Source organism: Wolbachia endosymbiont (group A) of Anomoia purmunda (genome assembly GCF_947251545.1).
Taxonomy (GTDB): domain Bacteria; phylum Pseudomonadota; class Alphaproteobacteria; order Rickettsiales; family Anaplasmataceae; genus Wolbachia.
Window position 1 is genome coordinate 115,343 of the sequence record NZ_OX366362.1, and the last position, 230,686, is coordinate 346,028.

Sequence of the window (230,686 nt, forward strand, 5' to 3'; positions counted from 1 at the left end):
TCACCTGCACTTTTTCCGCAGTTCCCAAAGCAATAAGCAGGGCAGGAAAAGAAATAAAAACCACTACCAGTATATAAAATAGCTTTTTCATATCTTGTCTTAAAAAAGATTCCTAATATCATTTGACATCCCAATTGCCATAAGCAAGAACAATACTGTAGCACCAAAAATAGCTGCATATTTTTGACATTTTAAACTTAAATCTCTACGTATAACTGCTTCTATAATATAACAAAATAAATGCCCACCATCCAGTAGTGGAATTGGTAGCAAGTTAATTGCAGCTAAATTAGCTGAAATAATTGCCATGAAATACACAACCATAATGAACCCCTTTTTAGCTGATTGCCCTGAATATTTTGCAATTTTTATTGGTCCACCTATTTCACTTGCACTTCTCTTACCAACGATAATTTGAAAGATAGCTTTGACTGTTAAGCACATAGTGTGGTAAGTTTCACTTACTGATAAGCTCACAGCCCCAAGAAAAGACGACTGCTTTAATGTATTAACTGAAATAATCCCTATAGTTTCTCTTTCTATTACGTTACCAAAAACATCTTTATCCTCAATTGTTAATGGAGTTAAGCTAGTCCTATGCTTCTCATTATTCCTGCTATACTCAATCTCCATTCTCGTCTTGGGGTTCGACATTATCACGCGTGAAATATCTTCAAAGTATTTTATTTTATGCTCATTGATTTGTGTAATAGTGTCACCTGGCAACAAACCAGCTTGCTTGGCTGCACTGCCTTCGATTACATTTCCAATCACCGGTGGAGTGCGATAATAGCCTGCCATGCTAAAAAATATTGTAAATGCTATAACAGCGAGTACCATGTTTGCAAATGGTCCTGCAAAAACTACTGCTGCTTTTTTATGTCGCGGTTTTGTATGAAATGAATATAATCTTTCTTCTTCAGTTAATTCTTTTTGATCGCCCGGAACGCTTGCTGCATTAGTATCCCCTAGCATTTTAACGTAGCCACCCAGTGGAACAGCGCTTAATTTCCATCTAGTTCCAGACTTATCGTTAAAACCAAAAATTTCAGGACCAAAACCTATAGAAAAAGATTCAACTTTAACTTTGCATGCTTTGGCAACAACATAATGCCCATATTCATGCACGAATACTATGACAGAAATGATTAAAGAAAATGATAAAAAATAATATATTCCATCGCTAAATTGATGGATAAGATTAGAAATTAATTCCACCTGTATATTTAGATCTTAACAAAATGTTAAGTATATTAAAACGCGCCTCGCTTGACAAGCATTTAGTTTAACTTTTAAATTAAAAAAAGTTTAATTGTAATGACAGATACCTCACTACTCAGAAGAAAATTAATATATAGAAGCTGGCATAGGGGTTGCAAAGAAACCGATATACTTTTAGGGCATTTCGCATTGAAATATCTTGATAAATTTTCCTTAAGCGAACTAATCGAATACGAAAAAATAGTTGATCTTGATGATTACGAATTATATTGTTACATAACTCGTAAGATAACCCTCCCTCCTGGCTTGAATAGTCAGATAGTCAATTTAATTGCTTGCTTTATTGAAGCTAATCCTTTATGCACTCAAGATTAGTGATAATCTTATTTACCTTATCTAGTACCTCAGTATATTCTATTCTTTTCTCGTTTCTATACTTTTCGCGCTCTTGATTTACTTCATCTAATCGCTTTGTTAATTCTAAAATTTTATCCTCAAGAATTAGTGCTGCAAGTAAGAAATTTAATGCATCCGAACCCTTACCTCCAGTTTTTTGAGATACAGAACTAACTAACTTGTCAAAACTATTAGCAAGGCGTAATAAATGGTTCCCCTTCCCACTTTCGCAAGATATTTTATATGTGTTATTACGTATAACTATTTCTACTACTTGCATATGGTGCTAAAAATTTCTATCGTACAGTATAAACTCAAACCCCTACTTTCATCTTATTTATGGTATAAATTTTTATTCATTTATCAAATCAGATAATTTTTTACTGCTACGAAAATATGTTTTAAAGTATTGATTCTTTGTAAACTTCTGTAACATTAAATGGCTTGTTTCTTTCAAGTTATAACTTCTAACTGAAAAAGAACCAAACCCCCTAATTTCAACTCTATTATGATGTTTCAATGTGCTTGAAAGTATCCCAAAAAATCTATCAACTATAGCTGCTATAACAATCTTATCCAAAAAAGGATGTCTTTTTGCTACCCTCACTATTATATCAGACTTTGTTGCCATTTATATGAAGCCAAAATAAGTAAACCTTATCACTTAGCAGATAATGCTATGTTATATTCTTCAACACCCAATACTTCAACTTCTATTTTTTCTGATATAGAGAACTTTTTATTTTCCGGTAAATGCTCTTGATCTATTAGAAGGGTTACATCGTTCTCAACTTCAACGACTAGTCCATTATCTTCTCTCTTACCTACAATAACCTGTATTTTATCACCTACCTTAACTTTCTTTATCAGTTCTTCAAGAGGATCATACTCTATTTGTTTTATTCCAAGATAAATTCTTGCCAGATTCACGTTAGCCCTTATTACTTTTGCTTCTATTTTATCACCTACATTATACTTCTTTATCTCATCTGAACCATTTTTAGACCAACTAAAATCTTTCACATATATTGTCCCTTCTACGTTTTCATCTATTTCAGAGTCATTGAAAGCAACAGATACATATGAGCCGGTATTATTCTTCACTTCACCAGAAACAATAGAACCAGGAGGATATTTATTGATAAATACTTGCCAAGGGTTGTCTACACACCTTTTCATGCTTAAACTCATCCTACTCTTAGCAATGTCAATACTGAGAATTTTTACATATACTTCTTGTCCCCTTGTTACGAGGCTACTAACTGGTAAATTACTCTTAACCCAAGTTATTTCCGACGAGTGCACTAAACCTTCAATTCCAGGTCTAAGCTCAACAAACAATCCATAATCTTCTATGCTTGTTACATAACCCTTATGCACACTATCAACTGGATATTTTGACTCTGCATCTTGCCAAGGGCTATCTTCTAGCTGCTTCACACCCAAGGAAATTTTAGCATTTTCCTTATCTATTTTTATAATTTTAACTTTTATAGTCTGACCACAAGTAAAAACTGCAGATGGATGACTTACTCTACTCCAAGACATATCTGTAATATGTAGCAATCCATCTATAACTCCCACTGTATCTGATTCGTGAATACCGACAAATACACCGTAATGAGTGATGCTTTTTATTTTTCCTTCTATTACATCACCTTCATTTAAAGATCCTAAAAATTTAATTTTTTCACCAGCGTGCAATTTTTCTAACACCAGCTTTCTTGATACTACAATATTACCTTGCTTCTTATCCATTTTAAGCACGATGAACTTTTGTTCAGTTTCAATAAGGTGCTTCGCATCTTTTACTTGCTTCAAATCCACATGACTCAGCGGTAAAAAAGCGCTTATTCCGTCACCAAGATCAACAATAAAGCCACATTTAATTGAGCGTTTAATAACTCCGCTTACTTCAGCCCTTGTAACTGTATCTTCTTCCAACTTATTCCATTTTTCGTCCCTAATTGCTTTTTCACGACTAAGAACAACATTACCATGATAATCTTCAATTCTTTCCACATAAACTCTAATTTTCGAGCCAATAATGACCTCATCATTACAACCGAGTTCCTTGATCAGAATTCTCCCGTCAGATTTTAAACCAATATCAACCACAACGTCGTTAGGGTTTATTCTTGTAATTACACCTTCTACTACATCTCCTTCTTTAATTTTGTTAACAAAAGAATCTTCAAACAAGGCATTATCTTGATCCTCAAATTGGCCTTGACATATCTCTTCTATAAACTTGTTTGATGATAGCTTTCTGATAGTAACCGGTAGATTTACAACTGGATCATTATTATTCATGCAATGTGACCTTTAATTTAAACTTTATTAGAACTCATATATTATATAATATTAACAATTATTGACAAGTAATTTTTCGTTAACTCATTTCGAGAATTGTTTAAGCTATATAAAATATAGTGAGAAAATTATATATGTATCAAGAATATGCTATTTAAGAATAGCAAGTGGATTAGATCGTTCTCCAGAAGGTCCAGGTTAAAACCTGATGTTGATGAAATATTGGAAAAATATTCTATTCAAAACAGCAAGGAATCTATAGAGAAGATTATAAATTCACAAAAAAGAATATGGGTAGAAATAGGCTTTGGCAACGGTGAAAATATGCTTTACCAGGTGCTCAATGAACCTGATCTATTATTTATAGGATGTGAGCCCTACTTAAAGGGGGTTTCTCGCTTGCTAACAAACATAGAAATACAGAACATAAAAAATATTTTAATATGGACAGAAGATGCAAGAGAATTGATTGCAAATTTTCCTGACAACAGTGTTGAAAGATTCTTTATTCTCTTTCCAGATCCATGGCCAAAAAGAAGTCACAATAAAAGACGATTAATTAATACGGAATTTTTAAATTTATTAGCAAAAAAAATACTTATAACAGGGGAAATATTCATTGCAACTGATCATCAGGACTATGCAGAGTGGATAGCATCGCATATAAAGCAGTGTAACTCTTTAATCTATAGGGAAGACGATTTCACAAGTTATACTCTTACAAAATACCACAGAAGAGCGCTCAAAGATCAGCGTAAAGTGAGGTTCTTTAAAGTAAGTAAACTTCTTGCATAACCCAAACTAAGTAGAAAAAGGTATCATCCAAGTAGCTGACACTGGTTCCTTTATGACGGCAGTGCCCAGACTACTTGGATCCAGAAGACTTAATTTCAACCAAGTGGCTGCATAATACCGTCATACCGCGATTCATTCGCGGTATCTCTAGATCCCGCTAACAAGCAGCGGGATGACGATTGTCAGGCTAGCCTGTCATCCAAGTAGCTGACACTGGTTTCCATCCAAGAGGGCAGTAGCCCCTTCCATACGCGTCAAGTTAAGGAAAAGGGTAAGAAAATTCAATGAACTTAAGGTGGATACTCTAGTTTTTCTATATCTATCTTTCACAGAAAATTGTGACCAGTCTGTGGTAAGTTTTTTCAGGAAAATTCTCAAATTATTAATTTTACTGCTTAACGCTAAAAACAACTCCCTAATCCTTCTTTTTAATTCAATGAATGCCTTTGTTAAACTCAGCTCTGTATTCTCTTTCAGTTTTATACAACCAACTATTCCATGAAATATAAGAATTGCGCACAATTTAGCGTATAGTTCACATAATACTCTGTATGGTTTTCCTTTAAGTTCGTCAAGCCTGATGTGACTCTTATACAATTTAAATAATAATTCAATCTGCCATCTTACCCTGTAAACTGTTAATACTTGTTCAGCGCTGATTTTACTCTCTGGAACGTTAGTTATGAATATCGACCAATCCAGCAATTTTTGATTCTTTTGAGAAGATGTATATCCATGTGATTTTGCTAACTTATTAGCCCTTCTTCTTCTAATTATAGACTGTTCTTCAGTTAATTTTTGACATATAATTCTCACTTTAATTTTTACTTCTTTTCCTAATAGCACTTCCATCTCTAGAAGGGATTGACCTTCTAAACATTCCAACAACTCTATTTTTTGATTTGTTTCTATATCATATATATTGGTATCAGACTTATAACGACTAACAAAATATGCACCTGCTTCATCAATCTGTTTAAAAGAACTAGGCACAAAGTAGCACAAATCAAATATTAGCAAATCATTGGCTGATAAACCGTTCAGATAATCCCTATAACCTTGATCCGACCTTATTCCTTCTATTAAATTTAACTTATCTAGCGCTTGGTTCAGGTAATCAAAGACTAACTGCAGCTTTATTCCTGATTTGGTATTACTCTCACAATCTCTATAGCTACTCCCATATCCTTTGTACATATCTTCCATGCTACTGGGCAGGCTAATATAGCTACTATCCAATAGCTTAATGCTTCTAAATTGCTTCAAAATTCTGCAATCAACCTGTAAGCTGTTTTTAAATAAAACTAAAGATTCATTATACATTCTTTTCATAAATTCCACTGCTTCTTCAGTAAATCTAAAATCCAAACCCTGTTTTGTAATTTCTATCGAGTCTTCATTTAGCAATTGGCACATTGTTTCTATGCTGCAATCACCAACTCCTATGTTACCAAAAACCATAGCTTTTATGAATGATGAGCCATTAAGTTTTCTCTTTCTTTTTATAAAACCTACTGCAATTGATATTTCGTCTGCTTTTTCATTAAAGAATTCATTGAGGTCTTTTGATAAGCAAGCTATTCTGTCCATTGTAAGTTCTCTCATTCACATATCCAAGAGAACTTATACCTTATTCTTTTCCTTCACTCTATCAATTTTACTTACACTTTTCCTTAACTTGACGCGTATGGTTTATTTAACACTCCCACTGCTGAGGTTTTTATGGGTTTTCTCAATTTTGTTGGAGCTCTTGTATGGCTTCTCTAAAATTTTGTCCACAGAGCCTAAAGTTAGGTACTTCCTTCAAAAATATTTTTTCCACAGAACTGTTGTGTTTTCCATCTGACAGTTTTACCTCACACGCTTTCAAGACTATAAAACTCATTTAGCTGATCAGAGCTTAAGCGATATCTTTATAATTAAAAGCTTTACATCCAATAGGATCATTTTCTTTTTTAGCACTATAGTAGTTTCTAACACCATGGCTTAACTGCTTCGAATAATCAAAATTAAATGCTCCATCATCAAATGATTCTTCCTTTAGATTCCTAAACCAATGTTTTATTTCTTGTTCCTTTGCATGCTCTGGTGGTACTGATGAAGATTTCTCAGGATGTTGTGCTGTGCTATGGCATGACAAACACGAAGATTTTTTATTATCTATTGGACCATTAAGTCTACCTAAATACCCTAAAGAATTTTTCACAACATCCGGATTTATCCAACATTCTAATAACCTTTTTCCGATTATATAATCTGCCGTAAAATAATTAGTGTCGTTACCCCAAGCAATACCCATTAACTTCATATTCAACCATGGATTTTTATTATTTATGGTACAATCATAAATAAACGTACCTGCAACCCATCCTGTTTCTTCTGATCTCTTATCTTTGACTAAAAAGTCAATTTGAAATAATCTCAGTTGCTTAAATACCTTTGGAGTTCCTTTTTCAGATTGATTAATATAGCTAGTCCAAGAGATACTGTTTTTAAGAGTTGGAATATCGTTCTGTGTTGCTTCTGTAAATACTAATTTTGCACTTACTGTACCATCTAAGAATTTAGCTTTAGTAATATCAGGATTGTTTATATCTTGCCATACCCGTCCATATGTATAAGCTCCTCGCTCATTAACAATAGAAATTGCCCAATTCTGTAGATAGATTTGATTGCTGTGTAATTCACCAGACTTAAAGGATCTTTCTCTTGTTAAACCATTAACAAATTCTCTACCAGTTATCCCATAATGCATCCATGGTGCATGATACCAATTAGCAACCTTATTACAATGTAAATCAAAATCACAGTTAATATTTCCGTCATATATGTATTTTAAAATTGTGTAAGCGTATTTTTGTGGTTCCTCTTTAAATGATATATATTCCCACGGGTTTTTTGCATTACTAATTTCAGTTGGGTAATCAGTCTTAATCCTAAAAACCTTACCATTATAACCTGAAGGTACTTTATCACATGAAGATATAACTGCTCCGTCAGCATATGTGAAACTACTATTTAGTATCAAAAGCGATAAGATTAATAAACTCCTAGCTTGTACTTTAAACCCTATATAATGTCTCTGATTTTTGCTGAGATTAAATCTTTTCATAGATATTGCCCTTCCTCAAATTTCTTACGAACCGTCCTTTAAATTAACTATTCCTATAATAAAAGTAAACCAAAAATTTTGTTTATGTAAATTCAGCTTTGTTGCACAACCATTTATAGAGTAGATAGGTAAAAGAAATCCATGTAGCAAATTCAAAAGAAAGCGTACCAATGCCAGTGAAGTTTATTGAAGTAAAATGGGTATAGAAAGAAAAAAATATAAATTCTCTAAAAAATACAAAAATTAGGAAAATTATACTTGCATTATCTTTTATTCGTGTTATGTTTATCGTACATAATATCTTTACAGACTGGGGGCAAGTATGTTAACTAGAGATATTCCAGAGCCTGAGCAGGTTTCTAGTGCGAAAACAAATCCAGAAATAAATGAAACATTGGAAGGGTTACCAAAAAAGCTAGAGAAAGAGGAAAGGGATGATGAGTACGAGCTTATAAAAAAACATCTTTTTTCACTTGATTCTCGTCTTTTAATCGATAGTAAGCTATCATTTCAGGGTATAGTCTGTACATGGATTGCTTGCACACCTGATTTAACAGACAGTCAAAAGAAGTTAAATAGAGAATTACTAAACATTCTTAAAGGTTTAGATCCATGTTATTATAATCCAAAAGAAGATAGGCATTGTGAGTACTATGTTAAGAAATTTACAGAATTCTTACGAAACAACAGGGACAATCAAGATCTCAAAGCTGTTCTTAACCTTAAGAGAGGAGAGTCTGGATTAACAGTATTACACGTAGTATCATCTGTAGGTAATACAACTAAAGAATATAATGAAACTGTAGATTTACTCTTAGAAGCAGGGGCTAATCCTGATATACAGAATAATAAAGGAAAGACACCACTGCATTATACTGATGTGCTTGCTAGTGTAGCTTCTCTCTTAAAAGGGAAAGCTAATCCTAATATACAGGATAACGAAGGAGAAACACCCTTGCATTATGCGGCTAGTATTGGTCATACCAACTATGTGAATTTGCTCCTAGAGAAAAAAGCTAATCCTAACATACAGAATAGAAAAGGTGGAACGCCACTGCAAGTTGCAATTGATAATCATCACTACTATATTGAGGAGTGCTTTTTCACTGACAACCAAAAGAATTTAAGTAAAGAATTATATTCTATCCTTGATAAATGTTTTGATGCATATGAGAATTGTATATGGAGTAAAGATAAAGATCGTTCAGGTTATGTCGCTAACTTCATTAACTTCACTAAAAGTCTAAAAGAGTTTCTGGATAAACACAGAAATAGTGAAGATCTGAAAATAATTTTCAGTATTCGAGACGCAGGAGGTGGATCAAGAGTGCTTAATCATGCTAGGTATATTGATAAAAAAGTAGTAGATTTACTTTTATCAGCAGGGGCAGTCGATCCGTGCAAAGAAGGAGGTTCGCTTTTAGATTGCGGTGGATCTTTTTATAATGTGGGAGAAAAGTATCGTGTAAAATCTATTTTATGGAGTACACCAAATCAGGTAAAGTTGAATGAATTTTTAGGTAAGGTATCTAAAGCCCAAGGTATGTATAAACTAGGAGAAGTTGTAAATGAAGCTATAAAATCTGGAGTACGGTTTGATTTTTCTCAACGACTTTCTCAAGATGAAAAAGCATATAATTTTATAGATTGTGTAATGAAAAGAATTGGTGAATTAGAGAAGAATCCTAAAGTCGCTAGTGACATAATATGTAAATTGGTATCAAGAGGAGCAGTCTTTGGTAATAAAGTTGATATTGATGTAATTGATACACTGGATGAATTTAAAGATCACAAAGCTAATATGATAAAAGCTTATGCAGACTATATTAGCAATGCTCACAAGTTTATTGAAGTTGCGAAAAGTGCAACCAGTAGTGAGCTGAATGATGTAAGAATAGGTAACTCTACTTTTTACTTAGAATACTCAGAGGACAGCAAAATAGATGTTGCAAAGATTACAGATGGAGCAAGGAATTTAGGGCTAACTCAAGGAGAGATAGAATACGGAAGAGATATAATAAAGATCGGTAAAAGTGAAGTAGAAATTATAACGCAAAATGGTATAAGGAATTACACAGACCTTGCGGATAATAGTGATATAGTATTAACTTTCTATATTAGTGAGGGAGAATTAGAGGTTAGATTATATCCTGATATGCGAAATAAAGACCTAATAAGGGTAGAGATGAACAATCAAGGTCTGCTGGAGCGATTAAAAAATTGTGACGAAAAAATAGGCAAGAATTGCTTACTTGGCGGGTTACCAGTTAATCAAGCCATAGAACAAGGGTTTTTTGTCAGGTCTGGGAAATTGATGCGTTCTGAAACAATGAGTCAATCTAATGGAAAAACAGAAGAGAGTTGGTGTGAAAAAATAAGCAAAGCCTCAAACTCAGAACAAACAACAAGCCGTGCATGAGATAAAATGGATGGTGCTATCAGGTTAATGGCTTAAGAGATATTCTAAAGAAATTATCTTGATATTTATGCTCTTTCAAGCATACCACTAGCTTTAAGATCCTGTAGCCTGATGTACTACATTGATAGGAACACCTACCTCAAGTAGATTCTTTGCCACTTCTATTTCCCCTATTTTTTTACCCTTTTCTTTATTAATCTGTATTCTTTTAGATACTGACATAATTAATGAATAAAATTTATCACGTATTTCTTGATCATCAATTTTATTATACTCTCTCACTAAATCTAGTACTCCATTTTCTCCTTCTCTATCCTCATTACTTCTTTCAATTTCAACATTGCCTTTTTCTATTAGTTCACTAATTTTCGGCAGTAGAGTTTTAGCGTGCGTTGACAATTCGTCTGCTATGTTACGTAGTTTTCCTATTGTCATGATATGGGTTCCTTGCTCATAGCGTCGTATCTGACCACCTGTTAAACCGACTTCATTTCCTAAATCCTCCTGAGAACGTCCTCTTGCTAGCCTCCAGTCTTTCATATTTTCCCCTGTTTTATAGGCTATAAAATTAACTACCTCTGTTTTATCATGTTTCTTAAGTTCATCTTTAGACAAGCCTGTTGTTTGGAGGATGATATCAACAGAAATACCAGCTTTAAGTAAATTCTTTGCCACTTTAATTTTCTCTGCTTCTCTACCCTCTTCTTCTCCCATCTGGATAGATTTATTTAATGCAGAGGCTATCTTACATAATTCCTGGTTCCTAAATTTTTTACATTCTCTAACTAGATTTAATGTTTTTTCTACTTTACCTTCAATTTTCTCTGATATCGTTGATTCAGGCAGTAGTTTTGCCATATCAATCATTAGTTCCACTACTATCATACAGAATATAATGATTGAAATCGGATTTTCCCCTCGCTCATATCTGTACATTTGCTTCTCTAATACTCCGACTTTACTTCCTAGACCTGCCTGATTTGCTTTTCCCTCTCATGTTTTAATTTTTTCCCTACTTCGTAGTCTGTTAACTTTGTGTCAGTAGTCATGTCTCTTTAAAACATTTTGAGACAAAGGTATACTCTTTAACCTAAGATTCTATTAAAGGAGACTTTCCTTTGCACTACCGTAAGAGAGTAAGACTTCAGTAAAAATCATATTTGATGATGTCCAAGCTGTCCTTCTCAACGTTTTCAACATTTTCGGGAATAGTTAATTTTCTTGTTCCTGCCATGTATTCAACTACCTCTAAATAATTATCTTTCCATCGACCATTAAGCGCATAATGTAATGGTGTATTCCCATATTTCTTAGTGGCCTTAATTTCAGCTCCTCTCTCTATGAAGTATTTTACTAAATCAATTTTGGCGTGGTAAGCAGCCCAATGTAGAGGTGTTCTGCCCTCATTGTCAGTTACATTTATATCCACGTTTTGCTTCTCCACAAGATACTCTACTACTTCATTATTACGCCAATAAGCTGCCCAATGTAGTGGTGTACTACCTAGATTATCAGTAACATTAAAATTTATTCCTTCTTCTTCTACTAGATATTCAAGGACACATGACATACCAGACTCATCGCCTATAGCTGCATAATGTGCTAGCGTACAACCATTGCTACTAATGGCATTCTTGTCGGCACCATCTTCTATAAGATTTTCTACCACATATGAGTACCCACAAAAAGCAGCTATATGCAAGGGTGTTATCCCATGTCTATTAGTTGCTTTCACGTTTGCTCCTTTTTCTACTAGATATCTAGCTGTTTTCTCACAACCACCATGAGCAGCGTGATGCAGAACAGTATTACCCTTTATGTTTGCTGCATTTATGTTGAAGTTTTTTTCTTCCACTAGATATTGAACTATTTCTAACTTACCGTCTATAGCAGCTATATGCAGAAATGTTTCACCATTTTCTTTAGTAGCATTAATATTTGCTCCTTTTGCTATAAAATGTCTTACTATATCTAAGTTACTTGCTTCATGTAGAATGTTATCACTAGCATTAGCCCCTTTCTCTACAAGATATACAGCTATATCTGTGCTACCTTTATAAGCAGCAATATACAAAGGAGTATATCCATACCTATTAACAGCATTAATACCAGCACCTTTTTCTACAAGATGTTTAACTGTTTCAAGATTACCTTCTTCCACAGCTAAATGCAAAGGCGTATTCCCTTCATCATTCTTAACATCTTTCTTATCTACTAAATACTTTTCTATGATGTTACACATACCAACCCCACTAAATTAATAAAACTATTCCATTCTACAGACACAAACATTATTTTTTTATTAACTGCAAAACCCGTATAAATTCCTATATGCACTGCTCATTCTCTCTCATGAGGGCATTCATAATTATGCTAATATCTTATATATATTAATTAATAACCTCACTTTCTTCCCCCTTCAATGGCCTCTTCTATAACAGCAGCTATTTCGTTCATCTTCTTCAACTGACTCACTTCTGGGTTTTTACGCATTTCCTTCAGCACCTTTTGATAAAGATCTTGCTTTTTCTCATTATCAAGTAGTTTGCAGTATAGTTTTAGCTGCTCAGGGGTCTTTGATAGTAGTCGTACTAACGCTGATTCTCGGTTATTGTTGTTATTACTCATATAAAAATCCTCACTAATTAACGCTTCAATTTTTTTTAATGTTTACTACTGTTTTCTTAGTAGTATTGGCATAAAGCCATCTATTTTGGCGGAAGTCAAGAAATTTTTTAAATATTTATTTGTTATTAATAATAGCAAGGATATTAATATATTGACTTCGATGTCTATTTAGGACTTTGAATAGTATTCTTTAAAAATACTTTTGCTATATCACTTTCTTTATTGTCTTCCCGTAGATATTGTAATAATTGAAATTCAATCTGGTAGGTTAAAAAATTAAAGTAAAATATGAGTTTTATTTTGACTTTTTGTGTTAATTTCGCAGAATATTAAGATTATCATTCAAATTAAATACATGACAAAAAGAGGACTGGGAAGCGGTAATTGGGCTTGAGGTACATGCTCAAGTTTTTCCTCTAGTTGGTACAGCAACACTAGATATATTAGTGCTATTAGCAACGCAAATCTATCTTCTAGTGTTCATTGGTTTTTAATGATTTTTGTGCTATAAACTAAAAGGCATGATAAATGTGCAGTATGTCTAGAGAGGTATTATGGTAGTAAAAAGACACGAAAATAATATACAAAGCTCAATAAAGGATTGTATACCAATTGGGTCAACTAATGATTCCAATATTGTATCAACATCAGTGCAGCATGCTCAAATAACAGTAGACAATTCTTTTGCTATCAATCAAGGTGAAGTGGGCATTACTAACGGTAACTCTACAAAACATATATTGGGAACATTTGGTGCAGGTCCATGTGTAATTGTTACTTTCTACAATCCAGACACTAGTGAAGCTGCTTTAACCCATATTGATGCATTAACTAACGTGCCGCAAACAATATCTATGATTGATTATCATCTGACTAAGAATGTTGATGAGGCAAATTTTATAATTAACCTCTCAACTGGATGGCTAGACAACAATAGTACATTAGAACTCATAAGGGATGTTTTGTCTTCTAGAGAAAATATGGAAATTAGTAAAATCCTGGAAAGCTCATCTTTAGCAATAGATGCAAAAACTGGGGAGATTATTCAAGGCATTACTCATCATGTTTTAGACCTAAATGGCGATTATAGGAAAAGAATGGAAACAAGGGAAACAATCGCTATGTTTACGTTTGGTAAGGTAATTAGCTCTAGAATATCTTTTGATGGTAGAAATGAGAGTTTAACTTTCTAAACCCATAAATCCTTACTAATTAATGATACAATTTTTTTAATAACTTTCTTCATAAACTTGGACTAAAGAAAGGTTTAACGTCAGTTTGTTCTACATCTTCTACTTTTTCAAGTTTCGTATCTGGCTTTAGAGCATTATACAACGCAAAACCCATACAAACCAACCCAACTATTCCCCCAATCACCGCTATGGCATACATTTTCAATATATAAGCTACAACACTACTGACTAGTAATGCCGCACCAACACTACCAGCCAAGATTGCTCGTCTTTGTTGCATTGATGGTTTTTCTTTTTTGTCTGCAGTATTTTCTTTGCTAGACCCATTATCAAAACATGCAGCAGAAGAAAGGCTGTTGGAAGCATTTTGCTCTTGTATGTCAGTTTCTGTTACAGCAGTTTCATTTTTTTCTCATATCAGTTGGTCTTCAGTATTAGAGAGCTTTTCTATTGAAGCAGCAATAGACTTCTTTCAAAATTCATGTAGGGAGCTCAAAATTGTGAATTGCAGCAATCAAATTAAACCTTAAACCAAAACGTTTTCGTCGGTTTCTATACCTGTCCGAGATGATTTTAAACCTTTTCAATTACGTTTTCAACAATTGCCCTTTGGCTCATAAGTGCCCTGTTCTCTTTTTTTTGTTCTTTGCTTAACGGATTCTTTTTCGTTTTCCTGTGCGGTAATACAACATTTTTGTGTATCTTCTGCATTCCCCTGTAGCCGGCATCAGCTAAGATTTTAGTTTGCGGCAATACTGCTACCTTTGATTCTCTAAACATCCGTGTTTTCTACCATTCGAGAAAGATGTGCATATGACTTTTCTACTCTTCTTCTCTGTTACTATTTGTGTTTTTATAGTATGCCTTTTTTTCTTTCCAGAGTAGAAGGGCTTTTGCTTTTTTTTGGTCTCTCTACTGGCGTTTCAGTTCCGTCTATTACTAAAACTTCATATTCTACATCACTCTTTAATAGCTCTTTTTTTCCTGGTAATGCAAAATCTGGATGTTTTATTAATATGTCTTCTACCCATCTTATTATTTTAAAACTGTTACTTTCACTCATGCCATAGCTTTGCCCAATATGAAAATATGTACGATATTCTCTTATATATTCCAGTGCCATAAGTAGCCTGTCTTCTATGCAAAGTTTACTTTTTCTTCCACTTCTAGCTTTTTTTCTTTTATCCTCCACTTCTAGAATTTCTACCATTCGCTCAAATGTTGCTTTTTTTACCCCTGTTAAACGTCGAAACTTTTCTCCTTCTAACTTTTCTATTTCCTTATATTTCATGCTTTCAAATACTTCATCTTACACTCCCTCTAACAATTTTGAAAGAAGTCTACTCTTGTTTTATTATACCGCTTGAAAGTGGTAGAGGATTTTGTTGGTATTGAGCAGCAAAAGCGTAACTCCCGAGTTCAACTTTTATCATCTCAACTTCTTCTCTTCCTCCCTCGAGGGGATATAATAACTCATTCTCTTCTCTTGAGTATAATACTCTTGCAGGTAGTGTCATTCCAGCACTTGATGCTGGAATCCAGTCTTTTGCGGTTGAATTTTCTGGATCCCAGTGTCTGGGCACTGGGATGACAGGAGGGGGGATTGGAATGACACCAGTATGGTTATTAATTGAATAAATAACCTCCTTATTTTCAGAAATCATTGGCAAACAAATGTGATGCCATATGTTTTTTGGCTTGGATAAGAGGTGCCCAGTTAAGTCTTCCATACGTGTCAAGTTAAGAAGCAAGGGTAAGAAAATTCAATGAACTTAAGGTGGATACTCTAGTTTTTCTATATCTGTCTTTCACAGAAAATTGTGACCAGTCTGTGGTAGGTTTTTTCAGGAAAATTCTCAAATTATTAATTTTACTGCTTAACGCTAAAAACAACTCCCTAATCCTTCTTTTTAATTCAATGAATGCCTTTGTTAAACTCAGCTCTGTATTCTCTTTCAGTTTTATACAACCAACTATTCCATGAAATATAAGAATTGCGCACAATTTAGCGTATAGTTCACATAATACTCTGTATGGTTTTCCTTTAAGTTCGTCAAGCCTGATGTGACTCTTATACAATTTAAATAATAATTCAATCTGCCATCTTACCCTGTAAACTGTTAATACTTGTTCAGCGCTGATTTTACTCTCTGGAACGTTAGTTATGAATATCGACCAATCCAGCAATTTTTGATTCTTTTGAGAAGATGTATATCCATGTGATTTTGCTAACTTATTAGCCCTTCTTCTTCTAATTATAGACTGTTCTTCAGTTAATTTTTGACATATAATTCTCACTTTAATTTTTACTTCTTTTCCTAATAGCACTTCCATCTCTAGAAGGGATTGACCTTCTAAACATTCCAACAACTCTATTTTTTGATTTGTTTCTATATCATATATATTGGTATCAGACTTATAACGACTAACAAAATATGCACCTGCTTCATCAATCTGTTTAAAAGAACTAGGCACAAAGTAGCACAAATCAAATATTAGCAAATCATTGGCTGATAAACCGTTCAGATAATCCCTATAACCTTGATCCGACCTTATTCCTTCTATTAAATTTAACTTATCTAGCGCTTGGTTCAGGTAATCAAAGACTAACTGCAGCTTTATTCCTGATTTGGTATTACTCTCACAATCTCTATAGCTACTCCCATATCCTTTGTACATATCTTCCATGCTACTGGGCAGGCTAATATAATCCAAACCCTGTTTTGTAATTTCTATCGAGTCTTCATTTAGCAATTGGCACATTGTTTCTATGCTGCAATCACCAACTCCTATGTTACCAAAAACCATAGCTTTTATGAATGATGAGCCATTAAGTTTTCTCTTTCTTTTTATAAAACCTACTGCAATTGATATTTCGTCTGCTTTTTCATTAAAGAATTCATTGAGGTCTTTTGATAAGCAAGCTATTCTGTCCATTGTAAGTTCTCTCATTCACATATCCAAGAGAACTTATACCTTATTCTTTTCCTTCACTCTATCAATTTTACTTACACTTTTCCTTAACTTGACGCGTATGCTTGAATGACGGTGTCGGTAAACTTAGAACTATTTGCCTTTTTTCTACTTAAATTTGGGTTATGCAAGAAGTCTAATAAAGCGAAATATGGAAGATAAGTGCATTCTGAAAGGCTACACAGCATGTTCGTCCTGCTAATTAATAATATCTTTATTATTGTATGAGATAGGTAATTTAGCATTTATGAATTTGTAATGTGTTACGCATAGCTCAAAGAAATAAGGTTTACTGGTTACACGCTGCAGCCAATGCCACAACACTAGGATCTATGTTTGTCTGCATGTTAATTTGCGTTGTGATTTTATGGAGGTCTTCTGTTACCTATGCCAGTGAAAATTTGGAGATACAAAAGGCCTTTGATAGTGTTGTCAAGCATATAAAAGCTGATAAAAAATATAAAGATCTTGATGTTATTGAGAGAAAAAGTGACAAATTTAATATCAAAATTTCGCAGAATTCTGGCAAGAGTTTTGACATATACTCTACTTTAAAAAAAGCAAAAGATTCCTTTAAGTTAGGAGATAATGAAACAGCTATTTCTCTCCTTAATCAGATTACCGCAAAGTTTCCTTATCATAAAAATGCTTTGATTGGACTAGGGAATATTTATTACGCTAATAAAGAATACAAAAAAGCTGTAGAGATTTACACAAGACTGTTAAAAGAATACCCTAGTAACCCTTACATATTAAAAAATTTTCTGACAATAATCTCACAATATGATCCTGATCTGGCGTTGAGTGAAATGTTAAAATTGTATGATATACATAAAAATTATGCTCCTTTATTAGCAAATTTAGGTCTGATTTATATGAAAAAGGAGGATTATGTAAAAGGTAAAGAGTATATGACAACTGCTATTTCTCTTGATGAAAACAATATTTTTTATACCTATAATCTAGCTGTTATTCTAGATAAACTTTCAGATTTTCAAAATGCTACAATATTCTACTTAAAGTTGTTGAACATGGCTACAACTTTGAAAGATGTGAGTGAAAAAATACCTTTATACAAAGTGAGAGCAAGACTAAAATTTATAAAACTTCACAGCACGCACTCAAAGATTTCATAAAAGCTTATAGCTTACCTAAATCTAATTTATCGTATCTGTTTAGGAGGGTGGCTAATGTGCAAATATTGAAGCAAAGTGCGTGACGCACAGCTGTACGAACATTTTGATTTTGGCCCATCAGATCCCAGTGCTTGACACTGGGATCCAGGAATTTTATTAAGTTGGCAAGCATAAAAATAGCTGTTTTATGTTAAAATACAACGTTTTAATGATTATGAAAAAGCTGGATTCCAGTGTCAGCTAATTGAATGACACCATTCTTTTTGCTGGATCCCAGTGTCGGCTACTTGGATGACACCATTTATTGTAAGCTCACATTTACTCTATGATTATCTTTTTAGATCACCTTGTCTACCTATTTTGCCACTCTGCTGAAAGGATACAATTTATTGCTATTTTTGTTTACAATAATAATATTGAGCTATAGAATTAGATCTAAAGGGGCAATTAGCTCAGCTGGTAGAGCATCTCGTTTACACCGAGGAGGTCGGCAGTTCAAGTCTGTCATTGCCCATTTGCTTAACTGAATGTTAGTATTATTAATTACTTCAATTAAAGTATAGAAAATGCAGGATAATATAGTACCAATCTCAATAGTAAAAGAGCTGGAAGATTCTTATCTTTCCTACGCAATGAGCGTTATCATAAGCCGGGCTATACCTGACGTGCGGGATGGATTTAAACCTGTTCATAGGCGCATATTATATGCAATGTCAAGAGCTGGATTCGATGCCGGCAAGCCATATAAAAAAGCGGCTCGTATAGTTGGGGACGTAATGGGGAAATATCACCCACATGGTGATGCAGCTATTTACGATTCCTTGGTCAGGATGGCTCAAGATTTTTCTCTTCTTTTACCACTTATTGATGGGCAAGGTAACTTTGGTTCGATAGATGGAGATCCACCAGCTTCAATGCGATACACAGAAGCAAGACTTCAAAAAGTGTCGCACTTTTTACTGAATGATATTGATGAAGATACAGTTGATTTTAGGCCAAACTACGATGGAAATGAAACAGAGCCTGTTGTGCTGCCTGCAGAGTTTCCGAATCTATTGGTAAACGGTGCAAGTGGTGTTGCAGTTGGTATGGCAACCAATATTCCTTCTCATAATCTTGGAGAAATAATAGATGCTTGTATATTATATGTAGATAATCCTGAAGTTACTTTGGATGAGTTACTTGAAGTGATGCCAGGGCCGGATTTCCCAACTGGGGGAATGATTCTTGGAAGGTCTGGAATAAGATCAGCATTTGCAACTGGTCGTGGATCAATTGTTGTGCAAGGCAAGACTCATATAGAAGATCTGCCACAAGATAGGCAAGCAATAGTGATTGATGAAATACCTTACCAGGTAAATAAAGTAAAATTAATTGAGAAGATAGGTGAGCTTGTAAAAGAAAAAAGAATTGATGGTATAACAGAAATTAGGGATGAGTCCGATAAGTCTGGTATTAGAGTAGTAATTGACCTCAGAAGAAATGCTGAAGCAAGTTTTATACTTAATCAAATATTGGGACTAACTCCACTAAGAAGTAGTTTTAGTGTTAACACTTTAGTGCTCAATAACAACAGGCCTGCTTTGATGTCATTAAAAGAAATCATAGCTGCTTTTGTTGATTTTAGAAAAGAAGTACTAATTCGAAGAACAGAATTTCGTCTAAGAAAAACGAGAGAAAAAGCTCATATATATATAGGGCTCTACATTGCGGTCCTCAGCATAGATGAAGTGATAAAAATCATCCGCGGTGCAAAAGATCCTGCGGAAGCAAGTAGAGAACTTTTAAATAAAGAATGGAAAACTTCGAATGAAATCAACACTATTATTGAGTTGATTTCAGATAGCGCAAGCTTTTTGAAAGATGGAGTGTATAGATTAACTGAGCTACAAATTAAGGCTATCCTTGATATGAAACTTCAGCGTTTAACAGGCCTTGAAAAAGACAAATTAGAAGCTGAGCTAAGTTCAATGATCAACCTGATAAAAGAATATATCGCTTTTCTTGGCTCAGAAGAGAAGTTGATGAAGGAAATAAAAAACAATTTACAAGAAATAAAAAACAGATTTGCCGTACCACGAAAGACTGCAATAGAGGAATCAGATACGGACATTGAAGCTGAAGATCTAATTCCACAAGAGGATATGGTGATAACCGTAACTATGAATGGTTATATCAAGCGTGTGAAACTTTCTCACTACAGAACTCAGCGTCGTGGTGGAAAAGGAAAGCTAGGACAAGGATTAAAAGAAGAGGATGTAACCACAAAATTATTTGTTGGGAATACCCACACTAGCCTCTTATTCTTTTCTAATATTGGCCGAGTTTATAGATTAAAGGTTTATAAGTTGCCTCTTGCAGAACCAACTGCACGTGGAAGAGCGCTTGTTAACATATTTCCGCTTAGCGATGGTGAAACTATAACTAATATAATGCCGTTGCCAAGTGAAAATGACGAAAATCAAAACATAGTTTTTGCTACTGCTTATGGAAACATAAGGCGTAACTCCTTAGCGGACTTTCACTATATTCCAAGCAATGGAAAAATAGCAATAAAGCTCGATGAAGGAGACAAATTAGTATCGGTTAAAGTATGCAATGAAATTGATCATGTTTTACTTTCAACAACGCTTGGAAAAAGTATCAGATTTGTTGTAAGTGATGTGCGTCAATTTAAGAGTCGCAATTCAGATGGCGTAAGAGGTATCAAACTTGTAAAGAATGACAGCGTGATATCCATGACCGTATTAAATGGGATAGGTGTAGCAACAGAAACAAAAGAACTTTACTTAAAAGTTCCACTTGCAAAAAGACTGGGGACTGCAATTAATAACTCCATTGATTCTAAATTGGAAAAGACTTTGAATGATTTAGGAATAGATAACGAATTATTCTTAAAACTTGCAGTGAATGAGGAGTTTATATTAACTATTACTGAAAATGGCTTTGGTAAAAGAACTTCTGCGTATGAGTATAGAGTAACTAACAGGGGTGGTGTTGGTATCACCAATATTCTTACTACTAGCAGAAACGGTAATGTTGTTGCTAGTTTTCCAGTTGAGCAGGGTGATAATATAATGCTTATTACAGATAAAGGAAAGTTAATTCGCATTTCGGTCAATGAGATTAGAATTGCAGGACGCAGCACTCAAGGAGTCACTCTGTTTAAAACAGAAAGTAGAGAAAAAGTGGTGTCAGTAGCGAAAATTGAAGATCCTGATTCCACTGAAGATAGTATTTTTGAAGTTGAAAACTCTATCGCTTCTTAACCGTAGTATAGGTTAAACAAAAAGCGCAAGTTTTTGTTGATTAATACGCAGTATTTAAATTAAAATATATACTTATGGCTAAGTAAAGATCAATGGACAAAAAATTAACTAAAAATAAAAAACCACTGGTAGACAAAGAGGATAAAAAAACACCTCCTGTTAAAGATCTTACTAAAAATAAGGGTAGGAGAGATTTTATAACATTAACTACATGCGCTATGGCAGGTATAGGAGCTGCAAGTGGACTTTGGCCACTGGTTAAGTCTATGAATCCTTCTGCTGAAGTTCTAGCAACTTCCACAGTGGAGGTGAATTTGTCTGGAATCCAGGAAGGACACGGAGTAAAAGTAAAATGGCAAGGTAAACCAGTATTCATTCGTAGACGCACAAAGCAAGAAATTGAGGTTGCAAGAGCTGTGGATGTAAAGAACTTCAGGGACCCTGAGTCAGATGAGCAGAGAGTACGTGAAGGAAAAGATGAATGGTTAATCATGATCGGAATATGTACACATCTTGGGTGTGTACCGGTTGACCACGCTACAAGAGATGGTAATGGTTGGTTCTGTCCTTGCCACGGTTCATATTATGACACATCAGGCCGAGTAATTGGAGGCCCTGCACCAAAAAATATGGCTGTACCTGATTATTTTTTTCCCAGTGAGAATGTTGTGGTAATTGGCAAGAAGGCTTAACGGAACTCGTTAAAAAAAACTCACAGGATCAACATCTATTATCACTGCAATACTCGAATTCAAGTTACAATTTTTAATCCAATATTTCAGCTTTTTTTGTATGGATAGACTGTGCTTATTGTGTATTTTTAGCAACACCCTATACCGATACTTATTATTTAAAAAATTTATCGCTGCTGGTGATGGGCCAAGAATTTCAAATTCCTTTTTATCTACACCTACATTTTTTTCCTGGATACAAGTAGTTGAGCTACTTGAATGACAGAGAAGAGATTTTACTATTTCATTCGCTGCTTTTTGTGTCGCAATCTGATTCTTACCACAAATTATAAGCGCTATTAATCTGCTAAATGGTGGCATTTTGGCTTCGCGTCTTGACTCAAGTTCGATTTCATAAAATGAGTCCCTTTTTTGATGCAGCAATGCTTTTATTATTGAACTTTCAGGGTTATTGGTTTGCACTATTACCATTCCTTTTTCATTAAACCTTCCTGATCTGCCTGCAACTTGGTGCAATAATTGATACGTCTTTTCCGCTGCTCTTAAATCAGAATTTTCGAGGCTCAAATCTGCATTCATTACTCCAACCAAAGTTAATTTGGGGAAATTGTGCCCTTTAGCAATTATTTGTGTGCCGATTATAATGTTCACCTCTTCTTTCAATATCAAGTCAATTACGTTACTAACCGACTTCTGATCGCTGCTTATCATCGCAGTTTTTGCGTTTGGTATTAATTTCACCATTTCTTCAAGTAACCTTTCAATTCCTATGCCGTAGAGGGACAATGGCTGTTCACTTTGGCAATTAGAGCATTTCTCTGGAATTTTTAATTGATAAGAGCAATGATGGCACAAAAGAGCATTTTTTTTCTTGTGATATGTAAGCCAAACAGCACAATTTAAGCAGGAAATTTTATATCCACACTTTTTACAAATTGCCAGTTGTGCATACCCTCTGCGGTTTAGAAAAAGCATAACTTGCTGTTTTTTCTCTATGGTTTGTTTGATGCTTTCAAAAAGCTCAGAGGAGATCCATTGCTTGTTGTTCCTCATATCCACTACTTTAATGAGTGGCAATTCTGCACCACCGAATCGCTTAGTTAGCTTTACATGATTGTAATTCCCGCTTTTAACATGATGAATCGTTTCAAGCAGTGGAGTAGCTGATGATAAAATAATCGGAATATTTTCAAATTTGGCTAAGATTATCGCCATATCTCGAGCATTATATATAATTCCCTGTTCTTGTTTAAAAGATGAGTCGTGCTCTTCATCAACGATAATCAATTTTAGGTTTTTATAAGGCAAAAAAAGTGCTGATCGTGCACCAATAATTATCTGCGCATTTCCACTTGCTATATTGAGCCAATTATTCCGGCGAGTTTTTGGAGTGAGTCCTGAGTGCCATTCAACTAAGTTTTTTGATATCTGACCGCGAACACGATTTACCAATTGTGAAGTTAAAACAATCTCAGGCAAGAGGATTAAAATTTGTGCATTACCCTCTCCTGGTGTCATTCCAGTGCTTGACACTGGAATCCAGGTTTTGATCGAAAATGTTGTATAGTGCGCTTGTTTACAATCAATTTTGCTAGATCCCAGACTGGGATGACATCCTCTTGGTAGAACCAAATCACAATGTTCGTACAGTTGTGTCTCTGGGCACTGGGATGGTAAAGTCTGAGCAGCATTTGGAACGGCAGTGTAATTCTTAATCAATTGTGCAATCACAGAGAGATAAACTTCCGTTTTTCCAGATCCTGTCTCACCGTCAAGCAAAGTCACTGAATACTTGTTCAAATTGCTTATTATTTTATCACTAGCTATCTGCTGTTCAGGGCTTAATTGGCAACTTATTTCACTTGTTTCCTGCTTTTGTTCAACACAAATCAATTTATCTATGTGATTTACTTTTAACACTCCTCCCATTATCACTTTGGCAAGCATACCAATAGGTATTAAATTGTATTGTGCAACCCACTCTGCAAATGCAATCAATTTTGGTCTAATATTTGGTAAATCGATTTTTTGCTCAATAAATTTTAATTCTCGGTTACTTTTATCACTATATTTCCAAACTATTCCGATTAAGCGTTTTTTGCCAAATGGCACCACTACGTAATCTCCAAGTAAAATCTCAGTATTTTCCTCAATTGCATATGAAAATAACTGATTAATCGGAAGTGGTAGTAATACGTCAACTGTTCTTGCCATAGTGATTAAGTTTAGCATTGTTTTAAAGAGTTTGTAACTTTTGGCAATATAGATGAATCGGTACAGAGAAAATCTTAACGTTTAACACATTTTTCATAGTACAGACCGTATGATTGATAAATAAAATGATTTATAGAATTTGTGGAGGCTACCAATGGTCAACGACAAGATTACTTTGAACTTTGAAATAGAAAAAGGCGAACCTATAGATCGATACTACTTTTCTGCACGTATAAAGCTTACAGATGAAAGCAAAAATCTTTTGCGCGAGAAGCTTGGCAGTACAATTCAATTCGATAATCTAGATGATCACTTCAATCTTAACCATGAGAATTTTTATATCTACTACAACAAATATAGTGAGCACAATGGTAGAAGTGAGCTATACGTTAGGGATGATAACGGTAGATATTTAACCTCTAATCTTCCACTCAATCATAACGGGTTCTCAATGGAACTATCATCTGACGGAGCGTCAATTGCAGATTATGGTTTTTATCCTCTGTATGCAATCTATAACCCAAATCACTATGATAAAGCAAAGGAAAAAGTATTTGATGATCAAGGTGAATTGTCACCAATTGCATCAAATGTGTTAGATAATTTTTTAAGCAACACAAATAGCTTAACCACACAAGATATATTACAAAATGTATTCTCACAACTGCAGAAGAAAGCTGATGAAGAAGCAGAAAGATTGGCAAGAGAAAGAGAAGCAGAAAGACAAAGGGAGGAAGAGTTAAATGAAAAGAACGAGGAGTTAAAAGAACTTGTAGAAAAGGATGAGATTAAAATATTCAAAGTGGTAAAAGGTAATGATTTAGGTAATGGGCGTTCAGCAGTAGTTTTACAACTTGATGGGGAAGAAGGTGACAAGATACCTCTCGACTCCAGTAAATACTACATAGCAGAGTATAGACACCCATACGCGTCAAGTTAAGAAGCAAGGGTAAGAAAATTCAATGAACTTAAGGTGGATACTCTAGTTTTTCTATATCTATCTTTCACAGAAAATTGTGACCAGTCTGTGGTAAGTTTTTTCAGGAAAATTCTCAAATTATTAATTTTACTGCTTAACGCTAAAAACAACTCCCTAATCCTTCTTTTTAATTCAATGAATGCCTTTGTTAAACTCAGCTCTGTATTCTCTTTCAGTTTTATACAACCAACTATTCCATGAAATATAAGAATTGCGCACAATTTAGCGTATAGTTCACATAATACTCTGTATGGTTTTCCTTTAAGTTCGTCAAGCCTGATGTGACTCTTATACAATTTAAATAATAATTCAATCTGCCATCTTACCCTGTAAACTGTTAATACTTGTTCAGCGCTGATTTTACTCTCTGGAACGTTAGTTATGAATATCGACCAATCCAGCAATTTTTGATTCTTTTGAGAAGATGTATATCCATGTGATTTTGCTAACTTATTAGCCCTTCTTCTTCTAATTATAGACTGTTCTTCAGTTAATTTTTGACATATAATTCTCACTTTAATTTTTACTTCTTTTCCTAATAGCACTTCCATCTCTAGAAGGGATTGACCTTCTAAACATTCCAACAACTCTATTTTTTGATTTGTTTCTATATCATATATATTGGTATCAGACTTATAACGACTAACAAAATATGCACCTGCTTCATCAATCTGTTTAAAAGAACTAGGCACAAAGTAGCACAAATCAAATATTAGCAAATCATTGGCTGATAAACCGTTCAGATAATCCCTATAACCTTGATCCGACCTTATTCCTTCTATTAAATTTAACTTATCTAGCGCTTGGTTCAGGTAATCAAAGACTAACTGCAGCTTTATTCCTGATTTGGTATTACTCTCACAATCTCTATAGCTACTCCCATATCCTTTGTACATATCTTCCATGCTACTGGGCAGGCTAATATAATCCAAACCCTGTTTTGTAATTTCTATCGAGTCTTCATTTAGCAATTGGCACATTGTTTCTATGCTGCAATCACCAACTCCTATGTTACCAAAAACCATAGCTTTTATGAATGATGAGCCATTAAGTTTTCTCTTTCTTTTTATAAAACCTACTGCAATTGATATTTCGTCTGCTTTTTCATTAAAGAATTCATTGAGGTCTTTTGATAAGCAAGCTATTCTGTCCATTGTAAGTTCTCTCATTCACATATCCAAGAAGAACTTATACCTTATTCTTTTCCTTCACTCTATCAATTTTACTTACACTTTTCCTTAACTTGACGCGTATGGTATAGACACTACCCAGAATGGGAAGGCGATGAATATTTAAATTTTGTTAGCCCTGATAGTGATATGCTGGTTAATTATGAAAACTTATTTTTTGTGCTCAATCAAAGCTCCTACTCCGGCTTTGAAAGTGGGTTTTATTCAGCAGACAGGACTGATCCCTATAATTACGCTAAATATTCAAAGGAACCATATTTGAGTGGTGATCAGCTATCTGAAAAATTATCTAATGAATTGGAGGAAGATAGTAATCAGATAGATGCAGAAGTTACACTTAATAATGAGCAAGTAGACGAAGAAGTTGTGGTAGAGAGTGAAGCCAAGTCTGGGGAGAAAGGAACGGTTGGTGAGGATAACGCAAAAAATACTATACAGGAAGAAGAATCTAACTATATAGATCAAATGCAAGCGGATGATAGCAGCAGTTATAAACCAGCTTTGCAAAGCAATCGTGATGATTATGCTGATACGAAAAAAGCTCTGCAGGAAAAATTGCATGGAGATGAAATACACAAGCAAAGTAATGAGAAAGCTCAAAAAGATATAGAAGTAAAAAAAGTAACTGTGGAAACTGACAGTAGCAGTAATAAGACTGAAAAACAAACAAAACCAACAGAAGATGAACAAGAAACTGTTATGGCAAGTGTGATAGAAAACATGGATAAAAATTCTGATATTGAAGCAGAAACTTCTAACAGTGTTGCAAATTCACAACATCCCTTAAAAATAAAGACAGGAAGTCCTCTTGAAGTGGGAAAGTATAAGGTGGAGCTGCAAGTGACATATGATGATGTAAAGAATTTTTATGATACCGTACGTGGTAAATATCATGCTGGCGATGGATATAACCGTGAGCAAGTAATGGTTTTATATAATGGAATTGTTAGGCCAGCTCACAATCATCATTACGAGCAATTTACTCTTGATGAAGCACATGTTGCTAATGATCACCTGTTTATCAAGGATCAGGATTTTGGAACTCTAAATGATTTCAATGAGATGTTCTATAAAAGTGATGAGTTAATGTGATGTAAAAAGCAAGATTCAATCTGGTGAACGAGAGTTAACTGACAGAGGAGATTGACGCATATGCCTTTGTCTTTAAGATTGTTTATCAAGTATAGACATCAGCTCGTCCCATTCTCTTTTACCAATATTACTTTCTTCTCTAGTAACGTTTTCCCCTTTAATTAATTTGCGAATTATTTCTAGACCAGTTTTTGAAATATAGGCTGATTCTAGGCAATATTCAACAAAGGCATTGTAGGCCAATGGGACCCACTTCTTTATTATATCCAGCATAACTTCTGCATAAACTCTGATTTCATATTGGGCATGCTTATCAGCTCTAAGCTTCAAAAAATGAAGGAGATTATGCAGATCTATTTTCCAATAAAATTGCGTGTAGTAATTAAGCATTAGGTTAGTTCGGGCAATTTCTCTTGCAAGCCCCTGCTCAATAAATTTTTCATAATGAGAATATACTAAATTAGAGTCATTTGTTAGAGAATCTATTATTTCCTTTGAGGTGTCTGGATCAAAAGCTTCCCCACTACCTTGTTTATTATTGTCAGATTGTTTTGCAACTTGTTCTGGTTTAGGTGTATAAAATTCATTATCAAGTATTGAATACCTTGCTGAATATTCATTCACATTTGCAGTTCTATGCCTTATCCATTGCCTTGCAACAAAAATTGGAAGTTTCACGTGAAACTTAATTTCACACATTTCAAATGGAGTTGTATGATGATGTCTCATTAAATACTTTATAAGTGCTTCATCCTGACTTATCTGTTTTGTTCCCTTGCCATAAGAAACACGAGCAGCTTGAACTATAGCGCTATCAGAGCCCATATAATCCATTACTCGAATAAATCCATGGTCTAATACCTTATGTTCTTCATATAAGATTTCATCTATTTCTTTTACTGTAGTTCGTTTGGTTGCTTCATTCATAGTATGTCCTCAAGATGAAATGGAGATATCAGCTCCACATGAATTAAGTTTTTCATGCATTGCCTCATATCCTCTCCATAAATGATGCGAATTGTTTATTGTAGTTTCTCCACTGGCTACCAAAGAAATAAGTATCAAAGCTGCTGTTGACCTTAAATCAGTGGCACATAGATTAGCTCCAGATAAGCTTTCTATTCCACTTATAGTAGCTTTGCTTTTCTCGATGCTGATATTAGCGCCTAACTTTCTCAATTCATCTGCATGTGCAAATCTGTTTTCAAAAATATTCTCTTCAATTACTGATATCCCATCAGCAATGCACATTGCGGACATTAGTTGTGGTTGCATATCACTGGGGAAATTTGGATAAGGGTTTGTTGCAATGTTAGCAGACCTAATAGAGCAATTTTTTCTGGAAATCATAACCCCCTCATTATATAGTTCAACATTAGCCCCTATAGCCTTCAATTCATTCACAATACATCTTATATCAGATAGACTTATTCCTTCTAACTCCAACTTACCACCGGTTATTATAGCAGCTAGTGCATAGGTGCCTGCTTCTATGCGATCTGGTATTATTTTATGAACACATCCATTTAATGCTTCAACTCCTGTTATTGTGATCCTTGTATCACTAATCTCAATATTAGCACCCATTTTCTTTAGGAACTCTATTAAATCAAGAACTTCCGGCTCTGTTGCAGCATTGTTTATTATTGTCACTCCTTCTGCAAGTGTTGCTGCCATTATTATATTTTCTGTTGCACCAACGCTTATTTTCTCAAGTGTAACTTCTTTTCCTTGTAGCTTTCCTTTCACTGTTGCAATTATATTACAGCCTTCAACTTCAATTTTAGCTCCCATTTCTTCTAATGCTTTGATATGCATATCAACGGAACGCTTTCCGATATTGCATCCACCAGGAAAGACTGTTGTGATTTTACCAAATCTACTGAGAATTGGACCTAGCATTAAAAGAGATGCTCGCAGCTTACTTGCAGTTTCATGTGACATTACGTGATTGTTGATATTACCGCAGTCAACTTTCAAAGTATGATTTGCTTTATAATCTTTATTGCGTGTAAAGTTCACTTTCGCTCCAAGACTCTCAAGCAGCTTAGACATTAGATGCACATCAATTAAATCAGGTACATTATGCAAAATTACCGGGAAGCTACTCAATAGACTTGCTGCCATTATTGGTAAAACAGCATTCTTTGAACCATTAATCTTGATTTTTCCAACCAGGGGTTTGTAGTTATTTCTTATTAATATCTTGTGCATTTAATTAAGCTAGATCTTACCAAATAAGTATAGTAAATCGACAGTAAAAGGCAAATTACAGATAATATAGCTATCACAGATCATAGTGTTCGTACATTTTAGCTATTCAGCAGCAGAATTGATTACACTTGTCCAAAGATGAGCGATGCATTAGTGCCACCAAAACCAAACGAATTAGAAAGTGCATATCGAATTTTATGCTCCTGAGCTTTAAACGGTACAAAATTTAAATCACATCCTTCTGAAGGTTTATGTAAATTTAAGGTTGGCGGAATAATTCCATTATTTAACGCAAGAATACTGAATATTGCTTCAACGCTCCCTGCAGCACCAAGTAAATGTCCTATAGAAGATTTAGTTGAAGAAACAGGTATTTTATAAACGTAGTCACCAAATAACTGTTTCATTGCTATTACTTCAATTTTATCTCCAAGTGGCGTTGAAGTTCCATGTGCATTGATATATCCTACTTGATTTGGATTAATTTGCGCACTTTTTAAGGCAAGCTGCATTGCCTTAAATGCGCCTCTTCCTTCTGGATGTGGTGCTGTAATGTGGTGAGCATCTCCTGTGAGTCCGTACCCAACCAGTTCAGCATGTATTTTTGCCCCCCTTTTTTTTGCATGTTCGTATTCCTCCAGCACCAATATACCTGCTCCTTCACCCATAACAAAACCATCGCGTTCTGCATCCCATGGTCTTGAAGCTTCTTTGGGTTTATCATTGAATTTAGTTGATAACGCCTTCATAGATGCAAAACCTGCAATTCCAACTCTACACAGTGCACTTTCTGCTCCACCTGCAATCATAACATCCGCTTCACCAAGTTTTATAGTTCTTGCTGAGTTTATGATTGCATGCGCACCTGTTGCACATGCGGTTACTGCTGAATCGTTTGGACCTGTAAATTCGTATTTAATAGAAATATGGCCAGATATCAAATTTATTAGACTTGCAGGGACAAAAAATGGACTGACACGTCTGGGCCCTTTTTCCTGCATGGTAATAACATTTTCCTGAATTGATGGAAGACCACCTATACCAGAGCCAATAGTTACACCAACACGTTGTCTATCTACTTTTGAATCTTCTAAAGATGAATCTTCCACAGCTTGAATCGCTGCTGCAATGCCGTAATGAATAAAACGATCCGTTCTTTTTAGATCTTTTTCAAAAATATAATCTAATGGATTAAAATAGTGCTCAATATTGTCGGATTGCAGGGGAACCTGCCCTGCAACCTTGCAAGCAAGATCAGAAGAGTCAAATCTATCTGTATTGATTGCTTTTATGCCAGACTCGCCTTTTATCAGCCTTGACCAAGTGTTGTCAACATCTGCCGCTAGTGGAGTGATTAAACCAACACCAGTGACTACTACTCTTCTGCTCATTTAACACTAACTATTAGCCTGTTTTATTATTAATGTACTCAACTATTTGCTCCATAGTTTCCATTTTTTGTGCATCTTCATCTGGAATTTCTATTCCAAACTCTTCTTCTGCCGCCATGATGATTTCAACTGCATCTAAACTGTCTGTACCATGCTCCGAAAGCTTTGAAGAGCTGTTGAATTGCTCTACATCCTTACTAATGTGCTCTAGTATAATCTTTTTCACTTTTTCTTCTATGTCTTCTCTAGTGCTCTTTGCTAGTTCGCTATTCACATTTCTTACCAAAAAAATAACCTATTCTTTGATGTTATAAAAAATTTTTATGTTTGCAATATCTTTTATAACTGGTAGACTACAGTAAAGTTTTCTACTGCCCTAGCTGGCTAGCGTTACGTGCTAAACAATTAACAATTCAAAAATGCTAGACGAAACAACAAAAAATTTGCTTATTGTAGAAGTAAATAAACTTTTACCCGAAAATAGCGAGAATAAGCTTATATCAGCTATGCGTTATATACTCCTTGCTCCTGCAAAACATATACGCTCCTTTTTAGTCGTAGCTTCATCGCGAGTGTTTAACGTAGAAGCTAAAAAAGTAATATCACTTGCTGCAGCAATTGAATTTGTTCATGCTTACTCTCTAATTCACGATGATTTACCGTGCATGGACAACAGTGATACTCGCAGAAGCCAGCTAAGCTGCCATAAAAAATTTAATGAAGCAACAGCAGTGCTTGCCGGAGATGCACTACTTACTCTGGCTTTTGAGGTATTATCTTCGTTAAATGAGAAACGCTGTGAGATCATAAAAGTGCTCTCTCAAGCAATAGGAATTAGGGGAATGGTGGGAGGACAGATTTTAGATATTGGTGCAGATTTTGATAAAATAAAAGAAATTCATTTGATGAAAACCGCAAAACTATTTGCAGCTTCATGCGAAATAGGCGCTATAATAGGGGGTGCTACAGGCAAAGAGCGGAGAGCATTATATAACTACGGGATAAACCTAGGGCTTATCTTTCAAGCTAAGGATGATATTGAAGACTACGAACAAGATAAAACAAATAATTTAATGTCTGTGCTTGGTAAAAGTGAAGTAGAGAACTATATAGACGGCCTCTTTAAACAAGGCTTGGATAATTTGAGTGCGCTTTCAGGGTATACTAATTATTTATATGATTTATTGAATCAAGTAAAGAAAGATGGTTAGAAAAATTATATTACAAATGCTTATTTCCGTAGTGACGATTCTCACTTTAACTTCTGCTTTTGTGTTTACTATTGTCTATATAAACAAAGGTAAACCGGAAAAAAAGGACAAGCTTTATGAGATAAATGCCACGCATGGTGGTTTGATACAGACGATAGCATATTACCTAGTGAAGCCAATACTTGAATCAGCACTTGACCGCTATATTGAAAAGCATGGGCTGACAGAATATTTAGAAGAAATGACGCAGCAAAAAGAAGAAAATTCAATAAATTTTTATGAAATTACTGAAGGCAGTGGCAACAAGGCTTTTTGTGGCCTGGAAGTCCTATTGCAAATATATAAAATTTCTAATAATAACTTAGCAACACTCCCTAGCAGAGTTTCTGATGTTACTTTGAAAATAGGTCAAGATGACCTAAAAGAAGTGAGTTTAGGGGTAATAGGTATGAAAGAAGGCGGAGAGCGTGTAGTTACTATTGCCAATGATAACAAAATGAATTTTAATTCTTATTACGTCAAACTGATTGAAGTAAAGGATAAATATCCCAACTCAGTAAATAATCTGATGGTTTTTAATGACTTAATTAACAAGACTGGAAAACAAGTAAGGTGCGGTGATGAGATATCGGTTAAATATAGCGTAAAGGAGCATAATGGGGAATATATAGTCAAAGATCAAACAGTGCAATTTAGGGTTGGCGATAAAAGAATACCACTTGCTATAGAGCTTGGAGTTGTGGGAATGAGAGCTGGTAATAAAAGAACCATTCTTTCTCCGCCTGACCTTTTGACTATTACTGACGATATGTTAATAAAAGACATAGATTATGATGAAGAAAATATCTCAATAATTGACTTAAGCTTAGATGCTAAGCAAGAGATCGCAGCACACCATTCTACTGTTGAAAAACAGTCTAAAGAATATAGCTGAAATTTTGTATCTGCTCAGATGCATGGCTAATGTACAAATATTGAAACAAAAATTCCAGTGCCCCTGTGATGTCATTCCAGTGCTTGACACTGGAATCCAGCTTTTGATCGAAAATGTTGTATAGTACACAATCAAATTTTCTGGATCCCAGTGTCTGGGCACTGGGATGACACCCTTTTGGATGGAAACCAGTGTCACGCACTGAAATGACACCCATTTATTCCTATAGTTGTCTTTTCTCGTCTACCTTATTTTGCCACTCTGCTGAACAGATACGAAATTTTAGGTCTACTGGCTGATCTTCTGAACTACTTAAAGTAGGCTTTTCGTTTTTCCTAAAGTATAAACTTAGATAAATCCAACTGCTTCGAAATTGACTCAAGTTTATCTTTTACATACTTGCTGTCTATAATGAATTTTTCGCTATTTTTCTCAGAAGCAATGAAACTTATTTCATCTAAAAGCTTCTCCATGACAGTGTGAAGCCTTCTTGCGCCTATATTTTCCACTTGCCTATTAACTGTAAACGCTATTTCAGCTATGGTTTTTATACCATCATCAGTGAACTCAAGTGTCACATTTTCTGTTTTCATTAAAGCTATGTACTGCTTTAACAAACTAGATTCTGGTTCCTTTAATATTCTTATTAAATCCTCTTGAGTAAGTGCCTTAAGTTCTACCCTGATCGGTAATCTGCCCTGCAATTCCGGTAAGAGGTCAGATGGTTTAGACTGATGAAAAGCACCAGATGCAATAAATAATATATAGTCTGTTTTTACATGGCCATACTTAGTTGTAACAGTTGTTCCTTCAAGTAATGGTAACAGATCGCGTTGCACTCCTTCTCTGTTTACTTCACCTTTTACTTCTGTACGCGCTGCAATTTTGTCTATTTCATCCAAAAATACTATACCGTCATTACTAACAAGATCAATGGCTTCTTTGATTATCTTATCTTCATCCATTAGCCTTTCACTTTCTTCATTAATTAATATTTCACGCGCTTCTTTTACCTTCACCGTAATAGTTTTTGTTTTTTTACTCCCGTTAAACATCTTGCCCATTATTTCTGTTACATTCATCACACCAACTTGCCCACCTGGCATGCCTGGTATATCGAAAGTAGGTAACATACTCTTGCTCTCTCTGACGTCAATAGAAACTTCTCCGTCCTCAAACTCTTTATTCCTCAACCTTTCTCTAAAATTTTTTTTACTCTCTTCGGTTGCATTTTCGCCTACCATAGAGTTTACTATTGTTTTCTCAGCTAAAATTAAAGCCTTTTTAGCTAAGGCTTTATGGGCTTTCTCTTTAACTAAAACTATTGCTGCATCAACTAAATCGCGTATTATCGAATCAACGTCACGTCCAACGTATCCTATTTCAGTAAACTTCGTTGCCTCAATTTTTATGAACGGTGCACCGGCAAGTTTTGCTAAGCGACGAGCTATTTCAGTTTTACCAACCCCTGTATGACCGATCATCAATATATTCTTAGGTATGATTTCATCACGCAATGGAAATGGAACCTGATTGCGACGCCAACGATTTCTGAGCGCAATAGCAACAGCACGCTTTGCATCATCCTGTCCGATTATGAATCTGTCCAATTCTTTAACTATCTTCTGTGGTGGCAGGTCATCTAACAAAACTTGAGTAGTGTCATTAACTTGAACATCGCTGTCATTTGAATCAAAACCACTCTTAGTATCTTTATAGAGGTTATCTTTTTCATCGTAGGTGTCACTACTACAAGACCGCCCTTCTGAAAGGGTTATGGGCTGATTGGAAAAATTAGTGCACAAAGTTTTTTGCTTGGAAGACATATCACTCCTCTATTTTTTCAATAATTACATTATGATTTGTATAAACACATATATCAGCAGCTATCTTCATAGCCTTTTTCGCAATTTCCTCTATTGATATTCCTTTAATGTCAATTAAAGCTCTTGCTGCAGATAGAGCAAAATTTCCCCCAGAGCCAATAGCTGCGATTCCATCTTCAGGTTCAAGAACATCACCTGTTCCCGTAATTACTAATGAAATAGATTTATCTGCAACAATCATCATAGCTTCTAATTTCCTCAGATATTTATCCATTCTCCAGTCTTTTGCAAGTTCAACACATGCTCTCATTAATTGCCCTGGGTGCTTGTCAAGTTTAGATTCTAATCTTTCAAAAAGAGTAAATGCGTCGGCTGTTGCCCCGGCAAATCCAGCAATTACAGAATCACCAGAAAGACGCCTAACTTTTTTTGCTCCAGATTTTATAACAGTGTGGCCCAGTGAAACTTGTCCGTCACCTATTACTACTACACTTTTATCTTTTCTAATTGATAATATAGTAGTGCCATACATTTTATTGTTATCGTGTTGAATCATTTTTCTATCACTTTAAATAAGAATCTCATTATACTTTAATCTTTAGTCAAATTTACTAAATATGTTTAACCATAGCTTATAATATAATACTTTCCTTATAACATTTAAAGTGCAGATGCAAAACATAATTCACCCAAATTTGGAAAAAAGTATAAATAATTGGTTTGAAGCAAAACTTAACGGCCTTACATTACCATTTTATAGCTCTATAGATCTTAGAAACTCTGGTTACAAAATTGCCCCAGTGGACGCTAATTTATTTCCTGCGGGATTCAACAATCTAAGTGAGACATCAAGAGCAACAGCAGCAAAACTAATAAAAAGTTATTTTGAAACAAAACAATATAAAAAGGTTCTTATAATACCGGAAAATTATACACGCAATAAAATGTATATAGAAAACGTATTTGCTATAGAGAAAATACTGCAACTCGCAGGTTTTGAAACTAGAATTGGCCTTTTACATAATGAAGTATACAATTTAATAGAACAGTATGAAACTGTTGTGAAAGAAAACTCTCTGCTAAAGACAACTTCAGGATTTGTGCCTGATGTTATTATACTGAACCGTGATATGACGAGCCACATTCCAGACACGCTAAAAGACGTAAAGCAAGATATAGTACCAAGCCCACTATACGGTTGGCATAGCAGGCAAAAATTTAAGTATTTTGAAATCTATCAAGAATTAGCGTCCGAGTTTTGTAGCGAATTTAAAATGGACCCATGGCTAATTTCTGTGCTTACGGAAAGCTGTGATGGAGTTGATTTTGATGATGATTCGTCACTAGGAGCAGTAGCAACTAAAGTTGACCAAATATTATCTCTAGTGCAAAAAAAATATGAGGAATATGAAATAAAAACACAACCTTACGTTTTTATCAAAGCAAGCAATGGTACATATGGGATGGGCATTATAACAGTAACAAGTGGAGAGGAAATATTAAACCTCAATAAAAAAAAGCGTCATAAAATGAAAAAGATAAAAGAAGGAATAGCAATCAATAGCGTTATTATACAAGAAGGCGTACCAACCATTGACATGTTTAAAAGCAGTTCTGCAGAACCACTAATATACTATATAGGAGATACTCCAACATGTTACTTATACCGATGTAATAGCAGAAAAGATGTATATTCTAGCTTGAATGCCACTGACTGTGAGTTTCATGATGTTAGCCAGGTTGTGGAAGGTAAAATTCTATCACTTTGGAGTATTATTAGCAAATTAGCAGTACTAGCGTTGGCAGTAGAAATAAAATCTTTTCACCTCTAACCCTTATATTTCCATAGCGTTGCCATCGGGCAGATCATTACCAGACTGAATATGGTTATGGCTAGCATTATCAAATTTAGTAGAAGGATCAGTACCATTAACCGGTTGATTGACGAACTTATCGATATTTGATATTAAATATGCTAGACTTAATATTATACTAACTGTTACGCTTAAGTTGAAATTATAGATTACACCATTACCTAAGTTTATTGGTATGGTTGGAGTCTCTATCCTTCTTAATATGAAGTTTAATAAACTTAATGACAAAGTTAATGTGCTGATAATGAGGTCCTTCTTACACTTAGCAGATTTTTCAGGATCCTTATTATCTAGGTATTTTCTCCATGAATAATAGTAACTTATAGGTTCTGAAATAAACAGAAATAGGATCGTTGATGTTAAACCAATATGACTTATTATATCTTTATTGTTTCCAGCTAAGAAATGAATGATTTTTGTCTGCATCAATATTCCTATGATACAGTGTGTCAAGAAGGCCAAGCTACCTACAACCTGTACTGATTTTTTAGGTTCATTTTTATCATCTTGAGGTCTATACCCAGCCAAGCTGAGTCCGGAATGAAGAATATATAATGTTGATGTTGGTAATTTTATTAACTTGGCAATATCTGATACAGCAGAAATACTGGATCTATTATTGTCAATGAACTCGCAGCAAAATTGCAGTGAAATCTTACACAATATGCCTGTTAAACCTACTGCAATACAATACATCTTTCTGAGATCATGGTTATGGGCAGCGTGCACCCTTTGTGTAAATGTGTTTGATTTACCTTTTGGCATAAATAGCTAATAAAATAATAATTTCTTGTTATTCTATCACATAAAATCCTAAAAGAAAAGCCGTATGAATCAGGACTTTAAGGGAGATTTATGCATAAATCAGCCAAGCATTTAATAAACAAAGAATCGGCACTGAGAGTTGGCACGCGAAAGTAATATCCATCCTTGATAATTGCTTTATATTCTATATCAAGTTCAACTAGAGTTTCTGAATGCTCAGAAACAAAAGATATAGGTGATAGAACTACAGGTACACCATCAATTTTTGCGCGTAATAGCTCACTTTCAGTGCTTGGCTCTAGCCATTTTACAGGACCAATCTTACTCTGATAACATATTGACCAATCAAGATCTTTAATATTCAAATTTTTTACTATTAATTTTACTGTTTCTTCTATCTGTGAAGCATAAGGGTCGCCTTTTTTAATAATACTAAGAGGTAAGCTATGGGCTGAGAATAGGACTCTTGGCTTATCGATTCTGCTGGCTAATTTGTAATACTTAGCTATTAAATTAGCGTGAGCCTCAATAAAGTCTTCGTTATTATAATAATGGTGAATTATTTTTGTATCGCACTTTAGACCATGGTTTTTAGCATTTTTTTGCCAATTTTCGATGGATGATAAAGTTGTGGTAGTTGAATATTGAGGGTATAGTGGCAGCAAAATTACTTCATCAGGATCAAATTGTTTTACACTTTTAATAACTTCGTCAGCAAACGGACGCCAATAGCGCATGCAGATGAATACCTTGTGTACATGGTTTCTATCTTCATTTAATTTTAGTTCTAAAGCATTAGCTTGCATTTTTGTATTCTCCAGAATTGGCGATTTACCTCCAATTTCCTCGTATATTTTTCGTGCAGTATTTTCTCGTTTCGCAGATATAAACTTTGCTAAAAGAAACCGAAAAGGATTTGGTAGATTTATTATTCTCCTGTCATAAAAAAGATTGAATAAAAAAGGACGGACTGCATTCAGTGAATCTGGTCCGCCAAGGTTAAATAAAATGACAGCCTTTTTCACCTATGCACTACTTACAACAAGTTGCTTTTGGGGTGCCTATAAACTCAGCTATATGCTCATCAAATTTAGTTATAGGCACTAAATTTCTTACACTTGCATACAATAAATGGCCAGATCTTTGCACGTTACTCTTGGTAGATGCGAATTTTTTGCTGTCAAAAACCTTATCAACACAAAAACTTGGCACTGCTTCAAGAAGTTCAACAGCAGCTAAAGATAGCATGATACAACTTTGAAGAATCTTCAGAGGAAGAACTAAAAATGCAACGAAAAAAGAGGTGCTACTTGTTTCATCCAGTGGTCGTCCTGAGTTAGGCGAATTATACTCGATGTGTTTTCTATTTTGATCAAAAATAGGAAATTTTATAGTATCTTTCTTAAATTGCTCATCTATTTCTTGTGTACTATGTTTGGTCCATTTTTCTAGTGACCACTCACGCACGTGAAAAGTTCTTACAAAAAAGCATGTTGCAACCATCAATGCAGCACATATAAGCGCACACTGTATAAGACTTATACTACCTACTATAGCTGGCAGCGCAAAACAAACAAATGGCACTATGACAGCCATTTCAAGAAACGGAATAGTGTTTCTTTTCATTGCAAAAGCAGCGCCTTCTTTTAATTTTGTATTATGATGTGAACTATATTCCAAATAACTTAAAAATGCCAAACTAAAAGTCAAAAACCCTTTTGTCCCGCAAAAAATTGATGATTTTAGGTTGTTTGCTAGTTTTTTACGACAGTAGCCCATACAATACCTCCATGATGGTTTGTTCTTAACTATAAGTAAAAAATCACTTTTATGAAATTAAAATTTATAATAAGATAAATCTATAAATATACTATCTTACTTAATATGAGGGAATAATATGACAATTGAGAAGACACTTTCGATATTAAAACCTGATGCAGTAAAAAATAATATTACAGGCAAGATAAATTCATACATTGAAAGCTCTGGGCTGAAAATCACAGCACAAAAAATGATGTTACTGACAAAAAAACAAGCAGGGCTATTTTATGAAATTCATAAAGATAGGCCTTTTTTTGGGGAATTGGTAGAGTTTATGACTTCTGGTTCTGTGATAGTTCAAGTTTTAGTTGGTGAAAATGCAGTAAGTAAATACAGACAAATCATGGGAGCTACCGATCCAAAGCAGGCAGATAAAGGCACAATCAGGGGTGATTTTGCTGATGATATTAGTGAAAATAGAGTTCACGGCTCGGATAGTCTAGAAAATGCTCGTAAGGAGATAGCTTTCTTTTTTGCTGAATGTGAGTTGGTGTAGTTCATTCAACTCAGATTTTCCTATATATAACTAAATTTTCTGGATCCTATGTCAAGCATACATCTGTACGAACGTTGTAATTAGCAGGTGGCAAATCCAAGTAGCTGACAACATAGAAACGAAAAAACTTACTTGACACCCTTCGCCAGTCCCCTTATCATGAAACTGAAGCTATTTCATTTAACTTCGCAATCTGTGCAGATTAAAACGACAAGAAAATTTGTATTTGGCGTACTATGCTTAATTTTTTGCACTATGTGCACCCTATGTCTTTATAAAATTTCTAGGTTTTTACCTATACAAGCTGAAACGCGCTTATAAAGCGTTCAAGACATCACCCAACGTCAAATTTTAAAATAGAGAGTGAATAACTAGCTACCACGGGTTTTCTTTGCCTTTTTTTTCTGCCTAGTAAATTTCTTAAACATTCAAGCTAAGGTTAGTTGCACTTAAAAGCAGCTAAATTGCAGTGTTTAAGACTTAAAAAACGCCAAATACTGAAAATAGACAATGACCAGGGCTTCTTTTGCCTTTTTTCGTTTGGTAAATTTCTTAACGTTTGTAGCTAAAAGAGCCCAAGAGAGGTGTCATGCCAGTGCTCCTTTTTTTGTCATCCGAGTAGCCTCTATGATGTCATTCCAGCGCGTGACGCTGGAATCTAGTTCTTATTGTACATTTACTTGGTGTAGAGTTAAGTTTCCTGGATCCCAGTGTCTGGGGACTGGGATGACGAGAAAGGAGCACTGGAATGACATCATAGGGGCTACTTTCATGACATCATTAGACTTCTTTCAAAATTCATGTAGGGAGCTCAAAATTGTGAATTGCAGCAATCAAATTAAATCTTAAACCAAAACGTTTTCGTCGGTTTCTATACCTGTCCGAGATGATTTTAAACCTTTTCAATTACGTTTTCAACAATTGCCCTTTGGCTCATAAGTGCCCTGTTCTCTTTTTTTTGTTCTTTGCTTAACGGATTCTTTTTCGTTTTCCTGTGCGGTAATACAACATTTTTGTGTATCTTCTGCATTCCCCTGTAGCCGGCATCAGCTAAGATTTTAGTTTGCGGCAATACTGCTACCTTTGATTCTCTAAACATCCGTGTTTTCTACCATTCGAGAAAGATGTGCATATGACTTTTCTACTCTTCTTCTCTGTTACTATTTGTGTTTTTATAGTATGCCTTTTTTTCTTTCCAGAGTAGAAGGGCTTTTGCTTTTTTTTGGTCTCTCTACTGGCGTTTCAGTTCCGTCTATTACTAAAACTTCATATTCTACATCACTCTTTAATAGCTCTTTTTTTCCTGGTAATGCAAAATCTGGATGTTTTATTAATATGTCTTCTACCCATCTTATTATTTTAAAACTGTTACTTTCACTCATGCCATAGCTTTGCCCAATATGAAAATATGTACGATATTCTCTTATATATTCCAGTGCCATAAGTAGCCTGTCTTCTATGCAAAGTTTACTTTTTCTTCCACTTCTAGCTTTTTTTCTTTTATCCTCCACTTCTAGAATTTCTACCATTCGCTCAAATGTTGCTTTTTTTACCCCTGTTAAACGTCGAAACTTTTCTCCTTCTAACTTTTCTATTTCCTTATATTTCATGCTTTCAAATACTTCATCTTACACTCCCTCTAACAATTTTGAAAGAAGTCTAATATTTTGAAGTACATATAAATAACTAGTTAACTACGGGGCTTCTTTTGCCTTTTTTTTTATTTGGTAAATTTCTTAATATTTATATGGAAGGTGTCATTCCAGCGCGTGACGCTGGAATTTAGAAAAAAGAAAATGGATCCCAGTGTCACGCACTGGGATGACAAAAAAGGAGCACTAGGATGACAGGAGAAGGAGGCTACCTTCATGACATTATCATAAAGTAAAATGAGATCCCAGTGTCTGGGCACTCGGATGACACCCTCTTGGTATTCGTGTAGTTGTCTAGTTATAAATCACTCACAATTGATATACTCGAATTATTTTCAGTAAATAAATCAAGCATAATGTTAGGTATTCTACCATCAACTATGTGAACAACTCCAGCACATTCCTCTACCATTTTAGTATATGCCATAAGCCTTTGAATAAATTTTTCTCCTTGAATTTTGCCACAATCAATCGATGCATTTAAATTTTTAACAGATATCTTCCTGCCACCAATTTTATCTATTTCTTCACCTGTATCGCTAAAGGTTATCATTTTAGATGCAGAAACTGCAATTGCAATTGCGCTTGCAGTGCTATCGGCATCGATATGATATGTTTCCCCATCTTTTCCATGACCAATTGGTGCAATAACTGGTATAAAATCTGATTCTTCAATAAAAAATAATATATCAGGATTGATTTCAGTGGGCCTACCGATGAACCCCATGTCTAGTATTTTTTCGATGTTATTTGATCTGTCTTCCTTAAGCGTAGTGCTTATCTTTTCAGCTTTTATTAAGTTGCCGTCTTTTCCACATAATCCAATAGCTGAACCACCAGCAGAATTTATATGCTGAACAATTTTTTTATTAACTGAACCACACAGTGCCATTTCAATGATTTTCATAGTATCTTTGTCTGTAAGTCTGATACCATTCACAAACTTACTGTCCATACCCAACATTTTTAACACTGAGTTAATTTCATATTCTCCGTCATGAACTATCACCGGATTTATACCAAGCTGCTTTAATAAGACAACATTATGCACAAAAGTATTAAATAGTGTTTCATCTGAGATCGTTATTCCGCTGCATTTAATGACAAAAGTTTCGCCCACAAAGCTAGGTATGTTAGATAACACTTCAAGTAATATTTCTACTTTTTGTTCAAATGATACTTCACCCTTTAAAAATTCACTACTCTTCATTTTTTTATCTTGTAAACTTGAAAAACTCATCTCTTACCTTGGTTATTTTATGCTTAACACGGGTGCTTATTTGATGAATTGACACATTTTCATTATTAATCCATTTTTGAATATCTTCTATAACAGCACCTAAGCTTTTTTGACTTACTTTATCTATTTTTGTTAGCACAACGTTAAAGTTAATATTATTATATATTAACCAATAAATGAAGTCTTTGTCTATTTCTTTTAATCCTACCTTGCTATCTATCAACACAAACACTCTTCTTAGATTTTCTCTTTGAATTAGATAATACTCAATTAAGTTTAAATATTGTATAATTTCCTCCTTGCCTGCATGAGAGTAGCCATACCCTGGTAGGTCAACAAGTCTAAACTTATCATCGTACATAGAGTAAAAATTTATTTGTCTAGTGCATCCAGGTTTAGAAGAAACTCTGGCAGCTTTTTTGCTGTTTATCAGTAAGTTGATCAGACTGGATTTTCCTACATTTGATCTACCAGCAAACGCAATCTCTAGAGCCGACTCATTTGGTAATGATTTTATGTCCGAAGCTCCAAATATGAAATTGCAGTTTGATGTTATCTGTCTTGCCATTATATTCAAGTAGAAGGTATATTATAGTGTTATTGCTTGATATAAGAAATTTTTTATTTCAGTATATATTACTTAAACAGTTAAAATACTAGATCTGTGCTATATGAATATAGAGAATAATTTACAAGACTTAAAGAAAAAATTTAATGATATAGAGAGGAACTTGGAAAATCCTACCAATTTAAGTCAAAAAGAATTCATTACCCTTTCAAAGGAATACTCTGAGCTCAGACCAATCATCAAGATAATTGATGAATATAACACGCTGAAAGAGGAAATTTCAGACTTAGAAGAAATAATGAAAGATGAAAACAGCGAAGGTGATATAAAAGAGTTAGCAAAAGAAGAATTTTTCGAAAAGCACAAGGTGTTATTACCAAAAGTAAAAGCAAAACTAAAGTTAGCATTATTGCCCAAAGATGAAGATGACTCAAGAAATGCAATATTAGAAATTAGAGCAGGCACAGGCGGAGAAGAAGCAGCATTATTTGCAGCAATGTTATTTCGTATGTATCAAAAATATGCAGAAAGAAGAAATTGGAAGTTCGAGCCAATAAGCATTTCTAATACAGGTATAGGTGGCTATAAGGAAGCTTCTGCACTCATTAATGGAACAGAAGTTTTTGCAAGGTTGAAATTTGAATCAGGAGTGCACAGAGTACAGAGAGTGCCAGAAACTGAATCTTCAGGAAGGTTGCATACCTCCGCAGCTACTGTTGCGATATTACCTGAAGTAGAAGAGGTTGACTTTAAAATAGAAGAAAAAGACTTACGCATAGATGTTTATAGATCCAGTGGTCCTGGAGGGCAATCAGTGAATACAACTGACAGCGCAGTAAGGGTCACCCACTTGCCAACAGGGATAGTTGTAATACAGCAAGATGAAAAATCGCAGCACAAAAATAAAGCTAAAGCGCTCAAAGTATTGAGGGCAAGGCTATATGAAATTGAAAGACAAAAAAAAGAAATGGAAAGGTCAACAATGAGGAAAAGCCAAATTGGCTCTGGTGATCGTTCCGAGCGCATAAGAACATATAACTTTCCACAATCAAGAATAACAGATCATAGAATTAATCTAACTTCACATCGGTTAGAGCAGATTATAAAAGAAGGTGAACTAGATGAATTTATTGAGGCATTAATCTCACGTAATGAAGCAGAAAGATTGGCAGGAGAGAGTTAAAATTGACTAAAAATCTAATTAGATCACCTTGTCTATCTTATTCTACCACTCCGCTGAACGGATACTAACATGGAAACAAAGGGCCTTTTCATAATCTCCTATCTATCGTTTCTTAAACCACTCTGCTGAACGGATACCAAATTTGTTATCACCAGAATGGGCTAAGTGCACCTAAATTTAAATTAAGAAATCTTAGTCAAATCCACTATCTCCGAATAAATGCATCCTCTTACTTTTTCAACTATCGGTTCTATGATATAGTGATTTACTTTCTCAGCTATAGGCATTATTACATAATTCGTTGCAGAGAAGCTTATAACTGGTACTATACCCCGATTATTCCTAGCATTAAAGCTCCTGACACCATTGCACCAGGCAAAGTAGCATTTGCAGCTATACTAGCAACAACTCTGATTGCAGCACTAGTGGCCCAGAAGCTCAAAAAAAACAAAACTACTCCACAATAGCCATTACCAAATTTAGATAACATTTCTTCGTGCACTTTTTTTGGTCTACCGGCGAGTACAAGATTACTTGCAACAAACACTATTGGCCCTACTAAAGACCCACAGAAAAGAACTTCTACTACTCGAAGTGATAAAGTTACAGAACCTAATCTAGAACCTACAGAAGCCCCCGATGTACTACCTACTATTGCTAAGAGCACATGAAACAATATAAATTCCTTATTTTCTTTAAGTTTTTCATATTTCTTAAGCTCTTCATATTTTTTAAGCTCTTCACGTTTTTTAAGGTTTTCACGTTCTGTATACATATTACCCCCATATTCAGTTATAAGTTAAGTATTAACATTTTGCCTAACTTGCAAGACTTTTTATATCAATCTGATTCCAAAACAGCAAAATTGTTGTATAATATTATTTTGAGGTTTTATTTTCAATGCACAAGTTTGCAATACTCTTTTCTATACTGCTTGCAATAGTTGCTTACTATTTAAACAGTGAGATTATATTTGAAATAGCAAAGCTATTTAGTGATATCTTTATCAGCTTGCTCAAATTAATAAGTTTACCTCTGGTTTTTTTATCCATAGTTTCCACAATTTCCGGGCTCAAAGACTCAATTGAAATCAAAGTCTTAGTTAAGAAAACACTATTTTATACTCTGCTTACAACTATTATAGCTGCGTTTGTTGCATTATCGTTTTATTTGTTAATAGATCCAGCAAGAAAAAATTTCATAAATAATACAATAGGGAGTATTAACAGCAATAACCACAGTTATTTTTCATATTTAAAATCACTCATTCCTTCGAATTTTGTGCAAGTTTTTCTTGAAAGTAATATGATTGGTAGCATATTAATCGCTTTCTTGATGGGTGGAGCTATTATTTCACTCCCAAAAGAAAAACAGGATATATTATACCAAGTATTCTCTGCGCTTTTCGATACGTTACTTAAAATTGCTCAAGGATTATTAAAATTTATTCCGCTTGCTGTTTGGTCTTTTATTACATGTTTTTTGCATGAATTAAAAGGCGGTAGTGAGTTCTACAATCTTTTATGGTATTTTGTTTGCATAATGTCTGCAAATTTTGTGCAGGCATTTCTGATTTTACCGCTACTTATGTGGTATAAAGGCATATCACCAATTCAAACGCTGAAAGGGGTTATGCAGGCACTCACACTTGCGTTTTTTTCTAAATCATCCAGTGCAACGCTGCCCACAACCATAGACTGTGTGCAGAACAAGCTAAAGGTGCCAAAGAAATTATCGTCTTTTATTTTACCAATATGCACAACAATTAATATGAATGCATGTGCTGCATTTATACTAATCACTGTAATGTTTGTTGCAGAAATGAACGGATACGTATTTTCCTTAAGCGAAATGTTGATATGGATTTTTTTAGCTACAGGGGCTGCAATTGGTAACGCTGGAGTGCCGATGGGGTGCTATTTTATGGCAACCAGTTATCTCATGTCGATGAATGTTCCTCTGCATATTATGGGACTGATTTTGCCTATTTATACAATCATCGATATGTTTGAAACTGCAATAAATGTGTGGTCTGATATTTGTATCACTCAGATAATTAATAAAGAATGTAATAGTGAAACTTAAAAAATGATATTAGACGAAAATAACCTAATAATAAAAGAATTTAAAGAAGCAGAAGCAATTTTGTATGGGCATTTTGTTTTATCATCCAGGCTGCATAGTGACACATACATACAGTGTGCGAAGATTTTTGAAAATCCAAGCAGAGCCATGAAAGTTTGCGCATTATTAGCAGATAAAATAAAAAAAGAATTAAATAGCTCCATAGATTTAATATTATCTCCTGCAATTGGTGGAATAATTGTGGGTTATGAGATTGGCAGGCAGCTTGGAATAAAGACAATGTTTTGCGAGCGCGTTAATGGCAAGTTTGAATTACGCCGTGGATTTGAAATTAAAAAAGGTGAGAAAATATTACTTATCGAGGATGTGATAACCACAGGCAAATCTTCACTTGAAGCAGTGGAATGTGCAGAAGGGGAAGGAGGTAAAGTTGTTGCTGAAGCTTCTTTGATAAAGAGAAATAGTGAAACAAAACTGCCTTTTCCTGTCATATCTTTGATTGAACTGAACATCAAAAACTACAGCGAGGAAGAACTTCCAAGTGAATTAAAACAACTACCCATAACAAAACCTGGAAGTAGGGAATATTTAACAAAGTAATCCTATAATATCTTGGAAACACAGCACAGCTTTAGTTATTTACTCTAAGTGTATTTTATGTATACTTATTGCTAAATTAATTTTGAAATGATAGAAAATGAACGAATTTAAATCGATCCGAAATATAGCAATAATCGCACACGTTGACCACGGTAAAACTACTTTACTTGATAACATGTTAAAACAAAGTGGCACGTTCCGCGAGAATCAAGAAGTTCAAGAACGAGTGATGGATAGTGGTGATCAAGAGCGTGAACGCGGAATTACAATACTTGCAAAATGTACATCAATAATGTGGGGCGATGAAAAGATCAATATTATTGATACGCCAGGGCACGCGGACTTTGGTGGGGAAGTGGAAAGGGTGTTGTGCATGGCAGATGGTGTGTTGCTGTTGGTTGACGCTGCAGAAGGTCCCATGCCACAAACAAAATTTGTGCTCTCAAAAGCACTAAAAGCAAATTTGAAGCCAATTGTGATAATCAATAAGGTCGACCGACCAGACAGCAGAATTGATGAAGTATTAAATGAAATATATGAGTTATTTTTTAACCTTGATGCAACCAACGAGCAGCTAGATTTTCCAGTGTTGTATGCTTCAGGTAGAAATGGCTGGTGTGCTAAGGAGCTTTCTGATGAAAGAAAAGATTTAAGCCCATTATTTTCAACGGTTATAGATTATATAAAACCTTCTGTTTATGATCAAAATGCACCTTTTGCTATGTTGGTCACTCTACTTGAGTCTGATAAGTTTCTTGGCAGAATATTGACAGGAAAGGTTTATCAGGGCGTTGCAAAAGTCAATTCAGATCTTAAGGTGCTTGACCTCGATGGTAAAGTAATTGAACGAGGAAGATTAACTAAATTGCTCTCATTTTCTGGCTTGAAACGTATTCCAGTAGAACAAGCTGTGGCGGGAGACATAATTGCAATTGCAGGACTTGAGGAAGCTTCGGTTTCAGATACTATAGCGGCGCCAGAAGTTACAACTGCAGTAAGCTCAACTCCAGTTGATCCGCCGACAATGGCGATTACTCTGAGCGTTAATGATTCACCTTTTGCTGGGCAAGAAGGTACAAAGCTTACTTCAACTGCTATAAAGGATCGTTTATATGCGGAAGCAGAAACAAATGTTGCAATTACTGTGACTTTGGCACCAAGCGGTGAAGCATTTGAAGTAGGTGGACGTGGTGAGTTGCAGCTTGGAGTGTTAATTGAAAATATGAGGAGAGAAGGTTTTGAGCTTTCGGTATCACGCCCTCGCGTGTTATTTAAAGAAGAAGGCGGTAAAAAACTTGAACCTATAGAGGAAGTAGTAATTGATGTAGATGATGAATATAGTGGAATCATCATGGAAAAACTCAGCTTCCGAAAAGGTGAAGTGACTGACATGAGACCTTCTGGTAATGGCAGGACAAGATTAACGTTTTTAGTGCCATCAAGAGGATTAATTGGTTATCAAGGAGAGTTTTTAACTGATTCTCGGGGCACAGGCATAATTAACCGTTTATTTCACAGTTATGCTCCACATAGAGGTCCAATTTCTGGAAGGCGCAATGGAGTTTTAATTTCTACAGATAAGGGTGAGGCTGTGGCGTATGCAATTTTCAATTTGCAAGACAGGGGAATTATGTTTATCAAGCCACAGGATAAGGTATATTGTGGCATGGTTGTCGGCCAGCATAGCCGTGACAATGATTTGGAGATAAACGTGCTAAAAGGTAAGCAATTAACAAACGTAAGAGCTTCAGGTAGTGATGAAGCCATAAAACTCACTCCTCCAAAGATAATGACACTGGAGGATATGATAGCGTATATAGATGATGATGAATTGGTGGAAGTAACTCCAAAATCTATACGTTTACGCAAGAAATTCCTTGATCCAAATGAACGTAAGCGTGCAGGAAGGGCAAAGAATAAGGAGTAATCAGAGGTTGAACATTTGCGAAAAATAGTGTATAATTATTCGTCTCCTAATTGTATTTAATTATGGCCTTTTCAAAATTTCTTGATCCAAAAAACAATTTCGCGTTCAAGAGAATATTTGGTACTGAGAAAAATAAAGACATTCTTGTTCATTTTCTCAATGATATTCTAGGTCTCACTGGTGAAGCTGAAATAAAGGATGTAGACTTTCTAAGTCCCATTCAAAAGCCTGAAATTGCCGCTAAAAAGGAGAGTATTGTCGATGTACTCTGTAGAGATTCTACAGGTGTTCAAACGATTGTTGAGATGCAGGTTGCTAGAACCACTGGCTTCGAAAAACGCGCGCAGTACTATGCCGCTAAAGCTTATTCAAGCCAAGCTAATGTAGGTGGCCAATATCAAGATCTTAAAGAAGTTATTTTTATTGCTATTACTGATTTTGTTCTATTTCCCGATCAACCAGAGTACAAATCCGATCACGTTACTCTTGATAAGAAAACCTTTGAACATGACCTAAAGGATTTTAGTTTTACTTTCATAGAGCTACCGAAATTTCCAAAAACAAAAGAGGATCAATTAGAAAATATAGTTGAAAAGTGGTGCTATTTCTTTAAGTATGCAAGTGAAACTAGTGAAGAGGATCTAAAAAAAGTGGTAGGAAGTGATGTAATTATTGGCAAGGCTTATAATGAGTTGAATCGATATAATTGGAGTGAAGAAGAGCGTTTTACTTATGATCAAGATAAGAAACGTGAGGATGATAATTTATCCTGCATCATGCAAAGTAGAATTGAAGGAAAGATTGAAGGAAAAATTGAAGTTGCAAAAAACTTACTTAAAGCTGGCATCTCTATTGATATTATCTCTCAGACAACCAGCCTTCCTCAAGCTAAAATTGAACAACTTCAGGAAGAAATTGCCTAAAAGGATTGTTGGTTTTTGAATTTATTTCGTGTAACATTGTCGCAATGATACCCTTCCTGGCGCATCAAACAACAGAGGTCTAATGATCAACAAAGAAATTGTAAGAGAGAGCTTAAAAAAAGTCATAGAGCAAAAAAGCGGTAAAGATGTGATCGCTCTTGGCATAATATCCTCAATTATTATTAAAGGTCGAGATGTTGGTTTTGCGCTTGAAGTTGCCGGTAACACACAAGCAAACGAAGAATTAAGAAGAAATTGTGAGCAAGCTGTTAAAGCTATACCGGGGGTGACAAAAGTGACCGTGGTTGCTACTGGTCAAAAACAAACTGGGCAACAAAAAGCTAAATTACATATCGAAGGAGTGAAAAATATAATCGTTGTGGCCTCTGGTAAAGGCGGTGTGGGCAAGTCCACAGTTGCGCTAAATCTTGCTCTCTCATTAGCAAAGTTGAAACATAAAGTTGCGCTGGTTGATGCAGATATATATGGTCCTTCAATTCCTAAAATGCTTGGCGCTGAAAAATTAAAGCCAGAAATACAGGATAGTAAAGCAATGCCTATAGAAAAGTATGGACTGCATACTATTTCAATTGGCTATTTTATCGATAAAGATCGTGCAGCAATATGGCGCGGACCTATGATTACAAAAGCACTTTATAATCTGCTAATGGGAACAAAATGGTCCGATATAGAGTATTTGATAGTTGATACACCACCTGGAACTGGCGATGTACATTTAAGTCTTATGGAAAATTTTAACTTAACTGGGGCGATAATAGTTTCAACTCCACAAGAGCTTGCTTTGATTGATGCACGCAAAATTTATGATATGTTTAAAAAGCTCAGCGTACCGGTTATTGGCATTGTAGAAAATATGAGCTATTTTACTCAAAGCGGCTCAAAAATATACATATTTGGAAAAGACGGCGCAAAAAAAATGTCTGAGGAGCTGGGCATCAAACTCCTAGGCAGAATTCCTCTGAATCCACAAATATGTCATGCTTCTGATTGTGGAAATCCTTTAATGCTAAGTGAAGATTTGGCAGAGATTTATGAAGGTATTGCTAAAGATGTTATAGCTAAAGTGGCTTAGGTTTACCTACAATTTGAAAAACCATCATTCCGCTACTCGTTAGCGGAATCTATACCGCGAATGAATCCACAACTGTATGAACATTGTGATTTGGGCCTACCAGAATTCGCGTCAGAAGGGTGTCATCCCAGTGCTTGACACTGGGATCCAGCATTTCCATAATCATCAAAACGTTGTATTTTAGCATAAAACTGCTACTTTTATGCTTACCAACTTAATAAAATTCCTGGATCCCAGTGTCAAGCACTGGGATGACAACCTACTTAACCGTCATACCGCGATTCATTCCACAACTGTACGAACGTTGCAATGTGACACGATGTTGCATAATAAATGATGTCATTCCAGTGCTTGACACTGGAATCCAGTTCTTATTATACAGCTATCTGGTGTACTTATTTAAAATTAAGTTTTCTGGATCTCAGTGCCAAAGCACTGGGATGACACCCTTCCTGGCGGAGATTATTCTCAAATCACAATGTTCGTACAGTTGTGGAATGAATTGCGGTATGACTTAGGAAAACCTTAGCTATAGCTTTAGAACTCCCAAAAGGTCAGGAGCATTGAATGACTTGACAGAAAGTTCAAACCCATATAAAATATTCTTATATGTTAGATATAGTATCAATTGCCTCAGATCATGCTGGTTATGAATTAAAATCAGAAATAAAACCTTACCTGGAAGCCATGGGTTATAGAGTGGTAGATCAAGGCTGCACTGCTAAGCAAAAGTGTGTAGATTACCCAGACTATGCTGTTAAAGTTGTAGAAGATATAACAAGCAAAAAAGCAAATTATGGGATATTAATTTGTGGTACAGGTTTGGGCATGAGTACTGTGGCAAATCGTTTTGAAGGAATCTACGCTGCTTTATGTAACAGTGTTGAGATCGCAAAATTAGCTCGCGAGCATGGCAACGCAAATGTACTGTGTCTTGGTGCAGGGTTTACTGCGAGTGGATTAGCAAAAGACATAGTCAAACAATTCCTCGAAACAGAATTTTCAAAAGAAAGCAGACATAAAAAACGCCTTAATAAACTCAGCAATATAACCTCTAAGAAAAAAAAAACAAAAACTTATAACAAAGATGAAATATCAAAATTCGCTAAAATGGCAGGTCAGTGGTGGGATGAGAACGGCAAATTCAAACCATTGCACATGATGAATCCTGTTAGAGTATCTTACATTATTGAGAAAATAAAAGAGTTAAAAAAATGCAATTTAAAAGAATTATCATTGCTTGATGTTGGATGCGGTGGCGGCATTTTGTCAGAGTCAATGGCACGCGTTGGCATTAACGTTGTGGGAATAGATGTATGTGAAGAAAACATAAAAGTAGCGCGTTCACATGCGAAAAAAGTAGGGTTAAATATAGAATATATACACACCAGTATTGAAGAGCTAAGCAATGACAAGAAGTACGACGTGGTTCTGCTGATGGAAGTAGTTGAACATGTGGATAATTTAGAGCTTTTCATGAAGAAAGCAATAGAACTGCTAAAACCGGAGGGGTTAATCTTTATATCCACAATAAATAGAACTATTAAATCCTTTTGTCTTGCAATAATTGGTGCAGAGTACATATTAAATTGGCTGCCAAAAGGTACACATAACTGGAATAAATTTCTCAAGCCGTCAGAAATTGCAAATTACTTAAGAGAAAATAATGTAACGCTGCAAAACATGGCTGGCATGGAGTACAACGTAATAAAGCGTGAGTGGAATCTAACTAAAGGAGTAGACGTTAATTATATACTTTGTGGAAACATTGTAGTTTGAGACGGTTCTAATGTCATCCGAGTAGCTTGACTACTTGGATCCAAGACGGTGTCATTCCAGTGCTTGACACTGGAATCCAGTTTTTTCATAATCATCAAAACGTAGTATTTTAACATAAAACGGCTACTTTTATGCTTACCAACTTAGCTGGATCCCAGTGTCAGCTACTCGGATGACAACCTCATGCTACTGGGATTAGCTATTCTGGTGACAGTAAGATTTATAGAATTACAGAGAGTTTTACACAGGTCTGTACAGAAAGATTGATTTCTCTTGCCAACATAAGTAGCATTAGAACTCTAGGTACTTAAGTATGGATAAATCTGAGAACTTTTACATCACCACGCCAGTATATTACGTAAACGATAAGCCGCATATCGGTCATGCATACACTTCTCTCTTGTGTGACGTGGTGGCAAGGTTCATGAAACTAGCTGGGAAAAATGTCAAATTTACCACCGGTACAGATGAACATGGACAAAAAATAGAAAAAGCAGCTAAAGCAAAGGAAATGCAGCCAAAAGAATTTACGGATAAAGTGAGCGTTTCATTTAAAGAATTAGATAAGTTCATGAATTTTGAGTATGACGATTTTATTCGCACTACGGAGGAACGTCACAAAAAAGCAGTGGTAGCTTTATGGAATAGGCTTGAAGACAGAGGACAAATATATTTGGATTCCTATTCGGGTTGGTATTCAGTTCGTGATGAAGCATTTTATCAGGAGTCAGAGCTGATAGATGGCAAAGCACCAACAGGCGCAGAAGTTCAGTGGATAAAAGAAGAGAGCTACTTTTTTCGCTTGTCAAACTGGCAAGACAAATTACTGGAACTCTATAAAAATCAACCAAATTTTATCTTTCCTGAGAGCAGAAAAAATGAAGTGGTATCGTTTGTAAGATCAGGGCTCATTGACCTCTCAATCTCTCGCACTAGTTTTAACTGGGGAATAAAAGTACCAGGTAATGACAAACACGTAATCTATGTCTGGATAGATGCATTAACCAATTATCTTACATCAATAGGTTTCCCTAGCACAGAAGATGAAGGATATAAGAAGTTTTGGGCAAGTGACAGCTCTTTCAACGTTCATGTAATCGGCAAAGACATATTGCGCTTTCATGCTGTATATTGGCCAGCGATTCTCCTTGCAGCAGACCTGCCACTGCCAAAACAAATTGCAGTTCATGGTTGGTGGTTGAACGAGGGAGAAAAAATATCCAAGTCTCTTGGTAATGTCATAGATCCAATTGGCCTCGCTCAAGAGTTTGGTGTTGATCAGCTACGCTATTTTCTCCTCAGGGAAGCAAGCTTCGGCCAAGATGGCAACTTTAGTAAGAAAAACATGATCAGCCGGATAAATTCAGAACTGGCAAACAACATAGGCAATTTAGTACAAAGAACAATTTCATTTTTACACAAGCAATGCTCTGGAATTGTACCAACAGTTGATCGAAATCTACTCAAAGATGATGAGAGTTTGCCAAATTGTAAGTCCATAATTGATCAAATCATGAATCATCTTGCAAGGTATGAATTTAACCAGATTATACTTCTAATTATCAACATCTCTTCTGAAGCCAATGCTTATATAGACAAAAGTGCACCCTGGACATTAAGCAAAACTGATAGAGAACGCATGAATTTAGTAATTTACAAGTTACTGGAATATATCAGGATAATTGGCACTTTATTGCAACCGATTGTTCCAAAGTCAGCAGAGATGATACTAAATCAACTGCAAATTCCGAAAGAACAACGAGATTTAAAATCTTTGTACGACACGTGCGTAAGTTCAGGCATTACGCTGCCTAAACCTACGCCGGTTTTTTTGAGGGTTGATACTTAAAAAACCCCTGGTAAACTATTAGGATAGGCTGAAGGATGGACCTCTCTCGTTAGTTTTTTCAAGTCAACAGAATCAAAAAAAGTACCTTGTTGTCTTGATGTGTTTATACCATTATCCACACTAGCGGAAGACAGATTAGCAAAAGTACTTTTATTATCACCATCCACAGAGCAAAGCTCACGTTCAGCATACTTATCTGTAGAAACAGTAACATTATCCGGAATAGTTGTTTGATTTGACCCAATAGTCTCGCTGATTCTCGCAGGTTCAGTGACATTTGGTTTAGCAAATTGGTAACTACTGTCTTTTACACTGCTATCTACAGTATCAACGCTACTATACCTTGCAACAGCTGTCTGATTTGACCCAATAGTCTCGCTGATTCTCGCAGGTTCAGTGACATTTGGTGTAGCAAATTGGTAACCACTGTCTTTTACACTGCTATCTACAGTATTAACGTGGTATTCATGAGAACCAAAAGGTATAAAACTACGTATGTATGACCATAGACCACTAGTTTCATTAGGATATACATCTTGACTAGGGCATGTACCAATATTGTACTTTTCTAAAGAAGTATAAGAATTAGCAGGACATGTGTCACTTGTATCAGTATTATCATACTTTGCTAAGGCAGTTTCAGGACTCTTTTCTATCTTACCATCATTAAGCCTTACATCCTTGCCTTTAGCTATAATGTCACTGAACAGTTCTTTGTACATCTCTGATGATATATTACCATTATTGCTGGGACATACATCATCATCTTTATAAGTAACACTTAACTGCGTATTGTGTGGTAATGAAGTATAATCACTTGCATAATAGTCTTGATTAGGGCATGTACCATCATTTGCATTAGCACTGACAGGAGTAATAGTATCACTAGGACATGTGCCACTTGTATCAACGTTACTATACCTTGCAACAGCTGTCTGAGAAGACCCAACAGTTTTACTACTCTCAGTATGAGTTACATTAGTATTAACGCGGTGTTCACGAGAACCAAAAGATATAAAACTACGTATGTATGACCATAGACTACTAGTTTTATTAGAACATACATCTTGACTAGGGCATGTACCAATATTGTACTTTTCTAAAGAAGTATAAGAATTAGCAGGACATGTGTCACTTGTATCAACGCTACTATGCCTTACAACAGATGTCTGATTTGACCCAATGGTCTCGCTGATTCTCGCAGGTTCAGTGACATTTGATGTAGCAAATTGGTAACCACTATTATTGCCTTCATAGAATAGATTGGAAAGAGTATCACCATCCATAATTTCTTCCGTAGTTTCTGATTTATGCAAATCCTTAGACCATTGAGGCTCATCTTCTTCAGATATACCGAAATTATTTTCGGCAAACTTTTTAGCATCAGCTAGTTTTTTGCTAGCCTCATAAATCTGACTTTGCTTAATCTGTTGATCAGTAGGTCTGTAATAAACAGATGATGAGTTCGAGATTGATGCGTCACTTTCAGTACCATTAGTAGAATTACCTGCTACATTAAATGAGTTGCCAGCAATACTCGATCCTCTATTGACATTGGTATATGTTATTCCTACTAATAACCCTACTCCTCCTGCTATCCAGCCTGCTGTTTTTAAGCTTGGAACCCAATTACGTGCTGACTCAGCTGATGGTATAATACCATAGACATCTTTCAAGCGACGCTCAGCAATATAAAAATACGCCCACTACTGTACGCTTCTTTTACAGTTGTACCTACTTCTTCACATGCTGTATATGCTTCAACGTGTTTTAACCTATTTCTAGCACTATCAACTGCTTTTGATAAATCGTAAATATCTGTAACATTTTTTAATTTATTTCCAGCACTACTAATTGTCCCTTTTACTGACTCAGTTGATGGCATAGTATCATAAACATTTTTAAATTTATTTCTAACACTATTAAATTTCCCTTTTACATACTCAACTGATGTGCCATAAGCATTTTCCATACCATTTCCAACACTGCTAGGAGCCCCTTTTGCTTGTGAAATAATGGCTTGCTCTTGAGTTTGTACTTCGACATCTCTCTTAGTAAGCTGCTGGTTTATGCTATCAAATTCTACCACATTACCTGGCTGAGAAGCATTAATCCTTGTGGTTGCAGCCAACTCATTTTTTATTCTAGAAATCTCCAGATTTTTCTCAGAAATAATTTTGTCTGCTTTATCTTTATCTTTTATCTCTTTTTCTTTCTCAGAATTTTTCCGCTTTTGAGCTTGTACTTCAACTTTTTCTTCATCAAGCTGATCCCTCAGGTTAGAAATATCAGTACTTTTCTCAGCTAGTTGAGCTTCTTTCTCAAAAATAGTTTTGTCTTTACCTTCTATCTCTTTTGCTTGATCAGCCAGTTGAGCATCTTTTTTAGAAATGGTTTTATTTTTGCTAATTACCACAGCTGAAAGTGCAATAGTTACAACAGAAAACACAGCATAACCAATAATAAATGGCAAGCCAACACTTAATGCTGCAACTGGAGCTAAGAAACCAATATAAGGAGCTGCAGCAAACACTCCAGATGCTAATAAAGTGAAAGTAGCCAGAGTTCCAGCTATATAATAGGGTACATTGTTTTTATTCATCATGATTATTCCTCACGTATTATAAAATATAATATCATTATAAAAGGATTTTTAAGAAATTGTCAAGCTATCTTTACATAAAAAAATAATCAATGAACTTGGGAACAAGAAGATTGCTGCCAAGCTATGAACTATGCCTTTCCGTGTAATCTTTAAATGCACCTCTGTTAGAGTCAAAATATAGCTTCACACTGCCAATTGGCCCATTTCTCTGCTTTGCAATAACGAGCTCTGCAATGTTTCTAATTTTTTCCATTTTCTCTTGCCATTCTCGATGTTTATTGCTTCCTTCATTTGGTTGTTTTCTTAGTTCATAATACTCTTCTCTATAGAGAAACATTACTATATCTGCGTCTTGCTCTATGCTCCCTGAATCGCGTAAATCAGAAAGTTGTGGTTTTTTATCATCCCTCTGCTCAACAGAACGAGAGAGCTGAGATAGTGCAACAATGGGAATATTTAGCTCCTTTGCAATTGCTTTCAAACCCTGCGTTACTTCCGAGATTTCTTGCACTCTATTTTCATTACTCCTTTTTGTTGTTCCTCTGATTAGCTGCAAATAATCAATGAATACCACTTCTACATTATATAATTGATACAGCAAGCGTATTCTGGTGCGAAGGGCACTAATTGATAGCGCAGGGGTGTCATCTATGATGAAAGGCAGTTCAGATAATTCTGTACTAGTATTGATAAATTCATGCAATTCAAAATCACTAATTCTCCCGGTTAATGCCTTATAATAACTAATCCCTGAATCTATAGTGATCAGCCTTGCAGTTAATTGCTCTGCTGACATTTCAAGCGAGAAAAACGCTACATAGTGTTGCTTATCTGCTCTTTTTTGCAACATCTTACAAGCATTAAGTGCGATGTTTAGCGCCAATGCTGTTTTACCCATAGAAGGCCTTGCAGCTAAAATTAATAAATCAGATTTTTGTAGACCACCAAGAAGCTGATTTAGATCTTGAAGTCCGGTTGTAACGCCCAGCGCTTCTGGATTATTTTTCAGTGTGCTGATCTTCTCAACTACATCTTTAATTGAACTTGCAAGTTTTATATATGTTTTCTCACCTTGTTTTTTTACTGCCAAATTGAACAATTTTGTCATTGCTTGTTCAATTTGCGCCTGTGCAGGATTTTCAATATCGTAGTTGTAGCTATCACCAACTATTTCTTGCCCGAGCTTAATTAAACATCTCCTTAAGTAAGTATCACGGATTATTCTAGTCAAACTATAGATATCAAGCGCAATACTTGCCTTCGCTGCAAGCTTTGCTAAGTACTCTACCCCACCACATTCGGTAAATGCTTTGTCGTGCTCAAAAAACATCTTGAGGCTCAGTTCATTGGCAATTATGCCATGTTTCCTGGTTTTGGATATTTGCGTAAAAATACTTTGATGTAATGGATCATAGAAATTCTCCGCTGTGATTGTGTCTTCAACTGCATCACAGATTCTATTATCACGGATCATTGCACCAATAAGCATCTGTTCAGCTTCTAAATTATGCGGTAATTTACATATTTCCTTGTCTACACTTCTTGAACTGAGAAGATCAGCTAATTCATTCATTTTAAGTTTTGAGAGTAACTGTTGATTATTGTAGAATATTTAGTCCTCATTTGAAAGATGTAAAGGCAAAAAAATTTGACTAATTCCGTGTTGCCTATAGCATTAAAACTTAATGCCCCTGTGGTGGAATGGTAGACACGGCAGACTCAAAATCTGTTGCTTGCAAAAGCATGCTGGTTCAAGTCCGGCCAGGGGCACGTTAAATATTGGAAAGTGTATATATGTTGCATAAATTTTTTGATCGTTTATTTTCTATTTTTTCTTTTATAAATATTATTCAAAAGGTAAAGAAAGATGAAAATGGGATATGTTATGTAACGGGCCTCAGGCGCTATATATCAGTATTGCTTGATTTAATTATTATCGCTTTGTTCTTGCAGTTTTGCAGCCAAGCCTTAAATCAGCTCTTTACAAACTCAGAGGATAGCAAAATATTAAGTCAAATTGATGCAAAATCCCCAATGCAAGCGCCACTGTCTATAGAAGAAAAGACAACGCAGAGTAGACTTGGTAAACTGTGGATCCTAAATCAAATAGTCCAATTCATTATGCTCTTTTGCTATGTAGCATACATGTGGGTAAGGTTTGCTGCCACACCTGGAAAACTATTACTTGGGCTTAGAGTTGTGGATGCACAAACTTTCGAAAAGATGACCCTAAAACAAGCAACAAAGAGATTTTTTTCCTTTATATTGTCAGTTGCACCATTATTCTTGGGCTTTTTATGGTCAAATTTCAACAAACGCTGTCAAACTTGGCACGATAAGATCGCAGGCACAGTGGTTGTCACGAGTAAAAGCCTTAGAAGGCAGAGCTAAAAACTACTTGACACCCTTCGCCAGCCCCCTTATCATGATACTGAAGCTATTTATTTATCTTCGCAATCTGAAGATTAAAACGACAAAGGGAACTTTGTATTTGGCGTAAATCATGCTTAATTTTTTGCACTATGTGCACCTCATGTCTTTATAAAACTTCTGGGTTTCTACCTATACAAGCCGAAACGCGCTGTTTAGGACAGTAAAAGACGTCAAATAGACAAGGGAGAATTTGAATACTAGCTACCCTAGGGTTTCTTTGCCTTTTTTTCCGCTCAGTAAATTTCTTAACGTTTATAATTTAGGTTAGTTGCATTTAAAAGCAGCTAAATTGCAGCGTTTAGAATAAAAAACGCCAATATTTTGAAGTACATATAAATAACTAGTTAACCATGGGGCTTCTTTTGCCTTTTTTTTCATTTGGTAAATTTCTTAAATATTTATGGCTAAACGACAATCGTCATCCCGCTACTTGTTAGCGGGATCTATGCTAAGAGATACCGTGACGGTATGACGTAGAGCTTGCGTTAGCTATACTTTTATACTCACCAAACCCAATGCATTACTTGCAATTAAGTTTCCTGGATCCCAGTGTCTGGGCACTGGGATGACAGGAGAAGGAGGCTACTGGGATGACAAGACAAAGAGGCTACTTAGAGGACCCAAAAAGGGTGTCATTCCAGCGCGTGACGCTGGAATCCAGTTCTTATTGTACATTTACTTGGTAGAGTTAAGTTTTCTGGATCCCAGTGTCTGGGCACTGGGATGACAGGAGAAGGAGGCTACTGGGATGACAGGCTAGCCTGACAATCGTCATCCCGCTGCTTGTTAGCGGGATCTATGCCAAGAGATACCGTGACGGTATGACGTAGGATTGCTGTCATCCCGCTGCTTGTTAGCGGCTAAGAGATACCGCGTATGGCTCAACCCTTGTTACTTCCCTTTATTATTCCCATCTACTTCTTGTGCTTTCGCTCCATCTACTTGAGTACTAGGTAATACTGCATATGTAATACCACCAACTACGGCTGCAGATACTGCTGCTATACCAACCATTACCCAAATATCTAATCTCACTGTACATTTAAGTGCAATAAATGCTACCAACCCAGCAGTAGAACTCATACCAACAATAGCAGTGTACCGTGCTCCATTGCCTTGTTTTGGTTGCTCAATTGTTTTGTTTTTAGCTTCTAATTCTTTATTTTTCCTCTCAGCTTCAGTCATTTGAGTTTTTAATTGTGCTATTTCCTTCTCTTTCTCTTTTAACTGCTGATCAAGATCTTGTAGTGTGTCTAGTTCGCCTTGTAATTCTCTTATTGTAACATTTCTATCAACTACTCTCAACGTGCTTCTTTCCAGTTCAATTTTGAGTTTTTCTTTCTCATCCTTCAACTGCTGAACTTCAACATTTAGTTCTTCTATTTTCTTATCTTTTTCTAGCTTTTGCTGTGAGTTCTCAACTTCTTGTGTATTTTGTTGAGCTTTTAATGCTGCTTTTTCCTCCTCAGCTTTCTTATTTGCAGCTTTTAATTCTTTAATTGTTTTATTTGCAACTTCTAATTCTTCGCCTTTCTCCCTTAACTGCTCTTCTAATGCTATTTTTTCCTCCTCAGCTTTCTTATTTGCATCTTCTAGTGCTTTATTTTTTTCTCCTCAGCTTCAGCCAATTGAGTTTCTAGTGCTTTATTTTTTCCCTCCTCAGCTGCCTTTAATTTACTTTCTAATTCTGTTATTTTCTCCTTTTTCTCTTCTAACTGAGCACTAGTATCATTTTGTTGTGCTGCCTTCAACTCCTTAACTTCTTCCACATTGCTAACTGATTGTAATTCTCCATTTGCTTGTGTGTTACCGGCAACTTTATCATCTAGAGTTTTTGGTATTGTATTTTCAGTTTCCAATGCTTTCTCAGCTTCTAATCCTTTGTCTTTCTCCTTTAACTGCTCAACTTCAGCTGGTTGTTGTGTTACAGTTTTCAATTCGTCCTCAACTTCTTTATTTTGTTCGTCCTCATCTTTCCCCAATTCAGTTTGTAAGTCTGTTCTTTTCTCCTTTGACGATTGTATTGCAGGATGTTTAGATAGGTTTTTTACCTTAACCTCCTTTTCCCCATTGTTAAGGCCTAACAGCTCTTTCATTCCTTCTAGTTGACCATAACATTTGCCATTCTGTTCCCCAACTGAATTTATAGACAGAAGAATATCAGAACTCTCTTCTTCTGTTTTTGAGCTATAAAGACCAGTAATATATAGTTGTTTACCATCTAGCGCAAAACCCGCATAAAACTCTCCATCAATTGTAGTACCATCCTGTTCTACGTTTTTATACTTTTCAAATTCTTCATAATCCCCTCCTTTTATAACAAACACTACTTTTTTATTATCATCAACAATCTTTATTGTACCCTTAATCCCTTCAGGCACAGGATCTGATGGTGTGCTATTGCTACTATTTGGCAACCTCTTATCAGAATATTGCAAATCACTATCAGCTAAAGGATTTTGACTATGTGATAACTTTTTTTCTTGACTTCGTAAACTCATTTTCATCTTTTCTTGGCTTTTTGTTTTTTTTGGACCATTAGGCATAACAAACCTCAATATATATAATTAACATTACATAATACCTTTAGAACCTAAGGTCAAGTAATATTTTTATCATAGCATAGAAAATTTATGTTCGTAAACAAAAAATTTTGGCGTAAAATTGCCGTATTTGTTTAATTGTGCTATAGCTAAAGTAATTTAGGTTTACCAACAATCGTCATCCCGCTACTTGTTAGCGGTTAAGAGATACCGTGGCGGTATGACGTAGGGCTGCGCTAGCTATAGTTTAAAGTTTAAAATTGAGGAATATTTATGTTAAAAGAAAAATACGGCTTTAAAGAAATTGAAGACAAATGCAACATATTGTGGGAAGGAAGTAAAGTTTATAAATGGAATGGTGAAAAGGATAACACTTTCACTATAGACACACCTCCGCCGACAATATCGGGTAAATTGCATATTGGCCATATATTTAGCTATTGCCACGCGGACTTTATTGCAAGGTTTCAGCGCATGCTGGGAAAAGATGTGTTTTACCCAATTGGGTTTGATGATAACGGGCTTCCCACTGAAAGATTGGTTGAACAAACCTATAAAACCAGTGCAAAAGAAGTTGGCAGAGAAAAATTTATAGAGATGTGCCATGAGGTTATTGAGAAATCAAAGCAAGAATTCAAGGAACTATTTAAGTCTGTTGGAATTAGTTACGATTGGGGTTTGGAATACCACACGATCAGCAAGGAAACTGTGACGCTTTCACAGATGTCGTTTATTGATCTATATAATAAGGGATATGCATATAGAAAAATGCAGCCCATCCTTTGGGACCCGGTTGATAAAACCGCAATTGCGCAAGCAGAAATAGAAGATAAAGTTTTTGAGTCATCCTTAAATACGATAGTTTTCTCTACTCAAGAAAATGAGCAGATCAATATTGCAACTACGCGGCCTGAATTACTTCCAGCATGTGTTGCAGTTTTTTGTCATCCAGAGGATACGCGCTACACTCATCTGATCGGAAAAACAGCCGTAGTGCCAATAACAGAGGAAAAAGTACTAATTATTGCTGATGATAAGGTCAAAATAGATAAAGGCACTGGGCTTGTTATGTGCTGTACGTTTGGTGATGAACTCGACATATATTGGCAGCAAAAGCATAACCTGCCGATGAAAATTATCATCGATCAGGATGGGAGGATGAACCTTCATGATGTCATTCCAGTGCTTGAAACTGGAATCCAGCCAGTGTCAGCTACTTGGGTGACAGAAGAAGCTGGTAATGATGCTATTCCAGCATGTGGTCAAGAAAAAGAAGAATGGATCCCAGTGTCTGGGCACTGGGATGACACCATAGGTGGCACTGGAATCCAGGAAAAAGAACCAGTTTGGATGACAAACAATATACTAAATGAAATAAATGGACTAAAGGTTAAAGAAGCAAGAAAGAGGATGATCGAAATCCTAACTAAAAAAGGACTTTTGATAGAAAGCACTAACATTTCTCATTCTGTTAAGTGCGCAGAAAGATCTGGTGCACCACTTGAGATATTGCCTACTTATCAATGGTTTATCAAGACCTTAGAGCAAAAAGCTCAAGTATTAGATAAAGTAAAAGAATGCAATTGGCATCCAAGCAATATGCGTAAACGTATGGAAGTGTGGATAGAAGGGCTAAATTGGGACTGGTGCATCTCAAGGCAGCGCTATTTTGGTGTGCCATTTCCAGTGTGGTATTCCAAACGTAAGGGTGAAGAAGGTAAAATTATTCTAGCTGAGATAAAGGCCCTACCTATTGATCCACTCAAAGATTTGCCAAAAGGGTATAGCAAAGAAGAAGTTATCCCAGATCAAGATGTAATGGATACCTGGGCCACAAGTTCAATTACTCCTCAACTGAGTGCACTGGCAGTAAACAGTGAGTTTAGTTTACCAAATCATCGCTATAATACGATATTTCCTGCAGATCTGCGCAGCCAGAGCCATGAGATAATAAGAACTTGGGCTTTTTATACTATTTTAAAGGCACATTATCATGCAAATTCTTTACCTTGGAAAAACATTATGATCAGCGGTTGGTGTTTAGCCGATGATAAGAAAAAGATGAGTAAATCAAAGGGTAACATCATCACTCCTCATGTAATACTTGAAACTTATGGAGCTGATGTAGTGCGCTATTGGGCAGCGAACTCAAGGCTTGGAGTTGATACAGTCTACTCTGAAAGTATATTCAAAATTGGCAACCGCCTCGTTACAAAACTTTGGAACGCTAGCAAGTTCGTTTCCATGTTCATGGAAAAGCATCAAGTGATGAGCATAAATTCTGCTCACGAGACAATGGATAAGTGGATATTGTCTAAGTTATACAAAGTTATAGAAAGAGCAACGAATAACCTATTACAGTTTGAATACTGCGAAGCTTTGAATGCAGTAGAAGAATTTTTTTGGAAGGATTTTTGTGATAACTACTTGGAATTAGTAAAAAAACGCGCGTACGGAAGCAGTGAAGCAACCTTAAGTGCAAAACAAAGCTTGGCGTATGTGTTAAATGTTATTTTGCGGTTATTTGCACCTTTCTTGCCTTACATTACAGAAGAGATATACCACCAGTTGTATAGTTATAGTTCTGTACACAATCAAAGCAATTGGCCGAGCAAAGAAGAACTTATCCACGATAAATATTCAGAGGAAATGGGAGATAATGTTATTCAGATATTAAACATTATCAGAAAGATAAAGGCAGATAATAATGTATCAGTTAAGCATTTGATAAAAAAATTGGTGATAAAAGCAGATCTACGAGAGGACAAATTGAATCAATCCGCACAGAATGATTTGCAAGCAGTTTGCAATGCGGAAACGATAGAGTGGATGCAGTCTGAGCTTGAAACTGAAGACGGGAAATACATAGTGAATATAGACTTATACTGATTTTTATAGCTTTACTTCCTTTGATATCCATGCTATTATAGTCATTATTAGTTGTGAGGGAATAATAATGAGGGGTTTATATAATAAAGCCAATGCACCATATCTTATAGCTGGTGCTCTTGCTACTTTGGTATTGCTTGCGTCTGGGACACTTGCTGTTACCCCTTATGTTAAGTTCTTGTCTTCAGTTGCAGCCTTTAATGTAGCTCTTCCTGTTGCTTTGAGTTTGTCTATACTTTCTGTTTTGGTGCTTGCACTTTCATGTAAAATAATTAGTAATAATAAGAAAATAGAGGTTGAGAAAAATAAATTTGCTGAAAAAGAGCAAGAGTTAGAAAATAAAATAGCTTTAGGAAAAGAAGCTAAAGAAGCTGCAAGCAAAGAAGTGGAGAGATTGAATAATCGATTAAATGAATTAACTCGAGAAAAGCAAGATTTGGAAAGCGAAATTGCAGGGTTAAATGAGGAAATAGAGTGGTTAGAGGACCCACAAGAAGAACTATATGATGAATCAGAAGGAAAAGGGGGAGATGAAAATAAAAATGAGGAGTTAGAAAAAAATGTAACAAAAGAAATAGAGAATCTAAGGGCATACTACGATATGACAAGTAAAAACGTTGATTTACATAAACAAAACAAAAAGCATTCATCTGAAAATTCTAATATTGATAAGGATCTTTTTGATAAATCTTTAAAATCGGAAAAGAAGCACAACGAACATCTTAACAATATGGAAGAAACGCTAAAAAACGTGCAGGAACGAACTTTATTACAAGGAAATGCAGTACCAGAAGCAGCTAATTCACTGGAAATGGTAGAGGATCTGAGTAGTGAACATTTATCAAAATCTGAAGAAATAGGTGAAAATACGTCTGCTAATGAACAATTCTTGAAACCAAAACTACCTTATATATACACTCCAATAAGACCGCCATATAAAGAGCTGAAAGGCGCTTCATGTGATTCTGGATATACCAGTAGATGTTCTACCCCGGCCAATAGCTACTGCACATTTTGAGTACAGTTGTACACTGGATACATAAAACCTTAGCCATTTTTAGCTAGCAGACTGAAAATGGGAAGTTTGTTGTAGGTGCAGCACTATAATTCCTCCACAGATAAGAGAATTTTAATAAATATATACAAGACTGCTGAACGTGGGGGGAGGAGGGTAGTAATGAGCAATTTGCTTAACAAAACTAACACATTTTATTTTGTAGCTAGTTCCTTAGCTACTCTTACGTTACTTACATCTTTAGCGCTTATTGTAACTTCTAATGTGCCTCTTCTTCTAATTCTTGCTTTAGCTACATTATCTGTTTTGGTGCTTGCACTTTCGTATAAAATAATTAGTAATAATAAAAAAATAGAGGTTGAGAGAAATAAATTCGCTCAGAAAGAGCAAGAGTTGGAAAATAAAATAACTCTAGGAAAGGAAGCTGAAAAAGCTGCAAACAAAGAAGTGAAGAATCAATTACATGAATTAACTAGAGAGAAGCAAAATTTAGACAAGAGAGCAAAAAAATTAGATCAAAAAGTAAATGAGTCAGAAGCTGAGAGAGAATCTCTTCTTAAAGAAAAAGAATCTTTGGAGAAAAGATTAGAAGTAGCAAAGAATCGTACGTTTGAAATAGACAATGAATTGGACAAAACAAGAAAGCAAATAGGTAAGCTTAGTGAGCAGGAAGAGAAATTAAAACTTGAAATCTTATATTCGAAGAAACAGTTGGAAGAAAGAAGTGAATTTATTGCAAAGCTGAAGATGAAAATGGATAATAATAAACATTTAGAGCTAGAGAATAAGGAGTTGAATGATAGAATAGAAACGTTACGTGAAGCACAAAAGGCATTACGTGAGAAAAAACATGAACTTAGTGAAAAAATAGAGGCATTGAATAAGGAAAAAAATAGACTTTCTAAAGAAGTAGAGGAATTACGTGAAGAACAAGAAAGGCTGCATGCAAACTTAGATAAGCTACAATGTAAAATTAAAGAGGTCAACAAAGAAAAGAAAAATTTATCTCAAGAATTAAAAAAGAAATTTGAAGAGTTAGATGAAGCAAATGGTTTAATTAAAAATCAATCTTTTGAGTTAGATGGGATAAGAAAAGATTGTAATAATGAAGTAAAAAGTTTAAGAAATTCACTTTTAGAACGAGACAGTCAAATAGAAGATTTTTTGAAAGAGAAAGAAAAACAAGTGAATTTTGCGCAACTGTTGATAAGATGCGTAACAGACAATATAGAAGAACCAATAAGAAATAATGATGGAAAAGCAATATTAGATACGATTCAAATATTAAAGTCTGCGTTACAAGGAGAAATTGCACGGCTTTTGCCAGACGAAACGCCTTCTTCTTCGCTGGAAGATTCTGGGTATGGATCACCTAACAGTCGTCCATCTACCCCGATCAAACCTTTATTCCACTGTGGGCAGAACGCTGTAAACGCAGTCAATTTCGAAATGTAGAACTTGAAAATACAACAATTAGTCTTATTATAAAATAAATCATGCAAGGAGGTATATAATGAACCCAATAATATGCGCACTGGATACACAAGACTTAAATAAGGCCATATCTTTGGCTAATGCTCTGCGTGGTAAAGTTGGCATGGTAAAGTTGGGATTAGAATTTTTCGCTGCTCATGGTCTTTCTGGAGTGCAAGCAGTTGCAAAATGCAATGTACCAATTTTTTTAGACTTGAAGTTGCATGACATTCCAAACACTGTAGCTAAAACAGTTGAAGTAATAAAAGTTCTGAACATTGAAATGTTAACTCTGCACATCAGCGGTGGAACAAAAATGCTTGAAGAAGCGCTAAGTGTAGTGCAAGGCACAGAAATAAAGCTGATTGGAGTGACAGTGCTAACTAGTATGAACAATGAGGATTTAAACGAGCTTGGAGTAGCAAGAGAGATAAAATCACAGGTAATTTTGCTTGCAAAGCTTGCAAAAAAGATTGGACTCCATGGAATAGTCTGTTCTGCATTGGAAGCTCAAGAAGTGCGCCGAGAATGCGGTGAAGACTTGAAAATTATTACTCCAGGAATTCGTATAGATCCAGGTCATGACGACCAAAAAAGAACAGCAACACCAAGAGAAGCAATAAATTCAGGAGCTGATTATATCGTCATTGGCAGACCCATTACAAAAACTGCAAGTAGTGCAGAATTAATACTGAAATCCCTTATCTAATTGAAGTAGATAAAAAAAGTGCTTGACACAAAAAAACAAACGTTATATAATGCTATTATCTTTCATTTTACCTCGCTTAATTTAATTACTGGATTAAGCTTACACTACTAAGCGTGGCACAAAGTGCCACGCTATTTTCCAATTTACATTTTCAACAGATAAAAAACGATGCCATTTCAGTGCCAAGCACATAACTGTACGAATATTGTAGTTTGGACCACCAGTGGGCAGTGCCCAGACACTGGTTCTATGCAACTTAATTAAAAACGTTTGTTTTAGCGTAAGACAACCGCCTTAGCTCATCAGCTCAGTTATAAGCAAAATTCCTAGGTTCCAGCGTCACGCGCTGCCTACTGGTAGAGGTTGCTCTCAAATTGCAATACTGTGGGAAACATCCATAGCTGTACGAACATTGTAATTTGGGCCTACCAGGAGGGCAATGCCTCTTATCCAAGTACCCTCTTCTTGTCATCCCAGTGCTTGACACTGGGATCCAGCTTTTTGGTAATTTTACCGAAAATGTTTGCTCGTTTACAATCAATTTTCCTGGATCCCAGTGTCAAGCACTGGGATGACATCATCCTTTTTTTGGGATTCCAGTGCAACTACTTGCATCTGCCACCTGCAATGTTCGTACAGATGTAGGGAAACATCTATGGATGCCATTCCTATTACCTTATTTCCATTTTTATTTCATTTTCAAAGGAGGCTATTATGTCACTTACCGATATCGCTCACCGTATCAATGAACTCGCTTCATCATGGGAGCAATTTAAATTAATAAATGATCGCAAACTAAAAGAAATTGAAAGCAAAGGGCGTGCTGATTCTGCAACAATTGAGCAGCTATGCAAGGTAAATAATGCCATTGATAGTTGCAAAGAGCGTTTAGACTTGATCTAAACTGCAGCTCAACGTCCAGAAGTAAATACAGATTTTAGCACAAGCGATAAATATTTTTCTGATTATATCCGCAAGGGAATGGAAAGCGGTTTATCACACAAAACCCTCAGTGGAGATGACAGTGATATCGGGGGGTATCTAGTTACTCCGCATATCGTAAAACGCATAAACAAGCGCGTAACTGATTCGTCCCCAATGCGGCAAATATGCTCCAGTCAAAGAATCTCTACTGAAACATTGGATTACATTATAGAAGATTTTGACCGCGCCGGTGCAGGTTGGAGCAGTGAAACAGTAGATGATGAGGACGGTGGCAATAAATCTAAGTATGATTTTGCAAAAGATACGGACACGCCTAAAATCCAAAAGATTTCTATCACGACTTACGAGTTATATGCTCAACCACAAATATCACAAAAGTTACTCGATGATGCGTTTGTCGATGTTGAGAGTTGGCTGGTGGAAAAGATTGCCGAGACTTTTAGTAAGGAAGAAAGCGAAGCTTTCATTAAGGGTGAGGGCACTTTTCAACCCAAAGGAATTTTAGCTTATGAAAATGGAAACAGTTATAATAAAATAGAGCAAGTTAAAACTGAAAAATTGGATAGCGATTCAATAAAGGTGTTGTATTACTCTCTGGACGAATATTATTCCAAAAATGCATCATTTTTGATGAACAGGAGTACGTTAAAGGATGTTATGTTACTAAAATCTAAAGAAACAGGTCAATATCTCTGGCAACCAAGTTTGTCGCTTAAAGCTCCAGATACTTTAATGGGGATACCAGTATATCAATCTGCCGATATGCCACCAGCGCCAAACAATCAGCTACCAGTAATTGCGATGGCAGATTTCAAACAAGCTTATAAGATTGTAGATAACAGAGGAATGAGAATATTAAGAGACCCTTATACGAATAAACCTTATGTTAGATTTTTTGTCACTAAGCGTGTCGGCGGAGAGGTTGTAAACACCAGTGCTATTAAATTGTTGAAAGTTGCGAGCAAGTACTAAAAACTTCCGCAGCATCATCTTTATAGCCGTTTTACTTCTTTTTGTATAGCTCTGCTCCTGTCATTCCAGTCTGGAATCCAGCTTTTGATCGAAAATGTTGTATAGTGCACAATCAATTTTTCTGGATCCCAGTGTCTGGGCACTGGGATGACATCTTTTTTTCTTTATACTTTCTTTCCATAAGAGAAAGATTGACAAATTGAAATTAATGTATGATACTTAAACATTATTTATTTTTTATTAATTATAGGAGTAAAATATGTGGAAAAGTATAAAAAAGTTTTTTAAGTGGATTGCTGATCACACAGGAATTTCATGGGTTGCAAGAAAAATTTCATCAGGTTGGAAATGCTTGTTTGGTGGTAAAGCAAATGCTACTCAACAAAGTACATCACAGCAAGAGAAGTCTTCAGGCAATGAGAGACAGGAACCTTCTCAAGCACAATCAAAAAGTACTACAACACCAAAAACTCTGGATAATGAAGTTAATCCTGATCAACCAGTATCATCAGTAGCGTCGGGTAATAACTCTGTTAGTTCTAGTCAACCAATACTAATAAGTAGCAACACAAACTCTCAAGAACCTGTTGCTAATGAATCTGAAACAGTAGGTAAGATTAAATTTTTGGGCAACCAATTCACCATTTTTTTTAATGAGTCTTTAGAATACAAGAAGGAGGAGATGGTATGAATAAGTATTGCTTGGTTGGAAGCAAGAGAAGATAATAACTTCTCAGAGTGGATAGGTGGCAGGTTGGATGTTTTTCTGAAGCACTTTCTGCCCAGGGAGTAGAAAAAAGACTTCGTGGGGGAGATTAACTGCTCCTGCCACCGAAAATCATCGTGAGGCTCACAAAATGTGATGACCTCGTATAGGAGTTTGGAACAACCGGCAATATTCTACTCTGATATATTGAAATATGCAATTGGAGGAAAAAATATGCGTCACATTGGAGTTGATTTACATACCAATAGTTTTACTGCTTGTTACTTACAAGAAGGGAAACCTGAGCATATTCAAACGTTTCGCTTAAAAGACTTGGATAATTTCACCAAAGATCTTCAAGAAACATATGAAGTAGCCATAGAAGCAACAGGTAACAGCTGTTTCTTTTATGATGCAGTTTCACCTTACGTTAAACGCATAGTAATAATTGCTCCTGGACAGTTTGAAGTTGTTCGTCGCTCTGTGAACAAAACAGATAAGCATGATGCGCGAGCTATTGCTTTCTTTCTAAGCAAAGATATGTTGCCTGAGGCAAGGTGCAAAAACAAACAATGCCAGCAGTTAGCTTCTCTTCTTCAAACGAGAGATCAGTTAGTAAAGTCACGGGTATCTTTAATCAATAAAGTTCATGGTCTTTTTAATTATCATGGAATAAAAATTAAAAAAGAAGTACTTACAACTAAAGTAGGATTTGAGCGTGCTACTCAAAAGCATAATTGGGAGCCTTTAGAAAAAGTTGAAATTGAAGTGATTAGCTATCATTTAGAAGCTATCCGAGAAAGCCTTAAAAAACTTGAAAAGGAAATTATAGCTTTTGCTAAACAACTTCCTGGGTTCAGCAATCTTATCAGCATAAAGGGAATTGGTCCAATTTCTGCAGCTGTCTTTATTGCAACAATTGGAGACATTAATGATTTCCGTAGACCTGAGAAACTTACTGCATATTTTGGAGTTGTACCAAGAGTTTCTCAATCTAATCAGCAATGTACAATTGGAAGAATTACCAAACGAGGGTCAAAAATAGCGCGTACTTCTTTAGTTCAATGTACTTGGATTGCTGTACGTTACAGTCCTTACTTGAAAAGTTTTTATGAACATATAAAAAAGAAGCGTGGTTCTGCTAAAGCTATAACTGCTACTGCTAGGAAATTTCTTATAACTATTTTCTATACTCTTAAAAATGACTGGGTTTTTAAAGATTTCACAAAATTTGAAATTTCTACTGGACAATAATCATAGGAGAAAAACATTTGAAATAATACCCCAAAACATATTGAAGGATCGTATCCCTGTTGTTTTTTCTCGTAACAAGTTAAGTTCTTGTTTTAATAGAGGTATAAAGTGCACTATTATTTCTTCTATGCAAGAGTTTTTGTCAATCCAAAGTAATCCTAAAGTCTTCATGATTGGTGGAGCACAAATAGCGCACCTTTTTTTGGAGTATGATCTAATCTCAGAATTTATCATAACAGAAATTCACAGACTTTATAAAGGTGATGTATATTTCAACTTAACACTTCTTGATGGATGGAATAAAACTATTCTTACCAAAACAAAAGACTATACTATATGCAAGCTAACACATTAATATGCATATTGAAGCAATTTATACCCACCGCATTGAATGTGGAGAAGTATTAGAGCAGGTTCTTGATCGCTATGTTTCAGAGCTGCTAAGAGAGGAGGTTGTTCTTGCTATCACATCAAAAATCATTTCCGTTTGTCAAAAACAAGTGGTTTGCAAAACTGCTTGTTCTAAAGAAGAGCTAATCAAAAGAGAAGCTGATGCAATTGTTGATGTGGCTCATAGTATCTGTTTAACGATTAAGGATAATATCTTAATTCCATCTGCTGGTATTGATGAATCAAATGGTAATGAAATGTATATTTTATACTCAAAGAATGTTCAGAAAACAGCTCTATCAATATGGAACTATCTCAAGACAAAACACTGCATAAAACATCTTGGTATTTTGATTACAGATAGTAACATAACACCTATGCGCCTTGGGGTTACGGGCGTTGCTCTTGGTTGGTGTGGATTTGAACCACTTTATTCCTATATAGGCAAGCCAGATCTTTATAATCAACCACTGCAAGTAACACAAGTCAATCTTCTTGATGCACTGGCAACATCTGCTGTTTTAGTTATGGGAGAAGGGGCAGAGCAAACACCAATGGCAATAATTAGTGGTGCACCAAAGGTTCACTTTCTTACTCATCCGCCAACTACAGAAGAAGAAAAAAGTGTGAAGATATCTATGGAAGAGGACCTTTACTCTCCTCTCCTCATGCGAGCCCGTTGGTTAAAGAGTTAAAGAGAAACTTAAAAATTTGCTATTAGACTTCTTGCATAACCATATAACATTGGGAATAGAAACGAAAAAACTTGCTTGACAAACTCCGCCAGCCCCCCTATCATGAAATTGAAGCTATTGTATTTGCTTTCGCCAATCTGCAGATTAAAAGGTAAGGATTACTTAATGTATCGGCGTCTTATGTTTAATTTTTTGCAGTATATAGATACTGTATGTCTTTACAAAACTTCATCTACATCTAGATTTTTATCTAAATAAGCTGAACGCGCTTATAAAGCGTTACAAGACATCAAAAAATGCCAATACTCGACAGAGATAGTAAAAGACTAGCTAACTCGGGGATTCTTTGTCTTTTTTTCTGCTTGGTAAATTCCTTAAACATTTGCAGCGTAAGTTAGTTGCAATTAAAAGCAGCTTAATCTTGCTTGTCAAGCGTTTAAAACATAAAAAACGCCAATATTTTAAAGCGGATAATAACCCCAGGGCTTCTTTTGCCTTTTTTTTTATCTGGTAAATAGACTTCTTTCAAAATTGTTAGAGGGAGTGTAAGATGAAGTATTTGAAAGCATGAAATATAAGGAAATAGAAAAGTTAGAAGGAGAAAAGTTTCGACGTTTAACAGGGGTAAAAAAAGCAACATTTGAGCGAATGGTAGAAATTCTAGAAGTGGAGGATAAAAGAAAAAAAGCTAGAAGTGGAAGAAAAAGTAAACTTTGCATAGAAGACAGGCTACTTATGGCACTGGAATATATAAGAGAATATCGTACATATTTTCATATTGGGCAAAGCTATGGCATGAGTGAAAGTAACAGTTTTAAAATAATAAGATGGGTAGAAGACATATTAATAAAACATCCAGATTTTGCATTACCAGGAAAAAAAGAGCTATTAAAGAGTGATGTAGAATATGAAGTTTTAGTAATAGACGGAACTGAAACGCCAGTAGAGAGACCAAAAAAAAGCAAAAGCCCTTCTACTCTGGAAAGAAAAAAAGGCATACTATAAAAACACAAATAGTAACAGAGAAGAAGAGTAGAAAAGTCATATGCACATCTTTCTCGAATGGTAGAAAACACGGATGTTTAGAGAATCAAAGGTAGCAGTATTGCCGCAAACTAAAATCTTAGCTGATGCCGGCTACAGGGGAATGCAGAAGATACACAAAAATGTTGTATTACCGCACAGGAAAACGAAAAAGAATCCGTTAAGCAAAGAACAAAAAAAAGAGAACAGGGCACTTATGAGCCAAAGGGCAATTGTTGAAAACGTAATTGAAAAGGTTTAAAATCATCTCGGACAGGTATAGAAACCGACGAAAACGTTTTGGTTTAAGGTTTAATTTGATTGCTGCAATTCACAATTTTGAGCTCCCTACATGAATTTTGAAAGAAGTCTAGTGGCTAAAGCGCTATAAAAATTTCCCTGATAATCTCTCACATGTAACTCAAAGCTGGGACACTGCAGTTTCAACAAACGATTCCAGCGACTTTAGCGTCTGCACCACCTGGGCAAAAATAGATAATAAATTCTATTTACTTGATGTATATCGAGCAAAGCTTGAGTACCCAAAGCTTAAAGAGCAGGTTCTGTCACTAGCTGCAAGATGGACGCCACACGCAATTTTGATTGAAGCAAAAACGAGTGGTCAACAATTAACACAAGAGCTAAAAGCAAACAGTGATCTACCGATTATCGAAATAATTCCACACAGTGACAAACTCACTCGATTTTATCAAATTGTTCCGGTGATAGAGTCTGGTAGGGTTTTTTTGCCACAGCAAGCGATATGGCTCAGCGATTTCGAGTACGAAATTTTAATGTTCCCAGAAGCTCGCCACGATGATCAAGTGGATAGTACGGTGCAATATCTGCAATGGATGAGAAAAACTAACACCAGTGCTTTCAGGGTCAGGGACTTTGGCCCCAACCCTAATAAAACACTTGGGTGGCTGAGAGCAGTGCAAACCGCTTATGCAAAAACTTTTCTTTTTTCTTGCGAGTGTTTCTCGGTCTTAGGAGAATCCACTTGAGTTCTAACAGTGGAAGTACTGGAATTCGATGAGACTGATGATCTACCACTCTGTGAAAACCCACCACTAGCTTCTAGTTCATCTTCATCACTTCCAGTATCACTAGTCGATTTTTGTGAAGACGATCCTAAAGAAACACCACTATCTTTAGAACTTGTAGAAGCGTTACCACTAATTCCTCGTTCATCAAGGATCGTCCAAAATAAGTCCACTTGCTCCTTTGCGGTAGGAGAAAGATTTTCACACATTTCGTTTTGCTTCTCAGGAAAAAAAAGAAGTGAGCATATTTCCTTCTCCTCACGAGAAAAAGATGAGAGTAGTTGCTCAATCTCCTCAGGACTTCGTGATTTCTTCACTTTTCCAGAACGAGCTAATACTATTAGCTCCTCATGTTCATTAATAGGAAAAAATCGGCATAGATTACTTAGCATATCACAAGAAAGAGATAAAGATAGTACCTTCTGCATTCCAGAAGAAAAACGTGAGAATGTTTCCTCATCAAACAGAATATCTTTTGTTGTTTTACCGTTATCAGAAAGGAACGCACTAAAAAATTGCTTCAATATATTTTGTTTCCGCTGAGATGAACCACTAGACTTTTCAGTAAGTGGCAGTGACTGTCCCCGCTCAAGTGACCATATACCACTATCTATAGAAGCTTTAGAACTACGGTCCCCAGCCTTACCTACGGCACCTTGTGACAGGAATTCTGAAATACTATCATTAGTCTCTGGCTTGCTTTTGGTATATGTTTCAGTAACAAAAGAAGTCTCTCTTAAGCGCTGACTATCTTTTACCATTTCACTTGGGGGTGAAAGAGATAGTGTAGATAAAGGTAGTTCTTCAGTTGCAGGAGCACTTTTACTTGAAAATGTCGAACCACGTCGTGTGCTATTTCGCCTAAAAGGTAAAGAGAAGGAACTTTTTATTTTACCCCCATGTTTCTTCGGAGATTCACTCTCTTGTGACTTTGCTTTAGAACACTCATCACTACTTTCTCGATCACTTTCATCAGACGCTAAAGGAGCACGAGGTTCACCACGAGCCTCTTGCACGCCTTCATCAGTAATTTGCAGTTCTTTAGATTCCTCACTCTCCATATCTTTTGGAGACTGTGCAAAAAACCCAAGATTTGAGGATATTGAACCTTCCAATATCTCTGGAACACTATTACCATTACTTGAAAAATCAGGAAAATCTGATAGCAATGATTCTAAATAAGATGTAAAACTATATCTATCAGAGGTAATAACATTATCACTAGTTCCAAACTCATCTGCAGCAGCAGCACTTAGATTTTTCCCTGATTTAGATTGCCCTGAAATAACAGGATTAACTGCAGTAGCATTCATCTGTGTCAATGGCCTATCACTCGTTCTAACTGAATTTACATAATTGAGCAACTGCGGTCCTTCTTCTCCTTCCTCTTTTTCTGATCCTTGCCTGGGAAGCCCCTGTATCCGTAATTGCTTAAGAAATGATTCTGGACCACCACTTGGAGAATATGCAACAGAATCCTTAGGTTGTGGAGGTGAATCACCAAGACCACTATCGCTGTCTCCTCTAGATTCAAAAAACCTACGTCCAGTTTGTTCAGGCGGTGTTCTTGGTGGTTCTGGAGGTGTAGGAGAATCGAGTGGTGATTGCAGTTGTGATGACCCTGCACTATTTGTACGTGTAGGAGAAGTTACTGTTGAGGAGGATTGACTACCTCTTATCGAGTCACGTCTCCTAAAATTTCCAGGATCAGCTGCAAATTCAAAACGTTTGTTTTCTGTATTATATTTAATTGGAGACTCCATCATTTTAGGGAGTAACTGAGCAATTCCTTTATTAGAGAAAGCGTAAATTGGGTTTTCACAACTGTTAACATCTGGATCTGCTGTCTTGCCTCTGATATCACTCATAAGATTTTTATATTTTATATTAATTTTGTACACATCCTTACGCTTTAAAAATTCAAGCTGATCATCACACGCTTTTGTTAAAGGTATAAGAACAAAATTATTGCCACTCCCTATTTTTCTTTCATCTGCAAAAATATCATATCCATAAGCATTAATTGGTTTTCCTGTCCATTTAAAAATAAAATCGCCAAGAACATCCTTAAAATTCTCAACTTTAGAATCTTCTGTGCCTGGAGTTCTAAAATCAAGCGCTACTTCTTTTTTAACATATTTTGTTACACTCTTGATTACCTTATCGCCAATGTTTTTAATATACAACATATCATTCTTATATTCATAAAAGTCTGAACTCTTAAGGCCACAGTTTTCTAACCTTGAGTTAAATTCTCTGATATATACCTCCTTAAACAACTCAAGAAGCTCTGAAGGATCTTCATACTCTTCCTCCTTAAAGTACTGGTCACTAAAAGATATATAGTATAAGTAAGGAGAAGGACCACGTATTACTCCTAATTGGGCAGATTCTCCTATGCATTTACAAGCTTCTTCCTCCGCCATTCCTACTCTTTGTTGTAGACATGCAATCACTTTCCCTCCCACAGCTCCCTCAAACTCCTGAACAAAATGAATCTTCAAGTTACGAATTACTTCATTATTTGTAGAATCTGTAAGCTCCACTTTCTTTACATTTTCGTCTATATCTTTTTCCTTCCCACTATTTACAAACGGAAAATAGTTTAAGTTATAATATTTACGTGCTACCTCACTTCCACCACTGTAGTGCCGCTTTATTATCTCCTCTCCTATCCCTCGCAGATATTCTTTTGTATTAGTACCACTAGCAAATAAGCCAACAATCTTTTTACCTTCTACAGTAAAATTAGTATTGATCTTACCACAAGCATAATTATTTAAATTAAACGCATTAACCAGCTCTTTTATATCCATAACTACCTCTATTAAAAATTGTTAAGAAACAACACTATTTGCTTTTTCCTTTATCTTTACTACTACCGGCACTAGTAGCACTACTACTACCCAGTTGTGCGTTAGGCTTACTGCTTTCACTTTGTTGCTCGTAGTTTTTATACTTATCAGGACCAATCCACTCAACCTTTTTATGTGAAGGCCACTTATTACCACCACCATTATCATTACTACCATGCATATTATCCTCGAGTAAAAATATTATGTAACCAATATACTAAAAATAAATTATAGTGCAAGCACTTTTTTTATATTTTTTAGTATAAATTTTATTCACTCTTTTTTCATAAAACTCTAGCTTCGAGATTCCAGCATCACGCGCTGGGATGACAAGAAAGAGGTACCAAAAAGAGACCTTTTCTTGTCGCCTTAGTAGCCATTCTAACATAGAATGTCATCCCAACTAAGAAGGGTGTCATCCAAGTAGCTAACACTGGGATCTAGTCTTTTTTATCACACAAGTAGCTAACACTAACAACTTCTCGATGGTGCATTACCATTTTCTCTTGCTGCACATTCATTCAACACATCAGTAATTTTTGATCTAGGATTTTCTTTAGCATCACTTGCAGCACTAGCACTAGACTTTCCATTATCAGCAAATTCTTTTCTTTGATTGTTCCTTTGAGCAACTTTTTTCTTAAATTTAGCATAAGGGTCATCCGTTTCTTGCTTATTAATAGACTTGATTCCTTTCTCGTTAACATTACCATTCAGACGACTTTCTGCACAACTAGCAGACTCGTTTTTCTTCCCATTATTAAACTCACTTCCTCTTCCATTAATATTACTTGGACGCCTTGCATCAAAACCAACATTCTCTCTTAGCTTAGAATCAGATTTCATCCTATTCGTTGCAGGCTGCCCTGTAGGTTTCGGTGGACACACCTCTTTCCTCGGTTCCTCCGGCTTCGCGTTTTTCTCTTCTTTGTCCACTTTTAGTTTTTGTGAATTTTCATGAGATTTTCTTTCAAGCTCAGTAAGACGCAATAGATGTTTCAAAGGATCTGACACAATTTCAAGCTCTGGTTTGCTCAGAACAACTGGTCTTACAAACCCAGATGAAACGTCAAAAAGGGAAACTGGCACAGCGGGCTTTTCTCTTTCATCTACCTTGATTTCTACGTCTTTACGAACTTCTTTAGTTGCTTCTAATGATGTTTTTTCTGCTTTTTTATCTTCTTTTTCTGCAGATGCCTCTACTATAGCTGCTAGCTCAACTCCAAACATCTCTGCAAACATTGTAACAATCCATCCGACAACGGCCATTTGTAACCTGAGTTTCAGATTTTGCAATGCAGTTAATCTTTCTAACGCCCTTGCAAACTCTTCTTCTGATAACTCACCACTGCCTAATTTTTCCTGCAATTCTTTTATCTCTTTGTCCAACCTCTGATTGAAACTTAAATCGCGTGCAAAAATCTTCTTGATTAACTCCTTAAGCTTGTCACGCATAAATTTAATTATCGAAAGAAGCCAATTTTTTTCTTTCTTCTCCTTGAGCATTTGGTAGACTTCCTGATCTACATCTACTTCAAAGAGGTTCAAGAGAGATTGAAAGAAATTCCAGAAATCTCCGAGTATTCTTTCTTTTTCACCAGTGAAGTAATCCTCCTCATCATTTTCTCCGATATGTAGCTCTGCTTGAGATGACATTTCATCGACACAACTAGAAGCCTGACGCTCACACTCGAGCCTCCTGAGTGAATCTTGTCTGGTGAGCTCCTCTATGGCTGCTTTTAGTTCATTTAACTTCTGCTCTGCAGAAAAATCTTGCTCCCTGATTTTTCCTTGGAAGATCGAGCTACCGTTTCCGTTGTTATCTGAAAAATTTTCCATTATTTTTGCCCCCTCAATAAAATTACTATCTTTATTGTTACCTGAAAAGCTTTCCACCATTTTTACTCCCTTCATAAAACTTAATAATTTAATTCTACAGTACTAAATATTTAAGAACTATTAATGTAAAGATATCAATAAAATTATTTACATTCTTACACTATATATATATTATATCATGTGCTACTTAACCTTTCAATAATATTTTTTATTTTTACTGCTTCTTCAAACTCTAGCATGCACTTTTCTTAAATTATCCTTATTAATATTTGTTTTTGCCTCTATCATCACTTTTTCTTGTAAAGTATTTGATATAGATTTTATTACACTCTTTGGCATAACATTTACAACATACTTTATCTATAAATGGAAATTATTATACTTGCAGCTAGACACAATTTGAAATAATTTACACTATAAAGTTAAGGAACGAGATCCCAGTGTCACGCACTGGGATGACAGCAGTCCTACGTCATACCGCGATTCATTCGCGGTATAGATTCCGCTAACAAGTAGCGGAATGACGAATTTTTGTTTTTCAAATTATCGTAAGTCACTTTAGCTATATCAGAGCAATAGAAGCAGTGCGTAGAGGAGCTCACCAGACAAGATTCACTCAGGAGGCTCGAGTGTGAGCGTCAGGCTTCTAGTTGTGTCGATGAAATGTCATCTCAAGCAGAGCTACATATCGGAGAAAATGATGAGGAGGATTACTTCACTGGTGAAAAAGAAAGAATACTCGGAGATTTCTGGAATTTCTTTCAATCTCTCTTGAACCTCTTTGAAGTAGATGTAGATCAGGAAGTCTACCAAATGCTCAAGGAGAAGAAAGAAAAAAATTGGCTTCTTTCGATAATTAAATTTATGCGTGACAAGCTTAAGGAGTTAATCAAGAAGATTTTTGCACGCGATTTAAGTTTCAATCAGAGGTTGGACAAAGAGATAAAAGAATTGCAGGAAAAATTAGGCAGTGGTGAGTTATCAGAAGAAGAGTTTGCAAGGGCGTTAGAAAGATTAACTGCATTGCAAAATCTGAAACTCAGGTTACAAATGGCCGTTGTCGGATGGATTGTTACAATGTTTGCAGAGATGTTTGGAGTTGAGCTAGCAGCTATAGTAGAGGCATCTGCAGAAAAAGAAGATAAAAAAGCAGAAAAAACATCATTAGAAGCAACTAAAGAAGTTCGTAAAGACGTAGAAATCAAGGTAGATGAAAGAGAAAAGCCCGCTGTGCCAGTTTCCCTTTTTGACGTTTCATCTGGGTTTGTAAGACCAGTTGTTCTGAGCAAACCAGAGCTTGAAATTGTGTCAGATCCTTTGAAACATCTATTGCGTCTTACTGAGCTTGAAAGAAAATCTCATGAAAATTCACAAAAACTAAAAGTGGACAAAGAAGAGAAAAACGCGAAGCCGGAGGAACCGAGGAAAGAGGTGTGTCCACCGAAACCTACAGGGCAGCCTGCAACGAATAGGATGAAATCTGATTCTAAGCTAAGAGAGAATGTTGGTTTTGATGCAAGGCGTCCAAGTAATATTAATGGAAGAGGAAGTGAGTTTAATAATGGGAAGAAAAACGAGTCTGCTAGTTGTGCAGAAAGTCGTCTGAATGGTAATGTTAACGAGAAAGGAATCAAGTCTATTAATAAGCAAGAAACGGATGACCCTTATGCTAAATTTAAGAAAAAAGTTGCTCAAAGGAACAATCAAAGAAAAGAATTTGCTGATAATGGAAAGTCTAGTGCTAGTGCTGCAAGTGATGCTAAAGAAAATCCTAGATCAAAAATTACTGATGTGTTGAATGAATGTGCAGCAAGAGAAAATGGTAATGCACCATCGAGAAGTTGTTAGTGTTAGCTACTTGTGTGATAAAAAAGACTAGATCCCAGTGTTAGCTACTTGGATGACACCCTTCTTAGTTGGGATGACATTCTATGTTAGAATGGCTACTAAGGCGACAAGAAAAGGTCTCTTTTTGGTACCTCTTTCTTGTCATCCCAGCGCGTGATGCTGGAATCTCGAAGCTAGAGTTTTATGAAAAAAGAGTGAATAAAATTTATACTAAAAAATATAAAAAAAGTGCTTGCACTATAATTTATTTTTAGTATATTGGTTACATAATATTTTTACTCGAGGATAATATGCATGGTAGTAATGATAATGGTGGTGGTAATAAGTGGCCTTCACATAAAAAGGTTGAGTGGATTGGTCCTGATAAGTATAAAAACTACGAGCAACAAAGTGAAAGCAGTAAGCCTAACGCACAACTGGGTAGTAGTAGTGCTACTAGTGCCGGTAGTAGTAAAGATAAAGGAAAAAGCAAATAGTGTTGTTTCTTAACAATTTTTAATAGAGGTAGTTATGGATATAAAAGAGCTGGTTAATGCGTTTAATTTAAATAATTATGCTTGTGGTAAGATCAATACTAATTTTACTGTAGAAGGTAAAAAGATTGTTGGCTTATTTGCTAGTGGTACTAATACAAAAGAATATCTGCGAGGGATAGGAGAGGAGATAATAAAGCGGCACTACAGTGGTGGAAGTGAGGTAGCACGTAAATATTATAACTTAAACTATTTTCCGTTTGTAAATAGTGGGAAGGAAAAAGATATAGACGAAAATGTAAAGAAAGTGGAGCTTACAGATTCTACAAATAATGAAGTAATTCGTAACTTGAAGATTCATTTTGTTCAGGAGTTTGAGGGAGCTGTGGGAGGGAAAGTGATTGCATGTCTACAACAAAGAGTAGGAATGGCGGAGGAAGAAGCTTGTAAATGCATAGGAGAATCTGCCCAATTAGGAGTAATACGTGGTCCTTCTCCTTACTTATACTATATATCTTTTAGTGACCAGTACTTTAAGGAGGAAGAGTATGAAGATCCTTCAGAGCTTCTTGAGTTGTTTAAGGAGGTATATATCAGAGAATTTAACTCAAGGTTAGAAAACTGTGGCCTTAAGAGTTCAGACTTTTATGAATATAAGAATGATATGTTGTATATTAAAAACATTGGCGATAAGGTAATCAAGAGTGTAACAAAATATGTTAAAAAAGAAGTAGCGCTTGATTTTAGAACTCCAGGCACAGAAGATTCTAAAGTTGAGAATTTTAAGGATGTTCTTGGCGATTTTATTTTTAAATGGACAGGAAAACCAATTAATGCTTATGGATATGATATTTTTGCAGATGAAAGAAAAATAGGGAGTGGCAATAATTTTGTTCTTATACCTTTAACAAAAGCGTGTGATGATCAGCTTGAATTTTTAAAGCGTAAGGATGTGTACAAAATTAATATAAAATATAAAAATCTTATGAGTGATATCAGAGGCAAGACAGCAGATCCAGATGTTAACAGTTGTGAAAACCCAATTTACGCTTTCTCTAATAAAGGAATTGCTCAGTTACTCCCTAAAATGATGGAGTCTCCAATTAAATATAATACAGAAAACAAACGTTTTGAATTTGCAGCTGATCCTGGAAATTTTAGGAGACGTGACTCGATAAGAGGTAGTCAATCCTCCTCAACAGTAACTTCTCCTACACGTACAAATAGTGCAGGGTCATCACAACTGCAATCACCACTCGATTCTCCTACACCTCCAGAACCACCAAGAACACCGCCTGAACAAACTGGACGTAGGTTTTTTGAATCTAGAGGAGACAGCGATAGTGGTCTTGGTGATTCACCTCCACAACCTAAGGATTCTGTTGCATATTCTCCAAGTGGTGGTCCAGAATCATTTCTTAAGCAATTACGGATACAGGGGCTTCCCAGGCAAGGATCAGAAAAAGAGGAAGGAGAAGAAGGACCGCAGTTGCTCAATTATGTAAATTCAGTTAGAACGAGTGATAGGCCATTGACACAGATGAATGCTACTGCAGTTAATCCTGTTATTTCAGGGCAATCTAAATCAGGGAAAAATCTAAGTGCTGCTGCTGCAGATGAGTTTGGAACTAGTGATAATGTTATTACCTCTGATAGATATAGTTTTACATCTTATTTAGAATCATTGCTATCAGATTTTCCTGATTTTTCAAGTAATGGTAATAGTGTTCCAGAGATATTGGAAGGTTCAATATCCTCAAATCTTGGGTTTTTTGCACAGTCTCCAAAAGATATGGAGAGTGAGGAATCTAAAGAACTGCAAATTACTGATGAAGGCGTGCAAGAGGCTCGTGGTGAACCTCGTGCTCCTTTAGCGTCTGATGAAAGTGATCGAGAAAGTAGCGATGAGTGTTCTAAAGCAAAGTCACAAGAGAGTGAATCTCCGAAGAAACATGGGGGTAAAATAAAAAGTTCCTTCTCTTTACCTTTTAGGCGAAATAGCACACGACGTGGTTCGACATTTTCAAGTAAAAGTGCTCCTGCAACTGAAGAACTACCTTTATCTACACTATCTCTTTCACCCCCAAGTGAAATGGTAAAAGATAGTCAGCGCTTAAGAGAGACTTCTTTTGTTACTGAAACATATACCAAAAGCAAGCCAGAGACTAATGATAGTATTTCAGAATTCCTGTCACAAGGTGCCGTAGGTAAGGCTGGGGACCGTAGTTCTAAAGCTTCTATAGATAGTGGTATATGGTCACTTGAGCGGGGACAGTCACTGCCACTTACTGAAAAGTCTAGTGGTTCATCTCAGCGGAAACAAAATATATTGAAGCAATTTTTTAGTGCGTTCCTTTCTGATAACGGTAAAACAACAAAAGATATTCTGTTTGATGAGGAAACATTCTCACGTTTTTCTTCTGGAATGCAGAAGGTACTATCTTTATCTCTTTCTTGTGATATGCTAAGTAATCTATGCCGATTTTTTCCTATTAATGAACATGAGGAGCTAATAGTATTAGCTCGTTCTGGAAAAGTGAAGAAATCACGAAGTCCTGAGGAGATTGAGCAACTACTCTCATCTTTTTCTCGTGAGGAGAAGGAAATATGCTCACTTCTTTTTTTTCCTGAGAAGCAAAACGAAATGTGTGAAAATCTTTCTCCTACCGCAAAGGAGCAAGTGGACTTATTTTGGACGATCCTTGATGAACGAGGAATTAGTGGTAACGCTTCTACAAGTTCTAAAGATAGTGGTGTTTCTTTAGGATCGTCTTCACAAAAATCGACTAGTGATACTGGAAGTGATGAAGATGAACTAGAAGCTAGTGGTGGGTTTTCACAGAGTGGTAGATCATCAGTCTCATCGAATTCCAGTACTTCCACTGTTAGAACTCAAGTGGATTCTCCTAAGACCGAGAAACACTCGCAAGAAAAAAGAAAAGTTTTTGCATAAGCGGTTTGCACTGCTCTCAGCCACCCAAGTGTTTTATTAGGGTTGGGGCCAAAGTCCCTGACCCTGAAAGCACTGGTGTTAGTTTTTCTCATCCATTGCAGATATTGCACCGTACTATCCACTTGATCATCGTGGCGAGCTTCTGGGAACATTAAAATTTCGTACTCGAAATCTTTCAACTTTAGGGGTAGTATTTTGATCTTTTATGGCTGTTGTATTCAGGTTCAGGATTTTTTCACTACTTTCGTCTTCATCTGTAGTAGTTCCAATATCGGTAGCAGTTTCTATTACAAAAGTGGGAAATGGTGTTTGCTGCTTTATGGCTGTTTCCATGCTAATTCTGAAAGCTTTTGTTTTTTGGCTTCTTCTAAAAGATCCTTTACAGCTTGATCATTCTTATACAGCCTTAGTAGTGTAAAAGTCTCGTCTCCGTAAGTTATTTTCGTCGCAAGAATTTTCGTATCCGTTCAGCCAATGGCGTCAACTTAAGAGCCTCCATTAGCAAACTCTCCTATGGATTTTCTGAAAAGTTTTTGAGTATATTGTATTTTTAATTTGTAGAATAAGATTTTTTCCTTTCTGCACGTCTCGTCTAAAAAGGACACATTTTAAACTTTTTTGTTGCAATAAAATAGAAACAAAAGTGCTGTTTATTGCACTTTTTGGATAATTTAATGATAAAAAATTTAGAGAGAAATTTTACACACTATCGCTTATATTTTTCCTTAAGTTGACGCCATTGGCTGAACGGATACCCTGTAGGAATGTTAACCGAAAAGCCAAGCAGTACTGTAGATTCTGATGGTGCTTTTAACGCCTCAGCTCATGGAGTGGGTTGATTATTCTCCATACTCAAATCTCTCGCTAGAAATAATGAGCCACAGATTAGTATGGTTTTGACGTTTTGGATAGAGGCTTTTAATATGTAATTTGATATTGCATCGCCAATTGATTCACATTCAACTGCTTTTATTCCTATGTTATTGGCTTTTTCCCTAATCAAATTTGTATTTGTTGCTTTAGGTTCAGACTTAACACAAACCGCACATAGTAGCTTGATATATGGCTTTAAGTGCTCTAAGAACTCTTCCACATTTCTGTTACGAGTAACACCAAAAACCACATAAATACCTTCAGCAAAATTATCTTTTACCCACTGAGATAGCACTCTAGCACCGTCATTATTGTGCGCACCATCTAAAAATAATTGCCAATCTTTCGGTAGTAGGGAAATTAAATTACCTTCTTTTATAGACTCTAGCCGTGCAGGCCAATAAGTGCACTGTAAACCTGAAGTGATATCCTCTTCTCCAATATCAAGTTCATATTTTCCACTCAAAATGCTACATGCTGCAATAGCATTGCCTGCATTAATCACCTGATGATCACCCTTTAAAGATGGCAAAGAAAATTCTATTGATTGAATAGCTGATTGAAAGACCATCCTATTACCTTGTTTTTCACAATTCCATTCAAGGCCTCCTCTATACAGAGGAGATTTCTTATTTATTGCATGGAATTCTAGTGTGTTCATTATAGATTTTTCTTGTGGTGCGATTACGCAAGGAACATTAGGTTTCATTATTCCAGTCTTTTCACCTGCTATGGTCTCTACAGTAGGGCCAAGATATTCTGTATGATCAAGGGCAATGGAAGTAATGATTGTTAAAATCGGACTATCTATAACATTTGTTGCATCAAGCCTTCCACCCATACCCACTTCAACTAAAGTTATATCGGCTTTATGACGAGAAAAAGCTAAAAAAGCTGCAATAGTTGCAGCTTCAAACAAAGTGATAGGTTGTTCTGCAATTACGGCACGGCATTCTTCTAACAAGCTATATAATTCATTATCATCGATATAACTGCCTGCAATAACTATTCTTTCATTAAAATTCACCAAATGTGGAGAAGTGTATGCATGGACCTTATACCCTGCTGCTTGCATTATATATCTTATAAATGCTAGTGTTGAGCCTTTCCCGTTAGTTCCAGCTATATGAATTACGGGAGGCACTTTTTTCTCGGGATTATCTAGTTTACTAAGAAAGCTTCTTATGGGATCAAGAGAAAAATCATTCGGCCTGTTACCAAGTGGCTTAGGCCAATGAGGCATATAGATCATTATTGCACTTTAATTCATCTATAACGCTCGCTATACCATGCGTATCAATCTTCTCACTAAATTGAGAACGTTGATTAATAGCAATACTTATTCCACTCATTACAACATCACTTATCAAGAAAGAACTGTGATTTTTAGTAACTTTAAAATCAATATTTGTAAATTCTTCATCACCGTAAGAAAATCTTGTACCAATTAAGCAAGTTTCATCGTCAACTGTTTTTGTACTCATTATGATCATTTCACTATCATGCATGTATTTATATAAAATTTTAACGCACAAATGCGTAAGATACACTTCATACTCTCTTAAAAAATCTTCTTTTTCTTTTTGTTTAACTAAAGCCCAATGTTTTCCTATAACGAATTGCGATATTCCTTTGAGGTTAACATTGTTTTGAATGACCTCCTGAAGCTTTTTTCGCACACATTCCCGGTTTTTTTTATTCTCCTTTGTAGATATACCATCCACTTGTTGCTTCATAGTATGCACAAAAATTTTGTGATCTGTACAATTAGTGTAAGCACTTGAAGAAATTACAATAAAAACAATGATAGTTAAAACTTTAGTAATGTTCATAAGATATATTTATTAGCTATGATACTTAGAATGCAAAGTTTAATAAAGATTAAATAATAATCGCTAGCTTTAATATATCTATAGACACACCTTGTATAAATCATCTACAATTAATTAAGGGTCTGTTCTATGCGTTATGAGTTAAGTTAAATTTCCCGAGCGATAATTTCTAGTCAAGGGAATTGCCTCTGTTAATTTCGTTGAAATTGATACGCGATGCCCACCTTAACTTTAGTCTCAGGAATCTACTAAGGCTGACGGTAGATACGGATCCTATTTTGATTGGTTTAACATTTATGCTTCATCAATACAAAGAACAGGGTGTTTTCCTATGTTCGCCTAATGAAGTATTCCAAATTGTAATTGATGTTGAAAGGTATCCTGATTTTGTTCCTTGGTGCAAAGCCGTTTATATAAAAGAAAAAATTAACAACCAAATGGTTGTGGATCTCCTCGCAGCTTTTCATGGAATTAAAGGTAGATATACATCAGAAGTTACTTCTCTTTCTCCAAGTGGAACAAATGAAGGTTGGATAAAAGCTGTATCATCAAATGGAATATTTAAACATCTATACAATGAATGGCAATTCATTCCCATAGATGAAAATAAAACTATGGTAAAGTTTTATATAGAGTTTAAGTTTAAGTCCAACTCATTTTCCACTTTATTAAACTCATTATATAAGTATACACAAAGTAAAATAATTGCTGCATTTAAAGATAGGGCTGAAAGCCTTGCTAAACAAAAGTTATCTTGACATTATTAATATAAATGTATAATTTTTTTTAGTAAGTTAAGTGTTTATATTGTAATGATTTTTAGACTATTGTTTTTATTAATTTTCATAAGTGTTAATTCTTATGCAGTTGTTAAGCAAGATTTATCCGATAACCAATACATTCAAAAAAAACCCAATGAAATAACATCAAATGAGCTATTATCGCCATTACCTGATGATAAATTATTAGGAGATCCAAAAGCACCAATTCTAATGATAGAATATGCTTCATTAACTTGTTATCACTGCTCTCTTTTTCATAGGAATGTTTTTCCTAAAATTAAAGAGAAATATATAGACACAGGTAAGATGTTATATATATTTCGTCATTTTCCTTTGGATTACAGAGGGCTAAAGGCTGCAATGCTAAGTCATTGCTACGAAAAACAAGAAGACTACTTTAATTTTAACAAAGCTGTTTTTAACTCAATAGATTCGAGGAATTACTACAATTTAAGTGATTTGACTTTACTACAAAGAATTGCTGCACTAAGCAACTTAAAGCAAGATGCATTTAACCAATGCATTAATGATAAGAAAATAATGGATAAAATCGTAAATGATAAATCACTGGCAATTAATACACTTGGTATCACAGCCACTCCAATATTTTTCATCAAGCTTAACGATAATAAATCATATATAGAGCATAATAAAGTTAAACATGAAGGGTATAAAGAGCTGAAATACTTCACTAATGTGATAGATAAATTATATGGAAAAGCTATAGTGAAGTAATACCACTGTAGCTTACCATATAAAAGACTCTATGCTGAGTCATTGTTTTTCACTACTGTTTGTTGTTTTTTACGCTCAAACTCTCTTTTTTTACTGTGCCAAGTGTAGTAATACATAGCGATTTTATTCTCTATTAATACTATTGTCCCATCATAAAACTGAACCATATCCATAACTTTTCTCTGAGCTTCATCAAAACGTTCTTTATACTTTTCACGATAAGCTGGATTATGTAGTAACATAACCCCTTCATTCTTGTTAGATTTTTTGTTTAACGTTTCAACTTCACCAGCAATAGTATAAGACATATAACCCCCTCTAATTGATTATAAAAATTATATTTTAAAAAGAGAAATGCGCATAAACAATCCCTTTAATTCTAGCATAATAATCGACTGTTTGTTATACTAGTTAACTATAGTACGATATATAATAATTTTTGTCACTTAAAATTTTATACTATGAAATAATAACTTAAAATAAATGTTTTTATTATTTTAAACTATATTATTATATTTATAAATTGTGTATGAATTAAGTCTCCCTAATTTATAATATAAAACGTAATGCGTAACAACTTTTGTATAAAATTGTCATATATAAGAAATCTATTTGCAAAAGAATATAAAAAAATAGAAGAATATTGTATTCTTGAAAAAAAGCAACATATGCAAATTGGCCCTGAAGAAGGAAAGCTATTAAGTTTATTTATAAAAATCCAAAAAATCAAAAGTATTGTTGAGATTGGCACGTTATACGGTTATTCGTCGATTTGCATGGCAAAAGCTCTACTAGAAGACGGTCATATATATACAATAGAAAATAATCCTCAACACTCAAGAATAGCAAAAAAAAATTTTAGTGCTTTTAATCTAAGTGATAAAATTACTCTAATAGAAGGCGATGCACTGGAAAAAATTAATGAATTATCAGCAAAAGCACCATTTGACATGATATTTATCGATGCTGACAAAAGTAGTTACCCTAAGTATTTAGATTGGGCAGAGTCATACATTAAACAAGGTGGGCTAATCGTTGCAGACAACACTCTACTGTTTAACACAGTATTTTTAGAATCGCCTCCAAAAGAAGTATCAGAAAAATCATGGCATGCTATGAGGGAGTTTAATAATAGATTATCAGATGAAAAAAAATATTTCTCTATATTGATTCCAACTGATGAAGGAATGACTGTAGCTTTAAAGCTAACATAAGTTAAAAATCAAGGTCAGCATAATGTTTAGGAGGGATTAAACCAGAAATCCTCCCTAATAATATCTCACGAAAACAAGGCTTTGATTTAACAATGGAGTACCATTGTTTTAAAATTTTACTTTTTTCCCATGGAAAACTACTTACATAATCCATTACGGAAATATGCGATGCTAAAGTAATATCAGCTAAAGTGAACTTATCAGTTGCAAGCCAAACGTTCTTGTTAATTAAGTGTTCGATGTATTCCATATGGCAAGGCAGGTTATGCTGAGCTGCATGAAGAAATCTAGAGTCAGGGCTGCGGTTAGTAATTACTTTTTCATTCATAATATACTTAGTAACTTCATTGTAAAATTTGTTATCGAACCAATTGATTAGAGCACGTATTTTAGACTTAATAATAGTGGATGAACCAAGTAATTTGACGTCGCTATTGTAAGTCTCTTCTATATATTCACAAATGGCATTACTATCCGCTATTACAAAGTTATTATCTATTAATACTGGTACTTGCCCGGTTGGGTTGATCTCCATAAATTCATTCCGCTTTTCCCACGGATTTTCATACACTAGATCACAGCCTAATTTTTTTTCTTTTAGAAAAGCTCTAACTTTTCGTGAAAATGGACAAAGAGGAAAATGATATAAGATCATAATGTTCCTCTTTTGTTATCCCAGTACCTATAGGTTGTTATTCCAGTGTGTGACACTGAAATCCACATCTTTTTTCTCTGGATCCAAGCATAGCTGTACGAACATTCATTTTTGAAGGTAAATTGCACAGCAAATGGTGTCATTCCAGTGCTTGACACTGGAATCCAGAAATTTTGCTTATAACTGAGCTGATGAGCTAAAGGTAGTTGTCTTACGCTAAAACAAACGTTTTTAATTAAGTTGCATAGAAGCTGGATCCCAGTGTCTGGGCACTGGGATGACACTCCACTGGTGGGAATTGCTCCCAAACTACAACGTTCGTACAGTTGTGGGATCCAAGTTGGAATGACAAGGGAAGAGTATTTTAGGTAACAGTTGTTTACTCCAAAGTAATGTTGCAAAAGGTCTAACATATAAATTATAAGACTAATATAGGATATACCTTGCTAAATAAAAAAAAAAGTATAATATTTTATAAGGTATGCAGGCAAAAACTCTGTAATTTGGTCAGACCAGAAATGAAGCAGCCATATCAGAACCTTTTTGGGTTGCATACCTATTTCATTATTTGTTTTATCCGAGGCTATGAATATAGCATTAAAACATCGTCCTAGTAGCTTCAAAGATCTAGTAGGTCAAGATATATTAGTGCGTGTATTAGAAAATGCTTTTATTTTAAACAAAATCCCACAATCTATACTGCTCTCTGGTAGTAGTGGAGTTGGTAAAACCACCACTGCAAGGATAATAGCTTTATGTTTGAATTGTTCCCTGGGGCCAATTTTTGAACCTTGCGGATCATGTGAAAATTGTCTAGCAATAAAAAATTCAAGCCATCCAGATGTAATTGAAATCGATGCGGCAAGTCACACTAGCATTGACGATATTAAAGTAATCCTGGGAGATATTTGCTATTCACCTATAAGCTCTAAATTCAAAGTCTACATTATAGATGAAGTACACATGTTATCCAGCAGTGCATTTAACGCATTACTTAAAACCCTAGAAGAGCCACCATCTAGTGTAAAGTTCATTTTAGCAACTACGGAAATAAAAAAAATACCAATAACTATTATTGCACGTTGTCAAAGATTTGATTTACACAACATTCCTGTAGCTAAAATAGTGGAACGTTTAAATGATGTTGCACAAAAAGAGAGTTATTTCATTGAAAAGGGAGCATTAGAATTAATTGCACGACACTCTGGAAATTCAATGCGTAACGCCTTGTTTCTGATGAATCAAGCAGTTCTATATAGCAAAGATGGTGCAATATCCACTAAAAATGTGACAGACATACTTGGCCTAGTGGATAAAGATATTATATTCGATCTATTAGGAGCAATATTAGATGGTGATTTACAGAAAGCTCTATCAGTGTTTGACAAGGCGATAAAAACAGCAAATCCACTTAGTATTTTTGAAGGTCTATTGCAAACAATTCAGTTAGTATGCCGTTTTTTGATTACAAAAGAAATTGATAATGCAGTTACAGAGCATGAAAAGAATAGGATAAAAGATTTAAGTATAAAGAGATCTTTAATATTTTTTTCGAGATTGTGGAGGGTTCTCCTTAAAGGTATTCAAGATGTAAAAGCTTCGACATGCAATGATGTTGCTGCTGAAATGATGCTAATTAGTCTTTGCTATCTCTCTGATCTACCTTCTCCAGAACAGGTGATCAAAAAAGTTCTTTCACAGAATGCAGAGCAAGGAAATAGACAGGGCAGACCTGTTGCACCTTCCCCCTCTGTCATACAAGTAGCTGACTACTCGGATCCAAAAAAATATGTGGAAAGTAAACAACAACCCCACTCTGTCATCCCAGTGCGTGACACTGGGATCCATGTGGAAAATAAACAACAAAATTACGATTTTGATAAGATTTTGCAACTATTAAGGCGGAGTAACCAAATTTATCTTTACAAACAACTGTGTAATAATCTACAATTAATAGATTGTAAACCTGGATATTTAAAATTAAAAGCTGTATCTAAGTTGGATAGTAATTTTTGCAATGATTTAAAAAATTACTTAAGCCAGGTGACTCAGCAAGAGTGGGTTATTGCAGTTGATACAGGTTATATAAACAGGGAAGTGAGTAATTTAAATTATGCACCTGCGGTCAAGGATATACTTGACACGTTTAAAGGTGCAAAAGTAGTTAATATAGAAAATAAGGAGTAAGTTGTGGATTTTAGTCAAATAATGAAACAAGCGCAAGAGATGCAAAAAAAGCTTGCAGAAGCTCAAGAAAAATATGTTGGAAAAGAGTTTCAAGGTATTTCTGGTGGCGGCAAAGTTTCTGTATTAGTGGAAGTCATAAAAATAGGTAGCTATAAAGCTAAAAAGGTGAACATAGACTTAGAACTTATGAGAAATGAGGAAAAAGATATAGTAGAGGATTTAGTAACAGCAGCGTTTAATGATGCCGTTAAAAAAGCAGAAGAAGATATTGCGAATGCAACTTCTGATCTTGCAGGTATGATCGGTTTACCACCTGGATTTAAACTTCCTTTTTGAATTTATTTCTATACTACTGAAGTTTCTTTTAGTGTAAGTATTTTTTTCTAATATTTTCAACGCTAGTATTTCTTTATATAATGCACCTATAGCTAGCACAGCCCTACATCATACCGCGATTCATTCCATAACTGTACGAACATTGCAATATGGCACATAGTAAACGATGTCATTCCAGTGCTTGACACTGGAATCCAGCCTTGCCGTAATCTCATCAAGAACGTTGTGCTTTAACATAAAACGGCTACTTTTATGCTTACCAACTTAATAAAATTCCTGGATTCCAGTGTCAAGCACTGGGATGACAAGAAGAGGGTACTTGAATAAGAGGCATTGCCCTCCTGGTAGACCCAAATTGCAATGTTCGTGCAGTTATGGATTCATTCGCGGTATCTCATCCGCTAACAAGTAGCGGAATGACGAGGTCTTTCGATAGTAAATCTTACCTATGTTAGCTATACCAAAAAATCAAGAGTAAAAAAGTCGTATTTATTCATTAATAAAATCTTTGTCTTCTCCTAAAAATTAGTTAAAATGTAGGATACTTTGTGTTATTAAGTTAGCACTTGACTTAACTTTAGTTGTTACTTAGACTGCTAAAGTGGAATTTTAATTTTTTTACGAGGACAATTATGCATTATAAAAAGTTTTTTTCAGCAGCCGCTTTAGCAACGTTGCTAAGTTTATCAAACTCTGCTTTTTCAGATCCTGTTGGTCCAATAAGTGATGAAGAAACTAGCTACTACGTTCGTTTGCAATACAACGGTGAAATTTTACCTCTTTTCACAAAAGTTGATGGTATTGAATATAAAAAAGGCACCGAAAATCATACTCCATTAAAAGCATCTTTTATAGCTGGTGGTGGCGCATTTGGTTACAAAATGGACGACATTAGGGTTGATGTTGAAGGGCTTTATTCACAGCTAAACAAAAATGATGTTACAGGTGCAGCATTTAACCCAGATACTGTTGCAGACAGTTTAACAGCATTTTCAGGGTTAGTTAACGTTTATTACGATATAGCAATTGAAGATATGCCTATTACTCCGTATGTTGGTGTTGGTGTTGGTGCTGGTGCAGCATATATCAGCAATCCTTCAAAGGTTGATGCAGTTAAGGATCAAAGGGGATTCGGTTTTGCTTATCAAGCAAAAGCTGGTGTTAGCTATGATGTAACTCCAGAAATCAAGCTTTATGCTGGAGCTCGTTATTTCGGTTCTTATGGTGCTAACTTTGATAAGGCAGCTAAAGACGATGCCGCAATCAAAGTTCTTTACAGCACTGTTGGTGCAGAAGCTGGAGTAGCGTTTAATTTCTAGTCTATCTCAGTCTTGTTATCCCAGTGGGTTTTTTCTTGTCATCCAAGTAGTATGACACTGGGATCTAGAAAAAAGAAATGTGGATTCCAGTGTCAAGGCACTGGAATAACACTATTTGCTATGTGTTTAAGCTATAACGTTCATCATTATATTGGTAGAATATCATCTAAAGTTACATAATGTTATCCAATTAGCTAACACTGCGGCCTACTGTCTCCAAGAAATTAGATGGAAAATTTGTACTTTTTTCAAATCAAAGCTTGAATTTTTGCTGGAAAATCAATATATTATATGCATGAAGTTTTAATTTAAGTTGTTATGTTGACCTCAATGGCAAACTTATGTGTCGATAGCAGAACCAATCTTATGCAATATATTGCTAGGGTGCAAAAATTTCCTATGCTGTCTCAAGAGGAAGAGGTACGATTAGCAAAAAATTGGAACCAATATAAGGATGTTTCTTCTGCTCATAAATTGATTACCAGCCATTTGAATTTGGTAGTGAAAATTGCAATGAAATTCAAAAATTATGGACTATTGTTGATGGACCTGGTCATGGAAGGGAATATGGGTTTAATGCATGCAGTGAAAAAGTTTAATCCTGATTTAGGGTTTCGTTTTTCAACTTATGCGGTGTGGTGGATTGAAGCTTCAATAAAAGACTTCATATTGAAATCTTGGTCGTTTGTGAAAATAGGCACAACGCAAGCACAAAGAAGATTGTTTTTTAGTTTACGTAAAATAAAAAAAAGAATTTTACAGCATACAAACAGAGAAACTTTAAATAATGAAGAAATAAAAGCAATATCTAATGAGCTTTCTGTATCCGAAGGAGATGTTGTACAAATGAATTACCGTTTGGCTTGTAAGGATCAGTCGCTAAACGATTGCATAAAAATAGGTGATGACTCTAAAAGGGAGTTGCAAGATATGATCCCATGTAACTTGGTTAGTCAAGAAGTAACCTATCAGAATCATGAAGAAAAAGAATTAAAAGAAACAATTTTAAACAATGCACTAGCGAGCCTCAACGAAAGGGCAAGAGACATTTTTATCAGTAGATATTTGTCTGAAAACATTCAAACTCTGGATGAACTTAGTAAAAAATATTGTGTTTCAAGAGAAAGAATAAGGCAGTTGGCTGAGCAGGCGATGGCTAAGGTAACCCGATATATACAATCTGAAAGTTTGAAATTTGGTTTGCATGCGTAGTTTTTTTATATTTCTAATATTTTTTTCAATAGGCGCTTTTGCATCGGTTAGTGATGTGCAATTGAAGGAAAAATATAAAGATTGGCTCGTGTATACTGCATTGGAAGATGGAGAGAAAGTATGTTATATTGTATCCTATCCTAAAAAAAAAAGCGAACATTATACAACCAACCGCAAGCCGTATATAATGGTCAGTTATGTTGATAAAAAAGCAGATGAGGTAAGCGTTACCTCTGGTTTTCAGTATGACAAGGAGCCTGTAGCTCTCAATATTGACAAAAAAATTAAATATACACTGCCTATAATACAGGGAAGTTTTGCATGGGCAGAGCATACAAAAATAGATCAAGATCTCATTCTAAAAATGAAGCAGGGATTATCAATGGTAGTTAATGGGAAAACAAAAACAGTGACCATTGATGATACTTATTCCCTACTTGGGTTTCAAAAAGCGTATCAAAAAATGCATGATTTATGCCATACAAAGTAAATTATTGTAACAGAATAGGTAATTTTCCAGTTGTAGTATAAAACAGACTGCCCTTTCGATAAATAGCACTTTACTTTATATGGGATGTGGATATCATTTAAAATATATTTTTGAGAGTTAGCAATGTCAGAGGTTGCAGGTGTAGATACAGAAATCAAAAAGCAAAATTCTGTGTGCGAGCAGATGCATTTTAGCGTGAGCCGCACAAGTCTTTTAAATACATTATCCAGAGTAAGTGGAGTGGTTGAAAGGCGTAATGCAATAGATGTTTTGGCGTGTATAAATATCAAAACACAACACAGCAGCATAAAATTAATGGCAACTGATCTTGACATTTCAATGTTTGCCTCACTTGCTGCAACCGTATTAACAGAAGGAGAAGTAAAAATTTCAGCGCATACTTTACATGACATAGTGAAGAAGTTACCCGCTGATTTGGATGTCAATTTTGAAGTAAATAACCAAGGAAAATTATTGATGTCTTGCGGAAATGCAAACTTTTCTTTACCGAATGTAGTTTCAAGCAGTTTTCCTGCTCTTGAAGAAGACAATTATAAACATGATTTTATTCTACTAAATACGGACCTGATAGACTTATTAACTAAAACAAAATTTGCTGTATCACTAGATGATACAAGGTATAATTTAAATGGAATATATCTACATACAGACGAACAGTTTCTGTACTGCGTTGCAACTGATGGCCATCGTTTATCATGTATAAAGAGGCCAAAGCCTGGGAACATCAATGGCGAATTTGGTGTGATCATTCCACGTAAAACTGTTATGGAGCTGTTAAAAATATTGGACGATTGTAATGAAATTAATGTAAAACTCTCAGACAGAAAAATCAAGTTTACATGCGGTGAATATATTCTAATATCAAAATTAATAGATGGGACTTTTCCAAATTATAAAGCAGTTATTCCAGCATCTCAAGATAAGCATATGATTATTGAAAGTAAAAAACTTTCAGATGTTATAGATCGAGTTTCCGTTGTTGTATCTGATAAAGTAAAATCCATTAAATTCTCACTACAAGAAAAGCTGCTAACTCTGCATTCAAACTCCCAAGAGTACAGTGATGCAACTGAATCCATAGAAGTGGACTACAATGAAGCCCCTATAGAAATAGGGTTCAACTCGCGTTATTTACTTGATGTTCTATCCTGCATAAAAAATAAATGTAAGTTTAGCTTAGCCGATGGTAATAGTGCTACAATTATCACTGATGAAGACGATTCAAGTGCATTATATGTAGTGATGCCAATGAGAACTTAAACTTGTCATCTCGCTGCTTGTTAGCGGAATCTGGAGATACCGTGGCGGTATGGCACTTATTTCACTAAGAACGTTACTTTTTATTAAATTAGTAATCTATCTTTACCAAATATAAGCCAAAAGGTGGTGCAGTAACTCCAGCGGCATTTCTTTTACATTGGTTTAATATATTTAGCATTTCTTGCGGATTGGTTCTATTTTTTCCAAATTCAACTAAAGTACCCACAATAATTCTCACTTGGTTATGTAAAAAGGAAATAGCAGATATTTTGATGTGTATATGATTCCCGTTTTGTATTATATCGATATCATCAATTGTTCTTATCGGATTTGCGGCGTGACAATCTTTTGAACGGAAACTTGAAAGGTCACGTTTTCCAAGTAGATGTTTAGCAGCTTCACGCATAATATTTACATCAAGTGGGCTAAACACTTGCCATACATAACCCCTCTCCAGAGCGGCAGGAGCATAGCGATTAACTATTCTGTATTCGTAATATCTTTTTTTTGCTGAAAATCCTGCGTGAAACGCATCATCTACAACTTCTGCATTAAGCACGACTATGGGAATTGATTTTAAATGATAATTTATTGCGTTTCTTATTCTATAAAGCTCAAATTCCTTTTCCATATCAAAATGAGCAACTTGTCCTAAAGCATGAACCCCTGCATCAGTCCTGCCACCACAGTACAAAGTAACTTTCTCACCACTAAAATTAAATATAGCATTTTCTATCTTCTCCTGGATTGAGTTAGCAGAGTGTTGCTGTTTTTGCCAACCAGAGAAATTACTACCATTATATTCTACCGTTATTTTGTATCGCACTGCATTACATCAAGCTCTATCTAAAATAGTCATTTTCTATCTTAACATAATTTATGGTCAAGCCTACAACTGTACGAACATTGTGATATAAGAGACCAAGAATCCGAGTAGCTGACACTGGTTCCTTTATGACGGCAGTGCCCAGACTACTTGGATCCAGAAAAAAAGAATGGCGTCATGAAAGTAGCTGACACTGGTTCCTTTATGATGGCAGTGCCCCTATGGTGTCATTCCAGTGCTTGACACTGGACTCTTGTTTCAATGTTAAACAAAATACCATAGAATTCAAAAAGACAATTCCTAGAAAATTTCTACATCCAAAAAAGGCATAAGTTATGTTAATGCTGTTTGAATGAGCTGATATAAAGATAAGCCAAATTTTTACAAAGAAAACATTTCAAGCAGCAAGACACCTTTGATTGAAAGAGAGCACCAAATTTATGGGGTGAGTAACTGCGCTATTTCAACTACTACAACTAAATCAATAAATCTTAATAGGGGCAAAACATTAGACTTCTTTCAAAATTGTTAGAGGGAGTGTAAGATGAAGTATTTGAAAGCATGAAATATAAGGAAATAGAAAAGTTAGAAGGAGAAAAGTTTCGACGTTTAACAGGGGTAAAAAAAGCAACATTTGAGCGAATGGTAGAAATTCTAGAAGTGGAGGATAAAAGAAAAAAAGCTAGAAGTGGAAGAAAAAGTAAACTTTGCATAGAAGACAGGCTACTTATGGCACTGGAATATATAAGAGAATATCGTACATATTTTCATATTGGGCAAAGCTATGGCATGAGTGAAAGTAACAGTTTTAAAATAATAAGATGGGTAGAAGACATATTAATAAAACATCCAGATTTTGCATTACCAGGAAAAAAAGAGCTATTAAAGAGTGATGTAGAATATGAAGTTTTAGTAATAGACGGAACTGAAACGCCAGTAGAGAGACCAAAAAAAAGCAAAAGCCCTTCTACTCTGGAAAGAAAAAAAGGCATACTATAAAAACACAAATAGTAACAGAGAAGAAGAGTAGAAAAGTCATATGCACATCTTTCTCGAATGGTAGAAAACACGGATGTTTAGAGAATCAAAGGTAGCAGTATTGCCGCAAACTAAAATCTTAGCTGATGCCGGCTACAGGGGAATGCAGAAGATACACAAAAATGTTGTATTACCGCACAGGAAAACGAAAAAGAATCCGTTAAGCAAAGAACAAAAAAAAGAGAACAGGGCACTTATGAGCCAAAGGGCAATTGTTGAAAACGTAATTGAAAAGGTTTAAAATCATCTCGGACAGGTATAGAAACCGACGAAAACGTTTTGGTTTAAGGTTTAATTTGATTGCTGCAATTCACAATTTTGAGCTCCCTACATGAATTTTGAAAGAAGTCTAATTTTTCTGGAGAGGCTGTATTACAAGAATTTTGGGCGAACTTAGTTATGTGTAATATATTATCGCTTCATATGTGTGATGCACAAGGGCCCAGATCAAATTACTGAGTATCGTTTAAATTTTTCGGTTTTATTTGGTGTAATGAGGCAAAAACTCTATCAGGTACTTATTGTGCCAAAAAACTTTCAAGCCCTTTTTAAGTATACGCGCTAAAGTTAAAATCCGACCAGGACAGCCGCAATAAGGTAGATAAGCCCAAACGCCATCATGTCTTTAGGAGAGTTTGCTAATGAAGGCTCTTAAGTTGACGCCATTGCCTGAACGGATACTTCTATTGTGTTATCGCGAGCAATTGTTTTTTCTTCACCTGTATCCATGTTTTTAATCTTTAAAGTTTTACTACTCAATTCTTCATCGCCAAAAATTAAAGCAGCTTTAGCATTTGCTTGATTTGCTTTTTTCATTCGGGTTTTAAGCGCTCCGCTATATTCATAGATCACATACAAACCATTTCTGCGCAATTCATTCGCAAGTGTTAGGGCATATTCTTCAGCCTCTCTACCGATTGGAATTAGGTAAATAGGTCGCTCTTCTTTCGGAGAATAATTGATTAACTCCATTATGCGTTCAATACCTCCTGCAAATCCTATCGCTGGAGTGTGTTTTCCACCCACTGAAGATACTAAATTATCGTATCTTCCACCGGCAAAAACTGCCCCTTGTGCGCCTAAATCCTCTGTAACAAACTCAAACACTATGTGGCAATAATAATCCAAACCTCGAACTAGTTTATTGTTTACGGTATAAGGTATATCAAGAATTGTTAATCCATTTAGTATTTGTTCAAAGAAATCTGAGGACCCTTTCGTATAATAATTGCTGATTTTAGGCGCATCAGAAATTATTGATTTATCTTTCTCATCCTTGGAATCCAGTATTCTGAGTGGATTTTTGATCAACCTATTTTTGCTATCTTCTGATAGATCATTTTGATACTTTGTAAAGTATAAGATCAAAGCTTCTCTATACTTAGTTATTGTTTCACCATCACCTAAAGAGTTGATTTCCAGCTTTACATTTTTATTGATGCCAAATTCAGTTAGTAAGTGCTGAGCGAGTGATATCAATTCAATATCAGCTTTTGGATCTTCTATGCCAAAAACCTCAAAATTTATCTGATGAAATTGCCTTTGTCTTCCCTTTTGCGGTCTTTCATAGCGAAATGCAGGTCCTGTTGAGAATAATTTTATCGGTGTTTGCAGTTTTTTTTCAATGAGTAGCCTGACAATCGCTGCAGTGAACTCAGGACGCAAAGTTATGCTCTTTCCCCCTTTATCATTGAAGCTATACATTTCTTTAGTGATGATATCTGAGCTATCACCTAAGGTTTTTGTAAAAACCTCCGTGTATTCAAATATCGGAGTTTGAGCAGGCAAAAAGCCGTATAAACTTGAGATTCTGTTTGCTGTTTGCTCAATGTATTTAAACTTGTACCATTCATCAAACAGGAGATCTTTTGTTCCTCTAACCGTTTGATTAGTCATAGTGTGGTCTCTATACCCGCAACCTCTGGTATATGGTAGCTCAGCATATTCTGCACTCCTTGCTTGAGGGTAATTGCAGCACTTGGGCATCCAGAGCAAGCTCCTTGCAACTCAACATAAACTATTCCATCTTTATAGCCACGAAATTTGATATCACCACCGTCTTGAGCAACTGCAGGTTTGATATAACTTTCCATCAATTCTTTTATTCTATTTACAATTTCTATATCATTTTCATCGAAAAATTCCTCATCTGATATATTATTATCACTCACTCCTTCTTTATCTAGCGCTTTTCCACCTGAAGTAAAGTGATCCATGATTGTAGTTAAAATTTCTACTTTTAGTGTATCCCAATTAATTCCACCTAATTTTGTTACTGAAATAAAATCATGACCAAAAAACACTCTTACCACATGTTCTATTTGAAAAAGATTTGCTGCTAACTTGGAGTGTTTTATTTCATCTGCATTTGAAAAATCAGCCGTTTCTCCTTCGTTTAGAATTGCAAATCCAGGGAGAAATTTCAGTGTGTTTGGATTTGGTGTTTCTTCAATCTGGATGAACATGTTATTTACCATGACAATTATAATTGTTACTATTTAATCATAAAATGATAAAAAAATATATATGTCATTCATCTTTTTTCTTTTTTTAGTATTCATAGTAATTATATTTATTTTGCCTAGCGTTGTTGTATTTTTTCTTTTCCTGACAAAAAAAAATAACATAAGTTTCATGATGAACTCTATATTGAGTAAGTTTTTGAACGAATTTAATAGCAGTAGAAGTTATACTGAAAATTACACTGGTGACAACATATCCAAAGATGAAGCATTAAAGATACTGGGGCTGAATCCTGAAGCAAGTCAAAATGAAATCAATAAAGCATATCAAAATTTAATGAAGTTAGTTCATCCAGATAAAGGAGGCTCGGAATATTTTGCACAAAAATTAAACGCAGCACGTGATAGGCTGCTGAAAAAATGATCTTAAAAAAAGTTTTCGTTTAACAAATTTCTTCCTTTGCTTTTTCTAAATACTCCAATATTGCTTCATGTAGCGCAGTCCATGTTATCTGTTCTTCCAGGAAAGGTATAAATTCTTGTCTCCAAGCATTCTTAAACTCTTGAAACCACTGTTTTTCAAAATCCTGAAATTCTAAAGAAATATCTACTTTAAAGCTATCAATTAAACTGGAAACTTCTGCAGCTTTAGAGCTATCTAGTAATTTTAAAGATAACACTCCACTCTTTAAAATGTCTAACTCTTCCAATACATTAAGCTTAAATGGTTTATAGAGTGAAGACCATATGCTATATCTCAAATAAGAATCATAGTATAACTTAATTTTGTACATTAAAGTGGTAGATGCATCAGGAGAAATGTTATTCTCATATTGTGCAAGAGAAGATAATAAATTCTCATAATCTACTTTGCTTAAACATGGTTGTAGAGTCGATTTAATTTTTTCACTAAAGGTTAGATAGCTAGAAGAAATACCATGACTATATTTACTAAAGAATTCAGGAAATATATCCGCTTGTTCTAATTTCAGAAGTAAATCTTTTCTAATTTCTCTTGGTAAATTATGTATTGAAAACTGATAAATAACCCATGCAAAGTTCTCATCAAACTCATCTGAGTAATCAGTCTTATTATCAGGAAAAATTACATTACCTTTCTTATCATTCCAGGGTAGTATCTTATAGAAAAATTTGTTCAGCCTTTGCTTTAATTTCAAAATACCTTCATTTCTATCACCTGCTTTATACAATATTTCGCTCATTTGCTGTTTAGCATTTTTAGGGTTTATTCTATCACTTATGTGCAATCCAATTCCATTTTTCTCTAATAACTCCCAATCAAACAATTTGTGTGGATCTGGTTTACGCATTGTATAGCTAAGCTCTGGATCATGCACTATAGTTCCTATTTCAGAATGACTAAATATCATATCCCTTTTAATTTTAAAACGCTCCATAAGGTATAAAATCAGCTCTTTAACTGACCTCATTTGCTCTTCCGGAAAAGGCTCAAGTCCTGTGTTTACAATTTCAATACCTACAGAATAGTTGTTAAGCTTCCGTAGCTCTTCAAGCTTGCTATCTATCTTAACTCTTGCATAACTAATACCAGCATGCCATGCTTCTTTCTCTAATGGAACCATTAAGGTGATGCTGCAATCCCTATCGACAATAAAATGAACTGACAATCCTCTAGCATTCAGCGTATTTTTTGTACCTTTTAATGTTGATGTTTCAGTATGGTGAACTATAACCATTAACACTTTTTCACCGGCCCTATCACCATAATTTAAAGCTGAAGCTGGATCTAAAAATAACAAATCCTGATCTTTCAATAATGGTAATTTTTCTTGTAAATCTTGAAAATCATTCTCAATACTGCTTGAACTGGATACTTGCCCAGATATGAGAAATGCTGAGACAGTAATCAGTAAAACTAATAAATATTTGTTGATTTTAGATAGTTGGATTTTCATACCATCTTCATAAACACTTTGTAGATAACTTTTCATTATATAGTTAGAGTAGTGTTGTTGAATAAATTTACAAGACAAAATCATACTAGTCCAGTAATAGTAACATGTCCAAAGATAAAGCATTAAAAATACTGAGGTTAAATTTGGAGGAGAGCCAAAATGAAATCAATAAAGCATATCAAAATTTAATGAAATTAGTTCACCCAGATAAGGGAGGCTCGGAATATTTTGCACAAAAATTAAACGCAGCACGTGATAGGTTGCTGAAGAGGTAATTAATATTGCTTTAAAGTTTTTATTTGTGCGTAAAGGATAAGTTGCTACAATAAAAAAATAAGATAAAAGTAGCAATGGACATGTGTTCAGAAAGGTTTAAGTTATGCAGGAAGATAACAAAAAAGAAGCAATAAAAGAAGAAAAAGGCATATTAGGGTGGATAGAATATAGACTGCCTATATTTTCTTTTTTGAAACATACTGCTTCTTACCAAGTGCCAAAAAACTTAAATTATGCTTGGAATTTTGGCTCTTTGGCTGGTATAGCGCTAATTTTACAAATAATAACAGGTATATTTCTTGCTATGCACTACACTCCGCATGTTGATTATGCGTTTAATAGCGTGGAGCGTATAATGCGTGACGTGAACTATGGATGGCTGATACGCTACACTCATGCTGTCGGGGCATCGCTCTTCTTTATGGTAGTCTATGTTCATATAATGCGTGGGTTATATTACGGATCTTACAAGAGGCCACGAGAGATGGTGTGGTTTGTTGGTATATTTATATTTTTTGCAATGATGGCAACTGCCTTTATGGGATATGTATTGCCTTGGGGACAAATGAGTTTCTGGGGTGCAACAGTTATAACCAACTTATTTTCTGCTATACCTTTAATTGGCAATAAAATAGTTATATGGTTATGGGGTGGTTTCTCCGTTGATAATCCGACGCTTAACCGTTTTTTTGCTCTGCATTATCTTCTACCTTTTGTTATTATTGCTTTAGCTATGCTTCATGTGATAGCTCTGCATAGGTTTGGCTCTGGTAACCCAAGTGGAGTTGAGGTAAAATCAGATAAGGATACCATTCCTCTCTATCCTTATTATATAATCAAGGATTGCATAACTTTTGGTCTGTTTTTTGTAGTTTTGTTCGCATTTGTTTTTTATGCTCCCAATTATCTTGGGCATCCAGACAATTATATAGAAGCTGACTCTATGGTCACTCCGGTACATATAGTGCCAGAGTGGTATTTTTTACCTTTTTATGCAATGCTACGTTCGATTCCAGATAAACTTACTGGTGTGCTTACCATGTTTGCGTCTATTTTAGTGTGGTTTTTGTTACCTTGGCTTGATAAATCAAAAGTTAAAAGTGGTGCTTATCGCCCGGTGTTTAAGAAATTTTTTTGGGTTTTTGCAATAAATTTTGTACTTCTTGCCTGGCTTGGGGGACAAGAGGTAAAAGAGCCTTACATCACTATGAGTAGGCTATCTACTCTTTATTACTTTGCATACTTTGTGATAATTTTACCACTGCTTAGTAAGTATGAAAAGCCAAAAGAACCACCAAAAACCTTAAGTGATTCTGTGCCGGAGATGAAGTAATGCTGATGAGAAGTATGTTAGCTATACTTTGCATATTGTTTTTTGCTAATTTTGTGTATGCAGAAGAATTCAAGCCATCACCAAATAAAAAAATGGACTGGAAATTTGATGGAGTTGTCGGATCTTTCGATAGAGAGTCAATTCAGCGTGGCTATAAAGTGTATAAAGAAGTCTGTGCTGCTTGTCATTCAATGAATAGGGTAGCATTTCGTAATTTGCAAGATGTCGGTTTTTCTGAAGAAGATGTAAAACAAATAGCAGCTTCTTATCAAGTTAAAGATGGTCCGAATGATTTGGGTGAAATGTTCGATAGACCTGGAGTACCTTCGGATTATTTTATTGCACCTTTTGATTCAAAAGAGGCAGCTGCAGCAAGCAATAATGGTGCAGTTCCACCAGACTTATCGTTAATTATTAAAGCAAGGCATGATGGTGCAAATTATGTCTATTCACTGTTAACAGGCTATCAAAACGGCGAGCACGATGAGAATGATTTATATTTTAATTCGTATTTTCCAACAGGCAGATTAGCTATGGCGCCACCACTTTCTGAAGGAATGGTGGAATATGATGGTACAAGACAAGCCACAGTTGAAAATATGGCGTATGATGTGATAAATTTTTTACAATGGGCAGCAGAGCCAGAATTAGAGCGCCGGCATAAATTTGGATTAAAAGTAGTGGCGTATTTTATAATTTTAACAGTGTTTTTTGTATTAACTAACAACAAAGTTTGGAGCAAGCTCTATAAAAAGAAGTGATAGTCAATTTTGCCTCAAATACAATAGACTTCTTGCATAACCATATAACATTGGGAATAGAAACGAAAAAACTTCCTTGACAAACCTCGCCAGCCCCTTATCATCAAACTGAAGCTATTTATTTATCTTCGCAATCTCTGCAGCAGATTAAAATGACAAGAAAACTTCTATTTGGCGTACTATTGTTTAATTTTTTGCACTATGTGCACCGTATGTCTTTATCAAATTTCTAGGTTTTTACCTATACAAGCTGAAACGCGCTTATAAAGCGTTCAAGACATCACCCAACGTCAAATTTTAAAATAGAGAGTGTAATAACTAGCTACCACGGGTTTTCTTTGCCTTTTTTTTCTGCCTAGTAAATTTCTTAAACATTTATAGCTAAGGTTAGTTGCATTTAAAAGCAGCTAAATTGCAGCGTTTAAGACTTAAAAAACGCCAATACTGAAAATAGACAATGACTAGGGCTTCTTTTGCCTTTTTTTTCATTTGGTAAATTTCTTAATGTTTATAGCTAAAAGAGCCCAAGAGAGGTGTCATTCCAGTGCCCCTGTGATGTCATTCCAGTGCTTGGCACTGGAATCCAGGAATTTTATTAAGTTGGTGAGCATAAAAATAGCTGTTTTACGTTAAAATACAATGTTTTGATGATTATGGAAAGGCTGGATTCCACAGTCCTGATACAATGTTGAACATTTTTTTTTTGCCCTTCCAGAGCGAGTTCTTTTAATCGAAATACTATATGTACATTATCATCATCAATTTCAATGCGTCTGACTAATGGTCTAATTATATCAAGCTTAGCCTCCCAATCTGCTTGATCAAGCTTTGATTCAACCTCAGAGGCAAAACTTTTTACACTACTCATGGTAAAATCTAATTCCCTCTTTAGCTCCTTTTCATCAACCACTTTTTCCTTCTGTTTCTTAATTGCTTCTAAGCTCTGAGTCATTGCTTTGGCTTTTGAATCAAAATCTTCCTTAGTTATATACTCTTCAGCATAGGTATAAGCAAGTCTTTTGATACCTTGTTCTAATCTGCTTATTTCTTTTTCAAGTTCATCATTTGGTTGCTTATTTTTATCTTTTAAAAGCCTAAGTTGATATTCCTTTGCAATTGCATCCGGGTCTTTTAATACTCCATTCATTTCTTCCCATATAACCGTTTCTAGTATATCTGTGCGTATTGATTTGCTGTTACATATCTTATTCCCACCAAAACGGTTAGCATCTGTACCAGGACAACGATAGTAACTTCGTCCTCCCCTAGTGTTATACATTCCATAATAAGTATATTTACAACACTGACATACTATTAGCCCTTGTAATAGGTATCTTCTTCTTCGTTGCATTCTTGCTCTTTTTCTATTTTCATCCAGTTGTTCTTGTACTATATCGAATAATTCCTCTTCAATTATACTTGGTATTTCTATATAAATCCAATTCTCCTGGTCATTAGAATAAACAGAATAGCTTTTTTTGCGCCCTTTCCACACTGCTTTTACTTCTTTTTTTATTGGACCTACCTTCGTTTTACCATATACTGCTTGTCCTTTGTATGCATAGTTTCTCAATATTCTACGAATTGTACTTGGGTGCCAAATTCCTTTACCCTTTGGTGTAGCAATATACTCTTCTTTCAGTCGTCGCGCTGTCTCTTTTAAACTCACTCTTTCTTGACCTACCCACTCAAATAGTTTGCGCACTACTTTTGCTTCTTCTTCATTAATTTCAAACCTTGCCTTTTCTCTTTCTACATGCTTTATATAGTCATAACCATAAGGTGCATTTCCCATTACACTTACACGACCTTTTCTTGCTCTATGGAGTTTTCCTCTACGACTACGTTCCATAATCTTTGTACATTCGTATTCTGACACTAATCCTTGAACTCCTAGTAATAATTTAGACTCTGGATTGTTTTCAGTCTTACAATTTAAGAATATTACTTCTACTCCTGCTTTCTCAAACTCTTCAAGTAATACCATTTGGTGTGCAGATTTCCTTGATAGCCGGTCATGTGAATGAATGTAAATTTTTCCAATTTTTCCTTCTGCTACTTTATCACGTAACTCATCTAAACCGTCACGCTCCAAATTCCACCCACTACGGCCATCGTCCTTAAATTGATACTCATCTAACAACTCATGTCCATCTGCGGCAATTCTATGCCTAAGCTCTGCAATTTGGCTCCCTATTGTATTGTTCTGCTCTTGTTTCCTCGATGAAACTCTTGCATATAAAGCCACTGTTGTCATTTTTTCCCACCTCCTTTTGATTTAAAAATTCCTTTTTCTTTCTTTCCATCGACCGTCTTATTAGTATTTCGTAAGCATCTGATAAATACTTATCTGATAACTTACTTGGCTCATAATGACGGTGAATAATGAATCGCATAGTTTCTCTCCTGTAAATGCCTTCGTACTTCAGGAGCCTTACCACTCCCTTTTTCCATAAATCCATTACTCTTGCGAAAAAGACGCAACTGTTAACCTTTGTTTTACTTTTATGCACAATTTTGGAAACACATAGCGCTATCTTTCATCTATTAAGCTCTCTTCCAAATAATTGTCCCTTTTCCCTCAACGGTTTTCTCTCTAATACCATTTCCTTCCTTTTCTCAATCAACTTCCATCACCTTCTGCTTCGTCACTAACTCTCTTATTATCTCCTTAGTCTTTGCCATATATGCCAGATCTATTGGTGTATATCCTTTATGATCTCTCGCATTTACATTACCTCCCGCTTCTAATATTGCTCTCACGTTCCCTATTTCCCTCATAAATACTGCTTCATGTAGGGGGGTCCTTCCTATGTAGTTCCCAGTATTAACATTTGACCCTCCTTTTATTAACTCCCTTACCGTCTCTTCATACCCCATTAGGCTCGCATAATGTAATGCCGTATTTCTTCTACCGTTTCTAGCATTTACATCTACTCCTTCCTCCAACAGTACTTTTACATTCTCTACCTTTCCATAGAATGCTGCTAGGTGTAATGGTGTTTCTCCGCTTTTGTTTTCTATATTTGTTTTTGCTCCTTTTTCTATCAGCAACTTTATTACTTCTGGCTCTGACACTTGTGCTGCTTGGTGCAATATTGTGCAACCTGCTGCGTCTTTTTCATTTATTCCACGAAATGAATTCTCCTTTAATTTTTCCAGTCTTTTATTTAAATTGAACATTTTAGTTACCCCACTATAAAAACCACCAAATTTTAGTGCTTGGTAAATTTTTTTTGTTTACCTACCACTATTCCAGCTATGCCTGTTTTACCATCAAAAGCAAGTTTTTTTTACAAAATATACACATTTTTTTCGCATATCATATTAAGATATAAATCTATATATTTAATTCATTAATAATAGCAGGCCTGCCTTACCTTTCATCAAGCTCTTTTATCATAGTGTTCATCTTGCCCACCACCCTGCTTATTACTTTGTTAAAATCTTCTATTATTAGCGACTTATCTCTTTTTCTTATTTCTTCTAAACTTACTACCTTCCCTTTTAACTTCGGTAAAAATTTTCTACTCCATACATCTACCATTTCTCCAACTGATTCCACTACTTCATCGCATATTTTTGGTGTATCTCTTACTACACCTCCTTGCTTTTCCAGAAATTTCTTCACCTCTTTATTCTTTTCATTGTCCATTAGCCAATACATTGGTGCATTACCAAATTTATCCGGCTGATTAACTGCTGCTCCGGCTTTTACCAGCTCTTTTATTATCCTTTCTGCCCATACCATACACGCGAGATGCAGCGGCGTGTATTTGCTCATTCCTTCAGTAGCATTTACTTCCGCTCCTTCCCTTATCAGCTCTTTTACGTTCTCTAGACGTTTCGCAGATACTGCCCAGTGCAATGGTGTAAAACCCCTATTATCTGTCGCATTGACGTTCGCTCCTTTCTTGACTAGAAAACTTACTTTTTTTCTTGTCGACATTAGACTTCTTTCAAAATTCATGTAGGGAGCTCAAAATTGTGAATTGCAGCAATCAAATTAAACCTTAAACCAAAACGTTTTCGTCGGTTTCTATACCTGTCCGAGATGATTTTAAACCTTTTCAATTACGTTTTCAACAATTGCCCTTTGGCTCATAAGTGCCCTGTTCTCTTTTTTTTGTTCTTTGCTTAACGGATTCTTTTTCGTTTTCCTGTGCGGTAATACAACATTTTTGTGTATCTTCTGCATTCCCCTGTAGCCGGCATCAGCTAAGATTTTAGTTTGCGGCAATACTGCTACCTTTGATTCTCTAAACATCCGTGTTTTCTACCATTCGAGAAAGATGTGCATATGACTTTTCTACTCTTCTTCTCTGTTACTATTTGTGTTTTTATAGTATGCCTTTTTTTCTTTCCAGAGTAGAAGGGCTTTTGCTTTTTTTTGGTCTCTCTACTGGCGTTTCAGTTCCGTCTATTACTAAAACTTCATATTCTACATCACTCTTTAATAGCTCTTTTTTTCCTGGTAATGCAAAATCTGGATGTTTTATTAATATGTCTTCTACCCATCTTATTATTTTAAAACTGTTACTTTCACTCATGCCATAGCTTTGCCCAATATGAAAATATGTACGATATTCTCTTATATATTCCAGTGCCATAAGTAGCCTGTCTTCTATGCAAAGTTTACTTTTTCTTCCACTTCTAGCTTTTTTTCTTTTATCCTCCACTTCTAGAATTTCTACCATTCGCTCAAATGTTGCTTTTTTTACCCCTGTTAAACGTCGAAACTTTTCTCCTTCTAACTTTTCTATTTCCTTATATTTCATGCTTTCAAATACTTCATCTTACACTCCCTCTAACAATTTTGAAAGAAGTCTATTAAATTATCCAAAGAGTGCAAGAAACAGTACTTTTGTTTCTATTTTATTGCAACAAAGAAGTCTAAAATGTGTCCTTTTGAGGTGAAGCATGCAAAAAGGAAAAAATCTTATCTTACAAATTAAAAATACAATATACTCAAAAACTTTTCAGAAAATCCATAGGAGGGTTTGCTAATGAAGGCTCTTAAGTTGACGCCATTGGCTGAACGGATACCTTTGGAACCTTACAGATATTGAGCAAATCCAATAATATCCTTGATTTCTTTTATATTATGGGTTGCAATTTCTGCTGCTTTCTTTGTGCCTTTTTTTAATATTTCATGTAAATGGAATTGGTCTTTTAAAAGATCATTCATTCTCTCACGTATGGGTGATATAACACTGATAATTAAATCAGCTAACTCTTTTTTGAAGTGTTTCATGTCATGTTTGTTCACTTCTTCACACACTTTTTCCACATTTAAATTACTAAGCACTGAATAAATGTTTATCAAATTGCTTATTTCTGGTCGGCACTCTAAAGTAGCAAAGCCTAGAATTGAATCTGTTTTTGCTTTTTCTATTTTTTTAACAATTAAGTCATCTGTATCATCAAGGTTAATGCACGAATGTTCTGAAGGGTCAGATTTACTCATCTTGCTTGTACCATCTCTTAAGCTCATTATTCTTGATGTGCAATCCAAAGTTAAGATTTCAGGTACGATGAAATAATCCAGTTTATAATGATTGTTAAAAGCTGATGCAATATCACGTGCAAGCTCCAAATGCTGTTTTTGATCATCACCAACAGGAACGTATTTAGTTTGATACAACAATATATCTGCAGCCATAAGTACTGGATAACTATATAATCCAAGAGAGGCTTTTTGTTTATCGCCGCCAGCTTTATCTTTAAATTGAGTCATGCGATTAAGCCAACCAATTGGTGTATAGCACCCAAGCAGCCAACCCAGTTCTGCATGACCGCTAACTGTGGACTGACTAAAAATAATGGACTTTTCTGGATCTATTCCACATGCAATATAAGCTGCTGCTGTTTTGAAAATATTACTTTTTAATTCACTTGCGGGAAGCTTATTTGCTGTGATTGCATGTAGGTCGACAATACAAAAAAGAGATTTGTATTTATCCTGTAAGTCTATCCACTGTTTGATTGCACCAAGATAATTACCTAAATGTAGTACACCACTTGGCTGGATACCTGAAAAGACAACAGACTCCTTATATCGTTTCCTGTCATCCCAGTGCTTGACACTGGGATCCATATTTCTTTTTTTCTGGATTCCAGCGTCACGCGCTGGAATGACACCAAAGCTGGTTGTTGGTTTTTTGCTTAAACAATGGTTATGTAAAAAATCTAACCTCTGACGTTTACGCATTTCCATCAGATTTCTTAGAAAGAATAACCATTGCAGGACGGAGCAACCTATTTTTGATAGTATAACCAGTTTGTAGTACCTCTACAATGGTGCCAGGCTCTTTTTCATTGTCTTCTCTTTCCACAACAGCTTGGTGTAAATTACTGTCAAAAAGCTCACCAAGTGGATCTACTTCCTCTATTCCATGTTTTTTTAGATCATTTATAATTTTTTGATAAGCTACTTTAATCCCCTCATGAACAGGATCACCGTCTTTCAAAATTTCCATTACTTTTTTTAAATTGTCGCACGAGTCGATCATATCACGTGCAAATTTTGTGACTGCGTAGTTACTTGCATCGCTAATTTGCTTTTGCATTATACGTTTGACGTTTTCATTATCTGCAACAGCGCGGCGTAAATGATCTTCAAGCTGGGCTGCACGTTCTTTTAATGTATTGAGATCTTCATTTAAGTCATCTGTTTGCTTATGGTTATCACTTTGTTGGTCGTCACCTTTCTGCCTACTTACCATATCAGCAAACTTCTTCTTTTTCTCTTTACTGCTATCTGACATATCATTACCCTTAAGAATCTAATAAATATATAACAATTAATCTGAAAATATCAAGCACCAGCTACATTCGTCTTTCTATGCTCGCATTTAAAAAGTTAATTAAAGTAGTTTTATAAAAAGAATCAGAAAAAGTACTAATATCATTTAGCGCCATATTAATGTAGTGTCTAGCTTTTTCCATAGAAAGCTGAATGGCATTATGATGATTAATATAGTGTAATGCTTGGTCAAAATTGTGTCTAGCTGAAGAAAAGCATTTTTCCCAGAATTTTTGCTCTGCTGGACTGCCCTTTTTGTATGCTATAATAGCAGGTAAGGTGACTTTACCTTCGAAAAAGTCTTTTCCGACTTGCTTTCCAGAAGTGCCTTGATTAGCAGTATAATCGAGCATATCATCGACTATTTGAAATGCCATACCAAAATTAAAACCAAAATTCTTTAGCCTCTCTGTTTCGTCATTTGTTGCACCAGATACTGTTGATGCAGCTTCACAGCATGCAGAAAATAAAGATGCTGTCTTTTGTCCAATGATATCAAAATAATTTTTCCTGACTGTGTGGGGGTCAAAGCGTGTTGTCATCTGCTTTATTTCACCCTTCACAAGTAAATGCGATGCTTTAGATAAAATAGAGAGAATATTTAAATTTCCACACTCTATAAGCCATCTAAATGCTAGAGTCAACAATAGATCACCAACTAAAATGCTTGATTTATTTCCCCAAATCTTATTCGCTGTTTTAACTCCATGGCGTGCCTCACTTTCATCGAGCACATCATCATGAAGTAAAGTAGCATTGTGTATAAACTCTACCGATGCAGCAACGTTGATCCTATTCTCCCCAGAATAGTTTAGCATTTTACATATAATAAAAACTAGTTTAGGCCTTATTTTTTTTCCACCTGACCTAACAAGATGGGATATAATATCAGTAGCAAGCTTAGCATCTTCATCATTGACATTTTTGAAGACAAAGTCATTCATAGCTGACAAATCAGAAGATACAATATCGTCTAATTTATCGCTGTTTGTTATTAGCATTTTAAGAGACTTATGCATCTTGCCCTTGTGCTTTCTCGTTCTCTACTTTCTTCTTTTCTGTTTTCTTTGGTTCTGTTTCTAAAGTTACTATGCCTTTTTTGATAAACCACAGTACTCTTTCAGTTGCTTGTGCCCCTAGACTTAGCCAATGCTTTAACCTATCAGCTTTCACCACAACACGATTTTTATTGTCTTTTGGTAACATTGGATCATATTGTCCTATTTTCTCAATAAAACGCCCATCTCTTGGTGCTCGTGAATCAGCTACAACTATCCTATAAAAAGGGCGTTTCTTTGCGCCAAACCTCGCCAACCTTATTTTAACTGCCATGTTAACCTTTATTCATATATTAGCCACAATTTTATACAATGAGCCGTTTTAAGTCAAATGAATTATACAACTTTTGCACCTTATAATATAATTACCAATAATGTAGGGCAGTGCCGGGCGCACAGCTATACGAACATTCATTTTTGAAGGTAAATTGCACAGCAAATGGTGTAATTCCAGTCTGGAATCCAGCCTTTTTTTAATCATTAAAACGTTGTATTTTAACATAAAACGGCTACTTTTATGCTTACCAACTTAATAAAATTCCTGGATCCCAGTGTCTGGGTACTGGGATGACATCCTTTCTAGTGAAGATTGCTCTCAAATCGCAATGTTCGTACAGTTGTGTGTCTGGGCACTGGATGCGTTTGAAGCAACTTATAAGATTTTTGATTATATATCATCAAGTATAGCGTGATTAACTTCGACTTTATACTTTGATTCCAGATAGCTAATCAACTGTTCTTTTAGCGATATCATCACACGTTTTCCGGTGTCAAGCGTGTTTAATTTGCCATTTGATGAATGCATTTCTTTTAGAACACCTATTATAATTTCATTATTGTATTGAATAGGATCTGTCACTGAATCAGTTGTTTTCATATTGAAAATCTCTTCTACAAAAGAAAAGGGGTAGTTTTGTTCATTGCGGTGCATCTGCTGACCTTTAACTAATTCCACACCTTGAATTTCTTCCAAATCTGTTTTTTCTCTTAGTTGAACTGCAACCTCTTGCCCAAATTTAAACATTCTTTCTTTTATAAACTCACTACGCCAAAGCTCTACCGCTAATGCCTTGCCTTCTTCAAAACTTTGCAATTTGGGTGGAACGATATCGACGATTTTTACACTAACAACAGCGTCCTCAACGCCCTTAAAATAACCTTTCTGATCCTTTTCTCGCGAAAAAATGAAAGAAATCAAATCACCAGAATCTCCTACGTTATTACCGCTTTGATCTTTTCCACTCGCATCTACTGGACCAATAGTTTGTATAGGTAAATTATATTCATTCAATATTTCTTCAATTGTTGAACCATTGTATATTTTATAGTTCACTTGGTTTATGAAATCATTGACTCTTTCAAAAGACTTTTGGTTAGTTAAAACTGACTTTATGTCTTGTTTTAAATCAACTAAGTCTTCATCAGAGATTTGATGCGCACTTTCCACTTTTACTATGTGCCAACCAAAACTGCTTGCTAAAACTTCACTTACTTCACCTACTTTGAGAGCAAATACCTTCTCTCTCACGTCTTCTGGTAAAAAATCCTTAGTTATATTATTTACTCTAGTTTCCTCAAGTTTTGCTTTGCCAAACTCTTCTACTATCTGTTCAAAGCTTGTTTTACCCTCCTCAAATGCTCTTCTTGCTGTCTCAGCTTCTTCTTTGGTAGAAAATATTACATTGAATATATCTCTTTGATCTTGAAGTTCTTGTTGTTCTATTATACCATCAACTTCTTCATCTGAGATCTTGATTTGATCTTCAAAATACTTTTGGTCTAGGGAAATATATTGCGCAGTTCGATACTCAGGATAATAAAAATGGGATTTATTTCTTTCGTACAAATCAAGCAAGGCTTGATCATCTGGTTCAGGAATGTTTGTAACTGCATCTTCAGTTATTTTAACAATATCAACTACTCTAGTTTGGTAGCGACTTTTGTATATCTGCTCATCAATTCTCTCGCCAAAAGTTACTGGATAATTATCTTTAAATAATGAAGTCATGAACATCATTGCAGGCAGGACTTTCTCTAGCTTTGCTATATACTCTTTCTCTGTCATATGCAGGTCATTTAGCGTTTCATAGAATTTATTTTTGTCAAATTCACCTTTATCATTTTGAAAGTATTTGGTGTTTTTAATATGGTTTTTTATAGACTCTTCTCCAACTGTCAACCCCAGCTCACTAATTAGGTTAAACAATAGTTTTTGCTCTATAAGTGCGTTAAGCAAATCATATTTCAGCTTTTTTACTTGTTCTCTACTCGCATCAGATCCAGAAATTTGCTTTTCATAATTTTGATATAGTGATTTATACTCATCTGACGTTATAACTTCTTTTCCAACCCTAGCTACCTCTTCTTTTTCATCATCACCTGATAAAAGGTTGCCAATTCCCATGAAGATTAACAAGCAAGCTAAAAGGACAACGGTTACTTTAGTGAAAAAATTTTTAACATTCATTTTAAACCCAGTTAATTAATGGTTAATTATAGAATAGTGATAATTTAATTCTTGTAAACCTGTTGCTTTATTAGCTAATATATATAATATTACAATATATTAACTTAAAATTTAACTCTCTAATCTTAAATAGGAACATATGTTTAACTGAGTTATACTATACCTTAGGAAGGGGAAATATTTTGTTTGAAATATGCTTAAAGGTAAGCGCATTTAATTAACTTAAGAGGTGGGAAGTGACAAACAAAAAGTTATTGAATGACAAAATTAATGCTTTTTTAGTTTTAATAGTTTATATTTTAGCTCTGTATAACAGTAAGGGATACTTTAAATGGGAGATGCTTTTTTGATGTCAATGGAATCTTCTAAGGGCAATAACGATAGAAATAAACAGTTTCTAGTGCAAATAGCTGCTTGGTTAGTAGACAACACTGGTTTAACTTTTAATCAAATAGCACAATGTTGCAGGTTGGCCCTTGAAGAAGTACAAGACATAGCTGATGAGGAAATAGAAGTCGAAAAATATAACCCTATTATTTCTGGAGTAATTACTGAAAAAGAAATCGATGATTGCAAAAAAAATCCAAACCGTGTACCAAATTTGATTATAAAAAATATAAAAAAAAGGAGTAAAGCGATTGGTAGCATTATTGGCTTTGCCTCTACGGCAAGACGTAGAGATAAACCTGATGCGATTTATTATTTAGTAAAAAAATTTCCTATCTTGGACAATAACGTTATAGCTAAATTAATTAGTACAACAAATTACACAGTTGAGCAGGTAAGAGATGGATCTCATCATAACATGCAAAATATAAAACCCCAAGATCCTGTATTACTCGGCTTATGTAGTCAAGAAAATTTAGAAGCAGAAGTGGAAAAAGCAAAAGTAGAAGAGGAGAAGCAAGAAAGGTTAAAAAAATATAAAGAATAGCTATTGAAAATCCTCAAATTTTTGTGCTTTGTTAACATTAAATTAACTTGACTTGCTAGTGTTTATTAGTATAATGTAAGTAAAGTACGGGGTTTAATGATAATTAAGCTTAATACGCACTGAAACTAATTCAGCCTAATTTATTATCTTATAGTCACATTTTAGGTTAGTAAGCATCAATTAAAATTTTTGGAGGATTATGACAACAATCAATGAAGATGTTTTGGCAAAAGGAAAGGTTACAGCTCAACCTGAAAAAAGTGAGCAAATTTGCAATAACGATACAGTAAAACAGATGGTCAATGAAGGTACTGAGAAAAACAGAAAAACATTAGATCTGAGCGAATTAAAAGAGAAAACAGCAGAAGAATTGTTAGAGTTAGCTGAAGAAAGAAAAATTTCAACTAACGGTAAAAGCAATGGTAGAATGCTAAAGCAGGAAATAATATTCAGCTTAATGAAGAAAATGAGTGAAGAAGGAGGCATAACCACAGGGAGTGGAATAGTGGAAATATTGCCTGATGGTTTTGGTTTCTTACGTTCAGCAAGTGCAAATTATGCCCCAAGTACCGATGATGTTTATATTTCTAACGGGCAAATAAAGAAGTTTAATTTACGTACAGGAGATATGGCATATGGAGAAATAAGGCCACCTGGTGATAAAGAGAGATATTTTACTTTAACTAAGGTTCAAAGTATAAACTCTACTGAAGTAAGTGAATTAAGAAAGTACGTCCATTTTGATAATTTGCTTCCTCTTTATCCTGAGGAAAGCATAGTACTTGAGTGTAATAATGGTGATGATAAAAAAGGCTTAAGCATGCGTGCTATAGATATAGTAGCTCCTCTTGGAAAAGGGCAAAGAGCGTTAGTAGTTGCTCCGCCTCGCACAGGAAAAACTGTATTGCTTCAGCAAATGGCTAACTCTATAGCTATAAATCACCCTGAAGTAGAATTAATAGTGTTACTTATAGATGAAAGACCTGAAGAAGTAACAGATATGATACGTTCTGTAAAAGGTGAGGTAGTAAGTTCTACGTTCGATGAGCCTGCTTACCGTCACGTACAGCTTGCTGAAATAGTAATAGAAAAAGCTAAAAGAATGGTTGAGCATAAAAAAGATGTGGTAATTCTACTTGACAATATTACTAGACTTGCACGTGCTTATAATGCGGTTATTCCTTCGTCTGGGAAAGTTCTAACTGGTGGTGTAGATTCAAACGCACTGCAGAGACCAAAACGCTTTTTTGGAGCAGCTCGTAATATTGAGAATGGGGGTTCTTTAACTATAATCGCCACAGCTCTTATAGAGACTGGTTCAAAAATGGATGAAGTTATTTTTGAAGAGTTTAAAGGTACAGGAAATGCTGAGATCATACTTGATAGAAAACTTTCTGATAAACGTATATTTCCAGCTATTGATATTACAAAATCCGGAACAAGGAAGGAAGAGCTATTAGTTGATAAGGCTATACTAAATAAAATATGGGTGGTGCGTAGGATACTCAATCCTATGGGACCTGTTGAAGCAATGGAATTTTTACGTGACAAACTACTTTTAACAAAGAGCAATGCTGACTTTTTTAACTCCATGAATCACTAAAAGTAAGCCAGTTATGATGGATATGCTGAGCAAAAAGTAAAACGCTCTTATAGCTAAAATAATTCGGATTTACCAAAATATATTTATAGTTAAGTTGGCAATTTACCTTAAGTTAGCGCGTGACGCTGGGATGACACCATTGGTGGCAGACAACTAAAGGAAAACTCAACTAGATTTATAGTCTATCACTACCGTATTTGCAATTTTGTCATGAAAAGCTTGTTTATGTTCATCATCTACTGCACATACTAAAACTAGGATTAGTATAGCTAAAAGTAAAATAGGATTATAAAGCGATATACAGTAAATTATGAAAAAAGCGATGGTTCTTTTTATTGCTTGTATTACAGTGATCTGCTCAAATGTATCTTTGTCTTTTACACGCATGCTAAATAACAAGTGTCCTGGAGTGCCGCCAAATTTTACTAGCATGAATATATGAAATATACATGGTATCATTCAAAATAAAGAAAATACAATCGTGGTGATTACAATTATTGCATCCATGATCCCTTGTATTGCGTGTGTAAGTGAGAAACCCACCGCCATTAAACCAAATGGTATTGCGATAAATAAAATACAATCAACTATAAATGCTAGAGTACGTCTTGTCATCGTTGAGTAGTTTACTTTTTTATCCATGTACTACCATAAAGAAAAATATCAACTAGATTTATAGTCTATTACTACTGTTCTTGCAAATTTATCATAGAATGTTTGTTTACGTTGATCAAATATTGCAAACATTAAAGCTAAAATTAGTATAATGAAAAAACATGCAGAAACATAATCAGGCAGAGAATAAAACAGAAAATCATGAATAATCCAAATGCCTCCCTGAAAAATACATCTTATTGTTGCTTGCATTAGAGTGACGTTTTTAAATGTATTTGCGTCTTTAATACATATGCCACACAACAGCTTTCCTGGAGTGCCGCCGAGTCTTGTTATCATTAATATTTGTAATACTGTGAATGGTACCAATATTATGACTGTTACAAAAAATTCTTCTAATAATGTTACTGTTTCTGGTTGTTTAAATGCTCGAAGAAAATCATCTTTACCTAAAGATATAAGCATAACAATAAGTAAAGGAAAGAGGAATATGATTTGATCAAGTATTGCTGCTACAGTACGCCTTGTAAACCCTACATAATTTACTTTAACACTCGTTTCAGTATTCATATACGCCTCACTTATGTTTCATAATATCATCATATAATATAAAAATACGTTATTAAATAACCGTAAATATACTAACTTGGGTAATATTAGCTACTTGTGCCACTCTATTATTTAAATTAATATTAAATCATTTATAACTAGGAAAGTTATGTCAACACCAATCACAGTTGCATATGGCGACGGTATCGGACCAGAAATTATGGAAGCGGTGCTGTCGATATTGCGCGAAGCAGAAGCGAAAATCTCAATAGATATTATTGAAATAGGTGAGCGTGTTTACAGTAAAGAATGGTCTCACGGAATTTCTCCAAGTGGTTGGGAATCAATTGAAAGGACAAAAATATTATTAAAATCTCCGACAACAACTCCTCAAGGTAAAGGCCACAAAAGCTTAAACGTTGCACTGAGAAAAAATCTAGGGTTGTATGCAAATATCAGACCATGCATTTCATATCATCCTGTTATAGAAAATAAATTCGATAAGTTTGATATCGTAGTGATACGCGAAAATGAAGAGGACGTTTACACCGGAATAGAGCATAGGCTCACTGGTGACTCTTACCAATGCACTAAAATTATTACTAGGTCTGGCTCAGAGAAGATATGCAGGTACGCTTTTGAATACGCGAAAAAACACAACAGAAAAAAAGTAACTTGCCTGACTAAAGATAACATAATGAAAATGACTGACGGAACTTTCCATGCCGCGTTTGATCGCATTGCAAAGGAATACCCAAATATAAAGGCAGAACATTATATAGTTGATATTGGAATGGCACGTGTTGCCACAGAACCGGAGAATTTTGATGTTATAGTAACCGAGAACTTATATGGCGACATATTATCAGACATTGTGGCACAAACCTCTGGATCTGTGGGGCTTGCCGGAAGTAGCAACATCGGAAATGAATACGCAATGTTTGAAGCAGTGCACGGTTCTGCCCCTGATATTGCAGGAAAAAACATAGCCAATCCTTCTGGTCTTTTAAATGCTGCAGTGCATATGTTGGTCTATATCGGTCAAGCAAATACTGCAAAGTTAATTTACGATGCGTGGCTGAAGACTTTGGAGGATGGAATACACACTGCCGATTTGTATAAGGAGAAAAGAAGTAAACAGAAAGTTGGTACCAAAGAATTTGCAGAAGCTGTTATAGATAATTTAGGAAAGAAACCTGCTGAGCTTATAATTGGCAGTGGTTCGGATAGTAAAATAAATTTGGATAGTAAAATAAATAAAGTACAAGACAATTACGAACAAGATTACAAAGTTAAAAAGCTAGTGGGTAGTGATATAACTCTCGCTTGGGACAAATCCAGTAATGTTGATCAAATAGTAGGATTATTTGAATCAAGTAATCTGCAAATGATAGCAATATACTCAAAAGGACTTGCGATTTGGCCAGGAAATTCAAAACCTTCAAGTGACCAAATAACCTTTAGGTTTATCGCAAATAATGAAAAGCAAGCTATTACAAATAGTGATGTAAATAACTTGCTAATCAAGCTCGAAGAAAATAGCTTTGACGTGGTGAGAATGGATAAGTTGTATTTATATGATGGGAAAGAGGGGTTCTTCGTTTAAATATTTAAAAGAGGTGTGGTAAATGAAATGGACTCAAAAAAAGTAGAACTAATATTTGAAAAATTTCAACAATCAAATCCTGCGCCAAAAATAGAGCTAAATTATACCAATCATTTTACATTATTGGTTGCGATAGTTTTGTCAGCACGGACAACTGATGTAAGCGTTAACAAAATTACAAGAGAACTATTTAATATCGCTGATACGCCAGAAAAAATGCTGAGCTTGGGACAAAATGAGCTGAAGAAATGCATAAGCAGTATTGGTTTATATAATTCCAAAGCAAAAAATATAATCGGGCTCAGCAAAATATTGATTGAGCGGTACAATAGCAAAGTGCCTACTGATTTCGATGATTTGGTGTCTTTGCCGGGAGTGGGGAGAAAGAGCGCTAATGTGTTCTTAAATTCGGGGCTTGGCATTCCAACATTGGCGGTTGATACTCACGTTTTTAGAGTGAGCAATAGAATTGGGCTTGTGAAAGAAAAAGATGTGTTTAAAACAGAGCAATCTCTTTTAAATGTGGTTCCCAAAAAATACCTGCTTTATGCTCATCATTGGCTAGTTTTGCATGGTAGATATGTTTGCAAAGCACAGAAACCTTCGTGTGAAACGTGCATAATTCATGATTTATGTGAATTTGAGTGCAAAAGGTATAAAGTCTAGTATTTCTTCTTTTGTCATCCAAGTGCCCTCTTCTTGTCATCTCAGTGCCCTGACTACTTGGATCCAGGAAACTTAACTCTACACTAAGTAAATGTACAATAAGAACTAGATCCCAGACTGGAATGACAGCAGTCCTACGTCATACCGCGATTCATTCGCGGTATCTCATCAGCTAACAAGCAGCGGGATGACAGCAATCTACGTTATATATTTTAAGCTTAAGCATTAGATGGAGCAGGGAAGCACTCTGTAACTGGCCTTATATCAAAATACAATTTTGCAGCAAGAACATTTCCGTTGTAATTAAGGTTCTTAAGATGTATATTAATGAATCTTGTTTTCAATAAATAATGAAAGTAATAATTGTCATGATAATGTTATTGTGTAGCAGTTACACAATGGCAAGCGAGAGAATAAGTCTAGTGGATAAAAAACTATCTCAAGGGTATGTAGCTCCAGTGCTTACAGAAAATAGCGTTATTTTATCAGACAAGCACGGTGCTTTATATTCCTTTGATATTGATAACTCAAAGGCTATGAATTGGAAATTACACCTCTCACATAGGAAAAAAATTGGTAACATGAGCCTATCACATTATGAAAAAAATGTTTTCTTTATAGTGGATAACACTTTACACGCAATAGACACAAAAACTGGCAAGATTGAGTGGGAAAAAGAATTGAGAGCTCCAGTAAGAGGGAAAGCAGCAGTGATAAATAATAAATTGGTAGTATTGACTATTGATAATTATCTGTACGTGTTTGATATAAAAGATGGCAGCTCCGTTTGGACTTATCAAAACGGTATCAATGAGGTTCGAGGTTTGTATTCCATATCGCCAGCAATTTCTAACGATAAAATAATAGCGCCATTTTCAAATGGTGAGTTAATAGCTTTTAATGAAGACGGTAAAAAATTGTGGAGCCAAAAATTGGCTACAAACTTTTTGGATACACAGCTCACAGATGTAACTACTACACCGAGAGTGCTTGGCGATACTTTAATAGCTACAAACAATTCTTATATTTATGGTATTGACGTAAAATCAGGGAATATTTTATGGTCAAAGTCACTGCAAGTAAAAAGTGTATCAAACATTGAATCATATTACAGTCCTCTTATCCCTCCAAAGGAGCAAAAAGAAGGCGGAAGAATTTTTATAGTTACTAAAGACGATAAAATAATTGGCCTGGATATAAAAAATGGAGAAACAGTCTGGGCATCTGATTTAATAGAAAATACGCAATTGTTTGCTCCAATTATGCATGCCCATACACTGTGGGTGACAAACAATAAAGGTTCAATGTTTGCTTTTCCGGGATCTGAAAGTGCAGGAAAGGTAGTCAAAGTACCTGGTAATGTGTTTCACACTCCAGTGTTTACTCACGATAAAATATATGTAACAACTGAGGGAAAAGGTGTTTATTCTTTAGAAAATAGGTTTGTTCTTTATGATTGATTATGACCTGATTGTTATAGGTGGTGGTCCAGGTGGTTATAAGTGTGCTATCGCTGCTGCAAAACTTGGATTGAAAGTTGCCTGCATAGATAAAAATAGCATTTTTGGTGGTACGTGCCTGCGGGTTGGGTGCATACCCTCCAAAGCATTGCTCCATTCTTCCTATCAGTATGCTCACACGAAAAATGATCTGTCAAAGCTTGGCATAAAAATTAAGGACGCAAGTTTCGACTTAAAAGAAATGCTAGGCTATAAGGATGCCAGAGTTCAGGAACTTGGAAAAGGTATAGAATATCTATTTAACCTTCATAAAATCACTAAAATCAATGAGCTTGGGAAAATTACTTCTTTTGACCAAGGTAATCTTGAAGTTTCAGTTGAAGAAAAGACGTTAAAGGCAAAAAATATAGTAATTGCAACCGGTTCTGACGTTATTTCTCTGCCAGGAATTAATATCGATGAGAAAAGTATTATTTCATCAACTGGTGCATTGTCTTTAACTGAAGTACCAAAAAAACTTGTCGTAATCGGAGCCGGGGCAATAGGGCTTGAAATGTCTTCTGTATGGAGCAGGCTAGGGTCTGAAGTCACTGTAGTAGAATTTTTTGATAGAATCGCTGCAGCAATGAATGGAGAATTAAGTAAGTCTCTACTTTCTAGTCTACAAAAACAAGGAATAAAATTTTTACTTAGCACTAAAGTTGAGGAGATAAAACAAAGTAGTAACTCTTTGAGTGTGAAAGTTTGCTCTGTAAAAGATAATCAAACAAACACTATAGAGGCGGATAAGGTATTGGTGGCAGCAGGGCGCAAACCATGCACTGAGGGTCTTGAAAAAATAGAAAAAGATAATCGCGGTTTCGTTCAAGTTAACAACAGATATGAAACTAATGTGAAAGGAATATTTGCTATTGGTGATGTGATTGGTGGAGCAATGCTTGCTCATAAAGCAGAGGAAGAAGGAGTGGCAGTTGCAGAGATAATAGCAGGACAGTCACCTCACGTTGATTATGAAATCATACCATCTGTCATTTACACTCACCCTGCGGTTTCTTCGATCGGTAAAGCCGAAGAGGAACTCAAAAATGCTGGCCATAAGTACAAAGTTGGTAAATGTCAATTTGCTGCAAACGGCAGAGCAAAAATAACTGATGATGCTGAAGGATTCGTGAAAGTGTTGACTTGTAGCAGAGCAGATACAATACTAGGTGTGCATATCATAGGAGCATACGCTGATACGCTAATCAACGAAGCAGCAGTTGCAATGGCATATGGCGCAGCAGCAGAGGATATATATAGAATTTGTCACTCTCATCCTGATATAAATGAAGCCTTTCGAGATGCGTGCATCGATGCTTTCTTTAAAAAATAACCGTGGACCTCGGTTCAATCATTGAAAAATGGTATGAGTGGCTGAGGTGCAACAGATCTTATTCACCAAACACTTTAGAGTCATACATGAGGGACTTGAAGGATCTTATAAGTTTCCTAAATACTCACATTGGCGGAGAAGTAAATGTTGGTACTCTGAAAAATTTAAGCATACCTGAGTTAAGAAGTTGGCTTACCTCTCGTTACGCAAGAGGTGTGAATGCAAGATCTAACGCTCGTGCACTCTCAGTAATCAGAAATTTCTTCAAGTACATAAAAAACAACCACAATATAGACAATGAAGCTGTATTTTCCTTATCAAGGCCAATTCAGAGAAGAACTCTGCCCAAAGCATTATCAATACCTGATATAAAAACTTTAGTAGACTTCTTCTTGTATAACTATTATTTACATGGGGCTCACTCTTCTTTGTCATTCCAGCGCGTGACGCTGGAATCCAGAAAAAAAGAAGAAGAATGGATCCCAGTGTCAAGCACTGGGATGACAGGAGGTAACGCAAAAAGTCTAGTACAAGAAATAAAATTATCTGACTTGGGTGAACCTTGGGTGGTAAAAAGAGAAATTGCGATTATTGTCCTGCTATATGGTGCAGGCTTAAGAATCAGTGAAGCGTTGAACCTTAGGGTTAGTGATATCAGTAGCGAAAACTTAATAATCACAGGTAAAGGAGATAAACAAAGGCAGGTATTCATTCTTCCGGTAGTAAAAAAATGTATACAGGAATATGTAAAAGCCTGTCCTTATCTTGGCATTAATAATGAAGCACAATATCTTTTTTTGGGAGTAAGAGGAAAAAAATTGGGTAGAACTTATGTGGCTAATCGTTTGCAGAAAATAAGGAGAATGTTAAATTTACCAGAAATTTTATCTCCACATGCATTTCGTCATAGTTTTGCTACTCATTTGCTTCAGGAAGATATTGACATAAGATCAATACAACAACTGCTTGGCCATTCAAGCCTGGAAACCACTCAAGTTTACACTCACCTCAGTTATCAAGATGTTTTTAATATGTATAAAAATTTTCAGCAGAGTTTGGAGAAGAAATCAAAACCTTAACTTCGTTCTAAATCACCAAGCTGAGTGCTTTCAACATCACTAAGTCTTGTATTTGCTCCATATAAACTACAACATCCTAATAAAAAAAAGCCAGTGCAACTGCTGTAAAGAAAGCACTTATTATCCCTGGATAATCTTCTATTACTAAACATGCAACAACAGTATATACTCCAAGCAATATAAAACATGCAGAAGCGTAGTTGCTTAGTTTTCTACCAGAAGAAATTGCTTGCGAGGATTTTTCGTTTTTATCATTTAAACTTTGATTTTGAGTACGAAGTTGAGCATTTTCTTTAGTAAGTTGATTTACCTGATCAGCAAGAGTCCTTGTCCGTTGACCCATCTTTTTTTGTTCTTCTTGGTTCAAATCCTTTGTCCAATTTGCTTTCTCACGAACAATCCTATCCAGCTCTTGCTCTGTTTCTGCAAGTTGAGTTTTTGTCTTTCCAAGTTCTTCTACAAGTTCTTGTACAAATTGCTCAAAATCTACCGGTATATTATTCATACTTGCTAAAGGTTGCACTGCGCTTGCAGAAAACTTTTCATTTAGATAATTTTTAACGGACTCAGTTGGCTCACTAGCATCCCTCAATGCAGCAGTAACAATTGCACGATTTATGAAACAATTATCTTCTACCAATTTTTTTACATCATTTAAATCCTTGCTATTAATAGTATCGGTTAATCGCCCTGTAATAGCTTGTCCAATTATTTGCTTTAATTGTGCATACCGCTCGTGACTAAAATCTAGGTCTTTATGTTTTAAAAGTTTTGTCAATACTTCTTCGTTATCTTGTGTTATTCCTTGTAAACATGATTTGATAATTAAGCTAAGCGGTGTTTCTACTTTTCCATTTTGGTTTCTTTTCCAGTGATTAGGATTAAGCTCTTGATTTAATAGTCTTTTCGCTTGGTAAATGTTTCCGCTAGAAAGAGCAGCTAATAATTCTTTTCCTTTTTGTGCTTTTGTTATTTCCATTGTAAGATACGAAAAGTCTTTCTTCTGATTTTCCCCAATTTGTTCAATATATTTCCTAGGAGTGCACCTATTACCTATTACATAACAGTCATTTTCAACGTTTATATCTAACTCTGGATGTCTAAGTAACATCTGTACAAAATCCTTATTTTCCATGAGAAAGGCTAGATGTAGAGCTGTATTGCGTTTTTTAGTTTCTTGAGCATTAATATTTAAACTTTGATGTTGTAAAAGCAACATCATCATTTTTAAGCATATAGGACTGTCATCATTATTTATGATAATAGTCATTAGTGGTGTATATCCCTTGTCAAACGCATTAACATTCGCACCTTCTGCTATAGCTTGTTTAAAAGCTTCTAGGTTTTCATCATCAATAGCACCAAATAACTTTTTTGTTGATTCACTTAGCTGTCTTGAAGTTGTCGAATTTTGAGCTTGCGATGCCGTGTTATCACCACCTCCATAAGCTCCATAATATGCTACACCGTTTCTATAAGGCATACTAAACCCTCTTTATTAATGATTTACTAATATAATTATGTAAAAGAAAAGGAAAATTGCAAGCAATTTATCTAAAATCCTAGAATTAACTACGACTCTAAAAACTTCTCTGCATCAAGTGCAGCCATGCACCCTGTTCCTGCTGCAACTACTGCTTGGCGATATACCTTATCTTGAACATCACCTGCAGCAAATACACCTGCCCTGCTAGTTAAAGTTATTCCAGGTTTTGTAATTATGTAACCCTGCTCATCCATTTCAACAAAGCCTTTAAAAATACCCGTATTTGGTGCGTGTCCGATTGCAATAAACACTCCATCCACTTTTAATTCTGTTGATTTAACTATAATACCAGTAACTTTTTTCGGATTTTCTTCTCCAAGAATCTGCTCTACGGTATGGTTCCACATTACTTTTATTTTATCATTTTTAAAGAGCCTATCTTGCATTACTTTTTCCGCTCTCAATTTATCACGCCTGTGTATTAATATCACTTCTTTGGCAAATCGAGTTAAAAATATCGCCTCTTCAACAGCGGTATTTCCACCACCAATCACGGCTACAACTTTATTCCTAAAAAACGCACCATCACAAGTTGCACAAGCTGAAACTCCGTAACCTTGAAATTCTTTTTCACTCTTGAGACCAAGCCATTTTGCTTGCGCACCAGATGCAATTATAATTGCATCTGAATAGTAGTCATTGATATTACCAGAAGATCTAAACCTATACTCATTAGAATCCTCAAGTTGTTCAACGCTTTTTATCTCATCATCTATTATTTTTGCTCCAACCTTTTCTGCATGCAACCTCATTTGCTCCATTAGTTCTGGACCCTGTATTGAAACAAAACCAGGATAGTTTTCAACATCTGTAGTAATTGTAAGCTGACCACCAGGCTGCATTCCCGTTACTACAATTGGCTCTAAGTTTGCACGTGCTGCATATATAGCAGCAGCATAACCCGCTGCTCCAGATCCAATAATAAGAACTTTTGTACTAAATTTATAATTCTTCACTGTATGAGTTTAGATAATCAGCTACTCCTTCATCACTTGCCTGCATTGCTGGCTTACCTTTTTTCCACCCTGCTGGACACACTTCACCATGCTCCTCATTATGTTTAATTGCGTCAACGATTCTAATAAACTCATCAATATTACGCCCTAAAGGCAAATCATTTATCGATTGATGACGTACAATAAATTTATCATCAATAACGAAAGTTGCTCTCAGCGCAATTGAGTCATCATACAAGACCCCATAGTCTCTTGATATAAACTTTTTGATATCAGACACTAAAGTGTAGCTAATCTCTCCAATACCACCATCATTAACTGGAGTTTTTCGCCACTTACAATGTGAGAACTTTGAATCTACACTTACTCCTATAACTTCAACACCACGTTTTGAAAAATCCTCTATTTTATTGCTAAATGATATCAACTCAGTTGGACAGACAAAGGTAAAATCAAGTGGATAGAAAAAAAGGACAGCATACTTATTTTTTATGCGCTTACTCAGACAGAAATCATCAACAATTTCTCCGCCAGAGAGAACGGCTGAAGCAGTAAAATCGATAGCAGATTTTGTTACAAGATTCATAATTGACCTATTCTTTTAAAACAACTCTAATTTTACACTTGATGAATTTATATGCAAGTTTTCTTTAGTTTTAGTCCTATAAAAACTTCCTCAAATAGCTCTTCTTTTTTTACCGATAAGATACAATCCAGGAAAAAGAATGGTGTCATTCAAGTAGCCTCCCTCCCCTGTCATCCCAGTGCCCAGACACTGGGATCCAGGAATTTTAATTGTAAGTAAGCATACTGAGTTGATAAGTATAAAAGTAGCTAGAAAATAAACATTTTTGATGAGATTATATGGAAAGCTGGATCCCAGTGTCAAGCACTGGGATGACAAAAAAAGGAGCACTGGGATGACACCCTACTAGCGGAAGTTACTCTCAAATGTTTGTTCATGTTAGCTACAAACATTAAGAAATTTACCAAATGAAAAAAAAGGCATAGAAAACCCGCAGTAGCTAGTTATTCACTCTCTATTTTAAAATTTGACGTTGGGTGATGTCTTGAACGCTTTATAAGCGTATTTCAGCTTGTATAGGTAAAAACCTAGAAATTTGATAAAGACATAAGGTGCACATAGTGCAAAAAATTAAACATGAGACGCCAGATACGTGAGTTTTTTTGTCATTTAATCTGTACAGAGAAGATAAATAAATAGCTTCAGTTTCATGATAAGGGAGCTGGCGAAGGGTGTCAAGTAAGTTTTTGTAGCTCTCATGGTTTTTGGATTCTAACGTCACATGCTGGAATGATACAAGTTATTATTCAAACAACAGTTATGCAAGAGATCTGATTACATCTAAGCTAACAATGGACCACCAGATATATTACTAACTACGTTGACCTGATTCAATATTTTATTAGTGGGATTGAAATAATTTTCTATAAACTCCTTATATATAGCTGTTAACTTGTGTATATCGTTTACTAATACGCATTCGTTTATCTGATGTGCGGTTTTGTTGATTATACCAAATTCAATCACTGGACAAACATCTTTGATAAACGCAGCGTCAGATGTGCCACCACTTGTGCTCAGCACAGCATCAATACTGGTAACTTTATTTATCGCATCAAGCATAATATCAGTATTTCTATCGGGAATAGAGAGAAAAACGTCCCTGCTGCTATGCACAGAAAGTTTATAATCGCTAGTTACACTGGAGCATATTTCATCAATCAGCTTATATAAGCCACCCGGTGTTTGTTCATTGTTATATCGAATGTTAAGACGTGTAGTTGCTGAACAAGGTATTAGATTGCTAGTATTATTTCCAACATCGATAGTAGTAACTTCGCAATGTGAAGGCTGAAAATATTTATTACCATGATCAAAAGTAGTATTTTTTACCTTACTCAATATCGATATTACCTTATATATTGGATTATCTGCTAGGTCTGGGTAGGCAACGTGCCCTTGTTTTCCATGGCAAATTAATTCAAATGTTACAGAACCTCTTCTGCCTATTTTTATGGTATCACCTAATTTCTCACTACTGGTTGGTTCGCCAACCACACAAAAATCTATCTTTTTCTGCTTACTTTTCATCCATTTCAAAACTGCCTTTGTTCCATATTCTTCCATGCTTTCTTCAGCACTGGTAATCAATGCACTTATCGAACCATTAAATTGAAACTTCTCTGCAATCAAATTTACCATAGCAGCAATAAATGCAGCTACTCCGCTTTTCATATCAGCGGCCCCTCTTCCATATAGCATTCCATCTCTCACTTTTGGATTAAATGGACCAAATGCCCAATCTTTTAATTGACCTGGTGGCACAACATCAACATGCCCAGCAAAGCACAAATTTGGTACTCCATTTATATATTTCGCATAAAGATTTTTAACTTTATCACCAAACTCTAAAATTTCACAATCAAAGCCACTCTTCTTGAAGATTGTTGCTATATACTCTATTGCCCCGCCGTCCCTTGGTGTTATACTCTCAAAAGAGATCAATTTCCTCGTTAGCTCTACAGGGTCAATTTTCATGTCAACCTTAAAATAATTATATTGCTATATTGTAAACACTCTATGCACTATTTAAAACAAATATTACATCAAGCCGAACAAACTTTTCTAAGGGAAGTAATAACAGATTACCACCTTGCTGATGATATCTATGAAATATGCACACAACACGGAAATGACATCTTTCTAGTTGCAGATGAAAATACAGCAAAACTTTTAAACAAAAACGTATTTGATAAAATTCCTAACTTAATTATTCCAGCTCCACCTGTCATTCCAGCGCGTGACACTGGAATCCATAAGTTGTTTTCCTGGATCCCAGTGTCAGCTACTTGCATGACACCAAGCAGAGCTGCCTCTCTTGAAACCGTAAATCTAGTTAGAAACAAAGCAAAAGACAGTGACTTAATAGTTGCATTTGGTAGCGGCACCGTTAACGATATCTGCAAATATGCAAGCTACCTCGAGAAAAAAGATTATATATCGTTCCCAACAGCCGCTTCTATGAATGGATATACATCTGCAAATGCTTCAATATTAGTAAATGGATATAAAAAATCGTTCAAAGCACATCTTCCAAGAGCAGTATATATAGATATAGACATACTTGCCAATGCACCATTGCGCCTCACATTAAGCGGATTTGCAGATTTCATTTGTCGTTCAACAGTTCAGGCTGACTGGCTACTATCTCATTTGTTGCTTGGCACAGAATACAATGAATTACCTTTTACACTTGTTCGCGATTTGGAGCAAATTTTGCTAAGAGAGTATACGGCGCTTACTAAAAGAAGTAGAAAAGAGGTCCTATTACTTATGGAAGTTCTATTAATTTCAGGACTTGGAATGGTAATATCAAAAGGCAGCTATTCTGCAAGCCAAGGAGAGCATATGATAGCTCACGCAATGGAAATGGTAACAAAAGATTATTCTTCACTACATGGCGAAAAAATTGCTGTTACGACGATTACCATGGCTAATTTGCAGGAAAAGATATTATCAATACAAAACCCGATTATCAAACCGACCACTTTAGATGTAAAACATATAACTCAGTGCTTTGGTAATATCGAATTTGTAAGAACTTTTGAACAGAAGCAAATTATGCAGCAAAAAATCCAAGAGATTATTTGTAAAGAGTGGCATAATATTTCCAGTTTGATTAAGCAAAATTTACTACCTGCAAAACACCTGCAAAAAATATTTGAAGATCTATCAATTCCACACTTACCAGAGCACCTCAGTTGGAATAAAGAACAATATTGTAAAGTGGTCGATCTTGCGTTTGTAACAAGAGATAGATTCACCTTTCTTGACTTAGCTAACTGCATAGAAGAAAGTTAAGTTTTGTAGTGAAATTCTGTCATTTAAAGAGATCATAGGCCAAAAGCTAAACCCTTTTCACAATCTCTTATCCATTGTCCTCTAAACTGTACACTTGAGTGGATACACAACTGAACGTAACCATTTCAATTAGCTGACACTGGGTTTCACCAATAGCACTGCTTTGCTAAACATAGTTTATTTCGAGTGGCTGAGGAGGGACTTGAACCCCCGACCAAGAGATTATGATCCTCCTGCTCTACCAACTGAGCTACTCAGCCTAATTAAAAACCTTATTATACACATGATCTATATGTTTCGTATAATACTTCAAATCAAACAAAGATTCAAGTTTTTCCGAGTTAATAACCTTAAGTAAGGGTTTATCTTGTTTCAATTCGGCCAGAAAATTACTGTTGTTTTGTTTCACTTTCATTGCACTGCTCTGAACAATTTTATACGCCTCTTCTCTCGCCAAACCACTATTTACTAACTCAAGCAATACACGCTGTGAGAAAACTAAACCTTTTGAAGAATTTAAGTTCTTTTCAATGTTTTCCTTATTGATCACCAATTTATCTATCAAATCTGTTAATCGCACTAAAGCAAAATCCATTGTTATACAAGCATCAGGAGCAATGCATCTTTCCACAGACGAGTGTGATATATCACGTTCGTGCCACAATGCAACATTTTCTAACGCAGGAAAAACATAACTGCGTATTAAACGTGAGAGTCCAGTCAGATTTTCACTTAAAATAGGATTACATTTGTGTGGCATAGCAGAGCTTCCCTTCTGCCCAGTGGAAAAATGCTCAGAAATTTCGCCGATTTCAGTTCTTTGCAAATGACGAATTTCAATTGCAATATTTTCTATTGAGCTTGCAATCACTCCCAAAACCGAAAAGAACATGGCATGTCTATCACGAGGAATGACTTGAGACGATATGGTTTCAGGTATGAGTCCCATTTCTTTCGCTACATACTCTTCAACAAACGGATCAACATTTGCAAAATTACCTACTGCACCTGATATTTTACAAATTGAGATCTCTTTTTGCGCGCTAATTAATCTCTGATCATTGCGTTTAAATTCAGCATAAAATCTAGCAAATTTTAATCCAAGAGTTGTTGGTTCTGCATGCATTCCATGACTGCGCCCAACACAAACAATATCTTTATAGTCCTCAGCTTTTTTTTTCAATGCTACAAGTAAATTTTTTAGATTCTCGAGTAAAATATCACATGACTCTTTCAACTGCACCGCAAGGCATGTATCCAAAACGTCAGAACTTGTCATTCCATAGTGTAGATACCGAACATCAACTCCCGCTTTTTCAGCAACATATGTCAGAAAAGCTATAACATCATGTTTTACAATGGATTCAATTTCGTTGATACATTCAACATCAAATTCAATAGCACCAGAGAGGTTCTCAGCAATATTATTCGGAATCACTCCTAACTTTGCTTGAGCTTCACACGCTAATTTTTCTATTTTAAGCCATATATTAAACTTGTTGCTCTCTTCCCAAATCTCAGACATTTCTTTTCGGCTATAGCGTGGGATCATTTTTGATTTACTCCAATAATGGTGTCATTCCAGTGCGTGACACTGGAATCCAGATATAAAAGTATTTGCAAATCATTCAATGGACAACGGATTCTAGAAGCATAAAATAATGTCCATGATGAAATAAACTGGATCCCAGTGTCACGCACTGGGATGACAGGAGGGGAGCACTGGGATGACACCAGCTTAGCCATGGCAGAAATTTCTTTTCGGCTATAGCGTGGGATCATTTTTGATTTATTCCAATAATGGTGTCATTCCAGTGCGTGACACTGGAATCCAGATATAAAAGTATTTGCAAATTATTCAATGGACAACGGATTCTAGAAGCATAAAATAATGTCCATGATGAAATAAACTGGATCCCAGTGTCACGCACTGGGATGACAGGAGGGGAGCACTGGGATGACACCAGCTTAGCCATGGCAGAAATTTCTTTTCGGCTATAACAAGGGATCATCTTTGATCAGCTATCATCACCATCAGTAGATTCTTTATTCGCATCTTGCTCTGCCTCTTGTTGCTCAGACTTCTGATTTTGCAATTTTACTTGCCTTAGCTCATTTGCATCTGTTTCGGATTTCACGACGTATATAGTAATTGGTACTACTACTTCACTATGTAATTCTACGTTTACTTGGTATTCACCCAAGTTTTTGATGCTTATTCCACCAAAAGATAAACTACGGTGATCTATCACATGTCCTTCTTGTAGTAAAATTTTTGCAATTTCACGTGTTGTTACAGAACCAAAAATTTTACCATCCTCTGAAGCTTGCTTTATTAATACCACAAACTTATCACGTAGTGACAATGCAAGCTCTTTTGCTACATTTAATCTTTTTATATTCTCTTCTTCCAGTAATAAACGTTGCTCCTCTAGCTTTGTTAAATTTTCCTTGGTAGCTTTCACCGCTTTTCTTTGTGGAAAAAGAAAATTACGTGCATAACCTGGTTTAACTTTGACAACTTCACCAAGCTTACCTAAAGTCCTTATATTTTCCTTTAAAATTATCAACATAAATTACCTAAACTTTTTTAGTACAGTAAGGAATAAGAGCTAAAAAACGTGCCCTTATGATCGCTAAGCGTAACTTCCTTTGTTTTTTTGCACATACGCCTGTTAATCTTCTAGGTAATATCCTACCATAGTCAGAGGTAAACTTGGATAATAAATCTATATTCTTATAATCTATGTCTTCATCTTTAGACGCAGCAAGAGGGCAAACTTTAGAACGCCTAAAGCCAGTCCTATTATTTACAGATACGTAAGAATTATTAAAACTATTTCGTCTTTTCATCATTATGCGCTTTGCTCCTCAATTTGTTTATTCATCATATAAGATTTACCTTCAAAAATTTTATCAACCTGCACAGGAAAGTGGCGAATAACGTTCTCATTAAGTTTCATTCTACGCACAAATTCATCCAGAATGCTTGCAGTAGAACTTATGCACATTATACAATAATGACCGCTCTTCATTTTATTTGTTTGATATGCAAAATCCAAAAGACCCCAATATTCATACTTGATTAATCCTGATGCTTCAATGTTTTTCAAAAGCATTTCCAATGCTTTGCTCGATTGAGTTGGACCGTTTATTCTAAAATCTTTCAAAATATCTTGAAAAATCTTTATTAGATGTTCTGAAATATTTCTCTTCAAAGCATTTACTGCGTTATGGATAAACGCACTTTTAGTACTGCCTCCTGGAAATTTTGTAAAATCTTGCGTTATTCCTAAATCTTTTAGGTCATCTTTCAACTCTTTATCAATTTTTGACTTCACTTCTTTCAAATTTGAAAGATCTTCTTCCAATTCAATCCATAAAATTTTTGTAAGATCTTCCAAGAAATCAGAGTAAGCAACTAGACCTTCTTTAATGTTTTCAGCACGCACTTCTAACTCTTGTGTTGTAAGCTTGTCATTTCCTTTTTTCAGAATATCCCTGATTTGCTGGAACATAACATCTGCTTTAATATTTTTCAATGAAATAGCTAGCTCTTGGACCATCTCCTCTACTTCTTGCTGTAATAATCCTTGTTGTGTTATAAAAGTAAATTCATAAAGATTCACTATATCTTCCTTTAATACCGATTAAATATTTTATTATATAAAGCTTTTTTATATAAGCAAGTTATTTGTGTTAATTTCTACGCCTTTAATCCAGCTTAAGTTAGATATTTCATAAATAACTTGAGGAGCAATTGAGTATGCACCTGGTAATAAGATGCTCACTTTATGTTTTTCGAGAAGAAGTTTTAGCATTATTTTGGTTCTGCCTTCATCTTTCAATATCGCGTTTAATTCCATAGCGGCTTTTTGCGAATCCGTGCACTCAGTGGTGAGAACTAATTCTTTTATTATAGAAGTGACTCTTTTTGTAAACTCAGATATATCCTTGCCTGCTAATCTTGTCGTATTTTCCGAAGCTTCAAGATCAATTATCACAAATGTTCCTGGTGAAAATAAATCTCTTTTTTCTTCTATTATTTCATTATTATAGAATGCTATTTCAGAAACGTTATGGGGATCAGAAAGTGTGAGGATAACAAACCTTCCACGCTCTGAAGTTCTCATACGTGCATTTAATATTACCCCAGCAGTTTTTGCTGTTCTATTTTCTCCGATAAACCCAATATTTAACTTTTCCAGAAGAGTTCTAAATTTTTCAAGCGGATGATTAGTTAAATAAAATCCTAGTGAAAATAACTCATGTTCTAATTTTGCCTCCTCATCAAAATCTTCCACATTCTTAAGTTTCGGTTTGAGGACATCAAGACTACCAAACAAAGCAGCTTGACTTGACTCTCTATCCTGTTTGTTTTTATTTGCAAAGTAAATCAGCGTGTCCATTGACTCATATAGCTGCTTTCTGTTCTTATGCACGCTATCGAATGCTCCGGATTTAATCAGGCTTTCTAGCGCTCTCTTATTTATTATATGACCTGAATTTTGAATGAATTTCCATATTTCCTTACAAGCGCTTGAACGTACGTTCACTATTCCTTCCGCTATAGAAAAACCAACATTCCTCAAGGCAGCAATACCATAACGTATGCGTTCATCCTCTATTGAGAATTCAGCTTGAGACTTGTTTATATCAGGTGGAAGAACGGTAACGCCACTAAACTTTGCTGCATGATAAAATAAATTCAGTTTATCTCTATCATCAATATTCAGATTCATCAAGGCTGTGAAAAATTCTAATGGATAATTAGCTTTAAGGTAAGCCGTTTGATAAGATATCACCGCATATGCTGCAGCATGAGATTTATTGAATCCATAACCAGCAAATTTTGCAACAAGGTCAAAGATATAACTTGCCCTGTCGTAATCAACGCCATTCTTCGTTGCCCCTTGGATGAAAAGTTCACGTTGTTTATCCATCTCTTCCTTGATTTTCTTACCCATAGCACGTCTCAGCAAATCTGCTTCCGCTAAGCTATACCCGGAAAGAATACGGGCTATTTCCATCACTTGTTCTTGGTAAATTATTACCCCAAATGTCTCTTTTAATACTTCCTCAAGTAACGGATGAATATAATCTGGCTTTTCAAGTCCATGTTTTCTTGCAATATAAGTTGGAATGTTATCCATAGGTCCTGGACGATAAAGGGAAATTAAAGCGATAATATCTTCAATGCAGTCCGGTTTTAGTTTAATTAAAGCTTCTCTCATTCCCGAACTTTCAAGCTGAAACACTCCAATTGAATCACCGCTTGAGAGTATCTCATAGGTTTTTTGGTCATTCAAAGGAACTGAAGAAATATCAATCTTTTTTCCATCACGATTAATTAAACGACATACATGATCTATTAGCGTTAGCGTACCAAGCCCAAGAAAATCAAATTTTATTAGCCCAGCTTTCTCCACATATTTCATGCTGTATTGAGTGATTGGCAAAGCTGAATTTGGATCATAATACACAGGAACAAAATTTTCCAACTTTTGATCACATATTACAATTCCAGCAGCATGAGTTGAAACGTGACGATATATTCCTTCAAGCTTAAGAGATATATCAAGAAGCTTTGCAATTACCTCATCACTATCCCGCTCTTTCTGCAGGTTTTGATCAAACTCTATCGCTTGTGATAAAGTTACAGGATTTACTGGATTAAATGGAACCATTTTAGATATTTTATCCACTTGAGAGTAAGGCATTTGCAATACTCTACCAACATCACGCAATACTGCCCTTGCTTGCAATTTTCCAAAAGTGATTATTTGAGCAACGTAACCGTATTTTTTCTGAACGTAATCAATAACCAGGTCTCTTTTCTCTTGGCAGAAATCGATATCAAAGTCAGGCATCGATACACGATCAGGATTCAAAAATCTTTCAAATATTAGGCCAAACTTTATTGGATCAAGGTCTGTAATCTGCAAGCCCCAAGCAACAATTGATCCAGCACCAGAGCCTCTTCCTGGACCAACTGGAATGCCATTTGCTTTGCTCCAACGAATGAAATCAGAAACTATCAAAAAGTAGCCAGCGTAGTTCATCGAAGTTATCACACTCAGTTCGTAATTCAGCCGATCGTAGTATTGTTTAAGGTCTATGTCTGTCTCATTCGCAATACGGAATTCTAATCCTGCAACTGCCTGCTCCCTCAGTTCTTCATTCTCAGTTTTATTTTCTCGACAAGGAAATTTAGGCAAAATAGGCTGCCTGCTTCTTGGCATGTAAGAGCACCGCTTAGCTATCACTAAAGTGTTATGAATTGCTTCGGGAACGTCGCTGAACAGCTCCTCCATTTCTGCCACAGACTTGAAGTAATGCTCGGTAGTTAACTTCTTTCTGTTATTCTCCAGGGCATAACTCCCCTCTGATATACACGTTAATATATCATAAGCCTCATAGTCAGACCTATTTGGAAAAAACACATCGTTCGTTGCAACCAGTGGTATATTGCGCTGATAAGCAAAGTCTATCAAAGCTTCTTCAAGCTCTAGCTCTTTATTCAACCCATGACGCTGCAATTCAACATATAAATGACCATTGAATGCTGAAAGCAGTTTTTCAACCGTTTCTTTATCTTGCCCCAACAATAGTTGAGCCAAACATCCACCGGTTAAAGCGATCAGACCCGTACTTAAATTCAATAGCTCATCAAAATCAACGTAAGGAATATCGCTGTTATTCTTGCGCTTTCTAAAAGACTCACTCACCAAAGTGACTAAATTAGTGTACCCTTGCTCATTTTTTGCAAGCAATAATATAGGTAAATTTTGTTCTGAATGTTTAACTATAATATTGCATCCTATTATTAGCTGTATTCCCCTACTTGCCGCATATTCTGAAAACTCGAGCGAGCCAAACAAGTTACCTGAATCAGTAATTGCAACCGCTGGCATTTTATTTCGCAAACAAAGGCCGATCAGCTCCTCAATTTTAACCGAGCTTTCAAGCAGCGAATAAACACTATGAACACGCAAGTGTATGAACATAAAAAACTTTAGATCAATAAAAAAGGATAACATTAATTTACTCATGAGAACATAATTTTCATGAGAACAAAAGCCTATAAAATTCTAAAATTAAAATACAAAAACTTACTTGACACCCTTCACCAGTCCCCTTATCATGATAGTGAAGCTATTGTATTTGCTTTCGCCAATCTGCAGATTAAAAGGTAAGGATTACTTAATGTATCGGCGTCTTATGTTTAATTTTTTGCAGTATATAGATACTGTATGTCTTTACAAAACTTCATCTACATCTAGATTTTTATCTAAATAAGCTGAACGCGCTTATAAAGCGTTACAAGACATCAAAAAATGCCAATACTCGACAGAGATAGTAAAAGACTAGCTAACTCGGGGATTCTTTGTCTTTTTTTCTGCTTGGTAAATTCCTTAAACATTTGCAGCGTAAGTTAGTTGCAATTAAAAGCAGCTTAATCTTGCTTGTCAAGCGTTTAAAACATAAAAAACGCCAATATTTTAAAGCGGATAATAACCCCAGGGCTTCTTTTGCCTTTTTTTTTATCTGGTAAATAGACTTCTTTCAAAATTGTTAGAGGGAGTGTAAGATGAAGTATTTGAAAGCATGAAATATAAGGAAATAGAAAAGTTAGAAGGAGAAAAGTTTCGACGTTTAACAGGGGTAAAAAAAGCAACATTTGAGCGAATGGTAGAAATTCTAGAAGTGGAGGATAAAAGAAAAAAAGCTAGAAGTGGAAGAAAAAGTAAACTTTGCATAGAAGACAGGCTACTTATGGCACTGGAATATATAAGAGAATATCGTACATATTTTCATATTGGGCAAAGCTATGGCATGAGTGAAAGTAACAGTTTTAAAATAATAAGATGGGTAGAAGACATATTAATAAAACATCCAGATTTTGCATTACCAGGAAAAAAAGAGCTATTAAAGAGTGATGTAGAATATGAAGTTTTAGTAATAGACGGAACTGAAACGCCAGTAGAGAGACCAAAAAAAAGCAAAAGCCCTTCTACTCTGGAAAGAAAAAAAGGCATACTATAAAAACACAAATAGTAACAGAGAAGAAGAGTAGAAAAGTCATATGCACATCTTTCTCGAATGGTAGAAAACACGGATGTTTAGAGAATCAAAGGTAGCAGTATTGCCGCAAACTAAAATCTTAGCTGATGCCGGCTACAGGGGAATGCAGAAGATACACAAAAATGTTGTATTACCGCACAGGAAAACGAAAAAGAATCCGTTAAGCAAAGAACAAAAAAAAGAGAACAGGGCACTTATGAGCCAAAGGGCAATTGTTGAAAACGTAATTGAAAAGGTTTAAAATCATCTCGGACAGGTATAGAAACCGACGAAAACGTTTTGGTTTAAGGTTTAATTTGATTGCTGCAATTCACAATTTTGAGCTCCCTACATGAATTTTGAAAGAAGTCTAATGTGAACTTATGGAGCCATTGACATGTACCCTCAAAGCAAGCTTTTTCTAAAGCAAGGTATAAGATTTGCCATACAGGCTTTCAAGAATTTAAGCATCCAAACAGCCTATCAGGATGAACCTGAGTTGGAGAGGCTATAGACTTATTGCAGCAGATGGTTCTGGTATTCAACTCTGAAGAAATTGTATCTGAGTTTGAACCAAATGGAACAACAGGCACCATTGGCAATTTGTTTGTTGATTTGTGTACTTCGCTGATTTGTAGTGCTCGTCTTGCGGCTTGGAATATAGGTGAACAAACGTTGGCGGAAGAGCAATTACCCGAAGTTATCACTCAAATGCGTTCGTTAAATCAAGAGAAATTATTATTTATCTATGATCGTCTTCAGTAAAATCATTCAGCAGCATTATGATTTGGAAGTAGATTTTATTTTTCGCTTGCAAAAAAGAAATTATAGCAAGCTATGGGAACGCTGGCGAATTAGATTTTGATTTTATATTAGAAAATGAAAAGCTAAAAAATAAAATGGAAGGACAGAAAGTAAGAGTTGTAGTGCTGACATTAGCCAACGGAGAAACAGAGTTTTTGATCGAGACTTTGGAAGATATCAGTAAAGCTTATGTATTAAGGTGGCACATAGAGGAGTGCTATAAACGACTCAAAGTAGGAGCAGAGTTAGAGAATTTTTCTGGAGAGGCTGTATTACAAGAATTTTGGGCAAATTTGGTCATGTGCAATATATTATCGCTTCATATGTGTGATGCACAAGGGCCTTGGAACCCAGATCAAATTGCTGAGTATCGTTTAAATTTTTCAGTTTTATTTGGTGTGGTGAGACAGAAACTTTATCAAGTGCTTGTTGCGCCAAAAAACTTTCAAGCCCTTTTTAAGTATACGCGCTAAAGTTAAGATCCGACCGGGACAGCCGCAATAAAGTAGATAAGCCTAAACGCCATCATGTCTTTAGGAGAGTTTGCTAATGAAGGCTCTTAAGTTGACGTCATTGGCTGAACAGATACGATTTCGCTTCACGAGGTGTTGGCTGTATCAGGACTGAAGATAAGTCAGTAGCTATAACTTTATCAGCTACTTCATTCATGCATTTTACCTTATCCTGCTCTCTTATCAGTATGAGCTCATTCATATCACTTAGTGAGTTGAACTTTGTTGCATCCTCAAATATAAATAATTGTATGACGCTTTTTGGAGCCTGGAAGAAAGAGTTATTACCAAGTGATAATATTATTTCTGATAAATCCTGTACTAAATCGTTTCTAAAAACGCATTTCGATAATTCCCCTAACAGGATTGGTATTCCCAAAAGAAAAAATGTCCCTTTCACTAAATAGATCGTTATTCCACATAATAATGCACCACACAAAGATGCTAGCGGTCCAAATACTATGAAACCGCAAAGTGATGGCAATAGCATAGTATGGCCTAATGATATTTCATATATAAGCTTCGCTGAAACTATAAGTCCGATGAATAGCATAGCTGTACCCAAGACCATCCTTTGTCTAGAACGTTCTTTCCAGTGCTTGCGATACAATTCAGAAAGGTTATTGTTAACTTTTACTTTAAAAATATTATGGTTAGTTTTTAATTTAATTCTTAAACCAAAATTTTCTTTCAAGTCTGGAAAAAACTCTCTCAAAAGACTGTCCTGCTCTGAAATTACTCCATGACGCCATTTATGGCAATCTATAACTTCATCAATTACCATACTAATTTGATTATTGATCTTGTATAAATTGCTCATTTTATATGAACATCCACCATAATGCTTTGTTCTAAAGTCTGCGCAGCTTAAATTCTTTAAATCATACAAAAAGTCTTTAATTTCTTGTGCTGTTTTATTAGCATCATCTCTGCAACTTACGGCTCTCAAAACTGTTGCTAAATGCTCATTTTCAATGCAAGCAACTGTTTTATCTAATGCGTGTATATATTGTTTAGATTGAAAGTATGAGATGATTTTTTCTTTACACCTATCTCCATTGTCTTTGTACAAACTATTTTGTGTAAAACTATCATCATTTTCTCTGGCAATTTTTAATACATGATCTAATACATTTTTAGCCTTCACACTACTTTCAAAGTAGCAGTTTCTGATTATATGCACATATGCCTTTGCATCAGCATTTTCAGACTTACCTACATTATACGCTTTAGCTAAAAAGACTAAATAGTCAAATCCTGCCCATAGATAATACATGGACTTTGCAATAGCACTTCCCACAGAAAATAGAACTGAGCGTGTGCAGGATAATTTACCGTTGTTTTTAATTCTGTCTTTATATGAACAAAGATATTTTTCTGTGCTTTTTAAAATCTTACGTAAATCTTCTTCTGTCTTTCCTACGTCAAAATCATTTATATCATGTACTTTTTCATACACCTCTTTTATCGAATCATCTGAAAATTTTTTCAGAGCTGCATCATTGATATTTCCTAGTGCATCCATGTTTTCGCTAATATAAATCTCTATTTTTTCTCCAAGCTCTATTCCCATTCTATTTTTTATTAGTTTATTGTACCTATCAGTGGCTGGAAATAAAACCTTTTGACAAAAATCCTGCGGTGCGCTTTTTAATTTTGCTAAAACTTTATCTACAAATAACTCAATTTTTTCACCTCCAGCAGCAAAAAACCAAGGTTGCTTGTTAGGATTGCGTTCTCTATTTCTTCCCAAATTCTGCAAAGCTCCTGCTGGATTGTTGAACTGACTAGTTGAATCTGTAAATATTGATGCAACGTGATTATACTCGCTATCAAACCCACGACCTTTTGATTCATCTACGATTGTTGTCAACGCATATTTAGCCAATGTATTTAAATCTTCTTGGTCATAATTACAATAGTCAACTCCATATTTACCTGCGTCATTACGTGTTATTTTAAAACAAGGTTTATTTGCCTCAATACCAAGATCATTTTTTCCAAGTCCTGCAAAAATACATTTATTTTTTTTGCAGAAATCACTGAGACCATGCAGTACATCTTTTCTTCTTTCCATAAGATCATGCAGCTCTTTACTTAAGTGCCAATTGTCTACTATCAACCTGCGTTGCCCATCATTGCTGTTATCCAATGCTTTAATTACTGTCTTTATCTGTGGTAAAAGTTTATTCCTAGCGAATTGCTCGCTAAAACCTTTTTCCTTTAGAAAATCTATAATGCTGCTATCATTAGCAGTACTAACCTTATCTTTAACACCTTCTATTAATCTACCTAAATCTTCTCTTCTTTGTTTATCCAAAGCGGTGTTATCGCATCCCACTAAATACGAAAGTGTAAGATCAATCATTGAATGCATTACTCTGTATTCTAGATACTTAGCAGTATTGCTAAAATCTATCTTGTCTTTCAATTTAGATATCTGTTCTTCTGTTAGACCGGGGTGTTGCTTTTTAACGCAGTTTATAAAGTTTGATTGACGTAATTTGAGTCTGTAATCTTGGTACGACATCCCTTCAGGCTGAAATTTATTATAAACTTCATAACGCGTACCATCTTCATATACCAAATTATTCTTACCTTGCAATGCAAAGCTAAGGTTAATTATGCTATTCACATCATTAACTAGAATAAGAGCATTTTCCCCAACCGGACTTTGTATATTCCATCTCACAGATTCCAGCGGATCATCAGAGTCAACAAGTTTATCGTAATTAAAAACTTCTTCACATTCTTCAACATATTCATGAGCTGGACTAGACTTTTCCCTAGTAAATAAGCTGCGCACGTTAGCAGCTAACCTAGAGAGCAGTTCTTTTGACTCTACTCCAGTTATTTTGGTCAACACCCACCAAATTGGCAACATTACTATAGAAAGTATAACGAAAGAAATTATAAAGTATAGATTATTAATTAAAGCGGAATATAACCAATAATCTGAAGTTAGACCAATTATTGCAGCAACATTACTATTTATAATAGGGAATAATGTAATTAAAGGTATTATGGTAGCAGCAACATTCACCACGAATGCTCGATTGAATTTTTCTCTTTCATTAGTTTTTGCAATAACATTTACTGTTTTGATAGTGTCTGCAATGCAGCGTCTACTTGATCTGGTAAGACTGATAATTTTTCCACATCTGTTTAAGATCCTTTTCTTTGGTGTTGCGGTTAGGTAAGTCGTAGGATACTCCGCATCAAGTTTGCACATATTTTCAAAGGCCTGCTGCTTGTTAATGCTATCTGCTTCATCAACACTAACCCACAATTTAAGCTTTTCGCCGTTTTGCTCTTCAAATTTTCGATCATTCTCTTGCTGTAAAAGCAGATCATGTGTTACTATAATTGTTGTAGGTTCAGTGACTTTCAGCGCATCTTTAATTTCTTGCACAGTTTTAGGTGTTTTAATGTCTATAGCAAATGCACTATCTATCATTTTCTTAGCTTGTTCAACTAAATCACCATTTTTTGGCACTGCAACTAAATGGTGATACCCTGCTTGAGCTAGCACATAACTCCACAGTACAATATCATAAGTCTTGCCAAACCCAGTTTCTGCATCAATCATAGTATTATAGTTAGTGGTGGAAGGATTTTTTAGATGCTCTAGCATCCCTTCAACAACAGGTTTACGACGTTCTACTATTATAGACTCTTTGTTTTCGAAGAGCTTTATAGATTCACCTCGTAGCTCACTATTAACTTTCTCTAAATAATAGATAAGCTCTTGAATATTTTCATCAGTAATATATTGAGTCATATCTTCCCACTATTAATACAATATATTCCATAATACATTGTATTGATAGAATTACAACAAACATTTTTAGGTGTTTTATGCCTTATAGACAAAAAATCCAACATTAGTTATCATCTTAATATGAACGATAATCTGGTATGTTTAGGAATTATTACCTCTCCTCACGGAATTAAAGGAGCTGTTAAAGTAAAAACCTTTACTGAAAAGCCTGAAAATATCTCCCTATATGGTGAGCTAATCAGTGGTGATGAGAATTATAAAATAGACTCAGTATCCGTCATAGGTGATAATTTAGTAATAGCTACAATAAGCGGAGTAAATTCCCGTAATGAAGCAGAGCTTTTAAGGAATAAGAAGCTATATATAGAAAGAAGCAAGTTACCAGAGCTAAATGATGAGGATGAATTTTACCAAAGTGACCTTGTAGATATGGAAGTAAGGCTGAAAAGTAATGAATTATATGGCTATGTAAAATCTGTGTATAATTTCGGCTCAGGGGATATATTAGAAATTTTAGTTATCAGCACAAAAAAACGCATTATGCTATCTTTCACTAAAGAGATATTTTCACATATAAATATAAAGGGGAGGTGTATAGTATTAAATATGCCAGAATTTATTGACTAATAAAGACTTTGATATTTATATAAAGCTATTTATAATTGTAAGATCAAACTGAAAATGTAATTATGGCAGAAAGAGCTAACGATATCAGACCAGGTCAGGTGTTGGAACATAACGGCGGATTATTTTTGGTTGTAGGTATTATGCATACTCAACCTGGTAAAGGTGGTGCATACATACAAGCTGAAATGAAAAACATTAAAACAGGAGCAAAACACTATGAAAGATTTCGTTCTGATGCAACAATCAGAAGGGCAATTTTAGATGAAGAGGAATATGTTTACCTTTTCACTGAAGGAAACATTGTAAATCTTATGCATCCAAGTAATTACGAGCAAATCACTATAAATTTGGATTTATTGGGAGAAAAAAAAATTTATTTACAGGATAACATGAAAATTAAAGTTGTAGCTTATCAAGACAAAATAATTTCTGCGCATGTGCCTGATTATGTTACACTTGCTGTGAAAGAAACAGAGTCTGTTATTAAAGGACAAACTGCTACTGCTTCTTATAAGCCTGCAATTTTGGAAAACGGAATGCGCGTTAACGTGCCTCAGTTTATAAAAGAAGAGGATAAAATTGTAGTATATACTCCAGGTGACAGCTATTATGAAAGAGTGAAAGAGTAAAAGGAAGAATGTCCCTCTCATCACCACGAATTAATGTGATGCTTGATTCTGTGCGTAATGCTTCCAAGCAGCTTATGCGCGATTTTAATGAATTGCAAATTTCTAATGTTAAATCAGCAGACTTTATTAATAAAACTTATTCAAAATCCAAGCAAACCATATACGATTGCTTGCACGACTACAAACGAGACTATGGTTTTATTTTTGAAGATGATACTGATCAAGAAGTAAAAGATAACACTTATACCTGGTTTATTATGCCTATAGAGGGCAGGGAGAACTTTTCTAGTTGCATGGTTTATTTTGCAGTATCAGTCTGTCTCATTCATAAAAATAAAGTTGTGGCAGCTGTAATTGATGCTCCGGCTCTTAGAGAAACTTTTTGGGCAGAAGAAAAGAAAGGTGCTTTTCTTGAGGATTTTAGATCTCGTCATGTAAAAATGCGAGTGAAAAGCCGTGAAGGGGGTCTAATAGATGTAAGTGGTAATTTGTTAAATAAATTGCTGCCTGGCAATAGTAATGTACGCTCCATAGGTTCAACAATTTTAGGCTTTGCATACCTTGCGGCAGGAAGGCACAGTGGAATAATTTACTCTGGAATTAATCAATATAAGGCTTTACTTGGTAAGCTTTTCCTGCAAGAAAGCGGTGGAAGGTTAACAGAAAATAATGGGTTAATTATTGCTGATGATATTGCAAACAGGCTACAGAAATAGACAGCTTTTCGAAAACTTTTACAAGAGACTCTGTTAAATGTTCTATAATTTCATCGGTATGATAAGGTGTAGGGGTAATACGGAAACGCTCAGTTCCTCTTGGCACCGTTGGATAATTTATATGTTGAACGTATATTCTATGCTTATCAAATAATAATTTTGATGCTTTTTTGGATAACTCTGGGTCGCCAATTATTATTGGAATTATATGAGTTTCTGTTGGAATGAAGTTAATTCCTGCATTTCTCAGTGAGTTTTTTACTTTTTCAACGACTTGCTTTTGCTTTTCCCTTTCAATGTTGCTCGACTTTAGGTGCTCAACGCTTGCCTTTGCTGCCGCTGCTAAAACAGGCGACATAGCAGTGGTAAAAATAAATCCTGGAGCGGAACTTCTTATTACATCTACCAAGCTCTTTGAAGACGCTATATACCCACCCATCACTCCAAAAGCCTTTGATAGTGTACCTTGAATAACGGTTATTCTATCCATCAGGCCTTCTCTTTCTGCAATTCCGCCACCATGTGAACCATACATGCCAACTGCGTGCACCTCATCCAAATAGGTAATTGCATTATGTTGATCTGCCAGGTCACATATCGCTTCAAGCGGTGCTATGTCACCATCCATTGAATATACGGATTCAAGTGCTATGATTTTTGGTGTCTTTTTGTCTATAGACTTAAGTAGCTGCTCTAGATGATCAACATCATTGTGTTTAAATATATGTTTTGGCCTTTTTCCTGATTTTATGCCTTCTATCATCGAAGAATGGTTTTTCTCATCTGAAAAAATTACTACGCCCGGAATAACAGACGATAAAGTGCTAAGTGTTGTCTGGTTAGCGAGGTAGCCACAAGCAAAAGTTAAAGCAGCCTCTTTTTTATGCAAACAAGCTAAGGATTTTTCAAGTTCGACAACCTCTTTTGTTGTACCAGATATATTTCTTGTTCCTCCAGCGCCAACAGATGAATTTTGAATAGCGGCAATGACACTCTCATTTTGTGACATTCCCAGATAATTATTACTGCACCAGACGATTACTTCCCTATTTCTTTCATAGTCCATAATGTGGGGAAGCCTACCTGGCAATGACGCAAAGTGGGTAAATTCACGGTAGCGCCCTTCATCTTTTATATCTTTTATTTTATTCAAGAATATTTCTTCGTAGTTTACCAAGTCCTTATTTACCGATAATTAACATAATTATAATAAATTATTAAATGGTAAACTACAATATTTATTCCTTAGTTTACTGTTTGTTGTGCAGCAAGCTCATCACCTGTAAGCTTAGTAACATTGTTACTTTCAACCGAGCTTTTAGGTGTGCAGCAGTATATAACTGCAGCTGCAACCAGACAAGAAGCTCCAACTGCTATCCCCACTGCTAACATCTCTAGGCAAACTACAATAGCTGCTCCCGAAGCAACTCCAGCTAGTGCTAGTGCAGAAGCAGCTATAACAGGCAGCTTACTACTTTTTGTGCTTTGTGGATGCGTTTTAACACTGTTGTCTTGCTCAATAACTACCTTATTATCATCACCCTCGATGATAAAAGTTACCGGACTTTTTGAATCACCTTCTTTATCTGCAGGTTGATCATTCTTACTATCTACCACAGGCTCTTCTTCATTGTCAGTAACATTTTCAGTTGTATCAGCATTTAAAGAGGCACTGCTATGCTCATCGCTGCTTAAAGAACTAACATCATCTTGTGGATCACCTTCGCTTTTAAGCTGAGGATTACCCTTATCACTTGGAGAATCTGGCGTATCACTTGTTTGTGGTGTTATGTATTCAGTAGACTGATCAGCAATAGTACCTGTAGTATCACTAACATCTTCACTTGAAGAATCTAGCACATCACTATCAGTTGCTATAGATGTGAGCACTGGATTTTCTGGTTGTAGATTTTGCGAATCATCTCCATTTGCAGACTGAGAATCACTTGAGCCACTACCTATTGTGCTATACAAAGGTTCACCACTTGAAGAGTCTAGCTCGTCATCCGTTTGTAATTCAGCAAATTGAGTAAGAGCTTGTTTCTCAGCACTAACATCTTCTGCACTACTGTTAGCATTTACTGGTTGTGCATGATCAAGATACAGATCTTGTACTGATGCAGCTTTCTCTAATTCAGCCGATGCTGCTACAATTTTTTCGAATTCAGCTTCTGATTCAGCTTTCTCTCGTTCAGTTGATGCTGCTGCAAGTCTTTCGAATTCAGCTTCTGATTCAGCTTTCTCTAGTTCAGTTGATTCTGCTACAAATTTTTCGGATTCAGCTTTCTCTAGCTCAGCTCTGTCTAAACCATTTACTGATGGCACGTGGTCATCCTGAATAACATAAAGTTTTTCATTAATCAAATCTCTGATCTCTTGGAGTTTACTTTCTTGTTTATTTCGCTCCTTCCCTGGCAAATCACTGATTTCTTTCTTAGCTTCCTCCACTACTCCCTTTAACATAGACTCAGCAGATGTAATTAAAATAATGCTTTTTCGTTTCTTTATACATTCTCTCGCTTTTTTAAAATCGAGCTTCTTGATGGCATCAATCAACTTTTTGTCGGCCTTAGGAAGTTCTTCCGAACTGTTCGACCTTTCGTTACGTTGTTCCTCAGTTGTAGACACATTGCTAACGTTTAAAGAAGGATTATTCTCATTATCAGACTGATAAGAAGATTGTTTTTCATTATTATTAGTATCTGTAATAGTGCTAGCTTCAAAAAATCCTTCATCCAATTTCTTGTATTTACCCGAACCCGATGTTGACAACATACTTTGTGTCTTTTTTTTAGGACTGAGCCGATTAGAAAGTCTTTTCAAAATACCCGGATTTTTATTTTGTTCCTTTTCTTTAGAATCAGTCAACTTGTCAGCATCAGGAGTTTCTATTCCCGAATCGGTCAAATTATTAACATCGGAAAGTCCTTCTGCAAAACTAACTGACTTCTTTTTACTTTGTTTAAAATCGGTCAAACTGTTAACATTGGATAATCCTTCTGCCAAACTGACTGACTTATTTTTACTTTGTTTTAAACTGATACCCATAGTAGGTACTCCTATACGGGTGAGCTTACTAGGAAGCTCTTTAGGGTTACCCAAACGCTCGTTAAAATATCCTGCAAGTTCAGCCACAGTCTTTTTACCTTCTTCAAGATTATTCGGACTGTCAATACCAGGAATTTCCCCCGAATTCTCCCAATTTTCAAACGATTCTGCCACACCAGTCATATTCCCTCTATTTTGCTTTTCAAAATCGGTCATTTTACCAGCTGATCTTTCTTTCGAGTTGGTCAGATTGTCAATATTAGAAAGTCCTCCCTCCCAACTGACTGACTTTTCACTTTGTTCTTTAAATTTGGTCATTACACCCTCCTTATTATTATAATTGCCTCTGGACTTCTTTATTGAAGCCCTTATGTCACCCATAATACCATTTCTTCTATCTTTGTCAAGAAATTTATCATTTCTATTGCTAAGCTCAGGATATTTATTAATTATTTCAGAAAATGAAGCATTCTTATGTTGATCTTTCACTCGTTCAAAATATTGTTTATCGCTACTTGAATGGGTGCTTGGAATAAGGCAACTGGGTACAGTTAGTACATCATACACTTCCCTAGCAGCCCGGGAAAGGATGTAGCATGTTGCAGATGTGCTATTATCCGACTTAAAATTTTTTGGTTTTATTTTTAGAATAAGATCATGATAAACTTCTAATTTGTGATCATGCAACGCCGGCACGGAATGTCTTCCTATTTTCAATTGTTTGCCTACATGTTTATAGCCCATAAAATTAGGTGGTAATGAAGGTATGAAATCTGATCGATCAACTACTCTAATAGTCTTTCTTCCGAAGAGCTCATTACAGACTTTAGCAGCATTACGATTAAAAACCCTTGGTGCACCAAAAGTTGCAATATGCAAATCTTTTGCATCCTCTGTTACACTTAAACATAGAGCAGCTATGTTAGCGACAGCACCTCCCATGCTGTGACCTGTAAGATTAATTTTTAAATCTCTGATTTCTAATACTCGATCGTTAGCGTACCTTTTTAATATCCCGTAAAGACTCTCCCAGGAATTTTCAAATACGGAGTAGAAACCTAGGTGGATCTTACCACCTTTGGGCAGAAGTTCATATTGACGAATTAAAGGTATTTCAACATCTGTTTTAAAGTCGTCAAGATTACAAGTACCGCGGTATGCTATAGTTACTTCCTTACCCCTTATGAAAACATAACCAGTATGTTGAACTTCTCGACCGGGAATAATGCCATGAAATTGAACAACTTTGTAACCCTCTTTCTCAAGTTGAGCAGGAGTTTTATATCCTCCTTTCTTTAGCTTAACAAATCCATTGTCCTTATAGCCACAATCGCTAACATAATAGCCTACCATAGCGAAGTTGATCATCTCTAATAACTTTTTTTGGTTAAATCCTGCAATTTTAGTTAGATCCCTAGAATTGTTTCTGCTTTTAACTTTACCTTTTCCTGTAACACCTGCTGTTTGTGGAATAGGTTTTCTAAGTAGATTAATTATATATTACCTCACATGAATAACTAATCTAGTATAGTATTAGACAACAATTTTGCCAAGTAAATTATTTAGTCTCTTAGCAAACAGGCTTGCATCATCCATCTCTTCACCTTCCACGATGCAAGCTTGGTAAAATAATAAATGAATCATGTCCTCCAATGTTGGGTTTTCACCACTTTCAGTATGGGATTTCATTATGCTTTTTATTACAGGATGCTTAGTATTTATTTCCAGCACCTTTGGCGTGCGGTAGTTTAGCTGCTTTTGTTCACGCAAAAAACGTTCCATGCGAAGATCCATAGCACCTTCATCAACCGCTAGGCATACGGGACTATCAGTCAATTTTTTGGAGATTTTTACGCTTTTTACTGAATCTCCGAGCACTGTGGTAAAATATTGCAGTATAGTTTCCTCAGTTTTTTCTCCATTCGATTTATTTTCTTCATCTTTCTTATCTTCTTCTGAAGAGAATTTTTCCAAATCAACATCTGCGCGGGTTACAGACTTGATTTTCTGATCTTTGTATTCATGAATTACACTAGTCCAGAAATCATCAACTGGATCAACAAATAGGAGCACTTCTAGTCCTTTACTGACGAATCCTTCAAGTTGTGGACTGTTTTTCACTGAATCGAGGCTATTTCCGGTGAGGTAATAGATATGCTCCTGCTCAGGCTTCATTCTGCTTATATAGTCATCAATGCTGACTAATTTCTCATCACCAGTGCTCTGAAATCTGCAAATTGAGAGCAGCGCTTCTCTCTCATCAGTTGGCATAGCTTCACAAAGACCCTCTTTTAATACTGCACCAAAATTGGTCCAGAATTTTGTGTACTCTTCCAAATTCTCTTTTGCCTTTTTACCGAGCTCTGATATCGCGCGTTTAGTGAGGGATTTCCTGATTTGCTCAACAACACGATTATTTTGCAGCGTTTCTCTGCTGATATTAAGAGGCAAGTCCGGTGAATCAACAATACCTTTCAGAAAACGTAAATACTGCGGTATGATCTGTACGTTATCTTCAGTGATAAATACTTTATTTACATATAACTTCACAGAGCAACGTCTATCTGGATGAAATAAATCAAAAGGTTTAATAGAGGGAACATAAAGCAAATTTGTATATTCTATTGCACCTTCATTTTTATTATGCAATATCATCCAAGGCTCCCCGCCAACGTGGGCAACACTGCGGAAAAAATCGTTGTGCTCCTCTTGAGTAACGTCATTTTTTGGCTTAGTCCAAATTGCAGCCTTACTGTTTAACTTTTCACTTTTTCCTTCTTCGTCTATGAATTCAACAGGAAAATTTATGTGATCAGAGTAAGTAGTGACAATGTTTTCAACACGAAATTTATCTAAAAACCCGTTTTCTTCAGGATGCATAATGAGTGTAATTTTAGTTCCACGAGAAATTTGATTGTCTAGTTTACTTATCGAATACTCTCCATCTCCCTTGGATTGCCAGACCCAAGACTCCTCTTCTCCAGCTTTTCTTGATTCTACTATTACTTCTGATGCAACCATAAAGCTTGAGTAAAAACCAACACCAAACTTCCCAATCAGCTCCACAGCTTGGCTTGAATCCTTGCTATTCTTAATCGCATCTAAGAACTTTTGCGTACCAGAGCTTGCAATTGTACCAAGGTTGTCTATTAAATCCTGCCTGTTCATTCCGATGCCATTATCAGTGATATATAGCTCGTTCTTATCTTTATTGGAGCTGATAGTGATTTTTAATTCATCACTCAAATCTAGCAAATTAGGATTTAGTTGAGATTCATAACGCAACTTATCACATGCATCCGATGCATTTGATATTAATTCACGCAGAAAAATGTATTTATTGGTGTAAAGTGAGTGAATCACTATATTCAGTACTTTCCCTACCTCAGCGTCAAATTTTAAATTTTCAGTTTCTTGTATGTTATGCATTGTGAGCTCCATTATTTGCCTACTACCCTAATAATTTAAGTATTGAATCACGATCTTTCAAGGTCACGTACACCAAAATTAATGTGGGTTTAGTTATTATGACACCCAATTTATGGGATCTCTTGCATAACAAACTTTTGGCAGCGCATCGGATGAAACGAAAAAACTTACTTGACACCCTTCGCCAGCGCCCTTATCATGATAGTGAAGCTATTGTATTTGCTTTCGCCAATCTGCAGATTAAAAGGTAACGATTACTTAATGTATCGGCGTCTTATGTTCAATTTTTTGCAGTATATAGATACTGTATGTCTTTACAAAACTTCATCTACATCTAGATTTTTATCTAAATAAGCTGAACGCGCTTATAAAGCGTTACAAGACATCAAAAAATGCCAATACTCGACAGAGATAGTAAAAGACTAGCTAACTCGGGGATTCTTTGTCTTTTTTTCTGCTTAGTAAACTTCTTAAACATTTGCAGCGTAAGTTAGTTGCAATTAAAAGCAGCTTAATCTTGCTTGTCAAGCGTTTAAAACATAAAAAACGCCAATATTTTAAAGCGGATAATAACCCCAGGGCTTCTTTTGCCTTTTTTTTCGCTTGGTAAATTTCTTAATATTTATGGCTAAACGACAACCGTCATCCCGCTGCTTGTTAGCGGCTAAGGGATACCGCGAATGAATCGCGGTATGAAGTAGGACTGCTGTCATTCCAGTGCTCCTTTTTTTGTCATCCCAGTCTGGGATCTATTTTGCATGTAACTCCAATTGTGTTTTGGCATAAAACGCGACGCGTATTAGACTTGTTTGCAAGCAAAGCTTGCTAGATCCCAGTGTCACGGACTGGGATGACAAGAAGAGGGCACTGGGATGACAGGGGAGGGAGGCTACTTGGATGACACCATTCTTTTTCCTGGATCCCAGTGTCAAGCACTGGGATAACATCATCATAAAGGAACCAGTGTCAGCTACTTGAATGACATCATAGGGGCGCTGGGATTACCATACGCGTCAAGTTAAGGAAAAGTGTAAGTAAAATTGATAGAGTGAAGGAAAAGAATAAGGTATAAGTTCTTCTTGGATATGTGAATGAGAGAACTTACAATGGACAGAATAGCTTGCTTATCAAAAGACCTCAATGAATTCTTTAATGAAAAAGCAGACGAAATATCAATTGCAGTAGGTTTTATAAAAAGAAAGAGAAAACTTAATGGCTCATCATTCATAAAAGCTATGGTTTTTGGTAACATAGGAGTTGGTGATTGCAGCATAGAAACAATGTGCCAATTGCTAAATGAAGACTCGATAGAAATTACAAAACAGGGTTTGGATTATATTAGCCTGCCCAGTAGCATGGAAGATATGTACAAAGGATATGGGAGTAGCTATAGAGATTGTGAGAGTAATACCAAATCAGGAATAAAGCTGCAGTTAGTCTTTGATTACCTGAACCAAGCGCTAGATAAGTTAAATTTAATAGAAGGAATAAGGTCGGATCAAGGTTATAGGGATTATCTGAACGGTTTATCAGCCAATGATTTGCTAATATTTGATTTGTGCTACTTTGTGCCTAGTTCTTTTAAACAGATTGATGAAGCAGGTGCATATTTTGTTAGTCGTTATAAGTCTGATACCAATATATATGATATAGAAACAAATCAAAAAATAGAGTTGTTGGAATGTTTAGAAGGTCAATCCCTTCTAGAGATGGAAGTGCTATTAGGAAAAGAAGTAAAAATTAAAGTGAGAATTATATGTCAAAAATTAACTGAAGAACAGTCTATAATTAGAAGAAGAAGGGCTAATAAGTTAGCAAAATCACATGGATATACATCTTCTCAAAAGAATCAAAAATTGCTGGATTGGTCGATATTCATAACTAACGTTCCAGAGAGTAAAATCAGCGCTGAACAAGTATTAACAGTTTACAGGGTAAGATGGCAGATTGAATTATTATTTAAATTGTATAAGAGTCACATCAGGCTTGACGAACTTAAAGGAAAACCATACAGAGTATTATGTGAACTATACGCTAAATTGTGCGCAATTCTTATATTTCATGGAATAGTTGGTTGTATAAAACTGAAAGAGAATACAGAGCTGAGTTTAACAAAGGCATTCATTGAATTAAAAAGAAGGATTAGGGAGTTGTTTTTAGCGTTAAGCAGTAAAATTAATAATTTGAGAATTTTCCTGAAAAAACTTACCACAGACTGGTCACAATTTTCTGTGAAAGACAGATATAGAAAAACTAGAGTATCCACCTTAAGTTCATTGAATTTTCTTACCCTTGCTTCTTAACTTGACACGTATGGTCATTCAAGTAGCCCCTCCCTGCCATCTAAGTAGCCTTCTTCTCCTATCATCCCAGCACCTTCTTCCTGTTATCTGAGTAGCTGACACTGTACGAACATTGTCTATCAGGAGGATGTCATCCAAGTAGCCCTGACTACTTGGATCCAGAAGACTTAATTTCAACCAAGTGGCTGCATAATAAAGGCTGGATTCCAGACTGGAATGACAGCAGTCCTACGTCATACCGCGATTCATTCGCGGTATCTCTAGATCCCGCTAACAAGTAGCGGGATGACGATTGTCAGGGTGTAATCCCAGTGCCCAGACACTGGGATTACACCACTTGCCACGCAAATTGCAATGTTCGTACAGTTAGTGCGACCCGAAAGTCGTGATTTTGTGATGGTTAAATTCCATCTTCCCTAGACATCAGGGATAATGTATGTCTCACATTTTAGAGAGTGGCAACCTCTAGGATGCAAGCATGAGATAAAAGCAGGTAACACTAAACCTTATAGTGAATCCCTGCAAACAGAGTTAGATATGGTTACGAGAGGAACCAATGCCTGAATTGTCGTAACGAACGATATGCGAAATAAGGTTGGTTAACGCATAGACCAAAAGGTACGGAGAAAATGGATAATTAGAACTTGACTGGTCTGATTAAGATGTTTCCCATCTCCCGGCAAAAAGTTGGAACCTAAGTCTAACATGAAACAATTTTATGGAACGGAGTAACATTATAGATGCTCTTATTCTTTAAGCAGGGAGCCACCCGTATGCACCTATAATGAGGGATTGTCTAAGAAGCCAAGGCCTAAAGTAATGTTTAGGATATGCTGACGTGGACACTGTAATTTGGAAGGTAAAGTTGTGAGTAGTGGTTAATATGTTATGAGCCAACATTAAGTGTTAGGTATGAATGAATACGACTTCTCTAGTAGTATAGAGAATGCTGTATTTAAGCTATAAAAACAAATTTACCAAGCTTTGAAATGTTAATTACATGGAGAAGTATGTATGACAAACACCAAGTTAGAGAGAAGCCGGATGTGGTGAAAGTCACAAGTCCGTTTTTGAAGTCGAGTGGGGAGAGGTGACTTTCCTCACTTAGATAACTGTGTCAAGCCTAAAAGTAGTTAGCTAATAGGTTTAATAAAAATTCACATATACAGGAAAGATTGGTAACATTACTTGAATAGAGACCGTTATTGTAATTATGCCGAAACGCACAGATATAGAATCTATATTAGTAATAGGAGCAGGCCCAATAGTTATAGGTCAGGCATGCGAGTTTGACTATTCTGGAACGCAAAGCTGTAAAGTATTAAAAAGTGAAGGTTATAAAGTCATTTTGGTTAACTCCAACCCCGCAACTATAATGACAGATCCTGAATTCTCTGATGCAACTTATATTGAGCCGGTACTGCCTGAAATCATAGAGAAAATTATAATTAAGGAGAGGCCAGACGCAATATTGCCAACAATGGGCGGGCAAACAGCACTCAATTGCGCAATAAAACTTGCAGATGATGGAGTGTTAGACAAATACAATGTAGAATTAATAGGGGTAAACAGAGAAGCAATAAAAAAAGCAGAGGATAGAGAGTTATTCCGTAAGTCCATGGATAGAATAGGACTGAAATACCCCAAAAGTATCATTATAAAAAATCAAGAACAAATAAAAAAGGCTTTGGATTACGTTGGATTACCAGCAATCATTCGTTCATCATTCACTCTTGGTGGCGCAGGTAGTGGCATAGCATATAATAAAGAGGAGTTTTTCAATATCGCAGAAAGTGCTCTCAAAATTTCGCCAATAAATGAAGTTCAGATAGATGAATCAATTATCGGCTGGAAAGAATATGAAATGGAAGTTATCCGCGATTGTAAAGATAACTGCATAATAGTCTGTTCGATAGAAAATGTTGATCCGATGGGAGTGCACACTGGGGATAGCATAACTGTTGCTCCTGCTTTGACTCTGCGTGACGTAGAATACCAACAGATGAGAAATGCATCTATAGCAGTGCTGAGAGAAATTGATGTTAGTGCCGGCGGTGCAAATGTTCAGTTTGCAGTGAATCCTAAAGAAGATGGAAGCCTTGTTGTAATTGAAATGAATCCAAGGGTTTCTCGCTCTTCTGCACTTGCTTCAAAAGCAACAGGCTATCCTATTGCAAAAGTTGTAACTAAACTTGCTATTGGCTATTCGCTCGATGAAATACGTAACGACTGTGCTCCAATAATACCAGCAGCATTCGAACCAGTGATTGATTATATCGTTACTAAAATCCCTCGATTTGAGTTTGAGAAATTTAAGGGAACGAATTGTGAACTATCAACTTCCATGAAATCAGTGGGAGAAGTAATGTCTATAGGCCGCACTTTTAATGAGTCACTGCAGAAAGCTTTTCGTTCACTTGAAACTGATCTTACAGGACTTGATGAAGTATTTCCTGAGAACATTGATATTGATCACGTAAAATCTCAATTAGCAAAATTGCTGCCAAACAGATTACTGATTGCTGCTGACGCAATGCGCCACGGAATTAGCATAGAAGAAATAAATTCGATTACAGGATATGACTTATGGTTTCTGCAAAATATACAGCAAATCATCTTGGCTGAACAAAAAATCAAGGAAAACGGCCTTCCTGAAACTGCATATGAAATGTTAGAGCTGAAAAAAATGGGATTTTCAGATGCAAGATTAGCAAAGTTAAGTAATAGATCTACCTCTGTCATCCCAGTACCCTCTAATGTCATCCCAGTGCGTGACACTGGGATCCAGCCAGCGTTACACGCTGGAGATCGAGTAAAACAAATTGAGGAAATAAGAAAAAAATTTGGCATTAAACAAGTTTATAAGCGTGTAGACACCTGTGCAGCTGAATTTGAATCGAGCACTGCTTATATGTATGGCTGTTATGAGGGTGATGTTGAAAATAAAACGGAATGTGAGGCGAATATTTCTGACCGAGAAAAGGTTGTCATTTTAGGAAGTGGTCCAAATCGCATTGGTCAAGGTATTGAGTTTGATTATGCATGCGTACATGCAGCTTCTGCCGCCAAAGAAATGGGGTATGAAACAATAATGATCAACTGTAATCCAGAAACCGTTTCAACTGACTACGATACCGCTGATCGTTTATATTTTGCACCACTGATTGCAGATGATGTGCTTGAAATACTAAGTAAAGAGCAAGAAAATGGCACACTGGTTGGTGTAATAGTTCAAATAGGTGGTCAAACACCTTTAAAGTTAGCCAAAGTGCTTAACGAGAGAGGTTTCAAAATTCTGGGAACTTCGTTTGATTCTATTGACCTTGCAGAAGATCGCATGAGGTTTAAAAACCTTGCTTTGCAACTTAATTTAAAACAACCTGAAAATTCTATCTGCCATTCAGTAGAAGAAGCGTTAACCAACGCAGAAAAGGTGGGGTTTCCACTAGTAGTCAGGCCATCATATGTCCTTGGCGGTCAGTCTATGTCGATTAGACACGATACTCAGAGCTTCAAAGAGTATGTCTTGAATCAAACCAAAATTTTTGAACACGGATCGCTGCTTCTTGATAAATTTTTAGTCAATGCAGTTGAGGTTGACGTTGATGCTGTATGTGATGGGGAAAAAGTTTTTATTGCAGCGGTCATGGAGCATATTGAAGAAGCTGGTATCCACTCTGGCGATTCAACGTGCTCAATACCAACAAATACATTGAGTAACAAAGTAATAAAAGAGATTAAGCTACAAACTGAAAAAATAGCTCTTGCACTAGAAGTGAAAGGTCTGATAAACATTCAGTTTGCTGTTCAAGAGAGTGATGTATACATACTTGAAGTGAATCTAAGGGCTAGTCGCACAGTTCCTTTTATTTCCAAAGTAATTAACATCCCTATTGCAAAACTTGCCACTCAAGTTATTTTGGGTAAAAAATTGAATCAGGAAAACAAGCCTTTCAATCATTTTGCAGTTAAAGCTGCTGTTTTTCCATTCACGCGCTTTTCGGGAATTGATATTCTACTTGGTCCTGAAATGAAATCAACAGGAGAAGTGATGGGAATTGACTCATCTTTCGAAGCTGCACTTGCAAAAGTGCATATGGCTGCAGGATACAAGTTACCAACAGAAGGAGCAGCTCTGGTTTCAGTAAAAGATGATGATAAAGAGTATATATTGCCTGTTGTACGAATGTTGAAAGAACTGAGTTTTGAAATATATGCCACCAAAGGCACAGCTTTGTATCTGAACAATAACGGCATTGCTGCAAAAGCTGTAAATAAAGTGAGAGAAGGAAGACCCCACATAGTTGATATGCTCAAAGATGGAAAAATAAATCTAGTGATCAATACCTCAAAAGGTGTGAAATCAGTTTCAGATAGCAAAGATATCAGGAGAACTGCTATTTTGCAAAATATAGCTTACAGTACCACAGCTTCTGGGAGTAAAGCGTTAGTGCTTGCAATTCAATATGTAAAGAATAGCAAATTGGAAGTGAAATCATTACAGCAGATACAAAACGTTTAAATATCAAAACTAGAATAATTCACTCTCAAAATGCTAAAGAGAACATAATAAAAAGATGGAAATTTTGAAGGAAATAGTATACCTAAAGAATCAACTAGCGTAATTGAACAGCCAAATGCTACAACGAATACTCCATAATCTTACCTAGAGAACATTTTCCTGGACGTAGACAATCACAAAATTAAACAATAGGCCTATCTATCATTCTGATGTGATTTCAGTTTTTTTTACATGCAAACTCTCTAATCCCACCTTATAGTTAGGGTAAATTAGAGAGACATTAAGATCTTTTTTAATTTTAACATTACTTACTTTTTTTGATCCTAAATAAAAACTCTGTGCATAATCTGGTAACTCAATTGGCTCTGGAGGGCTAACATTGAGAAGCTTGGCTGCATACATTACCACTTCAGATTGTGTAGTGGGTAAATCGTCTGCACAATTGTATATTTCACCAGGTTTCATGTTTTGCATGGAAGAAAATAGAATATTCGATATATCTTCAACGTGAATACGAGAAAAAAAATGCCCTTCTTTTTTCACATTTCTTGCTTTGCCAAGCTGCAAGTCAATTAACACATTCCTACCAGGACCGTATATTCCAGCTAAACGAAAAATATGTACAGGCAGTTTACTATTCAGCCACTTCTTTTCAGATCTAAGGCGCTTTTCTCCTCTGATTTCTATAGGTTTTGTTTCAGATTCCTCATTCACCCAATTACCAGAGTGATCACCATAGACGCTAGTTGCAGACAAATAACCAAACCATTTAACATTTTGCAGGCAATCACCGTATCTCTCCACAACATCATCACCATCTGGAGGAATAGAAATTAAAACGTGCGTTGCGCTTTTAAGCAGATCTTGACTAACTTTCTCATAATTAAAGAGGATTACATTTTGTATATTTTTACTTCTTGATGTGCCACTGACTTTCCAGCCTAAGTTCAGTAGCTTTTTCGATAAAAATTTGGCCACATATCCATAACCAAAGCAAAACAAGTGCATGAAAATTAATTTTTAAAATTCTTCTTGATAAATTCTACTCCTAATTTTATTCCCTCTTCATTAATAATATGCCCTAATCCATGAATTGGGTGTCCTTCAACATTTATTCCATTTTCTTTCAGAGCTTTAACCGCTAAGTCGAGGGACGAAAAAGGTACCACGTCGTCAGCATCACCATGGATAACACATATGTTAGGTTTTGACTTGATCTCTGGTGCAGTTTTTGAAGGTGAAAGAAACCTACCAGAGTATGCAACAACTGATGCACAGGATTGAGAGCGGGTGAGAGCTGTATGTATTGCAAGCATTGCTCCTTGAGAAAATCCAACTAAAGAAAGTTGCGTATCTTTTAAATTAAGCTCCTTTAATTTTGTATCAATGAAATGATTTACAATTGATGTAGCATTTTTTACTCCATTATATAGCGCTTCCTCACTACGATCTTCCAAACTGAACCACTGATAACCATCACCTATTTCTCTCTCAAACGGAGCATTGGGTACTGCAAAATATGAACCCAGTAAAAACTTGCTCATAACTTTGGCAAGGTGAATAAAATTATCGCCACTTGAGCCCCAACCATGTAAAAAAATAATCAAATTTTTCTTATTTCCGCCTGCACAAATTTCTGGGCCTTTAAGTTCAATCATTTCTTTTCCTTTTACGTTTATATTTTTATTTAACACTAATTTTCAAATTTGTAAAAACCCATGTGCAATTATGTACACTAGCTCATAACTGTATGAACATTGCAATTTGCAGGCAATTCGCGTGGCAGATGAAAGTAGCTGACACTAGAATCCAGCTTTTGATCGAAAATGTTGCATAGTGCACAATCAATTTTTCTAGATCCCAGTGTCAAGCACTGGGATGACATCATAGGGGCGCTGGGATGACACCCTCCTGCTAGACAATGTTCGTACAGCTATGGAATGAATCGCAGTATTGCTGTCATTCCAGTGCTTGACACTAAAATCCAGAAGACTTAATTTCAACCAAGTGACTGCATAATAAAGGCTAGATCCCAGTGTCTGGGGACTGGGATGACAAAAAAAGGAGCACTGGGATGACACCTCTGGGCACTGCCGTCATAAAGGAACCAGTGTCAGCTACTTGCATGACATCAGTTCGACTTACCGTCCAACTAGAAAGTTGTATATAGAATGACAGAAATCCAGATGTTATTTACTTACTTTCGATCTTTTCTATCAATTTTTTAACTAAGCCTCTTAGCTTTTTACTGGATTCATCAAGCTCTTGAATCTGCGAGCTGTGCTCTTTCATTAGTTCCTTATAGTTACCTCTTATGTAGTCAATCATTTCCTTCATCTGAGCAATCATCTTGTTAACATCCATACTGCCCAAATCAGGTATCATGCCAGGCATAGCCCCTTCTAACATACCGCCAGCCATAAGCTGCTGAGACATTTGCATAAATGGTTTTAAAGTCTGATTAAGCAATTCAGGATCCTTGGCTAATTTTTCTATTTGCTCTTTGCAAGTATCCATATACTGCTTCATAAATTCATCTTCTTGCCCTTTGTCTATCATAATTATAACCTACCTAAAAATACGTGTTCTCTATTATATATTATTTTAAAATTAAAAACAATACAAAATACCTGTCACAACTGCATTAATACTTTTTAAATAATAAAAAATGCTCCTTTGCTTATAAAGGGTCACATACCTTCTTTAACCATTCCTTATCTTTGACGCTACTTTCTAAGTTTTTATAGACAAATTGATGGTAGCCATTTATCCATTCAATTTCATCCTTAGTAAGCATTTGCACATTTATTAGTCTTCTATCATATGGAATAGAGGTCAGTTGTTTAAAGTTTAAGAAGCCATTCTCTTGCCTGTCAACATATATCAGATTTTCAATTCTTATTCCATACTCTCCCGGAATGTAATAGCCAGGTTCGTTGGAAAGTATCATGCCTGGCGTGAGTTTCACTTTATTTCCCTTTGATATTGCTTGTGGTCCTTCGTGTACTGATAGGTAACTTCCTACTCCATGCCCTGTACCATGCATATAGTCCATTCCAAATTTCCATAAATGCGTACGTGCCAATATATCCAATTCTCCACCAGTAGTGCCAGGAGGAAAGATGACACTTGCTATAGCAATGTGAGCTTTCAACACTATTGTATAGTGGGTTATTTGCTCATTGGTCGGATTACCAACTACTACAGTTCTTGTCACATCAGTTGTGCCACTAAGGTATTGGCCACCAGAGTCAATCAAATATAGTCCATTTTTCTGAATTACCTTATTCGTCTTACTGCTTGCACGATAGTGAATTATTGCACCATTTTCATTAAATGCGGAAATTGTTGGAAAGCTCAATTGTTTAAACAAATTCTGCTCTTTTCTGTATTCTAAAATCTTTTCTTCAGCTTCAAGCTCTGTACCAACATTACTTTCAAGCCAATATAGAAAATTTGTAACTGCTGCTCCATCTTTAATGTGTGCATTTACAGCCCCAGCTATTTCATTTTGGTTTTTTACTGCTTTATGAATTAAACAAGGATCCTCTCTTTCAGCTACCTGCTTGTTTTCTACTAGACCTTTTTCATTACTTCTTGTCATCCCAGTGCTTGACACTGGGATCCATACTTTTTTATTTCTGGATTCCAGCGTCACGCACTGGAATGACACCGAAGCTGATTTTTCTCTCAAATAATGGTTATGCAAGGGATCTATTGCATTCATAATACTCATTGGAGTTGTGTTTGGATCTATAACTATTGAATTTAGCTTGTGCAGCGAATTTTCTAGCTCACTAGTATCAAAAATATTTATATGATTGCCTAAATTTGCTTCTATAGTTGAATGTTCTTTATCTTGAATAAACAAATCAACATTACCGCTTTTATACAATATAGCACGACCCAATATACATGGAGTATATTTGGCATTTTCATTTCTTAAATTTAATAACCATGAAATTGAATTTGGATCAGTCAGGAGCACTGCTTCGGCTTCTTTGTCTATGCCTCTAGCTATTTTTTCACATTTGTCCTTACTACTTTCACCAGCATATTTAATAGAATGTAAAACCACTGCTTGTTTTCGATAGTCACTTTTTTTTCCAGCTAAACAGGGTATTAATTTACAGATATTCTCATACTTTCTTATATCTTCTATGGTAAAATATTGCAAATAATAACCTAGTGAGGCAGTCGATGTTAAGTTTGCTTTTATCCATTCGCGTGGATCCTCTTCTTGTATATTATATACTTGAAAATTGCCCCGATCGAGCTGATTGTGAGCTTGTGTGATATAGCGTCCATCTGTAAAAAATGGACACTTGTTGTTTTTTGTGACAATAAGCAGCCCATTTGTTCCTGTGAAGCCACACAGCTTTGTTAGCTCCTCTGAATACTCATTTAAATATTCATCTTTAGTATGCAACATAAATGCATCAACGTTTATCTCGTGCATAAAAGAACGAAATTCTTCGATTTTTGACATGGAACACCTCATACAAAATTAGCAGCTACTTTCGTTTTCCTGTTTCTCAAATACACTAATATGCTCACTATCGCTGCAGGAGTGATGCCTTGTATTTGCTTTGCAATGCCAATCGTCGCTGGTTTTATCGTCTGCAACTTTTCTATTACTTCACTTGACAGGCCTTTAACTTGTGAATAGTTGAAATCAATTGGAATTTGAGTGTTAATTTCCTCTCGTAAAAACTTCATATCCGCTTCTTGCCTTATTAGGTAGGGTTTATATTTTGCTTCAATTTCAACCGCTTCGCATATTTCATTCTTAGTTATGCTACCCATTGCGGCGTCATTCCAGCGCGTGATGCTGTTTAATTCCGGCCATATTTCTTGTAATTTATTCCAGTCGATGTTTGGATAGCTAAGTAAATCTAATACCGTTTTTCTTATCCCATCATAAGATATTTTAATACCATAAGATCTAAGCTGCTCAGGAGTAATCGTCAGACTCCCTAACTTCTCTTCAAGCTGCTTAATGGATTCAAGTTTATTCTGTAAAACAGAGTATCTCTCATGCGAAACAAGGGAAATATCATAACCTTTTTGTGTTAATCTTCTATCCGCATTGTCTGACCTGATAGCTAGCCTATATTCTGCACGTGAGGTAAATAATCTATAAGGCTCGATCACCCCTTTAGTGACCAAATCGTCTATCATTACGCCAATATACGAATCTGTACGATGGAGAACAAAGCTTTCTTTTTTTTCAGATGCAGAGAGTGCTGCATTAATTCCGGCGATAATTCCTTGCCCTGCTGCTTCTTCATATCCAGTGGTGCCATTAATTTGGCCAGCAAAATATAGGCCTTTAATTTTCTTAGTTTCGAGAGTATGAAACAGCTCTCGTGGGTCAATATAGTCATACTCAACTGCATATCCAGGCCTTAGTATTTCTGCATTTTCAAGTCCTTTGATACTCTTTATCATTTCACGCTGCACTTCAATAGGCAATGAATTTGAAATTCCGTTTGGGTATACAGTATCATCATCCAGCCCTTCTGGCTCTAGAAATATTTGATGACTACTTTTTTCTGCAAATTTTTTAACTTTAACTTCAATTGATGGGCAGTATCTTGGTGCAACAATATCATCTAAATATGAAGAAGCTGACCTGTGCAGATTCTCTCTAATTATTTTATGCGTGTTTTCATTAGTATGGGTAATAAAGCATGATACCTGAAGTTGGTTAATTTTTTCTGTTAAGTAAGAAAACGGCACAGGTGGATTATCACCCACTTGCTCTTGCAATATTGACCAGTTTATAGTATTACGATCAAGCCTTGGTGGAGTTCCGGTACGCAATCTACCTAATTTAAAATTATATTTTTTCAACGTATTTGCAAGTTCTACGGCAGGCTTATCTCCCATTCTCCCCGAAGGAGTTACCTGCTCTCCTATATGAATCACACCTTGCAGGAAAGTTCCTGTGGTTAAAACGACTTTGCTTGTTAGTATATGTTCCCCTGAGCTTGTTATTACAGCTTTAATGCACAATTCTCCATTGTTATTACTCTCTATAAGGAAATCGTCAACCGACTCTTCTTTTACCGTCAAATTGTTATAATTTAGAATAATTTCCTGTATTGCTTGCTTGTACAATTTTCGGTCTGCCTGTGCACGTGGTCCCCATACTGCTGCACCTCTGCTGCTATTTAAAATGACTGAGTGTATGCTTGCTTGATCAATTGCTCTTCCCATTATTCCATCAAGGGCATCAACTTCCCTAACTACAACACCCTTTGCAACTCCTCCAATTGCTGGGTTGCAGGACATTTCCCCTATAGTTGAAATTTTATGAGTTATAAGCAGCGTGTTTGCACCAAGGCGAGCTGCCGCAGCAGCCGCTTCGCACCCTGCATGACCACCACCTACTACTACTACGTCATATTTATGCATGCCTTCTTGAGTAATTTTTACTTTACTAATATTCTAACTATTAGCGGTTAATGTCAAATTTTACGGTAATTAACTATTTCAATCATCAGTGGCCAATGTATAGCTAACTCACGTCATACCGTCACGGTATCTCTAGATCCCGCTAACAAGCAGCGGGATGACGGTTTTTCAAATTATCGGGTTTTAGTGGGGCGAGCGACCAGGATCGAACTGGCGACATTCAGTACCACAAACTGACGCTCTACCAACTGAGCTACGCCCGCCAAGATATAAAATTTCTAACATAAGAGCGCAAATAGTCAATTGATTATTTAACTCTCTTTTTGTAGAGGATTTTAAGTTTAGCCAATAAATATTTTCATTGATACTTTTACTATTATAGTTAATCGTATTGACACTAATGAAGTAGTGGTATGTTTAAAAGTATTTTCACATTTAGTTTTTTTACGGCTATTTCAAGGATCTCAGGGTTAATAAGAGATGTATTAATTGCTACGGTTATTGGTGCAAACTCTCTTGCAGACATATTTTTTTCTTCGTTTCGCTTTGCCAATCTATTTCGAGCATTTTTTGCAGAAGGAGCGTTCACTACCTCATTCATACCGTTATACTCGGCAGAATCATATGATAATAAAAAGGCATTTAATTTTGCAAGTAGTGTAATATCCATTACGTTTATTATCTTAGTAATTTTTTGTCTTATCATGCAAACTTTCTCCCCTTATATGATTCAAATTTTTGCTCCTGGATTTGACCAAAGTAAGTTTACCCTTACTGTTACTTTATCAAGAATTATGATGCCCTACATAATCTTTGTTTCAATTGCATCACTTATTGGTGGAATGCTGCAGGTAAAGCAGCATTTTGCTTCAACAGCTATTGCACCAATCATTTTGAATCTCTGTTTAATCATCAGTTTGTTTGTGCCTTACGTAAAAACTCCAGCGCACAACCTTTCTATAGCTGTCCTTATAGGAGGAATTTTCCAGCTACTTTTGATACTATTTAGTGCATACAAGTTAAAGGCAGCTTTTTCTTTTAGCCTTGAATTAAGCAATGAAGTAAGGTTGTTTTTTAAGCGTGTGATACCTGCAATTATCAACAATTGTGTAACTCAAATAAGCTTATGGATTGATACAATCATGGCAAGTTTTATACCAAATGCGGTGTCCTATATATATTATGCCGATAGACTAAATCAACTACCGCAGGGAATAATCGGTACTGCAATTGGTACAGTGCTTCTTCCTTTAATTTCAAAACAGGTGAACAATACTGAAAATATAGTCAAAATACAAAGCAAGGCTCTCAACATAGGATTAATGTTAATTATGCCAACAACTGCTGCCTTTATCATTATTCCCGACATAATTTTACTTACGCTTTTTTCTTACGGCCGGTTTGATCATTATGCAGTGCAGCAAACTGCTCCCACGTTAATAGCATTTTCTCTTTCTTTACCTGCATTTATTATAAATAAAGTATTGCTACCCACATTTTTTGCTAAAGGCAATCTGAAAATACCAACTATGTTTTCACTAATGTGCCTTGGAATTAATGTAGTGCTAAACCTCATGTTAATGAACAAATATCAGCACACGGGGATTGCTATCGCTACTTCCGTTTCCACTTGGATAAACTCCATTCTATTAATTAGTTATTTAACAATAAATAAGATGTATAAGGTTAGCCAAGCGTTATTGTTAAATATCATGAAAATTTTTGTAGCAACGGCAGTCATGTCAATAGCCCTTTATATTTTTAATTCTTTGTTGGCAGGATTATTTTTTGATAAAATGTTAGCTCGTATTGTTTATTTAGCGACGTTAATAGCTTTGAGTGTTATTGTTTATTTTGGTATTCTTTACCTAACTTTTAGAGGAAATTTGAAAACATGTATAAATGTAATCTGAAGGTACAACAAATGGTGTCATCCCAGTGCTTGACACTGGGATCCAGATATAAAAGTATTTACAAATTGTGCAATAGACAACAGATTCTAGGAGCATACGCTGAAATAATGTCCATGATGAAAATAATATGGATCCCAGTGTCAAGCACTGGGATGACAGGAGTGGGTGCACAACTGTACGAACGTTGTAGTTTGGGAGCAATTCCCACCAGTGGGGTGTCATCCCAGTGCCCAGACACTGGGATCCAGCTTCTATGCAACTTAATTAAAAACGTTTGTTTTAGCGTAAGACAACTACCTTTAGCTCATCAGCTCAGTTATAAGCAAAATTTCTGGATTCCAGTGTCAAGCACTGGAATGACACCATTTGCTGTGCAATTTACCTTCAAAAATGAATGTTCGTACAGCTATGAGTGGGTGCTGGGATGACAAAGATATACACTGAGATGACAAAGGTAGGAAATAGAGTAACTCTATTGCAATTAAGAGGCATATTATGAAGCTCTCAATATACGCCATATTATCAATCTCGCTGCTATTAATTCTTATGCACGTTACTGCAACTTTTAAGGATTGGAGTGGCTACAAGGGATATATTATAAAAGAGCTGGAGAGGACGTATGATGCTAAAGTGCATATTGGAGGAAAAATTAAAGTTTCATTGATTACCCCAAAGCTCACTATTTATAATGTATACGTACAATACAACGAAAATAAAGAGCAAAAATTGTCAGATTTAATTAGTGTAAGAAAAATTGAGGTAAAACCGTCACTCCTATCGTTGTTTTTATTTTCATTGCAACCAAAATCAATCACATTGTTTGGCATGAAAAGCAATAAAGAAAATTTAATTAATATTATAAATACAAAAGCCAGTGGTAACACAGTTGATATAGTAATAAAAGACAGCCAAGTAAGTTTTAAGAGTGATTTCGCTGATATTGTTAACATAAAGGAGGTTGCTGTAAAAAAAAATAGGCAATTCTCTGGTAAAGTAAAGGTAGGTAATAATAATTACGATTTTTCAGGAAAGGTTAATATCACAAAAAGAAATGTACACATTAGTGTTGAATCAAATTTTGTAAATTTGCTATTTACAGGTAATAGAAATCAAGAAGAACTCCAGGGTAATTTAACACTAACGATTAATAACAGTTTCGGTTCTGTGAGTGATTTAGCAAAAATCATTAATCTTAGCTTTCTCTCTTGTGTTATTCCTAGCGAAAATATCAAGATATCATCCAATATAAGTCTTAATGAAAGTGAGTTTACGGCAACTGACTTAAAAATTGATTCCAAAAGCATGCAAGCCAGTGGTACAATACAAAACGATAGAAAAAGCGATCACACTAATCTCAATATTAGCTTCAGTAAAGTTGATTTAGATTCCATACAAAATGATTCACAAAGAACAACGAATATGAAAGACCTTCTGGAATGTTTTAGAGAAGTTGTGCCAAAGAACTTGAGCTTAAATTTTAATATGGAAGCTTCTAACATTCAATATCAAAACAAAATATTGGATAATTTCCGTGCTGTACTAAAATCCACTGATGGCAAAGTAAAAGTTAATACGCTTCTTAAATTTCCTGGAATCAATAATATATCTTACTTATCAGGAGAGATCTCAAACAATAATGTCCTATCTGAATTCAACGGTGATTTATTAGTCGAAGGAAATGATTTTGAGTCATTCATTTCATGTTTTTTCCCTTCTATAAAGATGAAAGAAAACCAGCAAAATCAATTTACACTAAGTTCTAAATTGTACCTTGCACCAAGAATATTATCTATCTCAGACATTAGACTGCTAAATAATAAGGAATCCTTGCAAGGGTCAATTAGAGTAAGCCACACAAAAAAACACAATGCGATCAATGGTGAATTTAGCATGCATAATTTTGATGCAGATAAATATGATCATTCATTATTTAGCAGTTTACCTAAAATGCAATGGCTGAAAATTTTTCAGTATGATGCAAACATAAAGGCCAGTGTTAATAACCTTACATTGAATGATACGAAAATTAAAAATTTGGATTTTTTGCTAAAAATGGAAAAAGGTAAGCTAGTTGCAGATAAAATAAAACTATCTGGAGAAGATTTCGATATTACCGGTAATGCAAAAATATTAGCAGATCAAAAATACGCCAAACCTTTATTAGATGTTAACCTTACGGGCAGTAAATTTAATGGAAAAATTATTACATTACCAAATTTAGTAGAGAAGAAAAGAAATTCAAGAAATGAGATAGATCAAATTCAATGGTCAACAAAGCAGCTTGATTTTTTGGATGATAAAGAAGGCTTTGATGCAAATGTGCAAATCAATACTGCAGAATTTAAAACCGAGCAGAATGTTTTGAAAGATTTTAATTTGGATGCGGTAATGAGAAACAACACTATCACTATCAGGCAGGCAAGTTACGTATTAGAACGCGGGCAAGTGTTTTTTCAGGGTTATTTAAGATCAGACTCAATGAATACAAGGTTTTCTATTGTAAATTTGGACACTAAAAAGATTGGTAAGGTTATAGGAATTGACAATGTAAATGGTCAGGTAAGCTTAAATGGTGAAATCAAAACTCAAGGAAAAAGTTTTCATGATTGGGCTAGTAACTTATCAGGAGATGTAAACTTACAAGCGCAAGGAATAGAAGTTACTAATGTAGATTTCAATTCATTTATCACTAATTTGTTAAGCAGTAAGAATAAGTCTAAAATTTCCACATTTGCTTATGTTGATATATATAATGGCAGTACATTTTTTGAAAATATTAGCGGAAAAGCAAGTATTAAGAGTGGTATATGTTCAACTAGTTTACAATTCGGGATTGATCAAGCATCAGGATCAATCTCTTCTAATTTAACCTTATCTAACTTCACTTTAAATTCTATATTCAGGTTCTTTTTCATACCACCAAATTATAGTAATCCAATCTATATCGATATGCATTTGGATGGCCCTATTTGGCGTCCTAAGATGAGTTTTGATGTAGACCAAATCTTCATCGCTCTGGTTGGCAAGAAAAATAGTTAATTTACTTAGGTGTACGGTTTAGGAGACAATAGGCTTTTTGCATTACCTCCTGTCATCCAAGTAGCGTGACATACAACTGTACGAACATTGCAATATGGACATAGTAAACGATGTCATGAAAGTAGCTGACACTGGTTTCCATCCAAGAGCCAGTGCTTCTTTCTTGTCATCCCAGTGCTTGACACTGGGATCTAGGAATTTTGATTGAGCACTAAGTTGGTAAGCATAAAAGTGTTATACAACGTTCTTGATGAGATTACGGCAAGGCTGGATCCCAGTGTCAAGCACTGGGATGACACCATTTGTTGTAAACTCACTTTTACTCTATGGTTATACTACCTTGCCGCTATCCTGAACAGATACAAATTATTGCTTGCAAATAGGTGCAATTTTTACATTGTGAAATTAAGGAATGAGATTCCAGCGTTACACGCTGCCAAAGAGTGGGCTACCGGTTTTTCATATAAACAATGGTTATACAAGAAGTCTATTATTATACTTACATTGTATATAAAAATTTTAATCCAGCTTATCCCCACCCGGCAGCGGTGGCAATCCAAATGCTTCTCTTTTTTCATTGAGCGTCATGAAGCTTGCGTTTTCTACGTATTTCCACAACTTTTGCCTCTTTTCCATAAGAATTTCTATTGCGTCTTTGTCGTATGACAAGCACAGATCTTCACCAAATCTTGGTGTCAGCCAAGAATTCAGGTGACAGATAATATTTTCTAGCGTTGGTAAAACCATACGCGTCAAGTTAAGGAAAAGTGTAAGTAAAATTGATAGAGTGAAGGAAAAGAATAAGGTATAAGTTCTTCTTGGATATGTGAATGAGAGAACTTACAATGGACAGAATAGCTTGCTTATCAAAAGACCTCAATGAATTCTTTAATGAAAAAGCAGACGAAATATCAATTGCAGTAGGTTTTATAAAAAGAAAGAGAAAACTTAATGGCTCATCATTCATAAAAGCTATGGTTTTTGGTAACATAGGAGTTGGTGATTGCAGCATAGAAACAATGTGCCAATTGCTAAATGAAGACTCGATAGAAATTACAAAACAGGGTTTGGATTATATTAGCCTGCCCAGTAGCATGGAAGATATGTACAAAGGATATGGGAGTAGCTATAGAGATTGTGAGAGTAATACCAAATCAGGAATAAAGCTGCAGTTAGTCTTTGATTACCTGAACCAAGCGCTAGATAAGTTAAATTTAATAGAAGGAATAAGGTCGGATCAAGGTTATAGGGATTATCTGAACGGTTTATCAGCCAATGATTTGCTAATATTTGATTTGGGCTACTTTGTGCCTAGTTCTTTTAAACAGATTGATGAAGCAGGTGCATATTTTGTTAGTCGTTATAAGTCTGATACCAATATATATGATATAGAAACAAATCAAAAAATAGAGTTGTTGGAATGTTTAGAAGGTCAATCCCTTCTAGAGATGGAAGTGCTATTAGGAAAAGAAGTAAAAATTAAAGTGAGAATTATATGTCAAAAATTAACTGAAGAACAGTCTATAATTAGAAGAAGGGCTAATAAGTTAGCAAAATCACATGGATATACATCTTCTCAAAAGAATCAAAAATTGCTGGATTGGTCGATATTCATAACTAACGTTCCAGAGAGTAAAATCAGCGCTGAACAAGTATTAACAGTTTACAGGGTAAGATGGCAGATTGAATTATTATTTAAATTGTATAAGAGTCACATCAGGCTTGACGAACTTAAAGGAAAACCATACAGAGTATTATGTGAACTATACGCTAAATTGTGCGCAATTCTTATATTTCATGGAATAGTTGGTTGTATAAAACTGAAAGAGAATACAGAGCTGAGTTTAACAAAGGCATTCATTGAATTAAAAAGAAGGATTAGGGAGTTGTTTTTAGCGTTAAGCAGTAAAATTAATAATTTGAGAATTTTCCTGAAAAAACTTACCACAGACTGGTCACAATTTTCTGTGAAAGATAGATATAGAAAAACTAGAGTATCCACCTTAAGTTCATTGAATTTTCTTACCCTTGCTTCTTAACTTGACGCGTATGGATTTTTTGATCTCATATATGTAGCGTTTTGCTTTAAACACAAATATTCCAGAGTTCCAATAATGATCGTTGCTTAACTTATGCTCGGGTTTTTCTGTAAAATCTTTCACTATATGATATTTTTCTTTCTGATCATAAACTGCATTTATATAACCGTATTCAGAATTGAATTCATGAGGCTTAACCCCAAAAGTGACTATAGAGTTAGTTTCAGAGGCTAACTTAGATGCTTTTTGAGTAGAAGCATAAAAACTATTCAAATCACCTATGAAATGATCTGAAGGCAGAATTAACATTGTCTCGTTTTCATTGCAGAGAAGTGCAGCAATTAATATTGCCGCTGCTGTTCCAATTTTCACTGGTTCGAAAATCACTTTATATTCTTGCAGCACATGTAATTCCTCCATCACTAATGACTCGTACTGTATATTTGTAGCAATTATGGGCGGCATATAATCGCTTTTTAGCCTCAACAAAGTGTTGTGAAACATAGTGTTCTGACTAAATATTTTCTGAAATTGCTTTGGCTTAGATAAAGGCCAAAGTCTACTACCACTACCACCACACAATATTACAGGGCGCATTTAGTTAAGAAAATTGATTAAATAATTAATATCTTATACTGAGGGCAAAATGCATGCAAGTTTTTGTTGTGGAATAGTTAATAAAGAAAGTAAATGTTAATTAAAGTAATAGCTAATTAGCGAGGCATAGCTGTACGAGCATTGTGATTTGAGCTTACCAGGAGGGTGTCATCCCAGTGCCTAGACACTGGGATCCAGCAAAATCGATCATAAACAAGCGCACTATACAGCATTTTCAATGAAACTACCAAAAACTGGATGCCAGTGTCAAGCACTGGCATGACACTGCTTGTTATGAAAATTACCTACAAATCACAACGTTCGTACAGTTGTAATTAGTAAGGAGGTAATTGAATTTTTTCGTCTTGCAATGAATTCCGTCTGCTTATTACTTTATCAGCATGACCTCTTTTACCACTTAATATTTCATTACTCTTATTTTGTTCTTCCTCAGGACTCTTTAGTATTTCATTACTCTTGCTAACTTCTTTATCATTCCCTTGTTTCTTTGGCCTTCTAGCGTTAAGCTCATCCCATGTGCCCACTATACTAAGTGGCTTATGATCCTTTTGCTCCGGCTTTAGCCTTTCTCCACCTTTAATAACATTAAAGTCACTTTTCGCTTCTTCCCAACATCCTTTCAATTGATGTTTCCACATAGTGAAGTAAGCATCACCATATTTTTTCTCATTTGCTACAAACAATAAAATTGGAGCCTTAAGTATGGTAGCTCCCATATCCACTAAATTTTTTACTGCCATTGCAGGAGTAAATAAAAGATAACCAAAAGACTTTGCAATTGGGTTTTGTTTGCCTATTAAATACTCCCCTAACTTTATAGGAAGAGAAGTCAACAATTTAGTACAAACTTTAGCCAAGCTTGTAGCAAAAACGATAGGAACAGATATAAGACTTTTATCTAGCTCTAGATTACCATTCTGATCTCTAATTTCTGAAAAATGGGTGCTTAGCTTTTTGTCATCACTAGTGTATAATAATTCTCCATTTCTTCCTTTTTCATCAACAACTTCCTGAACTTTACCTTCTTTACTTTTTACCTCTTTAGTTAGCACAGAAGAGTTAGTTAATTCAAACGGATATTGAGAATTTTCAGTTTTTTTAGCTTCAAAAATTGGAATATGTTTCTCAAGATCGATTTTTGAAAACCTAAATGGTTTATAATAGCCATCATAGTGCTTAACATCCTTATTTTTTTCTGAATTAACTAAAAAGTCAATGGTAAAATAAAACCTATCGTCCTTTTCCTTGACAAGAGTTAATTCAAAACTTGGCTGCTTTCCATCTTTGTCTTTTTCACCATATAAAAGTTTATATATAGTCTTATCTTCGCTATTCTTAGTTTCTATAATTTTCCCAGATTTTACAACTTCATCATAATTTTTTGGATACTGGCATTTCTTTCCATCATACATCATTACCTTTCTAAGGTCTTTGACATAAACTTGAGATTCAGGTGAAGTAAGCAGACCTTTTGCTTTAAGTGTAAGATCTATTGCTCCCTTTTTTAATGCTTCAAACATATTGTCAAACCAAAATCGCTATAATGCTATAGTTCAATAATAAAACTAGTACACTAATAATATATTAACACAGCACCGGTGATTTTACAAGAAAATATGCCTGTAGAAGATAAAGATTGTAAAAGCGAGGGTTATATAAGTAATGCTTGATAAGTACTTTATACATGTAATTGTAAAAATCCTTAGAGATACGCTGTGTATATAATCTTCACACACTACCTGCATTCCAAGAACTGCGTGCCAAAAAATGCAAAACAACAATACAACAAAAAATAAAAGCTCTAGAGGGTGATTAATAAATTTTTCACTAAAAGACAAAGAGCTATCAGTATAAAATGCGCAAGAAAATGAATAGATAAACCAAGGAAACAGGAACAGTAAGATTACAGCAGAAACACGCTGAACCCACCAATGATGTACTGAATTTCCAGATTGACTCATATAAACATAAATAAAAAAGCCATAGTAGAAAGGAGTAGCGTTACTGTCAGCAGTATAGCACTCCTTGAAACACCAGTAATTTCTAAATTAAGCCCAACATCCCACAATAAATGACGAATACCATTAAGAAAATGATATACAAAACTTATAAAACATAAGACATAAGCTAATTTAGCAACAGGAGTGAATAATAATGCATTTAAGTACCTTACTATAAGTAACTCAGGAAAGTAAACATGTAATATGAAATACCAAGAAAGTATCATTAATAAAAGGAATAGCAAGATACCAGTCAATCTGTGCATAATAGAGAAAAAACTAGTAACTTGTACTTTATATATTTGTAAATGTGGAGAAAGAGGTCTATCACTCATAAAATTCCGTTATCGGGAAATTAAAATAAAGTAGAAGTAAAGACAGCAGTATAGCACATAACAACACCACCATTAAAAATGGTAAGTTATGTGCAAAGCCTAAGGAGGTAATCCAGCTGCAGATTCCCCTACTGCTACCTTGTTACGACTTCACCCCAGTCACCGATCCCACTTTAAATAACTCCCTCCTTGCGGTTAGGTCGTTAGCTTCGAGTGAAACCAATTCCCATGGCGTGACGGGCAGTGTGTACAAGACCCGAGAACGTATTCACCGTGGCGTGCTGATCCACGATTACTAGCGATTCCAACTTCATGCACTCGAGTTGCAGAGTACAATCCGAACTGAGATGGCTTTTAAGGAATTGGCTTAGCCTCGCGACTTTGCAGCCCATTGTAGCCACCATTGTAGCACGTGTGTAGCCCACTCCATAAGGGCCATGATGACTTGACATCATCCCCACCTTCCTCCAGTTTATCACTGGCAGTTTCCTTTGAGTTCCCGGCCGGACCGCTGGCAACAAAGGATGAGGGTTGCGCTCGTTGCGGGACTTAACCCAACATCTCACGACACGAGCTGACGACAGCCATGCAACACCTGTGTGAAACCCGGCCGAACCGACCCTATCCCTTCGAATAGGTATAATTTCCATGTCAAGGAGTGGTAAGGTTTTTCGCGTTGCATCGAATTAAACCACATGCTCCACCGCTTGTGCGGGTCCCCGTCAATTCCTTTGAGTTTTAATCTTGCGACCGTAGTCCCCAGGCGGAATGTTTAACGCGTTAGCTGTAATACAGAAAGTAAAACTTCCCATATTTAACATTCATCGTTTACAGTGTGGACTACCAGGGTATCTAATCCTGTTTGCTCCCCACACCTTCGCGCCTCAGCGTCAGATTTGAACCAGATAGACGCCTTCGCCACTGGTGTTCCTCCTAATATTTACGAATTTCACCTCTACACTAGGAATTCCTCTATCCTCTTTCAATCTCTAGATTAGCAGTTTTAAAAGCAATTCCAAGGTTGAGCCTTGGGATTTCACTTTTAACTTACTAATCCGCCTACGCGCCCTTTACGCCCAATAATTCCGAATAACGCTAGCCCTCTCCGTATTACCGCGGCTGCTGGCACGGAGTTAGCCAGGACTTCTTCTGTGAGTACCGTCATTATCTTCCTCACTAAAAGAGCTTTACAACCCAAAGGCCTTCTTCACTCATGCGGCATGGCTGGATCAGGCTTTCGCCCATTGTCCAATATTCCCCACTGCTGCCTCCCGTAGGAGTCTGGACCGTATCTCAGTTCCAGTGTGGCTGATCATCCTCTCAGATCAGCTATAGATCATTGCCTTGGTAGGCTATTACTCCACCAACTAGCTAATCTAATATAGGCTCATCTAATAGCAATAAATTTTTCCCCCGTAGGGCGTATACGGTATTAGTTGCCGTTTCCAACAATTATTCCGTACTACTAGGTAGATTCCTATACATTACTCACCCGTCTGCCACTAAGTTATAGCATAGCAAGCTACAATATAACTCCGTTCGACTTGCATGTGTTAGGCCTGCCGCCAGCGTTCATTCTGAGCCAGGATCAAACTCTCAAATTTAGACTTCAACCTATAAAAGGTTGAGGGTACATCGGATAAATCCGACAAAAAATAATTTAGCTTAATACTGCTGTCTTTATTTCTACTTTAGAAATATTTTAATCTCCAACTATTCAAACAACTTTAAGAATATTATTATGTGATATAATCACTATGTCAATATGTTTTTGCAAATCAAAAGCATTAATGTATAAATATATAACTATTTGGAATATTACCATGAAAAAATACATCTTTCTGCTTGCACTCGCGCCAATGTTAGTTGGCATTACACTATACTTATTGCGCAACATTGATAACACAAAACAATCTATAACTGCAGGTGACAAATTTTACGAAGTATTATTCTTAAAAAAAGATAATAAGCCGCTGCTAGAAGAAATAGGTTCAAATTGGGAGTATTTAGCAAATTTTGAACACGCATTCAATCGTATCTCAGATTCAATGCCAACAGACACAGCATCTATTTATAATGATTTGGCAGATGATAAAGATGCTCCTAATGTTTTGCGTGAGTTAGCACAATATTTAGAAGTAATGAGCTTACTTCACTCCAACGGTGAAAAAATAAATAAAGATAAAATTGATAATTTAGAATCAAGTGCAGTGTATCCTTATTCAAGCCAAGAAGCTATCGCTGTAGTAAAGATACATAATAACGACATTAAAGGTGCAACTGAAATATTGCGTTCCCTATTAAATGACAGAAAATGCCCTATCCTAATCAAAGCTAATGCACAAGAATTACTCAGGATATATGGGAGTTAACTCATTAGACTTTTTGCATAGCTTTTGGCAGCGCATCGGATGAAACAAAAAAACTTACTTGACACCCTTCGCCAGCCCCCTTATCATGAAACTGAAGCTATTGTATTTGCTTTCGCCAATCTGCAGATTAAAAGGTAAGGATTACTTAATGTATCGGCGTCTTATGTTTAATTTTTTGCAGTATATAGATACTGTATGTCTTTACAAAACTTCATCTACATCTAGATTTTTATCTAAATAAGCTGAACGCGCTTATAAAGCGTTCAAGACATCACCCAACGTCAAATTTTAAAATAAAGAGTGAATAACTAGCTAGCACGGGTTTTCTTTGCCTTTTTTTTCTGCCTAGTAAATTTCTTAAACATTTAAGCTAAGGTGAGTTGCATTTAAAAGCAGCTAAATTGCAGTGTTTAAGACTTAAAAAACGCCAAATTGACAATAGAGAGTAACCGGGGCTTCTTTTGCCTTTTTTTTCCATTTGGTAAATTTCTTAATATTTATACTAAAAGAGCCCAAGAGAGGTGTCATTCCAGTGCTCCTTTTTTGTCATCCAAGTAGCTGACACTGGGATCTAGCCTTTATTATGCAGCCACTTGGTTGAAATTAAGTCTTCTGGATCCCAGTGTCAGCTACTTTCATGACATCATCATAAAGTAAAATGAGATCCCAGTGTCAGCTACTCGGATGACAGAAGAGGGCACTGGGATGACATCATATAGGCTACTTAGAGGACCCAAAAAGGGTGTCATTCCAGCGCGTGACGCTGGAATCCAGCCTTTATTATGCAGCCACTTGGTTGAAATTAAGTCTTCTGGATCCAAGTAGTCAAGCTAATCGGATGATACCATTGTGCTTGAGGTAAAATTGACTCCAGAATTTAATGGACTGCCTGCAAAAGCAAATGTTTGTATAAATTGCAAGCTTCGCAAGAAGGATTTATAACTTAAATTATATAAACAGACCTTACTTATTTTACTATCCCTGTTTACTTCCTGTAAAAAACATGTTACTAATGTATTGTATTTTGTAGTAGAATGGAGGAAATTTTGGCAGTTCCAAAAAGAAAAAAGTCAAAGTCAAGGCGTAATATGCATCGTTCTCATCATGCTATCCAGCCTAAGAATGTTGTGGTATGTTCAACAACTGGGGAATTCATGTTGCCTCACAATGTAGCAGTCGATGGCAGTTACAAAGGAAAACGAGTTTTCATTAAGCAACAGGCAGAATGACTATTATGATATGTTATCTACGGTCAATAATAATATAGTTATTGCACTTGACGCTATGGGGGGCGATTTTGCGCCTCTTTCCGTAATTCAGGGTGCTGGTTTTTTTTTGGATAATCTTGTTGACCCAGGCATTAAAGTTTTTTTTCATATTTATGGAGATAAGGAAGAAGTATCTCCTTTGCTTTTGAAATATAAAAAAGTAAGTAACAATTCTGAATTTACTCATTGTTCTGACAATGTTCTTGCAAATGACAAGCCATCTTTTGCGCTGAGACATCGTAAAGACTCAAGTATGAAAGCTGCAATTGTTGCAGTGAAAGAAGGTAAAGCTTTCGGAGTGGTATCTTCAGGCAACACCGGAGCGTTGATGGCAATTTCCAGATTTATTTTAGGAACATTACCAAATATTTATCGTCCTGCTATTGCCTCTATCTGTCCAACTAAGACAAAAAGCTTCGCTTTGCTTGACCTTGGTGCAAATCTTGATTGTAATGCCGACTCATTATTTCAATTTGCGTTAATGGGTAGTATATTTGCAAAAATAGCATTAAAAATTGACAATCCTGAAGTTGCTTTGCTAAATATCGGTACAGAAGAAGTTAAAGGTAATGACTCAGTGCGCGGCGCTTTTGAGTTGCTTAAAAACGCTTCTGGCATTAATTTCAAAGGATATATAGAGGCAAGTGAATTTTTAGAGGGTAATATAGATGTGATTGTTGCTGATGGTTTTGTTGGCAATGTAATGCTCAAAACGGCTGAGGCAACCGCTAGTACCTTTATCAATCTAATAAAGCAGGAAGTATTCAACTCGTGGATAGCGAAAATGCTTGTTGGTATATTGTTAAAATCCAAACTAAATAAAGCATTAACGCGTTTTAATCCCCAAATTAGAAATGGAGCTATGTTTTTAGGGCTGAATGGTATCATCATTAAAAGTCATGGAAATTCTGATGCTATTTCTTTTGCCCATGCCATAAAATTTGCAGTAAATGCAATTAGTGAAAATTTAAATCAAAAGATAATTAACGGGGTAAGTCATATTGAATAAGAGTTTCATATTAAGCACTGGATCTTACCTACCAAGAAAAATGCTGAGTAACAACGAAATTGCATCAATAGTTGAGACAAGCGATGAATGGATAAGGCAGAGAACAGGAATAGCTCAAAGGCATATAGCAGATGAAGGAGAATTAACGTCAGATCTAGCTGTAAATGCAGCAAAAAGTGCTATAGAAAAAGCTAAAATTTCAGTGGATGAAATTGACTTGATTATAGTTGCAACAACAACACCTGATAAAACTTTGCCTAGCTGTGCAACGATTGTACAAAGTAAGTTAAAATGTAAAAATGCATTTTCTTTTGATGTACAAGCAGCATGCTCTGGTTTTATATATGCAGTTACAGTTGCTGATTCGCTCATAAAATCTAACAATAGAATAAAATATGCGCTCGTTATTGGTGCTGAAATAATGTCTAGGATTGTTGACTGGGAAGATAGGTCAACTTGTGTACTCTTTGGTGATGGTGCTGGTGCAGTGATAATAAAATCAGAAATGGGTAGCAGCGGCATCATATCAACAAACTTACACTCTGATGGCAATGTGGACATACTATGTACGAACGGAGGGATATCCTCAACTGGTGATTCTGGAAAAATATGCATGAATGGAAGAGAAGTGTTTAAACATGCAGTGGATAAGTTAACAGCTTCAGTAGAGGAAACTCTGAAATGCAATAATTTGAAAATCACTGATATTGACTGGTTAATTCCCCATCAAGCAAACATTCGTATTATTGAAGCAGTAGTAAAGAAATTAGATTTTCCTATAGAGAAAGTGATTAATACCGTTGATAAGCATGCAAACACCTCAGCGGCATCAATTCCACTGGCCTTAGACTATGCAATACAAGAATCAAAAATAAAATCAGGAAATCTGGTACTGCTGATTTCAATAGGTGCAGGCCTGACCTGGGGTTCCGTGTTGCTGCACTATTAGACTTCCTGCATTACCTCCTGTCACCCAAGTACCCTCTCTTGTCATTCCAGCACCTCCTTCTCCTGTCATCCCAGTGCCCCCTTTTGTCATCCCAGTACTTGATACTGGGATCCAGACAAAAGAATGGTGTCATGAAAGTAGCTGATACTGGTTTCCATCCAAGAGGGCAGTAGCCCCTTCGTTGTCATTCCAGTGCTTGACAATGGAATCTAGACTTTAATTGTTATACTTGTAAATAATCTAGTGAAAATAAACGTTCATCTCAAATGCAGTATTTTTGTTGAAATAGCTCAACTGGATCCCAGTGTCTGGGCACTGGGATGACAAAAAAAGGAGCTCTGGAATGATAGCAGTCCTACGTCATACCGCGATTCATTCGCGGTATCCCTTAGCATAGATCCCGCTAACAAGTAGCGGGATGACGATTGTCAGGGTGTCATCCGAGTAGCCCCTTCGGTGTCATCCCAGTGCTTGACAGTTGTATCTTTATGATGTGAGGCATTAGAGCTAAAATACCTCACAGGGAGGGTGAAGCTGATGCGACGCTAATGCCATTAAGGCCGAATCCCAGATTTTGCTTCCCTCCCATAGAGTTAAAGACTGAACAGTATCTTTTGGAATTATATCCCGTATTACAAGGTTAGTCTAAACTCTCAGTTTATTTATAGTCTTGGAGGGAATTTTATGCAAGTAAATGCTATTTTGGGTGTGGATATTTCAAAAAAGAAATTTGATGTTTGTTAGTGGACAGTAAAAAACGACACAAAGTCTTTCAAAATAATCAAGATGGTTTTGCAAAACTTGTAGTTTGGTGCAATGGCCATGGAGCAAATCTTACTCATTTATGTCTTGAAGCAACTAGTTGGTATGGAGAAGATTTGGCTACTTTTATGCACGATTTAGGACATAATGTCAGTATAGTAAACCCAGAAAGCTTTTGGCAAAAGTGAGCTGCTCAGAAATAAGACAGATAAATCAGATGCAGCTATGATAGCTAGATTTTGTATCGCCAACAAACCTGCTCTTTGGAAGCCCATTGCACCTGAAATTAGGCATTTGAGGGAGCTTTACCGTTGCATGCAATCGCTAAAAGATGATAAGGTGCAACAGACGAATCGCTTGGAAAACAAAAATATGCATTCCAGTTGCAAAGAAGCTATATCTAAAGTAATTTTGGCAATAGAGGAGCAAATTATTGTTCTCGAAAAAGAAATTAATGAGCATATAAATAACTATCCACATCTAAAAAATATGGTGGAAAACCTTAAGACTATAAAAGGTATAGGATATCTTACTGCTGTTGCTGTTGTCGCAGAAATGCCATCAGTTGATAACTTTGACAATGCTAAACAATTTACAGCTTTTGCTGCCAAGACATTATCAATCGGGATCATCAGTAAGTAAGAGAAGTTGCATATGCAAAATAGGATCTGAGCGCGTCCGAAAAGCTCTTTATATGCCAGCTATAGTAGTCAAAAACCATAATAATCATTTTCAAAAGTTTTGTCAGCGTTTAGCAAGTAAAGGCAAATGTCCAAAAGTCATAGTTCTTGCGTTAATGCGAAAATTAATGCATGTATTTTTTGGTATTCTTAAAAATAATCAACCATTTAATTGTAATTTAGTTGGATAATTTGTTTGACAGCAGAGACAGTTGTAAGTTGGAAATGTGATATAAAAAGAAGCAAGAAGGAAGATAACTCTATAAAAATGTGGTTATCGCCAGGCTTGAGCGACCGTAAGACGGTAGTATTATAACATACGTAGATATCAAGGTACTCAAGCCTATCCTTCGAGACGTTTGAATAGTTGTTTGGGACATATATATGCACCCGTTTACAATCTTAAATTTTAACTTAAACTCTCGAGGTTCTTTATGGTTACATCTTATCAAAATTTTATTGGCATTGATATCGGAAAACTTGAATTTGTTACTGCAGTTAATGAACAAAAAGGTGTCATCAAATTTGACAATAGTTGTGTTGGTTGGAAACAATTCTACCAAAAATTTTCAAATATCTTGCCCAACTCCATGGTAATTTTAGAAGCTACAGGAGGTTATGAGCTTGGCTTATTGTATTTTCTTATTGATAGAAACATTGCTGTGCATCGTGCTAATACTCGTCAAGTTAAAAACTTCATTCTATCTCATGGAACTTTGGCAAAGACCGACAGTCTTGATGCAAAAGCGCTTGCCCAATATGGTTCTGAGCGTTGTGGACATCTGCAGCTATTTACACCTATCTCAAAAGAACAAACCACCTTGTTTGCACTTTGTCAGCGTCGTGACGATATTACGAAAATGCTTGTTCAAGAGAAGAATAGGCTAAAAACTCCTGGAAATGATTACATTAAGGAAAGTTGTCAACAAGCTATTGAATTCCTCAACAACCAGGTAGAAAAGCTTGATCAAGCTATACAAAAAATAGTCAATGAAAATCCTGAATTGCAACGATGCCAAAAAATTCTTGAAACAGTCCCTGGAATAGGTAGAAAAACCTCTCAATGTTTATTGTGTCTCATACCGGAACTTGGTTCTTTAAATAAAAGGCAAATTGCAAGCCTTGCAGGTGTTGCGCCTCATCCTAAGGAAAGTGGTAAAGCTATTGGCTACCGAAGGATTATAGGTGGAAGAAGTAACGTTCGTTCAAAGCTTTTTACAGCTGCCATGGCTGCTGCAAGGTCCAAATCTGCACTTGGTGCCTTTTATTCTAAGCTTATTGAAAGTGGTAAGAAAAAGATGGTGGCTATAACAGCTCTAATGCGTAAAATAATAGTGATTGCTAATGCAAGGCTTAAAGAAGCAGTTAATTTGCATATTTAAAAATTTACATAGCAATAACTGAAATTGGTTAATGAATATGCGCGTCCACACACATTAAAAGCGCATATTCATTAACTTAAGCAGAAATTGCTGTGGTGGCTGTTTGATACAAAATTCTGTTTCTATAACAAATGGGTTTTTATTGCCCATATGAAGTTGCAAAACTACAAATAAAAAATTTTTAAAAAAACATAGTTGATATCAAGTTTTATGTCATAATTAGGCTCAATTGATGTGGATATGTCAGGTTGAACGAGATGTACTATATACTCTTCACCTGGTTTTACTATGTGATCATTATTAATTATCGGTGTGCCAAGTAATTTCACCTGCTCATTTTGTATCAATCTTTGCGCTTTGCTGCGTGATATGTTGCACTTTTCAGCTATGTAGGTATCTAGCCTTAATTTCTCTTTATCATTATTAACACTTAAGGTTATTACTGAGTGATCTATAGTGACTTACCCCCGCGCCATTTCCCATGCTGCTTGAACATTTGGGTCTGTAAACATTGTTACACTAGACTCAATTTGCAGATCACCTTGTTTTTTAATATGGCAAATTGTTTGAGAGCCATCTTTCCAGTGGATTGTAACTTTATTATCAAAATTTCGTAATGTTGCCTCAACCTTTTTTTCTTTATTATCTTTTTCTTCCAGCTTAATAGATTCTAATAAATAATATAAAAATTCACTTGGTTTGCCGTTGATTTTTTCTTTCCATTCATCTGTTTTTTCTTGTTCAGGTAATTCTTTTTCCAATTTTGCATTTTCTTTCTCCAGTTCTTTCGTCCTTTTTATTGATCTTAATAGTCTATTTTTTTCTATTGCTTTTTTCTCTTCATCTCGCTGTTTGTCAAGAGGAGTAGCAGTAGTACTACCTTCAGGCTCTAAACTGCTATTAGGTTCATTTGATTGAGTTTGTTTATTTTTTAATTCTTCTAGTTCATCGGTTACTTTTTTTAATTTCTCCTCCGATTCCTTTTTTATCTTTTCTACTTCTTTTTGTTTCTTTTTCAACATATCGAGGAACTCGTTACCATTAGACTGCGTAGTTGATCGAAACCAGCCTACAAAGCGGCTTGGTTCAAATTGCTCAATCTTATCTTTAGCAATTTTAATAGCATTCTCCAACCTAGAAAAAGTACCTTTAATATCTAGTGAATTTGCTTTTTCTGCCAATGCCTTAGCATCATTTAAAACGGCCAAGATTTCCTTATGCAACTCATCTAAATGTAACTTATCTAAATCTTTTTTAATATCTTCTCTAATCCCCTGTAGATGAACAAGTGTTTCTTGAATTTTATCATTTGCAGGTTCTAAAAGTTTTTCATCAATAGATGTTTTAGCTTCAACTAAGAACTTATCGAATAAATCACTTATTTTATCTGTGAAATCAGTCAAGTGCTTATCAAGTAATTTTATTAACCGAGATATAGGATCATTCTCCTCCTCACTTTCAAATTTATTCTCCACTACCGATACAATCGTACCACTTCTGAATGGGAGTAGAATATCCATATTGTTAAATTTTTTAACGATATTATGTGCGTTATTTACTTCATTATTTTTTAACTTACTTAGTGCTATACATACTCCAGCGATGAAAATAGCACTCACAAATGCAATGAAACCCCATTCTGCCCAACCCTGAACATTGGCAAAACTAAATTTATTTTGTATCAATGCACCAACTACAATTAGACCACTTAGCACATATGGCACAGTAAGCAAAATAACTTTATTTCTATTCTCTTGTCTTTTGTTTTCCAATATCTCTCCCTGTTTTCCAGAAACTGGTAAAACTATTGAAAAACCTTGTTTTTTATCAACCAAATCAGGAACAATTTCTATTGTTAATGCATTTTGAGCGATCTCATTTATTTCATCACTTTTTCCACCTCTAATCTTTTCATCTATTGGGCTATCACCATCTTTTGATTTCTCATCTTTTATCTCTTGCCTGTTCATATATTTTATAGCAAGAGAGGCCACAAGAATTATCCCAAGAATAACAGAAGCATAAACATAGGCTGGCATTATTCGTGAATTAAGAATGTTTGTGATGAAACTTACATCACTATCAGTTATCATGACTGCAGCAACATAGGCTAGAGAAAATTGAAGCCAAGTGTTTACAAATGCTATAGGTAGGGTATTATTTACAGAATATTTTTTTGCTGCATGCCACAATTGAGTGGGGTACCCAATGACGTTGTTTAGCTGAGTTACCCCGTGATCTATCTTAAAATTACGAGAGTCTTCTTTAGTACTTTCAGTCACAAATTTCCTTACATTTCAATTTAATTAATTATATATTAATAACACTTTAAAATCAAGCTTTTTAACTTATGCCAAGGCCTATTAGAGCGCACTTTATTAATCTTTACGTAACGATTTGTTAACCAAATTGAATGTGTGCCATATGTTTTTAGATTGGTGTATTTAATAGCTCTAGTATTACAAACTGAATAGTCGAATTCACTTAATTGAATTATCAGATCAACACTATTACAGTTTCTCAAGATATCTTCTTCCTTATAAGCTAGCAACACTGATTTATTATTTCCTTTATTATATATGCAGCCATAATCGTTACACTTTAGCCTTTTATCTGAGTTATTGTATTTTTTATGATTCAAAATTTGATTCTGCCCATTTTGCTTCGCCCATGTTTTGACAACAAAGTTCCTATTTTTTCTGGTGAGAGAATATAGTAAGTTATCACTTTCTTTTACAGCAATATTGTCGCTACTCACTAAAATATTAGGAGTTTTATATGTGGCACTAAAACAAATACCCAGCACAATAAAGAAAATTCCGAAGAAACGTCAATTTCTTTCCCACAAGCACAGCCACAATAAACCAAGTGTTATTATAATAATTGATGATGCAGGAAAAGTACGAATGGAAATAACCAAATACTGAAGACTAGCGATTGCATTTGTTATATACAAAATACTGTCAATTGGGCGCTCTATAAATGGCGCTATAATCCATTCAATACCTAAAGGAATCAACAAAACATAAATTATTCCAAGTGGAATAATAATTAATGTAACTATTGGTATAGCAACTAAATTTGTGATAATGCCACTAATTGAAAAATAATTAAAATTGTATATCGTATACGGAACAGTTGCTAAACTTGCTATTACTGAGCTGGTCATTATCGATACAAAATATTTCATTATTTTTATTTTGAACAATTTATTAGCATTAATTTGATAACTGGCAACCAGTGCCAAAACAGCAGAAAATGACATCTGAAAGCCTGGCTTTAAAATTGCTTCTGGTTCTACTGAGAGTATCACTGAAGCAGCAAACGCAATTGCTATTAACCCTCGATATTTTCTCTCTATCATTATTGCAACGAGTACTAAAATCACCATGATGTAGGCACGCTGAGCAGAAATTTGCATACCGGTAACCAACAAATAAAACCTGGTTGGCAAGATAGTAAGGAATGCAGATATTTTCTTGGTGTTATACTTAAGAGTAAAAGTTTCAGATATTGCGAATAAATTACGAAACACTACAAAAAACAGACCAGCAACAAATGATAAATGCAAACCAGATATGGCAAACAAATGTGCTATACCTGAATCTCGTATCGCTTCCATAGTTTTTTGATCTATGCCATCTTTTTTACCGATCAGTAATGCAGAGATTATATCCGCATGTGGTTTTTTGATATTTTGCTGCAGGTTTTCATAAATGTATTGACGGAAAGATTCTATATATTCTTGAAATTTCCTTGCTTCAGCCTTTTTGTGCAAAGCTATTTTGCTTGTTGCAAAGCCTGTTGCACTTATTTTCTGGTAATATGCTATTCTTGCAAAATCGTATGCATACTCCGAAGGCGCAATCTTTATAGGGAAGAGTTTTGCTGATAATTTTACTTGATCGCCTATTTTAATGCCTTTTTCCACTTTGGTTCTAACTGATATTCTGATGTTATCTAGAGCTCTATCCGGTGTCATTCCAGCGCGTGACGCTGGAATCCATATCTTTTTTTTCTGGATCCCAGTATCAAGTACTGGGATGACAAAAGGGGGCACTGGGATGACAGAAGAGGCTGCTGGGATGACAGAAGAGGGCGCTGGGATGACAGAAGAGGATTTTGAGATAGTAGGGGATTTTTCAACAGAAAGCAGAAATTGTTTATATGAGCCCTTGTCGTTAATATCCTTCACTGTGGCAACGATATCTTTTTCATATCTCTCTTTATCAAGAATTTGAGTATCAACTAAAGCTGTTCTTAATTTACTAGCTGTGAATCCTATGAGCACTGCAATTAAAGCGATACACAATATCGCGTACCTTTTATACAATATTGCAATCAAAATTAGTGTGGGTAAAAGCAAAAGAAAAATAGATATGCAGCTTGGTTCAAAACTTAGGGAAAAATAGGTTAAAATCCCTACACACTGAAAAACAGGAAACCACAGTATCAAGTTATATTTTTCATTGCGTAGGTTATGACGTATATAACTAACTATTATGTCAAAGAAAGTTAGTAAACATATCGACATGTGACTGTGACGCAATTTTATTCTTTTATTTTCTATTATTGTATATATAATAACTAAATAAGCAACGACGCGGGATGGAGCAGCTCGGTAGCTCGTCAGGCTCATAACCTGAAGGCCGTAGGTTCAAATCCTACTCCCGCAACCATTTTTAAGGATATAGTTGTTCCACTTTCCAATTGCTTTCTTCAATAAGAGTATATCTAAACCTAGTGTGTCTCCTATATTCACCTTCTTGCCAAAATTCAATTACTTTTGGGACTACGCAAAATCCCACCCAAAAGTCAGGACGAGAAACTTGTGTGTTGTAAAATTCCTTCTCCTTCAATTTGATGGCTTGCTCAAAATCTTGCCAATCTTTCAGAATGCTCGATTGTTTTGAGCACCATGCGCTAATTTGACTACCCAGCGCTCGAGAAGAGAAGTATTTGTCAGTTCTTTCATCGTTTAGAAGTTTAACCTCTCCTTCAATTCGCACTTGCCTAGCAAATTCTATCCAATGAAACACTAACGCAGCTTTGGGGTTCTCAGTCAATTCTTTCCCTTTTTTACTGTTTATGTTAGTGAAAAACACAAAACCTTCTTTACTATATTCCTTTAGTAATACTACTCTTGCAGATGGAATGCAGTCTTTGCTACAAGTTGCTAGCGTCATTGCAGTTGGTTGTTTACACGGAGAATTAAGTACTGCTTTGTACCACTTTGAAAACAAATCAAATGGATCTTTTTCAGGTGAAAATATCATATCAAAAAATAAAATCTTAATTCTGGCACGCGTTGCAAAAATAAGTGCTACGGCCATTTTGTCGTATAAGTGTTATGATATTATTGCAAATCTTGCAAGGTTTTTGAACTTTACCATATACGTAAAAGTTATTTTGAAAGTATCCAGCAGATCCAGATGGCTGTGCATAATCTTTCAGTGTTGAGCCGCCTGCAGCAATTGCGTCACTCAGAGTATTTTTTATTTCAGCAGCAAGTTTTTCGCACTCTCTATAGGTCAAGTCTTTTGCTGACCTGAGTGGTGATATGCGAGCTCTAAACAAGCTCTCAGAAGCATATATGTTGCCTACGCCAACTATTGATTTATTGTCCATTAATGCTGATTTGATATTTGCTTTTTTGTTTTTCAGCAACTCCTGTAAATAGTCTCCACTGAATTCATCCGTGAGGGGCTCTATTCCAAAACCATCAAAAAAATTTATTTCTTGTTCTTTGCTTAAAATAATAACTAATCCAAATCTTCTTGGATCATTAAAGATTATTGAAGTATTTTCGGAAAATAAAAATACCACGTGATCGTGCTTATTCCGCACTTGATCGTGGTCAGCATATATAAGCTTTCCGCTCATGCCAAGATGTATGATTACAGCCATACTATCATCTGTATTCCAGATGGTATACTTACCTCTACGCTTGATGTCGCTTATAACTTTGCCCTTTAGCATATCATCAATATTTTTTGTTATTGGGGTACGTAAATTCCAATTATTCACTATAACATTACTGATTTGCTTGTTTTTAATTTTATCAAGCAAAAAATTAGAGATTACTTCCACTTCCGGTAGTTCTGGCATGATACCTCCTTCAAAACTTAAGTTTCTGATGGTAATTTTGTCGTTAAAGCTTCCTCAAATACGTTTGGGTATTCTGCGGTGCTTTCTCCTAAAAATTCCTCACCATAAACGAGTTTTGAAAGGGTTCTCTGTCTACTCTGTTGCTGCTTTTTTCTTTTCAAAATATTTTGCTTTAAAGCTTTCGCTAATCTTTTTTTCTCCTCTTCTTTTTCCTTATTCCTTTTTGTGTTATTCATTATCATAATATATAAACTTGCCGTTGTAGCTCAGGTGGTAGAGTACGTCATTGGTAATGACGAGGTCCCAAGTTCGAGTCTTGGTAACGGCACACTGATTATATTTATAATATTGCATAACTTGTAAGCAAGGCTTAAAAGAAAGTTACAGAGGTAAGTTGTCATGCTTTTTCCATATCCTTTCTACCTTCTTGTTTTTGAGTAGCTCTAATGCTTTACAAAAGTGATGCCTTGTTTTACTTGGCACTATTATATCATCAATGTAACCATACGATGCAGCAAAAAATGGATTAGCAAATTTCTCTTTATATTCTTTGATTAATGTTTGCTGGTCTTTTTCATGCCTAAATATAATTTCAACTGCACTTTCAGGGCCCATTACAGCTATTTCAGCAGTTGGCCAAGCATAATTTATGTCACCTTTTAGATGTTTCGAATTCATAACAATGTATGCACCACCATACGCTTTTCTAGTGATAAGGCTAATTTTTGGCACGGTCGCTTCAGCGTAAGCGTAAAGCAGTTTCGCTCCGTGTTGTATTATATTATTGTATTCTTGATTTGTACCCGGCAGAAATCCTGGAACATCAATAAGTGTGATGATGGGAATGTTAAATGCGTCACAGAATCTTACAAACCTCGCAGCTTTTCTTGAAGAATCAATATCCAAACATCCTGCAAGGTGCATAGGTTGATTTGCAACAATACCGACAGTATTTCCTCCAATTCTACCAAAACCAGTTATGATATTACGAGCAAAATCAGGTTTCAGTTCAAAGAAATTCCTTCCATCACAAACTTTTTCAATGAGTTCATACATATCATAAGGAGTATTGGGATTGGTAGGAATTAGAGTGTTTAAGGATTCATCAATGTCGTCAACATCATTGCAGATTGGTGCAGATTTTGGTGATTCTTGATTATTTGCTGGTAAGAAAGTAAAGAATTCACGCATTTTTAGCAGCATTTCAACATCATTATTGAATGCAAAATCCGCTACTCCTGTTTTGCTTGTATGAATTTTTGCTCCACCGAGGTCTTCGAAACTTACATCTTCGTAGGTAACCTTTTTTACTACATCTGGCCCGGTTATAAATATATATGAACTGTTTTTCACCATGAAAGTAAAGTCAGTTAATGCTGGGGAATAAACTGCACCTCCTGCACATGGACCCATAATTAAAGAAATTTGTGGTATAACACCCGATGCATTTACGTTCCTTTGAAAGATTTCTCCATAACCAGCAAGGGAATTTACTCCCTCCTGAATTCTGGCTCCACCAGAGTCATTTAGTCCGATAATTGGAACTCTGGCATTAATTGCCATATCCATAATTTTGCATATTTTTTTTGCATGTGATGCACCAAGTGAACCACCAAAGACAGTAAAATCCTGAGAATAAACAAAAACTTTTCTGCCATAAATAGTACCATGACCAATCACTACTCCATCACCTAAAAAATTAGCATTTTGCATGCCAAAATCATTTGCATGATGTTTTACGAATTTATCGTATTCTGCAAAAGAACTTTCATCGAGCAATATACTGAGCCTTTCTCTAGCAGTTAATTTCCCTTTTTCGTGTTGTTTATTGATTCTGTTAGAACCGCCTCCTTTTTCAGCTTCTAGTGCTTTGGTTTTTAGATTTTCTAGTATTTCAAAGTCTTGCATACAATAAAGTAGTTTTCAAATTAGTTGTAGTATACATTACCTTATTGAGCTCATAAAGACTAGATTTTCTTACCAGCTATACACATACAAACCATTTCTGTCATTCTATCCATAGAACCCAGTTTTAAAGGATCTGGGTCAAGCGCACAACTGTACGAACATTGTGATTTGAGAACAATCTCCGCCAGGAAGGGTGTCATCCCAGTGCTTGACACTGGGATCCAGAAAACTTAACTTTAAATGAGCACACCAGGTGAATGTACAATAAGAACTGGATTCCAGCGTCAAGCGCTGGAATGACAATTTCGGTTGCTTTACTATGTATATCAACTACTCACACTCTGGTCATTGCTCTTAGGATGCTGGACATTAGCATTGTCTACAGAAGAAAGAGGAGGCTTGCTTTGCACAAAACTTTTAGCAGCTTCAACAACCTTGCTTATACGTGGTTCTTTTTCTAGCTCTTCACGGTACTTTGAGAAGATTTCACAACTTTTATCATCCATATGTACTGTCATTGCACCAAAACTCTCAGCTTTTTTAGAAGATAAAATCATTTCAATCTTTTCATCATTATCTACTTTAAAAGTCATTTTTACTTTGCCTTTCATATCGCAATATTGTCCGTTTTTTATTCGGATTACATTATCTCCTTCTCCCATTTGTAATGCACCATATTCTAAGTTCTTAAATTCCTTTAAGTTCATAAATTTTGCAGGAGTGATCACACTTTCTTCTGGACATTTTACGCAATAAAATGCATTATCTCTTTGTACTACAATATCTTCTTCTTCACCATTTTCAATGCTTTTACGCACAATTTGTCTTAGATCTGACAAGTAGTTGTCGTGTTTTTTCTGTGTCTTTACTGGCAATAATTCCCAATTTTTTTGCTCACATCAGTGCCTGTTGAAACTAGAGCGGACATTTCTAACCAAAGAAGCATTAGTTTGCTTTTTCCAATCTCAGTAACGTTTTTATCTTTATTCATGAGGTGGCATAAAATCCATATCGAAGAATCTATTACTGATGACTTTTCTCCTTCTGAGAATATATCAATATGACATGGTATGCTAAACATGCAATTATTCTCTTTTGCGCCTTTTATGGATTTTTGAAATCTCTTTGCTAAGTTTTCTATGGCTTCATCGTTGGATAGACGTCCCGATTCGTTATATGATATAAAAGCATCATATATTTTATGCAATGTATTTGAGATGTTTTTTTCCATATGTTGATTAACATGTCCATATATTGTCGTCTCTTCCGAACACTCTGTATCTTTATGTATATGATTTTGTTGCTTTAATTCTTCTCTATCTACACTTTCTATTTGCTCTGACACTAGCATAACCACCTCCTATTTTACATAATGAAATAAAAAATTCTAACTATATTATGCTTATATAATCTACGAAGTCAATAGTTAAATTGCAAAATTTTGGTTATAATCTACTTTACATAGAAGATGCCCTTGAATTATGCTAAAAATCGCCATAGTAGGCCTACCAAATGCTGGAAAATCGACCCTATTCAACAGATTAGTGGGAAGAAAAGCGGCAGTAGTGAGTAACATTCCAGGGGTGACGAGAGATAGGCGAGAGGGAATAGGGAGAATTAGCGATTTGGAGTTTAAAGTTATAGATACAGGAGGATGGAACGACCAAACTAGTTTTTCACTACAAGTTATTGAGCAAATAGAGTTTTCTTTATCCAGTTCAAACATAATTTTCTTTCTTGTTGATGCAAAAGTGCAAAATGAGCGAAACAAAGAATTTGCAAAGTGGCTGAAGAGAAAAATAAATAAACCTGTAATACTAGTAGCAAATAAATGCGAGAGTCATAAATCCGAAAATGTTGATTATTTGCAGTTTTTTGATTTTCTTGGCCCGGTATATATCTCAGCCGAGCATAATCTTGGCATGGTTGATCTTTATGATGCGTTGGCTAGTGTTATTGAAAATATCAGTGCAAATAGTCCTCCTTTCGGTGTCATTCCAGTGCTTGACACTGGAATCCAGAAAAAAAATAGTATGGATCCCAGTGTCAAGCACTGGGATGACAATAAGAGCTCTAATGAGTCCGGTAAATTAAGAATTTCGATAATCGGTCGCCCAAACGTAGGCAAGTCAACTTTTTTAAATGGTTTACTTGCAGAAAACAGACTAATAACAAGTTCAGAGCCAGGTACCACACGTGATTCTGTGGATATTACATATGATCATGATGGAGAGTTAATTACTCTAATTGACACTGCCGGAATCCGCAGAAAGGCAAATGTTATAGATGAATTAGAATCAAGATTTGTTGAGAAAAGCATGGAATCAATCAAGCGCTCTCATGTGGTAGTTTTAATGCTAGACTCCCTAGTTGGTATTGAGCAGCAGGATTTATCAATTGGTGAAGCTGCAATTAAGGGAGGGAAAGGGATTATTGTTGTTTTAAATAAGTGGGATTTAATAGGTAAGGATGACAGAAGCAAGTTAATAAAATTTGTCAAACAACAGGAAGTGACTCGGTTATTCTTGGAAGTGCCAACTATAACAATTTCTGCGTTAAAAGGCATGCGCTGCAGTGATGTGATAGATAAGTGTCTTGAAGTGAGTGAATCCTTGAACAAGAAGATCAGCACTGCAAAACTGAATAAGTGGCTCATAGATACTGTAGGAAAACATTCTCACCCGCTTGTAAAAGGCAAAGCAGTTAAAATGAAGTATATCGCTCAAATTGGTACTAAACCTCCAGCTTTTTCTTTGATATGTAACATACCTGAAAGTGTTGATGAAAGTTACAAACGCTATTTAATTAATGACCTTAGAAAAAATTTCTTTGCTGAAGGCGTGCCAGTTAGATTACTTTTGAAAAAAAATAAAAATCCCTATGTAAAATGAATACTCTGCTTTATACTTTCAGGGATAATTTACTTAAAGTTATGTGTAATAATTCCAGAATTCCTGCAATCTTTCTGCTGTCGAGTGCCGCTGCTCTAATTTTTGCATATGTGCTAGAATATTTTTTCAACATGCTGCCATGCAAGTTATGTACATACGAGCAGGTAGTTTACTATGTTGCAGGGTTACTTGCAGTAGTATGCATGCTTAAAGACAACAAAATTCTAATCTATGCAATGTTTTGCAGTTACCTCGTAGGGGCAATAATATCTTTTTATCATGTAGGTCTTGAACTCCACTTATTTCATGATGTTTTAGGTTGTACAGAGCAAGCAAGTGGTAACGTTAGTATAGAAGAGCTCAGAAATAATCTACTAAATCCTAATTACTCTCCATCTTGTGACAGACCTCATTACGTTCTAGGTGTTTCCTTAGCAACATGGAATCTAATTTATCTCATAGTAGCTCTGTTCGTATCAAGTAAGGTGTGTTGTGGAGAAAGAAAGAAATCTAAATAATTTAAGGTACAGCAACAATCAGTTCTTGCAACAGGCAATTAGAGTAGATCACGCTGGAGAATATGGAGCTATTTGCATTTATTCTGGTCAAAAATTTATTCTTAAAAAATCTTCTATAATCAATGAAATAATTGAAATGGAAGAGCAGGAAAAAAAGCATTTTCACTATTTTAATGAGAAAATCAAAGAGCAAAAAGTTCGTCCTACTGTTTTGTTGCCAGTTTGGCGTGTTTTAGGAGTGTCGCTTGGCGTTGCAACTGCCATTATGGGCAAAAAAGCTGCTATGGCTTGCACTGCTGCAGTTGAGGAAGTGATAGGAGAGCATTACAGGGAGCAAGTTTCACATTTAGAAGATGGGGAATTAAGAGAAACTATAAGTAAATTTCGCGACGAGGAATTAAAGCACAAAGATATTGCAATTCAGCACAATGCTGAAAGCGCATTTGGCTACAACATTTTATCTTCATTCATAAAAACAGGCTGCAAAGCTGCTATTTACTTGTCTAAGTTAATTTAACTAAGCAGCTTTCTTAAAGTGTTTTAAATGTTTTGATAACAATAGAAACCAGAAAGAAATTCAAGTGTAACAATTATTTTATAACTATATTTACATATCACCATTATTAATCAATAATTAGTATTTGTAAATTAACTATATCCAGAGTATAGGTTACTAAAGAAGGGTAAAAATGCGTTTTGAATTAGAAGCGGGGGATGCCCCAGGTAAAGACTGTAGTAACGCACCTCGTTATGTGATAACTACTAAAGTAAGAGTAAATAGCGAAACAACAGTTAGTCTGCCTACTACATCTTATGTCATTATTGATGAGCCTACTTATCGGGATTTTATTGTAATTGACTCGGGCCATCATGTAGAGAAGGTACTAAATGTTTTACATAGAGAGCTACAATTAAAGCTAGAAAGAGTGGAAAATGATTACAAGTTAGCTTTAGTTACTGATTCAGGTGAACCTTACTATTATTACTACAATGGCAATGATACTTGTATAGATACTATTGATCGTATATCTCAGTCCAGCACAAATGGTACACACGTTCGTGTATATGATTATGACACATGTTCTATAGCGTTTAAATCTCTTGAAAGTAGTAGGGTTTTAATAGATCCAAAAGATGTAATAAGTAGTAAAAATATGAGTCTTATTGGCAATAGACTTGATATACGAATTGGAGACAATGTTTTTAAAGAATCGCAATATAAATACAAATTTTATAAGAGCATTGAAATACATAACTCCGCTGGTAGTAAGGTTGGTATGTTGAATAATGTTGTTCCAATATTCGATCGGAGAGATGATAATTTCAAATTATTTCCTTTTCATGAAATAGAGAGATTGGATGTGAAAAATAGCTATTTCGCAGCAAAAAAGTTAGGCAGCAATTACGTTGGTTGTATATCAGACGAAAATAGCAAATGTAAGAATTTTTATGGTTTAAAACCTGATTTTGTAGGATATAACTACAGCCATAACTCAGATTTATATCCTTATTATTATAACTTAGAAAATTTTGGTAACTTTTTGGAGGTTGATATGAAACTTGGAGAACTTATAGATTTAGAAGAAAGAGTTAAACGTTTAGAGGATGTGATTGAGGATTTACAGCGAAAAGAAAAAATTCCTGGACCAAAGGGTGAGCCAGGTGATAAAGGTCTTCAAGGTGATGATGGTTTTCATGGTTTTCCAGGCCGTAAAGGTGAGCCAGGTGATAAAGGTCTTCAAGGTGATGATGGTCTTCATGGTTTTCCAGGCCGTAAAGGTGAGCCAGGTGATAAAGGTCCAAAGGGTGATAAAGGAGATATAGATTTTAGAGGTTGGGGAGGTCCTCCAGGTATAAAAGGTGAGCAGGGCAAGCCGGGAAGCGATGCAAAGCCCAAGGATGTGGCAGCTATTTTATTATCAAGTGAACAAGAAAGATTCAGACAAGTGCTATTTGGTACGCCTATAACTGAATTAAAAGGTAAAACACTTGAGGAGTTTATTATTCAAGACATGCCGAAGGGCATTGCAAATGATGAAAATTTTAGAAAAAGTATAAAGGGTGAAAAAGGTGAGCAAGGGTTAAAAGGAGAAGTTGGTCTTCAAGGTCCAGTAGGTCCAAAAGGTGAGCAAGGTCTTCCAGGTCTAGGTGGTGTTCCAGGTTCTCCAGGTGAAAAAGGTGAGCAAGGGTTAAAAGGAAAAGATGGTCTGCAGGGGGATAAAGGTCTAAAAGGTGAGTCCAGTGCACCAGGACGACCAGGGTTAGATGGACAACCAGGAATAAAAGGTGATCAAGGTATAAAAGGTGAAATTGGTCCTCATGGTCCTGTAGGTCCGAAAGGCGTTAATGGTACGCAAGGTCTTCCAGGCGAAAAAGGCTTGCAGGGAATAAAAGGTGATCAAGGAGATATGGGTGTAAAAGGAGTTGATGGATTGAAAGGAAATGCTGGGGAAAAGGGTAATAAAGGTGAGCCGGGTGCTGGTCCTCGAGGTTCAACAGGCCAACCAGGTCAATCAGGACCTCCTGGTTTGCGAGGTCATCCAGGAGAGAAAGGAAGTATTGGCGATCAAGGCCCCAAAGGTTCTATAGGTAATCAAGGACAGAAAGGTGAAAGGGGCTCAGAAGGTAAAAGGGGCCAACCAGGTCACCCAGGTGCTCTAGGTAATAAAGGAGATACAGGTCCGGTAGGTCCTAAAGGTGAAATTGGAGCGCCGGGTACGGCTGGACTAAAAGGAGAAATCGGTCCACAAGGCTTGAATGGCACGCAAGGTCTTCCAGGTGCTCAAGGTTTGCAAGGAGAAAAAGGTGCTCAAGGAATACAAGGTCCTATGGGCTTTAATGGTACACAAGGTCTTCCAGGTGCTCAAGGTTTGCAAGGAGAAAAAGGTGCTCAAGGAATACAAGGTCCTATGGGCTTCAATGGTACACAAGGTGTACAAGGACAAAAAGGTGATCTTGGTCCTCAAGGTTTGAAGGGTACACAAGGGGAGAAAGGTGATCAAGGTCCAAGGGGTTCCAATGGCACACAAGGTATACAAGGACAAAAAGGTGATCTTGGTCTTCAAGGCTTGAAGGGTGAACAAGGTAATGTTGGATTGCCAGGAATGGGTGGATTACCAGGAATACCTGGAATAAAAGGAGATAAAGGTGAAGTTGGATTACCAGGAACTTCTGGGCTCAAAGGTGAAGTTGGTTTGCAAGGTTCAAAGGGAGATGAGGGGGAAAATGGAACGCCGGGAATAGATGGGATAAAAGGCGAGCGAGGAAATACTGGGATGCCAGGTGTGAATGGATCAAAAGGGGAAAAAGGTGATGTTGGATTGCCAGGAATGCCTGGTCCTCAAGGTCTGTTGGGTCCTAAAGGGGATAAGGGTGAAATTGGAGCACCAGGAGCAAATGGATTACCAGGAATGCCTGGAATTCTGGGTCCAAAGGGGGAAAGAGGTGATGTTGGACTGCCAGGAATGGATGGAATGGGTGCTGCAGAGGCTGATCAGTTTTTGCGCAAGATGAATCAAACAAAAATTGAAATTCAGAATGCTAAAAAGGCAGCAGAAGATGCTAAAAGTGCTTCTGAAAGCTCTGCTCAAAAAGCTCAAGACGCTGAAGGTAAGGTTACAAAACTGCACACTGAAGTGATGAATTTAACAAAGAAAGCTGAAACTTTAAGCAACGCTGCCAAAGGGTTCGCAAGGAACGCATCTATATCAACAAAAAATGCTGAAGCTCTTTATGGTCAAGTAAAAGATATATTTTGTAAGACAAACCCTGCAGACCAAATCTGTCCTGTATCTAGAAAGAAGAGGGAAGCTAAAAGTTTAAACAATCAACCAGTGACAAGTGGAGCAAGTAGGTCATCTTCGTGGATAAATGTTTTTGCTAATACTATGATTGATGCTGCTCAAGGTGCTTATCAATTCATCTCTTCTTCTTTCAAACCTGCTATAGGTTATGATAGCTCTCAACCTTCTAAAGCTGTGACAACTCAAGATGTTGATATAAACGGTACACTTTTATTGTTAGATGTATTTATAAGGAAAATTACAGGTCAAAAGTATATTTCTACAACAAACCAGCCTACATTTTCGCTAGAAGAGCTAAATTGCTATGCATCTATTATAACAGAGTTTGAGGGAGCACTAAAATATGCAGCGGTTAAATCTGGCATATCATTAAAAAACTTAAGTTTTAATTCTGTATCAGTACAATCAGCTATATTCGAATACATAAATAAAGGTCAGTATTCAAAAATACCAAAGATTCTGTACTCATCTGTAAAAGAGGCTTGTCCAAACTACAAACAAACTGATAAATTTTTGGCTATTTTTAAAGACCGTATGGAAAGAACATTAGAAAACAATGAGCAACAAAGGGGGTTTGTTAATATTGAGAAAACAGCAACAGATAACGAGCAGCCAAGGAGTTTTATGAGCGATGTTACTCCTCCAAGTAGTTTCAAGGCGATTGATCTGAAGGCTGTTAATTGTTTAAGGTAATAGTATGGGAAATACATTTAGAATAGATAATAAAGATCTGTTCTATAAGAAGCTGATTAAACTTCCTACTGCATATTACAGATTAGAGATTAATAACAACAAGTATACTATCCATTCACACATTGGTACGGCTGAGTTGGGTGATACTATTAGTGATGTAAAGTTACAGAGGCAGGGTGATGAAATAGTTTTATGTAAGGGAAACTCGCCTCTGAAAGTAAAAAAAGGTAACAAAGAACAGAACCTTATTATAGAACAAGAGGACATTATAGGTGAAAATAAAGGTAAGATCATACAAAGTCTTCAAACAGAAGAAATATCTGTTACGTTGCAGAACATAACAGATACTATTTCACATTTTGGTGTTGGGTTATCGTTTATGAACGATGACGGAACTACGTTAACTGGAGTACTAAACTTTATTAATTTTTATGATGAAAATGATCCAGTACTCAACAAGATTAAAGAGGAAAAAGGTGGACTTTATTTTACAATAAAAGATGACAATATCTATATATCAGATAAGGATGGAGCTTGTGTTTCAATATATGATAAAGATAACTGCTATCAGTATCAATATAAACAAAATACATGTGATGTATTAACAATAAGTGATGTATCAACAATAATAGGCAATTTAACCGAGACTAACAACGAAAAGCAGAAATTCACTTTGCAAAAAGGGGAAGAATTATCGCCTGATATCTATGAAGCAAATATTGCTTTGAATGATAAGCCCATAGCTACTTTACCAAAAATAGGTTACTACATGCTCGATGATCAATTGATTATGCGTAATCATGTTACACAAGAGAAGGTAGTTATCCCAAGAGATTTTCACTATTTAAAAGCTATTAAATTTAATAATGATGATTATAAATTAACGTTTTGTAATTTTTTAGGTAATGAATTCTTTGAATACAAAAAATACGATCCTCAGTATTCGAACGTTTCAGACGAATATAAATTCATCAGTTTAAATTGTGCGAAAAAAGAATGTAATCCGAATCTTTGGGAATTATTTAGCCACCGGCCATCGTTTTTTATTACAGAAGAATCTCCTGAACCAGGCTCTCCAGGTCACTATTCAGTTGCCGTGTTCGAATTCATAAGTGGTAAAAAAGGTAGAAAAATGGCTACATTAATTGATGAATTTGGTTATTTTGACAAAGATAATAAGTTTTACTATTGCGATTATCATAAAAAAACGGAATATGATACTTATGATTCTTCTGAGATTAGTCCAAAAAAAGTATATACATGGACAGATGAAAATAGCGAATTTTATTTTGCAAAAGATGACAATATAGTTCTTCATACTATTCCAGAATTATTGTAGTTATGCGCACCAAGTTAAGGGAGAATGAAGCGAAAGAGGGATAGGCTATAGGATGACAGAAGTTGGCTTTATTAGCTATAGGTGGTATGATACTTAGTCAATTTAGATGATCTTAGCTGCAAAAATATTTTTTACCTCATTTGTTTTTGGGTTTATTCTTTTTCCCTATTTTATAAAGCTTCTAAAAAAAATAAGCAAAAATGGGCAACCAATTAGATCATGTGGACCAGAAAGTCATTTAATAACAAAAAAGAATGTACCACCTATGGGCGGAATAATAATACTGATTTCTTCTTTATTACCAATTTTACTCTGGGCTCAGTTAACACCAGAAATTTTGCTGCTGATATTGATAACTCTATTTTTTGCTCTACTTGGATTTATTGATGATTATTTAAAATTGAAGACAAATCACTATCGAGGTTTAAGTGCAAAAACCAAAATACTTATTCAGTTTATTGTTGCTCTGGTTGGTGTGTTTATACTTAAGCTATACTCTGCTGAAGGTTTTACAAAAACGTTCCTATTTAAAGGAGTAATAATCGATTTTGGCTATCTATATGTTCCGTTTGCTGCGTTTGTAATTGTCGGCTCTTCTAATGCTGTGAATCTCACAGATGGTTTGGATGGCCTTGCTGCAACTCAAGTCATCACTTCCTTTGCTTTTTTGGGGCTAATTGCATACATAACTCAAGCAGATATGAATATTACTTTATTCTGCATTGCATTTATAGGAGCTATTCTAAGTTTCTTGTGGTTTAACACACATCCAGCAAAAATATTTATGGGTGATGTTGGTAGCTTGTCGGTAGGTGCAGCTTTAGGGTTAACTAGCGTCCTAATTAAAAGAGAAATGCTTTTTGCCGTTATTGGAATAATCTTTGTAATAGAGACTCTATCTGTTATTATTCAGATATCATATTTTAAATATACAAAGTTTAAATATGGAAAAGGAAAAAGAGTTTTTCTTATGGCACCAATACATCATCACTTTGAAAAGAAGGGATGGTCAGAAAATGCAATCGTTATGAAATTTTGGATAATTTCTATTATCTGTTCAGTTTTTACTATAACTTTCTTATTATAAAAACCTATGAAATACCCAGACTTTACATTAGAAAATAAATTATCAGGAGTGATAGCAGGAGTGGATGAAGTTGGAAGAGGTCCGCTAGCTGGTCCAGTAATATCCGCAGCCGTAGTGTTTATTGATAGAAATACAATTATTGATGGAATCAACGACTCGAAAAAGTTGACTCCTCAATGTAGGCAAGTCCTATATGAAAAAATAACATCCGTTGCAAAATTTGGTATAGGAATGGCAAGCGTAGAAGAAATAAATTCATACAATATCTTGCAAGCAACAAAACTTTCAATGAAACGTGCGTTAATAGACTTGGACCTAGAGTTAGATTATGTGCTAGTTGATGGTAATCAACCACCTGAAGTGAAATGGCAAGTGAAATCAATAGTAAATGGTGATAATTTGAGTACATCAATTGCAGCAGCTTCAATCGTTGCAAAAGTTACGAGAGATCGGCTTATGCAAGAATTGCACAATAAGCATCCTGAATATAATTGGTATAAAAATAAAGGATATGGGACAAAAGAGCACCTTAATGCTATTGGCCTTTATGGAATTACAGAACATCATAGAAAAAATTTTGCACCCATATCTCGGGCATTATAGCCTTTAGATAGTAATCACTTACCTTTTTTGAAAGGCATGTTTTCATTAAATAGGCAAACTGTACTTGATCCATTCCTTAAGGTAAACACTGAACTCACCCTTTCGATTATCAGGTAGTTGTCAACTGTACGGAAATTTACTAAAGACTCATATCCTGCAGAATCAACCATAAAAACTGCCGGGAAATCAGAGTTTATTTTATTGAATTGTAGATATGTAAATTTTCCATCATCAAAAACCTTGATTGGTATTATTGACTGACTGCCTTTAACGTGCGAGATGGAATAATTAAAATTTAAGCCCTTCTTTACAATTTCAATGTCGTTTATATCAGGAATAATGGTATGACTAGCTTGTTCGAGGACATCACCGTTATTTGTTGTGTAAATCTCATCACTGCTAAATAGTGGATAAAGAAACCTTACTTCATATGCTAATCTTGGATCATCTAGTCCGGTTGCTTCTTCAGCATGAAGCTCAAAGTAATAAACTCTTTTATTGGTAATTATAGTTGCGTTAGTATCGGCAATATCATCTATAGGCTTAATAAACAATCTGTTACCTTGAGGAAGGAGTTGCCAACCAGTTGAATCACCCATTGAAAGGTTTTGTATTACCTCCCCTGGTTCAAACAATATACTGGACTGATAACCATAAAAACCCGTATACTTATGTATAGCCTGTGGGTTATAATTTATCACCTTTATGTGATTATCTCCAGCTATTGAACGTGGCTCCTGTTTTGCAAGTGCATCACTACCACAGAGGAACAACAGTACGGCAAACAGTAAACCAATCATAATATCAAAATAAATTAATCTTCATTTTATCATTGATAGACATGTACTGCAACTGTTAAGCTATACTATAACCCCCAATTATAGGTTAGCAAGCGACAGAAAGCGCGGGCTTCATGATACTGAATGAAAAAAAGGAAGCTATTTGGCTTGCCACCACTGCAGAGTGGCAGATTAGAAATTTGACATATGATGTTGAACATGTTAGTATTATTAACAAGTATTTAATATTTATATTAAAACTTTTTTAATTATATTTTGTGTGAGGAAATTATGTCAGGTCCAATAGAAGGAAGTCAAAATGAACTGGAAGAATTGGGTAAGTTTAACCAGGTACAATGGAATAAGTTTGTGGAAGGTTCTATTAACAAGGAAAAGAAAGAGTTAAAAACAGCAGAAGAAAAATCTAAGACAAATAAAGGGAAAAGTATAGAAATCCTGGAAAAACATTTCCATGATAGAACACTGCAACCTCTTAGCGAGTTCAGGGAAGTAGGGAAGAAAGAAGTAGGTTGTAGTTCGGGATTTCAAGCAGAGCATCAGTATAAAGATGATAAAGCGACTTTCATGATTAAATCTATTTTAAATCACACGCTTACGGAAAAGGAAAAACAGTCTAAGTTAGAACAGTTCAAGGAATCTTATTATAGGGGGACGAGAAAAGTTATAAAGCTACAGAACTCTAATTTAAAGGATAGTCAAATAGATGATCGTATTGATCCATACTGGCAACAAGCAGAAAGAGATATCTGTTACGATGACCTGAATGTTGCTGATTTTATTAGGGAGTATACTGCTGGTGATCTGTATAAGCTGCTTTTACATGATAGGGCTCCAATTGTTGAGTTAGTCACAAACAACGATTTGCCAGAAAAAAGATTCAAAAGAGATGAAATGCATAAGGATCAATTTAAAGAGCACATTGAGCAAGAGAAAAAGCAAGATAAACTTTATCTGAGATCAAAATTCTTGGATAAATTTACAACATTAATGGACCTAAAGGAAAAAGGTGAAAATTATCAAGATGCATCAGGGTTTGAGAAAATACTGGCTGCTCAAATATTACTCGGGGAAGTTGATATTGCACAATCAGAAAATTTTGGTGTAATAGAAAAAGAATATGAGAATGCAAAAGGTGAGAAAGTAAAAGAAAAACTCTGGGCAAAAATTGATCATGGTAGGTCATTTTATCTAAGTTTTAGTGATGCCAAAAATTATTTACAAAACTTTTGTTTTTTTCTGCTCCAACTGAGAAGCTATGGCATAAAAATAGATCTAGGAAAGCTATCAAAAGAGCTAGGTAGGTTTATTGACTACTATGATAAAAACAAAGAGAAATTTGAAGCTTTAATAGATAAAAAGACAAGTAGTCTAAATCATATATTGAATTCCAACATGAAATTTGAGCTTAGGTATATGGATGAATCTGGACTCCATAGGAGAAATTTTAAGTGTATAGATAGGGAGTTTAAAAGTCAAGAAGTGCATTTTTTGCTTCAAACTGTTCTTAACAACTCTCCAAGTACTAATTTGAGTAGTTACTTTAAGCAAAGGTTAGAAACCCAAGTTGGAATGGCAAGAAATCTTGCTGGAGCATTGAAAAGCTTAGATAAAGTTGAAAAGACTTATAGTTACGTGGTTAAACCTTCATTCTGTCTATTTGTTCCAACGTTAATAGCAGCAATATTTACAAGTGGAACTGTGGGTACAGCTTTTACTGTAGCTGCAGTAGTAACAGGAACATGCATGCTTATTGGAATAGTGACAAGTATTTGTCTTTATGTTTATGCGCTAAATAGCTGCAATAGCAACATTAGACTTCTTTCAAAATTCATGTAGGGAGCTCAAAATTGTGAATTGCAGCAATCAAATTAAACCTTAAACCAAAACGTTTTCGTCGGTTTCTATACCTGTCCGAGATGATTTTAAACCTTTTCAATTACGTTTTCAACAATTGCCCTTTGGCTCATAAGTGCCCTGTTCTCTTTTTTGTTCTTTGCTTAACGGATTCTTTTTCGTTTTCCTGTGCGGTAATACAACATTAGACTTCTTTCAAAATTGTTAGAGGGAGTGTAAGATGAAGTATTTGAAAGCATGAAATATAAGGAAATAGAAAAGTTAGAAGGAGAAAAGTTTCGACGTTTAACAGGGGTAAAAAAAGCAACATTTGAGCGAATGGTAGAAATTCTAGAAGTGGAGGATAAAAGAAAAAAAGCTAGAAGTGGAAGAAAAAGTAAACTTTGCATAGAAGACAGGCTACTTATGGCACTGGAATATATAAGAGAATATCGTACATATTTTCATATTGGGCAAAGCTATGGCATGAGTGAAAGTAACAGTTTTAAAATAATAAGATGGGTAGAAGACATATTAATAAAACATCCAGATTTTGCATTACCAGGAAAAAAAGAGCTATTAAAGAGTGATGTAGAATATGAAGTTTTAGTAATAGACGGAACTGAAACGCCAGTAGAGAGACCAAAAAAAAGCAAAAGCCCTTCTACTCTGGAAAGAAAAAAAGGCATACTATAAAAACACAAATAGTAACAGAGAAGAAGAGTAGAAAAGTCATATGCACATCTTTCTCGAATGGTAGAAAACACGGATGTTTAGAGAATCAAAGGTAGCAGTATTGCCGCAAACTAAAATCTTAGCTGATGCCGGCTACAGGGGAATGCAGAAGATACACAAAAATGTTGTATTACCGCACAGGAAAACGAAAAAGAATCCGTTAAGCAAAGAACAAAAAAAAGAGAACAGGGCACTTATGAGCCAAAGGGCAATTGTTGAAAACGTAATTGAAAAGGTTTAAAATCATCTCGGACAGGTATAGAAACCGACGAAAACGTTTTGGTTTAAGGTTTAATTTGATTGCTGCAATTCACAATTTTGAGCTCCCTACATGAATTTTGAAAGAAGTCTATTCTATTCCTAAACTTTTCTTAATTAACTTTAAAATCATAGAAAATACTGTCGTAAAAGCTTGTTCGTGTGAAACTCAACACAATGGATTCTCTGAAAAGTTTTCGAGTATATTATATTTTTAATTTGTAGAATAAGGTTTTTTCCTTTTTGCATGTTTCACCTAAAAAGGACACATTTTAGACTTCTTTGTTGAAATAACACAGAAACAAAAGTGCTGTTTATTGCAGCTTTTGGGTAATTTAATGGTAAAAATTTCAGAGAGAAATTTTATACACTATCGCTGATATTTTTCCTTAAGTTGACGCCATTGGCTGAACGGATACGAATTTTCTTTGCTAATTGGAAAGTTTTCCACCATTTTTATTCCCTTCGTTAATAATTGAATTTTACAGCACTAAATATTTAAGAAGTATTAGTACAAAGATGTCGATAAAATTATTTACATTTTTATACTATGCACATTACATCATGTGTTATTTAACCTTGCAATAATTTTTTTATTCTTGCTGCTTCTTCAAACTCTAAATTTTTAGCATGCTCTATCATTTGCTTTCTTAAATCATCCTTATTAGTATTTACTTTCGGTTCTGCTATTGCCCTCTCTTGTAAGGTGTTTGATATAGGTTTTATTATAGTCTTTGGGACAATATTGTGCAATATATTATGTTCTTCTTGTTTTTTTCTTCTTCTTTCGGTCTCTCTTAATGCACGATCCAGAGAACCAGTGATTTTATCTGCATACAAAATTGCTCTACCTTCAGCATTACGTGCAGCACGACCGATCGTTTGAATTAATGAAGTTTCCGATCGCAAAAATCCTTCTTTATCAGCATCCAAAATTGCAACCAACCCACACTCTGGAATATCAAGACCTTCCCTCAGCAAGTTAACACCTACTAAAACATCGATTTCTTTAGATCTTAATTTATATATAATTTCTATTCTCTCCAGCGCAGCAATATCAGAATGCAAATAACTCACTCTCATATTAAATTCACTCATATATTCAGCTAAATTTTCAGCCATTTTTTTCGTCAATGTAGTGACTAAAACACAAAATCCCTTCCCTATTGTCACTTGTGCCTCGTGAATTACATCATCAATTTGACTCTCTATTGGTTTCACAATGCAGATTGGGTCTGTAAGCCCTGTTGGACGGATAACTTGCTCTATAAATACATTATTGGTCTTTGCCAACTCATACTTTCCGGGAGTGGCTGAAATGTAAATAGTCTGCGGCCTAACTCCCTCCCATTCTTCAAATTTTAATGGACGATTATCAAAAGCGGAAGGGAGCCTAAAACCATAATCAATCAATTTCTTTTTACGTGCTTCATTGCCACTATACATTGCACCTACTTGGGGAACAGTTACATGACTCTCATCAACAAATAAAATTACGTCTTTAGGTAAATATTCAAACAAAGTAGGCGGTGGATCCCCAGCTTCCATTCCATAGAGATAACGCGAATAATTTTCAATACCTTTACATATTCCTGTTGTTCTGATCATTTCGATATCAAAATTAGTGCGTTGCTCGAGGCGCTTTGCTTCAACAATCTTGTTTTGCGAGTAGTAATAATCCAAGCGTTCATGTAGCTCTTTTTTGACTAGTTCAATTGCCTGCAACAAAGCCTCACGCGGGGTTATGTAATAGCTATTTGGAAAAATGGTGATTTTATTTACGCCTTTGGTAACATTGCCCGTTATAGCATCAACTTCAGAAATTTCTTCTATTTCATCGCCAAATAACGATAAACGCCAAGCTTTATTTTCATAATGGGAAGGAAATATATCAATAATATCGCCGCGCACTCTGAAATATCCTCTCTCAAACCTGGCATCAGAGCGCTTGTATTGGAGATCAGTTAAGTTGCTCAGGAAATCATTAATACGAATTTTATTTCCAACACTAAGCGGTATGATCATGCTGCGATAGCTCTCAGGCGAACCAAGACCGTATATGCAGGAAACACTGGCAACTACGATCGTATCCCTGCGCTCCAAAAGGGAGCAGATGGTGGAATAACGCAGCATCTCAATTCTTTCGTTGATTGCAGAATCTTTTTCGATATAAGTATCAGTTTGTGGTAAATAGGCTTCAGGTTGATAATAATCATAATAAGAAATGAAGTATTCAACAGCATTATGGGGAAACAATCCTTTCATTTCCTCATAAAGCTGTGCTGCTAAAGTTTTATTGTGTGCCATAATTAATGCAGGCCTGTTTGTCCTTGCAATAACATTTGCCATAGTAAAAGTTTTCCCAGAACCAGTAACTCCAAGCAAAAGCTGATCTCTTTTATTGCTATTTAGCCCTGCAATTAAGCTATCGATTGCTTGTGGTTGATCCCCAGCCGGTTGAAAATGTGTAGCGATTTGAAATTCCATAGACTTTACTTACTATCTTTGATTCATTGTATAGTAAACACTATATTGCTTTTAAGATAAGTTGTATAGCTATCGTAAAGCCATAAAACATTAACCAACAATAGACTTCTTGCATAACCATATAACACACTTTTATTGGGAATAGAAACGAAAAAACTTGCTTGACACCCTTCGCCAGCCCCCCTATCATGAAACTGAAGCTATTTATTTATCTTCGCAATCTCTGCAGTGGATTAATGATAAAAAAACTTAATGTATTTGGCGTAAATCATGCTTAATTTTTTGCACTATGTGCATCTCATGTCTTTATAAAACTTTTAGGTTTCTAGCTATACAAGCCGAAACGCGCTTATAAAGCGTTTAAGACAGTAAAAGACGTCAAATAGACGAGGGAGAATTTCAATACTAGCTACCCTAGGGTTTCTTTGCCTTTTTTTTACTTGGTAAATTTCTTAACGTTTATAATTTAGATTAGTTGCGGCTTAAAAGTAGCTGAATCGCGGTTATTAAGCGTTTAAAATAAAAAAACGCCATACTTGAAAGTATAATGTAAGTAACTAGCCAACTACGCGGCTTCTTTTGCCTTTTTTTTTATTTGGTAAATTTCTTGATATTTATGTATCCGTTCAGCTAAGTGGTGTGAGAGACGATAGATAAGAGGTTTTGGAAAAGATTGAGACCCATTTGTTTCCATGTTAAGTATAACGAAATTATCCGTTCAAGGAATGCATTTCCCCGCTTCGATTGTGTAAAATATGAGTTTTTACGGTAAACGACATAATGCCGAATTTGCCGTTCAGCGTGGTTATTTGTCAGCGGAATATTTTCTGGGTCATCTAAAAATTTCCACATCATTCTTTCAGATTTCAAAATATTTTTGCAACTCGAGAAGCTCCAATTGCTTCAGGTAAGCGAGATATTTCCTTCAAATAATACCTTGTACGTTTTCGCAATTTTCTTGCACGTTTGGCAAATCTTAAAACGTCTATCTCATTTTTTAGTAAAGCTTTTTTTAGTGCAAATAATTCAGTAGTTACATTTCTTAAGTAACAGCCGAGAACTTTAACTTCAATATTCCAACTATGCGCTAATCTTTCAAAATCTCTTGATAAATGTGCCCAACAGATTTGCCTGTTTTTATCGGCAAAATAGTTGTATGCTGCATACCTATCAGTTACTACCAAGCTATTGCGATTGCAGCATACACTATTTTTTAAAACTTTCATTCCCCTTGATTCTGTCAATTTTACAAAACTTGCTGTATTACTGGCAAACACCAACCAAGTTTACCTTTGTTATAATGGCTCGTTTCATCGATATGCAGAACTTCACTTTTACTTACTTCTTGCTCGATTTGCTCATACGCTTCTTGGCATTTTTCTGCAACTATAGCCTCGCTATTTGACACGCTACCAACACTGATGTCCAGGTTGAAAATATTTTTTTGCTACTTCTCTTTTCGAGTTCTTGTAAAATCCGCTCAGCGCTGCGATTATTGACTTAACTTTTGGACCAAATGTATCCGCAGTAACACCTTCTGGTAGCCTGCTATTTTTTCTTTTTCCACACTTGCAACAGCGGCCATTGGTATTCCACAACATAAGCTGGCAAATCAACTTTTTGATGAATGTATGGCTCTTTCGATATCGCAATTTCTCCTCCGCACTCGCAAGAACTCTATTTTCACCACTTCATCTGCTTCCATTTTAGGGCGATACTTTCCTTCATGCCCAATCTGTGCCCCTATTTTCCTGTCACTTTTTTTCTTTTTCTTCTTTAGCTTGTATAACTCTTTTGAGCTCGGTATCGATGAATTTTGTGAATTCAGACCTAGTCTTTCTTTCAATTCAGCATTTTCGATTCTTAGCGCCTTATTCTCAGATCTAAAATTTTCGTTTTCTATCTCTAACCTCTTTATCTCTGCTTTTAGTTGCTCTATCTCTATTTTAAAGCTTTCACAGAGCTTGAGAAGACTAGCTAGTAGATCAGACATATTTACCACACATACTACTTGTGATATTATGTTTTTAGCACTCCTTGTCTACTTTTTATTTTACCGCTCCGCTGAACGGATACAAAAACTTGCTTGACACCCTTCGCCAGCCCCCTTATCATGATAAGGGGGCTGGCGAAGGGTGTCAAAGAATTCTTATTAAAACTAAAGAGCTCAAATGAAAGAAGGTAAACTCTAAAGTATACATTTAGTAGCGCTTTCTATGAGAGAAATCGTATTATTCATTCCATAAAGCTTTATGAAAGATCCCATTCTTGGACCGGTTTTTTGGCCAAGTAACGTTTCATATAATAGCTGAAACCAGTCACGTAAGTTAGTGTAATCATATTTTTTTCCAATAGAAAATACCTGAGATTGAATTTCTTCAGCAGTAGCAGTTATAGATAGAGAATGTAAAGTGTCCTTCAAATCTAGTAACGCTTCTTTCTCTTTTGCATTTGGAGTTTTATATGATTTTGTTGGCTTGATAAAATCGTGGTAATACTTTACTGCAAAGTCTGAAAGTCTATCAAGCATTTTATTATTTTCTGGTGTAACGTTCGGTGCATAAGAGGATATAAAACCCCATAGGATCTCTTTGTTTTCAGCATTACAAACTGCTGCTAGGTTTAAAAGTAGTGAGAAATTTATACCTGAAGTTTCTATATTTGGAACTTTGCCCTGGTGAATGTGCCAAGCAGGGTTAGACTCCTCGTTAGGTGTCATTCCAGTGCTTGACACTGGAATCCATATTTTTTCTTTCTGGATCCCAGTGTCCGCTACTCGGATGACAGTAGAGGGGTCTGGGATAACAGAAGCCTCTGAGGTAACAAATGGTTCTGAAATTATAGGCGATTCTGCAGTAAGTCTACTGTCTGTATCCTTTTCTTTATTCTCATTATAACGCTTAACAAACTCTAGATACTCATCAGTTGATTTTGGTATCACATCAAAATATAAACGTTTAGCTTTTTTAGGACTCTGAAAAATGTACAATGCTAAGCTCTCTGTTGGTGCGTAAGTTAACCACTCTTCAATTGAAATGCCATTTCCTTTTGATTTTGATATTTTCTTTCCTTCTTTATCAAGGAAAAGCTCGTAGCAAAACAGAAGTGGTGGCTTTTCTCCAAGTATTTCACATATTTGACTTGAAAGCACAGCAGATGGAGTTAAATCTTTTCCGTGAGCTTCGTAATTTACTCCAAATGCGGCCCACCTCATTCCCCAATCAGGTTTCCACTGCAGTTTACATTTTCCTTTTGTCACCGGAATTTCTATTTTTTCCCCGTTTGGGTCTTCATATGTGATTGTTCCTTTATCTGTATTTGTTTCAATTACTGGAACTTGTAAAACTTGAGAAGTTTTTGGGCATATTGGCAAGAATGGACTATAAGTCTGCTGTCTTTCTTCCCGAAATGATGGAAGCATTACGTCCATCACTTTATCATAATTTTTCAGCAAGAGTAAAAGTTTTTCATCGTAAACGCCAGATTTATAACACTCTGTTGCACTCCTGAACTCGTATTCAAATTCAAACATATCAAGAAATTTACACAACAATGAATTCATATGATGGCCATAACTCTGATGAGTGCCAAATGGATCAGGTATCATAGTCAATGGTTTATTTAAGTGCTCTCTTAGCATCTCTTGATTTGGCACATTATCTGGTATTTTTCGCAAACCATCCATATCATCTGAAACTGCAATGATTTTGGTTTTTATACCAGGAGCTATTTTTTTTAATGCATTTACAATAACTGTAGTGCGGAAAACCTCTCCAAAGGTTCCTATGTGGGGTAAACCAGAGGGTCCATAACCAGTTTCAAATATTATTTCTTTTTTATTAGGAAACTCTTGCAATATTTTTTCTGCTTCTTGAAATGGCCAACTTGTCATTATCGGGATTAAATAATGTATCTTAACTTAAAGTGCTACTAGTTTCAATGGATTTTTAATATAATGATATAGTATTAGTTATTATTAGAAGGTTAAAGATATGTCCACAGGTAGTATACAAACAGATCAATTATTTAAAGGTCTTACAAGACCTGCAATGCTCTTTGGTGTGAGTTATATGTTTGCAATATTAAACGTCCTGATTTGCATGCTAATTTTCATTAATTCAAATGATTTAAGAGTGATTCTCTTAATGTTACCAGGTATACATGGACTTGGTTATATAGCTTCTGCAAAAGAACCGTTGTTTATTGAATTATTTATGGTAAAATTGGGAAAGTGCTCGAAATGTTTAAATCGTTTTTACCATGGAGCCAATTCTTATGATATTGCTTAACGTTGTGTGATGCTGAGGTTTAGGGCTATTCAATCAAAGAATAAATCTACTCTGAACAGGGAAGTTCACGCTGCTGAATTTATTCCTTATTCTTGCTATTGGAATAGCACAACCTTGATGACAAAAGAAAATTGGTTGGTTAAGGTTATAAAATTAAGTGGTTTTGCATTTGAAACCGCCGATGACGAGGATTTAGTCATACAGAACAACATCAGGAATCAGATGCTAAGAAGCATTTCATCTCCGGCATTTAGTTTGTATTTTCATACTATCAGACGTAAGAAAAATATTTTTTCTGATGAATTTGCAAGTCAAGGTTTGCCGAATTTTTTCGCTAATCACGTAAATCTAAAATGGAGAGAAAAACACGCAACAAGGCAATCATTTATTAATGACCTATACATTACGATTATCCGTAGAGCGGACACAAAAGGAGTAGAATTTTTGTCACATCTACTAAAAAAATTCGGACATGTAACTTCAAAACATGCTTGGGAAAGTGATATACGTGCCACGTATGAAGATTTAGAGGAAACGACAAATCGTGTAGTGACAAGCCTTAGAAATTATTCGCCTAAAATTCTTGGAGTAAAAGAAACTCCAGATGGTTTGTTCTGCGAAATAATGGAGTTTCTATCTAGAATCGTAAATTGTGGCTTCGTTACAAATACGCTTTTTCCGCTAAGAACTGAAATATCAAGGTACTTACCAGTACATAGGTTATTCTTTGGCCGTAAGATGATACAGGTTGTGACTCATAATGAGAGTAAATATGCTGGAATAATTAGTATCAAAGAATATGGAAATCATACTTCTGCAGGAATGCTTGATTCGTTTTTACAACTTCCTTACGAGTTTATAATTACGCAATCTTTTCAATTTATAAACAGGCAAATGGCGATTGGAAAAATGCAGATACAGCAAAATCGAATGATACAGTCTGCAGATAAAGCTATTTCTCAAATAGCAGAAATTTCTCAAGCGCTTGATGACGCAATGAGTGGTAAGATTGCGTTTGGTCAACATCACCTGACTATTTTATGTATAGAAAAAAGTCCTAAATCATTGGATAACGCTCTGTCGTTGGTAGAATCAGAGCTTTCTAATTGCGGTGTTTACCCTATACGTGAGAGAGTTAACCTTGAACCAGCATTTTGGGCGCAAATTCCTGGTAATTTCGATTATATAGTGAGAAAAGCTACAATAAGTAGTCTTAATTTGGCTGGATTTGCATCTCAACATAATTATCCTACTGGTAATAAATTCAATAACCATTGGGGAGATGCCGTTACAGTTTTTGACACGACATCTGGTACTCCATTTTTTTTCAACTTTCATATAAGGGATGTTGGACACACTATGATAATTGGCTCAACTGGTGCTGGTAAAACTGTTTTAATGAATTTCTTGTGTGCCCAAGCGATGAAGTTTTCTCCAAGGATATTCTTTTTTGATAAAGATCGCGGTGCAGAGATTTTCTTAAGAGCACTTGGTGGTATCTATACTGTAATAGAACCAAGAACTAAAACAAATTTTAATCCTTTACAACTTGATGACACCTCTGATAATAGAACATTTTTAATGGAGTGGATAAAGTCTTTAATTTCGGTATATAATGATAAATTTACTTCAGAAGATATTGCACGAATTAATGATGCAATTGAAGGAAATTTTAAATTAAGAAAAGAAGACAGATTCTTGAGAAACCTCGTACCGTTTTTAGGGCTTGCAGGTCCTGATACTCTAGCTGGGGCAATATCTATGTGGCATGATAATGGTTCTCATGCTGCAATATTTGACAATAAAGAAAATTTGCTAGATTTTTCACGAGCAAGAGTATTTGGTTTTGAGATGGCTAGCTTGCTAAAAGATCCTGTTGCTCTTGGGCCAGTATTGATTTATCTATTCCATAGAATTAGTATATCTCTTGATGGCACTCCATCTATTATCGTTCTTGATGAGGCATGGGCGTTAATAGATAATCCAGTTTTTGCACCCAAGATAAAAGACTGGTTGAAGGTACTGAGAAAACTAAATGCTTTTGTGATTTTTGCTACTCAGAGTGTTGAGGATGCAAGTAAAAGTACTATTAGCGATACGCTTGTACAACAAACAGCGACACAGATTTTTTTACCAAATCTGAAAGCTACTAGTGTCTATCGGGATGTTTTTATGTTAACTGAACGTGAATATATATTAATTAAGCACACAGATCCAAGTACTAGATTCTTTTTGGTGAAACAGGGAGTTAATGCTGTAGTAGCTAGGATAGACTTAAAAGACCTAGATGATATAATCAACGTATTATCCGGACGTGCAGAAAGTGTTCTATTGTTACACGATATATTAAATGAAGTTGGGGACAACCCAAAAGTATGGTTGCCTATATTTTATCAGAAGGTAAAAAATGTTTAAGACTAAGCTGTCATTGCTATTAATTGCGATATTTTTACTAAATATAGATTTCTTACTCTCATATCCAGTGCTTGCAGATGGAGTAAGTGGTACTGACAAGACGGAATTTGTTAGTAGATTTAATTCTACTGGCAGCTTTAGCCGTGCCTCTAACCCTGATTGTGGAGCGTTTAAAACAGCTGCAGCACTTGCTGGAATAGTGATTGCTGTTGGTGCAATATTTACTGGTATTGTTTTGATCGTCTCTTCTGCTGGTTTGTTTACTGTTCTTGTTATTGCTGGAATGATATATGCAATCGTTGGAGTCTGGAAAGCCATAGGGGGGCTTGTTGTTTGTGAACATAGTTTTGTTAAACACCCAGTTGCACGTGATCATGATGGAAAATATAAAAACTTTGAATTAAAAGATACAGATTATAGTGGCTGCACCAATAAAAATTACCAAACAGAAGATGATTATTTTTCTTGTTTGCAAGATAAAGCTCGGGAAAAAGTGAACAAAAAAGATTATGACGGGAAAAGAGCAGAAAAAGAAGCCTTAAATTCTAACGTTCAGGAGAGTACGGAGAGTTATTACTGGCCAAAAAACGGTGTGCAATACAGTGAATATATAGAAGTATGTCATCGCAATCCTTTAACGTTTGGCAACCTTTTTAAAAAGGAAGACTTTGATTCCAGAGAGAAATCTGGATACATAGACTTTGATGTTAGGGAAAAAGACACAGGATATGTAGATGGATCATGGTCCCCGAAGGTTGATGGTGAGCTGAAATGTAAAGTTCTCAAAGCAGGACAGAGCGAACCCATACATGGAGCTACATTCAAAGCAGTGAGAAAAAAGGGCAGATTATGTGTGGAGTTAGCCAGTGTTAGCATGCTTGGTATTGAAATGACTCCTTGGCCGCAAGGAGTTGATATGGGATGCACAGAATTGCCACCTGACCCACTTGCTCCTATGTGTGAAAAATCTGTGATGATATTCAAAAATAAAGATGGTACAGGAGAGAAAGAGGAAGAGGAAAAAGCTCCTATTAGTAATGATGACTATAAAACTATTATAAGAAGAAAGGAGAAAGAAGGAAAAATTTTTGTAGGTTATAATAATGCTGGCTGTTTTAGCTCGTATGTCTCTGAAGCTTGTTATAACCAGGCAGGGAGTAAATCATTAGCTCCTATTCCCGTAACTTCTATGATAGTGCAATGCATTAAGGAATCGTTAGATAATTTAGTTGCAGGTATTGATTCAAGTGGCAGTCCACTTAAGGATAAAAATGGACATAACAAGGGCAGTTTCTTATCTGTAGCACAGAAAAGGCTGAAAAACACTGTAACTGCTGTTTTGATTCTAGCTTTAGTATTGTTCTCTATAAAAGCCATGTCTGGTGGAGTTCAGAGGCCTCAAGAAATGTACATGTTGATCATAAAATTCGCTTTAGTGATTTACTTCACAACAGGTAGTACCATGTCTCATTATTATGGAGAATTAACTCGTCTCTCAAATGGTTTGTCAGAGATAGTGCTAAAAGCATCATCTGAAAGTAAAGGCATATGTAATTATAACGCAGGTACAGATTATGAATATACTCGTGCAGAAAAGAGGGTATCTTACAGTTATCTTGCACCTTGGGATAGGCTTGATTGTAGAATTTTATTTTATTTAGGTGCCCCTTTAGATGGAATTGGTGGCAAAATTGGTACTGGAGGTGTTGCAACGTTAGCAGTCTTGCTTGGTGCTGCTCCTGTCTTATTAGTTGCAGGTTCGGTGATTGGTATTATTTTTGCTGGTGGACAGATTTTAATAGCTCTTGTTGCTATATTTATGGCCATTTTGCTGATGATGGTTATTTTGTGGCTGTGCTATGTATTTATTTTATCTTTAGTTGCTTTGAGTGTAATCATCATTTTATCACCTTTGTTCATTCCTATGGTTTTATTCCAACACACCAAAGGATATTTTGACGGCTGGGTAAGAGAATTGATCACCTATAGCTTATACCCGGTTATCCTTTTTGCGTTTTTGTCTTTTATGTTTATAGCATGTGATAAAATCTATTATAAAAATTTAAATTTTGAACCGGATAAGTCATATGAAAATAACCAAGCAGAACCCTCAGCTAGTAAGAAAAAACAGTGGTTTAAATTGAAAGATGGGGAATGTAATAACAATGAAACTACTCTAGCTTGTATGATGCAAAACTACAGCTTTAAAAAGAGCACTATACTTGGTCTATTTGATTTTACATACATGGAATTTGGCAGCTCTCTCATCGGAGAGTTATTAAAATTGTGTCTAGTGTTATTCCTCTTTTACCACTTTTTAAACATTCTTCCTAACATGGCTGCTGAACTTGCTGGTAACCATAGAGCAGCACTTGGCTCAGGTCAGACACCTGGACAAATGGTGGGCAAAGCTTTATCTGCTGCCAAAGCTGCTGCTGGGGGCGTTGCTGGAGTTGCTGCTGCGGCTGTCAAGAAGGCAAGAGGTGGTGCTGGTGGAGGAGGTGGAGATAGTGGTAAAGGTTCCAGCGAAGCTATTAAATAAGGTGGCGGTGATGCTAGTTAAGGTAAGTAACAGATGCTTAAACGTTTAAGTAACCAAAACTTGGGTAAGCTATGCATGAGTTTTGTGGTGCTCTTTTTATTGTCAGGATGCGGGGAGAATCACTGTATTAAGCCAGAAAATTTATCAGGTTTGCGTGAAAAACTAGATATAGTGTCAACAGAGCAAAAATGGGTTGATTCCGGTGTTAATATCTCAGATAGAATAAGAGTAACAGAGATTGATATAGTGCCTAGCAATATTAATTTTTGTCCTAAGCAATATGCAGATTTTGCAATTGGGCCTGGGAGAAATGACGTTACATTACCATTTGCACTTGAAGCTGGTGATACGATAAGCTTTAGTGTTATTGGAAGTAAAGTGTGTAAAGATAAAGAGAGTGAGACAAAAATCAGGTATGTGAAAATTGATGAAAAGTGCAGCGAACAAGAAGAGGAGTATTTTGCACATGTTTTAAATCGAGAAGGATGTCAGGATGGAATATGTCCTAATAAATACATACGAAGCAATGAATACTGGCTGCATCAAAATGGAAAAGAATATCAGAGTTCAGATTTTTCAAAGTCAGATCAAGATGAAAAAAGAAAAGAGATTGAAAAGATTGTCAATTCTATAAAACAACAAGGAAAAGATATAGACTGCAGCTCGCTTTCAAGTAGTCAAGCAAGCAAGATAGATACATATATCTTAGATCTAGCCTGTAAATATGTATGCTTTGATGATCGTGGAAAAAAGCTTTGTTTGCCTAATCGTGCACAGAATGCTGCAAAACGCAATCTGGATACATCCATTACAAGTGCTTTAAAGTCTGTTAATAAAGAATCTGTTGGTGAGGCTATTAGTGACATTTTAAAGGATGCAAAAATAGAAATTGATGTTCAATACTTAAGTGTTTATATGGATGGTGAAAATTTTGAATATGCGCAAGAGGGTAATATATGTACTAGTTGTGACCATCAGATAAGTAAAAACCATGCAATAGGCTCAGAGTTAATTTTTACGTTAGGTGATGATGCTGGCAAGGGCGGTTATAACATTAGGATAACAAAGAACCACAGTCTGGAGAATAGCTTGTATATAAGCGTCTCTGACAAACTTCCTGAGCATAAGCCTGGTGAAAACCAAGCGGATATATCTGTAGATATCAGCAAAGTTCATGACGTTCAATATATGGAAAGCTTAAAAGAAAAGTTAAAAGACAAAACAGGCACCATATATTATGGAATAAGAGACCATGGCTGCGATTACAAAAATGAAGGTCAGTTTAGCATTAACCTAACAACTAAAGAGCCACCTACAAGAACTTTTAGTGCAATATATAATTTTTTTGATGAGAAAGTGAAAACTGCATTTTTCGGCTCTAGTTATAAAGACTCTAACGCAATTCACTCTGATACTAGTCCTGTAAAGTCTCTTTACGAAAGTTTTATAAAATCAAGCAGAACAAATACCATTAGATCCACGATAATATCGCTGTTAGTATTATACATAACCTTATATACCCTTTACTACTTTTTTGGTTTAACTCATATTTCTATATATGAGTTTTTAATTATATGCGTAAAGATAGGAATCATCGTCCAGTTGTTGCAGGATAATAGCTGGAACTTTTTTTATAACAATGCATTCTCTATGCTTATTAACACTCCAAAACAACTAATAGAAATAGCAAATTTTAGAGGTACGACATCAAATGTTTTTGAATTCCTTGATTTGCCGCTCAATAGGTTCTTGTCATCGCATTCAGTATTGTTAATAGTATCTCTTATATTTTCTGGCCCTTTAGGCATTGTATCTTTTTGCTTGGTGATCTGGGGTTTAATCACAGTGAGCTTATCTATTTTCAACGCCTTATTTTCTTTTATTACATCTATAGCAATAGTTGCGTTATTACTTTCTTTAGCACCTATTTTTATTATTTGTCTTTTATTTGCGTATACTAGCCAGATGTTTCACAATTGGGTTAAAAATTTAGCAAGATTTGCGATTCATCCAGTAGTGCTTTTAATTTTTATATCACTGATAAGCCAGGTTATGGATTATATTGTGTATTCAGTATTTGATTTTGAAGTCTGCTCTACGTGTATACTTAGTATTAACCTAAAGATTTTTAACCCTTGTATCTTCTATGGTTATGCTTCCAAATATACACCTAATATTACCGCTATGATGGCTTTTGTTATTTTGGGACACGCTATGAAAGCTTTAGTTGAAGCTTCTTCGACAATATCTGACTCGTTGTTTGGTGTTTATGTGCAAAACGAACCTGGGGGACAATATCAACAAAGCTTAATGGGAATAGTAGGGTTAGATGAACAAAGCGTTCAAAGAAGAGAAAGAAGAGGTGCTTCTCAACAGTCAGGTACGTCAAGACCTCAAATACCACAAGTGACTCAAAGGTCAACGCCTCAGATACCACAAGGAAGACAGCAATGATAAGTAAAAGATCACTATTATTGATACTGTGTCTTGCAATCACTGGTTGTAACATGGATTGTGTCGAACCTGGGTTGCAGAGCAGAAACACCAGCGTTAATGTGGGTGTTCCAGTTCATAAAGCCGATAAAATTCATTGGGTTGATTCTGGTCAGGTAATTAGTAAGGATGATAAAATCAAATTCACCCTCGATGGATCAGTAAATTTTTGCCCTCTTAAAGAAGACAAAAATCCAAGGGAAGTACTTGTGCCTGCTGTATTTTGTACTGATGGCTCAGAACCAAATTATAGTAAAGCTGCAAATATTAACGATGTGCCTAATAATTATGGCATTGATGAAAAAGGCGTAAATGAAAACGAATTGTGCGATGGTAAAGGATTTGGCAGCAATAGACGTTATGTGGATACTAGAATTAAAGTAAATCCTGGTGACAGGTTAAGTTTCAGCTTAGTTCCAAGAGAGATGACAATTGATTATGATAATCCAGAAGGAAAGGGCATCAGCTTTGATGACAATTGTTATAGAGCTGTAGAAAATGACCGTAAGGAAACTGTATATAAAAAAGCTACAGCGAGTGCAGTACATCAGGGGGGAGAGTTTTTTTGTGATGGTAAAGATGGTACAAAAAATAAAATACAATTTTTACCTCTTGATAAAACAAAAGCAAAGGAAAGCAAAGTGCTAGTTGGCAATGGGTATACCCCATATGATAATAAGGTGCATTTCAATCAATATCATATTAAAGACAACAAACTATGGATGCATGGCTCACTACTCGATTTACGCCGGACTAAAATAGGATTGAAGGAGTTATGTGATGGAAAAGACTGTGATTTTAACAAGGTAAGAAAGCACGACCCTACTAAAATAGGGTTGGATCAACTATGCAAAGGAAAAAACTGTGATCTTGATGAGATAAAGAAGTACAGCCCTTATGAGCTTAACTGCTACTATCAGAATATATGTTACAACAAAGAAGGTATATGGAATGCTACTTTTCCTGAAGAGAAGAATTGTGTCTCTTCTATAAGGTATAAGAAGTACGATAAAGGAAATACATGTGATATGTATTCTCACCTTAAAGAAGTTGAAGATAAGCTTAAGAAGATAGAAAAAAATAAAGGGGATCCCAAGCAGATTAACATTATTGATTTTACATCAAACACTGAAGAAGATATTTCCTGGGCTGAGGCTCTTGTTGCAAAAATAAGCGATCCAGGTGATGCAAGTATTTCTGAAGGCAAGCGTAATGATATGAAGGGCGATGCTAAAGGTATTCAATGTCTTCCAAAAAGAGGAGGAGCAGGAAAGGAGAAAAATGATAAACTAGTATGCTCAAAAATCAGTGATAATTTTGAAGATTTTTCCTTAAAATTAAATCATGACTATACAATAGATGAAAAAGATGTAGCACCTGGTAGTAATGTGATGCTTGCTATTGCAGATTATGGTAATTATGGAGCTAATAGGGGCGGGTACCATGTTAAAGTGACTAGATCATGTGAATATATTAATGGCGAAAAACTGTATGTGTATTTGGGTGATAACCCACCTAAAGATTTGCATGGTGTGGGAACTGATGATTTCAAAGTGGTAGGAGAAAGAGTAGACGGAAAAGGTAAGTACACCATATTAGATGTAATAAGCGGAGAACACTTTCAGAACGGAGAATCTAAGAAGATATATTTTGGTATTGATGTAAGCAACGTAGAGAAAGATGACATTACAGAGAAAAATGGCAAATATTACGAAAACAATAAGTATAGTGTAACTTTATTTGTCAAAAGAAAAATTAATGATTTTATTTCATCAACTATAGACAAGATATTTGGTTTTGCAACAGGAGGATTTAAAAACAGTGTTAGCGATTCATATGAAAGATATAGAAAGGGGCTTCTACAAGGAGTAAGAGCTTTGCTTACTCTATACGTTATATTTACTGTCATTGGCTATATGCTTGGAACAATACAGCTAAGTAAATTTGATTTCATTGTAAGGATGTTCAAGATAGCATTTATAGCTTTTGCCTTTAGCGATAGAAGTTGGGAACTTTTTGGTACAACTTTATCCAGACTTTTTGTAGATGGTAGCACTTATTTAGTTGATAGCTTTTCTGGCTATATAGGGGAAGGGGGGAGAAAATTTGCATTCTTAGACTTAACAGCAGGAGTATTATTCACAACAGAAACTTGGTTAAAGTTTTTATCATTGATGCTTTCTGGTCCTTTTGGCTTTATTGCATTTTTGGCAATACTCTACGCTACTTTTGCGTTTTTAAAATGCATTATTAGTGCTACATTGAAATATGTAATATCTACTGTTTTAGTAGCGTTTTTATTGTCGTTAACACCTTTGTTTATTGTATTTATTCTATTCCAACAGACTAAATCCTTGTTTGATAATTGGATAAAAACGCTGGCTCACGTTGCAGTACAACCAGTCATTTTATTTTCATCTTTATCTCTTTTAAATCAGTTGATGTATTCAGTTTTATATAACCTCACAAATTTTTCTGCATGCTATCAATGTTTAATTAGTGTAAATTTCTTATCGTATGATCTGTGCTTGATGAAATCAATACTGCCTCTTGGATACAGTCCTGGCACTAATGTTGATGTTGCATTAAGTACCGGAGAAAGAGCTGGCGGGCACTTTGCAGCGTTGCCCATAGATCTGGTCCAAGCATTTATGTACTTAATTATTGCCGGTGCAATGGAAGCTTTTGTTTCTATATCGGAAACTATGGCACAAGCACTATTCAGCTCTGGTTTTGGGGTTGCTGCCAGTGTTGGTCAAGTTGCTAAGAGCGCATCGCAAGCTATGCTGTCCACCGTTGGCCTTGATAAGGATACTCAAGATATGATACAGAGTATCAAGCAGAAAATGAGTAAAGATCGGGGAAAAATTGATGCTAGATTGCCTGATACACCAAATCAATTAAACAAAAAAGAAGATTCTAAAGGAAGTTCTGATAAAACAACGTGTGATGATTCTGATAGACCTAAAACACCAGAACAATTAAGGGAAGGTTCTAAGAAAAGTGGTCCTAAAGCTAAAAACGAGGAAGGAAATGGAGAGGAGTAAGATATAAATGATATTATGGAGTAACTAATTAAAAAGATATTTTAAGTAAAGTTTTAGAAATTTATTTCTATATTTGGAAAAAGTTTAGATATGCAATCACGCTTAGGCAAATGTTGGTTTAGGGTATTACTTCTTGCAGCTTATATGCTGATCACAGGTTGTAGTAAGAACGATATGCCTTTTCCAAGGTGCATATCTGCTGACTATTTTGGTCCTAAACCTATTGCAGTAAGCGCTCATTTTTCAAGCGACCACGATGCGTTTATTCCAGGAGATGGAGAAGTTATTGATCCTGAAACTGGTGAAATTAATTCTGGTTTTCACCATAACCAAGTGGTAAAGTGGGAGAATACCGGACTCGAAACTAATGGAGATAGTTTGGAAGTGCGAGTTGATGGTGCATGGACATCTTGGAGTAATAATAACAAGAAAGAATCTAAAGGCAGTTATGACTTACAAAGCTTGGAGCAGTTAAAATATGCAACTAAATTTGAAGGCAAGTCAGGTGATAATAGTCTACCTAACTTTCACTTAGTTTGTAATGATTACAAACCTAGTGCGCCACAGAAAATTTCAAGTAAGTCTAATACAAGTTGCACTGTAAATTGCAAGTGCATTAATGAAGATGATAGCGCAAATACAGTATCACGTGGTGCTCCATGTTGGTTTACCAATGGTCATGGTGCTTATCTTCTATTTAAAAGACCTGGTGACATTGATCCTAACGACAATCTAAAGTTAATGCGTAGTCCTCAATCTCCTACTGTACATCTAGGTTACAACTCCGTGGCAGAAAATGGGAGCGGTCTTTTTACTTTAGACAGAGATAGCACTAAATTAAAAGACAGAAATTGTAACCCGGTGAAATTAAAAAAGGGATGGAAAATATATGTAAAAATATTAGATAGATATTACTTAGATAATGCAGGTGGCTACTCTTTTGAGTTCTTAAGTGGAGTGCAGCAGCCAAGTAGTTTTGGGTTTTTTGATTACATTTATAACTATCTAAAATGTGTATTATTGATTAACGAAAATTGCAAAGAACATTTTAATAGCAATGATCCTGCAGTTGCACAAGCTATGTTCGAAAATATAGCTGAAAAAAGTACGAGCTTTCACAATTTTGTTCTTTCCTTGCTCGTTCTATTTGTAATGATTTCATCGCTTCTTTATCTTTTTGGCATGATACGAGAAACTAAGCATGATATGCTCATCAGAATGATGAAAATCACTCTAGTAATAGTGCTTATATCTCCTGGAAGTTTTAGATTTTTCTATGATCATTTTCTTGTTTTATTCGTTAAAGGTCTTGAACAATTGATAAGTGTAATTACTAACTTTGCTCCCAACATGAACACCGGAAGTATTGCTCAAGGAGATGAAGCTAAGTTGTTTAGCTTCATGGAGGACATGTTCAATAAGTTTTTTGCTTATTCTGTTTGGAAAAAGTTTGCAGCGTTTTTACATTACCAAATGTGGGCAAGCCTCCTTATGATACCAGCAATTTTTATAGGGATTGTGCTATACTTCTTGTTGTGCTTGTATGCTTACATAATATTTCTCTCTGGCTTTATAGGTATAGCTTTTCTTATAGCTATCATGCCACTGTTTCTAATTTCTATTTTATTTTCACCGCTGAAAAGTCTATTTGAAGGTTGGATAAAATTCTGCATCAGTTTTTGTTTACAATCGATTATGATATTTACTCTCTTGTCATTGTTGGCTTCAATGATAATGAACACCTTTTATAGGCAGTTAGGTTTTACTGTATGCTACAATAAATGGTTCGAGGTAAAGTTATGTGCTCCAAAATGGGTGTTTGGCGGTTTTTGTATCGTTGATAAGCAGTACTTTGGTTGGACCCCAGGGCAAATTTTTGTACCTTACACTCTTGGAGAAGCTTCTTCTCTTAACATAGATAAAAGTATAGAAGGTATAGAAAAGATAAGCAGAGAAGGTGGTACAATAAAATTTACTGGTGGTGCTGGATACATCCCGCTTCCACCGGATTACCCTAAAGATAAAAATGGTGAACATATAAAAGGGTTTCGTTATATAGATTATCCTTTCTTTAATCCAATTCCTGGTACTAAAAAGAATCCAGCAGACCACTATATTGCGGAAAGTGATATGGTAGTTAGTAATGGCTGTAGTGCAAAAGATCTAGTACGCTTAACAAATAGTTTATCCCATGCATCAGAAAAGGCTGATATCTTATTGCTGATTAATAGTATAAATAGAGAAATAGATATAGACAGTAAAATAAGAGAATTTTACTGCAGGTCAGTAGATGAGAAATGCAGCAATTATCGGGAGATGATGAATGATTATAGAAATGGTATCATAAGACCAGATCTCAAAAGAGAGATGAAGTCTTTAGTGCAGAGAGTAGTAGAAAAACAAGGTTGTAGAATACTGAAACTTCATGATTTATATAAGGATCCCAACAGTGAATACTGTCAGAAATGTAAAGATTGTGAGGATTGCAAAAATTATCAAGAAAATAGCGATTACCAAAGGGTGCAAGACATACAGAGAGGTTATTTAATCAATGCAGGGGAAATCTTTGTGTTATTCTTGCTTTCATTTTTAATGTTCTCCTTACGCGAGTTCGTACAACAAATGGGCTCAAGTATAGCTGGTGGTGGATTCAGCGTTTACAATATATCCAGCATGTACGCAGCATCACCTGTAACTGATTTAATGCAGGGATTAAAACAACAGGTACAAGATAAAATTGGTGGAGGGTTAGAGTCTTTAGGCAGTTGGGCTACTCATTTACCGGATAGATTAGCCGGAGGTACAGCTAATCTACTGGGCAGGATACCAAGAGTTGGAGGAGTGCTGAAATACGCTATTGATGTGCCACGTAAATTTGTAGATGCTACTATTGAAGCAACAAAATTTGTGACATCACCTGAAAATGATGTTGATAAGCTCGAGGAAAAAATCTACAGGGCGTTTGGAGTTGATAAAGAAGATATTACGCACAGAAGGATCGGTAAATATTTAGATTATTATAAAGGATATGTAGGATCACATTTGGGCTACACAATAGAAGATGCTATGAAGTTTACTTGGGAGCATGGCCTCGATTCTATAGGAGTTAGCCGCCGTACAGGAGAAAAAGATGGTTATCCAGATAACTTACTTTGTAGAGCAAAAATACAGAGAGAAGATTTCTTAAAAAGGCTTCATGATTACACCATAGGACGCAAGAGAGAACCAGAAAAAGACAAGCTTGATCAACCACTAGAAAAAGATAAGCTTGATCAGCCAACAGAAGAAGATAAGCCTAATCAATCAAATGAAGTGACACGAAATTTAGGCACGGAACCAAAAGGTCCAGTTGAAATAGATACTCCAAAAGCTGTAGAAAAACGTGCTGAAAGAGAGGAAGAAAGAAATCGAGAGGGCAGAGAACCAGAAAAAGACAAGCCTGATCAACCACCAGGAGAAGATAAGTCTGATCAGGTAGTACGAAAACTAAGCACAGAACAAGAAGACAAGCCTAATCAACCACAGCATGATCAGCCAACAGAAGAAGATAAGCCTGATCAATTAAATAAAGTAGCACAAAATTTAGACACGGAACCAAAAAATCCAGAAGAGTACGTTAAGGCACTTTTTGAAATGAATACCCAGGAAACTATAAAAAAACGTGCTGAAAGAGAGGAAAAAAGAAATCTAGAAGACAGTAAAAGGAAATTACCGGAACCAATGAGGAAACCAGATGCAAAAGGAGA

Annotated in this window: 194 protein-coding genes, 6 tRNA genes, 1 rRNA gene, 2 other RNA genes and 22 pseudogenes (2 of these 225 cut by a window edge); 102 read left to right on the forward strand and 123 right to left on the reverse strand. The window is 35.5% G+C overall.

Going from position 1 to position 230,686, the window contains the following annotated elements; all coding sequences use genetic code 11:
* Window positions 1–91: the 5' end (the start) of an outer membrane protein assembly factor BamA gene (gene bamA, locus OPR57_RS00550; RefSeq protein ID WP_320157497.1), read on the reverse strand. It extends 2,246 nt beyond the left edge of the window; 91 of the gene's 2,337 nt are visible here — the first part of the coding sequence; its start codon is at window positions 89–91; its stop codon lies off the left edge, out of view.
* A gap of 8 nt (window positions 92–99) precedes the next feature.
* Window positions 100–1,218, reverse strand: coding sequence for an RIP metalloprotease RseP (gene rseP, locus OPR57_RS00555; RefSeq protein WP_265036662.1), 1,119 nt, complete (start codon window positions 1,216–1,218; stop codon window positions 100–102).
* Between the two features lie 99 nt (window positions 1,219–1,317).
* On the opposite strand from rseP, the gene OPR57_RS00560 reads away from it, so the two are divergent.
* Complete coding sequence (locus OPR57_RS00560; RefSeq protein ID WP_265036665.1) at window positions 1,318–1,596, forward strand: FAD assembly factor SdhE; 279 nt, start codon at window positions 1,318–1,320, stop codon at window positions 1,594–1,596.
* Here OPR57_RS00560 and OPR57_RS00565 read toward each other — a convergent pair.
* The 3 genes from OPR57_RS00565 to OPR57_RS00575 all read right to left on the reverse strand — a co-directional run bounded on the left by OPR57_RS00565 (window position 1,571) and on the right by OPR57_RS00575 (window position 3,930).
* Window positions 1,571–1,897 (reverse strand): cell division protein ZapA, encoded by a 327-nt coding sequence (locus OPR57_RS00565; RefSeq protein ID WP_010082086.1) that lies wholly within the window; start codon window positions 1,895–1,897, stop codon window positions 1,571–1,573. The genes OPR57_RS00560 and OPR57_RS00565 overlap by 26 nt on opposite strands.
* Before the next feature lie 72 nt (window positions 1,898–1,969).
* A complete protein-coding gene (locus OPR57_RS00570; protein ID WP_265036667.1) occupies window positions 1,970–2,248 on the reverse strand; it encodes an HU family DNA-binding protein in 279 nt (92 codons plus the stop codon).
* 29 nt (window positions 2,249–2,277) lie between these two features.
* On the reverse strand, window positions 2,278–3,930 hold the full coding sequence (locus OPR57_RS00575) for a 30S ribosomal protein S1 (protein WP_265036669.1): 1,653 nt from the start codon (window positions 3,928–3,930) through the stop codon (window positions 2,278–2,280).
* A 147-nt stretch (window positions 3,931–4,077) separates the two neighbouring features.
* Here OPR57_RS00575 and trmB point away from each other — a divergent pair, with 147 nt between their 5' ends.
* On the forward strand, window positions 4,078–4,725 hold the full coding sequence (trmB, locus tag OPR57_RS00580; RefSeq protein ID WP_265036671.1) for a tRNA (guanosine(46)-N7)-methyltransferase TrmB: 648 nt from the start codon (window positions 4,078–4,080) through the stop codon (window positions 4,723–4,725).
* 267 nt (window positions 4,726–4,992) lie between these two features.
* On the opposite strand, the pseudogene OPR57_RS00585 reads toward trmB, so the two are convergent.
* Both OPR57_RS00585 and OPR57_RS00590 read right to left on the reverse strand, forming a co-directional pair.
* Window positions 4,993–6,315 (reverse strand): annotated as a pseudogene (locus OPR57_RS00585) (IS4 family transposase); the annotation flags it as partial.
* Window positions 6,316–6,625: 310 nt separating this feature from the next.
* Window positions 6,626–7,837: a hypothetical protein gene (locus OPR57_RS00590; protein WP_265036673.1), complete on the reverse strand. Its 1,212-nt coding sequence runs from the start codon at window positions 7,835–7,837 to the stop codon at window positions 6,626–6,628.
* 322 nt (window positions 7,838–8,159) lie between these two features.
* On the opposite strand from OPR57_RS00590, the gene OPR57_RS00595 reads away from it, so the two are divergent.
* Window positions 8,160–10,256: an ankyrin repeat domain-containing protein gene (locus OPR57_RS00595; protein WP_265036675.1), complete on the forward strand. Its 2,097-nt coding sequence runs from the start codon at window positions 8,160–8,162 to the stop codon at window positions 10,254–10,256.
* Between the two features lie 93 nt (window positions 10,257–10,349).
* On the opposite strand, the gene OPR57_RS00600 is transcribed toward OPR57_RS00595, so the two are convergent.
* The 3 genes from OPR57_RS00600 to OPR57_RS00610 form a co-directional block, all read right to left on the reverse strand.
* Entirely contained in the window at window positions 10,350–11,192 is an 843-nt protein-coding gene (locus OPR57_RS00600) for a helix-turn-helix domain-containing protein (RefSeq protein WP_265036677.1), read from the reverse strand.
* Between the two features lie 208 nt (window positions 11,193–11,400).
* A complete protein-coding gene (locus OPR57_RS00605; protein ID WP_265036680.1) occupies window positions 11,401–12,498 on the reverse strand; it encodes an ankyrin repeat domain-containing protein in 1,098 nt (365 codons plus the stop codon).
* Window positions 12,499–12,659: 161 nt separating this feature from the next.
* The gene (locus OPR57_RS00610; RefSeq protein ID WP_265036682.1) at window positions 12,660–12,884 is read right to left on the reverse strand and encodes a hypothetical protein; all 225 of its coding nucleotides are present in this window, start codon (window positions 12,882–12,884) and stop codon (window positions 12,660–12,662) included.
* A gap of 554 nt (window positions 12,885–13,438) precedes the next feature.
* On the opposite strand from OPR57_RS00610, the gene OPR57_RS00615 reads away from it, so the two are divergent.
* Window positions 13,439–14,077: a hypothetical protein gene (locus OPR57_RS00615; protein ID WP_265036684.1), complete on the forward strand. Its 639-nt coding sequence runs from the start codon at window positions 13,439–13,441 to the stop codon at window positions 14,075–14,077.
* A 49-nt stretch (window positions 14,078–14,126) separates the two neighbouring features.
* On the opposite strand, the gene OPR57_RS00620 is transcribed toward OPR57_RS00615, so the two are convergent.
* The 4 genes and pseudogenes from OPR57_RS00620 to OPR57_RS00635 form a co-directional block, all read right to left on the reverse strand.
* Window positions 14,127–14,357, reverse strand: coding sequence for a hypothetical protein (locus tag OPR57_RS00620; RefSeq protein WP_265036686.1), 231 nt, complete (start codon window positions 14,355–14,357; stop codon window positions 14,127–14,129).
* Between the two features lie 199 nt (window positions 14,358–14,556).
* A pseudogene (locus tag OPR57_RS00625) lies at window positions 14,557–15,368 on the reverse strand (IS5 family transposase).
* A gap of 52 nt (window positions 15,369–15,420) precedes the next feature.
* Window positions 15,421–15,807, reverse strand: a pseudogene (locus OPR57_RS00630) (WPE palindromic element domain-containing protein); the annotation flags it as partial.
* Window positions 15,808–15,817: 10 nt separating this feature from the next.
* Complete coding sequence (locus tag OPR57_RS00635) at window positions 15,818–17,014, reverse strand: IS4 family transposase (RefSeq protein WP_406831701.1); 1,197 nt, start codon at window positions 17,012–17,014, stop codon at window positions 15,818–15,820.
* A 296-nt stretch (window positions 17,015–17,310) separates the two neighbouring features.
* Here OPR57_RS00635 and OPR57_RS00640 point away from each other — a divergent pair, with 296 nt between their 5' ends.
* Window positions 17,311–18,186 (forward strand): tetratricopeptide repeat protein, encoded by an 876-nt coding sequence (locus OPR57_RS00640; protein WP_265036691.1) that lies wholly within the window; start codon window positions 17,311–17,313, stop codon window positions 18,184–18,186.
* A 4-nt stretch (window positions 18,187–18,190) separates the two neighbouring features.
* Here the strand turns inward: OPR57_RS00640 and OPR57_RS00645 are convergent, their stop codons facing one another.
* On the reverse strand, window positions 18,191–18,358 hold the full coding sequence (locus OPR57_RS00645; protein WP_265036693.1) for a hypothetical protein: 168 nt from the start codon (window positions 18,356–18,358) through the stop codon (window positions 18,191–18,193).
* Window positions 18,359–18,627: 269 nt separating this feature from the next.
* Between OPR57_RS00645 and OPR57_RS00650 the strand changes: the two genes are divergently transcribed.
* The 3 genes from OPR57_RS00650 (at window position 18,628) to petA (ending at window position 22,147) form a co-directional block, all read left to right on the forward strand.
* A tRNA-Val gene (locus OPR57_RS00650) sits at window positions 18,628–18,700 on the forward strand.
* Window positions 18,701–18,752: 52 nt separating this feature from the next.
* Window positions 18,753–21,455: a DNA topoisomerase (ATP-hydrolyzing) subunit A gene (gyrA, locus tag OPR57_RS00655; protein WP_265036695.1), complete on the forward strand. Its 2,703-nt coding sequence runs from the start codon at window positions 18,753–18,755 to the stop codon at window positions 21,453–21,455.
* A gap of 92 nt (window positions 21,456–21,547) precedes the next feature.
* Complete coding sequence (gene petA / locus OPR57_RS00660; protein ID WP_265036696.1) at window positions 21,548–22,147, forward strand: ubiquinol-cytochrome c reductase iron-sulfur subunit; 600 nt, start codon at window positions 21,548–21,550, stop codon at window positions 22,145–22,147.
* 9 nt (window positions 22,148–22,156) lie between these two features.
* On the opposite strand, the gene priA is transcribed toward petA, so the two are convergent.
* Window positions 22,157–24,361 (reverse strand): replication restart helicase PriA, encoded by a 2,205-nt coding sequence (gene priA / locus OPR57_RS00665; protein ID WP_406831484.1) that lies wholly within the window; start codon window positions 24,359–24,361, stop codon window positions 22,157–22,159.
* Between the two features lie 154 nt (window positions 24,362–24,515).
* On the opposite strand from priA, the gene OPR57_RS00670 reads away from it, so the two are divergent.
* Entirely contained in the window at window positions 24,516–25,301 is a 786-nt protein-coding gene (locus tag OPR57_RS00670; protein ID WP_265036699.1) for a hypothetical protein, read from the forward strand.
* On the opposite strand, the gene OPR57_RS00675 is transcribed toward OPR57_RS00670, so the two are convergent.
* Window positions 25,298–26,494, reverse strand: a complete 1,197-nt coding sequence (locus OPR57_RS00675) for an IS4 family transposase (protein WP_406831627.1) — start codon at window positions 26,492–26,494, stop codon at window positions 25,298–25,300. The two genes, OPR57_RS00670 and OPR57_RS00675, sit on opposite strands and share 4 nt — an antisense overlap.
* A gap of 195 nt (window positions 26,495–26,689) precedes the next feature.
* Here OPR57_RS00675 and OPR57_RS00680 point away from each other — a divergent pair, with 195 nt between their 5' ends.
* A complete protein-coding gene (locus tag OPR57_RS00680) occupies window positions 26,690–27,622 on the forward strand; it encodes a hypothetical protein (protein WP_265036701.1) in 933 nt (310 codons plus the stop codon).
* A gap of 72 nt (window positions 27,623–27,694) precedes the next feature.
* Here the strand turns inward: OPR57_RS00680 and thyX are convergent, their stop codons facing one another.
* The 4 genes from thyX to acpP form a co-directional block, all read right to left on the reverse strand.
* A complete protein-coding gene (thyX, locus tag OPR57_RS00685) occupies window positions 27,695–28,549 on the reverse strand; it encodes an FAD-dependent thymidylate synthase (RefSeq protein WP_265036703.1) in 855 nt (284 codons plus the stop codon).
* Between the two features lie 9 nt (window positions 28,550–28,558).
* Window positions 28,559–29,836, reverse strand: a complete 1,278-nt coding sequence (gene murA / locus OPR57_RS00690) for a UDP-N-acetylglucosamine 1-carboxyvinyltransferase (RefSeq protein WP_265036705.1) — start codon at window positions 29,834–29,836, stop codon at window positions 28,559–28,561.
* Window positions 29,837–29,958: 122 nt separating this feature from the next.
* On the reverse strand, window positions 29,959–31,227 hold the full coding sequence (fabF, locus tag OPR57_RS00695; protein ID WP_265036707.1) for a beta-ketoacyl-ACP synthase II: 1,269 nt from the start codon (window positions 31,225–31,227) through the stop codon (window positions 29,959–29,961).
* Window positions 31,228–31,240: 13 nt separating this feature from the next.
* Entirely contained in the window at window positions 31,241–31,501 is a 261-nt protein-coding gene (acpP, locus tag OPR57_RS00700) for an acyl carrier protein (protein ID WP_265036709.1), read from the reverse strand.
* 145 nt (window positions 31,502–31,646) lie between these two features.
* Between acpP and OPR57_RS00705 the strand changes: the two genes are divergently transcribed.
* Both OPR57_RS00705 and OPR57_RS00710 read left to right on the forward strand, forming a co-directional pair.
* The gene (locus OPR57_RS00705; RefSeq protein ID WP_265036711.1) at window positions 31,647–32,438 is read left to right on the forward strand and encodes a polyprenyl synthetase family protein; all 792 of its coding nucleotides are present in this window, start codon (window positions 31,647–31,649) and stop codon (window positions 32,436–32,438) included.
* Window positions 32,431–33,372, forward strand: coding sequence for an FKBP-type peptidyl-prolyl cis-trans isomerase (locus OPR57_RS00710; protein ID WP_265036713.1), 942 nt, complete (start codon window positions 32,431–32,433; stop codon window positions 33,370–33,372). Before OPR57_RS00705 ends, OPR57_RS00710 begins: the two co-directional genes overlap by 8 nt.
* On the opposite strand, the gene OPR57_RS00715 is transcribed toward OPR57_RS00710, so the two are convergent.
* From OPR57_RS00715 to hslV, 3 genes are all read right to left on the reverse strand, one after another.
* Complete coding sequence (locus OPR57_RS00715) at window positions 33,356–33,589, reverse strand: hypothetical protein (protein ID WP_410541071.1); 234 nt, start codon at window positions 33,587–33,589, stop codon at window positions 33,356–33,358. The genes OPR57_RS00710 and OPR57_RS00715 overlap by 17 nt on opposite strands.
* A 118-nt stretch (window positions 33,590–33,707) precedes the next feature.
* The gene (gene hslU / locus OPR57_RS00720) at window positions 33,708–35,198 is read right to left on the reverse strand and encodes an ATP-dependent protease ATPase subunit HslU (RefSeq protein WP_265036715.1); all 1,491 of its coding nucleotides are present in this window, start codon (window positions 35,196–35,198) and stop codon (window positions 33,708–33,710) included.
* Between the two features lies 1 nt (window position 35,199).
* Window positions 35,200–35,754 (reverse strand): ATP-dependent protease subunit HslV, encoded by a 555-nt coding sequence (hslV, locus tag OPR57_RS00725; protein ID WP_077188416.1) that lies wholly within the window; start codon window positions 35,752–35,754, stop codon window positions 35,200–35,202.
* A 115-nt stretch (window positions 35,755–35,869) separates the two neighbouring features.
* Here hslV and gshA point away from each other — a divergent pair, with 115 nt between their 5' ends.
* The gene (gene gshA, locus OPR57_RS00730; protein WP_265036717.1) at window positions 35,870–37,030 is read left to right on the forward strand and encodes a glutamate--cysteine ligase; all 1,161 of its coding nucleotides are present in this window, start codon (window positions 35,870–35,872) and stop codon (window positions 37,028–37,030) included.
* 3 nt (window positions 37,031–37,033) lie between these two features.
* Here the strand turns inward: gshA and OPR57_RS00735 are convergent, their stop codons facing one another.
* The 3 genes from OPR57_RS00735 to OPR57_RS00745 form a co-directional block, all read right to left on the reverse strand.
* The gene (locus OPR57_RS00735) at window positions 37,034–37,837 is read right to left on the reverse strand and encodes a hypothetical protein (protein ID WP_265036720.1); all 804 of its coding nucleotides are present in this window, start codon (window positions 37,835–37,837) and stop codon (window positions 37,034–37,036) included.
* Window positions 37,838–37,914: 77 nt separating this feature from the next.
* Window positions 37,915–38,862, reverse strand: a complete 948-nt coding sequence (gene hemH, locus OPR57_RS00740) for a ferrochelatase (RefSeq protein ID WP_265036722.1) — start codon at window positions 38,860–38,862, stop codon at window positions 37,915–37,917.
* 7 nt (window positions 38,863–38,869) lie between these two features.
* On the reverse strand, window positions 38,870–39,616 hold the full coding sequence (locus OPR57_RS00745) for a hypothetical protein (RefSeq protein WP_320157499.1): 747 nt from the start codon (window positions 39,614–39,616) through the stop codon (window positions 38,870–38,872).
* 118 nt (window positions 39,617–39,734) lie between these two features.
* On the opposite strand from OPR57_RS00745, the gene ndk reads away from it, so the two are divergent.
* Together ndk and OPR57_RS00755 are read left to right on the forward strand one after the other, a co-directional pair.
* Complete coding sequence (ndk, locus tag OPR57_RS00750) at window positions 39,735–40,154, forward strand: nucleoside-diphosphate kinase (RefSeq protein WP_265036726.1); 420 nt, start codon at window positions 39,735–39,737, stop codon at window positions 40,152–40,154.
* A 510-nt stretch (window positions 40,155–40,664) separates the two neighbouring features.
* Window positions 40,665–41,003: a hypothetical protein gene (locus OPR57_RS00755; RefSeq protein WP_265036728.1), complete on the forward strand. Its 339-nt coding sequence runs from the start codon at window positions 40,665–40,667 to the stop codon at window positions 41,001–41,003.
* On the opposite strand, the pseudogene OPR57_RS00760 reads toward OPR57_RS00755, so the two are convergent.
* From OPR57_RS00760 to yihA, 4 genes and pseudogenes are all read right to left on the reverse strand, one after another.
* Window positions 40,953–41,764, reverse strand: a pseudogene (locus OPR57_RS00760) (IS5 family transposase). The gene OPR57_RS00755 and the pseudogene OPR57_RS00760 sit on opposite strands and share 51 nt — an antisense overlap.
* Before the next feature lie 110 nt (window positions 41,765–41,874).
* Complete coding sequence (locus OPR57_RS00765) at window positions 41,875–42,024, reverse strand: hypothetical protein (protein WP_265036730.1); 150 nt, start codon at window positions 42,022–42,024, stop codon at window positions 41,875–41,877.
* Window positions 42,025–42,104: 80 nt separating this feature from the next.
* Window positions 42,105–43,016 (reverse strand): acetylglutamate kinase, encoded by a 912-nt coding sequence (argB, locus tag OPR57_RS00770; protein WP_320157518.1) that lies wholly within the window; start codon window positions 43,014–43,016, stop codon window positions 42,105–42,107.
* Between the two features lie 4 nt (window positions 43,017–43,020).
* The gene (gene yihA / locus OPR57_RS00775) at window positions 43,021–43,614 is read right to left on the reverse strand and encodes a ribosome biogenesis GTP-binding protein YihA/YsxC (RefSeq protein ID WP_265036735.1); all 594 of its coding nucleotides are present in this window, start codon (window positions 43,612–43,614) and stop codon (window positions 43,021–43,023) included.
* A 103-nt stretch (window positions 43,615–43,717) separates the two neighbouring features.
* Here yihA and prfA point away from each other — a divergent pair, with 103 nt between their 5' ends.
* On the forward strand, window positions 43,718–44,797 hold the full coding sequence (prfA, locus tag OPR57_RS00780; RefSeq protein ID WP_265036737.1) for a peptide chain release factor 1: 1,080 nt from the start codon (window positions 43,718–43,720) through the stop codon (window positions 44,795–44,797).
* A gap of 325 nt (window positions 44,798–45,122) precedes the next feature.
* On the opposite strand, the gene OPR57_RS00785 is transcribed toward prfA, so the two are convergent.
* Window positions 45,123–45,572, reverse strand: coding sequence for a hypothetical protein (locus OPR57_RS00785; RefSeq protein ID WP_265036739.1), 450 nt, complete (start codon window positions 45,570–45,572; stop codon window positions 45,123–45,125).
* 125 nt (window positions 45,573–45,697) lie between these two features.
* Between OPR57_RS00785 and OPR57_RS00790 the strand changes: the two genes are divergently transcribed.
* The 5 genes from OPR57_RS00790 to OPR57_RS00810 all read left to right on the forward strand — a co-directional run bounded on the left by OPR57_RS00790 (window position 45,698) and on the right by OPR57_RS00810 (window position 51,425).
* On the forward strand, window positions 45,698–46,882 hold the full coding sequence (locus tag OPR57_RS00790; protein ID WP_265036742.1) for a dicarboxylate/amino acid:cation symporter: 1,185 nt from the start codon (window positions 45,698–45,700) through the stop codon (window positions 46,880–46,882).
* A 3-nt stretch (window positions 46,883–46,885) separates the two neighbouring features.
* Window positions 46,886–47,482, forward strand: a complete 597-nt coding sequence (gene pyrE, locus OPR57_RS00795; RefSeq protein ID WP_182365496.1) for an orotate phosphoribosyltransferase — start codon at window positions 46,886–46,888, stop codon at window positions 47,480–47,482.
* A 97-nt stretch (window positions 47,483–47,579) separates the two neighbouring features.
* Entirely contained in the window at window positions 47,580–49,409 is a 1,830-nt protein-coding gene (gene typA, locus OPR57_RS00800) for a translational GTPase TypA (protein ID WP_151807730.1), read from the forward strand.
* A gap of 62 nt (window positions 49,410–49,471) precedes the next feature.
* Window positions 49,472–50,332, forward strand: a complete 861-nt coding sequence (locus tag OPR57_RS00805) for an Rpn family recombination-promoting nuclease/putative transposase (protein WP_265036746.1) — start codon at window positions 49,472–49,474, stop codon at window positions 50,330–50,332.
* 82 nt (window positions 50,333–50,414) lie between these two features.
* Window positions 50,415–51,425: an Mrp/NBP35 family ATP-binding protein gene (locus OPR57_RS00810; protein WP_265036748.1), complete on the forward strand. Its 1,011-nt coding sequence runs from the start codon at window positions 50,415–50,417 to the stop codon at window positions 51,423–51,425.
* A gap of 268 nt (window positions 51,426–51,693) precedes the next feature.
* Here the strand turns inward: OPR57_RS00810 and OPR57_RS08130 are convergent.
* A pseudogene (locus OPR57_RS08130) lies at window positions 51,694–51,846 on the reverse strand (WPE palindromic element domain-containing protein); the annotation flags it as partial.
* Window positions 51,847–52,034: 188 nt separating this feature from the next.
* Here OPR57_RS08130 and ubiG point away from each other — a divergent pair.
* Complete coding sequence (ubiG, locus tag OPR57_RS00820; protein WP_265036752.1) at window positions 52,035–53,204, forward strand: bifunctional 2-polyprenyl-6-hydroxyphenol methylase/3-demethylubiquinol 3-O-methyltransferase UbiG; 1,170 nt, start codon at window positions 52,035–52,037, stop codon at window positions 53,202–53,204.
* Here ubiG and OPR57_RS00825 read toward each other — a convergent pair.
* Window positions 53,174–53,320 (reverse strand): hypothetical protein, encoded by a 147-nt coding sequence (locus OPR57_RS00825; protein ID WP_182319097.1) that lies wholly within the window; start codon window positions 53,318–53,320, stop codon window positions 53,174–53,176. The genes ubiG and OPR57_RS00825 overlap by 31 nt on opposite strands.
* A gap of 197 nt (window positions 53,321–53,517) precedes the next feature.
* Here OPR57_RS00825 and metG point away from each other — a divergent pair, with 197 nt between their 5' ends.
* Complete coding sequence (metG, locus tag OPR57_RS00830; protein ID WP_265036754.1) at window positions 53,518–55,053, forward strand: methionine--tRNA ligase; 1,536 nt, start codon at window positions 53,518–53,520, stop codon at window positions 55,051–55,053.
* Here the strand turns inward: metG and OPR57_RS00835 are convergent.
* The 3 genes from OPR57_RS00835 to OPR57_RS00845 all read right to left on the reverse strand — a co-directional run bounded on the left by OPR57_RS00835 (window position 55,050) and on the right by OPR57_RS00845 (window position 59,231).
* Window positions 55,050–56,729: a hypothetical protein gene (locus OPR57_RS00835; RefSeq protein ID WP_265036756.1), complete on the reverse strand. Its 1,680-nt coding sequence runs from the start codon at window positions 56,727–56,729 to the stop codon at window positions 55,050–55,052. The genes metG and OPR57_RS00835 overlap by 4 nt on opposite strands.
* Window positions 56,726–57,658: a hypothetical protein gene (locus tag OPR57_RS00840; protein ID WP_265036758.1), complete on the reverse strand. Its 933-nt coding sequence runs from the start codon at window positions 57,656–57,658 to the stop codon at window positions 56,726–56,728. Before OPR57_RS00840 ends, OPR57_RS00835 begins: the two co-directional genes overlap by 4 nt.
* Window positions 57,659–57,779: 121 nt before the next feature.
* Window positions 57,780–59,231 (reverse strand): replicative DNA helicase, encoded by a 1,452-nt coding sequence (locus tag OPR57_RS00845; RefSeq protein ID WP_265036760.1) that lies wholly within the window; start codon window positions 59,229–59,231, stop codon window positions 57,780–57,782.
* Window positions 59,232–59,345: 114 nt separating this feature from the next.
* Between OPR57_RS00845 and OPR57_RS00850 the strand changes: the two genes are divergently transcribed.
* The 3 genes from OPR57_RS00850 (at window position 59,346) to OPR57_RS07975 (ending at window position 60,818) form a co-directional block, all read left to right on the forward strand.
* Window positions 59,346–59,428, forward strand: a tRNA-Leu gene (locus OPR57_RS00850).
* A gap of 24 nt (window positions 59,429–59,452) precedes the next feature.
* The gene (locus OPR57_RS00855; protein ID WP_265037634.1) at window positions 59,453–60,049 is read left to right on the forward strand and encodes an RDD family protein; all 597 of its coding nucleotides are present in this window, start codon (window positions 59,453–59,455) and stop codon (window positions 60,047–60,049) included.
* Window positions 60,050–60,656: 607 nt separating this feature from the next.
* Window positions 60,657–60,818, forward strand: coding sequence for a hypothetical protein (locus OPR57_RS07975; RefSeq protein ID WP_410541075.1), 162 nt, complete (start codon window positions 60,657–60,659; stop codon window positions 60,816–60,818).
* A 164-nt stretch (window positions 60,819–60,982) separates the two neighbouring features.
* Here the strand turns inward: OPR57_RS07975 and OPR57_RS00865 are convergent, their stop codons facing one another.
* Together OPR57_RS00865 and OPR57_RS00870 are read right to left on the reverse strand one after the other, a co-directional pair.
* A complete protein-coding gene (locus tag OPR57_RS00865) occupies window positions 60,983–61,444 on the reverse strand; it encodes an AAA family ATPase (RefSeq protein ID WP_265036762.1) in 462 nt (153 codons plus the stop codon).
* Window positions 61,445–61,683: 239 nt separating this feature from the next.
* The gene (locus tag OPR57_RS00870; protein WP_265036764.1) at window positions 61,684–62,637 is read right to left on the reverse strand and encodes a hypothetical protein; all 954 of its coding nucleotides are present in this window, start codon (window positions 62,635–62,637) and stop codon (window positions 61,684–61,686) included.
* Window positions 62,638–62,907: 270 nt separating this feature from the next.
* On the opposite strand from OPR57_RS00870, the gene OPR57_RS00875 reads away from it, so the two are divergent.
* From OPR57_RS00875 to pyrF, 4 genes are all read left to right on the forward strand, one after another.
* Entirely contained in the window at window positions 62,908–65,523 is a 2,616-nt protein-coding gene (locus OPR57_RS00875) for a valine--tRNA ligase (RefSeq protein ID WP_265036766.1), read from the forward strand.
* 67 nt (window positions 65,524–65,590) lie between these two features.
* Entirely contained in the window at window positions 65,591–66,541 is a 951-nt protein-coding gene (locus tag OPR57_RS00880; protein WP_265036768.1) for a hypothetical protein, read from the forward strand.
* A gap of 159 nt (window positions 66,542–66,700) precedes the next feature.
* Window positions 66,701–67,993 carry a coiled-coil domain-containing protein gene (locus OPR57_RS00885; RefSeq protein WP_265036771.1) on the forward strand — a complete coding sequence of 431 codons (1,293 nt, stop codon included), beginning with the start codon at window positions 66,701–66,703 and terminating at the stop codon, window positions 67,991–67,993.
* A gap of 58 nt (window positions 67,994–68,051) precedes the next feature.
* Window positions 68,052–68,720 (forward strand): orotidine-5'-phosphate decarboxylase, encoded by a 669-nt coding sequence (gene pyrF / locus OPR57_RS00890; RefSeq protein WP_265036773.1) that lies wholly within the window; start codon window positions 68,052–68,054, stop codon window positions 68,718–68,720.
* Between the two features lie 99 nt (window positions 68,721–68,819).
* Here the strand turns inward: pyrF and OPR57_RS00895 are convergent, their stop codons facing one another.
* Genes OPR57_RS00895 through OPR57_RS00910 form a run of 4 tightly spaced genes read right to left on the reverse strand, consistent with a single transcriptional unit; the run spans window position 68,820 to window position 69,386 of the window.
* Entirely contained in the window at window positions 68,820–68,975 is a 156-nt protein-coding gene (locus OPR57_RS00895; protein WP_265036775.1) for a hypothetical protein, read from the reverse strand.
* Between the two features lie 52 nt (window positions 68,976–69,027).
* On the reverse strand, window positions 69,028–69,192 hold the full coding sequence (locus OPR57_RS00900) for a hypothetical protein (protein ID WP_265036777.1): 165 nt from the start codon (window positions 69,190–69,192) through the stop codon (window positions 69,028–69,030).
* The gene (locus OPR57_RS07980; protein ID WP_265036779.1) at window positions 69,167–69,301 is read right to left on the reverse strand and encodes a hypothetical protein; all 135 of its coding nucleotides are present in this window, start codon (window positions 69,299–69,301) and stop codon (window positions 69,167–69,169) included. Before OPR57_RS07980 ends, OPR57_RS00900 begins: the two co-directional genes overlap by 26 nt.
* Window positions 69,258–69,386 (reverse strand): hypothetical protein, encoded by a 129-nt coding sequence (locus OPR57_RS00910; protein WP_265036781.1) that lies wholly within the window; start codon window positions 69,384–69,386, stop codon window positions 69,258–69,260. Before OPR57_RS00910 ends, OPR57_RS07980 begins: the two co-directional genes overlap by 44 nt.
* Window positions 69,387–69,434: 48 nt before the next feature.
* On the opposite strand from OPR57_RS00910, the gene OPR57_RS00915 reads away from it, so the two are divergent.
* Complete coding sequence (locus tag OPR57_RS00915; protein ID WP_265036782.1) at window positions 69,435–69,623, forward strand: hypothetical protein; 189 nt, start codon at window positions 69,435–69,437, stop codon at window positions 69,621–69,623.
* A gap of 78 nt (window positions 69,624–69,701) precedes the next feature.
* Complete coding sequence (locus tag OPR57_RS00920; protein ID WP_265036784.1) at window positions 69,702–70,637, forward strand: phage major capsid protein; 936 nt, start codon at window positions 69,702–69,704, stop codon at window positions 70,635–70,637.
* A gap of 20 nt (window positions 70,638–70,657) precedes the next feature.
* Here the strand turns inward: OPR57_RS00920 and OPR57_RS00925 are convergent, their stop codons facing one another.
* On the reverse strand, window positions 70,658–70,780 hold the full coding sequence (locus OPR57_RS00925) for a hypothetical protein (protein ID WP_265036787.1): 123 nt from the start codon (window positions 70,778–70,780) through the stop codon (window positions 70,658–70,660).
* Between the two features lie 116 nt (window positions 70,781–70,896).
* Between OPR57_RS00925 and OPR57_RS00930 the strand changes: the two genes are divergently transcribed.
* The 6 genes and pseudogenes from OPR57_RS00930 to terL form a co-directional block, all read left to right on the forward strand.
* Window positions 70,897–71,328, forward strand: a complete 432-nt coding sequence (locus OPR57_RS00930; RefSeq protein WP_265036789.1) for a hypothetical protein — start codon at window positions 70,897–70,899, stop codon at window positions 71,326–71,328.
* Between the two features lie 249 nt (window positions 71,329–71,577).
* Complete coding sequence (locus tag OPR57_RS00935) at window positions 71,578–72,597, forward strand: IS110 family RNA-guided transposase (RefSeq protein ID WP_265037507.1); 1,020 nt, start codon at window positions 71,578–71,580, stop codon at window positions 72,595–72,597.
* A 7-nt stretch (window positions 72,598–72,604) separates the two neighbouring features.
* Window positions 72,605–72,952 (forward strand): annotated as a pseudogene (locus OPR57_RS00940) (dihydrofolate reductase); the annotation flags it as partial.
* 1 nt (window position 72,953) lies between these two features.
* A complete protein-coding gene (locus tag OPR57_RS00945; RefSeq protein WP_265036793.1) occupies window positions 72,954–73,682 on the forward strand; it encodes a putative folate metabolism gamma-glutamate ligase in 729 nt (242 codons plus the stop codon).
* Window positions 73,683–74,249: 567 nt separating this feature from the next.
* Window positions 74,250–75,061: pseudogene (locus tag OPR57_RS00950) on the forward strand (IS5 family transposase).
* An 18-nt stretch (window positions 75,062–75,079) separates the two neighbouring features.
* Window positions 75,080–75,595: pseudogene (terL, locus tag OPR57_RS00955) on the forward strand (phage terminase large subunit); the annotation flags it as partial.
* Between the two features lie 56 nt (window positions 75,596–75,651).
* Here terL and OPR57_RS00960 read toward each other — a convergent pair.
* From OPR57_RS00960 to OPR57_RS00970, 3 genes are all read right to left on the reverse strand, one after another.
* Complete coding sequence (locus OPR57_RS00960) at window positions 75,652–78,567, reverse strand: hypothetical protein (protein WP_265036795.1); 2,916 nt, start codon at window positions 78,565–78,567, stop codon at window positions 75,652–75,654.
* A 34-nt stretch (window positions 78,568–78,601) separates the two neighbouring features.
* Window positions 78,602–78,787 (reverse strand): hypothetical protein, encoded by a 186-nt coding sequence (locus OPR57_RS00965; RefSeq protein WP_265036797.1) that lies wholly within the window; start codon window positions 78,785–78,787, stop codon window positions 78,602–78,604.
* Window positions 78,788–79,077: 290 nt separating this feature from the next.
* The gene (locus OPR57_RS00970) at window positions 79,078–80,505 is read right to left on the reverse strand and encodes a hypothetical protein (protein ID WP_265036799.1); all 1,428 of its coding nucleotides are present in this window, start codon (window positions 80,503–80,505) and stop codon (window positions 79,078–79,080) included.
* A gap of 603 nt (window positions 80,506–81,108) precedes the next feature.
* Here OPR57_RS00970 and OPR57_RS00975 point away from each other — a divergent pair.
* The 3 genes from OPR57_RS00975 (at window position 81,109) to OPR57_RS00985 (ending at window position 85,719) form a co-directional block, all read left to right on the forward strand.
* Window positions 81,109–82,293: a hypothetical protein gene (locus OPR57_RS00975; protein WP_265036801.1), complete on the forward strand. Its 1,185-nt coding sequence runs from the start codon at window positions 81,109–81,111 to the stop codon at window positions 82,291–82,293.
* 290 nt (window positions 82,294–82,583) lie between these two features.
* Window positions 82,584–82,769, forward strand: coding sequence for a hypothetical protein (locus tag OPR57_RS00980; RefSeq protein ID WP_265036797.1), 186 nt, complete (start codon window positions 82,584–82,586; stop codon window positions 82,767–82,769).
* Between the two features lie 34 nt (window positions 82,770–82,803).
* Window positions 82,804–85,719, forward strand: coding sequence for a hypothetical protein (locus OPR57_RS00985; RefSeq protein WP_265036795.1), 2,916 nt, complete (start codon window positions 82,804–82,806; stop codon window positions 85,717–85,719).
* A gap of 126 nt (window positions 85,720–85,845) precedes the next feature.
* Here the strand turns inward: OPR57_RS00985 and OPR57_RS00990 are convergent, their stop codons facing one another.
* From OPR57_RS00990 to OPR57_RS01000, 3 genes are all read right to left on the reverse strand, one after another.
* Complete coding sequence (locus OPR57_RS00990) at window positions 85,846–86,052, reverse strand: hypothetical protein (protein ID WP_265036803.1); 207 nt, start codon at window positions 86,050–86,052, stop codon at window positions 85,846–85,848.
* 490 nt (window positions 86,053–86,542) lie between these two features.
* A complete protein-coding gene (locus tag OPR57_RS00995; protein ID WP_265036804.1) occupies window positions 86,543–87,844 on the reverse strand; it encodes a bifunctional folylpolyglutamate synthase/dihydrofolate synthase in 1,302 nt (433 codons plus the stop codon).
* Entirely contained in the window at window positions 87,819–88,424 is a 606-nt protein-coding gene (locus tag OPR57_RS01000; protein WP_265036805.1) for an MlaC/ttg2D family ABC transporter substrate-binding protein, read from the reverse strand. The genes OPR57_RS00995 and OPR57_RS01000 overlap by 26 nt, the downstream gene beginning before the upstream one ends.
* Before the next feature lie 116 nt (window positions 88,425–88,540).
* Between OPR57_RS01000 and ssrS the strand changes: the two genes are divergently transcribed.
* The 3 genes from ssrS to OPR57_RS01015 all read left to right on the forward strand — a co-directional run bounded on the left by ssrS (window position 88,541) and on the right by OPR57_RS01015 (window position 89,941).
* Window positions 88,541–88,701, forward strand: a non-coding RNA gene (gene ssrS, locus OPR57_RS01005) — 6S RNA.
* Window positions 88,702–88,720: 19 nt separating this feature from the next.
* The gene (locus tag OPR57_RS01010) at window positions 88,721–89,182 is read left to right on the forward strand and encodes a type II toxin-antitoxin system RatA family toxin (protein ID WP_265036808.1); all 462 of its coding nucleotides are present in this window, start codon (window positions 88,721–88,723) and stop codon (window positions 89,180–89,182) included.
* Between the two features lie 54 nt (window positions 89,183–89,236).
* Window positions 89,237–89,941 carry a DsbA family protein gene (locus tag OPR57_RS01015; protein WP_265036810.1) on the forward strand — a complete coding sequence of 235 codons (705 nt, stop codon included), beginning with the start codon at window positions 89,237–89,239 and terminating at the stop codon, window positions 89,939–89,941.
* 29 nt (window positions 89,942–89,970) lie between these two features.
* On the opposite strand, the gene OPR57_RS01020 is transcribed toward OPR57_RS01015, so the two are convergent.
* A complete protein-coding gene (locus OPR57_RS01020) occupies window positions 89,971–90,249 on the reverse strand; it encodes a DUF2671 domain-containing protein (RefSeq protein WP_006279425.1) in 279 nt (92 codons plus the stop codon).
* 258 nt (window positions 90,250–90,507) lie between these two features.
* On the opposite strand from OPR57_RS01020, the gene OPR57_RS01025 reads away from it, so the two are divergent.
* Window positions 90,508–91,155 carry an O-methyltransferase gene (locus OPR57_RS01025; protein ID WP_265036812.1) on the forward strand — a complete coding sequence of 216 codons (648 nt, stop codon included), beginning with the start codon at window positions 90,508–90,510 and terminating at the stop codon, window positions 91,153–91,155.
* 1 nt (window position 91,156) lies between these two features.
* On the opposite strand, the gene OPR57_RS01030 is transcribed toward OPR57_RS01025, so the two are convergent.
* Window positions 91,157–91,810: a glutathione S-transferase family protein gene (locus OPR57_RS01030; protein ID WP_265036814.1), complete on the reverse strand. Its 654-nt coding sequence runs from the start codon at window positions 91,808–91,810 to the stop codon at window positions 91,157–91,159.
* Complete coding sequence (locus OPR57_RS01035) at window positions 91,807–92,223, reverse strand: hypothetical protein (protein WP_265036816.1); 417 nt, start codon at window positions 92,221–92,223, stop codon at window positions 91,807–91,809. The genes OPR57_RS01030 and OPR57_RS01035 overlap by 4 nt, the downstream gene beginning before the upstream one ends.
* Before the next feature lie 57 nt (window positions 92,224–92,280).
* Here OPR57_RS01035 and ffs point away from each other — a divergent pair.
* The 8 genes from ffs to dnaN all read left to right on the forward strand — a co-directional run bounded on the left by ffs (window position 92,281) and on the right by dnaN (window position 98,635).
* Window positions 92,281–92,380: signal recognition particle sRNA small type (ffs, locus tag OPR57_RS01040), an RNA gene on the forward strand.
* Between the two features lie 15 nt (window positions 92,381–92,395).
* Complete coding sequence (gene dnaX / locus OPR57_RS01045) at window positions 92,396–93,997, forward strand: DNA polymerase III subunit gamma/tau (RefSeq protein ID WP_265036817.1); 1,602 nt, start codon at window positions 92,396–92,398, stop codon at window positions 93,995–93,997.
* A 21-nt stretch (window positions 93,998–94,018) separates the two neighbouring features.
* Complete coding sequence (locus tag OPR57_RS01050; RefSeq protein ID WP_320157507.1) at window positions 94,019–94,333, forward strand: YbaB/EbfC family nucleoid-associated protein; 315 nt, start codon at window positions 94,019–94,021, stop codon at window positions 94,331–94,333.
* A gap of 632 nt (window positions 94,334–94,965) precedes the next feature.
* Window positions 94,966–95,652, forward strand: coding sequence for a P44/Msp2 family outer membrane protein (locus tag OPR57_RS01055; RefSeq protein WP_265036819.1), 687 nt, complete (start codon window positions 94,966–94,968; stop codon window positions 95,650–95,652).
* 12 nt (window positions 95,653–95,664) lie between these two features.
* Window positions 95,665–95,832, forward strand: coding sequence for a hypothetical protein (locus tag OPR57_RS01060; RefSeq protein ID WP_265036820.1), 168 nt, complete (start codon window positions 95,665–95,667; stop codon window positions 95,830–95,832).
* Window positions 95,833–95,970: 138 nt separating this feature from the next.
* The gene (locus OPR57_RS01065; protein ID WP_265036821.1) at window positions 95,971–96,864 is read left to right on the forward strand and encodes an RNA polymerase factor sigma-32; all 894 of its coding nucleotides are present in this window, start codon (window positions 95,971–95,973) and stop codon (window positions 96,862–96,864) included.
* Window positions 96,857–97,354: an invasion associated locus B family protein gene (locus OPR57_RS01070; protein WP_320157500.1), complete on the forward strand. Its 498-nt coding sequence runs from the start codon at window positions 96,857–96,859 to the stop codon at window positions 97,352–97,354. The genes OPR57_RS01065 and OPR57_RS01070 overlap by 8 nt, the downstream gene beginning before the upstream one ends.
* A gap of 123 nt (window positions 97,355–97,477) precedes the next feature.
* The gene (gene dnaN / locus OPR57_RS01075; protein ID WP_265036823.1) at window positions 97,478–98,635 is read left to right on the forward strand and encodes a DNA polymerase III subunit beta; all 1,158 of its coding nucleotides are present in this window, start codon (window positions 97,478–97,480) and stop codon (window positions 98,633–98,635) included.
* Between the two features lie 88 nt (window positions 98,636–98,723).
* On the opposite strand, the gene truA is transcribed toward dnaN, so the two are convergent.
* Window positions 98,724–99,461: a tRNA pseudouridine(38-40) synthase TruA gene (gene truA / locus OPR57_RS01080; RefSeq protein WP_265036824.1), complete on the reverse strand. Its 738-nt coding sequence runs from the start codon at window positions 99,459–99,461 to the stop codon at window positions 98,724–98,726.
* A gap of 561 nt (window positions 99,462–100,022) precedes the next feature.
* Between truA and OPR57_RS01085 the strand changes: the two are divergent.
* Both OPR57_RS01085 and OPR57_RS01090 read left to right on the forward strand, forming a co-directional pair.
* A pseudogene (locus OPR57_RS01085) lies at window positions 100,023–100,834 on the forward strand (IS5 family transposase).
* Between the two features lie 16 nt (window positions 100,835–100,850).
* Window positions 100,851–101,141, forward strand: a pseudogene (locus OPR57_RS01090) (IS4-like element ISWosp8 family transposase); the annotation flags it as partial.
* A 9-nt stretch (window positions 101,142–101,150) separates the two neighbouring features.
* Here OPR57_RS01090 and hisS read toward each other — a convergent pair.
* Together hisS and OPR57_RS01100 are read right to left on the reverse strand one after the other, a co-directional pair.
* Window positions 101,151–102,395, reverse strand: a complete 1,245-nt coding sequence (hisS, locus tag OPR57_RS01095; protein WP_265036825.1) for a histidine--tRNA ligase — start codon at window positions 102,393–102,395, stop codon at window positions 101,151–101,153.
* Window positions 102,392–102,964, reverse strand: a complete 573-nt coding sequence (locus OPR57_RS01100; RefSeq protein ID WP_265037480.1) for a NifU family protein — start codon at window positions 102,962–102,964, stop codon at window positions 102,392–102,394. Before OPR57_RS01100 ends, hisS begins: the two co-directional genes overlap by 4 nt.
* A gap of 169 nt (window positions 102,965–103,133) precedes the next feature.
* Here OPR57_RS01100 and OPR57_RS01105 point away from each other — a divergent pair, with 169 nt between their 5' ends.
* Window positions 103,134–103,385 carry a J domain-containing protein gene (locus OPR57_RS01105; protein ID WP_264719019.1) on the forward strand — a complete coding sequence of 84 codons (252 nt, stop codon included), beginning with the start codon at window positions 103,134–103,136 and terminating at the stop codon, window positions 103,383–103,385.
* A 19-nt stretch (window positions 103,386–103,404) separates the two neighbouring features.
* On the opposite strand, the gene OPR57_RS01110 is transcribed toward OPR57_RS01105, so the two are convergent.
* A complete protein-coding gene (locus OPR57_RS01110; protein WP_265036826.1) occupies window positions 103,405–105,021 on the reverse strand; it encodes an N-acetylmuramoyl-L-alanine amidase in 1,617 nt (538 codons plus the stop codon).
* A gap of 20 nt (window positions 105,022–105,041) precedes the next feature.
* On the opposite strand from OPR57_RS01110, the gene OPR57_RS01115 reads away from it, so the two are divergent.
* The 4 genes from OPR57_RS01115 to OPR57_RS01130 all read left to right on the forward strand — a co-directional run bounded on the left by OPR57_RS01115 (window position 105,042) and on the right by OPR57_RS01130 (window position 107,901).
* Window positions 105,042–105,173 (forward strand): J domain-containing protein, encoded by a 132-nt coding sequence (locus tag OPR57_RS01115; protein ID WP_265036827.1) that lies wholly within the window; start codon window positions 105,042–105,044, stop codon window positions 105,171–105,173.
* A gap of 104 nt (window positions 105,174–105,277) precedes the next feature.
* Window positions 105,278–106,507, forward strand: coding sequence for a cytochrome b (locus OPR57_RS01120; RefSeq protein WP_265036828.1), 1,230 nt, complete (start codon window positions 105,278–105,280; stop codon window positions 106,505–106,507).
* Window positions 106,507–107,268, forward strand: coding sequence for a cytochrome c1 (locus tag OPR57_RS01125; RefSeq protein WP_406831505.1), 762 nt, complete (start codon window positions 106,507–106,509; stop codon window positions 107,266–107,268). The genes OPR57_RS01120 and OPR57_RS01125 overlap by 1 nt, the downstream gene beginning before the upstream one ends.
* Window positions 107,269–107,772: 504 nt before the next feature.
* The gene (locus OPR57_RS01130; RefSeq protein WP_259348820.1) at window positions 107,773–107,901 is read left to right on the forward strand and encodes a hypothetical protein; all 129 of its coding nucleotides are present in this window, start codon (window positions 107,773–107,775) and stop codon (window positions 107,899–107,901) included.
* On the opposite strand, the gene OPR57_RS01135 is transcribed toward OPR57_RS01130, so the two are convergent.
* The 11 genes and pseudogenes from OPR57_RS01135 to OPR57_RS01185 all read right to left on the reverse strand — a co-directional run bounded on the left by OPR57_RS01135 (window position 107,864) and on the right by OPR57_RS01185 (window position 117,598).
* A complete protein-coding gene (locus tag OPR57_RS01135) occupies window positions 107,864–109,525 on the reverse strand; it encodes a recombinase family protein (RefSeq protein ID WP_265036829.1) in 1,662 nt (553 codons plus the stop codon). The genes OPR57_RS01130 and OPR57_RS01135 overlap by 38 nt on opposite strands.
* On the reverse strand, window positions 109,440–109,730 hold the full coding sequence (locus tag OPR57_RS01140; RefSeq protein WP_265036830.1) for a hypothetical protein: 291 nt from the start codon (window positions 109,728–109,730) through the stop codon (window positions 109,440–109,442). The genes OPR57_RS01135 and OPR57_RS01140 overlap by 86 nt, the downstream gene beginning before the upstream one ends.
* A 157-nt stretch (window positions 109,731–109,887) precedes the next feature.
* Complete coding sequence (locus OPR57_RS01145; RefSeq protein WP_265036831.1) at window positions 109,888–110,451, reverse strand: ankyrin repeat domain-containing protein; 564 nt, start codon at window positions 110,449–110,451, stop codon at window positions 109,888–109,890.
* 193 nt (window positions 110,452–110,644) lie between these two features.
* On the reverse strand, window positions 110,645–111,238 hold the full coding sequence (locus OPR57_RS01150; RefSeq protein ID WP_265036832.1) for an ankyrin repeat domain-containing protein: 594 nt from the start codon (window positions 111,236–111,238) through the stop codon (window positions 110,645–110,647).
* Window positions 111,235–112,046, reverse strand: a pseudogene (locus OPR57_RS01155) (IS5 family transposase). The gene OPR57_RS01150 and the pseudogene OPR57_RS01155 overlap by 4 nt, the downstream one beginning before the upstream one ends.
* A gap of 278 nt (window positions 112,047–112,324) precedes the next feature.
* Complete coding sequence (gene trpS, locus OPR57_RS01160) at window positions 112,325–113,365, reverse strand: tryptophan--tRNA ligase (RefSeq protein WP_265037483.1); 1,041 nt, start codon at window positions 113,363–113,365, stop codon at window positions 112,325–112,327.
* A gap of 106 nt (window positions 113,366–113,471) precedes the next feature.
* The gene (locus OPR57_RS01165; protein WP_265036833.1) at window positions 113,472–114,035 is read right to left on the reverse strand and encodes a nucleotide exchange factor GrpE; all 564 of its coding nucleotides are present in this window, start codon (window positions 114,033–114,035) and stop codon (window positions 113,472–113,474) included.
* Window positions 114,036–114,096: 61 nt separating this feature from the next.
* A complete protein-coding gene (locus OPR57_RS01170) occupies window positions 114,097–115,074 on the reverse strand; it encodes a polyprenyl synthetase family protein (RefSeq protein WP_265036835.1) in 978 nt (325 codons plus the stop codon).
* A gap of 10 nt (window positions 115,075–115,084) precedes the next feature.
* Window positions 115,085–115,405, reverse strand: a complete 321-nt coding sequence (gene rpsP / locus OPR57_RS01175; protein WP_265036837.1) for a 30S ribosomal protein S16 — start codon at window positions 115,403–115,405, stop codon at window positions 115,085–115,087.
* A gap of 48 nt (window positions 115,406–115,453) precedes the next feature.
* Window positions 115,454–115,633, reverse strand: a complete 180-nt coding sequence (locus tag OPR57_RS01180) for a hypothetical protein (protein WP_265036838.1) — start codon at window positions 115,631–115,633, stop codon at window positions 115,454–115,456.
* Between the two features lie 165 nt (window positions 115,634–115,798).
* Window positions 115,799–117,598 (reverse strand): peptidylprolyl isomerase, encoded by a 1,800-nt coding sequence (locus tag OPR57_RS01185; protein WP_265036840.1) that lies wholly within the window; start codon window positions 117,596–117,598, stop codon window positions 115,799–115,801.
* Between the two features lie 331 nt (window positions 117,599–117,929).
* Here OPR57_RS01185 and OPR57_RS01190 point away from each other — a divergent pair, with 331 nt between their 5' ends.
* A complete protein-coding gene (locus tag OPR57_RS01190) occupies window positions 117,930–118,532 on the forward strand; it encodes a cell cycle transcriptional regulator TrcR (RefSeq protein WP_265036841.1) in 603 nt (200 codons plus the stop codon).
* 199 nt (window positions 118,533–118,731) lie between these two features.
* Complete coding sequence (gene rho, locus OPR57_RS01195) at window positions 118,732–120,135, forward strand: transcription termination factor Rho (protein ID WP_265036843.1); 1,404 nt, start codon at window positions 118,732–118,734, stop codon at window positions 120,133–120,135.
* Between the two features lie 165 nt (window positions 120,136–120,300).
* Here rho and OPR57_RS01200 read toward each other — a convergent pair whose 3' ends face one another.
* Both OPR57_RS01200 and OPR57_RS01205 read right to left on the reverse strand, forming a co-directional pair.
* A complete protein-coding gene (locus OPR57_RS01200; RefSeq protein ID WP_265036845.1) occupies window positions 120,301–120,594 on the reverse strand; it encodes an RDD family protein in 294 nt (97 codons plus the stop codon).
* 204 nt (window positions 120,595–120,798) lie between these two features.
* Window positions 120,799–121,320, reverse strand: a complete 522-nt coding sequence (locus OPR57_RS01205; RefSeq protein WP_265036847.1) for an RDD family protein — start codon at window positions 121,318–121,320, stop codon at window positions 120,799–120,801.
* 148 nt (window positions 121,321–121,468) lie between these two features.
* Here OPR57_RS01205 and icd point away from each other — a divergent pair, with 148 nt between their 5' ends.
* From icd to OPR57_RS01230, 5 genes are all read left to right on the forward strand, one after another.
* On the forward strand, window positions 121,469–122,905 hold the full coding sequence (icd, locus tag OPR57_RS01210) for an isocitrate dehydrogenase (RefSeq protein ID WP_265036849.1): 1,437 nt from the start codon (window positions 121,469–121,471) through the stop codon (window positions 122,903–122,905).
* Window positions 122,906–122,932: 27 nt separating this feature from the next.
* The gene (gene nth / locus OPR57_RS01215; protein ID WP_265036851.1) at window positions 122,933–123,571 is read left to right on the forward strand and encodes an endonuclease III; all 639 of its coding nucleotides are present in this window, start codon (window positions 122,933–122,935) and stop codon (window positions 123,569–123,571) included.
* A gap of 350 nt (window positions 123,572–123,921) precedes the next feature.
* Window positions 123,922–125,031, forward strand: coding sequence for an outer membrane protein assembly factor BamB family protein (locus tag OPR57_RS01220; protein WP_265036853.1), 1,110 nt, complete (start codon window positions 123,922–123,924; stop codon window positions 125,029–125,031).
* Window positions 125,024–126,403, forward strand: a complete 1,380-nt coding sequence (lpdA, locus tag OPR57_RS01225; RefSeq protein ID WP_265036855.1) for a dihydrolipoyl dehydrogenase — start codon at window positions 125,024–125,026, stop codon at window positions 126,401–126,403. The genes OPR57_RS01220 and lpdA overlap by 8 nt, the downstream gene beginning before the upstream one ends.
* A 2-nt stretch (window positions 126,404–126,405) precedes the next feature.
* Window positions 126,406–127,482 carry a tyrosine-type recombinase/integrase gene (locus tag OPR57_RS01230; RefSeq protein ID WP_265036857.1) on the forward strand — a complete coding sequence of 359 codons (1,077 nt, stop codon included), beginning with the start codon at window positions 126,406–126,408 and terminating at the stop codon, window positions 127,480–127,482.
* A gap of 76 nt (window positions 127,483–127,558) precedes the next feature.
* On the opposite strand, the gene OPR57_RS01235 is transcribed toward OPR57_RS01230, so the two are convergent.
* The 5 genes from OPR57_RS01235 to dapE all read right to left on the reverse strand — a co-directional run bounded on the left by OPR57_RS01235 (window position 127,559) and on the right by dapE (window position 132,547).
* On the reverse strand, window positions 127,559–128,965 hold the full coding sequence (locus tag OPR57_RS01235) for an ankyrin repeat domain-containing protein (protein WP_265036859.1): 1,407 nt from the start codon (window positions 128,963–128,965) through the stop codon (window positions 127,559–127,561).
* 89 nt (window positions 128,966–129,054) lie between these two features.
* Window positions 129,055–129,984, reverse strand: a complete 930-nt coding sequence (gene trxB, locus OPR57_RS01240; protein WP_265036861.1) for a thioredoxin-disulfide reductase — start codon at window positions 129,982–129,984, stop codon at window positions 129,055–129,057.
* Complete coding sequence (locus tag OPR57_RS01245; protein ID WP_265036863.1) at window positions 129,971–130,570, reverse strand: peroxiredoxin; 600 nt, start codon at window positions 130,568–130,570, stop codon at window positions 129,971–129,973. The genes trxB and OPR57_RS01245 overlap by 14 nt, the downstream gene beginning before the upstream one ends.
* Before the next feature lie 90 nt (window positions 130,571–130,660).
* Window positions 130,661–130,900 carry a hypothetical protein gene (locus OPR57_RS07985; RefSeq protein WP_265036865.1) on the reverse strand — a complete coding sequence of 80 codons (240 nt, stop codon included), beginning with the start codon at window positions 130,898–130,900 and terminating at the stop codon, window positions 130,661–130,663.
* A gap of 450 nt (window positions 130,901–131,350) precedes the next feature.
* Window positions 131,351–132,547, reverse strand: coding sequence for a succinyl-diaminopimelate desuccinylase (dapE, locus tag OPR57_RS01255; RefSeq protein ID WP_265036866.1), 1,197 nt, complete (start codon window positions 132,545–132,547; stop codon window positions 131,351–131,353).
* A 42-nt stretch (window positions 132,548–132,589) separates the two neighbouring features.
* Between dapE and OPR57_RS01265 the strand changes: the two genes are divergently transcribed.
* Complete coding sequence (locus tag OPR57_RS01265; protein ID WP_320157501.1) at window positions 132,590–133,870, forward strand: iron-containing alcohol dehydrogenase; 1,281 nt, start codon at window positions 132,590–132,592, stop codon at window positions 133,868–133,870.
* Between the two features lie 187 nt (window positions 133,871–134,057).
* Here OPR57_RS01265 and OPR57_RS01270 read toward each other — a convergent pair.
* From OPR57_RS01270 to dnaE, 8 genes are all read right to left on the reverse strand, one after another.
* Window positions 134,058–134,130 (reverse strand) — tRNA-Met (locus OPR57_RS01270).
* Complete coding sequence (gene purB / locus OPR57_RS01275; protein WP_265036871.1) at window positions 134,130–135,422, reverse strand: adenylosuccinate lyase; 1,293 nt, start codon at window positions 135,420–135,422, stop codon at window positions 134,130–134,132. The genes OPR57_RS01270 and purB overlap by 1 nt, the downstream gene beginning before the upstream one ends.
* A complete protein-coding gene (locus OPR57_RS01280; protein WP_265036873.1) occupies window positions 135,419–135,652 on the reverse strand; it encodes a hypothetical protein in 234 nt (77 codons plus the stop codon). The genes purB and OPR57_RS01280 overlap by 4 nt, the downstream gene beginning before the upstream one ends.
* Window positions 135,649–135,882 (reverse strand): hypothetical protein, encoded by a 234-nt coding sequence (locus OPR57_RS01285; protein ID WP_265036875.1) that lies wholly within the window; start codon window positions 135,880–135,882, stop codon window positions 135,649–135,651. Before OPR57_RS01285 ends, OPR57_RS01280 begins: the two co-directional genes overlap by 4 nt.
* Before the next feature lie 6 nt (window positions 135,883–135,888).
* Window positions 135,889–136,443 carry a 50S ribosomal protein L9 gene (rplI, locus tag OPR57_RS01290; RefSeq protein ID WP_265036877.1) on the reverse strand — a complete coding sequence of 185 codons (555 nt, stop codon included), beginning with the start codon at window positions 136,441–136,443 and terminating at the stop codon, window positions 135,889–135,891.
* Between the two features lie 7 nt (window positions 136,444–136,450).
* Window positions 136,451–136,726 (reverse strand): 30S ribosomal protein S18, encoded by a 276-nt coding sequence (gene rpsR, locus OPR57_RS01295; protein ID WP_007548890.1) that lies wholly within the window; start codon window positions 136,724–136,726, stop codon window positions 136,451–136,453.
* The gene (rpsF, locus tag OPR57_RS01300; RefSeq protein ID WP_265036879.1) at window positions 136,726–137,499 is read right to left on the reverse strand and encodes a 30S ribosomal protein S6; all 774 of its coding nucleotides are present in this window, start codon (window positions 137,497–137,499) and stop codon (window positions 136,726–136,728) included. Before rpsF ends, rpsR begins: the two co-directional genes overlap by 1 nt.
* Window positions 137,500–137,547: 48 nt before the next feature.
* Window positions 137,548–140,877, reverse strand: a complete 3,330-nt coding sequence (dnaE, locus tag OPR57_RS01305; protein ID WP_265036881.1) for a DNA polymerase III subunit alpha — start codon at window positions 140,875–140,877, stop codon at window positions 137,548–137,550.
* A 601-nt stretch (window positions 140,878–141,478) separates the two neighbouring features.
* Between dnaE and OPR57_RS01310 the strand changes: the two are divergent.
* A pseudogene (locus OPR57_RS01310) lies at window positions 141,479–142,290 on the forward strand (IS5 family transposase).
* 18 nt (window positions 142,291–142,308) lie between these two features.
* Window positions 142,309–143,288: pseudogene (locus OPR57_RS01315) on the forward strand (transposase); the annotation flags it as partial.
* Window positions 143,289–143,308: 20 nt separating this feature from the next.
* On the opposite strand, the gene OPR57_RS01320 reads toward OPR57_RS01315, so the two are convergent.
* The gene (locus OPR57_RS01320) at window positions 143,309–147,031 is read right to left on the reverse strand and encodes a DEAD/DEAH box helicase family protein (RefSeq protein WP_265036883.1); all 3,723 of its coding nucleotides are present in this window, start codon (window positions 147,029–147,031) and stop codon (window positions 143,309–143,311) included.
* A 120-nt stretch (window positions 147,032–147,151) separates the two neighbouring features.
* Here OPR57_RS01320 and rimM point away from each other — a divergent pair, with 120 nt between their 5' ends.
* The 3 genes from rimM (at window position 147,152) to OPR57_RS01335 (ending at window position 149,003) form a co-directional block, all read left to right on the forward strand.
* Window positions 147,152–147,658, forward strand: a complete 507-nt coding sequence (gene rimM, locus OPR57_RS01325) for a ribosome maturation factor RimM (protein ID WP_265027267.1) — start codon at window positions 147,152–147,154, stop codon at window positions 147,656–147,658.
* Between the two features lie 62 nt (window positions 147,659–147,720).
* Complete coding sequence (gene efp / locus OPR57_RS01330) at window positions 147,721–148,287, forward strand: elongation factor P (RefSeq protein ID WP_006279719.1); 567 nt, start codon at window positions 147,721–147,723, stop codon at window positions 148,285–148,287.
* Between the two features lie 8 nt (window positions 148,288–148,295).
* The gene (locus tag OPR57_RS01335) at window positions 148,296–149,003 is read left to right on the forward strand and encodes an inositol monophosphatase family protein (RefSeq protein WP_065094479.1); all 708 of its coding nucleotides are present in this window, start codon (window positions 148,296–148,298) and stop codon (window positions 149,001–149,003) included.
* Here OPR57_RS01335 and hemA read toward each other — a convergent pair.
* The 4 genes from hemA to OPR57_RS01355 all read right to left on the reverse strand — a co-directional run bounded on the left by hemA (window position 148,966) and on the right by OPR57_RS01355 (window position 156,193).
* Window positions 148,966–150,180, reverse strand: coding sequence for a 5-aminolevulinate synthase (gene hemA / locus OPR57_RS01340; protein ID WP_265036884.1), 1,215 nt, complete (start codon window positions 150,178–150,180; stop codon window positions 148,966–148,968). The genes OPR57_RS01335 and hemA overlap by 38 nt on opposite strands.
* A 68-nt stretch (window positions 150,181–150,248) precedes the next feature.
* Complete coding sequence (locus OPR57_RS01345; RefSeq protein WP_265036885.1) at window positions 150,249–153,419, reverse strand: lipase family protein; 3,171 nt, start codon at window positions 153,417–153,419, stop codon at window positions 150,249–150,251.
* 165 nt (window positions 153,420–153,584) lie between these two features.
* Window positions 153,585–155,480 (reverse strand): molecular chaperone HtpG, encoded by a 1,896-nt coding sequence (gene htpG / locus OPR57_RS01350; protein ID WP_265036887.1) that lies wholly within the window; start codon window positions 155,478–155,480, stop codon window positions 153,585–153,587.
* A gap of 557 nt (window positions 155,481–156,037) precedes the next feature.
* A complete protein-coding gene (locus OPR57_RS01355; RefSeq protein WP_265036889.1) occupies window positions 156,038–156,193 on the reverse strand; it encodes a hypothetical protein in 156 nt (51 codons plus the stop codon).
* Window positions 156,194–156,586: 393 nt separating this feature from the next.
* On the opposite strand from OPR57_RS01355, the gene OPR57_RS01360 reads away from it, so the two are divergent.
* Window positions 156,587–157,783 carry an IS4 family transposase gene (locus OPR57_RS01360; protein WP_406831627.1) on the forward strand — a complete coding sequence of 399 codons (1,197 nt, stop codon included), beginning with the start codon at window positions 156,587–156,589 and terminating at the stop codon, window positions 157,781–157,783.
* An 18-nt stretch (window positions 157,784–157,801) separates the two neighbouring features.
* On the opposite strand, the gene OPR57_RS01365 is transcribed toward OPR57_RS01360, so the two are convergent.
* Window positions 157,802–157,960 (reverse strand): hypothetical protein, encoded by a 159-nt coding sequence (locus tag OPR57_RS01365; protein WP_265036891.1) that lies wholly within the window; start codon window positions 157,958–157,960, stop codon window positions 157,802–157,804.
* A gap of 1,036 nt (window positions 157,961–158,996) precedes the next feature.
* Between OPR57_RS01365 and carB the strand changes: the two genes are divergently transcribed.
* Window positions 158,997–162,305: a carbamoyl-phosphate synthase large subunit gene (gene carB / locus OPR57_RS01370; protein WP_265036893.1), complete on the forward strand. Its 3,309-nt coding sequence runs from the start codon at window positions 158,997–158,999 to the stop codon at window positions 162,303–162,305.
* 201 nt (window positions 162,306–162,506) lie between these two features.
* Here the strand turns inward: carB and OPR57_RS01375 are convergent, their stop codons facing one another.
* The 8 genes from OPR57_RS01375 to OPR57_RS01410 all read right to left on the reverse strand — a co-directional run bounded on the left by OPR57_RS01375 (window position 162,507) and on the right by OPR57_RS01410 (window position 168,988).
* Window positions 162,507–163,313, reverse strand: coding sequence for an SDR family oxidoreductase (locus OPR57_RS01375; RefSeq protein WP_265036894.1), 807 nt, complete (start codon window positions 163,311–163,313; stop codon window positions 162,507–162,509).
* A gap of 5 nt (window positions 163,314–163,318) precedes the next feature.
* Complete coding sequence (locus OPR57_RS01380) at window positions 163,319–163,963, reverse strand: alpha/beta hydrolase (protein WP_265036897.1); 645 nt, start codon at window positions 163,961–163,963, stop codon at window positions 163,319–163,321.
* Between the two features lie 77 nt (window positions 163,964–164,040).
* Window positions 164,041–164,193, reverse strand: coding sequence for a hypothetical protein (locus tag OPR57_RS01385; RefSeq protein ID WP_265036899.1), 153 nt, complete (start codon window positions 164,191–164,193; stop codon window positions 164,041–164,043).
* A complete protein-coding gene (locus tag OPR57_RS01390) occupies window positions 164,159–164,308 on the reverse strand; it encodes a hypothetical protein (protein WP_265036901.1) in 150 nt (49 codons plus the stop codon). The genes OPR57_RS01385 and OPR57_RS01390 overlap by 35 nt, the downstream gene beginning before the upstream one ends.
* A 190-nt stretch (window positions 164,309–164,498) precedes the next feature.
* The gene (locus tag OPR57_RS01395) at window positions 164,499–164,864 is read right to left on the reverse strand and encodes a hypothetical protein (protein WP_064125381.1); all 366 of its coding nucleotides are present in this window, start codon (window positions 164,862–164,864) and stop codon (window positions 164,499–164,501) included.
* 121 nt (window positions 164,865–164,985) lie between these two features.
* Window positions 164,986–166,794: an aminopeptidase P family protein gene (locus tag OPR57_RS01400; protein ID WP_265036903.1), complete on the reverse strand. Its 1,809-nt coding sequence runs from the start codon at window positions 166,792–166,794 to the stop codon at window positions 164,986–164,988.
* A gap of 8 nt (window positions 166,795–166,802) precedes the next feature.
* A complete protein-coding gene (mnmG, locus tag OPR57_RS01405; protein WP_265036905.1) occupies window positions 166,803–168,725 on the reverse strand; it encodes a tRNA uridine-5-carboxymethylaminomethyl(34) synthesis enzyme MnmG in 1,923 nt (640 codons plus the stop codon).
* Window positions 168,726–168,912: 187 nt separating this feature from the next.
* Window positions 168,913–168,988 (reverse strand) — tRNA-His (locus OPR57_RS01410).
* Between the two features lie 150 nt (window positions 168,989–169,138).
* On the opposite strand from OPR57_RS01410, the gene murJ reads away from it, so the two are divergent.
* From murJ to OPR57_RS01425, 3 genes are all read left to right on the forward strand, one after another.
* Window positions 169,139–170,638 (forward strand): murein biosynthesis integral membrane protein MurJ, encoded by a 1,500-nt coding sequence (gene murJ / locus OPR57_RS01415; protein ID WP_265036907.1) that lies wholly within the window; start codon window positions 169,139–169,141, stop codon window positions 170,636–170,638.
* The gene (locus OPR57_RS01420) at window positions 170,620–171,066 is read left to right on the forward strand and encodes a hypothetical protein (protein ID WP_265036908.1); all 447 of its coding nucleotides are present in this window, start codon (window positions 170,620–170,622) and stop codon (window positions 171,064–171,066) included. The genes murJ and OPR57_RS01420 overlap by 19 nt, the downstream gene beginning before the upstream one ends.
* Before the next feature lie 67 nt (window positions 171,067–171,133).
* Window positions 171,134–173,677 (forward strand): AsmA-like C-terminal region-containing protein, encoded by a 2,544-nt coding sequence (locus OPR57_RS01425; protein WP_265036909.1) that lies wholly within the window; start codon window positions 171,134–171,136, stop codon window positions 173,675–173,677.
* Window positions 173,678–173,868: 191 nt separating this feature from the next.
* On the opposite strand, the gene OPR57_RS01430 is transcribed toward OPR57_RS01425, so the two are convergent.
* Window positions 173,869–173,994, reverse strand: coding sequence for a hypothetical protein (locus OPR57_RS01430; protein WP_265036910.1), 126 nt, complete (start codon window positions 173,992–173,994; stop codon window positions 173,869–173,871).
* A gap of 202 nt (window positions 173,995–174,196) precedes the next feature.
* Window positions 174,197–174,421 (reverse strand): annotated as a pseudogene (locus OPR57_RS01435) (phage portal protein); the annotation flags it as partial.
* Between the two features lie 101 nt (window positions 174,422–174,522).
* Here OPR57_RS01435 and OPR57_RS01440 point away from each other — a divergent pair.
* On the forward strand, window positions 174,523–175,716 hold the full coding sequence (locus OPR57_RS01440) for an IS4 family transposase (protein WP_265037484.1): 1,194 nt from the start codon (window positions 174,523–174,525) through the stop codon (window positions 175,714–175,716).
* A gap of 12 nt (window positions 175,717–175,728) precedes the next feature.
* On the opposite strand, the pseudogene OPR57_RS01445 reads toward OPR57_RS01440, so the two are convergent.
* From OPR57_RS01445 to OPR57_RS01475, 6 genes and pseudogenes are all read right to left on the reverse strand, one after another.
* A pseudogene (locus tag OPR57_RS01445) lies at window positions 175,729–176,313 on the reverse strand (sugar phosphate nucleotidyltransferase); the annotation flags it as partial.
* 116 nt (window positions 176,314–176,429) lie between these two features.
* Window positions 176,430–176,594 (reverse strand): WPE palindromic element domain-containing protein, encoded by a 165-nt coding sequence (locus tag OPR57_RS07990; RefSeq protein WP_410541085.1) that lies wholly within the window; start codon window positions 176,592–176,594, stop codon window positions 176,430–176,432.
* A 54-nt stretch (window positions 176,595–176,648) separates the two neighbouring features.
* Window positions 176,649–177,854 (reverse strand): hypothetical protein, encoded by a 1,206-nt coding sequence (locus OPR57_RS01460; protein WP_265036912.1) that lies wholly within the window; start codon window positions 177,852–177,854, stop codon window positions 176,649–176,651.
* A gap of 84 nt (window positions 177,855–177,938) precedes the next feature.
* Complete coding sequence (gene sdhD / locus OPR57_RS01465; protein ID WP_265036913.1) at window positions 177,939–178,295, reverse strand: succinate dehydrogenase, hydrophobic membrane anchor protein; 357 nt, start codon at window positions 178,293–178,295, stop codon at window positions 177,939–177,941.
* Window positions 178,292–178,669 (reverse strand): succinate dehydrogenase, cytochrome b556 subunit, encoded by a 378-nt coding sequence (sdhC, locus tag OPR57_RS01470; protein ID WP_010963112.1) that lies wholly within the window; start codon window positions 178,667–178,669, stop codon window positions 178,292–178,294. Before sdhC ends, sdhD begins: the two co-directional genes overlap by 4 nt.
* A gap of 100 nt (window positions 178,670–178,769) precedes the next feature.
* A 16S ribosomal RNA gene (locus OPR57_RS01475) occupies window positions 178,770–180,273 on the reverse strand.
* Between the two features lie 153 nt (window positions 180,274–180,426).
* Here OPR57_RS01475 and OPR57_RS01480 point away from each other — a divergent pair.
* On the forward strand, window positions 180,427–181,041 hold the full coding sequence (locus OPR57_RS01480) for a hypothetical protein (protein WP_265036914.1): 615 nt from the start codon (window positions 180,427–180,429) through the stop codon (window positions 181,039–181,041).
* Window positions 181,042–181,676: 635 nt separating this feature from the next.
* Here OPR57_RS01480 and OPR57_RS01485 read toward each other — a convergent pair.
* A complete protein-coding gene (locus OPR57_RS01485; RefSeq protein WP_265036915.1) occupies window positions 181,677–181,862 on the reverse strand; it encodes a WPE palindromic element domain-containing protein in 186 nt (61 codons plus the stop codon).
* 225 nt (window positions 181,863–182,087) lie between these two features.
* On the opposite strand from OPR57_RS01485, the gene rpmF reads away from it, so the two are divergent.
* From rpmF to OPR57_RS01500, 3 genes are read left to right on the forward strand one after another with little or no spacing between them, the layout of a single operon-like run.
* Entirely contained in the window at window positions 182,088–182,270 is a 183-nt protein-coding gene (gene rpmF, locus OPR57_RS01490; RefSeq protein WP_082860917.1) for a 50S ribosomal protein L32, read from the forward strand.
* A 10-nt stretch (window positions 182,271–182,280) separates the two neighbouring features.
* The gene (plsX, locus tag OPR57_RS01495) at window positions 182,281–183,318 is read left to right on the forward strand and encodes a phosphate acyltransferase PlsX (RefSeq protein WP_265037489.1); all 1,038 of its coding nucleotides are present in this window, start codon (window positions 182,281–182,283) and stop codon (window positions 183,316–183,318) included.
* Window positions 183,311–184,267: a beta-ketoacyl-ACP synthase III gene (locus OPR57_RS01500; RefSeq protein WP_265036916.1), complete on the forward strand. Its 957-nt coding sequence runs from the start codon at window positions 183,311–183,313 to the stop codon at window positions 184,265–184,267. Before plsX ends, OPR57_RS01500 begins: the two co-directional genes overlap by 8 nt.
* Here the strand turns inward: OPR57_RS01500 and OPR57_RS01505 are convergent.
* The gene (locus tag OPR57_RS01505; protein ID WP_265036917.1) at window positions 184,220–184,357 is read right to left on the reverse strand and encodes a hypothetical protein; all 138 of its coding nucleotides are present in this window, start codon (window positions 184,355–184,357) and stop codon (window positions 184,220–184,222) included. The two genes, OPR57_RS01500 and OPR57_RS01505, sit on opposite strands and share 48 nt — an antisense overlap.
* Window positions 184,358–184,951: 594 nt before the next feature.
* Between OPR57_RS01505 and OPR57_RS08135 the strand changes: the two are divergent.
* Window positions 184,952–185,900 (forward strand): annotated as a pseudogene (locus tag OPR57_RS08135) (IS110 family transposase).
* A 243-nt stretch (window positions 185,901–186,143) separates the two neighbouring features.
* The gene (locus tag OPR57_RS01525; protein WP_265035888.1) at window positions 186,144–187,091 is read left to right on the forward strand and encodes an IS110 family transposase; all 948 of its coding nucleotides are present in this window, start codon (window positions 186,144–186,146) and stop codon (window positions 187,089–187,091) included.
* Between the two features lie 191 nt (window positions 187,092–187,282).
* Here OPR57_RS01525 and OPR57_RS07675 read toward each other — a convergent pair.
* The 3 genes and pseudogenes from OPR57_RS07675 to OPR57_RS01540 all read right to left on the reverse strand — a co-directional run.
* Window positions 187,283–187,480: pseudogene (locus OPR57_RS07675) on the reverse strand (RluA family pseudouridine synthase); the annotation flags it as partial.
* Between the two features lie 72 nt (window positions 187,481–187,552).
* Entirely contained in the window at window positions 187,553–189,283 is a 1,731-nt protein-coding gene (locus OPR57_RS01530; protein WP_265036918.1) for a hypothetical protein, read from the reverse strand.
* 125 nt (window positions 189,284–189,408) lie between these two features.
* Window positions 189,409–191,625: pseudogene (locus OPR57_RS01540) on the reverse strand (ComEC/Rec2 family competence protein).
* A 68-nt stretch (window positions 191,626–191,693) separates the two neighbouring features.
* On the opposite strand from OPR57_RS01540, the gene OPR57_RS01545 reads away from it, so the two are divergent.
* Window positions 191,694–191,770, forward strand: a tRNA-Met gene (locus OPR57_RS01545).
* Between the two features lie 3 nt (window positions 191,771–191,773).
* On the opposite strand, the gene pdxH is transcribed toward OPR57_RS01545, so the two are convergent.
* From pdxH to OPR57_RS01560, 3 genes are read right to left on the reverse strand one after another with little or no spacing between them, the layout of a single operon-like run.
* On the reverse strand, window positions 191,774–192,367 hold the full coding sequence (gene pdxH / locus OPR57_RS01550) for a pyridoxamine 5'-phosphate oxidase (RefSeq protein ID WP_265037491.1): 594 nt from the start codon (window positions 192,365–192,367) through the stop codon (window positions 191,774–191,776).
* A 16-nt stretch (window positions 192,368–192,383) separates the two neighbouring features.
* A complete protein-coding gene (gene mutM / locus OPR57_RS01555; RefSeq protein WP_265036922.1) occupies window positions 192,384–193,199 on the reverse strand; it encodes a bifunctional DNA-formamidopyrimidine glycosylase/DNA-(apurinic or apyrimidinic site) lyase in 816 nt (271 codons plus the stop codon).
* A gap of 17 nt (window positions 193,200–193,216) precedes the next feature.
* Window positions 193,217–193,435 carry a hypothetical protein gene (locus tag OPR57_RS01560; RefSeq protein WP_265036923.1) on the reverse strand — a complete coding sequence of 73 codons (219 nt, stop codon included), beginning with the start codon at window positions 193,433–193,435 and terminating at the stop codon, window positions 193,217–193,219.
* A 19-nt stretch (window positions 193,436–193,454) separates the two neighbouring features.
* Here OPR57_RS01560 and OPR57_RS01565 point away from each other — a divergent pair.
* Window positions 193,455–193,527 (forward strand) — tRNA-Thr (locus OPR57_RS01565).
* Window positions 193,528–193,580: 53 nt separating this feature from the next.
* Here OPR57_RS01565 and OPR57_RS01570 read toward each other — a convergent pair.
* The 4 genes from OPR57_RS01570 to OPR57_RS01585 all read right to left on the reverse strand — a co-directional run bounded on the left by OPR57_RS01570 (window position 193,581) and on the right by OPR57_RS01585 (window position 196,458).
* A complete protein-coding gene (locus OPR57_RS01570; protein ID WP_265036925.1) occupies window positions 193,581–195,107 on the reverse strand; it encodes an acyl-CoA carboxylase subunit beta in 1,527 nt (508 codons plus the stop codon).
* Window positions 195,108–195,166: 59 nt separating this feature from the next.
* A complete protein-coding gene (locus OPR57_RS01575; protein WP_265036927.1) occupies window positions 195,167–195,307 on the reverse strand; it encodes a hypothetical protein in 141 nt (46 codons plus the stop codon).
* 126 nt (window positions 195,308–195,433) lie between these two features.
* Entirely contained in the window at window positions 195,434–195,982 is a 549-nt protein-coding gene (locus OPR57_RS01580) for a hypothetical protein (RefSeq protein ID WP_265036929.1), read from the reverse strand.
* Window positions 195,973–196,458, reverse strand: a complete 486-nt coding sequence (locus tag OPR57_RS01585; protein WP_265036931.1) for a hypothetical protein — start codon at window positions 196,456–196,458, stop codon at window positions 195,973–195,975. Before OPR57_RS01585 ends, OPR57_RS01580 begins: the two co-directional genes overlap by 10 nt.
* 130 nt (window positions 196,459–196,588) lie before the next feature.
* Between OPR57_RS01585 and der the strand changes: the two genes are divergently transcribed.
* The 7 genes from der (at window position 196,589) to OPR57_RS01620 (ending at window position 206,041) form a co-directional block, all read left to right on the forward strand.
* A complete protein-coding gene (gene der, locus OPR57_RS01590; protein ID WP_265036933.1) occupies window positions 196,589–197,998 on the forward strand; it encodes a ribosome biogenesis GTPase Der in 1,410 nt (469 codons plus the stop codon).
* Entirely contained in the window at window positions 197,995–198,516 is a 522-nt protein-coding gene (locus OPR57_RS01595) for a disulfide bond formation protein B (protein WP_320157502.1), read from the forward strand. The genes der and OPR57_RS01595 overlap by 4 nt, the downstream gene beginning before the upstream one ends.
* Window positions 198,491–199,033 (forward strand): demethoxyubiquinone hydroxylase family protein, encoded by a 543-nt coding sequence (locus OPR57_RS01600; protein ID WP_265036937.1) that lies wholly within the window; start codon window positions 198,491–198,493, stop codon window positions 199,031–199,033. The genes OPR57_RS01595 and OPR57_RS01600 overlap by 26 nt, the downstream gene beginning before the upstream one ends.
* 172 nt (window positions 199,034–199,205) lie before the next feature.
* Complete coding sequence (locus OPR57_RS01605) at window positions 199,206–203,012, forward strand: hypothetical protein (RefSeq protein ID WP_265036938.1); 3,807 nt, start codon at window positions 199,206–199,208, stop codon at window positions 203,010–203,012.
* 4 nt (window positions 203,013–203,016) lie between these two features.
* Window positions 203,017–204,351 carry a hypothetical protein gene (locus tag OPR57_RS01610; protein WP_265036940.1) on the forward strand — a complete coding sequence of 445 codons (1,335 nt, stop codon included), beginning with the start codon at window positions 203,017–203,019 and terminating at the stop codon, window positions 204,349–204,351.
* Between the two features lie 106 nt (window positions 204,352–204,457).
* The gene (gene mraY, locus OPR57_RS01615; protein WP_265036942.1) at window positions 204,458–205,438 is read left to right on the forward strand and encodes a phospho-N-acetylmuramoyl-pentapeptide-transferase; all 981 of its coding nucleotides are present in this window, start codon (window positions 204,458–204,460) and stop codon (window positions 205,436–205,438) included.
* Between the two features lie 6 nt (window positions 205,439–205,444).
* Window positions 205,445–206,041, forward strand: a complete 597-nt coding sequence (locus OPR57_RS01620) for a ribonuclease HII (protein WP_010082329.1) — start codon at window positions 205,445–205,447, stop codon at window positions 206,039–206,041.
* 14 nt (window positions 206,042–206,055) lie between these two features.
* Here OPR57_RS01620 and virB9 read toward each other — a convergent pair whose 3' ends face one another.
* Entirely contained in the window at window positions 206,056–206,841 is a 786-nt protein-coding gene (virB9, locus tag OPR57_RS01625; RefSeq protein WP_265036944.1) for a P-type conjugative transfer protein VirB9, read from the reverse strand.
* Window positions 206,842–207,111: 270 nt separating this feature from the next.
* On the opposite strand from virB9, the gene OPR57_RS01630 reads away from it, so the two are divergent.
* Window positions 207,112–208,677 carry a hypothetical protein gene (locus tag OPR57_RS01630; protein ID WP_265036946.1) on the forward strand — a complete coding sequence of 522 codons (1,566 nt, stop codon included), beginning with the start codon at window positions 207,112–207,114 and terminating at the stop codon, window positions 208,675–208,677.
* Here OPR57_RS01630 and OPR57_RS01635 read toward each other — a convergent pair.
* A pseudogene (locus OPR57_RS01635) lies at window positions 208,670–208,872 on the reverse strand (transposase); the annotation flags it as partial. The gene OPR57_RS01630 and the pseudogene OPR57_RS01635 overlap by 8 nt on opposite strands.
* Window positions 208,873–208,932: 60 nt before the next feature.
* Here OPR57_RS01635 and OPR57_RS01640 point away from each other — a divergent pair.
* Window positions 208,933–209,744: pseudogene (locus OPR57_RS01640) on the forward strand (IS5 family transposase).
* Between the two features lie 17 nt (window positions 209,745–209,761).
* On the opposite strand, the pseudogene OPR57_RS01645 reads toward OPR57_RS01640, so the two are convergent.
* The 4 genes and pseudogenes from OPR57_RS01645 to lysS all read right to left on the reverse strand — a co-directional run.
* Window positions 209,762–209,916 (reverse strand): annotated as a pseudogene (locus tag OPR57_RS01645) (IS4-like element ISWosp8 family transposase); the annotation flags it as partial.
* Between the two features lie 324 nt (window positions 209,917–210,240).
* Window positions 210,241–212,154 (reverse strand): excinuclease ABC subunit UvrB, encoded by a 1,914-nt coding sequence (gene uvrB, locus OPR57_RS01650; protein ID WP_265036948.1) that lies wholly within the window; start codon window positions 212,152–212,154, stop codon window positions 210,241–210,243.
* Window positions 212,155–212,784: 630 nt separating this feature from the next.
* A pseudogene (gene tnpC / locus OPR57_RS01655) lies at window positions 212,785–214,147 on the reverse strand (IS66 family transposase).
* Between the two features lie 195 nt (window positions 214,148–214,342).
* On the reverse strand, window positions 214,343–216,046 hold the full coding sequence (gene lysS, locus OPR57_RS07745) for a lysine--tRNA ligase (protein ID WP_265036950.1): 1,704 nt from the start codon (window positions 216,044–216,046) through the stop codon (window positions 214,343–214,345).
* Between the two features lie 100 nt (window positions 216,047–216,146).
* Here lysS and OPR57_RS01665 point away from each other — a divergent pair, with 100 nt between their 5' ends.
* The 6 genes from OPR57_RS01665 to OPR57_RS01690 all read left to right on the forward strand — a co-directional run.
* The gene (locus OPR57_RS01665) at window positions 216,147–216,443 is read left to right on the forward strand and encodes a type IV secretion system protein VirB3 (RefSeq protein ID WP_007548615.1); all 297 of its coding nucleotides are present in this window, start codon (window positions 216,147–216,149) and stop codon (window positions 216,441–216,443) included.
* Window positions 216,444–216,452: 9 nt separating this feature from the next.
* Window positions 216,453–218,858, forward strand: a complete 2,406-nt coding sequence (locus OPR57_RS01670) for a VirB4 family type IV secretion/conjugal transfer ATPase (protein ID WP_265036952.1) — start codon at window positions 216,453–216,455, stop codon at window positions 218,856–218,858.
* Window positions 218,851–221,400, forward strand: coding sequence for a TrbL/VirB6 family protein (locus OPR57_RS01675; protein WP_265036955.1), 2,550 nt, complete (start codon window positions 218,851–218,853; stop codon window positions 221,398–221,400). Before OPR57_RS01670 ends, OPR57_RS01675 begins: the two co-directional genes overlap by 8 nt.
* Window positions 221,401–221,433: 33 nt before the next feature.
* The gene (locus OPR57_RS01680) at window positions 221,434–223,854 is read left to right on the forward strand and encodes a TrbL/VirB6 family protein (RefSeq protein WP_265036957.1); all 2,421 of its coding nucleotides are present in this window, start codon (window positions 221,434–221,436) and stop codon (window positions 223,852–223,854) included.
* Entirely contained in the window at window positions 223,851–226,940 is a 3,090-nt protein-coding gene (locus OPR57_RS01685; RefSeq protein ID WP_265036959.1) for a TrbL/VirB6 family protein, read from the forward strand. The genes OPR57_RS01680 and OPR57_RS01685 overlap by 4 nt, the downstream gene beginning before the upstream one ends.
* A gap of 90 nt (window positions 226,941–227,030) precedes the next feature.
* On the forward strand, window positions 227,031–230,686 hold the 5' portion of the coding sequence (locus OPR57_RS01690; protein WP_265036961.1) for a type IV secretion system protein. It continues 28 nt past the right edge of the window; only the first 3,656 of its 3,684 coding nucleotides appear in the window; its start codon is at window positions 227,031–227,033; the stop codon falls past the right edge of the window.

Excerpts from the sequence above, each read along its gene's own strand:
- OPR57_RS00875 (WP_265036766.1), top strand. The coding sequence starts at position 62,908 with ATGTTAAAAGAAAAATACGGCTTTAAAGAAATTGAAGACAAATGCAAC.
- mutM (WP_265036922.1), bottom strand. The coding sequence starts at position 193,199 with ATGCCAGAACTACCGGAAGTGGAAGTAATCTCTAATTTTTTGCTTGAT.
- OPR57_RS00960 (WP_265036795.1), bottom strand. The coding sequence starts at position 78,567 with ATGGATATAAAAGAGCTGGTTAATGCGTTTAATTTAAATAATTATGCT.
- rho (WP_265036843.1), top strand. The coding sequence starts at position 118,732 with ATGACAACAATCAATGAAGATGTTTTGGCAAAAGGAAAGGTTACAGCT.
- virB9 (WP_265036944.1), bottom strand. The coding sequence starts at position 206,841 with ATGATTGGTTTACTGTTTGCCGTACTGTTGTTCCTCTGTGGTAGTGAT.
- priA (WP_406831484.1), bottom strand. The coding sequence starts at position 24,361 with ATGGCAAGAACAGTTGACGTATTACTACCACTTCCGATTAATCAGTTA.
- petA (WP_265036696.1), top strand. The coding sequence starts at position 21,548 with ATGGACAAAAAATTAACTAAAAATAAAAAACCACTGGTAGACAAAGAG.
- typA (WP_151807730.1), top strand. The coding sequence starts at position 47,580 with ATGAACGAATTTAAATCGATCCGAAATATAGCAATAATCGCACACGTT.
- OPR57_RS01380 (WP_265036897.1), bottom strand. The coding sequence starts at position 163,963 with ATGATTGAACTTAAAGGCCCAGAAATTTGTGCAGGCGGAAATAAGAAA.
- OPR57_RS00595 (WP_265036675.1), top strand. The coding sequence starts at position 8,160 with ATGTTAACTAGAGATATTCCAGAGCCTGAGCAGGTTTCTAGTGCGAAA.
- sdhD (WP_265036913.1), bottom strand. The coding sequence starts at position 178,295 with ATGAGTCAATCTGGAAATTCAGTACATCATTGGTGGGTTCAGCGTGTT.
- OPR57_RS01220 (WP_265036853.1), top strand. The coding sequence starts at position 123,922 with ATGAAAGTAATAATTGTCATGATAATGTTATTGTGTAGCAGTTACACA.
- OPR57_RS01460 (WP_265036912.1), bottom strand. The coding sequence starts at position 177,854 with ATGTTTGAAGCATTAAAAAAGGGAGCAATAGATCTTACACTTAAAGCA.
- rpsP (WP_265036837.1), bottom strand. The coding sequence starts at position 115,405 with ATGGCAGTTAAAATAAGGTTGGCGAGGTTTGGCGCAAAGAAACGCCCT.
- OPR57_RS01235 (WP_265036859.1), bottom strand. The coding sequence starts at position 128,965 with ATGCCTTATAGAAACGGTGTAGCATATTATGGAGCTTATGGAGGTGGT.
- OPR57_RS01610 (WP_265036940.1), top strand. The coding sequence starts at position 203,017 with ATGGGAAATACATTTAGAATAGATAATAAAGATCTGTTCTATAAGAAG.
- OPR57_RS00885 (WP_265036771.1), top strand. The coding sequence starts at position 66,701 with ATGAGCAATTTGCTTAACAAAACTAACACATTTTATTTTGTAGCTAGT.
- rplI (WP_265036877.1), bottom strand. The coding sequence starts at position 136,443 with ATGTTGATAATTTTAAAGGAAAATATAAGGACTTTAGGTAAGCTTGGT.
- OPR57_RS00825 (WP_182319097.1), bottom strand. The coding sequence starts at position 53,320 with ATGTTAAAATACTACGTTTTGATGATTATGAAAAAACTGGATTCCAGT.
- OPR57_RS01670 (WP_265036952.1), top strand. The coding sequence starts at position 216,453 with ATGCTGAGGTTTAGGGCTATTCAATCAAAGAATAAATCTACTCTGAAC.
- argB (WP_320157518.1), bottom strand. The coding sequence starts at position 43,016 with ATGAAGAGTAGTGAATTTTTAAAGGGTGAAGTATCATTTGAACAAAAA.
- ndk (WP_265036726.1), top strand. The coding sequence starts at position 39,735 with ATGACAATTGAGAAGACACTTTCGATATTAAAACCTGATGCAGTAAAA.
- thyX (WP_265036703.1), bottom strand. The coding sequence starts at position 28,549 with ATGAATGAAGCAACCAAACGAACTACAGTAAAAGAAATAGATGAAATC.
- mnmG (WP_265036905.1), bottom strand. The coding sequence starts at position 168,725 with ATGCATAAATATGACGTAGTAGTAGTAGGTGGTGGTCATGCAGGGTGC.
- OPR57_RS00565 (WP_010082086.1), bottom strand. The coding sequence starts at position 1,897 with ATGCAAGTAGTAGAAATAGTTATACGTAATAACACATATAAAATATCT.
- metG (WP_265036754.1), top strand. The coding sequence starts at position 53,518 with ATGGATAAATCTGAGAACTTTTACATCACCACGCCAGTATATTACGTA.
- OPR57_RS00785 (WP_265036739.1), bottom strand. The coding sequence starts at position 45,572 with ATGTATACAGAACGTGAAAACCTTAAAAAACGTGAAGAGCTTAAAAAA.
- dnaN (WP_265036823.1), top strand. The coding sequence starts at position 97,478 with ATGTCAGAGGTTGCAGGTGTAGATACAGAAATCAAAAAGCAAAATTCT.
- OPR57_RS01280 (WP_265036873.1), bottom strand. The coding sequence starts at position 135,652 with ATGATCCCACGCTATAGCCGAAAAGAAATTTCTGCCATGGCTAAGCTG.
- OPR57_RS01505 (WP_265036917.1), bottom strand. The coding sequence starts at position 184,357 with ATGACAAAAGGGGGCACTGGGATGACAGGAGAAGGAGGTGCTGGAATG.
- OPR57_RS01055 (WP_265036819.1), top strand. The coding sequence starts at position 94,966 with ATGCATTATAAAAAGTTTTTTTCAGCAGCCGCTTTAGCAACGTTGCTA.
- OPR57_RS00810 (WP_265036748.1), top strand. The coding sequence starts at position 50,415 with ATGATCAACAAAGAAATTGTAAGAGAGAGCTTAAAAAAAGTCATAGAG.
- OPR57_RS00735 (WP_265036720.1), bottom strand. The coding sequence starts at position 37,837 with ATGCCAAAAGGTAAATCAAACACATTTACACAAAGGGTGCACGCTGCC.
- OPR57_RS01355 (WP_265036889.1), bottom strand. The coding sequence starts at position 156,193 with ATGACAGCAGTCCTACTTCATACCGCGATTCATTCGCGGTATCCCTTA.
- OPR57_RS00715 (WP_410541071.1), bottom strand. The coding sequence starts at position 33,589 with ATGGGTGTCATTTCAGTGCGTGACACTGGTTTCCATCCAAAAGGGTGT.
- OPR57_RS00605 (WP_265036680.1), bottom strand. The coding sequence starts at position 12,498 with ATGTGTAACATCATAGAAAAGTATTTAGTAGATAAGAAAGATGTTAAG.
- OPR57_RS00675 (WP_406831627.1), bottom strand. The coding sequence starts at position 26,494 with ATGGACAGAATAGCTTGCTTATCAAAAGACCTCAATGAATTCTTTAAT.
- fabF (WP_265036707.1), bottom strand. The coding sequence starts at position 31,227 with ATGAGCAGAAGAGTAGTAGTCACTGGTGTTGGTTTAATCACTCCACTA.
- hslU (WP_265036715.1), bottom strand. The coding sequence starts at position 35,198 with ATGTCTTCCAAGCAAAAAACTTTGTGCACTAATTTTTCCAATCAGCCC.
- rpsR (WP_007548890.1), bottom strand. The coding sequence starts at position 136,726 with ATGATGAAAAGACGAAATAGTTTTAATAATTCTTACGTATCTGTAAAT.
- pyrE (WP_182365496.1), top strand. The coding sequence starts at position 46,886 with ATGATATTAGACGAAAATAACCTAATAATAAAAGAATTTAAAGAAGCA.
- OPR57_RS00765 (WP_265036730.1), bottom strand. The coding sequence starts at position 42,024 with ATGAAGGTAGCCTCCTTCTCCTGTCATCCTAGTGCTCCTTTTTTGTCA.
- OPR57_RS01440 (WP_265037484.1), top strand. The coding sequence starts at position 174,523 with ATGGACAGAATAGCTTGCTTATCAAAAGACCTCAATGAATTCTTTAAT.
- OPR57_RS01135 (WP_265036829.1), bottom strand. The coding sequence starts at position 109,525 with ATGACAACAGTGGCTTTATATGCAAGAGTTTCATCGAGGAAACAAGAG.
- OPR57_RS01170 (WP_265036835.1), bottom strand. The coding sequence starts at position 115,074 with ATGCTAATAACAAACAGCGATAAATTAGACGATATTGTATCTTCTGAT.
- OPR57_RS00975 (WP_265036801.1), top strand. The coding sequence starts at position 81,109 with ATGTCATCTCAAGCAGAGCTACATATCGGAGAAAATGATGAGGAGGAT.
- dnaE (WP_265036881.1), bottom strand. The coding sequence starts at position 140,877 with ATGTTCATACACTTGCGTGTTCATAGTGTTTATTCGCTGCTTGAAAGC.
- OPR57_RS01185 (WP_265036840.1), bottom strand. The coding sequence starts at position 117,598 with ATGAATGTTAAAAATTTTTTCACTAAAGTAACCGTTGTCCTTTTAGCT.
- OPR57_RS01165 (WP_265036833.1), bottom strand. The coding sequence starts at position 114,035 with ATGTCAGATAGCAGTAAAGAGAAAAAGAAGAAGTTTGCTGATATGGTA.
- hisS (WP_265036825.1), bottom strand. The coding sequence starts at position 102,395 with ATGACTAATCAAACGGTTAGAGGAACAAAAGATCTCCTGTTTGATGAA.
- OPR57_RS01120 (WP_265036828.1), top strand. The coding sequence starts at position 105,278 with ATGCAGGAAGATAACAAAAAAGAAGCAATAAAAGAAGAAAAAGGCATA.
- OPR57_RS07990 (WP_410541085.1), bottom strand. The coding sequence starts at position 176,594 with ATGCCAGTGCTTGACACTGGCATCCAGTTTTTGGTAGTTTCATTGAAA.
- OPR57_RS01265 (WP_320157501.1), top strand. The coding sequence starts at position 132,590 with ATGCACTATTTAAAACAAATATTACATCAAGCCGAACAAACTTTTCTA.
- htpG (WP_265036887.1), bottom strand. The coding sequence starts at position 155,480 with ATGCATAACATACAAGAAACTGAAAATTTAAAATTTGACGCTGAGGTA.
- OPR57_RS01385 (WP_265036899.1), bottom strand. The coding sequence starts at position 164,193 with ATGATGTCATCCCAGTGCTTGACACTGGGATCTAGAAAAATTGATTGT.
- murJ (WP_265036907.1), top strand. The coding sequence starts at position 169,139 with ATGTTTAAAAGTATTTTCACATTTAGTTTTTTTACGGCTATTTCAAGG.
- dnaX (WP_265036817.1), top strand. The coding sequence starts at position 92,396 with ATGAATATAGCATTAAAACATCGTCCTAGTAGCTTCAAAGATCTAGTA.
- trpS (WP_265037483.1), bottom strand. The coding sequence starts at position 113,365 with ATGGATCCCAGTGTCAAGCACTGGGATGACAGGAAACGATATAAGGAG.
- hslV (WP_077188416.1), bottom strand. The coding sequence starts at position 35,754 with ATGATTCAACACGATAACAATAAAATGTATGGCACTACTATATTATCA.
- OPR57_RS01575 (WP_265036927.1), bottom strand. The coding sequence starts at position 195,307 with ATGACACCCTTCCTGGCGGAGATTGTTCTCAAATCACAATGTTCGTAC.
- OPR57_RS01065 (WP_265036821.1), top strand. The coding sequence starts at position 95,971 with ATGTTGACCTCAATGGCAAACTTATGTGTCGATAGCAGAACCAATCTT.
- OPR57_RS00600 (WP_265036677.1), bottom strand. The coding sequence starts at position 11,192 with ATGTACAGATATGAGCGAGGGGAAAATCCGATTTCAATCATTATATTC.
- OPR57_RS01665 (WP_007548615.1), top strand. The coding sequence starts at position 216,147 with ATGTCCACAGGTAGTATACAAACAGATCAATTATTTAAAGGTCTTACA.
- OPR57_RS00620 (WP_265036686.1), bottom strand. The coding sequence starts at position 14,357 with ATGCAACAAAGACGAGCAATCTTGGCTGGTAGTGTTGGTGCGGCATTA.
- trmB (WP_265036671.1), top strand. The coding sequence starts at position 4,078 with ATGCTATTTAAGAATAGCAAGTGGATTAGATCGTTCTCCAGAAGGTCC.
- OPR57_RS01025 (WP_265036812.1), top strand. The coding sequence starts at position 90,508 with ATGCGTAACAACTTTTGTATAAAATTGTCATATATAAGAAATCTATTT.
- OPR57_RS01015 (WP_265036810.1), top strand. The coding sequence starts at position 89,237 with ATGATTTTTAGACTATTGTTTTTATTAATTTTCATAAGTGTTAATTCT.
- OPR57_RS01630 (WP_265036946.1), top strand. The coding sequence starts at position 207,112 with ATGTCAGGTCCAATAGAAGGAAGTCAAAATGAACTGGAAGAATTGGGT.
- OPR57_RS01000 (WP_265036805.1), bottom strand. The coding sequence starts at position 88,424 with ATGAACATTACTAAAGTTTTAACTATCATTGTTTTTATTGTAATTTCT.
- OPR57_RS00560 (WP_265036665.1), top strand. The coding sequence starts at position 1,318 with ATGACAGATACCTCACTACTCAGAAGAAAATTAATATATAGAAGCTGG.
- OPR57_RS01560 (WP_265036923.1), bottom strand. The coding sequence starts at position 193,435 with ATGAATAACACAAAAAGGAATAAGGAAAAAGAAGAGGAGAAAAAAAGA.
- OPR57_RS00705 (WP_265036711.1), top strand. The coding sequence starts at position 31,647 with ATGCTAGACGAAACAACAAAAAATTTGCTTATTGTAGAAGTAAATAAA.
- OPR57_RS07975 (WP_410541075.1), top strand. The coding sequence starts at position 60,657 with ATGACAGGAGAAGGAGGCTACTGGGATGACAAGACAAAGAGGCTACTT.
- OPR57_RS01425 (WP_265036909.1), top strand. The coding sequence starts at position 171,134 with ATGAAGCTCTCAATATACGCCATATTATCAATCTCGCTGCTATTAATT.
- der (WP_265036933.1), top strand. The coding sequence starts at position 196,589 with ATGCTAAAAATCGCCATAGTAGGCCTACCAAATGCTGGAAAATCGACC.
- OPR57_RS01145 (WP_265036831.1), bottom strand. The coding sequence starts at position 110,451 with ATGTTCAATTTAAATAAAAGACTGGAAAAATTAAAGGAGAATTCATTT.
- OPR57_RS01110 (WP_265036826.1), bottom strand. The coding sequence starts at position 105,021 with ATGCTTTATCTTTGGACATGTTACTATTACTGGACTAGTATGATTTTG.
- OPR57_RS00855 (WP_265037634.1), top strand. The coding sequence starts at position 59,453 with ATGTTGCATAAATTTTTTGATCGTTTATTTTCTATTTTTTCTTTTATA.
- OPR57_RS07980 (WP_265036779.1), bottom strand. The coding sequence starts at position 69,301 with ATGATGTCATCCCAGTGCTTGACACTGGGATCCAGGAAAATTGATTGT.
- OPR57_RS01030 (WP_265036814.1), bottom strand. The coding sequence starts at position 91,810 with ATGATCTTATATCATTTTCCTCTTTGTCCATTTTCACGAAAAGTTAGA.
- OPR57_RS01480 (WP_265036914.1), top strand. The coding sequence starts at position 180,427 with ATGTCAATATGTTTTTGCAAATCAAAAGCATTAATGTATAAATATATA.
- gyrA (WP_265036695.1), top strand. The coding sequence starts at position 18,753 with ATGCAGGATAATATAGTACCAATCTCAATAGTAAAAGAGCTGGAAGAT.
- OPR57_RS01345 (WP_265036885.1), bottom strand. The coding sequence starts at position 153,419 with ATGATCAACTTCGCTATGGTAGGCTATTATGTTAGCGATTGTGGCTAT.
- OPR57_RS00670 (WP_265036699.1), top strand. The coding sequence starts at position 24,516 with ATGGTCAACGACAAGATTACTTTGAACTTTGAAATAGAAAAAGGCGAA.
- mraY (WP_265036942.1), top strand. The coding sequence starts at position 204,458 with ATGATCTTAGCTGCAAAAATATTTTTTACCTCATTTGTTTTTGGGTTT.
- OPR57_RS01620 (WP_010082329.1), top strand. The coding sequence starts at position 205,445 with ATGAAATACCCAGACTTTACATTAGAAAATAAATTATCAGGAGTGATA.
- OPR57_RS00945 (WP_265036793.1), top strand. The coding sequence starts at position 72,954 with ATGCATATTGAAGCAATTTATACCCACCGCATTGAATGTGGAGAAGTA.
- efp (WP_006279719.1), top strand. The coding sequence starts at position 147,721 with ATGGCAGAAAGAGCTAACGATATCAGACCAGGTCAGGTGTTGGAACAT.
- OPR57_RS00575 (WP_265036669.1), bottom strand. The coding sequence starts at position 3,930 with ATGAATAATAATGATCCAGTTGTAAATCTACCGGTTACTATCAGAAAG.
- OPR57_RS01035 (WP_265036816.1), bottom strand. The coding sequence starts at position 92,223 with ATGTTAGACCTTTTGCAACATTACTTTGGAGTAAACAACTGTTACCTA.
- OPR57_RS00985 (WP_265036795.1), top strand. The coding sequence starts at position 82,804 with ATGGATATAAAAGAGCTGGTTAATGCGTTTAATTTAAATAATTATGCT.
- OPR57_RS01685 (WP_265036959.1), top strand. The coding sequence starts at position 223,851 with ATGATAAGTAAAAGATCACTATTATTGATACTGTGTCTTGCAATCACT.
- OPR57_RS01200 (WP_265036845.1), bottom strand. The coding sequence starts at position 120,594 with ATGATACCATGTATATTTCATATATTCATGCTAGTAAAATTTGGCGGC.
- OPR57_RS00710 (WP_265036713.1), top strand. The coding sequence starts at position 32,431 with ATGGTTAGAAAAATTATATTACAAATGCTTATTTCCGTAGTGACGATT.
- OPR57_RS00870 (WP_265036764.1), bottom strand. The coding sequence starts at position 62,637 with ATGCCTAATGGTCCAAAAAAAACAAAAAGCCAAGAAAAGATGAAAATG.
- OPR57_RS01680 (WP_265036957.1), top strand. The coding sequence starts at position 221,434 with ATGCTTAAACGTTTAAGTAACCAAAACTTGGGTAAGCTATGCATGAGT.
- OPR57_RS01245 (WP_265036863.1), bottom strand. The coding sequence starts at position 130,570 with ATGAATCTTGTAACAAAATCTGCTATCGATTTTACTGCTTCAGCCGTT.
- OPR57_RS00590 (WP_265036673.1), bottom strand. The coding sequence starts at position 7,837 with ATGAAAAGATTTAATCTCAGCAAAAATCAGAGACATTATATAGGGTTT.
- icd (WP_265036849.1), top strand. The coding sequence starts at position 121,469 with ATGTCAACACCAATCACAGTTGCATATGGCGACGGTATCGGACCAGAA.
- OPR57_RS00935 (WP_265037507.1), top strand. The coding sequence starts at position 71,578 with ATGCGTCACATTGGAGTTGATTTACATACCAATAGTTTTACTGCTTGT.
- OPR57_RS00980 (WP_265036797.1), top strand. The coding sequence starts at position 82,584 with ATGCATGGTAGTAATGATAATGGTGGTGGTAATAAGTGGCCTTCACAT.
- OPR57_RS00610 (WP_265036682.1), bottom strand. The coding sequence starts at position 12,884 with ATGAGTAATAACAACAATAACCGAGAATCAGCGTTAGTACGACTACTA.
- OPR57_RS01320 (WP_265036883.1), bottom strand. The coding sequence starts at position 147,031 with ATGACTCAATATATTACTGATGAAAATATTCAAGAGCTTATCTATTAT.
- OPR57_RS01100 (WP_265037480.1), bottom strand. The coding sequence starts at position 102,964 with ATGTTCATCCAGATTGAAGAAACACCAAATCCAAACACACTGAAATTT.
- OPR57_RS01125 (WP_406831505.1), top strand. The coding sequence starts at position 106,507 with ATGCTGATGAGAAGTATGTTAGCTATACTTTGCATATTGTTTTTTGCT.
- OPR57_RS01010 (WP_265036808.1), top strand. The coding sequence starts at position 88,721 with ATGCTTCATCAATACAAAGAACAGGGTGTTTTCCTATGTTCGCCTAAT.
- OPR57_RS01395 (WP_064125381.1), bottom strand. The coding sequence starts at position 164,864 with ATGATAGACAAAGGGCAAGAAGATGAATTTATGAAGCAGTATATGGAT.
- OPR57_RS01595 (WP_320157502.1), top strand. The coding sequence starts at position 197,995 with ATGAATACTCTGCTTTATACTTTCAGGGATAATTTACTTAAAGTTATG.
- OPR57_RS01105 (WP_264719019.1), top strand. The coding sequence starts at position 103,134 with ATGATGAACTCTATATTGAGTAAGTTTTTGAACGAATTTAATAGCAGT.
- OPR57_RS01020 (WP_006279425.1), bottom strand. The coding sequence starts at position 90,249 with ATGTCTTATACTATTGCTGGTGAAGTTGAAACGTTAAACAAAAAATCT.
- pdxH (WP_265037491.1), bottom strand. The coding sequence starts at position 192,367 with ATGATATTTTCACCTGAAAAAGATCCATTTGATTTGTTTTCAAAGTGG.
- gshA (WP_265036717.1), top strand. The coding sequence starts at position 35,870 with ATGCAAAACATAATTCACCCAAATTTGGAAAAAAGTATAAATAATTGG.
- OPR57_RS00570 (WP_265036667.1), bottom strand. The coding sequence starts at position 2,248 with ATGGCAACAAAGTCTGATATAATAGTGAGGGTAGCAAAAAGACATCCT.
- OPR57_RS01150 (WP_265036832.1), bottom strand. The coding sequence starts at position 111,238 with ATGAATTTTGAAAGAAGTCTAATGTCGACAAGAAAAAAAGTAAGTTTT.
- OPR57_RS01400 (WP_265036903.1), bottom strand. The coding sequence starts at position 166,794 with ATGTCAAAAATCGAAGAATTTCGTTCTTTTATGCACGAGATAAACGTT.
- OPR57_RS00970 (WP_265036799.1), bottom strand. The coding sequence starts at position 80,505 with ATGGTGGAAAGCTTTTCAGGTAACAATAAAGATAGTAATTTTATTGAG.
- nth (WP_265036851.1), top strand. The coding sequence starts at position 122,933 with ATGGACTCAAAAAAAGTAGAACTAATATTTGAAAAATTTCAACAATCA.
- OPR57_RS00790 (WP_265036742.1), top strand. The coding sequence starts at position 45,698 with ATGCACAAGTTTGCAATACTCTTTTCTATACTGCTTGCAATAGTTGCT.
- OPR57_RS01585 (WP_265036931.1), bottom strand. The coding sequence starts at position 196,458 with ATGCTAGTGTCAGAGCAAATAGAAAGTGTAGATAGAGAAGAATTAAAG.
- murA (WP_265036705.1), bottom strand. The coding sequence starts at position 29,836 with ATGCACAAGATATTAATAAGAAATAACTACAAACCCCTGGTTGGAAAA.
- OPR57_RS00965 (WP_265036797.1), bottom strand. The coding sequence starts at position 78,787 with ATGCATGGTAGTAATGATAATGGTGGTGGTAATAAGTGGCCTTCACAT.
- OPR57_RS01180 (WP_265036838.1), bottom strand. The coding sequence starts at position 115,633 with ATGTTAAAATACAACGTTTTAATGATTAAAAAAAGGCTGGATTCCAGA.
- OPR57_RS00615 (WP_265036684.1), top strand. The coding sequence starts at position 13,439 with ATGGTAGTAAAAAGACACGAAAATAATATACAAAGCTCAATAAAGGAT.
- rimM (WP_265027267.1), top strand. The coding sequence starts at position 147,152 with ATGAACGATAATCTGGTATGTTTAGGAATTATTACCTCTCCTCACGGA.
- OPR57_RS01360 (WP_406831627.1), top strand. The coding sequence starts at position 156,587 with ATGGACAGAATAGCTTGCTTATCAAAAGACCTCAATGAATTCTTTAAT.
- OPR57_RS00635 (WP_406831701.1), bottom strand. The coding sequence starts at position 17,014 with ATGGACAGAATAGCTTGCTTATCAAAAGACCTCAATGAATTCTTTAAT.
- OPR57_RS00915 (WP_265036782.1), top strand. The coding sequence starts at position 69,435 with ATGTCACTTACCGATATCGCTCACCGTATCAATGAACTCGCTTCATCA.
- lysS (WP_265036950.1), bottom strand. The coding sequence starts at position 216,046 with ATGACAAGTTGGCCATTTCAAGAAGCAGAAAAAATATTGCAAGAGTTT.
- OPR57_RS00645 (WP_265036693.1), bottom strand. The coding sequence starts at position 18,358 with ATGCTTGCCAACTTAATAAAATTCCTGGATCCCAGTGTCAAGCACTGG.
- yihA (WP_265036735.1), bottom strand. The coding sequence starts at position 43,614 with ATGGCAAGACAGATAACATCAAACTGCAATTTCATATTTGGAGCTTCG.
- OPR57_RS01675 (WP_265036955.1), top strand. The coding sequence starts at position 218,851 with ATGTTTAAGACTAAGCTGTCATTGCTATTAATTGCGATATTTTTACTA.
- uvrB (WP_265036948.1), bottom strand. The coding sequence starts at position 212,154 with ATGGAATTTCAAATCGCTACACATTTTCAACCGGCTGGGGATCAACCA.
- purB (WP_265036871.1), bottom strand. The coding sequence starts at position 135,422 with ATGATCCCACGCTATAGCCGAAAAGAAATGTCTGAGATTTGGGAAGAG.
- OPR57_RS00755 (WP_265036728.1), top strand. The coding sequence starts at position 40,665 with ATGACCAGGGCTTCTTTTGCCTTTTTTCGTTTGGTAAATTTCTTAACG.
- OPR57_RS00880 (WP_265036768.1), top strand. The coding sequence starts at position 65,591 with ATGAGGGGTTTATATAATAAAGCCAATGCACCATATCTTATAGCTGGT.
- sdhC (WP_010963112.1), bottom strand. The coding sequence starts at position 178,669 with ATGAGTGATAGACCTCTTTCTCCACATTTACAAATATATAAAGTACAA.
- OPR57_RS01205 (WP_265036847.1), bottom strand. The coding sequence starts at position 121,320 with ATGAATACTGAAACGAGTGTTAAAGTAAATTATGTAGGGTTTACAAGG.
- OPR57_RS01285 (WP_265036875.1), bottom strand. The coding sequence starts at position 135,882 with ATGATCCCTTGTTATAGCCGAAAAGAAATTTCTGCCATGGCTAAGCTG.
- OPR57_RS01375 (WP_265036894.1), bottom strand. The coding sequence starts at position 163,313 with ATGCACTTGTTTTGCTTTGGTTATGGATATGTGGCCAAATTTTTATCG.
- OPR57_RS01190 (WP_265036841.1), top strand. The coding sequence starts at position 117,930 with ATGGGAGATGCTTTTTTGATGTCAATGGAATCTTCTAAGGGCAATAAC.
- lpdA (WP_265036855.1), top strand. The coding sequence starts at position 125,024 with ATGATTGATTATGACCTGATTGTTATAGGTGGTGGTCCAGGTGGTTAT.
- pyrF (WP_265036773.1), top strand. The coding sequence starts at position 68,052 with ATGAACCCAATAATATGCGCACTGGATACACAAGACTTAAATAAGGCC.
- OPR57_RS00745 (WP_320157499.1), bottom strand. The coding sequence starts at position 39,616 with ATGGGCTACTGTCGTAAAAAACTAGCAAACAACCTAAAATCATCAATT.
- OPR57_RS00840 (WP_265036758.1), bottom strand. The coding sequence starts at position 57,658 with ATGATGAATAAAAACAATGTACCCTATTATATAGCTGGAACTCTGGCT.
- OPR57_RS00920 (WP_265036784.1), top strand. The coding sequence starts at position 69,702 with ATGGAAAGCGGTTTATCACACAAAACCCTCAGTGGAGATGACAGTGAT.
- OPR57_RS00900 (WP_265036777.1), bottom strand. The coding sequence starts at position 69,192 with ATGACAAGAAGAGGGTACTTGGATAAGAGGCATTGCCCTCCTGGTAGG.
- OPR57_RS00995 (WP_265036804.1), bottom strand. The coding sequence starts at position 87,844 with ATGATCTATATGCCTCATTGGCCTAAGCCACTTGGTAACAGGCCGAAT.
- carB (WP_265036893.1), top strand. The coding sequence starts at position 158,997 with ATGCCGAAACGCACAGATATAGAATCTATATTAGTAATAGGAGCAGGC.
- OPR57_RS00910 (WP_265036781.1), bottom strand. The coding sequence starts at position 69,386 with ATGGCATCCATAGATGTTTCCCTACATCTGTACGAACATTGCAGGTGG.
- OPR57_RS01140 (WP_265036830.1), bottom strand. The coding sequence starts at position 109,730 with ATGGATTTATGGAAAAAGGGAGTGGTAAGGCTCCTGAAGTACGAAGGC.
- OPR57_RS01605 (WP_265036938.1), top strand. The coding sequence starts at position 199,206 with ATGCGTTTTGAATTAGAAGCGGGGGATGCCCCAGGTAAAGACTGTAGT.
- OPR57_RS01050 (WP_320157507.1), top strand. The coding sequence starts at position 94,019 with ATGAAACAAGCGCAAGAGATGCAAAAAAAGCTTGCAGAAGCTCAAGAA.
- ubiG (WP_265036752.1), top strand. The coding sequence starts at position 52,035 with ATGTTAGATATAGTATCAATTGCCTCAGATCATGCTGGTTATGAATTA.
- OPR57_RS01070 (WP_320157500.1), top strand. The coding sequence starts at position 96,857 with ATGCGTAGTTTTTTTATATTTCTAATATTTTTTTCAATAGGCGCTTTT.
- OPR57_RS00845 (WP_265036760.1), bottom strand. The coding sequence starts at position 59,231 with ATGAATGAATTAGCTGATCTTCTCAGTTCAAGAAGTGTAGACAAGGAA.
- OPR57_RS01525 (WP_265035888.1), top strand. The coding sequence starts at position 186,144 with ATGGTTACATCTTATCAAAATTTTATTGGCATTGATATCGGAAAACTT.
- OPR57_RS00930 (WP_265036789.1), top strand. The coding sequence starts at position 70,897 with ATGTGGAAAAGTATAAAAAAGTTTTTTAAGTGGATTGCTGATCACACA.
- OPR57_RS01570 (WP_265036925.1), bottom strand. The coding sequence starts at position 195,107 with ATGCAAGACTTTGAAATACTAGAAAATCTAAAAACCAAAGCACTAGAA.
- plsX (WP_265037489.1), top strand. The coding sequence starts at position 182,281 with ATGTTATCTACGGTCAATAATAATATAGTTATTGCACTTGACGCTATG.
- OPR57_RS01335 (WP_065094479.1), top strand. The coding sequence starts at position 148,296 with ATGTCCCTCTCATCACCACGAATTAATGTGATGCTTGATTCTGTGCGT.
- dapE (WP_265036866.1), bottom strand. The coding sequence starts at position 132,547 with ATGAAAATTGACCCTGTAGAGCTAACGAGGAAATTGATCTCTTTTGAG.
- prfA (WP_265036737.1), top strand. The coding sequence starts at position 43,718 with ATGAATATAGAGAATAATTTACAAGACTTAAAGAAAAAATTTAATGAT.
- OPR57_RS00990 (WP_265036803.1), bottom strand. The coding sequence starts at position 86,052 with ATGGAAACAGCCATAAAGCAGCAAACACCATTTCCCACTTTTGTAATA.
- OPR57_RS01420 (WP_265036908.1), top strand. The coding sequence starts at position 170,620 with ATGTATAAATGTAATCTGAAGGTACAACAAATGGTGTCATCCCAGTGC.
- OPR57_RS01130 (WP_259348820.1), top strand. The coding sequence starts at position 107,773 with ATGTTTATAGCTAAAAGAGCCCAAGAGAGGTGTCATTCCAGTGCCCCT.
- OPR57_RS00805 (WP_265036746.1), top strand. The coding sequence starts at position 49,472 with ATGGCCTTTTCAAAATTTCTTGATCCAAAAAACAATTTCGCGTTCAAG.